The sequence below is a fragment of the Rhodococcus sp. YL-1 genome (genome assembly GCF_001942025.1).
In the GTDB taxonomy this organism is placed as follows: domain Bacteria; phylum Actinomycetota; class Actinomycetes; order Mycobacteriales; family Mycobacteriaceae; genus Rhodococcus_F; species Rhodococcus_F qingshengii.
In genome coordinates this window covers 2,318,448-2,549,133 of sequence record NZ_CP017299.1, presented here as the reverse complement: position 1 = coordinate 2,549,133, position 230,686 = coordinate 2,318,448, and the positions used below count along the sequence as shown (strand labels likewise).

At 63.2% G+C, this 230,686-nt stretch carries 210 protein-coding genes, 4 tRNA genes, 1 other RNA gene and 1 pseudogene (1 of these 216 running past the window's edge); 71 read left to right on the top strand and 145 right to left on the bottom strand.

Annotated elements, in window-relative coordinates; all coding sequences use genetic code 11:
• From BH682_RS11935 to BH682_RS11915, 5 genes are all read right to left on the bottom strand, one after another.
• Positions 1–464, bottom strand: the 5' portion of a protein-coding gene (locus BH682_RS11935) for a ribonuclease HII (RefSeq protein ID WP_024487346.1). 217 nt of this gene lie to the left of the window's left edge; 464 of the gene's 681 nt are visible here — the first part of the coding sequence; the start codon lies at positions 462–464; its stop codon lies off the left edge, out of view.
• A gap of 50 nt (positions 465–514) precedes the next feature.
• Positions 515–1,318, bottom strand: a complete 804-nt coding sequence (gene lepB, locus BH682_RS11930; protein ID WP_172403453.1) for a signal peptidase I — start codon at positions 1,316–1,318, stop codon at positions 515–517.
• Between the two features lie 55 nt (positions 1,319–1,373).
• Complete coding sequence (rplS, locus tag BH682_RS11925) at positions 1,374–1,715, bottom strand: 50S ribosomal protein L19 (protein ID WP_003942791.1); 342 nt, start codon at positions 1,713–1,715, stop codon at positions 1,374–1,376.
• A gap of 89 nt (positions 1,716–1,804) precedes the next feature.
• Positions 1,805–2,692, bottom strand: coding sequence for a hypothetical protein (locus BH682_RS11920; RefSeq protein WP_003942742.1), 888 nt, complete (start codon positions 2,690–2,692; stop codon positions 1,805–1,807).
• Positions 2,693–2,796: 104 nt separating this feature from the next.
• The gene (locus BH682_RS11915; RefSeq protein WP_007729297.1) at positions 2,797–5,136 is read right to left on the bottom strand and encodes a Tex family protein; all 2,340 of its coding nucleotides are present in this window, start codon (positions 5,134–5,136) and stop codon (positions 2,797–2,799) included.
• A gap of 75 nt (positions 5,137–5,211) precedes the next feature.
• On the opposite strand from BH682_RS11915, the gene BH682_RS11910 reads away from it, so the two are divergent.
• Positions 5,212–6,198: a serine hydrolase gene (locus tag BH682_RS11910; protein WP_007729299.1), complete on the top strand. Its 987-nt coding sequence runs from the start codon at positions 5,212–5,214 to the stop codon at positions 6,196–6,198.
• A gap of 27 nt (positions 6,199–6,225) precedes the next feature.
• Here the strand turns inward: BH682_RS11910 and rffA are convergent, their stop codons facing one another.
• Together rffA and BH682_RS11900 are read right to left on the bottom strand one after the other, a co-directional pair.
• The gene (rffA, locus tag BH682_RS11905; protein ID WP_075832955.1) at positions 6,226–7,368 is read right to left on the bottom strand and encodes a dTDP-4-amino-4,6-dideoxygalactose transaminase; all 1,143 of its coding nucleotides are present in this window, start codon (positions 7,366–7,368) and stop codon (positions 6,226–6,228) included.
• Entirely contained in the window at positions 7,358–8,344 is a 987-nt protein-coding gene (locus tag BH682_RS11900) for a glycosyltransferase (RefSeq protein WP_075832953.1), read from the bottom strand. Before BH682_RS11900 ends, rffA begins: the two co-directional genes overlap by 11 nt.
• Positions 8,345–8,516: 172 nt before the next feature.
• Here BH682_RS11900 and BH682_RS11895 point away from each other — a divergent pair, with 172 nt between their 5' ends.
• Together BH682_RS11895 and BH682_RS11890 are read left to right on the top strand one after the other, a co-directional pair.
• A complete protein-coding gene (locus BH682_RS11895) occupies positions 8,517–10,715 on the top strand; it encodes a hypothetical protein (RefSeq protein ID WP_075832951.1) in 2,199 nt (732 codons plus the stop codon).
• Complete coding sequence (locus BH682_RS11890) at positions 10,712–11,158, top strand: GtrA family protein (protein WP_030535434.1); 447 nt, start codon at positions 10,712–10,714, stop codon at positions 11,156–11,158. Before BH682_RS11895 ends, BH682_RS11890 begins: the two co-directional genes overlap by 4 nt.
• Before the next feature lie 4 nt (positions 11,159–11,162).
• Here BH682_RS11890 and BH682_RS11885 read toward each other — a convergent pair whose 3' ends face one another.
• The gene (locus BH682_RS11885) at positions 11,163–11,741 is read right to left on the bottom strand and encodes a TetR/AcrR family transcriptional regulator (RefSeq protein WP_075832949.1); all 579 of its coding nucleotides are present in this window, start codon (positions 11,739–11,741) and stop codon (positions 11,163–11,165) included.
• Positions 11,742–11,809: 68 nt separating this feature from the next.
• Here BH682_RS11885 and BH682_RS11880 point away from each other — a divergent pair, with 68 nt between their 5' ends.
• On the top strand, positions 11,810–12,385 hold the full coding sequence (locus BH682_RS11880) for a dihydrofolate reductase family protein (RefSeq protein ID WP_075832947.1): 576 nt from the start codon (positions 11,810–11,812) through the stop codon (positions 12,383–12,385).
• Here BH682_RS11880 and trmD read toward each other — a convergent pair.
• The 24 genes from trmD to BH682_RS11760 all read right to left on the bottom strand — a co-directional run bounded on the left by trmD (position 12,382) and on the right by BH682_RS11760 (position 40,709).
• On the bottom strand, positions 12,382–13,086 hold the full coding sequence (trmD, locus tag BH682_RS11875; RefSeq protein ID WP_003942745.1) for a tRNA (guanosine(37)-N1)-methyltransferase TrmD: 705 nt from the start codon (positions 13,084–13,086) through the stop codon (positions 12,382–12,384). The two genes, BH682_RS11880 and trmD, sit on opposite strands and share 4 nt — an antisense overlap.
• A 9-nt stretch (positions 13,087–13,095) precedes the next feature.
• Complete coding sequence (gene rimM, locus BH682_RS11870; RefSeq protein ID WP_064688991.1) at positions 13,096–13,668, bottom strand: ribosome maturation factor RimM; 573 nt, start codon at positions 13,666–13,668, stop codon at positions 13,096–13,098.
• Positions 13,669–13,682: 14 nt separating this feature from the next.
• Positions 13,683–13,925 (bottom strand): RNA-binding protein, encoded by a 243-nt coding sequence (locus BH682_RS11865; protein WP_003939023.1) that lies wholly within the window; start codon positions 13,923–13,925, stop codon positions 13,683–13,685.
• Positions 13,922–14,392 carry a 30S ribosomal protein S16 gene (gene rpsP / locus BH682_RS11860; RefSeq protein ID WP_003942818.1) on the bottom strand — a complete coding sequence of 157 codons (471 nt, stop codon included), beginning with the start codon at positions 14,390–14,392 and terminating at the stop codon, positions 13,922–13,924. The genes BH682_RS11865 and rpsP overlap by 4 nt, the downstream gene beginning before the upstream one ends.
• A 209-nt stretch (positions 14,393–14,601) precedes the next feature.
• Positions 14,602–15,684, bottom strand: coding sequence for an amidohydrolase family protein (locus tag BH682_RS11855; protein ID WP_065455564.1), 1,083 nt, complete (start codon positions 15,682–15,684; stop codon positions 14,602–14,604).
• A 3-nt stretch (positions 15,685–15,687) separates the two neighbouring features.
• A complete protein-coding gene (ffh, locus tag BH682_RS11850; RefSeq protein WP_003942713.1) occupies positions 15,688–17,265 on the bottom strand; it encodes a signal recognition particle protein in 1,578 nt (525 codons plus the stop codon).
• Between the two features lie 115 nt (positions 17,266–17,380).
• Positions 17,381–19,888: a [protein-PII] uridylyltransferase gene (locus BH682_RS11845; protein WP_003942689.1), complete on the bottom strand. Its 2,508-nt coding sequence runs from the start codon at positions 19,886–19,888 to the stop codon at positions 17,381–17,383.
• Positions 19,878–20,216: a P-II family nitrogen regulator gene (locus BH682_RS11840; RefSeq protein ID WP_003942772.1), complete on the bottom strand. Its 339-nt coding sequence runs from the start codon at positions 20,214–20,216 to the stop codon at positions 19,878–19,880. Before BH682_RS11840 ends, BH682_RS11845 begins: the two co-directional genes overlap by 11 nt.
• A gap of 56 nt (positions 20,217–20,272) precedes the next feature.
• Positions 20,273–21,532, bottom strand: coding sequence for an ammonium transporter (locus tag BH682_RS11835; protein ID WP_042450902.1), 1,260 nt, complete (start codon positions 21,530–21,532; stop codon positions 20,273–20,275).
• A gap of 247 nt (positions 21,533–21,779) precedes the next feature.
• Positions 21,780–23,222, bottom strand: coding sequence for a signal recognition particle-docking protein FtsY (gene ftsY, locus BH682_RS11830; protein ID WP_075832945.1), 1,443 nt, complete (start codon positions 23,220–23,222; stop codon positions 21,780–21,782).
• A gap of 42 nt (positions 23,223–23,264) precedes the next feature.
• Entirely contained in the window at positions 23,265–26,852 is a 3,588-nt protein-coding gene (gene smc, locus BH682_RS11825; RefSeq protein ID WP_075832943.1) for a chromosome segregation protein SMC, read from the bottom strand.
• 26 nt (positions 26,853–26,878) lie between these two features.
• Positions 26,879–27,163 carry an acylphosphatase gene (locus tag BH682_RS11820; protein WP_007729313.1) on the bottom strand — a complete coding sequence of 95 codons (285 nt, stop codon included), beginning with the start codon at positions 27,161–27,163 and terminating at the stop codon, positions 26,879–26,881.
• A gap of 5 nt (positions 27,164–27,168) precedes the next feature.
• Complete coding sequence (locus tag BH682_RS11815) at positions 27,169–28,092, bottom strand: SMP-30/gluconolactonase/LRE family protein (protein ID WP_075832941.1); 924 nt, start codon at positions 28,090–28,092, stop codon at positions 27,169–27,171.
• Positions 28,092–28,544 carry an OsmC family protein gene (locus tag BH682_RS11810; RefSeq protein WP_075832939.1) on the bottom strand — a complete coding sequence of 151 codons (453 nt, stop codon included), beginning with the start codon at positions 28,542–28,544 and terminating at the stop codon, positions 28,092–28,094. Before BH682_RS11810 ends, BH682_RS11815 begins: the two co-directional genes overlap by 1 nt.
• A 42-nt stretch (positions 28,545–28,586) precedes the next feature.
• Positions 28,587–29,456, bottom strand: a complete 870-nt coding sequence (mutM, locus tag BH682_RS11805) for a bifunctional DNA-formamidopyrimidine glycosylase/DNA-(apurinic or apyrimidinic site) lyase (protein ID WP_003942752.1) — start codon at positions 29,454–29,456, stop codon at positions 28,587–28,589.
• Positions 29,457–29,464: 8 nt separating this feature from the next.
• Entirely contained in the window at positions 29,465–30,238 is a 774-nt protein-coding gene (rnc, locus tag BH682_RS11800) for a ribonuclease III (RefSeq protein ID WP_003942759.1), read from the bottom strand.
• 19 nt (positions 30,239–30,257) lie between these two features.
• The gene (gene rpmF / locus BH682_RS11795; protein ID WP_007729318.1) at positions 30,258–30,440 is read right to left on the bottom strand and encodes a 50S ribosomal protein L32; all 183 of its coding nucleotides are present in this window, start codon (positions 30,438–30,440) and stop codon (positions 30,258–30,260) included.
• 2 nt (positions 30,441–30,442) lie between these two features.
• Positions 30,443–31,003, bottom strand: a complete 561-nt coding sequence (locus BH682_RS11790) for a YceD family protein (RefSeq protein WP_007729319.1) — start codon at positions 31,001–31,003, stop codon at positions 30,443–30,445.
• Between the two features lie 189 nt (positions 31,004–31,192).
• Positions 31,193–31,954, bottom strand: a complete 762-nt coding sequence (locus tag BH682_RS11785) for a DivIVA domain-containing protein (protein WP_003942696.1) — start codon at positions 31,952–31,954, stop codon at positions 31,193–31,195.
• Between the two features lie 131 nt (positions 31,955–32,085).
• Positions 32,086–32,580 (bottom strand): pantetheine-phosphate adenylyltransferase, encoded by a 495-nt coding sequence (coaD, locus tag BH682_RS11780; RefSeq protein ID WP_003942776.1) that lies wholly within the window; start codon positions 32,578–32,580, stop codon positions 32,086–32,088.
• A complete protein-coding gene (gene rsmD, locus BH682_RS11775) occupies positions 32,577–33,143 on the bottom strand; it encodes a 16S rRNA (guanine(966)-N(2))-methyltransferase RsmD (protein ID WP_064444394.1) in 567 nt (188 codons plus the stop codon). The genes coaD and rsmD overlap by 4 nt, the downstream gene beginning before the upstream one ends.
• Positions 33,140–36,544 (bottom strand): pyruvate carboxylase, encoded by a 3,405-nt coding sequence (locus tag BH682_RS11770; RefSeq protein ID WP_003942675.1) that lies wholly within the window; start codon positions 36,542–36,544, stop codon positions 33,140–33,142. The genes rsmD and BH682_RS11770 overlap by 4 nt, the downstream gene beginning before the upstream one ends.
• 120 nt (positions 36,545–36,664) lie before the next feature.
• Positions 36,665–38,926 (bottom strand): ATP-dependent DNA helicase RecG, encoded by a 2,262-nt coding sequence (recG, locus tag BH682_RS11765; protein ID WP_063316741.1) that lies wholly within the window; start codon positions 38,924–38,926, stop codon positions 36,665–36,667.
• A gap of 73 nt (positions 38,927–38,999) precedes the next feature.
• The gene (locus BH682_RS11760) at positions 39,000–40,709 is read right to left on the bottom strand and encodes a DAK2 domain-containing protein (RefSeq protein WP_050656645.1); all 1,710 of its coding nucleotides are present in this window, start codon (positions 40,707–40,709) and stop codon (positions 39,000–39,002) included.
• A gap of 333 nt (positions 40,710–41,042) precedes the next feature.
• On the opposite strand from BH682_RS11760, the gene rpmB reads away from it, so the two are divergent.
• Together rpmB and BH682_RS11750 are read left to right on the top strand one after the other, a co-directional pair.
• Positions 41,043–41,234, top strand: coding sequence for a 50S ribosomal protein L28 (rpmB, locus tag BH682_RS11755; protein WP_003942669.1), 192 nt, complete (start codon positions 41,043–41,045; stop codon positions 41,232–41,234).
• A gap of 131 nt (positions 41,235–41,365) precedes the next feature.
• Positions 41,366–42,160 (top strand): enoyl-CoA hydratase-related protein, encoded by a 795-nt coding sequence (locus tag BH682_RS11750; RefSeq protein WP_019747947.1) that lies wholly within the window; start codon positions 41,366–41,368, stop codon positions 42,158–42,160.
• A gap of 66 nt (positions 42,161–42,226) precedes the next feature.
• On the opposite strand, the gene BH682_RS11745 is transcribed toward BH682_RS11750, so the two are convergent.
• From BH682_RS11745 to BH682_RS11735, 3 genes are read right to left on the bottom strand one after another with little or no spacing between them, the layout of a single operon-like run.
• The gene (locus tag BH682_RS11745; RefSeq protein ID WP_042450832.1) at positions 42,227–42,898 is read right to left on the bottom strand and encodes a uracil-DNA glycosylase; all 672 of its coding nucleotides are present in this window, start codon (positions 42,896–42,898) and stop codon (positions 42,227–42,229) included.
• A complete protein-coding gene (locus BH682_RS11740) occupies positions 42,898–43,419 on the bottom strand; it encodes a gamma carbonic anhydrase family protein (RefSeq protein ID WP_007729328.1) in 522 nt (173 codons plus the stop codon). Before BH682_RS11740 ends, BH682_RS11745 begins: the two co-directional genes overlap by 1 nt.
• A 9-nt stretch (positions 43,420–43,428) precedes the next feature.
• On the bottom strand, positions 43,429–44,478 hold the full coding sequence (locus tag BH682_RS11735; protein ID WP_190287599.1) for a thiamine-phosphate kinase: 1,050 nt from the start codon (positions 44,476–44,478) through the stop codon (positions 43,429–43,431).
• 77 nt (positions 44,479–44,555) lie between these two features.
• Between BH682_RS11735 and BH682_RS11730 the strand changes: the two genes are divergently transcribed.
• Positions 44,556–45,248, top strand: a complete 693-nt coding sequence (locus BH682_RS11730) for a DUF3515 domain-containing protein (protein ID WP_003942765.1) — start codon at positions 44,556–44,558, stop codon at positions 45,246–45,248.
• Here the strand turns inward: BH682_RS11730 and BH682_RS11725 are convergent, their stop codons facing one another.
• The 3 genes from BH682_RS11725 to BH682_RS11715 form a co-directional block, all read right to left on the bottom strand.
• A complete protein-coding gene (locus tag BH682_RS11725) occupies positions 45,249–46,355 on the bottom strand; it encodes a D-alanine--D-alanine ligase family protein (RefSeq protein WP_042450837.1) in 1,107 nt (368 codons plus the stop codon). It lies immediately after the preceding gene.
• A gap of 71 nt (positions 46,356–46,426) precedes the next feature.
• Positions 46,427–47,578, bottom strand: a complete 1,152-nt coding sequence (locus BH682_RS11720; RefSeq protein WP_054831444.1) for a cystathionine gamma-lyase — start codon at positions 47,576–47,578, stop codon at positions 46,427–46,429.
• Positions 47,575–48,573 (bottom strand): NAD(P)H-dependent glycerol-3-phosphate dehydrogenase, encoded by a 999-nt coding sequence (locus BH682_RS11715; protein WP_030535420.1) that lies wholly within the window; start codon positions 48,571–48,573, stop codon positions 47,575–47,577. The genes BH682_RS11720 and BH682_RS11715 overlap by 4 nt, the downstream gene beginning before the upstream one ends.
• A 126-nt stretch (positions 48,574–48,699) precedes the next feature.
• On the opposite strand from BH682_RS11715, the gene cofC reads away from it, so the two are divergent.
• The 3 genes from cofC to BH682_RS11700 are packed head-to-tail and all read left to right on the top strand — an operon-like array spanning position 48,700 to position 52,688.
• Positions 48,700–49,449 (top strand): 2-phospho-L-lactate guanylyltransferase, encoded by a 750-nt coding sequence (gene cofC / locus BH682_RS11710; protein ID WP_080552786.1) that lies wholly within the window; start codon positions 48,700–48,702, stop codon positions 49,447–49,449.
• Between the two features lie 51 nt (positions 49,450–49,500).
• Complete coding sequence (locus BH682_RS11705; RefSeq protein ID WP_003942685.1) at positions 49,501–51,744, top strand: RNA degradosome polyphosphate kinase; 2,244 nt, start codon at positions 49,501–49,503, stop codon at positions 51,742–51,744.
• A 17-nt stretch (positions 51,745–51,761) separates the two neighbouring features.
• Positions 51,762–52,688 carry a bifunctional NUDIX hydrolase/histidine phosphatase family protein gene (locus BH682_RS11700; RefSeq protein ID WP_058038612.1) on the top strand — a complete coding sequence of 309 codons (927 nt, stop codon included), beginning with the start codon at positions 51,762–51,764 and terminating at the stop codon, positions 52,686–52,688.
• A gap of 167 nt (positions 52,689–52,855) precedes the next feature.
• On the opposite strand, the gene BH682_RS11695 is transcribed toward BH682_RS11700, so the two are convergent.
• The 3 genes from BH682_RS11695 to leuC all read right to left on the bottom strand — a co-directional run bounded on the left by BH682_RS11695 (position 52,856) and on the right by leuC (position 55,758).
• Positions 52,856–53,542: an HU family DNA-binding protein gene (locus BH682_RS11695; protein ID WP_047271271.1), complete on the bottom strand. Its 687-nt coding sequence runs from the start codon at positions 53,540–53,542 to the stop codon at positions 52,856–52,858.
• A 157-nt stretch (positions 53,543–53,699) separates the two neighbouring features.
• Positions 53,700–54,308 (bottom strand): 3-isopropylmalate dehydratase small subunit, encoded by a 609-nt coding sequence (leuD, locus tag BH682_RS11690; protein ID WP_003944724.1) that lies wholly within the window; start codon positions 54,306–54,308, stop codon positions 53,700–53,702.
• A gap of 28 nt (positions 54,309–54,336) precedes the next feature.
• Positions 54,337–55,758, bottom strand: coding sequence for a 3-isopropylmalate dehydratase large subunit (gene leuC / locus BH682_RS11685; RefSeq protein WP_003944727.1), 1,422 nt, complete (start codon positions 55,756–55,758; stop codon positions 54,337–54,339).
• A 158-nt stretch (positions 55,759–55,916) separates the two neighbouring features.
• Between leuC and BH682_RS11680 the strand changes: the two genes are divergently transcribed.
• From BH682_RS11680 to BH682_RS11670, 3 genes are all read left to right on the top strand, one after another.
• The gene (locus BH682_RS11680; RefSeq protein WP_007729342.1) at positions 55,917–56,618 is read left to right on the top strand and encodes an IclR family transcriptional regulator; all 702 of its coding nucleotides are present in this window, start codon (positions 55,917–55,919) and stop codon (positions 56,616–56,618) included.
• Between the two features lie 55 nt (positions 56,619–56,673).
• Positions 56,674–57,177, top strand: coding sequence for a pyridoxamine 5'-phosphate oxidase family protein (locus BH682_RS11675; RefSeq protein WP_075832937.1), 504 nt, complete (start codon positions 56,674–56,676; stop codon positions 57,175–57,177).
• Positions 57,178–57,260: 83 nt separating this feature from the next.
• Positions 57,261–57,458, top strand: a complete 198-nt coding sequence (locus tag BH682_RS11670; protein WP_007729345.1) for a DUF5302 domain-containing protein — start codon at positions 57,261–57,263, stop codon at positions 57,456–57,458.
• 139 nt (positions 57,459–57,597) lie between these two features.
• Here the strand turns inward: BH682_RS11670 and BH682_RS11665 are convergent.
• The 10 genes from BH682_RS11665 to BH682_RS11620 form a co-directional block, all read right to left on the bottom strand.
• Positions 57,598–57,670: transfer RNA gene (locus BH682_RS11665), tRNA-Glu, on the bottom strand.
• A 96-nt stretch (positions 57,671–57,766) separates the two neighbouring features.
• Positions 57,767–57,838: transfer RNA gene (locus BH682_RS11660), tRNA-Gln, on the bottom strand.
• A 156-nt stretch (positions 57,839–57,994) separates the two neighbouring features.
• Complete coding sequence (gene gltX, locus BH682_RS11655; RefSeq protein ID WP_003944712.1) at positions 57,995–59,470, bottom strand: glutamate--tRNA ligase; 1,476 nt, start codon at positions 59,468–59,470, stop codon at positions 57,995–57,997.
• A 73-nt stretch (positions 59,471–59,543) separates the two neighbouring features.
• Positions 59,544–60,704: an alkane 1-monooxygenase gene (locus BH682_RS11650; RefSeq protein WP_030535413.1), complete on the bottom strand. Its 1,161-nt coding sequence runs from the start codon at positions 60,702–60,704 to the stop codon at positions 59,544–59,546.
• A 391-nt stretch (positions 60,705–61,095) separates the two neighbouring features.
• Positions 61,096–61,869: a fumarylacetoacetate hydrolase family protein gene (locus BH682_RS11645; RefSeq protein ID WP_003944722.1), complete on the bottom strand. Its 774-nt coding sequence runs from the start codon at positions 61,867–61,869 to the stop codon at positions 61,096–61,098.
• A gap of 84 nt (positions 61,870–61,953) precedes the next feature.
• Positions 61,954–62,967: a 3-isopropylmalate dehydrogenase gene (locus BH682_RS11640; RefSeq protein WP_003944691.1), complete on the bottom strand. Its 1,014-nt coding sequence runs from the start codon at positions 62,965–62,967 to the stop codon at positions 61,954–61,956.
• A 74-nt stretch (positions 62,968–63,041) separates the two neighbouring features.
• A complete protein-coding gene (serA, locus tag BH682_RS11635) occupies positions 63,042–64,634 on the bottom strand; it encodes a phosphoglycerate dehydrogenase (RefSeq protein WP_003944758.1) in 1,593 nt (530 codons plus the stop codon).
• A gap of 250 nt (positions 64,635–64,884) precedes the next feature.
• Positions 64,885–65,886, bottom strand: a complete 1,002-nt coding sequence (gene ilvC, locus BH682_RS11630) for a ketol-acid reductoisomerase (protein WP_030535412.1) — start codon at positions 65,884–65,886, stop codon at positions 64,885–64,887.
• 53 nt (positions 65,887–65,939) lie between these two features.
• On the bottom strand, positions 65,940–66,443 hold the full coding sequence (ilvN, locus tag BH682_RS11625; RefSeq protein ID WP_003944718.1) for an acetolactate synthase small subunit: 504 nt from the start codon (positions 66,441–66,443) through the stop codon (positions 65,940–65,942).
• Positions 66,440–68,380 (bottom strand): acetolactate synthase large subunit, encoded by a 1,941-nt coding sequence (locus tag BH682_RS11620; RefSeq protein ID WP_030535411.1) that lies wholly within the window; start codon positions 68,378–68,380, stop codon positions 66,440–66,442. Before BH682_RS11620 ends, ilvN begins: the two co-directional genes overlap by 4 nt.
• A gap of 266 nt (positions 68,381–68,646) precedes the next feature.
• Here BH682_RS11620 and BH682_RS11615 point away from each other — a divergent pair, with 266 nt between their 5' ends.
• The 3 genes from BH682_RS11615 (at position 68,647) to BH682_RS11605 (ending at position 73,385) form a co-directional block, all read left to right on the top strand.
• Positions 68,647–69,168, top strand: a complete 522-nt coding sequence (locus BH682_RS11615; protein WP_039973093.1) for a PH domain-containing protein — start codon at positions 68,647–68,649, stop codon at positions 69,166–69,168.
• Between the two features lie 72 nt (positions 69,169–69,240).
• Positions 69,241–71,082: a dihydroxy-acid dehydratase gene (gene ilvD / locus BH682_RS11610; RefSeq protein WP_007729361.1), complete on the top strand. Its 1,842-nt coding sequence runs from the start codon at positions 69,241–69,243 to the stop codon at positions 71,080–71,082.
• Between the two features lie 767 nt (positions 71,083–71,849).
• The gene (locus tag BH682_RS11605; protein ID WP_003944693.1) at positions 71,850–73,385 is read left to right on the top strand and encodes an amino acid permease; all 1,536 of its coding nucleotides are present in this window, start codon (positions 71,850–71,852) and stop codon (positions 73,383–73,385) included.
• Positions 73,386–73,454: 69 nt separating this feature from the next.
• On the opposite strand, the gene BH682_RS11600 is transcribed toward BH682_RS11605, so the two are convergent.
• On the bottom strand, positions 73,455–74,282 hold the full coding sequence (locus BH682_RS11600; protein WP_003944742.1) for a DoxX family protein: 828 nt from the start codon (positions 74,280–74,282) through the stop codon (positions 73,455–73,457).
• Between the two features lie 90 nt (positions 74,283–74,372).
• Between BH682_RS11600 and BH682_RS11595 the strand changes: the two genes are divergently transcribed.
• Together BH682_RS11595 and BH682_RS11590 are read left to right on the top strand one after the other, a co-directional pair.
• Positions 74,373–75,503 carry a PQQ-dependent sugar dehydrogenase gene (locus BH682_RS11595; RefSeq protein WP_075835246.1) on the top strand — a complete coding sequence of 377 codons (1,131 nt, stop codon included), beginning with the start codon at positions 74,373–74,375 and terminating at the stop codon, positions 75,501–75,503.
• Between the two features lie 127 nt (positions 75,504–75,630).
• On the top strand, positions 75,631–76,677 hold the full coding sequence (locus BH682_RS11590; protein ID WP_030535408.1) for an NAD(P)-dependent alcohol dehydrogenase: 1,047 nt from the start codon (positions 75,631–75,633) through the stop codon (positions 76,675–76,677).
• 88 nt (positions 76,678–76,765) lie between these two features.
• Here BH682_RS11590 and gatB read toward each other — a convergent pair whose 3' ends face one another.
• From gatB to BH682_RS11570, 4 genes are all read right to left on the bottom strand, one after another.
• A complete protein-coding gene (gene gatB / locus BH682_RS11585; protein WP_007729370.1) occupies positions 76,766–78,277 on the bottom strand; it encodes an Asp-tRNA(Asn)/Glu-tRNA(Gln) amidotransferase subunit GatB in 1,512 nt (503 codons plus the stop codon).
• Positions 78,278–78,302: 25 nt separating this feature from the next.
• A complete protein-coding gene (locus BH682_RS11580) occupies positions 78,303–79,334 on the bottom strand; it encodes an ATP-dependent 6-phosphofructokinase (protein WP_075832935.1) in 1,032 nt (343 codons plus the stop codon).
• Between the two features lie 115 nt (positions 79,335–79,449).
• Positions 79,450–80,112 (bottom strand): response regulator, encoded by a 663-nt coding sequence (locus BH682_RS11575; RefSeq protein ID WP_007729374.1) that lies wholly within the window; start codon positions 80,110–80,112, stop codon positions 79,450–79,452.
• 9 nt (positions 80,113–80,121) lie between these two features.
• Positions 80,122–81,396, bottom strand: coding sequence for a sensor histidine kinase (locus BH682_RS11570; protein ID WP_058226339.1), 1,275 nt, complete (start codon positions 81,394–81,396; stop codon positions 80,122–80,124).
• A gap of 164 nt (positions 81,397–81,560) precedes the next feature.
• Between BH682_RS11570 and BH682_RS11565 the strand changes: the two genes are divergently transcribed.
• Both BH682_RS11565 and BH682_RS11560 read left to right on the top strand, forming a co-directional pair.
• Positions 81,561–82,235, top strand: coding sequence for a membrane protein (locus BH682_RS11565; RefSeq protein WP_039973090.1), 675 nt, complete (start codon positions 81,561–81,563; stop codon positions 82,233–82,235).
• Complete coding sequence (locus tag BH682_RS11560) at positions 82,232–83,632, top strand: alpha/beta-hydrolase family protein (protein ID WP_075832932.1); 1,401 nt, start codon at positions 82,232–82,234, stop codon at positions 83,630–83,632. The genes BH682_RS11565 and BH682_RS11560 overlap by 4 nt, the downstream gene beginning before the upstream one ends.
• A 57-nt stretch (positions 83,633–83,689) precedes the next feature.
• On the opposite strand, the gene gatA is transcribed toward BH682_RS11560, so the two are convergent.
• Together gatA and gatC are read right to left on the bottom strand one after the other, a co-directional pair.
• On the bottom strand, positions 83,690–85,168 hold the full coding sequence (gene gatA / locus BH682_RS11555) for an Asp-tRNA(Asn)/Glu-tRNA(Gln) amidotransferase subunit GatA (protein WP_030535403.1): 1,479 nt from the start codon (positions 85,166–85,168) through the stop codon (positions 83,690–83,692).
• Positions 85,165–85,464 carry an Asp-tRNA(Asn)/Glu-tRNA(Gln) amidotransferase subunit GatC gene (gatC, locus tag BH682_RS11550; RefSeq protein ID WP_003944747.1) on the bottom strand — a complete coding sequence of 100 codons (300 nt, stop codon included), beginning with the start codon at positions 85,462–85,464 and terminating at the stop codon, positions 85,165–85,167. The genes gatA and gatC overlap by 4 nt, the downstream gene beginning before the upstream one ends.
• Positions 85,465–85,744: 280 nt before the next feature.
• Here gatC and BH682_RS11545 point away from each other — a divergent pair, with 280 nt between their 5' ends.
• Positions 85,745–86,395, top strand: a complete 651-nt coding sequence (locus BH682_RS11545) for an amino acid-binding protein (RefSeq protein WP_003944719.1) — start codon at positions 85,745–85,747, stop codon at positions 86,393–86,395.
• Between the two features lie 13 nt (positions 86,396–86,408).
• On the opposite strand, the gene BH682_RS11540 is transcribed toward BH682_RS11545, so the two are convergent.
• From BH682_RS11540 to BH682_RS11500, 9 genes are all read right to left on the bottom strand, one after another.
• A complete protein-coding gene (locus tag BH682_RS11540; RefSeq protein WP_003944764.1) occupies positions 86,409–86,897 on the bottom strand; it encodes a GNAT family N-acetyltransferase in 489 nt (162 codons plus the stop codon).
• 47 nt (positions 86,898–86,944) lie between these two features.
• On the bottom strand, positions 86,945–89,026 hold the full coding sequence (gene ligA / locus BH682_RS11535; RefSeq protein WP_007729389.1) for an NAD-dependent DNA ligase LigA: 2,082 nt from the start codon (positions 89,024–89,026) through the stop codon (positions 86,945–86,947).
• An 81-nt stretch (positions 89,027–89,107) separates the two neighbouring features.
• Complete coding sequence (locus BH682_RS11530; protein ID WP_075832930.1) at positions 89,108–90,130, bottom strand: methionine synthase; 1,023 nt, start codon at positions 90,128–90,130, stop codon at positions 89,108–89,110.
• Positions 90,127–91,239, bottom strand: coding sequence for a tRNA 2-thiouridine(34) synthase MnmA (gene mnmA / locus BH682_RS11525; RefSeq protein ID WP_075832928.1), 1,113 nt, complete (start codon positions 91,237–91,239; stop codon positions 90,127–90,129). The genes BH682_RS11530 and mnmA overlap by 4 nt, the downstream gene beginning before the upstream one ends.
• Entirely contained in the window at positions 91,239–92,468 is a 1,230-nt protein-coding gene (locus tag BH682_RS11520; protein ID WP_019747909.1) for a cysteine desulfurase family protein, read from the bottom strand. The genes mnmA and BH682_RS11520 overlap by 1 nt, the downstream gene beginning before the upstream one ends.
• A 52-nt stretch (positions 92,469–92,520) precedes the next feature.
• A complete protein-coding gene (locus BH682_RS11515) occupies positions 92,521–93,420 on the bottom strand; it encodes a lysophospholipid acyltransferase family protein (protein WP_007729400.1) in 900 nt (299 codons plus the stop codon).
• Complete coding sequence (locus tag BH682_RS11510) at positions 93,420–94,256, bottom strand: GNAT family N-acetyltransferase (RefSeq protein ID WP_003944707.1); 837 nt, start codon at positions 94,254–94,256, stop codon at positions 93,420–93,422. The genes BH682_RS11515 and BH682_RS11510 overlap by 1 nt, the downstream gene beginning before the upstream one ends.
• A gap of 135 nt (positions 94,257–94,391) precedes the next feature.
• On the bottom strand, positions 94,392–95,348 hold the full coding sequence (locus BH682_RS11505) for an electron transfer flavoprotein subunit alpha/FixB family protein (protein ID WP_003944698.1): 957 nt from the start codon (positions 95,346–95,348) through the stop codon (positions 94,392–94,394).
• A gap of 48 nt (positions 95,349–95,396) precedes the next feature.
• Complete coding sequence (locus tag BH682_RS11500) at positions 95,397–96,197, bottom strand: electron transfer flavoprotein subunit beta/FixA family protein (RefSeq protein WP_003944754.1); 801 nt, start codon at positions 96,195–96,197, stop codon at positions 95,397–95,399.
• Positions 96,198–96,468: 271 nt separating this feature from the next.
• Here BH682_RS11500 and BH682_RS11495 point away from each other — a divergent pair, with 271 nt between their 5' ends.
• Genes BH682_RS11495 through BH682_RS11485 form a run of 3 tightly spaced genes read left to right on the top strand, consistent with a single transcriptional unit; the run spans position 96,469 to position 100,045 of the window.
• On the top strand, positions 96,469–97,248 hold the full coding sequence (locus BH682_RS11495; protein WP_050794067.1) for a class I SAM-dependent methyltransferase: 780 nt from the start codon (positions 96,469–96,471) through the stop codon (positions 97,246–97,248).
• A gap of 29 nt (positions 97,249–97,277) precedes the next feature.
• Complete coding sequence (locus BH682_RS11490) at positions 97,278–98,804, top strand: 1,4-alpha-glucan branching protein domain-containing protein (RefSeq protein ID WP_075835245.1); 1,527 nt, start codon at positions 97,278–97,280, stop codon at positions 98,802–98,804.
• The gene (locus BH682_RS11485) at positions 98,801–100,045 is read left to right on the top strand and encodes a glycosyltransferase family 4 protein (protein ID WP_058038602.1); all 1,245 of its coding nucleotides are present in this window, start codon (positions 98,801–98,803) and stop codon (positions 100,043–100,045) included. Before BH682_RS11490 ends, BH682_RS11485 begins: the two co-directional genes overlap by 4 nt.
• Positions 100,046–100,055: 10 nt before the next feature.
• Here the strand turns inward: BH682_RS11485 and BH682_RS11480 are convergent, their stop codons facing one another.
• Together BH682_RS11480 and BH682_RS11475 are read right to left on the bottom strand one after the other, a co-directional pair.
• Positions 100,056–100,691 carry a maleylpyruvate isomerase family mycothiol-dependent enzyme gene (locus BH682_RS11480; protein WP_065455553.1) on the bottom strand — a complete coding sequence of 212 codons (636 nt, stop codon included), beginning with the start codon at positions 100,689–100,691 and terminating at the stop codon, positions 100,056–100,058.
• Positions 100,692–100,787: 96 nt separating this feature from the next.
• The gene (locus BH682_RS11475) at positions 100,788–101,552 is read right to left on the bottom strand and encodes an acyltransferase (RefSeq protein WP_003944741.1); all 765 of its coding nucleotides are present in this window, start codon (positions 101,550–101,552) and stop codon (positions 100,788–100,790) included.
• Between the two features lie 137 nt (positions 101,553–101,689).
• Here BH682_RS11475 and BH682_RS11470 point away from each other — a divergent pair, with 137 nt between their 5' ends.
• Entirely contained in the window at positions 101,690–102,997 is a 1,308-nt protein-coding gene (locus BH682_RS11470) for an outer membrane protein assembly factor BamB family protein (protein ID WP_075832926.1), read from the top strand.
• A 1-nt stretch (position 102,998) separates the two neighbouring features.
• Here BH682_RS11470 and BH682_RS11465 read toward each other — a convergent pair whose 3' ends face one another.
• Genes BH682_RS11465 through BH682_RS11445 form a run of 5 tightly spaced genes read right to left on the bottom strand, consistent with a single transcriptional unit; the run spans position 102,999 to position 107,714 of the window.
• Positions 102,999–104,156 carry a THUMP-like domain-containing protein gene (locus tag BH682_RS11465; protein WP_075832924.1) on the bottom strand — a complete coding sequence of 386 codons (1,158 nt, stop codon included), beginning with the start codon at positions 104,154–104,156 and terminating at the stop codon, positions 102,999–103,001.
• A gap of 1 nt (position 104,157) precedes the next feature.
• Complete coding sequence (locus tag BH682_RS11460; RefSeq protein ID WP_003944733.1) at positions 104,158–105,174, bottom strand: class I SAM-dependent methyltransferase; 1,017 nt, start codon at positions 105,172–105,174, stop codon at positions 104,158–104,160.
• 53 nt (positions 105,175–105,227) lie between these two features.
• A complete protein-coding gene (locus tag BH682_RS11455; RefSeq protein WP_003944701.1) occupies positions 105,228–106,007 on the bottom strand; it encodes an enoyl-CoA hydratase/isomerase family protein in 780 nt (259 codons plus the stop codon).
• A gap of 10 nt (positions 106,008–106,017) precedes the next feature.
• A complete protein-coding gene (locus BH682_RS11450; RefSeq protein WP_065352360.1) occupies positions 106,018–106,836 on the bottom strand; it encodes an NUDIX hydrolase in 819 nt (272 codons plus the stop codon).
• A gap of 56 nt (positions 106,837–106,892) precedes the next feature.
• Positions 106,893–107,714 carry an ABC transporter ATP-binding protein gene (locus BH682_RS11445; protein ID WP_003944728.1) on the bottom strand — a complete coding sequence of 274 codons (822 nt, stop codon included), beginning with the start codon at positions 107,712–107,714 and terminating at the stop codon, positions 106,893–106,895.
• Between the two features lie 51 nt (positions 107,715–107,765).
• Here BH682_RS11445 and glgX point away from each other — a divergent pair.
• Positions 107,766–109,808: pseudogene (glgX, locus tag BH682_RS11440) on the top strand (glycogen debranching protein GlgX); the annotation flags it as partial.
• Here the strand turns inward: glgX and yczE are convergent.
• From yczE to ctaD, 4 genes are all read right to left on the bottom strand, one after another.
• Entirely contained in the window at positions 109,721–110,515 is a 795-nt protein-coding gene (gene yczE / locus BH682_RS36685; protein ID WP_215515836.1) for a membrane protein YczE, read from the bottom strand. The pseudogene glgX and the gene yczE overlap by 88 nt on opposite strands.
• A gap of 37 nt (positions 110,516–110,552) precedes the next feature.
• Complete coding sequence (locus BH682_RS11430) at positions 110,553–111,338, bottom strand: peptidyl-tRNA hydrolase (protein WP_063836273.1); 786 nt, start codon at positions 111,336–111,338, stop codon at positions 110,553–110,555.
• Positions 111,335–112,555, bottom strand: coding sequence for a phosphoserine phosphatase SerB (gene serB / locus BH682_RS11425; protein ID WP_003944761.1), 1,221 nt, complete (start codon positions 112,553–112,555; stop codon positions 111,335–111,337). Before serB ends, BH682_RS11430 begins: the two co-directional genes overlap by 4 nt.
• Positions 112,556–112,671: 116 nt before the next feature.
• Positions 112,672–114,462, bottom strand: a complete 1,791-nt coding sequence (gene ctaD / locus BH682_RS11420; RefSeq protein ID WP_020907234.1) for an aa3-type cytochrome oxidase subunit I — start codon at positions 114,460–114,462, stop codon at positions 112,672–112,674.
• Between the two features lie 349 nt (positions 114,463–114,811).
• On the opposite strand from ctaD, the gene BH682_RS11415 reads away from it, so the two are divergent.
• The 3 genes from BH682_RS11415 to BH682_RS11405 all read left to right on the top strand — a co-directional run bounded on the left by BH682_RS11415 (position 114,812) and on the right by BH682_RS11405 (position 117,545).
• A complete protein-coding gene (locus tag BH682_RS11415) occupies positions 114,812–115,807 on the top strand; it encodes an ABC transporter substrate-binding protein (protein ID WP_075832920.1) in 996 nt (331 codons plus the stop codon).
• 193 nt (positions 115,808–116,000) lie between these two features.
• Positions 116,001–117,005 (top strand): iron-siderophore ABC transporter substrate-binding protein, encoded by a 1,005-nt coding sequence (locus tag BH682_RS11410; RefSeq protein ID WP_075832918.1) that lies wholly within the window; start codon positions 116,001–116,003, stop codon positions 117,003–117,005.
• Between the two features lie 66 nt (positions 117,006–117,071).
• A complete protein-coding gene (locus BH682_RS11405) occupies positions 117,072–117,545 on the top strand; it encodes an NUDIX hydrolase (RefSeq protein WP_058038596.1) in 474 nt (157 codons plus the stop codon).
• Positions 117,546–117,618: 73 nt separating this feature from the next.
• Here BH682_RS11405 and nrdF read toward each other — a convergent pair whose 3' ends face one another.
• Positions 117,619–118,584 carry a class 1b ribonucleoside-diphosphate reductase subunit beta gene (gene nrdF, locus BH682_RS11400; protein ID WP_003944744.1) on the bottom strand — a complete coding sequence of 322 codons (966 nt, stop codon included), beginning with the start codon at positions 118,582–118,584 and terminating at the stop codon, positions 117,619–117,621.
• A 170-nt stretch (positions 118,585–118,754) separates the two neighbouring features.
• On the opposite strand from nrdF, the gene BH682_RS11395 reads away from it, so the two are divergent.
• Entirely contained in the window at positions 118,755–119,672 is a 918-nt protein-coding gene (locus BH682_RS11395; RefSeq protein WP_003944699.1) for an SPFH domain-containing protein, read from the top strand.
• Positions 119,673–119,684: 12 nt separating this feature from the next.
• A complete protein-coding gene (locus tag BH682_RS11390; protein WP_003944723.1) occupies positions 119,685–119,897 on the top strand; it encodes a hypothetical protein in 213 nt (70 codons plus the stop codon).
• 62 nt (positions 119,898–119,959) lie between these two features.
• Here the strand turns inward: BH682_RS11390 and nrdE are convergent, their stop codons facing one another.
• From nrdE to nrdH, 3 genes are all read right to left on the bottom strand, one after another.
• Positions 119,960–122,143: a class 1b ribonucleoside-diphosphate reductase subunit alpha gene (gene nrdE, locus BH682_RS11385; RefSeq protein ID WP_003944756.1), complete on the bottom strand. Its 2,184-nt coding sequence runs from the start codon at positions 122,141–122,143 to the stop codon at positions 119,960–119,962.
• A complete protein-coding gene (gene nrdI / locus BH682_RS11380) occupies positions 122,101–122,580 on the bottom strand; it encodes a class Ib ribonucleoside-diphosphate reductase assembly flavoprotein NrdI (protein ID WP_003944767.1) in 480 nt (159 codons plus the stop codon). The genes nrdE and nrdI overlap by 43 nt, the downstream gene beginning before the upstream one ends.
• Before the next feature lie 82 nt (positions 122,581–122,662).
• Positions 122,663–122,893, bottom strand: a complete 231-nt coding sequence (gene nrdH / locus BH682_RS11375) for a glutaredoxin-like protein NrdH (RefSeq protein ID WP_003944717.1) — start codon at positions 122,891–122,893, stop codon at positions 122,663–122,665.
• 291 nt (positions 122,894–123,184) lie between these two features.
• Here nrdH and BH682_RS11370 point away from each other — a divergent pair, with 291 nt between their 5' ends.
• Complete coding sequence (locus BH682_RS11370) at positions 123,185–124,012, top strand: siderophore-interacting protein (RefSeq protein ID WP_075832917.1); 828 nt, start codon at positions 123,185–123,187, stop codon at positions 124,010–124,012.
• A gap of 55 nt (positions 124,013–124,067) precedes the next feature.
• Here BH682_RS11370 and BH682_RS11365 read toward each other — a convergent pair whose 3' ends face one another.
• Positions 124,068–124,634: an NAD(P)H-dependent oxidoreductase gene (locus BH682_RS11365; protein WP_030534957.1), complete on the bottom strand. Its 567-nt coding sequence runs from the start codon at positions 124,632–124,634 to the stop codon at positions 124,068–124,070.
• 106 nt (positions 124,635–124,740) lie between these two features.
• Between BH682_RS11365 and BH682_RS11360 the strand changes: the two genes are divergently transcribed.
• Together BH682_RS11360 and BH682_RS11355 are read left to right on the top strand one after the other, a co-directional pair.
• Positions 124,741–125,340 carry a TetR/AcrR family transcriptional regulator gene (locus tag BH682_RS11360; protein WP_003944690.1) on the top strand — a complete coding sequence of 200 codons (600 nt, stop codon included), beginning with the start codon at positions 124,741–124,743 and terminating at the stop codon, positions 125,338–125,340.
• Between the two features lie 35 nt (positions 125,341–125,375).
• Positions 125,376–126,155, top strand: coding sequence for an META domain-containing protein (locus tag BH682_RS11355; RefSeq protein WP_054187783.1), 780 nt, complete (start codon positions 125,376–125,378; stop codon positions 126,153–126,155).
• Positions 126,156–126,174: 19 nt separating this feature from the next.
• Here the strand turns inward: BH682_RS11355 and BH682_RS11350 are convergent, their stop codons facing one another.
• Positions 126,175–126,729, bottom strand: coding sequence for a nucleosidase (locus BH682_RS11350; protein WP_065352914.1), 555 nt, complete (start codon positions 126,727–126,729; stop codon positions 126,175–126,177).
• Positions 126,730–126,797: 68 nt separating this feature from the next.
• On the opposite strand from BH682_RS11350, the gene nadE reads away from it, so the two are divergent.
• Entirely contained in the window at positions 126,798–127,622 is an 825-nt protein-coding gene (nadE, locus tag BH682_RS11345) for an ammonia-dependent NAD(+) synthetase (protein ID WP_003944695.1), read from the top strand.
• Between the two features lie 25 nt (positions 127,623–127,647).
• On the opposite strand, the gene BH682_RS11340 is transcribed toward nadE, so the two are convergent.
• The 3 genes from BH682_RS11340 to moaA form a co-directional block, all read right to left on the bottom strand.
• Positions 127,648–128,403 (bottom strand): hypothetical protein, encoded by a 756-nt coding sequence (locus BH682_RS11340; RefSeq protein ID WP_075832915.1) that lies wholly within the window; start codon positions 128,401–128,403, stop codon positions 127,648–127,650.
• A 314-nt stretch (positions 128,404–128,717) separates the two neighbouring features.
• Entirely contained in the window at positions 128,718–128,975 is a 258-nt protein-coding gene (locus BH682_RS11335; RefSeq protein ID WP_003944706.1) for a MoaD/ThiS family protein, read from the bottom strand.
• Entirely contained in the window at positions 128,968–130,026 is a 1,059-nt protein-coding gene (gene moaA / locus BH682_RS11330; RefSeq protein ID WP_047271625.1) for a GTP 3',8-cyclase MoaA, read from the bottom strand. Before moaA ends, BH682_RS11335 begins: the two co-directional genes overlap by 8 nt.
• Before the next feature lie 111 nt (positions 130,027–130,137).
• Here moaA and BH682_RS11325 point away from each other — a divergent pair, with 111 nt between their 5' ends.
• The 4 genes from BH682_RS11325 (at position 130,138) to BH682_RS11310 (ending at position 134,429) form a co-directional block, all read left to right on the top strand.
• Positions 130,138–131,340: a molybdopterin molybdotransferase MoeA gene (locus BH682_RS11325; RefSeq protein WP_003944714.1), complete on the top strand. Its 1,203-nt coding sequence runs from the start codon at positions 130,138–130,140 to the stop codon at positions 131,338–131,340.
• A 28-nt stretch (positions 131,341–131,368) separates the two neighbouring features.
• Positions 131,369–132,355 carry a bifunctional molybdenum cofactor biosynthesis protein MoaC/MoaB gene (gene moaCB / locus BH682_RS11320; RefSeq protein ID WP_075832914.1) on the top strand — a complete coding sequence of 329 codons (987 nt, stop codon included), beginning with the start codon at positions 131,369–131,371 and terminating at the stop codon, positions 132,353–132,355.
• On the top strand, positions 132,348–132,761 hold the full coding sequence (locus BH682_RS11315) for a molybdenum cofactor biosynthesis protein MoaE (protein WP_003944730.1): 414 nt from the start codon (positions 132,348–132,350) through the stop codon (positions 132,759–132,761). The genes moaCB and BH682_RS11315 overlap by 8 nt, the downstream gene beginning before the upstream one ends.
• 228 nt (positions 132,762–132,989) lie before the next feature.
• On the top strand, positions 132,990–134,429 hold the full coding sequence (locus BH682_RS11310) for a DEAD/DEAH box helicase (RefSeq protein WP_042450056.1): 1,440 nt from the start codon (positions 132,990–132,992) through the stop codon (positions 134,427–134,429).
• Positions 134,430–134,443: 14 nt separating this feature from the next.
• Here BH682_RS11310 and bluB read toward each other — a convergent pair whose 3' ends face one another.
• From bluB to BH682_RS11295, 3 genes are all read right to left on the bottom strand, one after another.
• Complete coding sequence (gene bluB, locus BH682_RS11305; protein WP_007731309.1) at positions 134,444–135,073, bottom strand: 5,6-dimethylbenzimidazole synthase; 630 nt, start codon at positions 135,071–135,073, stop codon at positions 134,444–134,446.
• Entirely contained in the window at positions 135,070–136,122 is a 1,053-nt protein-coding gene (locus tag BH682_RS11300) for a CobW family GTP-binding protein (protein WP_075832913.1), read from the bottom strand. The genes bluB and BH682_RS11300 overlap by 4 nt, the downstream gene beginning before the upstream one ends.
• Positions 136,123–136,203: 81 nt before the next feature.
• Positions 136,204–136,806 carry a lipocalin family protein gene (locus BH682_RS11295; protein WP_007731307.1) on the bottom strand — a complete coding sequence of 201 codons (603 nt, stop codon included), beginning with the start codon at positions 136,804–136,806 and terminating at the stop codon, positions 136,204–136,206.
• 178 nt (positions 136,807–136,984) lie between these two features.
• Between BH682_RS11295 and BH682_RS11290 the strand changes: the two genes are divergently transcribed.
• On the top strand, positions 136,985–139,519 hold the full coding sequence (locus tag BH682_RS11290; protein WP_075832910.1) for an alpha/beta fold hydrolase: 2,535 nt from the start codon (positions 136,985–136,987) through the stop codon (positions 139,517–139,519).
• Positions 139,520–139,529: 10 nt separating this feature from the next.
• Here BH682_RS11290 and BH682_RS11285 read toward each other — a convergent pair whose 3' ends face one another.
• The gene (locus BH682_RS11285) at positions 139,530–140,645 is read right to left on the bottom strand and encodes an NAD(P)/FAD-dependent oxidoreductase (RefSeq protein WP_075832908.1); all 1,116 of its coding nucleotides are present in this window, start codon (positions 140,643–140,645) and stop codon (positions 139,530–139,532) included.
• A 489-nt stretch (positions 140,646–141,134) separates the two neighbouring features.
• Between BH682_RS11285 and BH682_RS11280 the strand changes: the two genes are divergently transcribed.
• Together BH682_RS11280 and BH682_RS11275 are read left to right on the top strand one after the other, a co-directional pair.
• On the top strand, positions 141,135–141,980 hold the full coding sequence (locus BH682_RS11280; RefSeq protein ID WP_075832907.1) for a hypothetical protein: 846 nt from the start codon (positions 141,135–141,137) through the stop codon (positions 141,978–141,980).
• Positions 141,981–142,191: 211 nt separating this feature from the next.
• Positions 142,192–143,535, top strand: coding sequence for a hypothetical protein (locus tag BH682_RS11275; protein ID WP_075832906.1), 1,344 nt, complete (start codon positions 142,192–142,194; stop codon positions 143,533–143,535).
• 1,242 nt (positions 143,536–144,777) lie between these two features.
• On the opposite strand, the gene BH682_RS11265 is transcribed toward BH682_RS11275, so the two are convergent.
• Both BH682_RS11265 and BH682_RS11260 read right to left on the bottom strand, forming a co-directional pair.
• The gene (locus BH682_RS11265; RefSeq protein WP_075832904.1) at positions 144,778–145,446 is read right to left on the bottom strand and encodes a hypothetical protein; all 669 of its coding nucleotides are present in this window, start codon (positions 145,444–145,446) and stop codon (positions 144,778–144,780) included.
• Positions 145,446–145,643, bottom strand: coding sequence for a hypothetical protein (locus BH682_RS11260; RefSeq protein ID WP_075832903.1), 198 nt, complete (start codon positions 145,641–145,643; stop codon positions 145,446–145,448). The genes BH682_RS11265 and BH682_RS11260 overlap by 1 nt, the downstream gene beginning before the upstream one ends.
• Before the next feature lie 215 nt (positions 145,644–145,858).
• Here BH682_RS11260 and BH682_RS35870 point away from each other — a divergent pair, with 215 nt between their 5' ends.
• The gene (locus BH682_RS35870) at positions 145,859–146,011 is read left to right on the top strand and encodes a hypothetical protein (protein WP_157127647.1); all 153 of its coding nucleotides are present in this window, start codon (positions 145,859–145,861) and stop codon (positions 146,009–146,011) included.
• Positions 146,008–147,183: a tyrosine-type recombinase/integrase gene (locus BH682_RS11255; RefSeq protein WP_075832902.1), complete on the top strand. Its 1,176-nt coding sequence runs from the start codon at positions 146,008–146,010 to the stop codon at positions 147,181–147,183. Before BH682_RS35870 ends, BH682_RS11255 begins: the two co-directional genes overlap by 4 nt.
• A gap of 61 nt (positions 147,184–147,244) precedes the next feature.
• Here the strand turns inward: BH682_RS11255 and BH682_RS11250 are convergent.
• The 13 genes from BH682_RS11250 to BH682_RS11190 form a co-directional block, all read right to left on the bottom strand.
• Positions 147,245–147,320, bottom strand: a tRNA-Ala gene (locus BH682_RS11250).
• Positions 147,321–147,465: 145 nt separating this feature from the next.
• Positions 147,466–148,209 (bottom strand): DsbA family protein, encoded by a 744-nt coding sequence (locus BH682_RS11245; RefSeq protein WP_007731305.1) that lies wholly within the window; start codon positions 148,207–148,209, stop codon positions 147,466–147,468.
• Positions 148,210–148,251: 42 nt separating this feature from the next.
• On the bottom strand, positions 148,252–148,740 hold the full coding sequence (locus BH682_RS11240; RefSeq protein WP_003942318.1) for a MauE/DoxX family redox-associated membrane protein: 489 nt from the start codon (positions 148,738–148,740) through the stop codon (positions 148,252–148,254).
• A 25-nt stretch (positions 148,741–148,765) separates the two neighbouring features.
• Positions 148,766–150,019, bottom strand: a complete 1,254-nt coding sequence (locus BH682_RS11235) for an MFS transporter (RefSeq protein WP_030534968.1) — start codon at positions 150,017–150,019, stop codon at positions 148,766–148,768.
• 42 nt (positions 150,020–150,061) lie between these two features.
• Complete coding sequence (gene pgm / locus BH682_RS11230; RefSeq protein WP_042924497.1) at positions 150,062–151,699, bottom strand: phosphoglucomutase (alpha-D-glucose-1,6-bisphosphate-dependent); 1,638 nt, start codon at positions 151,697–151,699, stop codon at positions 150,062–150,064.
• A 97-nt stretch (positions 151,700–151,796) separates the two neighbouring features.
• Positions 151,797–152,141, bottom strand: a complete 345-nt coding sequence (gene crcB / locus BH682_RS11225; RefSeq protein WP_003942344.1) for a fluoride efflux transporter CrcB — start codon at positions 152,139–152,141, stop codon at positions 151,797–151,799.
• Positions 152,138–152,515 carry a fluoride efflux transporter FluC gene (locus BH682_RS11220; protein ID WP_054781426.1) on the bottom strand — a complete coding sequence of 126 codons (378 nt, stop codon included), beginning with the start codon at positions 152,513–152,515 and terminating at the stop codon, positions 152,138–152,140. Before BH682_RS11220 ends, crcB begins: the two co-directional genes overlap by 4 nt.
• Before the next feature lie 23 nt (positions 152,516–152,538).
• A complete protein-coding gene (locus tag BH682_RS11215) occupies positions 152,539–153,342 on the bottom strand; it encodes a DUF1295 domain-containing protein (protein WP_064075205.1) in 804 nt (267 codons plus the stop codon).
• Complete coding sequence (locus BH682_RS11210) at positions 153,339–154,655, bottom strand: SAM-dependent methyltransferase (RefSeq protein WP_058038586.1); 1,317 nt, start codon at positions 154,653–154,655, stop codon at positions 153,339–153,341. Before BH682_RS11210 ends, BH682_RS11215 begins: the two co-directional genes overlap by 4 nt.
• Positions 154,652–155,941 carry an SAM-dependent methyltransferase gene (locus tag BH682_RS11205; protein ID WP_007731299.1) on the bottom strand — a complete coding sequence of 430 codons (1,290 nt, stop codon included), beginning with the start codon at positions 155,939–155,941 and terminating at the stop codon, positions 154,652–154,654. Before BH682_RS11205 ends, BH682_RS11210 begins: the two co-directional genes overlap by 4 nt.
• Positions 155,938–156,681 carry a DUF1365 domain-containing protein gene (locus BH682_RS11200; protein ID WP_075832901.1) on the bottom strand — a complete coding sequence of 248 codons (744 nt, stop codon included), beginning with the start codon at positions 156,679–156,681 and terminating at the stop codon, positions 155,938–155,940. The genes BH682_RS11205 and BH682_RS11200 overlap by 4 nt, the downstream gene beginning before the upstream one ends.
• A complete protein-coding gene (locus BH682_RS11195) occupies positions 156,672–157,952 on the bottom strand; it encodes an NAD(P)/FAD-dependent oxidoreductase (protein WP_075832899.1) in 1,281 nt (426 codons plus the stop codon). Before BH682_RS11195 ends, BH682_RS11200 begins: the two co-directional genes overlap by 10 nt.
• A complete protein-coding gene (locus BH682_RS11190) occupies positions 157,949–158,581 on the bottom strand; it encodes a dienelactone hydrolase family protein (RefSeq protein WP_063316608.1) in 633 nt (210 codons plus the stop codon). Before BH682_RS11190 ends, BH682_RS11195 begins: the two co-directional genes overlap by 4 nt.
• Positions 158,582–158,634: 53 nt before the next feature.
• On the opposite strand from BH682_RS11190, the gene BH682_RS11185 reads away from it, so the two are divergent.
• From BH682_RS11185 to BH682_RS11175, 3 genes are all read left to right on the top strand, one after another.
• Positions 158,635–159,456, top strand: a complete 822-nt coding sequence (locus BH682_RS11185; protein ID WP_198174633.1) for a GNAT family N-acetyltransferase — start codon at positions 158,635–158,637, stop codon at positions 159,454–159,456.
• A 109-nt stretch (positions 159,457–159,565) separates the two neighbouring features.
• The gene (locus BH682_RS11180; RefSeq protein WP_075832897.1) at positions 159,566–160,867 is read left to right on the top strand and encodes an HNH endonuclease signature motif containing protein; all 1,302 of its coding nucleotides are present in this window, start codon (positions 159,566–159,568) and stop codon (positions 160,865–160,867) included.
• Positions 160,868–160,959: 92 nt separating this feature from the next.
• Positions 160,960–161,949: an alkaline phosphatase family protein gene (locus BH682_RS11175; protein ID WP_411561102.1), complete on the top strand. Its 990-nt coding sequence runs from the start codon at positions 160,960–160,962 to the stop codon at positions 161,947–161,949.
• 104 nt (positions 161,950–162,053) lie between these two features.
• Here the strand turns inward: BH682_RS11175 and ssrA are convergent.
• The 3 genes from ssrA to BH682_RS11160 form a co-directional block, all read right to left on the bottom strand.
• Positions 162,054–162,424: a transfer-messenger RNA gene (gene ssrA / locus BH682_RS11170) on the bottom strand.
• Positions 162,425–162,490: 66 nt separating this feature from the next.
• A complete protein-coding gene (locus tag BH682_RS11165) occupies positions 162,491–164,065 on the bottom strand; it encodes an SDR family oxidoreductase (protein WP_075832893.1) in 1,575 nt (524 codons plus the stop codon).
• A gap of 20 nt (positions 164,066–164,085) precedes the next feature.
• Positions 164,086–165,033, bottom strand: coding sequence for an NAD(P)/FAD-dependent oxidoreductase (locus tag BH682_RS11160; protein WP_075835243.1), 948 nt, complete (start codon positions 165,031–165,033; stop codon positions 164,086–164,088).
• Positions 165,034–165,098: 65 nt separating this feature from the next.
• Here BH682_RS11160 and BH682_RS11155 point away from each other — a divergent pair, with 65 nt between their 5' ends.
• On the top strand, positions 165,099–165,683 hold the full coding sequence (locus BH682_RS11155) for a helix-turn-helix domain-containing protein (RefSeq protein ID WP_075832891.1): 585 nt from the start codon (positions 165,099–165,101) through the stop codon (positions 165,681–165,683).
• Positions 165,684–165,719: 36 nt separating this feature from the next.
• Here BH682_RS11155 and BH682_RS11150 read toward each other — a convergent pair whose 3' ends face one another.
• From BH682_RS11150 to prfB, 7 genes are all read right to left on the bottom strand, one after another.
• Complete coding sequence (locus tag BH682_RS11150; protein ID WP_075832889.1) at positions 165,720–166,577, bottom strand: DMT family transporter; 858 nt, start codon at positions 166,575–166,577, stop codon at positions 165,720–165,722.
• An 8-nt stretch (positions 166,578–166,585) separates the two neighbouring features.
• The gene (gene smpB, locus BH682_RS11145; protein WP_003942330.1) at positions 166,586–167,059 is read right to left on the bottom strand and encodes an SsrA-binding protein SmpB; all 474 of its coding nucleotides are present in this window, start codon (positions 167,057–167,059) and stop codon (positions 166,586–166,588) included.
• 76 nt (positions 167,060–167,135) lie between these two features.
• Complete coding sequence (gene ftsX / locus BH682_RS11140; protein ID WP_003942367.1) at positions 167,136–168,041, bottom strand: permease-like cell division protein FtsX; 906 nt, start codon at positions 168,039–168,041, stop codon at positions 167,136–167,138.
• Positions 168,042–168,122: 81 nt separating this feature from the next.
• Positions 168,123–168,803: a cell division ATP-binding protein FtsE gene (ftsE, locus tag BH682_RS11135; RefSeq protein ID WP_020969258.1), complete on the bottom strand. Its 681-nt coding sequence runs from the start codon at positions 168,801–168,803 to the stop codon at positions 168,123–168,125.
• 71 nt (positions 168,804–168,874) lie between these two features.
• Complete coding sequence (locus BH682_RS11130) at positions 168,875–169,360, bottom strand: hypothetical protein (RefSeq protein ID WP_007731286.1); 486 nt, start codon at positions 169,358–169,360, stop codon at positions 168,875–168,877.
• Entirely contained in the window at positions 169,357–170,241 is an 885-nt protein-coding gene (locus BH682_RS11125; protein WP_003942304.1) for a mechanosensitive ion channel family protein, read from the bottom strand. The genes BH682_RS11130 and BH682_RS11125 overlap by 4 nt, the downstream gene beginning before the upstream one ends.
• Positions 170,242–170,263: 22 nt before the next feature.
• Positions 170,264–171,370, bottom strand: coding sequence for a peptide chain release factor 2 (prfB, locus tag BH682_RS11120; RefSeq protein ID WP_075832887.1), 1,107 nt, complete (start codon positions 171,368–171,370; stop codon positions 170,264–170,266).
• Positions 171,371–171,479: 109 nt separating this feature from the next.
• Between prfB and BH682_RS11115 the strand changes: the two genes are divergently transcribed.
• From BH682_RS11115 to BH682_RS11105, 3 genes are all read left to right on the top strand, one after another.
• Entirely contained in the window at positions 171,480–171,974 is a 495-nt protein-coding gene (locus BH682_RS11115) for a beta-class carbonic anhydrase (RefSeq protein WP_007731285.1), read from the top strand.
• A gap of 19 nt (positions 171,975–171,993) precedes the next feature.
• Positions 171,994–172,776, top strand: coding sequence for a histidinol-phosphatase (hisN, locus tag BH682_RS11110; protein WP_007731284.1), 783 nt, complete (start codon positions 171,994–171,996; stop codon positions 172,774–172,776).
• A 137-nt stretch (positions 172,777–172,913) separates the two neighbouring features.
• A complete protein-coding gene (locus tag BH682_RS11105) occupies positions 172,914–174,446 on the top strand; it encodes a multicopper oxidase family protein (protein ID WP_063316614.1) in 1,533 nt (510 codons plus the stop codon).
• On the opposite strand, the gene BH682_RS11100 is transcribed toward BH682_RS11105, so the two are convergent.
• Both BH682_RS11100 and BH682_RS11095 read right to left on the bottom strand, forming a co-directional pair.
• A complete protein-coding gene (locus tag BH682_RS11100) occupies positions 174,440–175,078 on the bottom strand; it encodes a response regulator (protein WP_047271656.1) in 639 nt (212 codons plus the stop codon). The genes BH682_RS11105 and BH682_RS11100 overlap by 7 nt on opposite strands.
• A complete protein-coding gene (locus BH682_RS11095) occupies positions 175,075–176,220 on the bottom strand; it encodes a sensor histidine kinase (protein ID WP_223304439.1) in 1,146 nt (381 codons plus the stop codon). The genes BH682_RS11100 and BH682_RS11095 overlap by 4 nt, the downstream gene beginning before the upstream one ends.
• Positions 176,221–176,323: 103 nt before the next feature.
• Between BH682_RS11095 and BH682_RS11090 the strand changes: the two genes are divergently transcribed.
• From BH682_RS11090 to BH682_RS11080, 3 genes are all read left to right on the top strand, one after another.
• Positions 176,324–177,772 carry an acyl-CoA dehydrogenase family protein gene (locus tag BH682_RS11090; RefSeq protein WP_064689009.1) on the top strand — a complete coding sequence of 483 codons (1,449 nt, stop codon included), beginning with the start codon at positions 176,324–176,326 and terminating at the stop codon, positions 177,770–177,772.
• Between the two features lie 27 nt (positions 177,773–177,799).
• Entirely contained in the window at positions 177,800–179,005 is a 1,206-nt protein-coding gene (locus tag BH682_RS11085; protein WP_003942363.1) for an acyl-CoA dehydrogenase family protein, read from the top strand.
• A 156-nt stretch (positions 179,006–179,161) separates the two neighbouring features.
• On the top strand, positions 179,162–180,796 hold the full coding sequence (locus tag BH682_RS11080) for an acyl-CoA synthetase (RefSeq protein WP_064688960.1): 1,635 nt from the start codon (positions 179,162–179,164) through the stop codon (positions 180,794–180,796).
• 6 nt (positions 180,797–180,802) lie between these two features.
• On the opposite strand, the gene BH682_RS11075 is transcribed toward BH682_RS11080, so the two are convergent.
• Genes BH682_RS11075 through BH682_RS11065 form a run of 3 tightly spaced genes read right to left on the bottom strand, consistent with a single transcriptional unit; the run spans position 180,803 to position 184,355 of the window.
• A complete protein-coding gene (locus BH682_RS11075) occupies positions 180,803–182,131 on the bottom strand; it encodes an amidohydrolase family protein (RefSeq protein WP_075832885.1) in 1,329 nt (442 codons plus the stop codon).
• 40 nt (positions 182,132–182,171) lie between these two features.
• Positions 182,172–183,149, bottom strand: a complete 978-nt coding sequence (locus BH682_RS11070) for an isopenicillin N synthase family dioxygenase (protein WP_075832883.1) — start codon at positions 183,147–183,149, stop codon at positions 182,172–182,174.
• A gap of 15 nt (positions 183,150–183,164) precedes the next feature.
• The gene (locus BH682_RS11065; protein WP_083954749.1) at positions 183,165–184,355 is read right to left on the bottom strand and encodes a nitrate ABC transporter substrate-binding protein; all 1,191 of its coding nucleotides are present in this window, start codon (positions 184,353–184,355) and stop codon (positions 183,165–183,167) included.
• Between the two features lie 251 nt (positions 184,356–184,606).
• Here BH682_RS11065 and BH682_RS11060 point away from each other — a divergent pair, with 251 nt between their 5' ends.
• Genes BH682_RS11060 through BH682_RS11045 form a run of 4 tightly spaced genes read left to right on the top strand, consistent with a single transcriptional unit; the run spans position 184,607 to position 188,050 of the window.
• Positions 184,607–185,389 carry an ABC transporter ATP-binding protein gene (locus tag BH682_RS11060; protein WP_003942349.1) on the top strand — a complete coding sequence of 261 codons (783 nt, stop codon included), beginning with the start codon at positions 184,607–184,609 and terminating at the stop codon, positions 185,387–185,389.
• Positions 185,386–186,291, top strand: a complete 906-nt coding sequence (locus tag BH682_RS11055; protein WP_007731277.1) for an ABC transporter permease — start codon at positions 185,386–185,388, stop codon at positions 186,289–186,291. The genes BH682_RS11060 and BH682_RS11055 overlap by 4 nt, the downstream gene beginning before the upstream one ends.
• Positions 186,288–187,358, top strand: coding sequence for an isopenicillin N synthase family dioxygenase (locus BH682_RS11050; protein WP_075832881.1), 1,071 nt, complete (start codon positions 186,288–186,290; stop codon positions 187,356–187,358). The genes BH682_RS11055 and BH682_RS11050 overlap by 4 nt, the downstream gene beginning before the upstream one ends.
• Positions 187,359–187,405: 47 nt before the next feature.
• The gene (locus BH682_RS11045; protein WP_007731273.1) at positions 187,406–188,050 is read left to right on the top strand and encodes a GntR family transcriptional regulator; all 645 of its coding nucleotides are present in this window, start codon (positions 187,406–187,408) and stop codon (positions 188,048–188,050) included.
• Positions 188,051–188,054: 4 nt separating this feature from the next.
• Here the strand turns inward: BH682_RS11045 and BH682_RS11040 are convergent, their stop codons facing one another.
• Both BH682_RS11040 and BH682_RS11035 read right to left on the bottom strand, forming a co-directional pair.
• Positions 188,055–188,831, bottom strand: coding sequence for an esterase/lipase family protein (locus BH682_RS11040; protein ID WP_075832880.1), 777 nt, complete (start codon positions 188,829–188,831; stop codon positions 188,055–188,057).
• Positions 188,832–188,904: 73 nt separating this feature from the next.
• Positions 188,905–188,978: transfer RNA gene (locus BH682_RS11035), tRNA-Met, on the bottom strand.
• A 450-nt stretch (positions 188,979–189,428) separates the two neighbouring features.
• On the opposite strand from BH682_RS11035, the gene BH682_RS11030 reads away from it, so the two are divergent.
• Positions 189,429–189,983: a transglycosylase family protein gene (locus BH682_RS11030; RefSeq protein WP_019747833.1), complete on the top strand. Its 555-nt coding sequence runs from the start codon at positions 189,429–189,431 to the stop codon at positions 189,981–189,983.
• 90 nt (positions 189,984–190,073) lie between these two features.
• Here the strand turns inward: BH682_RS11030 and BH682_RS11025 are convergent, their stop codons facing one another.
• Positions 190,074–192,989, bottom strand: a complete 2,916-nt coding sequence (locus tag BH682_RS11025) for a UPF0182 family protein (protein ID WP_223304448.1) — start codon at positions 192,987–192,989, stop codon at positions 190,074–190,076.
• A 174-nt stretch (positions 192,990–193,163) separates the two neighbouring features.
• Between BH682_RS11025 and BH682_RS11020 the strand changes: the two genes are divergently transcribed.
• On the top strand, positions 193,164–193,766 hold the full coding sequence (locus tag BH682_RS11020) for a PPA1309 family protein (protein WP_083954661.1): 603 nt from the start codon (positions 193,164–193,166) through the stop codon (positions 193,764–193,766).
• Between the two features lie 26 nt (positions 193,767–193,792).
• On the opposite strand, the gene BH682_RS11015 is transcribed toward BH682_RS11020, so the two are convergent.
• A complete protein-coding gene (locus BH682_RS11015; protein WP_075832876.1) occupies positions 193,793–194,815 on the bottom strand; it encodes a YlbL family protein in 1,023 nt (340 codons plus the stop codon).
• A gap of 123 nt (positions 194,816–194,938) precedes the next feature.
• On the opposite strand from BH682_RS11015, the gene BH682_RS11010 reads away from it, so the two are divergent.
• The 3 genes from BH682_RS11010 (at position 194,939) to BH682_RS11000 (ending at position 198,700) form a co-directional block, all read left to right on the top strand.
• Positions 194,939–196,339 carry a zinc-dependent metalloprotease gene (locus BH682_RS11010; protein ID WP_003942352.1) on the top strand — a complete coding sequence of 467 codons (1,401 nt, stop codon included), beginning with the start codon at positions 194,939–194,941 and terminating at the stop codon, positions 196,337–196,339.
• Positions 196,340–196,437: 98 nt separating this feature from the next.
• Positions 196,438–197,352, top strand: coding sequence for a hypothetical protein (locus tag BH682_RS11005; protein ID WP_075832874.1), 915 nt, complete (start codon positions 196,438–196,440; stop codon positions 197,350–197,352).
• 4 nt (positions 197,353–197,356) lie between these two features.
• Positions 197,357–198,700: an ABC1 kinase family protein gene (locus tag BH682_RS11000; RefSeq protein ID WP_172403528.1), complete on the top strand. Its 1,344-nt coding sequence runs from the start codon at positions 197,357–197,359 to the stop codon at positions 198,698–198,700.
• Positions 198,701–198,726: 26 nt separating this feature from the next.
• Here BH682_RS11000 and BH682_RS10995 read toward each other — a convergent pair whose 3' ends face one another.
• The gene (locus BH682_RS10995) at positions 198,727–199,050 is read right to left on the bottom strand and encodes a WhiB family transcriptional regulator (protein WP_003942321.1); all 324 of its coding nucleotides are present in this window, start codon (positions 199,048–199,050) and stop codon (positions 198,727–198,729) included.
• 513 nt (positions 199,051–199,563) lie between these two features.
• Complete coding sequence (locus tag BH682_RS10990; protein ID WP_003942300.1) at positions 199,564–201,702, bottom strand: ATP-dependent DNA helicase UvrD2; 2,139 nt, start codon at positions 201,700–201,702, stop codon at positions 199,564–199,566.
• A 103-nt stretch (positions 201,703–201,805) separates the two neighbouring features.
• Between BH682_RS10990 and BH682_RS10985 the strand changes: the two genes are divergently transcribed.
• Positions 201,806–202,063, top strand: coding sequence for a mycoredoxin (locus BH682_RS10985; protein ID WP_003942350.1), 258 nt, complete (start codon positions 201,806–201,808; stop codon positions 202,061–202,063).
• A gap of 14 nt (positions 202,064–202,077) precedes the next feature.
• Here the strand turns inward: BH682_RS10985 and nudC are convergent, their stop codons facing one another.
• A complete protein-coding gene (nudC, locus tag BH682_RS10980) occupies positions 202,078–202,977 on the bottom strand; it encodes an NAD(+) diphosphatase (RefSeq protein ID WP_007731249.1) in 900 nt (299 codons plus the stop codon).
• 38 nt (positions 202,978–203,015) lie between these two features.
• Complete coding sequence (locus BH682_RS10975; protein ID WP_003942296.1) at positions 203,016–204,083, bottom strand: potassium channel family protein; 1,068 nt, start codon at positions 204,081–204,083, stop codon at positions 203,016–203,018.
• Positions 204,084–204,239: 156 nt separating this feature from the next.
• Between BH682_RS10975 and BH682_RS10970 the strand changes: the two genes are divergently transcribed.
• On the top strand, positions 204,240–204,641 hold the full coding sequence (locus BH682_RS10970; RefSeq protein ID WP_003942341.1) for a DoxX family protein: 402 nt from the start codon (positions 204,240–204,242) through the stop codon (positions 204,639–204,641).
• On the opposite strand, the gene BH682_RS10965 is transcribed toward BH682_RS10970, so the two are convergent.
• Positions 204,638–208,030 (bottom strand): ATP-dependent helicase, encoded by a 3,393-nt coding sequence (locus tag BH682_RS10965; RefSeq protein WP_065352233.1) that lies wholly within the window; start codon positions 208,028–208,030, stop codon positions 204,638–204,640. The genes BH682_RS10970 and BH682_RS10965 overlap by 4 nt on opposite strands.
• Positions 208,031–211,393, bottom strand: coding sequence for an ATP-dependent helicase (locus BH682_RS10960; protein ID WP_050654904.1), 3,363 nt, complete (start codon positions 211,391–211,393; stop codon positions 208,031–208,033). It lies immediately after the preceding gene.
• 52 nt (positions 211,394–211,445) lie between these two features.
• Between BH682_RS10960 and BH682_RS10955 the strand changes: the two genes are divergently transcribed.
• The 3 genes from BH682_RS10955 to BH682_RS10945 are packed head-to-tail and all read left to right on the top strand — an operon-like array spanning position 211,446 to position 214,337.
• Positions 211,446–212,234 carry an alpha/beta hydrolase gene (locus BH682_RS10955; RefSeq protein WP_054187621.1) on the top strand — a complete coding sequence of 263 codons (789 nt, stop codon included), beginning with the start codon at positions 211,446–211,448 and terminating at the stop codon, positions 212,232–212,234.
• Between the two features lie 10 nt (positions 212,235–212,244).
• A complete protein-coding gene (locus BH682_RS10950; RefSeq protein WP_003942322.1) occupies positions 212,245–212,541 on the top strand; it encodes an MGMT family protein in 297 nt (98 codons plus the stop codon).
• A gap of 50 nt (positions 212,542–212,591) precedes the next feature.
• Positions 212,592–214,337: an NTP transferase domain-containing protein gene (locus tag BH682_RS10945; RefSeq protein ID WP_065352892.1), complete on the top strand. Its 1,746-nt coding sequence runs from the start codon at positions 212,592–212,594 to the stop codon at positions 214,335–214,337.
• A 5-nt stretch (positions 214,338–214,342) separates the two neighbouring features.
• On the opposite strand, the gene BH682_RS10940 is transcribed toward BH682_RS10945, so the two are convergent.
• Together BH682_RS10940 and BH682_RS10935 are read right to left on the bottom strand one after the other, a co-directional pair.
• Entirely contained in the window at positions 214,343–214,687 is a 345-nt protein-coding gene (locus BH682_RS10940; RefSeq protein ID WP_075832872.1) for a hypothetical protein, read from the bottom strand.
• Positions 214,684–215,262, bottom strand: coding sequence for a hypothetical protein (locus tag BH682_RS10935; RefSeq protein WP_042922177.1), 579 nt, complete (start codon positions 215,260–215,262; stop codon positions 214,684–214,686). Before BH682_RS10935 ends, BH682_RS10940 begins: the two co-directional genes overlap by 4 nt.
• Before the next feature lie 89 nt (positions 215,263–215,351).
• Here BH682_RS10935 and BH682_RS10930 point away from each other — a divergent pair, with 89 nt between their 5' ends.
• Positions 215,352–216,119, top strand: coding sequence for an 8-oxoguanine DNA glycosylase OGG fold protein (locus tag BH682_RS10930; RefSeq protein WP_003942311.1), 768 nt, complete (start codon positions 215,352–215,354; stop codon positions 216,117–216,119).
• A 51-nt stretch (positions 216,120–216,170) separates the two neighbouring features.
• Here BH682_RS10930 and BH682_RS10925 read toward each other — a convergent pair whose 3' ends face one another.
• The 7 genes from BH682_RS10925 to BH682_RS10895 all read right to left on the bottom strand — a co-directional run bounded on the left by BH682_RS10925 (position 216,171) and on the right by BH682_RS10895 (position 224,487).
• The gene (locus BH682_RS10925; protein ID WP_007731241.1) at positions 216,171–216,818 is read right to left on the bottom strand and encodes a maleylpyruvate isomerase family mycothiol-dependent enzyme; all 648 of its coding nucleotides are present in this window, start codon (positions 216,816–216,818) and stop codon (positions 216,171–216,173) included.
• Positions 216,763–217,512, bottom strand: coding sequence for a sirohydrochlorin chelatase (locus tag BH682_RS10920; protein ID WP_007731240.1), 750 nt, complete (start codon positions 217,510–217,512; stop codon positions 216,763–216,765). Before BH682_RS10920 ends, BH682_RS10925 begins: the two co-directional genes overlap by 56 nt.
• Positions 217,499–218,659 (bottom strand): uroporphyrinogen-III synthase, encoded by a 1,161-nt coding sequence (locus BH682_RS10915; protein WP_007731238.1) that lies wholly within the window; start codon positions 218,657–218,659, stop codon positions 217,499–217,501. The genes BH682_RS10920 and BH682_RS10915 overlap by 14 nt, the downstream gene beginning before the upstream one ends.
• Positions 218,656–219,069 (bottom strand): nitrite reductase small subunit NirD, encoded by a 414-nt coding sequence (nirD, locus tag BH682_RS10910; protein WP_007731236.1) that lies wholly within the window; start codon positions 219,067–219,069, stop codon positions 218,656–218,658. Before nirD ends, BH682_RS10915 begins: the two co-directional genes overlap by 4 nt.
• A gap of 90 nt (positions 219,070–219,159) precedes the next feature.
• The gene (nirB, locus tag BH682_RS10905; RefSeq protein WP_075832870.1) at positions 219,160–221,661 is read right to left on the bottom strand and encodes a nitrite reductase large subunit NirB; all 2,502 of its coding nucleotides are present in this window, start codon (positions 221,659–221,661) and stop codon (positions 219,160–219,162) included.
• Positions 221,662–221,710: 49 nt separating this feature from the next.
• Positions 221,711–223,111 (bottom strand): MFS transporter, encoded by a 1,401-nt coding sequence (locus BH682_RS10900; RefSeq protein ID WP_085998905.1) that lies wholly within the window; start codon positions 223,109–223,111, stop codon positions 221,711–221,713.
• A 113-nt stretch (positions 223,112–223,224) separates the two neighbouring features.
• Positions 223,225–224,487 carry an MFS transporter gene (locus BH682_RS10895; protein ID WP_075832868.1) on the bottom strand — a complete coding sequence of 421 codons (1,263 nt, stop codon included), beginning with the start codon at positions 224,485–224,487 and terminating at the stop codon, positions 223,225–223,227.
• Positions 224,488–224,580: 93 nt separating this feature from the next.
• Here BH682_RS10895 and BH682_RS10890 point away from each other — a divergent pair, with 93 nt between their 5' ends.
• Positions 224,581–225,261: a FadR/GntR family transcriptional regulator gene (locus tag BH682_RS10890; protein WP_075832866.1), complete on the top strand. Its 681-nt coding sequence runs from the start codon at positions 224,581–224,583 to the stop codon at positions 225,259–225,261.
• Here BH682_RS10890 and BH682_RS10885 read toward each other — a convergent pair.
• Genes BH682_RS10885 through BH682_RS10875 form a run of 3 tightly spaced genes read right to left on the bottom strand, consistent with a single transcriptional unit; the run spans position 225,258 to position 228,439 of the window.
• Positions 225,258–226,112 carry a TIGR02569 family protein gene (locus tag BH682_RS10885; RefSeq protein WP_007731227.1) on the bottom strand — a complete coding sequence of 285 codons (855 nt, stop codon included), beginning with the start codon at positions 226,110–226,112 and terminating at the stop codon, positions 225,258–225,260. The two genes, BH682_RS10890 and BH682_RS10885, sit on opposite strands and share 4 nt — an antisense overlap.
• Positions 226,113–226,157: 45 nt before the next feature.
• Positions 226,158–227,345 carry an adenylyltransferase/sulfurtransferase MoeZ gene (moeZ, locus tag BH682_RS10880; RefSeq protein ID WP_003942292.1) on the bottom strand — a complete coding sequence of 396 codons (1,188 nt, stop codon included), beginning with the start codon at positions 227,343–227,345 and terminating at the stop codon, positions 226,158–226,160.
• 47 nt (positions 227,346–227,392) lie between these two features.
• The gene (locus BH682_RS10875; RefSeq protein WP_007731223.1) at positions 227,393–228,439 is read right to left on the bottom strand and encodes a DUF3152 domain-containing protein; all 1,047 of its coding nucleotides are present in this window, start codon (positions 228,437–228,439) and stop codon (positions 227,393–227,395) included.
• 328 nt (positions 228,440–228,767) lie between these two features.
• Here BH682_RS10875 and BH682_RS10870 point away from each other — a divergent pair, with 328 nt between their 5' ends.
• Entirely contained in the window at positions 228,768–229,439 is a 672-nt protein-coding gene (locus BH682_RS10870) for a TetR/AcrR family transcriptional regulator (protein ID WP_003942309.1), read from the top strand.
• A 69-nt stretch (positions 229,440–229,508) separates the two neighbouring features.
• On the opposite strand, the gene BH682_RS10865 is transcribed toward BH682_RS10870, so the two are convergent.
• Both BH682_RS10865 and BH682_RS10860 read right to left on the bottom strand, forming a co-directional pair.
• Positions 229,509–229,739 carry a DUF3107 domain-containing protein gene (locus tag BH682_RS10865; RefSeq protein WP_003942312.1) on the bottom strand — a complete coding sequence of 77 codons (231 nt, stop codon included), beginning with the start codon at positions 229,737–229,739 and terminating at the stop codon, positions 229,509–229,511.
• Positions 229,740–229,846: 107 nt separating this feature from the next.
• Positions 229,847–230,542, bottom strand: coding sequence for a ferritin-like fold-containing protein (locus tag BH682_RS10860; RefSeq protein WP_029255047.1), 696 nt, complete (start codon positions 230,540–230,542; stop codon positions 229,847–229,849).
• Between the last annotated feature and the right edge of the window lie 144 nt (positions 230,543–230,686).

Below are 230,686 nucleotides of genomic sequence, written 5' to 3'. Positions count from 1 at the left end.
GCGGCGATGCATGCAGCGGCGCCGTCACCGCCGATGACCGGTAGCGACGGAGCCGTCAGACCCGGAACCCGGAATCCGTCGGTGAGAACGTAGCCCGGTTCGAGGTCGAGGCCCGCAACTGCTCGTCGCATCCCCTCGATGTTGGCGACGTGGATGCCGATCTGATCGACTTCCGCAGCGGGAACAGAGATGACACTCCACGCCAACGCCAAGCGCTTGATCGCCGGGAAAAGCTCCTCGCGCGCACGTTCGGTCAGCTTCTTCGAATCGTCGAGCCGCGCGAGGGCTGCTTGCGGTTTCGGCGCCAGGACACACGCTGCAATGACAAGTGGACCAGCGCACGCTCCGCGCCCGGCCTCGTCGACGCCGGCCACCGGACCGAGTCCGGTTCGCGCCAACGCAGACTCCATCGTCCGCAGACCTGCCGATCTGCGAATGACAACGCGAGGGGGCCAACTACTCACTGTCTCTGCCTACTCGGAACTACGCGAATCCATGTGTGCGGTCCGACAACTCAGTTGCCCTGAATATCAGGCGCATCGATGCCGCCCATTCGCGACGGGGGAAGAACGATGAAACGAGCTTGACCGATGATGTTGTCGATCGGGACGGTTCCCTGGAACTCGTCGTCGACGTGGTAGCGCGAGTCGGCGGAATTGCTGCGGTTGTCACCCATGACCCACACGTGGCCCTCGGGAACGGTGATCGGTCCGAAGCAGCGGCCCGACTTCAATTCGGTGTCACACGTTTGCGTTCCCGGAGTGAACGGGAAATCCATCTTGATGTACGGCTCGTCGAGCGGCTTGCCGTCGACCAGGACTCGGCCCTGCTCGTCGCAGCATTCGACGGTCTGGCCGCCGGTAGCGATCACTCGCTTGACCAAGTCGTTCTCGTCCGGCGGAACGAGGCCGACCCACGAACCGACCTCTTGAATGCCGCGGACGACAACGTTGTCGGACCGATTGGACACATATTTCGTGTTCCACGAATCGGGTCCCTTGAAGACGACGACGTCGCCGGGTTCCGGATCGCCGAAGCGGTATCCGATCTTCTCCACCACGATGCGGTCACCGGTACATCCCGCACAGCCGTGCAGTGTCGGTTCCATCGACTCGGATGGGATGAGAAAAACTCTGAAGACAAATGCCTGAAGGACGATGCTGAGTACCAGCGCTACGCCGATCAGAACAGGGAGTTCTCGCAGAAACGATCGCTGTTTCTTCTGCGGCCGATGTGAGGTCGGTTCCGCGGAACCGCTTGATCCCTCGTGATTCTCGGGTCCGGACGACAATGCCTGCTCCTTCGAAGAATCTGCCACAGAAACCAGATTAGCCCGACACCGCGCGTACGCGGTGCCGGGCTCATCGGAAAGATCAGCGCTTTTCCTTGATCTTCGCCTTCTTGCCACGAAGCTCACGGAGGTAGTACAGCTTGGCGCGACGGACGTCACCGCGGGTCAGAACCTCGATGGAGGCCAGCGTGGGGCTGTGAACCGGGAAGGTGCGCTCGACGCCGACGCCGAAGGAGACCTTACGGACGGTGAAGGTCTCGCGAACGCCGCCGCCCTGGCGACGAATAACGACGCCCTTGAAGACCTGCACGCGCTCCTTGGAGCCTTCGATAACCTTGACGTTCACGTTGAGCGTGTCGCCGGGACGGAACTCGGGGATGTCGTCGCGGAGCGACTTTTTGTCCAGGAAGTCCAGGGTGTTCATATGTCATCCTTGCATTTCGCAGGAGCAGAGGAACCGAGCGGCACGCGTTTCGGTCTCCCGAAACGGCGCTCGTCTGGTTCGTGCCCAGATCAAGTGCTGCTGCCTGGTCCAGGCAACCCGTCCATTGTGCCAGACGCGGATACCAGCGGGGAAATCGGTGGCGGCGGAGCTGCGTGGATGGTGTGGTCCAGTTCCTGCTCGGCCGCGGTCATCGCATGTTCGACGCTCGGCGATCCGGCAATCAGATCCTGAACGTAGATCTTGGCCCGGATGACGGGCCGACGCCATTTCCGTTCACGTTCGAGCGCGCGGTTCATCCGTTTCGGCTTGCGCGTGTACCGCCAGCGAGCCCACGGTGCACCCGGCCGGCTCAGGCGGACCGCTCCGATTACCAGCAACGGGAAAACGAACAGACCGACGAGCCCCGTCCAAATCTTCCCCTTGAGAATCACGATGGCTGCCAAGGCGAAGTTGATCAACGCGACGAAAACGAAGACCAACTTGATCCACGGATCGCGTTCTTCACGGAATCCGGCGACGTCGAGAAGTTCGAGCGGGCGGAAACCCAGCAGCACCAGGCCGGTCACGGCGATCGCGACGAAGACCGCATCCACCGAGGTCCGACCTTGTTCGGACCAGTACACGTCCTTCAGATAGAAGATCAGTGCGAACTCGTCGAGCACCAACGCCGCACCCATACCGAAGATCGCCGCCAGGACGGCACCGGTGGTCTGCGAACCATCGACGTAGACCGCGATCAACGCACCACCGGAGATCATCATGGCGATCACACCGAACACGACGTGATGCACATGCTGGCCTCCGGGCGCGATGTTGCCCGGCCACCATTTCACTTGCGCGCGAATCATCCGGACGCTGAGGCGGATGAAAAGGAAGGCGGACAGGAACCCGAGCAGGAAGAACAGCAACGGCAATCGGCCATGGGCGATGATCTCGCGCTCGAGCCACTCCCGCATCACTGTCCTCCCTTCACCGAATTCATGATCCGACCCTGATCGGATTCATACCGCCAACCGACTCGATTGTGACGATACGGACTTCGAAAACCCGGCGGACGGATTTACTTGCCGAAGCCCGCCTTGCGCAGAGCGTCGGCCATCGACCCGGCAGCAGGCGCGCGGTTGTCCGGTCGCTGCTCGCGTCCGCCCTGGCGTCCGCCATTTCCTCGTTGCTGCCCCTGCCCTTGACGCTGGCCCTGCGGCTGGCCCTGCCGCTGGGGTTGCCCACCTCGCTGGCCTTCGGACTTGCGGGGCGCTCCCACCTCGTCGTCGAGACGAAGCGTCAGCCCGATGCGTTGGCGTGCCTCGTCCACTTCGAGGACCTTCACCTTGACGACGTCACCTGACTTGACGACCTCGCGTGGGTCCTTGACGAAGTTGTGTGACATCGCCGAGACGTGAACCAGACCGTCCTGATGAACTCCGATGTCGACGAAGGCACCGAAGGCTGCGACGTTGGTGACCACGCCTTCGAGGGTCATGCCGGGCTTGAGATGCGCGACCTTCTCGATACCTGCGGCAAAGGTTGCGGTCTTGAATTCGGGTCGTGGATCTCGTCCCGGCTTCTCCAACTCGGAGATGATGTCGGTGACGGTCGGTAGACCGAATCGCTCGTCGACGTAGTCGGACGCCTTGACCGATCGAAGTGCCTGCGAGTTTCCGATCACGGTGCGCACGTCCCCGCCTGCACTCGCGACGATCTTGCGAACCACCGGATATGCCTCCGGGTGGACGCTCGACGCGTCGAGAGGGTCGTCGCCGTCGGTGATCCGCAGGAAGCCTGCGCACTGCTCGAATGCCTTGGGTCCCAGGCGGGAGACATCCTTGAGACCCTTGCGGGATTTGAACGGACCGTTCTGGTCCCGATGCGCGACGATGCTCTCTGCAAGGGATCCTGCAATTCCGGACACCCGAGCAAGCAGCGGCACGGACGCGGTGTTGACGTCGACGCCGACCGAGTTGACGGCATCCTCGACGACGGCGTCGAGGGAACGCGAGAGCAGCGATTCGGTGATGTCGTGCTGGTACTGACCGACGCCGATGGACTTGGGATCGATCTTGACCAACTCCGCCAACGGATCCTGCAAGCGACGCGCAATGGACACCGCACCGCGAATCGAGACGTCGAGGTCGGGAAGTTCCTGCGACGCGTAGGCCGAAGCCGAGTACACCGATGCGCCTGCCTCGGAGACGACGATCTTGGTCAGGTTGGGCGCGCCGGTCTTCTTGATCAGTTCGGTAGCGAGCGTGTCGGTCTCGCGTGAGGCCGTGCCGTTGCCGATGGCGATCAGTTCGACGCCGTGTTCAGCGACCAGTCCGGCAAGCGTCGCGAGAGCCGCGTCCCACTTGTTCTGCGGCTGGTGCGGGTAAATCGTCTCGTAGGCAACAACTTTGCCGGTTCCGTCGACGACGGCAACCTTCGTTCCGGTGCGGAATCCGGGGTCGAGACCCATGGTGGGTCGGGCGCCGGCGGGAGCTGCGAGGAGTAGATCCTTGAGGTTGGTGGCGAAGACGTCGACGGCGTCCTTTTCGGCCGACTGCCGCAGACGCATCCGAGTGTCGATACCGAGCGTGACGGCGAACTTCGTCTTCCACGCCCACTTGACGGTGTCGAGAAGCCACCCGTCGGCGGCCCGACCACGGTCGGCGATCTCGAACCGCGACGCGATGCGGCCTTCGTAGACCGTGCGCTCCCCCGGCGCGAGTTCTTCGGTGTCTGCCGCCATGTTGAGCGACAGCACTTCTTCCTTCTCGCCGCGCAGGACGGCGAGGATGCGGTGCGAGGGCAATTTGGAGAACGGTTCCGAGAACTCGAAGTAGTCAGCAAACTTCGAGCCATCGGTTTCCTTGCCCTTGCGGACCGAGGAGACGACCTGGCCGCGATTCCACATCAGCTCACGCAATTCACCGACCAGATCGGCGTCCTCGGCGAAGCGCTCGACGAGGATCGACCGGGCACCGTCGAGCTGCTCGTCCGAATACTTCGCGGGATCGGTGGTGGGATCTCCGATGAGAGCATCGGCGACGGGCTCGTGGCCGGCCTCGCGGGCGATCTGCGCCTTGGTGCGCCGCTTCGGCTTGAAGGGGAGGTAGATGTCCTCCAGCCGCGCTTTCGTCTCGGCCAGCATGATCTGACCGCGCAGTTGATCGTCGAGTTTGCCCTGAGAGTCGATCTCCGTGAGCACGGCGTCACGACGGTCGTCGAGCTCGCGGAGATACCGCAGCCGCTCGTCCAGGAGTCGCAGCTGGGCGTCGTCGAGCGTGCCGGTGACTTCCTTGCGGTACCGGGCGATGAAGGGCACCGTGGCTCCGCCGTCGAGAAGGTCGACTGCTGCTGCAACCTGGCCTTCGCGGACGTCGAGTTCCTCGGCAATGCGCTGGTTCACGGTCTTGAGAATCACGAGATCCGACCCTACCGCTATCCTGAGACAAGAAGATCGGCAACAGTGCCGTGTCAGGGCTACCGGGGGAAACAAATGAGTACGCGGTACGTCCGGATTGCCGCAATGGTGGCCGCAGTTACTTTTGCGGCTTCGTGCAGCGGTGGACAGAACCCGGATGATCCGATGCAGACCCCCGCCTTTCCCGACACCAATGTTCCGGTAGCCGAGACCCTCGACGGCCGTCTGGGACAGGCTCAGGTGGCTGCGCTCGGGCGTGGTGCGGACGTCTCCATCGCCATCCTCGACCGCTCCTCGGACAAGTACCTCGACGTCGCCGGTGACCAGCAGATCGAAACAGCCTCGGTGGCAAAACTTTTCATCGCCGAGGATCTACTTCATCAGGATGCGCGCGGTGAGCGACCCATCACGGACGACGATCGCACCCTCATGGCGGCGATGCTCGAATCCTCCGACGACACCGCAGCCAACCTCCTGTGGGACGAGGTCGGCGGCCAAGAGGTGATCACCCGCGTCGCCGAGCGTTACGCACTGACCGCGACGACGCCGCCCTGGGACGGAATGTGGTGGAACACCGAGACCACGACACGTGACCTGGTCACCTTCTACAGCGGTGTCCTCGACGACTCCGATCAACTCGGACCTGAACGGGTCGAGCAGTTCGTCGAGTACCTGCGGCAATCCACTCCCGAAGGAACCGACGGTTACGACCAGAGATTCGGCCTGCCCGAGGCCTTGTTCGGCGAGCCCGTCATAGGAGTCAAACAGGGCTGGATGTGCTGTGTCGAGGACAAGTGGATCCATCTGTCCACCGGCATCGTCGGTGACGACAACCGATACATCATCGCGATCGGTTCGCGAGAAGACGTCCAGTACACGGATGAGGACAGCTTCTATCCCGACACCTCGTTCACCGATGCCGTCGACGACGAAAGTGCATTGCACGCACGCGACACGGTCACCGGCGTCACGCAGATTCTCTTCCCGAGCGGAAGCATCGACGACTGGGCAGCGGCATCCACGACCGCGGATTCGGCGATGCCCGAAGCTTCCGGGCCCTGATTCGATCCAACGCGGTCGTGTTCGTCCTCAAGACTGCTTGTACTCGAGCACCGAACCGATGACACGGTCCTGTTGTTCGAACGTGAGCATGGGCCACAGCGGCAGTCGAAGGATCGACGCGGAGAACTCGGCACTACGCACGCACGGCTGCGGTGTTCGTCCGTAGCGCACACCGGCCGCACTCGTATCGAGCGGAACGTAGTGGAACGGCGCCACGATTCCGTCACCGGCAAGGTGCCGAATCAAGCCGTCACGGCTCTCTTCGGTCGGCATCTTGAGATAGAACAGGTGCGCAGTGTGCTCGCGATCATCGGGCACCGCCATGGGCACGACACCGTTCGCGGCCGCCCACTCGCCCAGACTCACGCTGTAGGCATCCCAGACGCGATGCCTGGCCGCCTGAATCGCGTCGAACTCGGAGAGTTGTGCGTCGAGGACGGCGGCATTGAGTTCACTGGGCAGATAACTCGACCCGATGTCCTGCCACGAATACTTGTCGACCTGCCCGCGCAGGAAACGCGCACGGTCGGTCCCCTTCTCACGGATGATTTCGGCGCGAGTCATCAACTGATCGTCGGAGAGCAACAGCGCGCCGCCCTCACCGCAGTGAACGTTCTTGGTGTCGTGAAAACTCTGCGTTCCGATAGTTCCGATGGTGCCGAGCGAGCGCCCGCGCCACTTTCCGCCGAGTCCGTGAGCGTTGTCTTCGATCAACGCAACGCCGTGGAGTTCCGCGAGGTCGAGGAGAGGTTCCATGTCCGCGGCGACTCCGCCGTAATGCATGACCAGTACAGCTTTGGTGCGTTCGGTGATCGCCGCCGCGACGCACGCCGGGTCGATGTTGCCGGTACTCGGATCGATGTCGACGAAAACAACAGTGGCCCCGCGCAACGCGACGGCGGTCGCCGCCGAACTGAACGCGAAGCTCGGAACTATTACCTCGTCGCCCGGGCCCAATTCGAGCAGCAGCGCACCCAATTCGAGTGCATGCGTGCACGAGGTGGTCAGCAGAGCATGCGTGGATCCGGTGATCGCCTTGAGCGCTGCAGTCGCGGACTTGGTGAAACGTCCGTCACCGTGAATGTGGTCGGACTCCAGAACCGTTGCCAGATTCGACAATTCGTTCGATGCCCGATAGGGGCGGGAGAAGATGATGCGATCAGTGCTCACGACTACGCCGATCGATCGAGGTTCCGGGCCGCGGGGAGTCGACAGTCAGATACAGCGGCTTTCCGACAAGGACGTGCAGTGCCACACCGAGATATTCGGCAATGAGTCCGAGCGAGAACAGGATCGCACCCGAACAGACCAGCAGCGCCATGATGATCGACGCCCATCCTTCGGGATCATTGTTGTCGCCGGTCATGGCCCCGATGAAGATCACCGCGGCCATGATCACACCGGCCGACGCCAGGGTGACTCCGAGCAGGCTGACCAGCCGCAGACCGCGTGTTCCGCTACACAACACCATCTTCCAGAACAACGAGAACAAACGGCGGTAGTTGTACCCGGATTCTTCGCGGCCTTCGGCTCGAAGTGTCACCGGCGCCGTGGCCGTGTTACCGACAACCCACGTCAGCGCAACGTCCAGATACACGCCGTTGGCCGCGACGCCGGCCAACTGTCGGCCGATGTCACCGCGGATCAGGCGATAACTTTCGAATCTCGTCGAATCAGGGAACGCGAATACCGTCGCCAAGACGATCTTTGCGCCGCGCGAGGTCAGGTTCCGCAAGAATCCGTGCGGGCGTGTGTTCGTGGGTTTGGAATACACGAGATCGGATCGCTCCGTCAGCGCGGTGTCGAGGAAAGCCCCGATGTGCACCGGGTCGTGCTGGCCGTCCTCGTCCATCGTCACGATCCACTGTCCAGTTGCAGCGGCCATGCCGGCGATGGTCGCCGCGTCCTGGCCGTAGTTGCGGCTGAGCCACACGACACGCACCTGCTTGAAACGGCGCTCCAATTCGAGTAACACGACGTCGGAGCGGTCCGGGCCGTTGTCGTGAACCAGCACGATCTCGTCGACGGAGAACTGCGCACCACCGGGCGTCGCACTCGGTGTGCCCAGGCCGTCCAACTCCTCGACGAGCGCCGTGATCGTCTTTTCGCCCTGATAAACGGGCACTACGACGGAAATCGAGTGCACTCGCTTCCACTCCCTTCAGGGGGCTCGACTGGCGCCGAGAGACAGGCACGATCGGGCCCACACCGTCGCGAACTTTAACACGCAGAGATGTCTTGACTTCGGATGCCGGCGGCGCGTGACGCGCTCGCGTCTCCGTACGCCCCACCTGCCCTGTTAAGGTCTGGAACTCGTGGTGGAAACTCGCACTCTCGCCCGGGCAGACGTGTACAAGTGGGGCGCCGTCACGGCGATCGGTGTCATCGCCGGTTATCTGGCCGTGGTGCTCGCGAATGCTCGTCACTTCTACACCGACGACACCGAGTCCCAATACGCGCCGCTGTGGGTCATGCTCGGCCGCAGTCTGCGAGAAGGACACCTCCCGGTGCTCGTCCCCGAGAACTGGATGGCGGGCAACTACGCGATCGAGGAAGCAGGCCTTCTCAATCCACCGCAACTCCTCATCGACCTGATCGCACCGTCCTTCGACAACCTGGCGTTGTACGCGACGATCGTGAAGTTGATCTTCGCGATCATCCTTGCACTCGGCGTCTATCGGATCTGCCTCGAGTACGGCTCGAAGCCCACGTGGGCTGCCGTCGCCGGCGTCTCGATTCCGTTCACCGGTTTCCTGCTGTTCTTCGACTCGGCCAGTTGGATGACTGCCTTCACCGGCACTGCCTGGATGGTTCAGGCGTGGGCGTCGGCAATCCGCTACGCCCGAGGTAAGAGCGGTCCGATCCCGACCTTCGTGTTCTTGTATCTCGCGATGTCGGTCCAATATGTTTTCCCCGCAGTCGAATCCGGCTTGATGATCGGCGCGGTCGCAATCGGCGAAGTTGTCTATCAGCGGCGTTGGCTGCCGTCACTGCGGCTTCTGGCGGTGTCCGCGTGTGCCGCTCTGGCCGGTCTCGCGACGTATCTGCCGAGCCTGCTCACCGCGGACGTCACCTGGCGCGGTGCATCCGAAGTCAAGAACGATGCATTCCTCGCCGTCCCGTGGTCGGAATCGCTGAACGCGAGCCTGCCGAGCACGATGCCCGCGTTCACCTCGTGGTGGGGATACATCCAGACCATGCCCATGGTCTACATCGCCTGGTTCCTCATACCCGCCCTGGCATTCATCGACTGGGGCAAGGCACGCGCCGCGGCACGCGAATTGACCGCCGTCGGGATCTTCACGGTCGCCGTCCTCATGTGGACTGCCGGGCCGAGCACGATCGGCCCACTGCGGTGGCCCGCTCGCGTGCTTCCGATGGTGGCCATCGGACTCCTGCTTCTGGTGTGCATCCTGCTCGGGCGTTACGCCACGACCGACAAGTTGCGCGGGCGCTGCGTTGCAGCGGGAATCCTCGTGGGCCTGCTTCTGATTCGGTCAGCCTCGGCAGCTCCCGGGCTCGCGAAATGGCATGTGATCTCAGCCCTGCTCGTTGCCGCACTCGGCGCCGCGATGGTCTGGCTCGGCCGTACCAAAGGCACTGCTTTCGCATGCCTCGTAGCGATCGTCGCGGTCTCCCCCATCGCCTACTCCCAGGTTCGGGCCGCGCAACCAACCCCGATGAGCTGGAACCTGCCCGAATCCCGCTCGGAGATGAAAGAGGCCTTCCCCGACTTCGAAGGCACGACACTGCAACTGGGCGACCGTGCACTCATCGCACCCGGGGACAAAACCCTCGACGGAGCGTACGGTTCCCTGGCTTTCGGCAACTACCCCAAAGACCTCGAACTGACCTACACCAGCGGCTACACCCCCAACGGGCACTTCTACTTCGGTGATCTGCTCTGCATGCGCTGGGACATGAGCGTCTGCCCCGACGCCTTTCGGCGCGCATTCACCGTCGAACCCACCACCGGCCGCACCATCGTCGACCTGATGAACGTGGACCGCGTCGTACTTCAGAACGCTCTCTACCCCGATGCACGCAAGAACCCGGCTCCCGACGGATGGAAATGGGTCGACTACCCCGGACACGAGAACTACATCTCGGTACTCGAACGCGTCGACGGCCCCGTCTCGACACGCAACGGACGCATCGCCGACGCCCACGGCGTCGAGGCTACGTCGATCGCGGAATCGAACATGTCGAGCACCCTTCGTGTCAGTTCGGAGACCGGCGGCAAGGTTGTGTTCGCACGGCTCGGCTGGCCCGGATATCGGGCAAGCATCGACGGTCAGCCTGTCCCGATCGACGTCGTCGCGAAGTCCTTTGTCACCGTGGACATTCCCGCCGGGACGAAGGACGCAGAGCTTGTCCTGACGTGGCGTCCCCCGGGATGGAAGGTCGGCGGCGCTTCGATGGTCGCCGGAGTCCTCGGACTCGGCGTGCTCGAGTGGATGTATCTGCGGAACCGACGCAAGGACGGGATCAATACCGTGAAAACCGAGTCTTCATGACCGAAGACATCGCATCACCCGAGAATCCCGGCCCACTGCTTCGGGTGGTCAAGCATCAACCCATCGCATTTGCCATTGTCGGAGTGGCTAATACGGCGATCGGATACGTGCTCTTCGTGATCTGGACACTGATCCTCGACAACAAGGATCTGTATCAAGTGGCTGTGATCGGCGCGTACTCCATCAGCGTCCTCATCGCTTTCGTTCTGCATCGGACTCTCGTTTTCCGCGTCCGCGGACATGTGGCACGCGACCTGGGAGCGTTCATCGTCGTCAATTCCGGTGGCCTCGTGCTGAATCTGATACTCGGAACAATCGCGGTGTCGATTCTGCATGCCCCGCCGCTTCCCGCCCAGGCGGTTGTCATGCTGATCGTCGCCGGTGTGAGCTTCTTCGGTCATCGATACTTCTCGTTCCGCCGCAAACCTGCCGAACGACACTGACCTTCTACGATTCGCGGGGTAACGCTCGATCCACCGCCGCCTCGACGATCGTCCGAATATCTTCCTCTCCGAACAGGTCCGGCAATGTGAGTCGATCCAGTGCGAGCCAGTTCAGCGACAAATAGAGCAGGCGAACGGTCATCGCATCACCCGGCACGCCCGACGCCAGATGATTGGCTACGTTCAGATCGAAGTCTTCTCGGATGCGGACGGTCAGCACCGCTCGCAGGTCCGGTCGACGCGTCGCCTCCAGTCGCAACTCCATGAGCGCGAGGAAACCCGTTCCGAACGAGGTGACGCGCTCGACCACGTCGAGCATGAGCGTCACCAGGCGCTCACGATCGGTGCCGTTGACGGGATAGATCATCCCTTCGAGGTCCTCCGGAATCAGTCGCTCGTAGATCCGGCCACCCGCTTGAGTGAGCAGGTCGTCGCGATTGGAGAAGTAGTTCGACGCTGTCCCGTTCGGCACTGCTGCCTGGGCGTCGACGGCTCGAAACGTCAAGCCTCGAGCACCCTCTCGGGCCAACACCTCGATTGCCGCGTCGATCAGGGCAAGCCGGCGTTCCGGGTTCTTTCGCACTTGACATCACTCCTGACACGACCCTAAGTTAAACCACTACAAACATAGTACTACGAACGGAGCGTTATATGCGAAAGCTTGTGTACTACGTGGGAGCTTCCCTCGACGGATACATCGCGGGGCCTGGTGGCGAATTCGATTTCCTCCCGGTCTCCGAACAGATCACGGCCTGGATATGCGATCGATATCCTGAAACCGTGCCAACGCATGTGCGGCCCGCTCTCGGAATCGAGGACGCTCCCAACAAGACCTTCGACACGGTCGTCATGGGCCGCGGCTCCTACGAGCCCGGGCTGGCCGCCGGAGTGAAAAGCCCCTTCGCGCACCTGCGTCAGTTCGTCGTCTCCACAACCATCCCTGACGCCGAGGATCCCCCCGTCACCATCGTTCGCGCCGATCCGCTTGGGGTAGTCAGATCTCTCAAAGAGGAAGAAGGACAAGATATCTGGCTGTGTGGCGGCGGAACTCTCGCCGGCGAACTACTACCGGAGATCGACGAGTTGATCATCAAGAGGTATCCGGTAGTCGCCGGCGCAGGCATACCGATGATCAGAGGTAACTTCGAGCCGACACCGTTCACACCGACTGCAACCGAATCGCTCGACGACGGCGCAAGCATCACCTGGTTGAAGCGAAATACCTAAGGAAGAAGATCCGGTCGACGCTCGGCCGTGCGCTGCAGCGACTGCTCATGGCGCCACGCTTTGATCTTCGCGTGATCACCGGAGAGAAGCACCGGCGGAACTTCGAGGTCGCGCCACACAGCCGGGCGAGTGTAGCTAGGCCCTTCGAGAAGGCCGTCGGAAAACGAATCCTCTTGGTGTGAAAGCTGATTGCCGAGAACGCCGGGCATCAGTCGCACGACAGCCTCGACCATCACCAGCACCGCTGCTTCGCCGCCGATCAGGACGTAATCGCCGATGCTGACTTCTTCGACTCTGACCCGCTTGGCGGCGTCGTCGAAAACCCGTTGATCGATACCTTCGTATCGGCCGCAGGCAAACACAAGGTGCTTGGCGTTGGACCAGCGGTGCGCGGTCTCCTGGGTGAACGGAACGCCGGCGGGAGTGGGCACCACCAGAATGGTCTCGGCATCATCGGGGCCGGAAGAATCGGAGCGCCCGATCACGTCGTCCAGTGCCGGGCCCCAGACGGTGGGTTTCATGACCATGCCGGGTCCGCCGCCATACGGGGAATCGTCGACGGCTTTGTGCACGTCATGGGTCCACGACCGAAGATCGTGGACGTCGACCGAGATCAAGCCACGTTCGATTGCCTTGCCCAGCAAGGCAGCACGAAGCGGTTCGAGATACTCGGGAAAGATGGTGACGACGTCGAGACGCATAACAAACGATCAGTCGTTGTCTGAGTTCGAATTGTCGCTGTTCGACTTGTCGCCGAAGTCCGGGTCGAGCAGTCCCTCGGGAGGCTCGATCACCACGACACCGTCGGCGATCGACACCGAGGTGACGATGGCGGCGACAAACGGGATCAGCAATTCGCCGGATGCCTCACCGGTACGGCGAATCGAAAGCAATTCGCCTGCGGCGGAATGCAATACCTCGATGACCGAACCGACCTCGGCACCGTCCGTGAGGACGACCTTCAGTCCTTCGAGTTCGTGATCGTAGAACTCGTCCGGATCATCCGAAGGCTCGAGTTCGGAACTGTCGATGACAAACAGTGTGCCGCGCAACGCATCTGCGTCGCCACGGTCACTGACGCCTTCGAGGCGCAGCAGAAGCCGCCCGGAATGATCCCGGGCGGCTTCCACTGTGTACGACTTCAGTGTGGACTCGCGCGGCTTGCGCCCACGCAGCACGGAACCTACGGCAAAACGATCCTCGGGCTCGTCTGTACGAACCTCGACTACCAATTCACCTTTGATGCCATGCGACTTCGCGACACGACCGACTACGAGTTCCACCTGTTTACTGCCGTCTACTGATCGGTGTCGACGACATCAACACGGATACCGCGGCCACCGATGCCGGAGACCAAGGTCCGCAGAGCGGTCGCAGTGCGACCACCCCGACCGATGACCTTGCCGAGATCGTCTGGGTGCACGTGCACCTCGACGGTCCGTCCCCGACGTCCGGTGATCAGCTCGACGCGCACATCGTCGGGATTGGCGACGATGCCACGCACGAGATGCTCTACCGCATCAGCGACGACGGCACTCACTTGTCAGCAGCCTCGGCGTCTGCAGCGGGAGCCTCGGCGTCAGCCGCGGTGTCTTCTGCCTTGGCCTCGTCAGCCTTTGCAGCCTTCTTCTTCTTGGGGGTGATTGCTTCTGCAACCGGCTCGTTCTCGGCCTGCGCGAGCGCAGCCTGGAAGAGCTCGAGCTTGGTGGGCTTGGCTTCCTTGACGCGCAGGGTGCCTTCGGTGCCCGGCAGGCCCTTGAACTTCTGCCAGTCACCGGTGATCTTGAGGAGTGCCTCGACGGGCTCGGTGGGCTGTGCGCCCACGGACAGCCAGTACTGAGCGCGCTCGGAATCGATGTCGATCAGCGAGGGCTCTTCCTTGGGGTGGTACTTGCCGATGGTCTCGATCGCACGGCCGTCACGACGGGTGCGCGAGTCGGCGATGACAACGCGGTACTGAGCGTTGCGGATCTTGCCGAGGCGGGTGAGCTTGATTTTGACAGCCACAGCTGCAGTTCTCCTTCAGCGCGCACAACAGTGCTGCGCATGTCACGTGCAATTCAGCGACCCACACGATTTGTGAGCCCGGTTTTGCCTCTATCCTGTGACCGTCGCAGCGGTACGTAACCGGTTGCGACGAACAATGGTCCATTGTGCCAGATGGGTGGGCTCGTTCGGAAACCACCCTGTGCGCGCTTCGAGAGTGCGGGGACTCCCTAACCACTCACGGGGGTTCCGCGGAGGATCACACGCATCGGCTTCGCGAGCACAGCGGGGTTTCCGCGCGGATCTTCGGAATAAACCACCAGGTCGGCGGGCGCTCCTTCTTCGATCCCCTGCGCACCCAGCCAACTCCGCGCGTCCCAGCAGGCTGCGCCCAGCGCCTGATGCGCCGTCAAACCGGCAACTTCGAGTTCGGCGATCTCGTCGGCGATCCGCCCGTGCCTGATCGATCCGCCGGCATCCGTTCCGGCATAGATCGGAATCCCGGCCTCGTGAGCGGCACCGATCGTCCGATGTCGACGAGCGTGCAGATCCCGCATGTGCGCCGCGTAGATCGGATACCGCGTGGCAGAGTCCGCGATCTCGGGGAAAGTTGCGATGTTGATCAGCGTCGGAACCAAGGCCGTGCCGTGCGCGACCATCAACTCGATGGTCGCGTCCGTCAATCCGGTGCCGTGCTCGATGCAGTCGATGCCGGCGTTGATCAGGCCGGGCAGAGCATCCTCGGCAAAGACGTGAGCGGTGACCCTTGCGCCTTCGGCATGGGCGGCAGCGATGGCCTCGACCAGAATCTCGTCGCTCCACAACGGGGCGAGGTCACCGATGGAACGATCGATCCAGTCCCCGACGAGCTTGACCCAACCGTCACCGGCGCGTGCCTGACGCACCACCTCGGCCGGCAACTGAGATTCGTCGTCCAGGTCGACCGGCAGGCCCGGGATGTACCGCTTCGGTGCTGCGATGTGCTGACCTGCGCGAATGATCCGCGGCAGATCGAGGCGCTCGTCGATGAACCTGGTGTCGACCGGCGATCCGGCGTCGCGGAGCAACAGCACGCCCGCGTCACGTTCGGTCTTCGCCTGCCCCAGCAAGCCGTCGACGGTTTCGCCGCCGCCACCGCCGTAGCGGATACCGACGTGACAGTGCGCATCCACGAGACCCGGTGTGATCCAACCCGATTCGACGATCGTCTCCGCACCGGACACCGGCTCGAAGGAAATCAGCCCGTCGACGATCCACAATTCGATCGGCTCGGCATCGGGCAGACCGATACCCCGCAGATGAAGCGCAGCCACCGACTACTTCTTGGGCAGCTTGAGCTGGGAGAGATCGATGCCTTCCAGTCCGGGCGGCAACTGATCGAGACCCTTGGGCATGTTCGACAGGTCGGGCATACCGGCCGGCATTCCGCCGGGCATACCCGGGAATCCGCCCATGCCGGGGAATCCTCCGCGCATCTTGGGCTGCGTCGGGCCCTTGCCGCCCTTCTTGCCCTTCTTGCCCTTCTTGCTGCGAACCTGCTTACGCGCGCCGGGCATACCCATACGGCCGGCCATGGCAGCCATCATCTTGCGGGCTTCGAAGAAACGGTCCACCAACTGGTTGACGTCGGAAACCTTGACGCCCGAACCGTTCGCGATGCGCAGTCGGCGTGAGGCGTTGATGATCTTCGGATCGTCGCGCTCGGCCGGCGTCATACCGCGGATGATGGCCTGAATGCGATCGAGTTGCTTCTCGTCGACGTTGGCCAGCGCGTCCTTCATGCCGCCGGCACCCGGCAACATACCGAGGAGGTTGCCGATCGGGCCCATCTTGCGGACGGCCATCATCTGATCGAGGAAGTCTTCGAGGGTGAGCTGACCGGAACCGATCTTCGCTGCGGTCGCTTCGGCCTGATCGGCGTCGAACACCTGCTCGGCCTGCTCGATGAGGCTCAGGACATCGCCCATGCCGAGGATCCGGCTGGCCATGCGATCGGGATGGAAGACGTCGAAGTCTTCGAGCTTCTCGCCGGTGGACGCGAAGAGGATCGGCTGGCCGGTGACCTCGCGGACGCTCAGCGCGGCACCACCGCGGGCGTCGCCGTCGAGCTTGGTGAGGACGACACCGGTGATGCCGACTCCCTCACGGAAAGCGTCGGCCGTGCTGACCGCGTCCTGACCGATCATGGCGTCGAGGACGAAGATGGTCTCGTCCGGGTTGACGGCGTCACGGATACCGGCGGCCTGCGCCATCAGCTCCGAGTCGATACCGAGGCGACCGGCGGTGTCGACGATCACGACGTCGTAATGCTTGTTGCGTGCTTCTTCGACGCCGGCGCGGGCGACCTCGACGGGGTCGGCTGCGGAAACGCCCAGTGCGTTCTCGCCGCCGCCGATGGAGGTGCCGGGGTGCGGCGCGAAGACTGCGGCGCCTGCACGCTCACCGACGATCTGAAGCTGAGTGACGGCGCCGGGACGCTGAAGGTCACAGGCGACGAGGAGGGGCGTGTGCCCCTGATCCTTGAGCCACTTGGCCAACTTTCCGGCCAGCGTGGTCTTACCGGAACCCTGCAGACCGGCCAACATGATGACCGTCGGCGGCGTCTTGGCGAACTGCAGTCGACGGGTTTCACCGCCGAGAACCTCGACCAGTTCTTCGTTGACGATCTTGACGACCTGCTGAGCCGGGTTCAGTGCACCCGAGACCTCGGCGCCCTTGGCGCGTTCCTTGATCTTGGCGATGAAGCTGCGCACTACGGGAAGCGCGACGTCGGCCTCGAGCAGGGCAAGGCGGATCTCGCGGGCCGTAGCGTCGATGTCGGCGCCGGACAGACGACCCTTGCCACGCAGATCCTTGAGAGATCCGGTCAATCTGTCGGAAAGGGATTCGAACACCGAGTGCGCTCCTGAAGGTCGTGCGAGTTAGCCGTGGATATTCTCGGGCACCAGCCTAGCCGCTACGCCCGCACCGATCCCAGCCGATGCGGGCGTAACTGCCGAAACCGGTCCGTCAATCCTCTTTCTTCTTGGGTTGTGGCACCGGAACCACCGCCAGCACCGCCTCCTCGACGCGCTCTCGCGCCGCGCGGGTATCGGCCTCACCGAAGTCGAGGCAGAACGCGTCGACCACCGAGGAACCCAAGGTGGCGACCTTCGCCCACCGGATGTCGGCTCCACTGTGTTCGAGTGCTGCGGCCAGTCGGCAGAGCAGGCCGACGCGGTCCTCGGTACGCAATTCGAGGATCGCCTGACCGTCACCGGGCGCGTCGAACCAGATGACCCGCGGCGGCGCCTGCGCATAGAGCACCGGAACCGCGGAATCCTTGTTGGTCTGGATCGGGTCGTCCCACTGCTCTGCCCGTGCCTCCTCGTCCTTCGCGTCGAGAAGTTCGAGCAAATTCAGTTCACCGGCCGAAGCCCGGATCAATTCCTGCCGGAGCAACACCGCCTGCGGGGGTGTGCCGAACCTCGGCGTCACGACAAACGAGTTGACCGCCGAACCTGCATGCGACCCCAGCGATGCGGAATGCACCCGCAACGACTGCAGCGCCAGAACTCCGGCAGCCCGAGACAGCAGCCCGGGTGCGTCGGGCGCGATGACGGTCACGACGTAGGTGTGCGCATTCTCGGCCGGAACGAGCGAGACGTGAACCCCGCCCTCCTCGGCGATGGCCAATTGCTCGGGAGCGAGTGGATCGGGTTGCGGGAGCTCCTCCCCTGCCATCAGCAAACGACAACGACGCACCAGCTCGCCGATCAACGACGACTTCCAGTCGCCCCAGACACCAGGCCCGGTGGCCAGCGAATCCGCTTCCGCCAACGAATGCAGGAGATCGAGAAGGGTCCCGTCTCCCTCGAGTGCGTCGACCACTCGCTGCACCGTTGCCGGATCGTCTAGGTCGCGACGGGTGGCGGTTTCCGGCAACAGCAAGTGGTAGCGCACCATCGCCGTCAACGTCGCGACGTCGGAAGGCCAGAGTCCCAAGCGATTTCCGATCGCGGTGGCCAATTCGGCACCGACGACGCTGTGGTCTCCCCCTCGCCCCTTCCCGATGTCGTGGATCAACGCACCGAGCATGAGCAGATCCGGCCGAGCGACGCGAGTGGTGAATCCGCTTGCATACGCGGCGGTTTCGACCAGGTGCCGATCCACCGTCCACGTGTGGACGGCGTCGCGCGGCGGAAGATCGCGAATGGTCCCCCACTCCGGCAGGAGTCGACCCCAGAGCCCGGTCCGGTCCATCGCCTCGATCACCGGAACCGCACGCGATCCCGAACCCAGCACGACCAAGAGATCGTTGACTGCATTTTTCGGCCACGGTTCACGCAATTCGGGGGCATTGTCCGCCAGGCGATTGAGCGTCGACGCGGAGATCGGCATGCCGTTGGTGGCCGCCGCTGCCGCGACCCGCATCACCAGACCGGGATCCTTCTTCGGTCTCGCATCGCGCGCCAGAACTACTTCGCCGGCATGCTCGACGACGCCCTCGTCCAGTGGTCGTCGCACCGGCGCGCGACGCAGCCGCGACAAACCACGCCGGGGCAAGGAGTTTCCGGCGGTACGGATACCGACGTCGACCGAATAGCTGATGGTGCGCGCCGATTCGCTGAGAAGTCGCGCCAGATCGAAGCGATCACCGATCCGTAGCGCCGCACCGATCTCGTCGGCGTCCTGTGCTCGCAGTTGGTCGCGGGCGCGACCGGCAACGCGGTGAAGTTCGGTGCGCACGTCGAGCAACCGCCTGTGCGCAAGTGCCAGACCGCCGCCGGGCGAGTTGGGTCCCAGCCCCGGCATCCCGTCGGTCAATTGCGCGATGGAAAGGGCGTTGAGCAGTTGGACGTCTCGCAGCCCGCCACGACCGCTCTTGAGATCCGGTTCGGCGCGATGGGCGATCTCGCCGCTGCGCTCCCACCTCGTACGGGTCTGGGTGATCAATTCGTCGAATCGGCTGCGGATGTCCATGCGCCACTGTCGTCGCACACCACTGATCAACAAGTTGCTCAGCTCCACGTCGCCCGCAATGTGGCGTGCTTCGAGCATTCCGAGTGCTGCCGTCATGTCGGTGGCCGCAACCTGAAGCGCCTGCGGAAGCGTCCGCACGCTGTGGTCGAGTTTGATGTGCGCGTCCCACAACGGGTACCACAGGCTGTCCGCAACCTGGGCCACGACTGCTGGGTCCATGTCGTCGTGCAGCAGAATCAGATCGAGATCGGAATACGGCAACAGTTCGCGTCGGCCGAGACCACCCACGGCGACGATGGCAAACCCACAATCCGGTTTGATGCCCAGTTCGGTCCCCTTGGTGGTCAACCAGAATTCGTGCAGATCGACCAGTGCATGTCGCAGCGCGGGGGCGTCGAGCCTCCTGTTCTTGACGCCTCCGGTGAGTAGGGCCTTGCGTGCGCGGGCCAGGTCCGCAGCTTCGTCGGATCCCCCTGACGAGACCGGCCCTGGCCCCGTCGCTTTCGCGACGGAACCAGGGCCGAAGTTCTCGGACCCTTTCGGGTCAGAGTGCATCGCCACCGCGTTCCCCGGTGCGAACCCGGATGACCGACTCGACTGGCGAGACCCACACCTTGCCGTCACCGATCTTGCCGGTTCGAGCGGCCTCGACGATCACCTCGACCACCTTGTCAACGGCCGCGTCGTCGACGACGACCTCGACCCGGACCTTGGGTACGAAGTCCACGGAGTACTCCGCGCCTCGGTACACCTCGGTGTGGCCCTTCTGTCGGCCGTAGCCCTGAACTTCGCTGACTGTCATACCCAGCACTCCGGCCTGCTCGAGTCCGGTCTTGACGTCCTCGAGCGTGAACGGCTTGACGATTGCTGTGATCAGCTTCATGTGCTCATCCCTTTCCAAACTCTGAAGTGCCTGAATTCACTTTAATCACGTGCTGATCACGCGAGGTCGTATGCGGTCTCTGCGTGTTCGGTCTCATCGATGCCGCGTGCCTCGTCCTCGGCCGAGATTCGCCAGCCCAGGGGCTTGAGTGCGAAGCCGATGATCGTCGTCAGAACGCCGGTGAAGACGAGTGCTGCGAGTGCGATCACGATCTGAACCACCAGTTGCTTGTAGTCGCCGCCGTAGAAGAGGCCGGTTGCGGTGCCGAAGAATCCGATACCGATCGTGCCCCACAGGCCGGAGACAAGGTGAACACCGACGACGTCGAGCGAGTCGTCGAAGCCGAAGCGGAACTTCAGGCCGACTGCGAGAGCGGACAGGATGCCGGCTACTGCGCCGAGGAAGATGGAACCGACCGGGTTGAGCGCACCGGCAGCAGGGGTGATGGCGACCAGACCGGCGACCGCACCGGAAGCTGCGCCGAGGCTGGTGGCGTGGCCGTCACGAATACGCTCGGTAGCGAGCCAGGCCAGGACTGCGGCGCACGTCGCGGTGGTCGTGTTGACCCAGGCGAGACCGGCGTTACCGTCGGCGGCGAATGCCGAGCCGGCGTTGAAGCCGAACCAACCGAACCAGAGGAGTGCGGCGCCGAGCATCACGAAGGGCAGGTTGTGCGGACGGAAGGCGGTCTTGCCGAAGCCGAGACGCTTGCCGACGATGAGTGCGAGGACCAGACCGGCCATACCCGCGTTGATGTGAACGACTGTGCCACCGGCGAAGTCGATCGGAGCGACGTTGGCGACGGTGACTCCGTCGTCGTTGACCGTGGTGCCGAAGAGCTTTGCCGCGATGCCGTCCTCGGAACCCGAGAGGAGTCCGCCGCCCCACACCATGTGTGCGAGCGGGAAGTAGACGACGGTGACCCAGATACCCGAGAACAGGAGCCAGGTGCCGAACTTGACCCGCTCGGCCAGGGCACCACTGATGAGGGCGGTGGTGATGATCGCGAATGTCACCTGGAACGCGATGTCGATGACGTTGGGGTAGCCCCAGGCGCCGGCGATGAAGTTGCCGTCAGCATCGGTGATGCTGTTCTTGAGGCCGAAGAACTCGAACGGGTTGGCAAAAATGCCCCCGATGTTCTCGGTGCCGTAGGACATCGACCATCCCCACAGAACGTAGATGACGCCGATGACGGCCATGGCCCCGAAGGACATCATCATCATGTTCAGGACGGACTTGGACCGAGACATCCCGCCGTAGAAGAAAGCGAGGCCGGGTGTCATCAGCAAGACCAGAGATGCAGCCATCAGCATCCATGCGGCGTTACCGGAGTTCGCCAACAAATCGTCGGTACTCACTTACTACCTCCTAGTCGCACGTGCCGGGCAGCACGTCGTTAAGGAGAAGAGTGCTGGGCTGGTGTTTCGTCCATGGCGCTGTCGCGTTTCGCAGACGTGAACCAATTGCCCAACTTTGTTGCAAACAGGTTTCGCCAGGGAGTTCTACCGTCCCTGTGCGCCTTTTTGGTAGTTCGCGCTACCAAAAAGGCGCACGGGGGCGTCAGCCCAGGAGGGCGTCGACGAACGCACCCGGCTCGAACGGCGCCAGGTCGTCGGCACCTTCACCGAGGCCGACCAACTTCACCGGCACACCCAGTTCATGCTGAACCTGGAAGACGATTCCGCCCTTGGCGGTTCCGTCCAGCTTGGTCAGTACGACGCCGGTGATGTCCACGACTTCCGCGAACACTCGAGCCTGCGCCAGTCCGTTCTGGCCGACCGTCGCATCGAGAACCAGCAGAACGTCGTCGACCGAGGCCTTCTTCTCGATAACCCGCTTGACCTTGCCGAGCTCGTCCATCAGACCGGTCTTGGTGTGCAGACGGCCGGCGGTGTCGATCAGGACCACGTCGACGCCGTCCGCGATGCCCCGTGAGACCGCGTCGAAGGCAATCGCAGCGGGATCGCCACCCTCCTTGCCACGAACAACTTCAGCGCCGACACGCTCAGCCCACGTCTGGAGCTGATCGGCGGCGGCCGCGCGGAACGTGTCCGCGGCACCGAGCACGACGCGACGACCGTCGGCGACGAGCACGCGAGCCAGCTTGCCGGTGGTCGTTGTCTTGCCGGTCCCGTTGACGCCGACGACGAGCAGAACAGCCGGGTGATCATCATGCGGCAACGCGCGGATGGAGCGGTCCAGTTCGGGACGCAGTTCGGCGATCAACACCTCGCGCAGAAGGGCGCGGGCGGCAGCCTCGGTCCGGACGCTGCGGGCCGCCATCTGCTCACGAAGCTTCGTGACGACTTTTTCCGTGGTCGCGGAGCCGAGGTCTGCGATGAGGAGGGTGTCCTCGACTTCTTCCCACGAATCCTCGTCCAGATCGCCGCCACCGAGCAGACCCAGCAAGCTCTTGCCGACTGCTGACTGCGAGCGGGAAAGGCGCCCGCGCAGTCGGTCCAACCGACCCTCGGTCGGGTCGATCTCGTCCAGCACGCGCGGTGCAGGCTCGACTGGCGCGGGAACGACGACGGGCTCGGGAACGACAACAGGTTCTTCGACAACCGGTTCTGCTACCGGCGCCTCTTCTACTACCAGCTCTTCGACAACCGGCTCCTCGACGGCGGCCGGCTTCTCCGCAACAGGTTCTTCGACAACCGGTTCCGCGACAGTTGGTTCCTCGATAACCGGTTCTTCGACGACAGGTTCTTCGACGACAGGTTCTTCGACGACAGGTTCTTCGACGACGGGCGGCTTCTCGGCGACCGGAGGTGTCGGAACCACCGGAGGTGGCGCCGTTGCCGTCGACCCCTGACTGAAGTTGAACCCGCCACCGGCCTTGTAGCCGCCTGACTTGTCCTTCTCGGGGGCGCCGAGCTCCGGCTTCGTCTCGGGCGCCTTCAGCGATACCTGCCCCTTGCGGTAGCGCAGGAATCCGGCAACGAGAACGACGAGTAGTACGGCCGCTACAGCCGCGATGATGATCCAAGCCTGGGTAGTCACCGGCCCATTGTTTCAGGCTCCGACCCGGAAAGTGAGCAGGGCTTACGTCGAGGCCATGTCTTGACCGCGAAGTCGCTGCGAAATCACGGTGGTGATGCCGTCGCCGCGCATGCTGACGCCGTACAACGCATCGGCGATTTCCATCGTCGGTTTCTGGTGAGTGATCACGATCAACTGCGACTTCTCCCGCAATTGTTCGAAGAGTCCGATCAGCCGCCGCAGGTTGGTGTCGTCCAACGCCGCCTCGACTTCGTCCATCACGTAGAACGGGGACGGGCGTGCCCGGAAGATCGCGACCAGCATGGCCACCGCGGTCAACGACTTCTCGCCGCCCGACAGCAACGACAACCGTTTGACCTTCTTACCGGGCGGACGCGCCTCGACTTCGATGCCGGTGGTGAGCATGTCCGAGGGATCGGTGAGGACCAGCCGCCCTTCTCCCCCGGGAAACAATTTCTCGAACACTCCCACGAACTCACGCTCGACGTCGGCATAGGCCTCGGTGAACACCTGCAGAATTCGTGCGTCGACGTCTGCGACCACAGCAAGAAGGTCCTTGCGTGCGGTCTTGACGTCCTCGAGCTGAGTGGAGAGGAAGGTGTACCGCTCCTCGAGAGCTGCGAATTCCTCGAGCGCCAGCGGATTGACCTTGCCGAGGGTGGCGAGGTCCTTCTCGGCCCGCTTGGCGCGCCGTTCCTGAGTCGCGCGGTCGTACGGAAGCGGAGCGGGGGCGGTGACCTGCTCCCCACGCTCCTTGGCCTGCTCGTACTCCTCGATTTCGAGAGCGGTCGGCGGCAGTTCGACCTCGGGCCCGTACTCGGCGATCAGATCGTCGAGGCCGATACCGTACTGATCGAGGATCGACTCCTCGAGTTGTTCGATGCGCAGCGCTGCCTGTGCCTTCGCTACCTCGTCGCGGTGGACGGCGTCGGTGAGCGAAGCGAGTTGTCCAGTCAGTGCTCGGACTATCTCGCGGACCTGATCCAGCTTGGCCGTGCACTCGGTGCGGGCCCGAGCCAACTCGTCACGGTGAGCAAGAGCCGCGGCGACGACGGTCTCGAGTTCGGCCGCCACACGCTGTCCCGATTCGGCCACGGCAGCTGCGACCTCCGCAGCGTGCGCCCTGGCGCGCAGAGCCCGTTCGGCGCGGATCCGCGCTTCTCGTTCGGCGGCCGCGGCGCGGCGAAGCGAATCAGCCTTTCCGCGTACGGATTCCGCACGCTCTTCGGCGGTGCGCACGGCAAGGCGAGCATCCATTTCGACGATGCGCACTTCGGCGAGCGCTGCTGCGGCCATTTCGCGATCGGCAGCGGTCGATTCCGCACCGTGTCCCGGTGCACTGCCGTCGGTTTCGGCGACGCGCAGACGTTCCTCCAGATCCGCGAGCTTTGTCAGCGACTCACCGCGGCCCTCCTCGGCACGCACTCGCTGGGCGGTCAACCGCTCGGATTCCGCGTGGGCGACTCGTGCTGCCTGCCCCAATCTGCCCAACTGCTCGTAGATGGCGGACATGGCAGCGTCCGACTCGTTGAGCGCGGCCAAAGTTTGCTCCGCGGTCTCGCGTCGAGCGGCCTGTTCGGCCAGAGCGCCGGACAGCGCCGCGTCGAGTTCCTCGGATCGGCTCTCCGTTGCCGCCAGTTCCGCTGCTGACGCGTCGATCGCCGCCTGCACCTCGAGCGTGCTCGGTTGCCGATCCGAGCCACCGATCATCCACCCCGAACCGTGCAGATCGCCAGAACGCGTCACTGCGCGAATTCCCTTGTGGTCAGCAACAACTCGAATCGCGTCATCGAGAGTCTCGACCAGGACGACGCCATCGAGGATGGCGGTCAATCCGGCACGCAACTCGTCAGGGCAGTCGATGACGTCGACGGCCGGACGACTACCCGGCGCGATCTCGGCCTCGCGCTTGATCGCCGGTTCACCGCTCACGATCAGTGATGCACGTCCACCGTCCTGATCGGCCAGTGCTGTGACAGCGGAACGAGCAGAGTCCAGCGACTGCGCCACGACGGCGTCTGCTGCCGGCCCCATCGCGGCAGCGATCGCGGCCTCGTAGCCGGGTTCGACGTGAATCAATCCGACCAGCGAGGTGATGCCGTCGTCGCCGCGGTGTTCGAGCAGCCAGCCGCCACCGTCCTTGCGCTGCAAACCCATCGACAGTGCCTCGATGCGCGCCCGGAGCGAAGCGATGCGTTGCCCGCTCGTCTTTTCTTCCTCACGAAGCTCTTCGACGCGCGCGTCGATCATCTCGAGAGCCTCGATGGCGCGTTCGTGATTGGTATCGAGGCCGACTTCACCGGCGTCGAGGTCCCCGATGCTTTCTTGCACCGTGTCGAACTCGGCCTGTGCGGCATCGCCACGCAGACGAGCCTCGTCGATCGCCTCGGTCAGCCGAGACACTTCCGCGTCGACGGATTCGACGCGGGTACGCAGAGTGTCGACCTGACCGGAGAGTCGAGCAAGACCTTCACGGCGGTCGGCGACGGCACGAACTTCTGCCATGTGCGCCCGTTCCGCTTCTGCTGCAGCATCTTCGGTGGCTGCGAGCTGGTCCCGAGCAGCTTCCGACGCCGCTCGCGCGATTTCGACGCCTTCGAGGAGTTCGGCCTCCTCGGCAGCAAGACGTTCGGCGCGCGCCTCCATCTCGTCCGGGTCCTGGCCGCGGTTGCCGACAGGTTCGGAGTCGAGATGACGCGCACGCTCGCGGGCGATGCGCACGGTGGCGTTGACGCGTTCGGCAAGCGCGGAAAGCTGGAACCAACTCTGCGCAGCCGCTTCCGATCCCGGAGTCAGACGAGCGAGAGCTTGCTCCTGGCGCCCGAGTTCGAGGTTGGCCTCGTCGAGCGCAGCCGCCACCTGGTTGTGCTGTTCACGGGCCGCTTTCTCGTCCTGCGCCTGGTCGTTCAACTGGTTTCGACGGGTCACCAGATCGTCAGCGGCCAGACGCATCTTTGCATCACGCAGGTCAGCCTGGACCGTCTGTGCTCGCCGAGCAACCTCGGCTTGGCGTCCCAGCGGTTTGAGTTGCCGACGCAGTTCCGCGGTGAGGTCACTGAGGCGAGCGAGATTGGCCTGCATGGAATCGAGTTTGCGCACCGCTTTTTCCTTGCGGCGGCGATGTTTGAGGACTCCCGCGGCTTCTTCGATGAAGGCGCGTCGATCTTCGGGACGGGATTCGAGGATCGCGGCGAGCCGTCCCTGCCCGACGATGACATGCATTTCGCGGCCGATGCCGGAGTCGCTGAGCAGTTCCTGGACGTCCATCAGACGGCAGGACGAGCCGTTGATCTCGTACTCCCCCGCGCCGTCGCGGAACATCCGGCGCGTGATCGACACCTCGGAGTACTCGATCGGGAGCGCCCCGTCGGCGTTGTCGATGGTCAAGGTCACCTCGGCGCGGCCCAGCGGCGCGCGGCCGGAGGTGCCGGCAAAGATGACATCTTCCATCTTGCCGCCGCGCAGGGCCTTGGCGCCTTGCTCGCCCATCACCCAGGTCAACGCATCGACGACGTTGGATTTACCCGAGCCGTTCGGGCCGACCACACAGGTAATTCCCGGCTCGAACCGAAGAGTCGTTGCCGACGCAAAGGATTTGAATCCCTTGAGTGTCAGACTCTTGAGGTGCATGGGGGGAAACTTTACCGCCAAACCGGTCAGCGTTCGACGAACCCTGTCAGGTCGCCCCTGGCGGTGTCCCAGCTGTCGACCACGAGATCCACCGTGCCCGGGGTAGTGCCGGAGCGCAGCAGCTCCACCAATCGCTCGAGCTGCGTGCGTTGGCCTTCCGCCACGACGAGCACTCGACCGTCACGCTGATTGGACGCATATCCGATCAATCCGAGTTCGAGAGCGCGGGCCCTGGTCCACCACCGGAACCCGACGCCTTGAACGTATCCGTGAACCCACGCCGTCAACCGCACAGGCGCTGCTTCAGCCATGACGCTCAGCCCGCCACACGTTCGAGACGGTGAACGTCACCCAGGAATCCGGTGGTGTAGAGCGCGTTGGGATCCCAGCCCGGTCCGGCGCCGAACTTGACCGCAGATGTGAACGGCAGACCCGAGGCGATCTCACACGAAGATCCCGAATCCGGATCGACGCGAACAACTTTGCCGCCGGCATTGAATGCGACGTACAACGCGCCGTCCGGTCCGACGGTCAGATCGTCCGCCATGTTTGCCGGACCGAACCCGGGGAGCGTGATCGTTCGCACCGGCCCGCCCAGATCGTTTGCGTCGAGGATGTGGACGGCGGTGACCATGTCGAAGGTCGTGCTCACGTAGATCGTCGAACCGGAGCGTGCGAGGCCGTCGACGGTGCCGAGGTCTTCACGAACGATCGAACTGCTTCCGTCACTGTTGACGACCGTGAGCCCCGGCCTGGTGAGTGTGCGGGCAGTGAGGAAACGGTTATCGTCCAGCTGCACAAGCCCGTTCGGCATCACCAGACCGTCGGCGATCGTTGTCACCGACCCGTCTGCGACGTCGACCTTGCGGAGGCTGCCGTCGGCGATTCCGAACAGTCCCGAGACAGTCGAGTTGCCCGTGGTGAAGTACACGGATCCCTCACGCGCGACCAGACCGCCGGGTCCGGTGACGTCACCGACCAAAGTTGTCCGTGTTCCGTCCGGCGCCACTTTCAGCAGTGCACCCGGCCCGATCAGAGCCGACTGCGACAACACCATCGATCCGTTGCCGTCGAATTCGAGGTTCTCGAGCATTCCGGCACCAGTCGTCACGACGCTCGACGTCCATGTGCCGCAACCACCGGCCGAGCCGTCGGCCGGGACCGAGGCCTGCGCTGGAGCATTCAGCGCCACAACGGAACCCAGTGCGATCGCAGCGACAACGCTGCCGGCGCGGAACATCAGGCTTCCGTGTCGAACGACAGAGTGACCTTGGTTCCGGCCTTGAGCGTGCGCCCGACCGTGCATACCTTGTCCACGGAACGCTCGACGAGAGTGATGAGGCGCTGCTGTGCCTCGGCATCCAACTCGCTGAGATCGAGCTCGAGGACCTCGTCGAGCTGCGGGTAGACCTCGTTTTCACGATCGGCGGCTCCGGACACTCGGACCGTCGCGTCGTAGTTGTCACCGAGCCGGCGCGAGATCGGGAAGTCGGAGCTCATCCCCGTGCATGCGGCCAGTGCAATTTTGAGGAGTTCGCCGGGCGTGAAGACTCCTGGCACCGATTCGGAGCCGATGAGAACCTCTGCGCCGCGCGAACTCTTGCCGGTGTAGAGGCGGGTTCCGGTTCGTTCGACCCAAAGCTCCGAGTGAGCCGGGGCGGTTGCAGTGGTGTCGGGAGTCTGTTCAGCCATGACGCAATCTTGCCACTCCGCCGAACCGAAGGGGCGGGAGACCTAGGCGATTCGCCGTGCCCTCGGGGTCGGCTGGCACCGCGGGCAACTGAACGACGATCGATTCATGAACTTCTCACGCTTGATCGGCGCGCCGCATCGCGGGCACGGGAGGTTTTCCTGCCCGTACGCCGACAGCGACCGGTCGAAGTAGCCCGATTCCCCGTTGACGTTCACGTACAGCGCGTCGAAGGACGTACCGCCCTGATCGAGCGCTTCACCCATCACCGAGTGTGCCGCGGTCAACAGTTCTCGAAGTTTGGGCCTGGTAAGCGTTTCGGCGATTCGGTTGCCGTGAATCTTGGCGCGCCACAATGATTCGTCGGCGTAGATGTTTCCGATTCCGGAGACCACCGTCTGGTCAAGAATCGCGCGCTTGATCTCGGTGTGCTTGCCCCGCAGGACTTTCACGACGGATTCGAGATCGAACGCCGCATCCATGGGATCGCGGGCGATGTGCGCCACCGACTCGGGCAGCATCGTTCCGTCGACCTCGACGAGGGGTGAAATCGACCAGCCACCGAAGGTCCGCTGATCGACGAATCGAAGATCGGCCCCGGAATCGAGGGCCAACCGAATGCGTAGGTGCTTTTCCCAGTCGACTGTCGGGGGTTGGACCAGCATCTGTCCGCTCATCCCGAGATGAACCACCAGTCCGACACCGGCAGGCTCGAGAACCAGCCACAGGTACTTGCCGCGACGCTCTGCCGAAGCGATGGTCTGCCCGGTGAGTTGGCCGATCAAGTCCTCGGACCCGAGAATGTGGCGCCTGATCGCGCGGGGATGGAGTACCTCGACGGCCTCGATCGCCGCACCTACAGCATGAGACTGTAGGCCGCGGCGAACGACTTCGACTTCGGGAAGCTCAGGCAAGAGTGAACTCAGCCGGCAAGATCAGGCGTGTCGTCAGCAGCGACTGCGGTAGCAGCGGCATTCTCCGACATCGTCTTCCATGCCGAACTTGCTGCCTTCTGCTCGGCTTCCTTCTTGGAACGACCGACACCGACACCCAAGGGTTTGCCACTGATGAGAACGGTGGCCGTGAATTCCTTGTCGTGATCGGGTCCTGTGGCGGTGATCTCGTAAACGGGAACTCCGGCACCGTGTTCTGCGGTCAGTTCCTGCAGACTCGTCTTCCAATCCAGACCCGCGCCCAGAAGCGGTGCGCGAGTGAGTAGATCGTCGAACAGATCGAGGACGACGCGTCGCGCAGTCTCGATGCCGTGCTGCAGGTGGATGGCGCCGAGAATCGACTCCATACCGTCGGCGAGAATGGACGGCTTGTCACGGCCGCCCGTCATTTCCTCGCCCTTACCCAGCAGCAGGTGTGCTCCGAGTCCACCTTCACCCAGAGTCCTGGCAACCTCGGCGAGTGCATGCATGTTGACCACGCTGGCACGGATCTTCGCCAGATCACCTTCGGATTTGTCCGGGTGGGACAGGTAGAGATTTTCGGTCACCGTGACGCCGAGAACGGAATCCCCGAGGAACTCGAGGCGCTCGTTCGTGGGCAGTCCGCCGTTCTCGTACGCGTACGAGCGGTGCGTGAGAGCCAGGGTCAGAAGACCGGGCTCTATATCTACGCCGACAGCGGCGAGGAGCTTGTCGTGATTGCCCTCGCCGCCGGCGGCTGAAACTGTATTTTCGCTCGTCATAGTCTTTCTCCGGGGAGAACTAGACAGCAGCGGTTACCTGGCGGCCCTTGTAAGTACCGCATGACGGGCATGCGATGTGGGGAAGGGTCTGCTCGCCACAGCCACGGTTGGGGCAGGTAACGAGGGTGGGCACAGTGGTCTTCCACTGGCTACGACGCGACCGCGTGTTGGATCGCGACATTTTGCGCTTGGGGACAGCCACTTCTACTTCTCCTCGGCTTCGGTGATCACAAGATTTTCGCTGGTGTTTGATTCCACGCCAAATTTGGCCGCGAGACCAGCCCAGCGAGGATCAAGTATGTCATGCCCATGCCCAGATTCCGCAATCGCCAGGCGAATGCCACATTCTGAGCACAATCCCAGGCAATCGTCACTGCACAGAGGCTGGAGCGGAAGCGCCAGCCCGACTGCATCGACGATGACCGGTTCGAGGTCGATTTCGTCGTCTTCGACCGCGTAGACCTCTCCCTCTTCCGTCGTCTCCTCGGTGGTGCTGTCCGGGTAAGCGAACAACTCCGTGAGATAGATGTCCACGGTGTCGGTGAAAGGTTCAAGGCACCGCGAGCATTCACCCTTGGTGGGTGCGTGCACGTTTCCGGTGACGAGAACGCCTTCGGACACTGCTTCGAGACGAAGATCGAGATCTATGTCCGCGCCCGCTTCGATCGCGATCAGATCGAGACCGATACGGTTCGGGGACTGAATTGTTCTCTCGACGGTACGCATCGACCCTGGACGACGACCGAGCTTGACCGTGTCCAGCAAAAATCCCGCATCACTTGACTGATGCGACGAACTACGACGATGCGTTGACAAAGAGAACTCACCTAACTGTTGAAACTGGTATGGGCAACCACTCCACAATACGGCAGCTACAAGGCAAATCCCAATTCGATCCACGAAAAAGTGGGCCGCCCCATATCGGACGACCCACCCTCGACTGACTTGTCTGCTCTATCGGCGCCGCTCGGAACGACGATCGTCGTCCTGGTAGTCGGGAACCCCCGAACCCGTTCGAAGCTGTTGACGACCACGCCCGACCGATCGAACCGTTCCGGTGAGGAACTCTTCGAACTCGGCCAACTTGGTGTCCACGTACAGGTCACACTCCGAACGCATCCTGTCGGACTCGGCATGAGCGGCGTCGATCACTCGCGCGGATTCCGCGTGAGCTGACTGGACAACCTCGGTCTGCGACACCAGACGAGCCTGCTCCGCCGTTCCCTCCGCCACCGAATGTTCGTACGAGGCCTGGCCGGACTCGATCATCCGATCGGCCTCGGCACGCGCCCGTCCGGTGACGGCCTCGTACTCACGACGGCCGTCGGTGACGGTCCGTTCCGCTTCTGCTTCGGCGTCCTCGACCAACTGATCGGCGTGCGCACGCGCTTCGGCAACCATGCGATCGGCCTGAGCCTTGGCATCGGACAGAATCCGGTCGGCGTCGTCGCGTGCGTTCTCCACAGTCGAGGTTGCCTCGGCATTGGCGCTGCTGACCGTCTTCTCGGCGTTTGCTCGCGCGTCACCGACCAATTTGTCGCGATGATCGAGGACGTCCTGAGCGTCGTCCAGCTCGCTCGGAATTGCGTCCCGGACGTCGTCGAGTAGCTCGAGTACGTCACCGCGAGGCACAACACACCCTGCGGTCATGGGAACACCGCGCGCCTCTTCGACAATTGCGACCAGTTCGTCCAGTGCCTCGAATACGCGGTACACAAGCAACCCCAATCTCTACCGGCCGAAATCGGCCCACATCGTCACCGGTCCACTCGGACCTGTGCCCGTTCCTGTCCAAGTTTGCCGGAAGAACGGCCAACGGGGTGTCGTCGTGGTCGGTGTGTCGGGGATCAGCTGTTTTCGGCTGCTCGCTCGGCGATACGTGCGAGTAGCCGAGAATGCACTTTGGCCGGCAACATGTCGGAGACGTCGCCGCCGAAAGTCGCGACTTCCTTCACCAGAGAACTCGACAGGTAGCTGTACGTCGGATTCGTGGCGACGAACAGTGTGTCGACGCCCGTGAGCTTCTGATTCATCTGAGCCATCTGCAGCTCGTAATCGAAGTCGTTCGCGCCGCGCAGACCCTTGACGATCGCGCTGAGGCCTTCTTGTTTCGCGTAGTCGACCAACAATCCGTGCCACGACGTGACGCGAACGTTGGGCAGGTGACTCGTCGCGTCTTCGAGCATCTCGATCCGCTCGTCGATCGTGAACATGCCACGCTTGCTCTTGTTGATCAGCACGGTGACCACGACCTCGTCGAATTGCGCAGCAACTCTTCCGATTACGTCGAGGTGACCGTTGGTCACAGGGTCGAAGGATCCGGGGCAGACGGCGCCAGTCATGAGTCCAGACCGTAGCAGGTGGCCAGCTCGATGCGGGCTTCACCGTAGTTCTTGACCTTGATCGGCTCGTAGCCCTGAGGCCACACGGTCTCCGGCGAGCGCGACGATCGTTCGAGTACCACGATCGTGCCCTCCCCCACCCATTTGTTGGCCTGCAGATCGGTGAGCATGGACACGACGGCCTCGTCGGTCACCGCATACGGTGGGTCCGCGATCACGATGTCGTATTCACGCGCGCTCGGACCCGAGACCACGGCCGCAACCGGAGCGGCGCGAACCGTCGCCCCAGGCAACGCGACAGTGCCGATGTTCGCCTTGATGACGGCAGCAGCCTTGGCATCCGATTCCACGAGAACAACGTGCTCGGCTCCCCGCGAGAGCGCCTCGAGGCCGAGAGCACCCGAACCCGCAAAGAGGTCGAGAACCGCGCACCCTTCGAGATCGATGCGCGCTTCGAGAGCACTGAACAGCGCCTCACGAACCCGATCCGACGTCGGACGGGTGCCGCTCGGCGGGACTCGCAGGCGTCGACCGCCCGCGAGTCCCGAGATGATGCGTGTCACTCTGCGGCGCTCTCCCCCGTCGAGACGACTACCAGCAGGTCTCCGCCCTCGACCTGTTGGACGGCGCTGATCGCGATCCGAGAGACGACGCCGGCGCGCGGCGAGGTGATCGCCGCTTCCATCTTCATTGCTTCGATCGTGGCCACGGTGTCGCCGGCCTCGATCTTCTGGCCTTCCTTCACCGCGAGCGTCACGACGCCCGCGAACGGTGCAGCCACGTGGCCCGGGTTGTTCTTGTCGGCCTTCTCCGCCACCGGTACGTCACTGGCAATGGAGCGATCGCGGATCGAGACCGGGCGCAATTGACCGTTCAGGATGCACATGACAGTGCGGTAGCCGCGCTCGTCGGGCTCGGAGATCGCTTCGAGACCGATGATCAGCTCAACGCCGGGAGCCAACTCGACGCGGTGTTCGTCGCCGCGCCGCAAACCGTAGAAGAACTGGTTCGCCGAAAGCCGCGACGTGTCACCGTACTTCTCGCGGTGTTCGAGGAATTCCTTTGTCGGGCCGGGGAACAGCAGACGATTCAGCGTCGCCTGACGGTCCTTCGACGAGCCCTCGAGCAGCACCTCGTCCTCAGCGGACAACGTCGCTTCGGGCTTGGCCTGGCCACGTCCTTCGAGTGCCTTGCTGCGGAACGGTTCCGGCCAACCACCGGGAGGCGTACCGAGTTCACCGCGCAGGAAGCCCACCACGGAGTCGGGAATGTCGAACTTCGCCGGATCTGCGGCAAACTCCTCCGAAGGCACGCCGGCGCCGACAAGGTGGAGGGCGAGGTCGCCGACGACCTTCGACGACGGCGTCACCTTCACGAGATGCCCGAGCATGCGGTCCGCGTCGGCGTACTTGGCTTCGACCTCTTCGAACCGGTCGCCGAGACCGAGAGCAACGGCCTGGGTCCGGAGATTGGAGAGCTGGCCGCCCGGAATCTCGTGCGTGTACACACGTCCCGTCGGCGCCGGCAGTCCGGATTCGAACGGCGCGTACACCTTTCGCAGCGCCTCCCAGTACGGTTCGAGGTCGCACACGTTCTGCAGGTTCAGCCCGGTGTCGAACTCGGAGTGCGCAGCGGCGGCAACGATGGCCGAGAGCGCAGGCTGACTGGTGGTTCCGGCCAGTGCCGCCGAAGCACCGTCGACTGCGTCGGCGCCCGCCTGCCACGCGGCGAAATACGTGGCCAACTGTCCACCGGGGGTGTCATGCGTGTGGACGTGAACCGGAAGATCGAAGTTGCTGCGTAGCGCCGTCACGAGCTTGGTGGCCGCCGGAGCGCGCAGCAGGCCCGCCATGTCCTTGATCGCGAGCACGTGAGCGCCCGCATCGACGATCTCTTCTGCCAACTTCAGGTAGTAGTCGAGCGTGTACAGCGTTTCGTTCGGATCCGACAGATCGCCGGTGTAGCTCAACGCCACCTCGGCGAGGGCCGTTCCGGTCTCACGCACCGCGTCGATGGCAGGGCGCATCTGGTCGACGTTGTTGAGCGCGTCGAAGATTCGGAAGATGTCGATGCCGGTGTCGGTGGCTTCCTGAACGAATGCGCGCGTGACCTTTTCGGGATACGGCGTGTAGCCCACCGTGTTTCGACCGCGAAGAAGCATCTGGAGGCAGATGTTGGGAATCGCCTCGCGCAGTGCGGCAAGCCGGTACCACGGATCCTCGTGCAGGAAGCGAAGTCCCACATCGTAGGTCGCGCCGCCCCAGGCTTCGATCGAGAGCAGTTCCGGCGTCAACCGCGCAACGTGCCCGGCAACTCCGAGCAGTCCGCTGGTTCGAACTCGCGTGGCCAACAACGACTGGTGCGCGTCACGGAAGGTGGTGTCGGTGACGCCGACGGCCTTCTGCTCACGCAGTGCCTTCGCGAAACCTTCGGGTCCGAGTTCGAGCAGGCGCTGACGGCTACCGGCAGGAGGAGGCGTCGAAAGATCGATCTTGGGCAGCTTGTCCTGCGGGTACACCGCCGAGGGACGCTCCCCGTGCGGCTTGTTGACAGTCACATCCGCGAGGTAGGTCAGGATCTTCGTGCCGCGGTCTGCCGAAGAACGCAGAGTCAGCAACTGAGGACGTTCCTCGATGAAGGAGGTCGTCACACGTCCGGCCCGGAAGTCCGGGTCGTCGAGAACCGCCTGCAGGAACGGAATGTTGGTCGAGACACCACGAATGCGGAACTCGGTGACCGCGCGGCGAGCTCGCGCCACAGCGGCTTCTAGGTCGCGACCGCGACAAGTGAGTTTGACCAGCATGGAATCGAAGTACGCTCCGACCTCGGCGCCGAGTGTGGCGCCACCGTCCAAGCGGATACCGGCTCCGCCCGGGGTGCGGTACGCGGTGATACGGCCGGTGTCCGGGCGGAATCCGTTTGCCGGATCCTCGGTCGTGATGCGGCACTGCAGCGCCGCGCCGCGAAGCTTGATCGTCTCCTGTGACAGACCAAGTTCTGCAAGCGTCGAACCGGACGCGATCTTGAGCTGCGACTGGACCAGGTCCACGTCCGTCACTTCTTCGGTGACGGTGTGCTCGACCTGAATTCGCGGGTTCATCTCGATGAAGACGTGGTTGCCGCGCTTGTCGAGAAGGAACTCGACGGTGCCCGCGCACGTGTATCCGATCTCCTTCGCGAAGGCGACGGCGTCGGCACAGATCTTGGCGCGCAACTCTTCGGAGAGATTGGGCGCCGGAGCGAGCTCGATCACCTTCTGGTGGCGACGTTGCAGCGAGCAGTCACGCTCGAAGAGGTGGATGACGTTGCCCTGCTCGTCGGCGAGGATCTGCACTTCGATGTGCCGGGGGTCGATGACGGCCTGCTCGAGGAAGACCGTCGAATCGCCGAAGGCCGATTCCGCTTCGCGCGCTGCGGCTTCGATCGATTCCTTGAGTTGTGAGCGCTCCGCAACGCGGCGCATTCCGCGCCCACCGCCGCCTGCGACAGCCTTGACGAAGAGCGGGAAGGTCATGTCCTCGGCGGCTGCGAGCAACTCGTCGATGTCCGCTGACGGCTCCGAAGACGCGAGCACCGGGAGACCGGCGGCCTTTGCCGCTGCGATGGCCCGAGCCTTGTTTCCGGTCAACTCGAGGATCTCGGCGGACGGGCCGACGAACTTGATGCCTGCCTCGGCACACGCCGCCGACAAGTCCGGGTTCTCGGAGAGGAAACCGTAACCGGGGTAGATGGCGTCGGCTCCGGCGCTCTTGGCGGCGGCGACGATTTCCTCGACCGAGAGATACGCGCGAACGGGGTGACCCTTCTCCCCGATCTGGTAGCTCTCGTCTGCCTTGAGACGGTGGATCGAATTCCGATCCTCGTACGGGAACACCGCGACGGTTCCGGCACCTAGTTCGTAGGCGGCGCGGAAGGCACGGATCGCAATTTCGCCGCGGTTCGCGACGAGCACTTTGGAGAACATTCGAGAAAACTACCCCGATTTCATCTTGCGTCTACATGCGGAGTCTCATATTTCGGACTGAATCGAGAAACCAACCCGGCGGTCCTCGTGCTATTCGATTTCAGCTTGTCGTCATACCCTTCACGACTTCTCGAGGTACTCGATCCGGTCGGAGTCCAGGGCGGCGGTCACCATGGAAGCGAGGGCGGGATGACCGTCGAGCGACGGATCGGAGTCGACGATTCCCTGAGCGAACTCCCTGGCGGACTCGAGGATGTCTCCATGGGCCATGAGGGAAAGCAGCCGCAGATTCGAGGTTGTGCCCGACTGCGCCGCACCGAGGATGTCTCCTTCACGTCTGGTCGCGAGGTCGAGTTGAGCCAGTTCGAACCCGTCGTTGGTCGCTGCCACCGCCGAGAGCCGCTCGTACGCCGGCCCCCCGGGATTGCTTCCGGTGACGAGGATGCACAGGCCCTGGTGTTTCCCTCGACCGACGCGGCCACGCAACTGATGGAGCTGACTGACGCCGAACCGCTCGGCGTCGACGATCACCATCACCGTCGCGTTCGGAACGTCGACACCGACTTCGACAACGGTCGTACAGACGAGGACGTCGATGTCACCGACGTTGAACGCGCTCATCACCACGTCCTTTTCGTCGGAAGGCAGTCGACCGTGCAGCAACCCGACTCGCAGATCGGCCAGCGGACCACTCGACAACTCTTCGAAGACGTCGACCGCCGACTTGGTCTCGGGCTGCTTCTCCTCGGTGAACTGGTCTTCGCCTGCACCCTGCTCGCCGTCACCGATCCGCGAGCACACGACATACGCCTGACGGCCGTCGGCTACGTCCTCACGGATTCGTTCCCATGCGCGATCGACCCACTGCGGCTTCTGCTTCGCGGGCACGACACTGCTCTTGATCGGGGTTCGCCCACGTGGAAGCTCTCGCAGGGTCGAGACCTCGAGGTCGCCGAGCACCGTCATGGCGATGGTTCGCGGAATCGGCGTTGCCGTCATCACCAGCAGATGCGGACTCAGTCCTTCACGGCCACGTGATCGCAACTGATCACGTTGCTCGACGCCGAAGCGGTGTTGCTCGTCGACGACAACCATGCCGAGGTTGAAGAACTCGACGTTGTCCTGAATGAGCGCATGGGTACCGATGACGATCCCGGCGTCGCCGGTCACGGCTTCGAGCAGCGCTGCGCGCTTCGCAGCGACTGGCAGCGAGCCGGTAAGAAGGGCGATACGGGTGGAATGTTCGGCAGAACCGAGTTCACCACCTGCAGCCAGCGAGCCCATCATCTTGCGCAGTGATCGCGCGTGCTGATTTGCCAGGACCTCGGTGGGTGCGAGCAATGCGCACTGATAACCCGCATCGACGACCTGCAGCATCGCGCGCAGAGCCACGATCGTCTTGCCTGACCCGACCTCGCCCTGAAGAAGGCGGCTCATCGGGTGTGGGCGGGCAAGGTCGGTGGAGATCTCCTCCGCGACTGCTTGCTGTCCCTCCGTCAGAGTGAACGGGAGCATCTCCTCGAACTGGTCCGCGATCCCGCCGGCGACCGGAGCGCAGGCCGGAGCCACACGCTCGGAATTGTCGTGACGACGCATCGCGAGGACCAACTGCAGAGACAGCGCCTCGTCGAAACGCAGACGATCCTGTGCTCGTTCGATGTCTTCCTTGGTATCTGGCAGGTGAACGGTGCGCAGCGCCTCGTCCAAACCGATGAATCCGTGCTCGGCCCGAGTCTCGGCGGGCAACGGCTCCTCGATCGGATCGAGTTGGTCGAGCACTTGCCGCACGCACCGCATGATGGTCCAGCTCTCGACCTCGCGGGTCGCCGGGTACAGCGGGATCAACGCGCGGTCGAAGACGGACAGATCGAGTTCGGCGCCGGGATCCTGATTTGCGCGAGCCAGGCCCGCAAGGTCACCGGCTCCCTTGATGGATGCAAGCGGAACTACCGAATCCTCTTCGCCGACACGAGGTTCCGGGAGAATCAGGTAGCTCGGATGAGTGAGAGACCACTTGCCGCGGAAGTACTTCACCGTCCCGGAGAACATCGCCCGAACGCCGGGCTTGATGACGTGCCGCACCTTCTGCGGGTTGAAGAACGTGACGTCCACGGTCTGCGAATCAGTCGCCAGCGATACTCGCAACATCTGCCCCGGACGGTTCTTCATCTTCACGACGGCCGCCGACGCCACCCGCGCGATGATGGTGATGTGCTCACCCTCGGGCGGCTCCTTCTCGGCAAGCTCCTTGCCTGCCGACGCGTACCGGTGTGGGTAGTGACGCAGCAGGTCCTCGACGGTGCGGATCTCGAATGCCTCGTCGAGCGCGTCCGCGGTCTTCTTTCCCAGCAGCCGATCGAGTGGGTCGGCGAGCGTCGCCATCAGTTCCTCCAGCACAGTGTCGCGGTAAGCACATGTGTTCGTATATCAGCAGTCACCGACAGACCCGGTTCGATCACTCCACGCCCAACTGGAACAGGTCACCCGGCTGATCACCCTGATAGACGAGCACGTCGACGCCCGGGTGGTGCGCGACGACGTGCGCCTCGAGCTGCCCGGCCAGGTCGTCCGGCGCGTCTGCGCCCATGAGTAGGGTCACGAGTTCGCCACCGGATCCGAGCGCGAGGTCGACCAGTCGCGCACTCGACTCCGCGACGTCGGGACCGATGAGCACCACCTCGTGCCCCATCAGACCGATCGCGTCACCCGGATCACATGTCCCGACGTAGGTCAGCGAACGCTCGACCGCGATCCGCAACGATCCCCATCGCGTGGCGGCCGCCGCCTCGGACATCGTGAAGCCGTCGTCGGCGACGTTGCGCTGAGGGTCGTGAACGGCAAGTGCTGCCAGGCCCTGGACCATCGACGACGTCGACAGCAGCAGAACCTGGTGAAGCGGATCGCGTGCAGCGGCACTGACTGCGACGAGTTCCTGAGCGGTCAAAGCTCCGTTCGGAAGCACCAGAACTTCGCTGCGTTCCATTTGACGAATGCGGCCGAGCAGTTGTGCGCGTGTCACCGGCGCATCGTCGCACCGAAGAACCGTCGCACCCTCACTCTCGAACAACGCCGCCGCGCTGTCACCGGCAACGACGGCCAGTACGCCGCGCGCGCCGGCCCCGGGGAATCGCCTCTCCGCCCGTGCCACCAACTGGTCGCGTTCGTCGACGAGAAAACTGCTGATGCGAATACCGTGAACCTTCCCGGCCTCGAGGCCGGCTTCCACGGCTGCACCGGCATCGCAGCAATGCACGTGCACCGACCAGCCGCCGAAACCGTCGCTGACGATGACCGTCGAATCTCCGAGGACGGACAGCCGCGTGCGCAGCGCCGTCATGCGATCGTCGTCGGAGTCGTCGACGAGGTACATGACCTCGAAATCCTGTTCCGAGTGATCACCACATTCGATCGGGCTCTTGTGAGCCCAATCGTGATCGAATGCGCTGACGTCGACAACTGCGCTCGACCTCGGGTCCGGCGTCCCCAGATCTTCGCGAACCTGCGGCTTCCCGGTCAGCACCTCGACAAAGGCGTCGAGGATCAGAACCAGACCGAATCCCCCGGCATCGACCACCCCGGCGGACGCGAGAACGTCCAGTTGCTCCGGCGTCTTGTTCAGTGCGACCGCAGCGGCGTCGGCAGCGGCGGCAACCACGGATGCAAGATCCTCGCCGCTCGGTGTCCTGGTGTCGACGCACTCCTGCGCTGCTTCTCCCGATGCACGCAATACCGTGACGATGGTGCCTTCCACCAGATCGGAGACAGCCCGAGAGGCCAGCGTCGTCGCCGTGGTCAGCGAGTTCGCGAAGCTACGGCCGTCGATGTGCTCACCTTGAACGCTCTCGGCGATGCCCCGGATCACCTGGGAGAGGATCACTCCGGAATTACCGCGAGCACCGGACACGGCGCCCCGAGCCAGAGCGTTGGCGACGCGGCCCGCACTGCGGACGTCGTCCTCGATCGTCTCAGCGGAATCGAGTGCAGCCCGCATCGTGAACAGCAGATTGGTGCCGGTATCCGAATCAGGGATGGGAAAGACGTTGAGGTTGTTGATCTCACCGCGACGTTTCTGGAGGCTGTCGACCGCCCGGCGGGCCCAGCGCCGCAGCAGATGTCCGTCCGCGACGGATTCCGCTTCTTCGGCGACGCGTTGCACTTCCCCCACTGACGGTTCCCCTCGACGATGGAAAGACTGACGATGAAAAAGAGATCGGTGATCGGTGCAGTCGAGGGTAGTCCGACGCTTCTGCGCAACCGTCATTACCGGGCGGTTTGGCCATTCGGGCCGGAAGCGGTTACTCTTACACGGTTGCCTCGAACGGGCTACACGAAATAATGCTGCACTTTGTTTGTTGCTGATTGACTGTTTTCACGTTCGGCTGCACAGTGAGCGGTCAAGGATCGGTTCGAAGTCGAGTATATTCGGATTGTAATTCTGGCTGCCCTACCGTGTAGGGTAACCACTTCAATATTCATTTCTAACAAGGAGTTCGCGACTATGGCTGCCGTCTGCGACGTATGCGCCAAGGGGCCCGGCTTCGGTAAGTCGGTCTCGCACTCGCACCGGCGTACCAATCGTCGCTGGAACCCGAACATTCAGTCTGTTCGTACCGAGGTTGCCCCGGGTAACACCCGTAAGGTCAACGTGTGCACCTCCTGCCTGAAGGCAGGCAAGGTCGCTCGGGGCTGATTGCCCGAGCACAAACTATTGCAGGCTCTGCCCCCGTCACTTCGGTAACGGGGGCAGAGCTGTATCTATGTGGCTGTATCTATGTGTCCCCGTGTTTCGCATGGCTGTCGGACACCCGTAATGTGCGTTGAGTGACTTCCATCGATGACCTGAGCAAAGTGACCCTCGACGAGGGCGTACTCCGCATCACCATTTCCACCGCCGCCAACGGCACCTCCCTCGACGACGAAGGACTGGTTCAGGGCGCGCAGGCGCTCGAGACAGTCGGAAACGACATCGGGAGCATCCTTCTGGTCGGCGAAGGCGCAAACTTCTGTGCCGGCGGCAACGTCCGTGCGTTCGCCGCAGCCCCTGACCGCGGCGAGTACGTGGCCGAGGTTGCCCGCGTCTTCCACGTGTTCGTTCGCGCGCTCGACGCTGCGACCGCTCCAGTGGTGGCCGGGGTCCACGGATGGGCTGCCGGCGCCGGAATGAGCCTGGTCTGCCTCGCCGACGTCGCAATCGGCGGCACCGGCACCAAGCTTCGCCCCGCGTACCCCTCCATCGGTTTCACCCCGGACGGCGGAATGTCGTGGACGCTTCCACGCATCGTCGGCGTGGCACGCGCTCGCGAGATTCTTCTCAACGATTCGGTGATCGGTGGCGACGAAGCCGTCCGCCTGGGGATCCTCACCCGACTCGTCGGTGACGACGAGGTCCAAGAAGAGGCAGCTCGCCTCGCCCGCGCTCTGGCCAACGGACCGAGTACGTCGTACTCGGGAATCAAAGCACTGCTGCGTTCGTCGCGGACGAACTCGCTCGCCGAGCAACTCGACGCCGAAGCCGCGTCCATCGCCCTCGCGGCGAACAGCCCGATCGGGCGCGAGGGTGTCGACGCATTCGTCGACAAGCGTCGCCCCGATTTCACTTCCGCAAAGCAGGCCTAGTCGAACTGCCGTGCCGAACGTCGCGACTCGACGTTCGGCAGGCCGGTTCGTGCAGACACCGTTCGATCAGCCCAGATTCCAGTCGACCGGATCGGCTCCGAGTCCGGTCAAGAGTTCGTTCGCACGACTGAAGGGGCGCGAACCGAAGAAGCCACGCGAGGCCGAAAGCGGTGACGGGTGCGCGGATTCGATGATCGGTGTGTCGCCGAGCATCGGCGCGAGAGTGGCCGCGTCACGACCCCACAAGATCGCCACCATCGGCGACGACCGCGCGACCAGAGCGCGGATAGCCTGCTCGGTCACCGGCTCCCAGCCCTTCTTACGATGAGAAGCGGCTTGACCCGGCTGCACGGTGAGAACGCGATTGAGAAGCAGCACACCTTGTTTCGACCACGGCGTCAGATCGCCGTTCGGCGGTATCGGCAACCCGAGATCCTGGTGATACTCCTTGTAGATGTTGCCGAGACTTCGCGGAACCGGCCGCACGTCCGGTGCAACCGAAAAGCTCAACCCGACAGCGTGACCGGGCGTCGGATAAGGGTCCTGACCGACGATGAGCACTCGAACGTCCTCGAAAGGGTTCGTGAACGCACGCAAAACGTTCTCCCCCGCCGGTAGGTACTCCCGTCCCGCAGCGATCTCTTCGCGCAAGAACTTACCCATCGCGGTGATCTGCTCCGACACCGGTTCGAGTGCTCGCGCCCACCCTGGGTCGACGATCTCTGCAAGCGGCGCCATCAGTCGAGCCTGCGCAACGCGTCGCGGTAGTACGCCGCATTGGCTGCGTACATCTTGACGTTGCCGTCGAGGTGACCGAGCGGAACCTCGTATCCCGCACGGACCTTGGCGGGGACACCGAGTGCCATGCTGCGCGGCGGAACCTGCATCTTGTTGGCCACCACCGCACCAGCGGCGACGATCGACCCCGTCCCGATCACCGTTCCGTTGAGAACAACTGACCCCGACGCGATCAGGCAATGGTCCTCGATGGTCGATCCCTCGATGTGCGCGTTGTGGCCCACGACGCAACCGGAACCGATGACAGTCGCATCGATGGCGGTGCAATGGATGACGGTTCCGTCCTGGATGTTCGATCCGATTCCCACCGAAATGGTTCCGTAGTCACCACGCAATACCGCTTGCGGCCAGATCGAGGTACCCGCTGCGAGAGTCACGGCGCCGATCACCACCGCGTCCGGGTGGACGTATGCGTCCGGATGAATGTCCGGAACTCTGTCTCCAAGTGCATATACAGCCATGAAAGCAACCTATACCGCGGTGGTGCCGGTGGTCGAAAAGCTGTGCCAGCCCCCGCCGCTCTCGCGAAGCGAACCGTCGACGCTCACGCCCGAACCGGCGGCAACCTCACCGATCACGATCCAACCCGACGGAATCTCGACCTCAGGCCCGAAAGTTGCTGCGAATCCGTGATCTTCACCACCGGAGAGGATCCAGTCCAGCGGATCGACGTCGAGCGCCTCGGCCGCCGATGCGACATCGGGTGAGGTCGGAACCGCAGCCGAGAAGATGTCGAACCGCGCGTGCGAGGCCTCTGCGAGATGTCGAAGATCCGCGATCAATCCGTCGGACACGTCCGTCATGGAATGTGCTGATTCTGCGGCGTCCCATGCCGATTGATACGGAGGATTCGGAACGCGATGGGAGGCAAGCAAATCTGGAAAGTTTGCGGGCTTGTCGAGCAGTACGGCTTCGTCGAGCAGTAGTGCCAACCCTGCTGCCGAGCAACCGAACAACCCGGCGACCGCGATCTTGTCACCGATCTTTGCTCCCGAACGCAGAACTGCCGCACGGCCACCGAGATCGCCGAGCACGGTCACCGACACCACGATCACCGGTGACTGGACCAGGTCACCGCCGACCACACCGGCACCCAGATCGGTTGCCGCGTCCCAGATTCCCGCGGAGATTGCGTCGACCACGTCGACGGGTGTCGAAGGCGGGCACCCCAGAGACACCGTGAAGGCCGTCGGCCGCGCTCCCATCGAGACCACATCAGCAGCGTTCTGTGCCACTGCCTTCCGGCCGATGTCGCGTGGTGAAGACCAATCCATTCGGAAATGTCGACCTTCGACCAACATGTCGGACGAGACAACCACACGGCCGTCTCCGGAAGTCACGATGGCGGCATCGTCACCCGGCCCCAATTCAGTGGTGACCGGTTGGATTCGGCCGAGAAGTGATCGCGCGATCACGTCGAACTCCCCCACCTGCTCGACAGTGGGCTCCGACCCGAACTCCGATGATGCAGCGAACTCCGATGATGCAGTGAACTCCGACGATGCGATGAGTCTCTCCAATGCCGACGCAATTCGCTCGTAAGCGGCCTGCGGTACCTTCTAGCTGTGGTCGTGAATGCTTCTGCAAGCTCACGCGTGTGTCGGCAATCCTACCGATTCACCGACATGCTCTCAGAAGTGACAAGACCGCTGATCGACTGGACCAGGACCCGAGCGAAGAACTGAGCATGGCAGAAAACACCTCCACCGCAGACAACGCCGACATCGACCCCGACGGCGACGACGATCCGTCAGAGCGCCGCAGTCCGGCGCTGATCGCCACCGCCATCGCACTCCCGGTAGCCCTGATCGTCGGAGTAGTGATCGCGGCCGTCGTCGCGGGAAACAACCCTGAACTCTCGCCGGTTGCATTGGGACCCGTACCGGCACCGGCAGCGGAGTCGCCGGCCTGCGTTTCCCTTCTCGGCGCGCTCCCCGACAAGATCGACGACTTCACGAAAGCCGAATTGGTGGAACCTGCTCCGGCCGGTGCGGCAGCGTGGCAGCGCAGCGAAGGAGAGCCGATCGTCTTGCGCTGCGGACTCGACCGTCCGTCCGAGTTCGACCAGGCTGCAGCACTACAGGTCGTGAACGGTGTCCAGTGGTTCCAGGTCTCGGGAACCGACATCGGTTTGGCGGCGAGCACTTGGTTTGCCGTAGACCGCGGTGAATACATCGGTATCACGATCCCCGACGGGACCGGTCCGACGCCGATTCAGGAAATCTCCGACACCATCACGGCGACCCTCGAACAGAAGCCTCTCGACCCGGCGCCGGTCGCGGTTCCCTGATCAGCGAAGGCCGGTGCCGCGAGCGACGGCGGTGTCGACCAGAGTCGAAATCAAAGTGCGGTAATCGATTCCGGTGGCGTTCCACATCTTCGGGTACATCGAGATGGAAGTGAACCCGGGCATCGTGTTGATCTCGTTGATCACCGGGCCGTCAGCCGTGACGAAGAAATCGACCCGCGAGAGTCCCTGGCAATCGAGTGCCTTGAACGCGCGGACAGCAAGCTCCCTGATCTGGTCGCTCACCGACTCGTCGAGTTTCGCGGGGATGTCGAATTCACAGACGTCGTCGAGGTACTTGGTGTCGAAGTCGTAGAACGCGTCCGAATCGGCGTCGGAATCCGGCATCCGGATCTCGGCGACCACACTCGCCTTGACGTCGCCGTTCGGGAATTCGAGGACGCCGCATTCCACCTCGCGGCCGATGATCGCGCCTTCGACGATCACCTTGGGATCATGCAGGCGTGCATGAGCGATCGCCCCGTCCAGACCGTCCCAATTGCTCACCCGAGTGATGCCGATGGACGAGCCTCCACGAGCGGGCTTGACGAAAACCGGAAGGCCCAATTCCGCCTTCTGCTCTTCGGTCAGCGTTGCGGTTCCCGGTCGAAGCACGACCTGCACTCCAACGGGAAGTCCTTCAGCAGCAAGAAGCTTCTTCGTGAACTCTTTGTCCATGCCGGCGGCGCTGGCCAGAACTCCGGGTCCGACGTACGGAACCCCGGCAAGTTCGAGCAGACCCTGAATCGTGCCGTCTTCGCCGTAAGCCCCATGAAGAACGGGGAACACGACGTCGACCGACGCGAGCACAGCACCGGCGTCGGAGCCGTCGAAGGAGATGACCTCGCCCTCGCGGGTGGGGTCCGCGCTGAGGACCACCGACGTTCCGTCTTTGTCGACCGACGGCAGCGCGCGCCCGCTGATCGCGAGGGAACTGGGGTCGCTCGAACCGAGCACCCAGGAACCGTCGACAGTGATGCCGATCGGTACGACGTCGTACCGATCGGGGTCGAGGTTGCTCAGGACGCTTCCGGCGGAAACACAGGACACTGAATGCTCATTGCTCCGGCCACCGAAGATCACGGCCACGCGGGTACGACTGCTGTTCACGCGTCAAACCGTACCGCCGAATCGACTGCGGCACGCGATCGGGCCGGACCGATTTCGTCGACCCGGCCCGTTTACGCGTCGAGTGCGCGCTCGATGTCGGCCAGGAGATCGGCGGTGTCCTCGATGCCACAAGCGATTCGGACAAACCCCGCACTGACCGGATCGCCCCAGCGCGCACGGCGATCCGCCGTCGTGTGGATCCCGCCGAAGCTGGTAGCAGCCGTGACGAGAGCGCTCGCTTCGACGAACGAGTGGAATGCCTGAGCCGAATCCAACTCGACGCTCACCAGTCCACCGAATCGATTCATCTGACCGGATGCCGTTGCATAGGACGGGTCACCGCGAAGGCCGGGGTAACGAACGGACCGGACTGCTTTGTGATCTACCAACATCTCGGCAAGCGCCAGCGCGTTGTCGCACTGACGCCCGAATCGCAGGCCTGCCGTGCCGAGGCTCCGGTGCGCAAGCCACGTCTCGAAGGGGCCGAGCACCGTTCCCGAGAGAAGTCGCTCACGCTCGATTCGCCGACTCACTGCCGCATCGGAGGTGGCGACGTAACCCATCAGGAGGTCACTGTGCCCGCTGAGAGCCTTGGTACCGCTGGCCACCACGACGTCGGCACCCAATTCGAGCGGGCGCTGACCCAGCGGTGTCGCGGTCGTGTTGTCGACGATCAGCAGCGCACCCGAACGGTGGCACACGTCGGCGAGCACGCGAAGGTCGACCACGTCCAGCACCGGGTTGGACGGCGTCTCGGCGACGACGACCACACGGCCCGGTGACGCGTCGAGCAGATCTACGAAGCTCGCGTCGCCCATCTGCAGAGTCGAAACCTCGCGAACGGTGATTCCCAACGGCGCGAGGCGCTCGTTCGCGTACAACCGCACTTGGTAGTACCCGTCCGAGGGCACGACGACGGTATCCCCCGCGACGAGGACGCTGCGCAAGGTAGCGGTGATCGCGGACATCCCCGATCCCATGACGAGGGCGTGGTCCGCTCTCTCGAGCGCCGCGAGCGCGGATTCGAGTCCGCGCCAACCCGGGTTCGACGCACGTGCATAGGTATCGGACTCGGAACCTTCGTCCGCCGAAAGTTGGTACGGCGCAGCGAATATCGGGCCCAGTTGCATGGGCTGACCCGCGGCGTGTTCGCGCGCGACGGCGCTCACGCTGCGCGTCGAATCCCCGTAATCCTCGAAGCGACCCACACCGATTTCACTCATTCCGGCTTCGTCCGGCGTCCGAGCAACTGACCGATCGCATCGCTGACGGCCATGCCTTCGTGGCACACCCGGTGGACCGCGTCGGTCAACGGCATCTCCACGTCGTATCCGGCAGCGAGTGCGCGTACCGACGTGCACGACTTCACGCCCTCGGCGACCTGACCGTTGGTTGCCTTCTGTGCCGACTCCATCGACCCGCCTCGTCCGAGCCGCTCTCCGAACGTCCGGTTTCGCGACAACTCGGACGTGCAGGTCGCTACCAGGTCACCGACACCCGCCAAGCCTGCAAGAGTCGACGCCTTGGCGCCGAGCGCAACGCCGAGACGAATCGTCTCGGCGAGCCCACGGGTGATGATGCTGGCGACCGTGTTGTCGCCGAATCCACTGCCGGCGGCCATGCCGCAGGCCAGCGCGATCACGTTCTTACACGCACCACCGATCTCGCATCCGATGACGTCGGAGTTGGTGTACGGCCTGAAATAGCCGGTAGCACAAGCATCCTGGAGAGCGAGGGCACGCGAGGAATCCGAACAGGCGATCACCGTCGCCGCGGGTTGCCCGCCGGCGATCTCGTGTGCAAGATTCGGGCCCGAGAGCACCGCGACGCGCCCCGGTTCCACGCCGGTCACCGACACGATGACCTGGCTCATGCGCATGAGCGTCCCGGTCTCGATTCCCTTGGCCAGACTCAGCAGAGTCGCATCGGGCCCGATCGAGCCTTTCCACTGCTCCAGGTTTGCTCGTAGCGACTGCGAGGGAACCGCAAGCACGATGAAGTCAGCACCTGCCATCGCCTCCTCGTGGTGGTGGGTCGCGCGAATCGACGAAGGCAAAGCAATGCCTGGCAGATAGTCGCTGTTCTCGTGCGTGGTGTCGATGCGCTTCGCGACCTCTTCACGCCTGGCCCACATCGTCACGTCGGTTCCGGCCTCGGCCATCACCTTCGCCAACGCCGTTCCCCACGAACCTGCGCCCAATACAGCTGCCTTACTCACACGCTCACCCCGTCTACCCGGCGAAGCGGGTCGCCGCCAGAAAAATCGTCTGCACAGAGTATCGCCTGTGGTGCACTGCGGTGGGCAGCCGCGGACACCGAGCGTGATGACTGGCAAGATCGAGGGATGGACAGCGCGGAACCCCCGTACCCACACGCCGTGGAGACACCGCATGCGCGCACGGAGATCGAACGCCCCATGCATGCGATAGTGGCCGTCAAGTCCTTGAGATCGGCCAAGTCCCGCCTCGCGGGCGAACTCGACTCGGACGCGCGTGCAGACCTCGTGTTGGCCATGCTTCACGACACCCTCGCCACAGTTGCAGCCGTCTCGGCCATCGACAGCGTCACAGTGGTCACCCCAGACCCCACCGTTGCCGCCCTTGCATATTCCGTCGGCGTGACGGTCTACGCCGATCCAGCTCCCGACGGCGCCCGAACCAACGGCGCAACACCGCGCACGGAGGAAACCCTCAACGCGGCGTTGAGTGCAGCGGCCGCCGATATCCGAGCCAAGCGCGGAGTGGTCGACCTCGTTGTGCTGCAAGCCGACTTGCCCGCCATGCAACCGAGCGAACTGACGGAGGCCGTGGCCGCGGCCCGAAGCGGCGGACGTTCAGTCGTCGTCGATCACCACGGCACCGGCACTTCCGCATTGTTTGCGTGCGGCGAAAGCGCGCTCGACCCTCGGTTCGGGCCGGAATCCGCACTTGGACATGCCAATTCAGGTGCTCGTCCACTCAACGGCCAATGGCCGGGACTGCGCACCGACGTCGACACCCATGCCGATCTCGGCACTGTGCGAGCACTGGGAGTAGGCCCCGCGACATCGGCTTCGTTGACCAGACTCAAGGCCACGCCGTCGAACAGTCGATGAATTTTCTTTCATCGATTGTCGGACCGCGCGATTGTGGGGGATGATCGACGAGTGAGCAATGGCGAAGCACTCGAAAACCGTATTTCCGAAGACCAGTCGGACGGAGACCACAGCTCCGGCCGCCACGAGAACGGCGCGGCCACCTCGCCGCGATCTCAGGCCGTCGCGGTCGCCACCAACATCCCGGGCGCTCCCCCTGCAGCTACCAAGGCAGAGCTACCCGAATTGCTCGTCGGACTTCCCGAGGATCGTTACCTCAACCGCGAACTCAGCTGGCTCGATTTCAATGCCCGTGTTCTCGCATTGGCTGCCGACGAGTCACTGCCGTTGCTCGAACGCGCAAAGTTCCTCGCCATCTTCGCTTCCAATCTCGACGAATTTTTCATGGTCCGGGTCGCCGGACTCAAGCGCCGCGACGAGACGGGACTGTCGGTCAGGTCCGCCGACGGCCTCTCCCCACGCGAACAATTGGCGCTCATCGCGCGTCGCACCCAGGAACTCGCTGACAAGCACGCACACGTGTTTCTCGACTCGGTCCGCCCTGCCCTGGCGGCAGAAGGCATTTCAATCGTTCGATGGGCCGACCTCAGTGCCGACGATCACGGCCGGCTCTCGGCGCATTTCCACGAGCAGGTCTTCCCGGTACTGACGCCGTTGGCAGTCGATCACGCCCACCCGTTCCCCTACATCAGCGGACTGAGCCTCAACCTCGCCGTGACAGTGAAGGACTCCGTCACCCGCGGCGAACACTTCGCTCGCGTCAAGGTTCCCGACAACGTCGGCCGGTTCGTGCGAGTCAAGAGCACGACATCTTCGTCCACCATCGATTCTTTCCTCCCGATGGAAGAACTGATTTCGGCTCATCTGGACGTGCTGTTCCCCGGAATGGAAATCGTCGAACATCACGCTTTCCGAATCACACGCAACGCCGATTTCGAGGTCGAAGAAGATCGGGACGAGGATCTGCTGCAGGCACTCGAACGTGAATTGGCGCGTCGTCGTTTCGGTTCACCCGTTCGCCTCGAAGTTGCCGACGACATGACCGAGCACATGCTCGAACTGCTTCTGCGTGAACTCGACGTCGATCCGGCCGACGTGATCGAGGTTTCCGGTCTCCTCGACTTGTCCTGCCTCTGGCAGGTTTACGCCGTCGACCGCCCCGCTCTCAAAGACGCTCCGTTCGTCCCGGCGACGCATCCGGCGTTCGGTGAACGCGAGACTCCGAAGAGCGTGTTCTCGACCCTGCGCGAAGGCGACGTGCTCGTCCACCACCCATACGACTCGTTTTCCACAAGCGTTCAACGCTTCATCGAACAGGCCGCCGCCGACCCGCAGGTGCTCGCGATCAAGCAGACCCTGTACCGCACTTCCGGCGACTCCCCCATCGTCAATGCACTGATCGACGCCGCCGAAGCGGGCAAGCAGGTTGTCGCGCTGGTGGAGATCAAGGCCCGCTTCGACGAGCAGGCCAACATCAAGTGGGCACGCAAACTCGAGCAGGCCGGCGTTCACGTCGTCTACGGTCTCGTCGGTCTCAAGACTCACTGCAAGACGTGCCTCGTCGTCAGACGAGAGGGCTCGACCATTCGTCGTTACTGCCACATCGGCACGGGCAACTACAACCCGAAGACCGCGCGCATGTACGAGGACGTCGGATTGCTCACCGCAGCACCGGAGATCGGTGCAGACCTCACCGACCTCTTCAACTCGCTGACCGGATACTCCCGAAAGACGAGCTACCGCAACCTTCTCGTAGCGCCGTACGGGGTTCGCCGCGGGATCATCGAGCGGATCGACAACGAGATCGCGCACAAGCTCGCAGGCCGCGATGCCGGTATCCGCTTGAAGGCCAACGCATTGGTCGACGAGCAGGTCATCGACGCGTTGTACCGCGCATCCAAGGCCGGTATCCCCGTCGAGATCGTGGTCCGCGGAATCTGCGCGCTCAAGCCGGGCGTTCCCGGCCTCAGCGAAAACATCGAAGTACGTTCCATTCTCGGACGCTTCCTCGAACACTCGCGAATGTTCCATTTCCGCTCGGCCGACGAATTTTGGATCGGCAGCGCAGACATGATGCACCGCAACCTCGATCGCCGCGTCGAGGTCATGGTGCAGGTCAAGGACCCGAAACTGTCGAAGCAACTCGGTGACATCTTCGACTCCGCGCTCGATCCCCGAACTCGCTGCTGGGTACTGCATCCGGACGGGAGTTGGGTCGCTGCCCCCGAACGCGGTGAGGACGTACGTGAGCATCAACAGTCGTTGATGCGCAGCCGCACCGCCAGCGGGTCTTGACGGGCTCGGATCACACAATGAACGACAAGCCGGTCAAAGCCAACATCTTTGCCGCAGGCGCGGTTCTGTGGCGGAAGGCTCCTCAGGATCCTTCCGCCATCGAGATCGCCGTCGTACATCGACCGAAGTACGACGACTGGTCATTCCCCAAAGGAAAGCTCGATCCCGGCGAGACCTTCTTGACCGCAGCAGTTCGGGAGGTCCGCGAAGAGACCTCGATCACCGGACGTTTCGGAAGGCACCTCGGTGGCGTGACGTACCCGATCCCGGGACATCGCAAACTCAAACGGGTCGAATACTGGTCGGCCGAAGCAGTGGACGGAGATTTCGGGCCGAATAGCGAAGTGGATGTTCTCTATTGGCTTCCGGTCACCGAGGTCGCCGATCATCTTTCCTACCCGATGGATCGAATGATTCTTCGCCGCTTCGTTTCCCTTCGGCCTGACACGAAAACGGTATTACTCGTCCGCCACGCAAAAGCTGGAAGCCGTAAGCGATACAAGGGCGACGACAATGTGCGTCCACTCGACGCCAAGGGCAAAGAGCAATCCGCCGCCTTGGTCGAACAGCTGAAAATCTTCGGAGCCGATTCGGTTTTCGCGGCTGACCGTACGCGCTGCATCGACACTGTGATGCCATTGGCGGAGGCATTGGGTGTAGAGATTTCGACGGAACCTCTTCTGACCGAAGAAGGTTACGAGGCCGATCCCGACGCCGCCAGGGCGCGTGCGCTGCAGATCGCCGCACTGGAGGGCACTCCCGTAATCTGCAGCCAAGGAGGCGTCATCCCCGATTTGATGCGCTGGTGGGCTGATACGGCCGGTGTAACACTGCCCTCGGCGCGCAACCGTAAGGCGAGCACTTGGGTGCTCTCGTTCCTCGACGGCCGTCTGGTAGCCGCGGATCACCTCGACAGCCCGCTCCCCAAAGTCGCCAACTCCTGAGGGATTTGGACCAACCGACACTCAGCTCGATTCGGTAGTTTTGCAAAGCACTGAAACACAGGAGAATTCACACTTCTCCCAGACAGCAAAAAAGAGGTGCAGCCGCGGATCTGATCCGCGGCTGCACCTCTTTGTCTTACGGCATCGGGTTTTTCACCCGAACGCGACTACTTTGCGCGCTTGGCCGGAGCCTTCTTGGCCGGAGCCTTCTTGGCTGCGGTCTTGGCGGGAGCCTTCTTGGCCGGAGCCTTCTTGGCCGGAGCCTTGGCTGCGGTCTTGGCCGGAGCCTTCTTGGCGGGAGCCTTGGTGGCAACCGTCTTCTTGGCTGCGGTCTTGGCCGGAGCCTTCTTGGCGGGAGCCTTGGTGGCAACCGTCTTCTTGGCTGCGGTCTTGGCCGGAGCCTTCTTGGCGGGAGCCTTCGCGGCAACCGTCTTCTTGGCTGCGGTCTTGGCCGGAGCCTTCTTGGCCGGAGCCTTCTTGGCTGCGGTCTTCTTGGCAGCAGCCTTCTTGGCTGCAGCCTTGGTGGCCGGTGCTGCTACGCCACGCTTGACTGCCGGGCCGGTGGCCGGAAGCTTCTGTCCACCAGCGATAACAGCCTTGAACTGCGCACCCGGACGGAAAGCCGGAACCGACGTCGGCTTGACCTTGACGGTCTCGCCCGTACGCGGGTTGCGTGCAACACGTGCTGCACGACGACGCTGCTCGAAGACTCCGAAGCCGGTGATGGTCACGCTCTCGCCACGGTGGACGGCGCGGACGATGGTGTCCACGACGTGCTCCACTGCGTCGGTCGCTGTGCGCCTGTCCGAACCCAGCTTTTCAGTCAGAACATCGATGAGCTCTGCCTTGTTCATTGAAATTCCTCCGCTAATTGTGGTCCACCGTCGGACCGACTGAGAACCACGGTAAACCTGATAACGGCAAGAGTCTATGTGCCACGCCAATTCTCATTCAACGTGACTGCGAAATGGTGACCTATTTCTCTTCCCGCGCGGAGTTGCGGATTTCGGTTCAGCCCTGCGAAATTCGGGCTGGAAGGGTAGTCGGTTTCCATGAAGGCCTTGACTTTTCGAACTCGGAAATCGCGTCTACCTGCCGCAATGTCAGTCCGATGTCGTCGAGACCCTCCAGCAGACGCCACCGTGTGTAGTCGTCAATATTGAACGGCACCACCGTAGTTCCGGCGCTGACGGTCCGATTCTCGAGATCTACTGTCAATTCCAGTCCGGGCTGCTCTTCGAGCAACTTCCAGAGCAATTCGACGTCGCTCTGCTCGACCTGTGCCGCTACGAGACCGGCTTTTCCGGCGTTTCCGCGGAAGATGTCGGCGAACCGGGAAGCAATGACGACCCGAAATCCGAAGTCGGAGAGAGCCCACACGGCATGCTCACGCGAAGAGCCCGTGCCGAAATCGGGACCGGCCACGAGAACGCTTCCCTTGTCGTACGGAGCCAGATTCAGAATGAAGTTGGGGTCGGTACGCCAGCCTGCAAACAGCCCGTCCTCGAATCCGGTGCGCGTCACCCGTTTCAGGTACACGGCAGGGATGATCTGGTCGGTATCGACATTCGAGCGTCGCAGCGGGACGCCGATACCCTTGTGCGTGGTAAAGGATTCCATCGAAATTCTCCTCGAGATGGTAAGTGGGTCAGACCAGATCGGCCGGTGCCGAGAGCGTTCCGCGGACCGCCGTGGCAGCCGCGACGAGCGGGGAAACCAGATGAGTCCGGCCGCCTTTACCCTGTCGGCCTTCGAAATTCCGGTTGGACGTCGATGCCGAACGCTCGCCGGGAGCAAGCTGGTCAGGGTTCATTCCCAAGCACATCGAGCAACCGGCCTGGCGCCATTCAGCCCCTGCCGCTGTGAAGATTTCACCGAGACCTTCGCTTTCGGCTTGAGCCCGCACCCGCATCGAGCCGGGAACGATGAGCATCCGAACGCCCTCTGCCACATGGCGACCCTCGAGCACCTCCGCCACTGCGCGCAGGTCTTCGATGCGTCCGTTGGTGCACGAACCGACGAACACGGTGTCGACAGAAACATCCCGAAGCGGCATACCGGCGTCGAGACCCATGTAGGTGAGCGCCTTCTCGGCTGCCTGACGCTCGCTCTCGTCGACGATCAGTTCGGGATCAGGCACACGGTCGCCGAGCGGCGCACCCTGTCCCGGATTGGTTCCCCACGTGACGAAAGGCGTCAATGCGCTTGCGTCGATGTGAACCTCGTTGTCGAATTCCGCGCCCTCGTCGGTCTTGAGCAACTCCCACGCGGCGACGGCTTCGTCCCACTCTGCGCCGGACGGTGCATGCGGACGGCCCTTGATGAACTCGTAAGTGGTCTCGTCCGGTGCGATCATGCCCGCGCGGGCTCCGGCCTCGATCGACATGTTGCAGATGGTCATACGAGCTTCCATCGACAGTTTGCGAATGGCCTCGCCGCGGTACTCCAGTACGTAGCCCTGGCCGCCGCCGGTGCCGATCTTGGCGATGACTGCGAGGATCAAGTCCTTGCTCGTGACGCCGGGAGGCAGCTCGCCGTCGACCGTGATCGCCATGGTCTTGAAGGGGCGCAACGACAATGTCTGCGTTGCCATCACATGCTCGACCTCGCTGGTGCCGATTCCCATTGCGAGCGCACCGAATGCGCCGTGCGTCGACGTATGACTGTCGCCGCACACCACGGTGGTTCCGGGCTGCGTCAGGCCGAGCTGCGGTCCGACCACATGCACGATGCCTTGGTCGAGATCGCCCATGCGGTGCAAGCGAACTCCGAACTCCTCGCAATTTCGGCGCAAGGTGTCGACCTGAGTCTTGGACACAGGATCTGCGATCGGCTTGTCGATGTCGATCGTCGGAACGTTGTGGTCCTCGGTGGCAATCGTCAGGTCGGGACGGCGCAACTGGCGTCCCGCCAGGCGAAGTCCGTCGAATGCCTGGGGGCTCGTCACTTCGTGAACGAGGTGGAGATCGATGTAGATGAGGTCGGGATCCTGCCCCTCCCCTTTCACGACAACGTGGTCGTCCCACACCTTCTCGGCGAGAGTGCGTGCTTTCTGTGCCATGTCTTCCACCTCTGTACGTAGCCTCGCGTCGGCGGACTACGGGCTGGCCCGCCGCGCGTGAAGTAGGTCCCCAGCCTTCACAGCAGATGCAGACTGTCCCGAGGAAATGCGCTATCCCTCCAGGAAATGCGGTAGCATCCCACTATGCGAGAAACTGGTATCGACCTATGAGACAGCATAGCGGCATCGGCGTCCTGGACAAAGCAATGGGCGTGCTTCATGCAGTAGCTGAGGAACCGTGCAGCCTCACCGAACTCTGTGCACGAACCGGTTTGCCGCGCGCGACCGCCCATAGACTCGCCGTCGGTCTCGAAGTCCATCGACTCCTCACTCGCGACTCGGACGGTCAGTGGTGCCCAGGGCCCGGACTCGCCGAACTCGCTGCCACCGCTAATGATCCACTCATTGCTGCGGCCGGACTCATCCTCCCCCGCCTTCGCGAAATCACCGGCGAAAGCGTCCAGCTGTACCGCCGCGAAGGCACACAACGCATCTGCGTCGCGTCGATGGAACCACCGACCGGCCTGCGTGACACGGTGCTCGTCGGAGCCCGACTGCCGATGAACGCCGGATCCGGCGCCAAGGTCCTTCTCGCATGGGCAGATCCACAAACCCAACGGACCGTCCTCGCCGATGCATCCTTCGGCGAACGAGTGCTGCTCGAGGTTCGCCGGCGCGGCTGGGCACAGAGCGCGGCCGAACGTGAGCCCGGTGTCGCCAGCGTCGCGGCTCCCGTCCGCGACTCGGCAGGCGCTGTCATTGCCGCGATTTCGGTCTCCGGCCCCATCGATCGGATGGGTAGACGACCGGGAGCTCGCTGGGCGGCGGACCTTCTCGCAGCTGCCGAAGCGCTCCACAAGCGTCTGTAATTCGTGACACAGTAAGGCCTTCAGATCCTCGAGCACGTAGGAGTGCGACGCGACCATGGCAGGAAAGCAGCGTAGTCAGATCACGATGACCGAGGCCGAAATCTCGAGCTTCGTCGAAAAGAGCCGTACGGCAACGATGGCGACGTTGAGCGCCGACGGAATGCCTCACCTGATCGCGATGTGGTTCGCGATAGTCGACGGCGAAATCTGGTTCGAGACCAAAGCCAAGTCGCAGAAGGCCGTCAATCTTCGCCGGGACGCCCGAATGTCCGTCCTGATCGAAGACGGTCAGACGTACGACACGCTCCGAGGAGTCTCGATGGAGGGTACCGGGGTCATCGTCGAAGATCCGGAAGCCCTCTTCGCTGTGGGAATCAGCGTCTGGGAGCGATACACGGGCCCGTACACCGACGATCTCCGCCCGGCCGTCGGCGCGATGCTCCACAAGCGCGTCGCGGTACGGTTCGTTCCCGATCGAACTCGTTCGTGGGATCACCGCAAGCTCGGGATGCCTGCGATGCCTCTTTCCGGCTCTACCGCACCGCCGCCGCAGCCCTGAGATTCGTGAGCGGAAAAATCACGAGCAATCGAATTCGGGCCGGCGTAGTTTCACCAACAGGCCCAACAACAAGGAGTGAGCATATGAGCGATCTCGACAGCAACACCCCGTCCGAACCCGAATCCCAATCGGAGGAAACCAAACGAAAGTTCCGTGAGGCCCTCGAACGGAAGAATCATCAGAACGCCAAATCGACCGACCATCGCGACGGACAGTCCAAGGTCCACAACACGCATGGCCCGGCCGATCACAAGCGAGAGTTCCGCCGCAAGAGCGGATAACCGGTCGCGGACAACAGAGTGAGATGACGATCACCCCCAGTCGAATTCGACTGGGGGTGATCGTTTTTCGCATCGCCGGAAACATTTTCCGCACATACGAAAAGACCCCCCGACCAATGATCGGAGGGTCTTTCCTTTGTAGCCCCGACGGGATTCGAACCCGCGCTACCGCCTTGAGAGGGCGGCGTCCTAGGCCGCTAGACGACGGGGCCAGAACACGCTTTTAAACGTGGTATTTCAGTCTTGCTGTTGGATGCTCAGCAAGCTTAGCTTGTCTGAGTCCGGCCACAAAATCGACCGGATTTCCGCTGGGGTACCAGGACTCGAACCTAGAATGGCGGTACCAGAAACCGCTGTGTTGCCAATTACACCATACCCCAAGGTCTTGCTCACCAGCCTTGCTCGATCCGCTTCGCTGTTGTGCTCGGCGGCTCGTCTCCGGCCGAAAAGAAGATTACCAGTACCCCTGCCCCAAATACCAAATCGTATGGTCACAGGAGGTTTTTGCTTCATTTTCGGCCGGAAGACCGTCCGATCTAGGCGGTTACCGCTGCCCTACCGGCGCGCAACCGAGCGAGCGAGACCTCACGACCGAGCAATTCCATCGACTCGTACAGCGGAGGGCTGATGTGAGAGCCCGTGATCGCGACCCGAACCGGAGCGAAGGCCTTACGCGGTTTGAGCTCCAGATCCTCGATGAGGGCCTTCTTGAGTGCTTCCTCGATACTGGCCGCCGACCACTCTGAGATGGCATCGAGCGCCGCAAGAGACGCGTCCAGAACCGGACCGGCATCTTCCTTCAAGTTCTTTGCCGCCGCGGCCGGATCGAGAGCAAACGACGCCTCGTCGACGAACAGGAATTTCAGCAGATCCCACGCGTCGGACAGGACGACGATGCGCGTCTGCACGAGGTCCGCCGCAACAGTGAACGTCGCTTCGTCGACGTCGGCGCCGATGTGTCCGTGCTCCACCAGGAACGACTTCAGACGACCTGCGAAGTCGGCCGGCTCGAGCAGACGAATGTGCTCGGCATTGATCGCGTCGGCCTTCTTCTGGTCGAAGCGGGCAGGATTGGAGTTGACCTTGGAGACGTCGAAGGCCGCAACCATCTCGTCGAGCGAGAAGACATCGTGATCGTCGGCGATGCTCCACCCGAGCAGAGCCAAGTAGTTCAGCAATCCCTCGGGAATGAAGCCCCGATCGCGGTGGATGAAGAGGTTGGACTCGGGATCGCGCTTGGAAAGCTTCTTGTTGCCCTGACCCATCACGAAAGGCAAGTGCCCGAACGACGGTGTGAAATCGGCGACACCGATACGAATCAATGCCTCGTACAACGCGAGCTGACGCGGAGTCGAGGACAGCAGATCTTCGCCGCGCAGTACATGGGTGATCTTCATCAACGCGTCGTCGACCGGGTTGACCAAGGTGTACAGCGGAATGCCGTTGCCGCGAGTCAGCGCGAAGTCCGGAACGGTGCCTGCCTTGAACGTGGTCTCGCCCCGCACCAGGTCGTTCCAGGTCAGATCGTGATCGGGCATCCGGAGGCGGACGACGGGCTTGCGCCCCTCGGCGATGTAGGCAGCGCGCTGCTCGTCGCTGAGCTCGCGATCGAAGTTGTCGTATCCGAGCTTCGGATCGCGTCCGGCCGCCTTGTGTCGCGCTTCGACCTCCTCGTTGGTCGAGTAGGACTCGTAGGCCTCGCCCGCGGCCAGCAACTTGGCAACAACGTCGAGATGCAGGTCGCGACGCTCGGACTGGCGATACGGTGCGTGCGGCCCACCGACCTCCGGGCCTTCGTCCCAATTGAGCCCCAACCAGCGGAGGGCGTCGAGGATGGCCTGGTAGGACTCTTCACTGTCGCGCTGCGCATCGGTGTCTTCGATACGGAACACGAATGTGCCGCCGTGGTGTCGTGCGAATGCCCAGTTGAACAAGGCGGTGCGCACCAAACCCACGTGCGGGGTTCCGGTGGGTGACGGACAGAAACGGACGCGTACTTCGCTGTTGGTCATGGCTCACTTGGCTCGGCGATGATGGATGGTCGTACTACAGGTTAGTCCGGCAGCCCTTCCTCCATCCGGCCGATCACTTACCCGGCAGGACGTTGATGCGTGTCATGTCGCCGTCGTAGTAGGCCAGCAGTCGCTTGTCCATGACCTTTCGCCACAGCGGCGGCACCCACGCGCAGACGATCATGACTGCGTAACCCGCTGGAAGTTGCGGCGCTTCGGCCGCACTTCGCAGGCTCTGGTACCGCAGACGCGGATTCGCGTGATGGTCGCTGTGACGCTGAAGTTGATAGAGGAACAGATTGCTGACGACGTGGTCGCTGTTCCAGCTGTCCTCGGGCGAGCACCGGACGTACGAGCCGTCAGGCCGCTTCGCACGTAGCAAGCCGTAGTGCTCGAGATAGTTGGCGGTCTCGAGGAACGTGAAGCCTGCAATTGCCTGAACGGCGAGCCACGGCGCAATTTCCCAGCCGAACGCGGCGATCAGACTGCCGAACAGAACCACACTCATCGCCCACGCGTTCAGGATGTTGTTGCGGTAACTCCACGTCCGTCTCCCCTGACGCCTCAGACGAGCGCTTTCGATCCGCCATCCCGAGCGCAGGCCGCCGATGACGCTGCGAGGCAAGAAGAACCAGAAGTTTTCCTTGTACCGCGAGCTGGCCGGATCCTCCGGCGTCGCGACGCGGACGTGGTGACCATGGTTGTGTTCGACGTAGAAATGGCCGTAGAAGGACTGCGCGAGCGCTACTTTCGCGAGCCACTTCTCGAGCTTCTCACTCTTGTGCCCCAACTCATGCGCCGCGTTGATCCCCACACCGGCAACCACGCCGGCAGTCATCGCGAGCGCGAACTTCTCCCCCGCCGCCATCGGCGCGTTCACCCAACACCACGCGACGAACACCAGCCCGACGTATTGGAGGGGCAGGAACAAGTACGTGCACCAGCGGTAGAAACGATCCTCTTGCAATTCAGGGATCGCTTCGTCCGGTGGGCTGTTACCGTCCTCGCCCGCCAGGAGATCGATCAGGGGAATGACGATGACGATCAGCCACGCCCCGATGGCCCAGAAGAGCCCGAGACTGAATTTGTCGACCAGGAACCACGCAGCGAACGGGCTGAGAGGAACCAGCAAACCCAGTGGCCACAGGTAGCGCTTCTTGTCTCGCCACACCGGCCGCTGCCCGTTCCGCGCTTGCCCTGCCGCTGTCCGGGAGGCTTCCGCGAAGGTCGTCATGTATCACCACGTTTCTGCGCAATCCACTCGATTGCCCCATCGGCTTCTATCCAGTTATCGGTCACCCTACTGCTCAGCGTTACATTTCAGGGAATTTGGTCTGTTACGGGCCGCGACAGCAAACCGTGGGGCGAACTCTCCCAACCTGGCCAAATCCGACATAACGCCAGGAGGATCAGAAGCGAAGCTTCGCCTGGGTCATGAAACCCGCAGGTCAGTCCCGGAGCCTGATTTCTTCGAGTCGGTAGGCAATCCCGATCACCCCACTGGCGATAGTTACCATCTTGCAACTTTTCTGCGACAGACACCTCTCGACCTCACACCACGACGGAGGCCCCATCCGGTTGGATGGGGCCTCCGTCGTGGTGTGACTGAACGAACCGGGTCAGGATCAGCTCTTGGCGGTCACCGGGTTCGTGAGAGTGCCGATCCCCGAGACCGTGACCGACACGGAATCGCCGTCGACGATCGGGCCTACTCCGGCGGGGGTGCCGGTGAGGATGACGTCGCCAGGCAAGAGAGTCATCACCGCCGAGATCCACTCGATGATCTTCGGAATGTCGTGGAGGAGAAAAGCCGTGCTGCTGTCCTGCTTGACCTGGCCGTTCACCTCGGTCTTGATGTCGACGTCGGACGCATCCAGACTGGTTTCGATCCAGGGGCCGAGTGGGCAGAAAGTGTCGTGGCCCTTCGCGCGCGTCCACTGCCCGTCGTGACGCTGATGATCTCGCGCCGACACGTCGTTGGCGATCGTGTAACCGAGGACCACGCTCAACGCCTTCGCCGCCGGAACGTCCTTGCACGGTTGACCGATGACGACCGCGAGTTCACCCTCGAAGTGCACCTCGTTCGAGGTGGGAGGCAAGACGATCGGGGCACCCGGGCCAACTATGGACGTGTTCGGCTTGAGGAAGATCACGGGGTCCGCGGGAGCCTCTCCGCCCATCTCCGCGATGTGATCTGCATAATTCTTGCCGATGCAGATCACCTTGCTGGCGAGAATCGGAGCCAGCAGACGAACATCGGCGAGCGGCCAACTTCGGCCGGTAAATGTGGGGTTCCCGAACGGGTGCTCCGCAATTTCCTTGGCGACGAGGGCATCCTCTTCACCTTCGATACTGACGAACGCAACACCATCGGGACTGGCAATTCGACCAAGACGCATGCCGGCCAGTCTATCGGGGTGCCGGAAACGACTGACGCGCGCAAGCCGAATGGCTTACGCGCGTCAGTCCCGTGAAAGAATTCCTTACAGCGCTGCAGTGATCCGGTCGCCGATCTCCGTGGTGGAGATGGGACCTTCGCCGCGGGTAGCCAGGTCGGCAGCGACCACAGCCTCGACCCGAGCGGCGTCGTCCTCGCGTCCGAGATGGCGAAGAAGCAGTGCGGCCGAGAGGATCGCGGCGGTGGGATCAGCGATTCCCTTGCCGGCGATGTCCGGAGCACTGCCGTGAACGGGCTCGAACATCGACGGGTTGGTACCCGAGGCATCGATGTTTCCGCTTGCGGCCAAACCGATGCCACCGGTTACGGCGCCGGCGAGGTCGGTGATGATGTCACCGAAGAGGTTGTCCGTGACGATCACGTCGAAGCGCGACGGGTCGGTGACCATGTAGATCGTGGCCGCGTCGATGTGGCAGTACGCGGTTTCTACGTCCGGGAACTCGGCACCGACGGTCTCGATTGCACGCGTCCAGATTGCGCCCGCGTTGGAGAGCACGTTGGTCTTGTGAATCAAGGTGAGGTGCTTGGACCGGGTCTGCGCCAAGGCAAATGCGTAACGCACCACGCGCTCGGCACCGAACCAGGTATTGATCGACACCTCGGTCGCGATCTCGTGATCGGTGCCGACGCGGATCGCTCCACCGTTTCCGGTGTACGGACCCTCGGTGCCTTCACGAACCACGACGAAGTCGATCTCCGGCTGCGCCGCCAACGGCGACAGCGCACCCGGATACAGCTGTGCGGGGCGAAGATTCACGTGATGATCGAGCTGGAAGCGCATGTTCAGCAGCAGACCACGCTCGAGGATGCCGGGTGCGACGATCCGCGGATCACCGATGGCGCCCAACAGGATTGCGTCGTGCTGACGAATCTGGTCCAGCTCGTCGGCCGGAAGCAACTCGCCGGTGGCGTTGTAGCGACGGGCACCGAGATCGTATTCGGTGGTTTCCAGATCCGGAACCAACTTGCCGAGCACCTTGAGCGCTTCGGCTGTGACCTCGACGCCGATTCCGTCACCCGGAATGACCGCAAGCTTCATGGAGTCCTCATCTCAGTAGAACTGTGCGCCTTTATCAACCGCGGGCGGTTGATAAAGGCGCACAGCAAAAACAATCAGGAAAGGTCGACCTGGGCGACGCGAGCGTCGAGCTGCGAGACGATTGCCTCGACCTCGGCGTCACCGACGACGCGATCGACGCGCAAGATGACAGTTGCGCCTTCGCCTTCGGCATCCTGGCTCAGTGCTGCTGCGAGGATGTCGACGCCCGCGTTTCCGAGGACGGTGCCGAGGACACCGAGAACGCCCGGGCGATCGCTGTAGTGAACGACGATGTTGTGGCCCTCGGCGCGCAGGTCGAAGCTGCGTCCGTTGATGTTGACGATCTTCTCGACCTGCTGCAGACCGGTGAGTGCGCCCGTGACCGACGTGACCGTGCCGTCCGCGGCAACTGCACGCACCTCGACCGCGCTGCGGTGAGCAAGAGCCTCCGAGTGCTTCTCGACCGACACGGTCACGCCGCGCTGCTCGGCCAGTGCCGGAGCGTTGACGAACGTGACGGCCTCATCGCTGCTGGCGGAGAACACGCCGCGCAGTGCAGCCAGGCCGAGGATGTCGACGGTTTCGGCAGACAGCTCGCCGGTGGCGACAACCTGCACGGTCTGCACAGCTTCGGGCGACAACGTCGCAGCGAGAAGACCGAGCTTGCGGACGAGCTCGAGCCACGGAGCAACTTCTTCGCCCACGGGGCCGCCGGAGACGTTGACAGCCTCGGGAACGAATTCGCCTGCCAGAGCGAGGAGAACACTCTTGGCCACGTCGATGCCTGCGCGGTCCTGAGCCTCGGACGTCGATGCTCCGAGGTGCGGGGTGACAACGACGTTGTCGAGCTCGAAAAGCTTGGAATCGGTGCACGGCTCGGTGCTGAACACGTCGAGACCGGCGCCTCGGACCTTGCCGGAGACGAGTGCGTCGTAGAGCGCATCTTCGTCGATCAGACCACCGCGAGCGGCGTTGACGATGATGACGCCGTCCTTGGCCTTGGCGAGGCGCTCGGCGTTGATCAGGCCGGCCGTTTCCTTGGTCTTGGGCAGGTGCACGGAGATGAAGTCGGCGCGCTCGACGAGCTCGTCGATGGTGACCAGTTCGATGCCGAGCTGCGCTGCGCGCGCTGCGGGCAGGTAGGGGTCGTACGCGATGATCGTGGTCTCGAACGCAGCGAGACGCTGCGCGAAGAGCTGGCCGATGCGGCCGAGTCCGACGACACCGACGGTCTTGCCGAGGATCTCGACACCGTTGAACTTGCTTCGCTTCCAGGTGTTCTCACGCAGAGTCTTGTCTGCTGCGGGAATCTGGCGAGCGGTCGACATGAGGAGCGCGACAGCGTGCTCGGCAGCGGAGTGAATGTTGGAGGTCGGTGCGTTGACGACCATCACGCCGCGCTCGGTGGCTGCGGGGATCTCGACGTTGTCCAGGCCGACACCGGCGCGGCCGATGATCTTCAGCTTGGTGCCGGCAGCCAGAACCTCGGCGTCGACGGTAGTGGCGGAACGGACGAGAATCGCGTCGGCCTCGGGTACCGCGGCGAGCAGCGCCGGGCGGTCGGGTCCGTCGACCCAACGCACCTCCACACCGTCACCGAGCGCCTCGACTGTGGACGGCGCGAGCTTGTCGGCGATCAGAACAACGGGACGGCCAGGCTGGCTCACGTGCAAACTCCCTGATTAGGTGGGTGTGAAGGTGGTTTAACCACCGATAGTTTAGTGCGCGCTCACTTGGAATCCACAACGCGGTAGGCAATACCACATAGTGGACACATTCGCGGGCAAATTCTCGACGGAATATGAATCCGGACTCAGACGACCCGGAAAACGACTCCGGCCCAATGCCGCGCTGGTTCAACGTAATTGAACCGGCGCGGCATCAGGCCAGTGGAGACGTGGAGCGTGAATCTGCGAATTACGCGGTTTCGGTGATCGGACGATCGACCCAGCTCATCAGGTCGCGCAGCTTCTTGCCGGTGACCTCGATGGGGTGCTCGGCGTTGGCCTTGCGCAGGCCCTCGAGCTCGGTGTTGCCGTTCTCGACGTTGGCAACCAGACGACGGGTGAACTCGCCGGACTGGATGTCGGCCAGGATCGCCTTCATGCGCTCCTTGGTGTCGGCGTCGATGACGCGCGGGCCGGAGAGGTATCCACCGAACTCAGCGGTGTCGGACACCGAGTAGTTCATGCGGGCGATGCCACCCTCGTACATGAGGTCGACGATGAGCTTGAGCTCGTGCAGAACCTCGAAGTACGCCATCTCGGGTGCGTAGCCGGCCTCGACCATGACCTCGAAACCGGTCTTGACCAGTTCCTCGGTGCCGCCGCAGAGCACGGCCTGCTCGCCGAAGAGGTCCGTCTCGGTCTCTTCCTTGAACGTGGTCTTGATGACGCCTGCGCGGGTTCCGCCGATGCCCTTGGCGTAGGACAGAGCAAGAGCCTGGCCTTCACCCTTGGGATCCTGGTCGATGGCGATGAGCGCGGGAACGCCCTTGCCGTCGACGAACTGACGACGCACCAGGTGGCCGGGGCCCTTGGGGGCGACCATGCCGACGGTGACGAACTCCGGAGCCTTGATCAGGTCGAAGTGAATGTTCAGGCCGTGACCGAAGAACAGCGCGTCGCCGTCCTTGAGGTTCGGCTCGATGTCATTGGTGAAAATGCTCGCCTGCGCGGTGTCAGGTGCGAGCACCATGATGACGTCGGCCCACTCGGAAACCTCTGCCGGCGTACCGACCGTCAGCCCCTGCTCTTCAGCCTTCTCACGCGACTTCGAGCCTTCCTTGAGGCCGATGCGCACATCGACGCCCGAGTCACGCAGGCTCAGCGAATGGGCGTGGCCCTGGCTTCCGTAGCCGATCACAGCAACCTTGCGGCCCTGAATGATCGACAGATCGGCATCGTCGTCGTAGAACATCTCGACTGCCACAGTTCTCAACCTCTCCTTGGATTTTTACGTGTCTAAAAGTACTAGCGGGTGGCCGTGATCGACTTCGGCCCTCGACCGACTGCCACGACCCCGGACTGAACGATCTCCCGGATACCGTACGGATCAAGCATCCGCAGCAGTGCATCCAGCTTGGACCGAGTACCGGTCGCCTCGATGGTGACGGACTCCGGAGAGACGTCGATCACCTTGGCGCGGAACAGGTTCACCGTTTCGATGACCTGCGTGCGCACGCTTGCATCAGCGCGCACCTTGATGAGCACGAGCTCGCGAGCGACGGATGCTTCACCGTCCTGCTCGACGATCTTGATGACGTTGATCAGCTTGTTGAGCTGCTTCGTCACCTGCTCGAGAGGGAACTCGTCGACCGTGACGACGATGGTCATACGTGAGATCTCGGGGATCTCGGTTCCGCCCACCGCAAGGGATTCGATGTTGAATCCGCGGCGGGAGAAAAGTGCGGAGACGCGAGCCAGCACGCCTGGCTTGTCCTCGACGAGAACACTGAGGGTGTGACTGGTGCTCACTTCTGATCCTCCCCTGTGCCCGCGGCGGGTCCGGCTTGCTCGCGTGACATGGCTTCGTGGATGACGGCGGGCTCGGCAACTGCCTCGTCGTCGTCGAACAGCGGCCGGATGCCCCGGGCCGCCATGATTTCGTCGTTGCTCGTTCCGGCAGCGACCATCGGCCACACCTGTGCGTCGGCGGTGACGATGAAGTCGATCACGACAGGCTTGTCGTTGATGGACTGCGCCTCACGGATCGCAGCTTCGACATCTTCTTCACGCTCGACACGAATTCCGTGGCAGCCCAATGCTTCTGCGAGCTTCACGAAGTCCGGGATGCGGATGGCGCCGTGCGTTCCGAGGTTGGTGTTGGAGTAGCGCTCTTCATAGAAGAGTGTCTGCCACTGGCGCACCATGCCGAGGTTGCCGTTGTTGATGAGGGCAACCTTGATCGGAATACCTTCGAGTGCGCAGGTTGCGAGTTCCTGATTGGTCATCTGGAAGCAGCCGTCGCCGTCGATCGCCCACACCTCGGTGTCGGGCATACCCATCTTGGCGCCCATGGCTGCGGGAACCGCGTACCCCATGGTGCCGAGCCCGCCCGAGTTGAGCCACGTGCGCGGCTTCTCGTAACCGACGAACTGCGCGGCCCACATCTGGTGCTGACCGACGCCGGCGCAGTAGATGGCATCCGGTCCGGCGAGCTTGCCGACGGTCTGGATCACGTACTCCGGGCTCAGCTGACCGTCGGTGGGACGGTCGTAGCTCAGCGGGTACGTACGACGGATGTCATTCAGGTACGCCCACCACTCGGTGAGGTCGAACGTGGTGCCCGTGGCCATGTCGGCACGGATCGCCTCGATGAGTTCGGTGATGACCTCTTTGCAGTCGCCCACGATCGGGACGTCCGCGTAGCGGTTCTTGCCGATCTCGGCCGGGTCGATGTCGGCATGGATGACCTTGGCGTCGGGCGCGAAGGAATTCAGCTGACCGGTCACGCGGTCGTCGAAACGCGCACCGAGGGTGATCAGTAGATCGCTACGCTGCAGAGCGGCGACTGCGGCAACGGTGCCGTGCATTCCCGGCATACCGCAGTTGAGGTCGTGACTGTCCGGGAACGCGCCGCGGGCCATCAGCGTGGTGACGACGGGGATACCGGTCAGCTCGGCCAATTCGAGCAACTCCGGCGAGGAGTCGGACTTGATGACGCCGCCACCGACGTACAGAACCGGCGACTTGGCGTCGGCGATCAGACGTGCAGCTTCACGAACCTGCTTGCCGTGCGGCTTGGTGACCGGGCGGTAGCCCGGCAGACGCATCTCCGGCGGCCACGAGAACGTGGTCTGCGACTGCAGGATGTCCTTGGGGATATCGACCAGGACAGCGCCGGGGCGACCGCTGGCCGCGAGGTAGAAGGCCTCGGCCATGATGCGCGGGATGTCGATCGCGTCGGTGATCAGGAAGTTGTGCTTGGTGACCGGCATCGTGATGCCTGAGATGTCGGCTTCCTGGAAGCCGTCGGTACCGATCAGCGAGCGCGCCACCTGCCCGGTGATCGCGACGATCGGAACGGAGTCCATCTGCGCGTCGGCCAGCGGCGTGACCAGGTTGGTCGCACCGGGACCCGAGGTGGCCATGCAGACGCCGACCTTGCCGGTCGCCTGGGCGTAACCGGTGGCAGCGTGGCCTGCACCCTGCTCGTGGCGCACGAGCACGTGGCGGACCTTGACCGAATCGAAGAGTGGGTCGTAAACCGGGAGCACGGCACCGCCGGGAATGCCGAATACCGTGTCGACCTCGAGCTCTTCGAGGGCTCGAACCACAGACTGCGCGCCGGTTACCCGCTCAGGCGGGAGCTGGCGACGGTTGGCCGTCTGGGTTGCGGCAGCCGCGGTTGTCGGGCTCGGTGTCCCTGACTTGCGCGGCGTGGGTTGAGGCCGTGCTGTTGGTGCGCTCACTGGGAAATCCTCTGATTCTGGCTCCGGGCAACAAAAAACCCCCGTCAGCATCTGCTGAGCGAGGGTGGCGCGTCGTTATCTGGTGAGTTGAAAAATCGACTCAGGCGACGACGCGCCGGCCGATTACGAGCAACTCATTCTGTTTCACGCACTCGACAGTAGAGGCGCTAGTCGCGAACGGCAAACTTGGTGAGTCGACCGTCCCAGAATCTGAGATACATCGGCTGCAATGCGAAGATGTAGAGGTGTCAACTTCGCAGCAGCCCGTGCCACCGGCTCAATCATCCCACACGCCGAAACCACTTCGGCACGTCATCCGCATTTCGCAGCTCGCTTACATGGCGTGCGCGTTCCTTCTGTTCGCGGTCAGCTTTCCGATCTTCGGGTGGCCCGTCGCCTTCAGCTGGTTGCTGATCCTTCCGATCATCGCCGTCTATCTCGTCGCGCGACTGCGCACCACCGTCAGCCCTGACGGCCTCGAGGTCCGCTCGACGTTCTCCAAGCGCACCCTCGCCTGGGACGACGTCAAGGGTTTCCGCTTCCCGAAGCGGAGTTGGGCGCGCGCGGAACTCACCGACGGAACCGAGGTGACCCTGCCTGCGGTCAGCTTCGTCAGGCTTCCCGAGATCGCGATCGCCAGCGGCGGCCGCATCACCGATCCCTACGCATCCGCCGCAGAAGCCTTCGCCGCCAAGGAAGCCGAAGAGGAAGAAGCAGCTGCAGAAGCAGAAGCAGAATCCGAGCTCGTCGAGAACACACAGGACCAGCCCGAAGAGAAGCGCCCGTAGCACGCGAGTAGCGTTGAAAGGCCCTCGCTTCTATTTGAGTGGACCAGCAACGATCACATAAGGAACACGCCCATGCCCCCGTTGAGGTCACGCACCACCACCATCGGACGTAATGCTGCCGGAGCCCGATCCCTGTGGCGCGCCACAGGAATGACGGATTCCGACTTCGGAAAGCCGATCGTCGCCGTAGCGAACTCGTACACCCAGTTCGTACCCGGCCACGTGCATCTCAAGAACGTGGGCGAGATCGTTGCCGAGGCCATCAGTGCGGCCGGCGGCGTCGCTCGTGAGTTCCACACCATCGCAGTCGACGACGGCATCGCAATGGGCCACGGCGGAATGCTCTACTCGCTCCCGAGCCGCGAGATCATCGCCGACTCGGTCGAGTACATGGCAAACGCCCACACGGCCGACGCACTGGTGTGTATCTCCAACTGCGACAAGATCACTCCCGGCATGCTCAACGCTGCAATGCGTCTCAACATCCCGACCGTCTTCGTCTCCGGCGGTCCGATGGAGGCCGGTAAGGCAGTGGTCGTCGGCGGCGTGGCCCAAGCCCCCACCGACCTCATCACCGCGATCTCCGCCTCTGCCAACGATGCCGTGTCCGACGAGGGCCTCGACGAGGTCGAGCGCAGCGCGTGCCCGACATGCGGGTCCTGCTCCGGAATGTTCACCGCCAATTCCATGAACTGCCTGACGGAGGCCCTCGGCCTCGCATTGCCGGGCAACGGCTCCACGCTGGCAACTCACAAGGCTCGTCACGCACTCTTCTCTCGTGCGGGCACCACCGTGGTCGAGGCTGCCCTCAAGTACTACCGCGACGGCGACGAGTCGGTGCTGCCACGCAACATCGCGACCCCGGCAGCGTTCCGCAACGCGATGGCTCTCGACGTCGCCATGGGCGGTTCCACCAACACCGTCTTGCACACGCTGGCTGCGGCGCAGGAAGGCGAGGTCGACTTCGACCTCGACACCATCGACGCGATCAGCCGAAAGGTTCCGTGCCTGTCCAAGGTCTCTCCCAACTCGGACTACCACATGGAAGACGTCCACCGCGCCGGCGGAATCCCCGCCCTGCTCGGTGAGCTTCGCCGCGGCGGACTCCTCGAAACCGACGTGTCCACCGTGCACACCAAGAGCTTCGACCAGTGGCTCGACGACTGGGACATCCGCTCCGGCAAGGCAACCGACGAGGCAATCGAACTCTTCCACGCGGCTCCCGGCGGCGTGCGCACCATCGAACCGTTCTCCACGGACAACCGTTGGTCTGCCCTCGACACCGATGCGGCCGGCGGCTGTATCCGCGACGTCGAGAACGCCTACACCGTCGAAGGCGGCTTGGTTGTCCTGCGTGGCAACATCGCACTCGACGGCGCAATACTCAAAACGGCCGGCATCGACGAGGAACTGTTCTCCTTCCAGGGCCCGGCGCTCGTCGTCGAATCCCAAGAAGAAGCCGTCTCGGTCATCTTGCAGAAGAAGATCAAGGCCGGCGACGTTCTCGTCGTGCGCTACGAAGGCCCCAAGGGTGGCCCCGGCATGCAGGAAATGCTGCACCCCACTGCCTTCCTCAAGGGCGCAGGCCTCGGTAAGGAATGCGCGCTGATCACCGACGGTCGTTTCTCGGGCGGAACCTCCGGGCTGTCCATCGGTCACATCTCCCCCGAGGCTGCCGCAGGCGGAATCATCGGTCTCGTCCAGAACGGCGATCAGGTTCGCATCGACGTCGCCTCGCGCACGCTCGAGATCCTGGTCGACGACGACGTCCTCGCCGAGCGACGCGCGAAGATGGAGGCCTCGGAGCGCCCGTGGCAGCCGGTCGATCGTCAGCGCACCGTGACGACAGCACTGCGCGCCTACGCCGCTCTGGCGACGTCCGCCGACAAGGGCGCGGTTCGCTACGTTCCGTAAGTTCTGCCACGAATCGAAAAAATCCCCGGCCGCTTTTCGGCCGGGGATTTTTTCTGTCAGCGCTCGTGCGGCTCGAGACGCCCGTAGCCGATGTGACAGTCACACAAGGTTTTCGGGCAGCCGCACGTGCGGCAACCAACTCAGCTCCACGAGAATGCTCGCCAACGGGCCACGACAGAGGGTCGACAGAGTCGGGTTCATGTCACCTCGGAGAAGAACGCGGGACCGACTGCGTCCGAACACGCCATACTTCCTCCGGTGTTGTATGAGCTTGAACCACAACCCAATCCGATCATCCCGTTGCCGACACACTCTGCCACGACGCGTGATGGACGCTCGACCGGATCCAGGTACGCGGTGGTCCTCTCGCCTGTCGCCCCGATACGGGTGAAATGGGACGTGCTGGTACAGCGACAGTGCAACTCATCGACAGCAAGACCGACCGACAGGTACCGAATAACCGGGCGACACGCGGAGCACCAACGGAACGATATGAGCTATCAGACATTTCAGACCGAATCGCGCGTCCGGCTCGTGAGCGAATTCACTTGGACGTAGGGTTTCAGACACCAGCTGATCAATTCAGATACATGAGGGGGGATGACTTTCAGTCAGGTGATCATTTCGGTCAGTTCGAGCGAGCCGACTTGCACACGGCGCTCACCAGTGGTTCCCTCATCAGGTCGCTGAGACGCACATCACAACGACGACAGTCAGCCACCGCCCGTCACCCACAAGGTCGACGGGAAACAACCAAGGAGCAATACATGCCCGGAGTCGGCATATGGCGCACCAAATCCGTCGAGCAATCGATCGCGGACACCGACGAGCCTGAGACAAAGCTCAAGAAGGAACTGACCGCGAAGGACCTCACGGTATTCGGAGTCGCCGTCGTCATCGGCGCAGGCATCTTCACGCTGACTGCTCGAACCGCAGGCAATGTCGCAGGACCCTCCATTTCACTGGCATTCGTTCTCGCTGCCATCGCCTGTGGCCTCGCCGCGCTGTGTTACGCGGAGTTCGCCTCCACCGTCCCCGTCGCAGGCAGCGCATACACGTTCTCCTACGCCACGTTCGGGGAGTTCGCCGCCTGGATCATCGGCTGGGACCTCATTCTCGAGTTCGCTCTCGCCTCCGCCGTCGTCGGCAAGGGCTGGTCGCTGTACCTCGGCAACGTCATCGGGGCCAGCGGAAGCACCACCGCCCACATCGGTTCGATCAGCTTCGACTGGGGCGCTCTGCTCATCATCGGCGCGATCACGCTGATCCTCGCGATCGGCACCAAGGTTTCCTCGCGAGTCTCCGCGATCATCACCGCGATCAAGATCGCAGTAGTCCTGCTCGTCATCGTCGTGGGCGCGTTCTACATCAAGAAGGAGAACTACTCCCCCTTCATCCCGCCGTCCGAAGGAACCGAGAGTTCTGCAAGCGGAATCCATCAGACCCTGTTCTCCTGGCTGACCGGCGCAGGCGGAAGTAGCTACGGCGCTTACGGATTGCTCGCCGCAGCCAGCCTCGTGTTCTTTGCCTTCATCGGTTTCGACGTCGTCGCCACCACCGCCGAGGAAACCAAGAACCCGCAGAAGTCGTTGCCGCGAGGAATCTTCGGCTCGCTCGCCATCGTCACGGTTCTCTACGTTGCCGTCACGCTCGTACTGACCGGCATGGTCAAGTACACCGAACTCAAGGACGGCAGTCCGCTGGTCGGCGATTCCAGCGCCACCCTCGCAACCGCATTCGAGGCCAACGGAATCGGTTGGGCACAAACCGCCATCAACTTCGGTGGCCTGGCCGGCCTCACGACAGTTGTCATGGTCATGATGCTCGGCCAGACCCGCGTCCTCTTCGCCATGTCCCGTGACGGCCTCATGCCGCGCAGCCTGGCCAAGACCAACGCCAAGGGCATCCCGATGCGCATCACGTTGATCGTCGGTGGCATCGTCGCCGTCCTGGCAGCCTTCTTCCCGATGGGCACGCTCGAAGAGATGGTCAACATCGGAACGCTGTTCGCCTTCGTCCTGGTTTGTGTCGGTGTCATCGTCCTTCGCCGCACCCGCCCCGACCTGCCGCGCGGATTCCGCGTCCCGCTGGTGCCGTTCGTTCCGATCGTCGCCGTGCTCGCCTGCGGTTGGCTGATGCTCAACCTCTCGGTCGAGACCTGGATCCGGTTCCTCGTCTGGATGGCCATCGGTGTGCTCGTGTACTTCGCCTACGGTCACCGCAAGTCGGTCCTCGGTCGCAAACTCAAGGACGGAACCGCCATCCCGTCCGCGAACGCCGACCCGGTACTCGTCAAGGACTGATCCTTCATAAACGAACCGCCGCTCTCCGATTCGGAGAGCGGCGGTTCGTTTTGTTCGACGGCGCGAGTATCAGATGAGCGGATTGGCACCGTTCAGGAAGATCCAGGTGCAGACGCCGGCAGCGATACCGAGGATCAAAACCACGAGCGATCCGATAAACGGACGAGTTGCCCAGCCACGACGACCGTCGAGCGCAATACGACCTGGTCCCGTCAAAATGATGACGCCCGCACAGATTCCGAGCAGCATCTCGTACTCGGTCCCGGCCGGGGCGAAGTACTCCAGGCCGGGTGCGCTCGCCTGACGCAGCGCCCACGCATTGATCATCACCGCCAGAACCGACGCTGCCGCAACGGGAGTCAGCAACCCGAGGATCAGGAGGGCGCCACCTGCGACTTCACCGACGGCGCCGAGTATCGCCATCCACTTCGCCTGCTGGAACCCGGCGTCCGCCAGCATCGACTCGAACCCGTTCAGCCCCGGCCCGTTCCAGATACCGGTCAACTTCTGCAGACCGTGCACCAACGCAGTTCCACCGACGGCCAATCGCAGTGCAAGCAACCCGAGGTCGAGAGTGCCTCGGCCCCGCGGAGACTCAGTTGTACCTGCCACGGCTTCGGCGGTGGGGACGGCGGCGATCGGAGCGTCGTACGCCGTCTCACGCTCGAGAGCCACGGTCGGCTGATCCGCGCCAGGTGCTCGGTATGTCGGTATCTGTTCGGTCAGGGAGTTGGCGTTCGTGGAACCGAAATCGAGATCGTCGTCGGTCCGCGGCAACGGATTCTTGGCGCTCACCGTCGGAAATTGTTCGGTGGGCGAATCATACGGACTGGACACATTGCCCGTCGGCTTGTCCGCATCCGACAACTCGCTGGGATCTTTTCGCTCGTCAGTCACGTAGGTGAGCCTATGACCGATTCACGAACTCGACGGGGAACCTTGGTCCGGCGTGGCGGCATCTGCCGTGCATTACGTAACGTCTTGGGCATGACTACGGGTAGGCATGCAGCGCTGGGCGCACTGGCGCTGGTGCTCGGGACATCGTTGCTCGCAGGTTGCGCCGACTTCGACGAATCGACTGCCTCGCCGTTCACACCCGAACCGACCAACCAGGCCAGCGCGGAAGTGCAGCCGGAGAACCCGCCGCCGTCGACCACGCCGCCGGCGCCGCGGACCGGCCCCCTCGGACCGTGTCAGGATGCCGACACCGCCGTGATCGCAACCTGTCTCGACACCACGGGTGGGCTCGTCACACTCCCGGACGGGAACTCCGGACTGGTTGCCGAACGGCGGACCGGCCGGATCATGCAGGTAGCTCCCAACACGACACCGGTCGAGGTAGCCAAGATCGACGTCGACGGCAGCGGTGACGGCGGCCTGCTCGACATCGCACTCTCCCCCACGTTTGTCGAAGACAACCTGATCTATGCCTACGTCACCACCGGAACGGACAACCGGGTGGTCCGCATCGCTCCGGGTGACACCGCCAAGGAGGTCCTCGGTGGAATCCCGCGCGGCGCGAGCGGCAACGGCGGGTCACTGGAGTTCGCGGCCCCGGACCAGCTCATGGTTCTGACAGGCGATACCGGAAACCCCGCGGTTGCTCAGGATCCCGCCTCGTTGGCGGGGAAACTCTTGCGGGTCCGATCGCTGACACCCAACGCTGCGCCGCCTAGCCCGGAAGTTGTTCTGTCCGGAATCGGAAACGGCGGCGGCGTGTGCGTCGATCCGGGAATCGCGACGTGGGTCACGGACCGAACCACTCTCGAGGATCGCCTCCAACGCGTCGGCGCCGACGGCACGGTGACATCCCCCGCGTGGACGTGGCCCGACCGACCCGGAGTCGGCGGGTGCATCGCGGCGCAGGGAGTGGTAGCTGTCGCGCTGGGGGCCGGCAAAGCGATCTCGGCGCTGGCCGCAGATCCAGGAACAGGTGCCGTCACGACCGCGCCGTCGGCAGTGGCGAAAGACACGTACGGCCAGCTGGGCGGTTTGGCACTCGGATCCGACGGTTTGATGTGGGCGAGCACGATAAACAAAACCGCGGGCGAGCCGGGTCCGAACGACGACAAGGTGGTCAAGATCCCGATGCCGAGTGGCAGCGGCGGGATCGACTGAGCCGCCATGTCTGTTCGGTCACGGATCCCGTGACCGAACATGCACAGATGCGTACTCTTTTGTTAGCGGGGCTAAACACCACGCATTTGCCAGGACCGGTTGGCCCAACCACGACAAAGGAGTCGGTATGAAGGCAATCCAGTACACGAGAATCGGCGCAGAACCCGAACTCACGGAGATTCCCAAACCCGAGCCCGGTCCAGGTGAAGTGCTCCTGGAAGTCACCGCTGCCGGCGTCTGCCACTCGGACGACTTCATCATGAGCCTGCCCGAGGAGCAGTACACCTACGGCCTTCCTCTCACGCTCGGCCACGAGGGCGCCGGCCGGGTCGCCGCCGTCGGCGAGGGCGTCGAAGGGCTCGACATCGGAACCAATGTCGTCGTCTACGGACCCTGGGGCTGTGGCAGCTGTTGGCACTGCTCGCAAGGACTCGAAAACTACTGTTCTCGAGCAAAAGAACTCGGCATCAATCCTCCTGGTCTCGGTGCACCCGGCGCGTTGGCCGAATTCATGATCGTCGATTCACCTCGCCACCTCGTCCCGATCGGCGACCTCGATCCGGTCAAGACGGTGCCGCTGACCGACGCCGGTCTGACTCCGTATCACGCGATCAAGCGTTCACTGCCGAAACTTCGCGGTGGCTCGTACGCCGTCGTCATCGGTACCGGCGGTCTCGGCCATGTCGCCATCCAACTCCTCCGCCACCTCTCGGCAGCAACCGTCATCGCACTCGACGTGAGCGCGGACAAGCTCGAACTGGCAACCAAGGTAGGCGCTCACGAAGTGGTTCTGTCCGACAAGGACGCGGCCGAGAACGTCCGCAGTATCACCGGAAGTCAGGGCGCCGCACTGGTTCTCGACTTCGTCGGCTATCAGCCCACCATCGACACCGCGATGGCTGTCGCCGGCGTCGGATCGGACGTCACTATCGTCGGGATCGGCGACGGGCAGGCCCATGCCAAAGTCGGGTTCTTCCAAAGTCCTTACGAGGCTTCTGTGACAGTTCCGTACTGGGGTGCCCGCAACGAGCTGATCGAATTGATCGACCTGGCGCACGCCGGCATCTTCGACATCGCGGTGGAGACCTTCAGTCTCGACAACGGCGCCGAAGCGTATCGACGACTGGCCGCCGGAACGCTCAGCGGCCGCGCGGTTGTGGTCCCTGGTCTGTAGACCGACAGCGGCAAAACGACAGCGAAAAACACTAATGCCCGGCCGAATTCGATTCGGCCGGGCATCAGTGTCAGAAATTCAGTGTGCGCTAGCTGCACGCCTCGATGACAAGTTCCTTCACACGAGCCGCGTCTGCCTGTCCACGAGTGGCCTTCATGACGTCGCCGACGATCTTTCCGGCGGCCTGCACCTTGCCACTGCGAATCTTGTCCGCGATGTCGGGGTTCGCTGCGAGCGCTTCGTCGACGGCTGCCTTGAGCTTGGTTTCGTCACGTTCGACGACCAACTCCGGGTGGGCCGCGACAACCTGCTCCGGGTCACCCTCGCCGTCGAGGACGTGATCGACGACCTGGCGAGCCACTTTGTTGTTGAGCTTGCCGCTGTCGATGAGAGCTACGACCTGGGCAACCTGCGCCGGGGTGATCGGCAGAGCGCCGAGTTCGACGCCACGGGTGTTCGCCTGCTGTGACAGGTAGGACAGCCACCAGGAGCGCGCTGCCTCGGGCGAAGCACCGGCCTCGGTGGTCGCGATCACCAGATCGATGGCACCGGCGTTGACGAGGTCGCGCATGACCTCGTCGGAGATTCCCCAGTCCTTCTGGATCCGCGCACGGCGAATCCAGGGAAGCTCCGGCAAGGTACCGCGCAGTTCTTCGACCCACTCGGCGCTCGGAGCGACGGGCTCGAGATCCGGTTCCGGGAAGTAGCGGTAGTCCTCGGCCGTTTCCTTCCGGCGTCCCGCTGCGGTGGTGCCGTCGCCTTCCTGGAAATGGCGGGTCTCCTGGATGACCTCACCGCCGGCGTCGAGAACTGCTGCCTGACGGCGCATTTCGTAGCGAACTGCGACCTCGACGCTCTTGAGGGAGTTGACGTTCTTGGTCTCGGTGCGGGTCCCCAGTTCGGTGGAACCGATCGGCATGAGGGAGATGTTGGCGTCGCAGCGCATCGATCCCTGATCCATGCGGACGTCGGAGACGTCGAGGGACTTCAGCAGATCACGAAGCGCCGTGACGTACGCGCGAGCAACCTCGGGGGCGCGCTCACCGGCACCGTGGATGGTCTTGGTGACGATCTCCACCAAGGGAACGCCCGCACGGTTGTAGTCGAGCAGCGAATGGCTGGCACCGTGGATACGACCGGTAGCGCCACCCACGTGGAGGGACTTACCGGTGTCCTCCTCCATGTGGGCGCGCTCGATCTCGACGCGCCACGTCGTGCCGTCGTCGAGGATCACGTCGAGGTAACCCTCGGTTGCGATCGGCTCGTCGTACTGGGAGATCTGGTAGTTCTTCGGCTGATCCGGGTAGAAGTAGTTCTTGCGTGCGAATCGGCCCCACGGCGTGATGGAGCAGTTGAGCGCAAGGCCGATCCGGATCGCGGACTCGACAGCGGCTGCGTTCACCACCGGCAACGAACCGGGCATGCCCAGACAGACCGGGCACACCTGGGTATTGGGTTCGGCACCGAACTCGGTGGGGCACGGGCAGAACATCTTGGTCGCGGTGCCGAGTTCTACGTGCACCTCCATACCCATCACAGGCTCGTACTTGGTCAGTACTTCGTCGTAATCGAGGATGTCGGGCGCATCGACAGCAGTCATGGTGATCAGTTTATGCGTCTGCGGCTCAGCCGAAGAATGCGGCTGCCTCCTCGTAGCGCTCCTTGGGCACCGTCTTGAGTTTGCGGGTCGCCTCGGCGAGCGGAACGAGGTCGATGCACGTTCCGTGCAACGCGACCATCTGACCGAAATCTCCGCGGTGAGCTGCGTCGGTGGCATGAACGCCGAAGCGAGTGGCGAGGATGCGGTCGTGCGGCGTCGGGGTGCCACCGCGCTGAATGTGCCCGAGGACGGTGGTGCGAACTTCCTTGCCGATCCGGCGCTCGATCTCGTTTCCGAGCTGCTGCGCGACACCGGTGAAGATCTTGTGGCCGAACTCGTCTATGCCACCTTCGCGCAGGGTCATCGACGCGGGATCGGGCATCGCACCTTCAGCCACGACGCAGATGAAGTGGGAGTCGCCACGCTGGAAGCGCTTCTTGACCATCGCGCACACCTCGTCGACGTCGAACGGCTGTTCCGGAACCAGAGTCAGGTGTGCCCCCGACGCCAGTCCGGCCTGCAGCGCGATCCAGCCCGCATGCCGGCCCATGACCTCGACGAGCATGACGCGCTGGTGCGATTCGGCCGTGGTGTGGAGCCTGTCAATGGCGTCGGTGGCGACAGCCAAGGCGGTGTCGAAACCGAAAGTCACGTCAGTGCAGTCGATGTCGTTGTCGATCGTCTTGGGCACACCGATCACGGGTACGCCACTCTCGGAAAGCCAACTGGCCGCGGTGAGAGTGCCTTCGCCGCCGATCGGGATCAGGACGTCGATCCCGTTGTCGTCGAGAGTCTGCTTGATCTGATCGAGGCCCGCACGGAGTTTGTCGGGGTTCACGCGAGCGGTGCCGAGGATCGTGCCGCCGCGGGTGAGGATGCGGTTGATGCGGTCATCGGAGTCGAGCGGGACCTTGCGGTCCTCGAGCAATCCTCGCCAGCCGTCCCGGAATCCGACCACGGTACTGCCGTAACGACCGGCCGACGTACGTACGACGGCGCGGATGACCGCGTTCAAGCCCGGGCAGTCGCCGCCGCCCGTGAGGATTCCGATTCGCATAGTGCAGCACCTCTCGTGACCGGATTGTGGATCTTGGTGTCCATCTTCCCCCAGTCACGGTATTGCCGCAGGATAGCGGCGTTGCCGAGCCGCAACGCCGCGCCGCACGGGACCCCTAACCCGGCGTGACGAGCCCGCTTTCGTACGCCAACACGACTGCCTGGGCGCGATCGCGCAGATCGAGCTTCGACAGCACCTTCCCGACATGGGTCTTGACGGTCTGCTCGGCGACGAACAGCCGCTCGGCGATCTCGACGTTGGACAATCCGCGGGCGATCAGTTCGAGGACCTCGCGCTCACGCGGGGTCAGGGCGTCCAGCGCTGCGGGCCGTGCGCGCGGGGCCGCCCGCCGGCTGGTCACATCGGCAATCAGACGCCGAGTCACCGTCGGCGCCAGCAAGGCCTGCCCTTCGGCAACGACGCGTACCGCCCGAATCAGTTCCTCAGCCGGTGCGTCCTTGAGCATGAACCCGCTCGCTCCGACGCTCAGGGCCTCGTAGACGTAGTCGTCGATGTCGAAAGTGGTGAGCATGAGGACTCGCACCGGCGGTTCCCATCCGGCGGACAGAATCTGGCGGGCAGCGTCGAGTCCGTTCATCTCGGGCATGCGAACATCCATCAAGACCACATCCGGACGCAATCGCGCGACCTCGGCGACGGCGATCTTGCCGTCCGGCGCATCGCCGATCACGCTGATGTCGGGCTGGGCGGAGAGTAGGGCTCCGAACCCTTGTCGAACCATCGCCTGGTCGTCTGCGATGAATACTGTGATGGGCACTCGGACAGCCTAGGCGGGCATCGACGGCAACTCGGCCCGGACCTCGAACCCTCCGTCCTCGCGCCGGTTTGCCAACAGCATGCCGCCCACCGCCGAAGCCCGCTCACGCATTCCGCGGATTCCGTTGCCACCCGTGGTTTCCGACGCCGAGTGCTGATTGCCACCCAATGGCGAAGGTCCGTTGTTCACGAGCGCGCTCACCGATTGCGGACCGAAGGCCACGGCGACCTCGATGGGTCCGCCTGGCGAATGCCTGGCCGCGTTGGTGATCGACTCCTGAATGATCCGGTAGAGCGCAAGGCCCGTGGATTCCGAGACCGACGCTCGATCGCCGTCGACTCGCCACGATACCGGCAAACCGGCACGGGTACTGCCGAGCAACAGTTCGTCCAACTGGTCGACGCCCGGTTGTGGAGCCGTCACCACGGTGTCCCCGTCGCTGCGCAGGACTCCGAGGAGGCCGCGGATCTCGTTGAGCGCTGCTCGCCCTGTCTCACTTATCGATTCGAATTCGGTTCGGATCTCCGGAGTGACTGCATCGAGTCTGTACGGCGCACTCTGAGCTTGCACGACTACCATCGACATGTGGTGGGCCACGATGTCGTGCAAGTCGCGCGCGATCCGCGCCTTCTCCTCGAGGATCGTGCGTCGAGTGCGTTCGAGTTCGCTGACTTCCTCCTGCTTGGCCAACTGGCGGCGCGAGAGGACCAACCAGCGGATCAACAGGCAGAAGACGACCAGGGCACTCAGCCCGACAGCCCAACCGGCGCCGTCGCTTCCCGGGGCGTTGCCGAGGAAGAGCAGCACCGTGGCGATCCAGGCGACACCAACAACCTGAATGGGCGCCCGCAGACTCACTGCGGCCAGCAACGACATCAGCACGATGATGTGGACGACCTGCCACGGGTAGTCGTAACCGGGAGTGTTGTCGAACACCAACGGGATGATCAACGCCGAGACCGCCGACACCGCCCACCCCAACGGAGCGTTGATCCGGATCAGGACGAACGGAAATGCAGCCAACGCGGCGACGAAGGGCATGATCGGCGGCGAAACATGATGCGTCAGTTGCAGTGTCGGCCAGGCAATCGAATAGAGGATCAGGGTGATCGCTACGATGACGATGTTCCAGAACTGACCGCGGGCCACGAAACTGGTTGCCCGACGCACTTTCTCCGAATGAACGACCGCCCCGTCGAGGCCGGACAGCATCGACCCGGCGGTGGCGTATGTCGGCGCGGGCACATCCGGTGCACCCTTGTTCTTCCTACGGACCTTGATCACTCGTCAAGCCTATGAAGGCGAACCCCGAAAGTCCTCATACTGCAGAGTGAGATCCCCCTACCTCCGAGGTATCACAGGGGAGGGAATTCTCACCCGAATGCGCGTCGGAGAACCCCTCCACAGAGCGATGACCGCCAGGATTGTCCGTTCATAGCGTGAACGGCATGCGGATCACACGGGTGAAAGACATCTCTCGAAGCGCCGGCACCTGGGCGGCCCTGGCGCTGGCTGCAACGGCAGCGATCACGGTCACTGCCGGAGCGAGCGGAGCCCAGTCGCCGCGCACCGAGAATTCGAACGCATCCAGGGCGATCGCCACCGTGACTACTGCGGATGCCGCTGACGCTGCGACCACCATCCCGGCGGACTTTGCGGCATTCGCCGGTTACACCCCCGCCGTCGTCGACGGATACCTCGCCAATCCCCACGGCGACTGCTCGTCGCCGGTCCCACTTCCCGACGAATTCGACTCGGCCTGCAAAGCGCACGATCTCGGCTACGACCTACTCCGCTACGCGCATTCGCACGGAACGGAACTGGGGCCGTGGGCACGTCAGGTCCTCGACGGTCAGCTCGACCAGCGAATGCATGCCGCGTGTGAAGACCGCACGTCCTTTCTCTCACGAGGGTATTGCTTCGCGATGGCCGATGTAGCCGTCACGGCTGTGAACGGAAACTCCTGGCGCCAAAGCTATCTGACGCCGGTCGCGGAATCGGGATTCGGTTACGGCACGGCCGGTGTTCTGGCAGTCTCCGCCTTCGGCTTCACCCTGATGCGATCGCGGCGCCTCGACCCGTCGAACGAGTTCTCCTACTCCCCGAAAGCGATTGCAGCATGAGCGTTCTGAATGCGTCACGGACCCCCGTCCTCGCCCGAGTCGGGGCGCTCGCACTCCCCCGCGTGTCCACGAGCGTCGCCGTGGCAGCGATGTCCGCCATCTCGCTGGCTCCCGGACTCCTGCCGCGATCAGCCGTACTACAAGGGGTGTTCAGCGGTCTGCTCGTCGCGGCCGGACTACTGGCGATGTGGGCGTTCTCCGCGGTAGCCCGTCGGCTCGTCCCCGACCGGGTCAAGGCCCGATTCGACGAACGTCATTGGCGCATCACCGCGTTCGGGTTGTCGACTGCCGGCACCGCAGTTGCGATGTTCGCCGCCGCCGGTTGGCAGAACTCGTTGCGAGCGGCAATGGGCGCACCGTCTGCCGGACTTCTCCACTGGGCGGAGGCGGGTTGCATTGCAGCACTGACCGCACTTGGTCTCTGGGGCATCGGGATCGGAATTTCGAAGGCGCTGCGGTGGATGGGTTTCGCGCGGAGCGTCGGCGCACTGGTCATGGGTGTTCTCGGAGTGCAGTTGGTAGTCGGTCCCGCCGTGTGGAACGGTCTCTCCGATTCGTTCGACAAGTCCAACGCGTACATCGACACCGCTCTGACACAGCCACTTTCGGCCTCCGCGACCGGCAGCTCCGAATCGCTCATCTCGTGGACGTCGATGGGCGCGGAGGGACGCAAGTTCGTCGCAGCAGGCGAAGACTCGGTGCGCGTCTACGCCGGTTTGGATTCGGCACCCGACACTGCATCACGTGCCGCGCTCGCGGTGAGCGAACTCGATCGCGTCGGCGGCTTTGCCCGCAACAGCGTCGTAGTGGCCGTTCCGACCGGATCGGGGTGGATCGACACGCATGCAGTCGACGGTATCGAGCAACGGTTCGGCGGCGACGTCGCAATAGTCGGGCAGCAATACTCCGACGCACCCAGCTGGGCGACATTCCTGTTCAGCCGCGACGACGCCGAAGAATCGGCAACCGCTCTGTTCACCGCCGTCGGCAGCCACATTGCCGCTATGCCCGCCGAGGATCGACCGGACCTGTTCCTCTACGGACAGAGCCTCGGCGCGGTCGGCGGCAGCGCCGCACTGACCGAGGCTTTGTCCGAGGGCAGTCCCACCACCGCGTGCGACGTGTTGTGGGCAGGTCCCCCGGCCGGCGCGACACGAACGGACGGCGCAACCGTCCTCGCGAACACTTCCGACCCGGTGGTGTGGTGGTCGCCTGCCCTCGCGACACAGAAACCGGATCTGAGCCGTGCCGTGCAAGATGCACCGGTCCCGCAGTGGGTCCCGGGTGTCACGTTCTTGCAGACCACCGTCGACATGCTCGGTTCGCTCGGTGTCCCCGCCGGTCACGGCCATCGCTACGGAACCGATCAGGGGACGGCCCTGAGAACTTGCTCCTGAAACTGCTGTGCGCCTTTATTAACCGCGGGGGGTTAATAAAGGCGCACAGCAAACAGGTCAGACTGCAGTCGCGATCGGGCCGCGTGCAGCTTCGTAGGCCGCACCGACACGGTAGAGGCGCTCGTCAGCCATGGCGGGCGCCATGATCTGCAAGCCCACCGGCAGGTTGTCGTCCGCGGACAGACCCGATGGGACCGACATCGCGCAGTGTCCGGCCAGGTTGGTCGGCAGCGTGCACAGGTCGGAGAGGTACATGGCCAACGGATCGCCGACCTTCTCCCCCAACTTCCACGGCGTGAACGGGCTGGTCGGCGAGACCAGTACGTCCACCTTCTCGTAGGCCTTGTCGAAATCGCGCGCGATGAGCGTACGGACCTTGAGCGCCGAACCGTAGTAGGCGTCGTAGTATCCCGAGGACAGTGCGTAGGTACCGATCATGATGCGGCGCTTGACCTCCGGACCGAAACCAGCGGCGCGGGTTGCCGCCATGACCTGGTCGGCACTCATGTTGCCGTCGTCGACACGCAGTCCGTAGCGCATGGCGTCGAAGCGGGCCAGGTTGGACGAGACCTCACTGGGCAGCACCAGGTAGTACGACGCGAGCGCGTGCTCGAAGCTCGGGCACGAGACCTCGACAACCTCGGCACCGAGTGCCTTGAGCTGCTCGACGGCAGCATCGAAGGAAGCGATGACGCCGGGCTGGTAGCTGTCGGAGTGAAGTTCCTTGACCACACCGACTTTGACGCCGCGCAGGTCGCCGTTTGCACCTTCGCGTGCGGCGGCGACGACCGGACGCACGGGGGCGTCGATGGACGTGGAGTCACGCGGATCGTGTCCGGCGATGACCTCGTGCAGCAGAGCGGTGTCGAGCACGGTGCGACCACAGGGGCCGCCCTGATCGAGCGAGGACGCGCACGCGACGAGTCCGAAGCGCGAGACGGTTCCGTACGTCGGCTTGGTTCCGACCGTCGCGGTGACCGCAGCGGGCTGACGGATCGAACCGCCGGTGTCAGTGCCGATGGCCAGCGGGGCCTGACGGGACGCGAGCGCAGCCGCACTGCCGCCGCCCGAGCCACCGGGGATGCGGGTGACGTCCCACGGGTTACGCGTCGGGCCGAAGGCCGAGTTCTCGGTCGAAGAGCCCATCGCGAACTCGTCGAGGTTCGTCTTGCCGAGGATCGGGATGCCGGCAGCGCGCAGCTTGGACGTCAGAGTCGCGTCGTACGGCGCGACCCAGCCTTCGAGAATCTTCGACGCACAGGTGGTCGGCATGTCCGTCGTGGTGAAGATGTCCTTCAACGCGATCGGAACGCCGGCGAGTGCCGAAGCGGGTTCGTTTCCGCCTGCGAGCGAGTTGTCCACTGCTGCGGCGGCTTCGAGAGCCTGTTCGCCTGCAACGTGCAGGAAGGCGTGGTACTCGGTGTCGACGGCCGCGATGCGGTCGAGATGCGCCTGCGTGACCTCTACGGAGGACACCTCACGCGAGTGGATCTTGCCGGCCAGCTCAGCGGCGTCCAGCGTGGTCAGATCGGTCATTCGCCCTCTCCAAGGATCTGCGGAACCGCAAAGCGATCCTGTTCGACTGCGGGTGCTCCGGACAATGCCTGCTCGGGGGTCAACCCGGGCACGATCACGTCGGGGCGCGTCACGTTGGTGACGGCATTGGGATTCGCCATGGGCGGGACGTCGTCGGCCGCAACCTCGGTGACCACCTTGACGTGGTTGAGAATCGAATCCAACTGACCGGCGAACTCGTCGAGTTCGGCATCGGACAGGGCGAGTCTGGACAGCCGCGCGAGGTGCGCGACCTCGTCACGGGAGATGGCAGGCACCGCGGGGCCCCTTTCGGAAGAGGACGTGAACATTGCCGGTCCAGCCTAGTTGCTCGCCGCGACAGACCTGTAAGCACGCCCGCTGTATCGAACGACGAGCACGCTCACTGTGTCGATCGCCACGCCGAAAGCCCGCAGTGTGTTTCGCTCGTGTGACAAGCATGTGCATCCGGCGTGACGCCGCCGCGGCGCCCACCATCGCAGGTTGGGCAAGTGCAAAGATGAGTCAGGCCCGGGTCGACGTGATCCGGGCGAGAACCGATCAGCGAAAGGCACGCACGTGTCGTACCTGCTTCGCGTCCAACTGCCCGATCGACCAGGCAGCCTCGGCGCGCTCGCCGTAGCTCTCGGATCCGTGGGCGCAGACATCCTCTCCCTCGACGTCGTGGAACGAGGTGACGGTTTTGCCATCGACGACCTCGTGGTCGACGTCGAACCGGGCGCGCTGCCCGACACCTTGATCACCGCTGCCGAGCATCTACCGGACGTGCTGGTCGATTCGATCCGCCCCTACGCCGGGATTCTCGACACTCACCGTGAGCTCGAACTCATAGATTCCGTTGCGACGGCCCGAAACGATCGACTACAGGTCCTCGTCGACGGCGCGCCGCGTGTACTGCGAGTCGGCTGGTGCGTCGTCGCGGACATCGGCAAGCACGGTGCGTACCGCGTCGTCGGTAGCGCCGGCGCGCCGGAAACCCACGCCACCGACATTCCGTGGATGCCACTGGACAAGCCCACCGCCCTCGACGGCGAGGCCGACTGGGTTCCGGACGTATGGCGCGACATGAACACCAGCCTCGCTGCCGCACCTCTCGGCTCCGGCAATCGAGTCCTCATGCTCGGTCGTCCCGGTGGGCCCGAATTCCGCCCTTCGGAGATAGCCCGCCTCGGCTACCTCGCAGGAATCGTGGCGACGGTACTGGGTTGACCAGGCTGGCTGATCAGGCCAGGCCGCGCACCATGACGGTCAGTTCCATACCGCGAATCGGCTCCCACGCCCGCTCGGGATCGGGGACGAAACCGTTGCGGTCGTAGATACGACGGGCATCGACCATCTCGGGCTGCGTCGAGATGACCACCGAGTGATCGCCGCGGTCGTAGGCTTCGGCGATCACTGCGCGAACCAATGCGGTTCCGGCGCCCGATCCCCGAGCTTGCGGCGAGACTGCGAGCATGCGGAACTCGAGTTCGCCCTTCTGCGCAACATCCGCGAAGGGCGTGCCGGGTTCTGCGATCGTCAACGAACCCACGACTTCGTCACCGAGAACCGCAACCAGCACCCGGCCCTGCTCCACCCGAGTTGCGGTGTCTCGCAGGCGCTCCGCGTACGGCGATCCGCCGGCGACAAATCCGCCACCCACGTACGACTGCACAGTCAGCTCCCCGACGGTCTCGAACTCAGCCGGTAGAACTTCACGAATCTCGATCATGGCGTCACTATCGCACCCAGCACACCAATCTCAGAAATCGGACAAAGTCACTCTGGTTCGTCCAAATCGGTGGGAGCGACCGCATCCGGGCCATCTTCGAGCAACCGCCGGAAGCCGTCTTCGTCGAGCACCGGCACACCCAATTCGACCGCCTTGTCGTGCTTGGAACCGGGCGCTTCACCGACGACGACAAACGCAGTCTTCTTCGAGACCGACCCTGCCGCCTTGCCGCCGCGCACCAGAATCGCTTCCTTCGCCTGATCACGCGAGTAGGTCTCGAGCGAACCGGTGACGACGATCGAGAGGCCCTCGAGATTGCGCGGAATCGAATCGTCGCGTTCGTCCTCCATGCGTACTCCGGCCGACGCCCACTTGTCGACGATCTGCTGATGCCAGTCGACGGAGAACCACTCCACAACGGCGGCGGCGATAGTCGATCCGACGCCGTCCACTGCAGCCAACTCGTCGACCGAGGCTTCCCGAATGCGTTGCAGCGAGCCGAATTCGCCGGCCAACGCCCTCGCGGCAGTGGGGCCGACGTGCCGAATCGACAGTGCCACAAGCACTCTCCACAGCGGCTTGTCCTTGGCCGAATCCAGGTTGGCCAGCAAGCGTTTTCCGTTGGCGGACAGGGATCCCGCATTGGTGCGGAAGATCGGAACTTCGATCAGTTTCTCGGCGTCGAGTGAGAAGAGATCACCCTCGTCACCGATGACCTTCGCCTCCAACAGCCCGGTCGCGGCCTCGTACCCGAGCACCTCGATGTCGAATGCACCGCGCCCCGAGACGTGGAACACGCGCTCGCGCAACTGCGCCGGACAGTACTGCTGATTGGGGCATCGCACGTCGACGTCGCCCTCTTTCGCGGGTGCCAACAACGTGCCGCACTCGGGACAATGCGTCGGCATGACGAACTCGCGCTCGGTACCGTCACGAACGTCTGCCACGGGCCCGAGGACCTCGGGGATAACGTCTCCGGCCTTACGCAACACCACGGTGTCGCCGATCAGCACACCCTTGCGCTTGACCTCGGATCCGTTGTGCAGCGTGGCCAAGGACACAGTGGAACCCGCCACCGTGACGGGTTCCATGTACGCGAACGGCGTCACACGACCCGTACGTCCGACACTGACCCGGATGTCGAGGAGCTTGGTCGTGACCTCTTCCGGCGGGTACTTGTACGCGATAGCCCACCGTGGTGCGCGCGACGTGGTGCCCAGACGTCGATGTAACGACATCTCGTCTACCTTGACCACCAATCCGTCGATCTCGTGCTCGACGTCGTGGCGGTGTTCTCCCCAGTACTTCATCTTCTCGACCACGGCGTCGGCGCCGACCACCCGTGAGGTGTGCGTGGACACCGGCAGACCCCAGGCGGCGAGGGCCACGTAGGCGTCGTACTGCGAGGCCGGCTCGAAACCTTCCATGCGCCCGAACCCGTGGCAGATCATTCCGAGGCGGCGACGCGCGGTGACGGCAGGATTCTTCTGACGCAGGGAGCCCGCCGCGGAGTTGCGCGGATTGGCGAACGGCGCCTTCCCCTCCTCCACCAGGGAGGCATTGAGTGCTGCGAAGTCCTCGAGGCGGAAGAACACCTCGCCACGCACCTCGAGCAGGCTCGGAATCGGGTACTCGTCCGTGGCGGTAAGGCGCTCCGGGATGTCGTTGATCGTCAGAGCGTTGAGCGTGACCAGCTCGCCCGTACGACCGTCACCGCGGGTTGCGGCACGAACGAGTTTGCCGTTCTCGTAGACGAGATTGAGGGCGACACCATCGATTTTCACTTCACAGAGATAGTGCAGTTCCGGCCCGGTTTCCTGCTCTACCTTGGCGATCCATGCTCGGAGCTCCGACTCGTCGAAGACGTTGTCGAGGCTGAGCATCCGCTCGAGGTGGTCGACGGACGTGAAGTCCGTCGCGAATCCGCCACCGACGAGTTGCGTCGGAGAGTCGGGAGTTCGCAGATCCGGGTACTGCTCTTCGAGAGCATTGAGCTGCCCGAGCAATGTGTCGAATGCACCGTCCGAAATGACGGGCGCATCACGAACGTAGTAGCGGAACTGATGCTGGCGTACCTCTTCGGCCAGCTCCGTCCACTGCTCGCGCGCCTCGTTGGGCGCTGGCTGCATTGCATCCGCGGTTTCAGTCACAGCTAGAAGATTATCGGTTCACACCGACACACCACACGACTCCACATCGGAACGCACACACTAGAACGCCGACGGATCGTCCACCAATGCCTTGCCGACGTCTGTACACAGCCGAAGGGCGGCTCGACTCCACCCGAGGCTCGCACCCGCAAGACCACAGCTTGGGGTTACCGCGACCTGGTTCTGCAGGAGTTCACGCGAGAAGCCGAGACGATCGATCAGGGTGACGGCGGGCATCGCACACTCTTTCCACGTCACCGGCTTTTCCGGCGGGGCGGAAGGAACCAGACCGAGCGCCAATTCCTTGCCGGCGTCGAACAACTGGCCGATACCGTCGAGATCGCGTGAGCCGATGAGCGACATGTCGAAGCTCACGCCGAACGCCTGGCTTCGCCTCAGTAGATCCCACGGCATGTCTGTGCCGCAACTGTGGACGATTGTGGGCAGTCCGCAACCGCTGATCGTCGAGTCGAGTACGGCGAGTGCCTCGGGTTCCGGCAGTGCCGGAACGCTCTCCATCTTGGTGCGCCCAGGCAGCGAACCGGCCAGAACTGCCGCGATCTGCGGCTCGTCCAACTGAATCACCACTGCGGCGCCGGTGCGGCGAGTGACCTCGGCCGCATGACGCGCGAGACCCTCACCGAGTGATTCTGCGACGTCGCGGAGCGCACCGCGGTCGACGAGAACTCGCGAACCGTTTGCGACTTCGATCTCGGCGCCGAGTGTCAGCGGGCCGGCGACTTGGAGCTTGACGACGTGGTCTTCGCCGACCAAGCGCGCTGACTCCCAGGCTTCCTCGAGCGCGTCGAGATCCTGATTCAGAAAGTCCTCGGCTCGCTTCGCGACATTGCCCCTCCGAGGCACGACTCGATAGGCACGGGTCGAGGCGTCGAGGTTGATATCGACCAGAATTGCCCCCGCCCGGCCGACCATGTCAGCGCCGAGTCCGCGGCTCGGCAACTCCACCAGATGCGGGAAACCACCCAGCTCGCCGAGGATGGTTGCGGCACTTTCGCGGGCATCCGTGCCCGGCCAGGATCCGATTCCGGTGACGAGACCACCGATGGAAACCTGCTGCGTCACAGTGTGTTCGGCTCGGATTCGGTATCCGAGATGGTGCCACTGCCGAGGACCTGGTCACCCAGTTCGCGGTCGGGGCGATACAACACGACGGCCTGTCCCTTTGCGACGCCGGTCAGTGGTTCGCGCAACGAGATCGAGATACCGCCGCTCGAAGTACCGTCGTCGACGGCCTCCGCAACGGCCTGCGCCAGTCCACCGTGCGCACGAACCTGCACCATGCATTCGACGGGGCCCTCCGGCGCCTGGCCCGAGGTCCAGATCGCACGCTGCGCCGAGATGGCCCAGACGTCGAGATTCTTGGCCGAACCCACTCGGACCGTTCCGGTTTCGGGCTCGATCGCGGTCACGTACCGCGGACGGCCGTCACCCGCCGGACCTTCGACGCCGAGACCCTTGCGCTGTCCGATCGTGAAGCCGTGTACGCCGTCGTGTGCAGCGAGGACTTCACCCGAATCGGCGTCGACGACGCTTCCCGGACGAACGCCGATGCGCGCACCCAGGAATGCTCGTGTGTCGCCGGTCGGGATGAAGCAGATGTCGTGACTGTCAGGCTTGTTCGCCACAGCCAGACCGCGCTCGGCGGCTTCCTCGCGGATCTGTTCTTTCGGTGTGTCACCGATCGGGAACATCGCTCGCGAAAGCTGCTCAGCCGTCAGCACACCGAGGACATACGACTGGTCCTTGTCAGCGTCGACCGCCCGGCGCAGGACGCCGTCTTCGAGGCGCGCGTAGTGACCGGTCGCCACGGCGTCGAAGCCGAGAGCGACTGCACGGTCGGCGAGTGCGGTGAACTTGATCTTCTCGTTGCAGCGCAGGCACGGATTGGGGGTCTCACCCGCTGCGTACGACGCCACGAAGTCGTCGATCACGTCTTCCTTGAAGCGATCGGCGAAATCCCAGACATAGAAGGGTATTCCGAGAACGTCGGCGGCGCGCCTGGCGTCGCCGGCATCTTCCTTCGAGCAGCATCCACGCGAACCCGTCCGCAATGCGCCCGGCGCCGTGGACAAAGCAAGATGAACGCCGACGACGTCGTGTCCGGCGGCGACAGCGCGGGCGGCGGCGACAGCGGAGTCGACACCTCCGCTCATGGCTGCGAGTACTCGCATCAGCGATCCCCTCCACGCGAACCGGCACCGGCAAGACCGGCGGCCCGAGCGCGCTCTACTACTTGTGGAAGCGCAGCGATGAGCGCGTCCACATCGGTGACACTCGACGTATGTCCGAGCGAAAATCTCAGTGAGCCACGCGCGACGGGCGATTCGACGCCCATCGCGATCAAGACATGGCTGGCTCTGGCCACACCGGCGGTGCAGGCCGAACCGGTGGAACATTCGATACCGGCGGCGTCGAGCAGCATCAGCAACGAATCGCCCTCGCAGCCGGGGAAGGTGAAGTGCGCGTTACCGGGAAGCCGATCGGATCCGGTCGGGCCGTTGAGCACCGACTCGGGAAGAATCTCCAGGACTCCGTCGATCAAACGGTCACGCAACTGCGCCAATTCCCTTGTGCTGGAATCGAAGTTCTCGACGTTTGCGCGCAGCGCCGCAGCCATCCCGACAACGCCCGCAGTATCCGGAGTGCCCGAACGCAGATCACGTTCGTGTCCGCCGCCGTGAAGGAGCGGCACACACGGAACCTGGCGTCCGAGTAGCAGTGCGCCGACGCCGTGCGGACCACCGAACTTGTGCGCCGCGATGCTCAGCGCGGACAATTTGCTCGCCGCGAAATCGACCGGCAATTGCGCAACGGCCTGAACCGCGTCGCTGTGCATCGGAATCTCGAACTCAGCCGAAATCTCCGCCAACTCCACGATCGGCATGATCGAGCCGACCTCGTTGTTGGCCCACATCACCGTCACGAGTGCTACCTCGTCGGCGTGGACGGAAAGCTCGTCACGCAAGGTCTGCGGATCGACGACACCGTTCTCGTCGACCGGCAACCACGTCACGCGCGCGCCCTCGTGCTGCTCGAGCCACTCGACGGCGTCGAGCACAGCATGATGCTCGACGGAGCTGGCCAGGATGCGAGTGCGTCGCGGGTCTGCGTCACGGCGAGCCCAGTAGATGCCCTTGACCGCGAGATTGTCGCTCTCGGTGCCTCCGGAGGTGAAGATGACCTCCGACGGCCGCGCACCCAGGCTGGCGGCGATCGATTCCCGCGATTCCTCGACGCGGCGCCGGGCCGCACGGCCGGAGCCGTGCAGCGAGGACGCGTTACCCACGGTTTTGAAGGTATCGGTCATCGCCTCGATAGCGGCTGCCGACATCGGAGTCGTGGCGGCATGATCGAGGTACACCGGAAATCCGGCGTGGGCACTGTGTGCAGGCAGAGTCATGGCTTGACAAGGATAGCCCAGCACGAGAGTTCGACCAGCCTCGCTCAGCAGGCTAAGCGCTCATCGCCGGGGAAGGATCGATTTGTCCCACGGCTTGTGTCACGAGTTCCGGTGCGGGGTCGAAGATGTCGTGAGCTGCCAGATCGATGATGTCGACGCCGCGTACGGCTCTCTCGCATCGCTGCGCGAGATCGGCTCGACACTCCCCTGCCTCCTCGAGCGGAGCCAGCCTGACCTTCACCTCGACGTTCTTCTGACGCAGGATCCGACGGATGGACTGACCGATCGTTTCGGTGCCGACAAAGCAGGGTCCGGTGCACAGGGAACCGTCGGCGTTCTCGTAGCGGATCGCCATCGGCTGAACCGGGCATTCGGCGTCGACGGCTGCTTGGAACATCGCCGGACGAAAACCGCCGTACGCCCGCCCGCACCAGGTCGTTCCCTCGGGGAACACCATCACCCGGACACCTCGCTGCAGGCGTTCGCGAACGACGTCGACGGTTCCGGGGAGTTCACGCAGGCGAGCGCGGTCGATGGGGACGACGCGCATCCGGCGCGCGAGACCGCCGAGCACTGCCCAGTCGAGCAGGTCGGCGCGGGCGACGAAGTTGGCCGGAGCAACGGCGCTCGCGACGAGGACATCGGTCCAGGACACGTGACCGGCGACAACCATGACCCCGTCAGGTTCCGCGCGCCCCAACCGCTGATCGTCGACCGTCAGCTTCATCCCCAGACAACGAAGCAACGCGCGCGAGTATCCGCGTTGCATCTCAGTACGCCAGGTGCGCGGGAGCAGCCAGCCGGCCGAAAGCACAGGCGCAGTCAACAGTGCGGCACCGACCATGACCCCGCGGGCCATCACGGTGATACTCGACACACCGGGTGCGTCCGCGGGTAGGCACCCGTCGCCGCAGGGGCTCGTCGGCACCCAGTACGGCACCGCCGCGGTCATCAGCCGATCCCCGACTCGTGTGCGGCGGCCGCCGATCGCAGCCGTTCCAGATAGCGCTTGTTGGCGGAGTGAAGGCCCTGCAGCGCAACAAAATCGGCCACACCGAACTCGGGATCGTGAGCAGGTTCCCCGCAGATCATCGCGCCCATCCGCAAGTAACCACGGAGCAACGGTGGCATCGTCACGCGTTCCGGTGCGGCGATCTCGTCGAGCGTCAGACCCCCGAGGACCACCGGGTTTCGTGGGATCACCCGCCGCGACCCCGGACTGGCGTGCTTGTTCATCACGAAGTCACGGACGCCGCGAACATCGGCGCCGGCAATTGAATCGGGGCTCGGCAAGACGGGCACGGAGACGCAGCCCATCACCCACTCGTATCCGGTCAATTCGAGATAGTGCAGGATGCCCGACCACATCAGGCTCAGGACGGATCCGGTGCGGTGCGCGGGATCGACGCACGCGCGACCCATTTCGACGATCCTGTTCGCCACCGGATCGAGCGCGGAGATGTCGAATTCCGTTGCGGTGTAATACCCACCGGCCGCCGCAGCGGAATCCGGCGGCAGCATTCGGTAGCAGCCGACGTACTCCTCGGTGATGTTGTCGCGAACGAGAAGATGATCACAGAATTCGTCGAAGGCGTCGGCGTCGAGTTCGAACACCCCGGCCGAAGCGGGGAGGGAGAAGCCTGGCTCGGAGGCGAACACTCGGTATCGAAGGCGCTGCGCAGCGACACGATGCTCGCGGTCGGAGGAGACGATCAGGGAATATCTCGGCTGGGCGACCTCACGGCCGAGATTGTCACTCGCGGAGCGAAGGACTGACGTAATTGTCATGCGCAAGGTTTATCGAGCGCGAACGGCGTCTCGGTATCGACGAAGTGACATGCCGATGCAGGCCGGGTGAATAAAGCACTGTGCGCCTTTATCAACCGCGGGGGGTTGATAAAGGCGCACAGCAGTTTGTGCTTTTCAGCCCTTGTGGGACTTCACAGCTTCGGTGAGCTGCGGTGCGACGTTGAACAGGTCGCCCACGATGCCGAAGTCGGCGATCTCGAAGATGGGTGCCTCTTCGTCCTTGTTGACCGCGACGATGGTCTTGGACGTCTGCATGCCGGCACGGTGCTGGATGGCACCGGAAATGCCGAGCGCGATGTACAGCTGCGGCGAGACCGTCTTACCGGTCTGACCGACCTGGAACTGTCCGGGGTAGTAACCCGAGTCCACAGCGGCACGCGAAGCACCGACTGCAGCGCCGAGGGAGTCGGCCAGCTCTTCTACGACGGAGAACTTGTCCGCGCTGCCGACGCCACGTCCACCGGAGACGACAACCGACGCCTCGGTGAGCTCGGGGCGGTCGCCGCCGACAATGGGCTCACGCGAGGTGACCTTGACGGCACTCTCGTCCTGAGCCGGAACCTCGACGGTGATCTGCTCGCCTGCGCCGGCCTGCGGAGCAGCCTCGACTGCGCCCGGACGAACCGAGTAGACGGGAACGTCGCCGTTGGCCTTGGCTTCGACGGTGAACGCGCCACCGAAGATGGAGTGGACGCCGGTGCCGTCAGCCTTGATCTCGATGACGTCGGTCAGCAGTCCGGAGCCCAGACGTGCGGCCAGACGACCGGCAACCTCTTTGCCCTCGGTGCCGGCTGCGGTGATGACTGCTGCCGGGCTGGTGGACTCGACCAGAGCGGCGAGAACGTCGACCTTGGGGGTGACGAGGTAGCCGTCGATGTCGTCGGACTCGGCGACGTAGATCTTCTCGGCTCCGGCTGCTGCCAGAGCGTCGGCGAGCTTTGCTGCGGTGCCCGCGGGGCCGGCGACAACTGCCGACGGCTCACCGAGTGCGCGTGCAGCGGTGATGAGTTCGGTGCTGACCTTCTTCAGCGCACCCTCTGCGTGCTCTACGAGCACAAGTACTTCTGCCATGACTTAACTCTCCCTGAGTTCTTCTGCTGGATGTCTAGAAGGGCGCGATCAGATGACCTTGTTGCTGACGAGGTACGCGGCAATCTTGGTGCCACCGTCTCCCTCGTCGACGATGCGCTCACCAGCGGTACGGGGGGGCTTGGGGGTGGAGGACGTCACGGTGGTGCCGGCGTTGGCAACTCCGACGGTCTCCGGGTCGACTCCGAGGTCGGCCAGCGTGTAGACGAGAACTTCCTTCTTCTTCGCGGCCATGATGCCCTTGAAGGACGGGAAGCGCGGCTCGTTGATCTTCTCGGTGACCGAGACGATCGCGGGCAGCGAAGCCTCGAGGCCGAAGACGCCCTCGTCGGTCTCGCGCTCACCGGTGATCTTGCCGTCGGCGACGACGACCTTGCGCAGCTGCGTGAGCTGCGGGATGCCCAGGTACTCGGCGATGATGGCCGGAACAGCGCCGACGCGGCCGTCGGTGGCCTCGTTGCCGGCGATGATCAGGTCGGCAGGCTCGTCGTTCTCGAAGGTGATCTGCCCGAGAGCAGCAGCGAGCGTCCATGCGGTCTGGATCGCGTCGGAGCCGTGCAGTGCCGGGTCGTTGATGTGGACGGCCTTGTCGGCGCCCATCGAGAGAGCCTTGCGGATAGCGTCGGTGGCGCGGTCGGGACCTGCGGACAGCACCGTTACCTCACCGCCCTGAGCTTCCTTGATGAGGAGTGCTTCTTCGACGGAGCGCTCGTTGATCTCGTCGAGGACTGCGTCGGCGGCTTCACGGTCAAGCGTGTAGTCGCCGTCGGTCAGCTTGCGCTCGGACCATGTGTCGGGGACCTGCTTGATCAAAACAACGATATTCGTCATGGGTCTTCGTCGACCTCCTGTGTGTAATTCACCTGATAAATCGTCTGTGGTGCTCGCGCAGTCCGAGCGTCCGAAAAGAGAGTCCGACAGGTCTCCCTACGGGCGAATTTCTCGGTTCACGTCGGCTGTGCGTTAGATTACCCCACGTTAAGTTACCGGTGGGTAACTTAACGTGGAACCTCGTCCACCATAACGGCACGAACAGGAATTGACAGCAGTGATCTGGACCACGGCGAACACGTTCTACTCGGATGGCACTAATCTCGCACGGGTGAGTGAAACGAGTGTCAGCAACCACGAGGACGCACCCCTGCCCTTGACGGGCGAACGAACCGTGCCAGGAATCCCCGAGGAGAACTACTGGTTCCGACGCCACGAAGTGGTGTACCGCGCACTTCTGGAGCGCTGCACGGACCGCCGAGTCCTCGAGGCCGGTTCCGGAGAAGGCTACGGCGCCAACATGATTGCGGACGTCGCAACAAAGGTTACCGGCCTCGACTACGACATCTCCGCGGTCGAGCACGTCCGTGCCCGCTACCCCCGCGTCGAGATGCTCCACGGCAACCTCGCCGAGCTTCCACTGGCGGACAACTCGGTTGACGTCGTCGTCAATTTCCAGGTGATCGAGCACCTGTGGGATCAGGGTCAGTTCCTGCGCGAATGCTTCCGAGTTCTCGCTCCCGGCGGTGAACTTCTCATCAGCACCCCCAACCGGATCACCTTCTCCCCCGGCCGCGACACGCCGCTCAACCCTTTCCACACTCGTGAGCTCAACGCCTCCGAAATGACCGAATTGCTCGAAGACGCCGGATTCCGCGTTCAGTTGATGACCGGCGTCCACCACGGTTCGCGCCTGAAGGAACTCGACGCCAAGCACGGCGGATCGTTCATCAATGCGCAGATCGACCGCGCGTTGGCCGGCGAGCCCTGGCCGGAAGATCTCACCCGCGACGTCGAGGGCATCACCGTCGACGACTTCAGCATCAGCGAACCCGACATCGACGACAGCCTCGACCTCGTCGCTATTGCCGTGAAGGAATCCGGCGAGTGAGTAACGCAACACCCGTCACCGAACCGGGGATGTTCGCCCTGGTTCTGCACTCCCATCTGCCGTGGCTCGCCAACCACGGCAGATGGCCAGTCGGCGAGGAATGGATCTACCAGTCCTGGGCTGCGTCGTACATTCCGCTCGCCGCCGCGCTACGACGCCTGGCCGACGAGGGCCGATCGCACCTGCTGACGCTGGGAATCACGCCCGTACTCGCGGCCCAGTTGGACGATCCCCACTGCCTCGCCGGGATGCATCACTGGCTCGGCAACTGGCAGATCCGCGCCCACGAGGCTGCCGGCATGCCGGACGCGGCGCACCGCGAACTCGGCGCGCGCGAGCACCGGGCCTCAGCTGCCGCTCTCGCAGATTTCGAGACTCACTGGCAGCACGGCGCCTCACCGGTGTTCCGCGACCTCATCGATCGCGAGGCCTTCGAGCTTCTCGGCGGGCCGCTGGCCCACCCGTTCCAACCGCTGCTCGATCCTCGCTTGCGGGCGTTCTCCCTCCGCGAAGGTCTCGCCGACGCGCATGCCCGGTGGAATCACACTCCGACCGGGATCTGGGGACCTGAGTGCGGGTACACCCCGGGCATGGAGCGCGGGTACGCCGAAGCGGGCGTCACCCACTTCATGGTCGACGGCCCCGCCTTGCGCGGCGACACGTCCCTCGGCCGCCCGGTTCGAGAATCCGACGTGGTTGCATTCGGCCGCGACCTGCAGGTCAGCTACCGGGTCTGGTCCCCCAAGTCCGGATATCCGGGTCACGCCGCCTACCGCGACTTCCACACCTACGACCACGAGACGGGTCTCAAGCCGTCGCGAGTCACCGGACGGACCGTCGACTCCGCCGACAAGTTGCCGTACGACCCCGAACTCGCTGCGGCCGCCGTCGACAAGCATGTTGCCGACTTCGTCGAAACCGTTCGGGCGCGTCTGCGCAGTGAATCCACCCGCATCGGCCGCGACGCCCTCGTGGTCGCAGCTTTCGACACCGAACTGTTCGGGCACTGGTGGCACGAAGGTCCGCAGTGGCTCGAAAAACTCCTGCGCGCGCTTCCCGAGGCCGGAATTCGCGTCGGCACCCTCGCCGACGCCAAGGCATCGGGATACGTCGGCGAACCCGTTCAACTCGAGGATTCGTCCTGGGGATCGGGTAAGGACTGGCGTGTCTGGGCTGGCGATCAGGTGTCCGACCTGGTGCAACTGAACTCCGAAGTGGTGGAGACCGCGCTCGGCACCGTGGACAAGTCTCGCGGACGCGACAACGCACCCGGACGACCGGAACTGCGAAACCGCGTCAACGATCAGATACTTCGCGAGACACTGATGACAGTTTCGAGCGATTGGGCATTCATGGTGAGCAAGGATTCTGCCGCGGGGTACGCCCGCGAACGTGCGCACAAGCACGCCCATGCGACCAGGGAAATCTCCGAAGCGCTGGTTTCCGGCCGCGATGCCGTCGCCGAGCGACTCGCCGAAGGCTGGAATCGCGCCGACGGGTTGTTCCCGGGACTGGATGCTCGCCGTCTACCTGACACAGAACTGAGTCCGTCGTGAAAATTCTCATCGTCTCGTGGGAGTACCCACCGGTCGTCGTCGGCGGCCTCGGCCGACACGTCCACCATCTCGCCACCGAGTTGGCGGCTGCAGGCCACGAGGTCGTCGTTCTCTCGCGTCGCCCCTCCGGCACGGATGCGTCGACGCACCCGACGATCACGCACATTTCCGAGGGCGTCCTTGTCGTCGCAGTGGCCGAGGACCCCGCGCACTTCGTCTTCGGCGAGGACATGCTCGCGTGGACCCTCGCGATGGGTCACGCGATGGTCCGTGCCGGGATGGCGCTGCACAAGCCAGGAGTGGGCGAGGGCTGGCAGCCCGACGTCGTGCACGCGCACGACTGGCTGGTCGCACATCCGGCGATCGCCCTGGCCGAATTCTATGATGTCCCACTGGTTTCCACACTTCACGCCACCGAGGCGGGTCGCCACAGCGGCTGGATCTCCGGACGCATCAACCGCCAGGTCCACTCCGTCGAGTGGTGGCTGGCAAACGAATCCGACTCTCTCATAACTTGTTCGGCGTCCATGCAGGAAGAAGTGACCGAGCTCTACGGCCCGACGCTGCCGCCGATCACCGTCATCCGCAACGGAATCGACCTGACCACGTGGAACTTTCGCGAACGTGGACCGCGATCCGGACCGCCGAAACTCCTCTTCGTCGGCCGCCTGGAATACGAGAAGGGCGTGCAGGACGCCATCGCAGCACTCCCCCGAATCCGTCGTAGCCACCCCGGCACGACCCTCGCGATCGCGGGCGAAGGCACCCAGTTCACCTGGCTCTACCAACAGGCACGCACGCATCGCGTCGCGCGGGCGGTGGACTTTCTCGGCAACCTCGATCACACGGAACTGCTCAGCTGGCTGCACGGAGCGGACGCCATCGTCCTGCCGTCGCGCTACGAGCCGTTCGGAATCATCGCCCTCGAAGCGGCGGCGGCCGGCACTCCGCTGATCACGTCCACCGCAGGCGGACTGGGCGAAGCCGTCGTCGACGGGGTGACGGGGATGTCCTTCCAACCGGGCGACATCGCCGGGCTCACCTCGGCTGTCCGCGAGGTACTCGACGATCCCGCCGGGGCGCAGGAACGGGCAGTGGCCGCCCGCGCACGCCTGACATCGGACTTCGACTGGCATCAGGTCGCCGAGGAGACTGCTCACGTCTACGCGGGCGCGAAGCGTCGGGTGCGGCAGCCGTTGGCACGGCCACAGATTCCCGAGCGGCCGCTCCCTGGTCGCTGACGCGCTGACCTCAGCGGGTCGGGAGGGGCGCGGTGAAACGAGAACTCGCATCCCCGAGCAGATGGCCTGGTGGCATCATCCGGCCGCACAGCACGAGCAGGAGATCCTGCGCCGCCCCGTGAACCTCGGCGCCGGCACCGTACGTCCAGTCTCGGTCGTCGGCGCGCAGCCGAGCGCCGTCGAGGTCCGTCCCGAAATACTTCAGGGTTTTGGGCGAGAGTCCGCTGAGCACGCGAGTGAGCCGGTCTTCGGGCACCACGTAGTCGTCGCCGAGTGCCACGCGAATGTCCTGACCGTGGATCACGTCGTGCGAGAGCGCACCCTCGAAGCCGCCGCCTGGTGGCTTCCACGGGTGTGCAACGTTGTCGCGAAGCGAGGCAAGCAGTTGTCGCTCACCGACTTCGGACGCATCGGCGAGCGCTCGCCGGTTCGACATCTTGTTGAAGTTTCCGCGTGACTTGACCATTTCCACGACGAATCGCGGCGCCGAGTATCGGTAGGGCATGGTGATGTGCGCGATCACTTCGCGGACCCGCCACCCCTCGCACAGGGTCGGCGCGTTCCACTGCTCCGTGCTCAGGCCTTCGAGAAATCCCACCAGTTCGCGGCGCTGCGCCACGACCCATTCGGGTGTCTGTTCGCTCATGTCGGCACTCCTTTCACCGGCGCAGACTTTCGGCGCCGATACCGATACAGACCGGTGGCGGCGCCGAAAGTAATCGCTGGTTCTGCGGAAAATGAGCTACGACGTCGACGACGCGTCGGCAGCGTCTGCGGCGGCCTTCTTGCGCGCGATGTCTTCGAGCGCCGCGATGTACTTCGCGCGATCGGCAGCGCCGGCTTCCCAATCGGACTTGCGGTTCTTGACCGCCTTCGCGGGCGAGCCGACCGCGATGCTGTAGTCCGGGATGTCGCCCTTGACGACGGCGTGCGCCCCGAGGACACAACCGCGTCCGACGCGGGTATTTCGCAGCACGGTGACCTTCGCTGCCACCCACGTGTCCGGGCCGATACGGACGGGGCCCTTGACGATGCCCTGGTCCTTGATCGGTGTGTTGATGTCGTCCATGCGGTGGTCGAAGTCGCAGATGTAGCACCAGTCGGCTACGAGCGTCGACGCACCGATTTCGATGTCGAGGTACGTGTTGACGACGTTGTCCTTGCCGAAGACGACCTTGTCGCCGATGCGCAGCGAGCCTTCGTGGCAGCGGATCGCGTTGCCGTCACCGATGTGCACCCAGCGCCCGATCTCGAGGCGGGACAGGTCGGGGGTGGAATGGATTTCGACGTTCTTGCCGAGGAACACCATGCCGCGCAGGATCACGTGCGGGTTGGCCATCTTGAACTTGGCGAGACGGTAGTACCGCACCAGATACCAGGGTGTGTACGCCTTGTTCGCCAGAACCCATTTGAGGGAATCGACCGTCAAGAACTTGGCCTGATCGCTGTCGCCTCGGCGTGATCCCCGCCATCGAGTGCGCAACGGTGCGCCCCACATGCTCGTCATGAGTGTTCAGCCTACGTGGGGCCGACTCACCGACCCTCGGGGTGTGCCCCGTCACGTTGCCCCGGTCGGGATAGTCTCTGGTCCGGGCTTGTGCAGTTACCGAGGGCTCTTGATCAAGTGAAGGCAGGGAGATTGTGATGCGGCGGGTCCTACGGTCGTCCGTGATGGTGTCGACGGCGATCGCTGCGGCCCTGATCGCCGGTTGCGGCAGCGACGACGGACAGGTGGACCGGTACGCGTCGGCGGGTTGGCCGGCCATGCATGCCGACGCCCGCAACAGCGACACGAGCCCGGTCACCGGATCACGCGATGTCGAGTTCGCATGGTCACGCCCCCTCGGTGGTCCGGTTGCCGCGTACGCCTCGGTGGCCGCGAACGGTCAGAGCTTCGTCACCGCGCGCACCGAGAACGGCTGCAATCTCTTCTCGTTCCAGATGGATACGGGTCGCAAGAAGTGGTGCGCTCGACTCAACGACGGAGTAGTCGCGTCCACACCCATCGTCGACACGGCCACCAATGTCTACGTCGGCGAGAGCGGCGCGATGATGTCCTTCACCGAGACTGGTCAATTGCGTTGGCGCACGCTCGTTGTGGGCACTCCTCTCTCGTCACAGTTCACCGGCGACGGAAACCTGTTGTTCATCACCCAATTGGGTCAGATCAACGTGCTCAACCCGCAGACCGGCGCAAAAGTGGTTCCGTCGTTCGACCTGATCCCGCCGCCGTCGATCGACCAGGGCGCGAATGCAGAACTCATTCCCGACAACAAGGGTTTGAACGAGTGCTTCCTCGGCACGTCCGGCTGCCCGGTGGCCAATACCCCGGCAGTGGACCTGGGCACCGGCAAGTTCTACTTCACCTTCTACGGACCCAGTTCTCAGGCAGCCGATCTGGTCGCCATGAAGTACACGGGCGGCGACAATCCGTCCATCACCCGCGAGTGGTCCACCGACGCGCTTCCCGGTGGAACGGCGTCGAGCCCGGACCTGTCGAAGGACGGCAAGACCGTCTACGCCACCGACAACAACGGATCTCTCTGGGCAGTGAACGCCGAAACCGGTGACACCAGGTGGAGTTACGACATCGGCTTCAACTCGGCCGGTAGTGCCTCGACGTCCGACGACGGTTTGATCATTCCCGCCGGCGGCGACAAGGGCCACCTCCTTGCCGTGCGCGACGAGGGAGATCACGCCGAACTGGCCTGGGAACGTAAAGACCTTCTGCAACTGGGCGTTCCGGCGCAGACCGCCGGCGACACCGGATACACCGTCGTCCGCGAGGGTGAGAACGGACTGAGCCTGATCACCTTCGACACCGAAACCGGTGAGACGGTGGATCAGGACACGTTGCCGGGAGCAGTCGGCTTCACCGTCGGCACCTCGATCGGCCCCAAGGGCGAAGTGTTGACGCCCAGCGCAATCGGTGAGCTGTTCGTCTTCAAGTGAGCTAGCGGGACGCCTCACAGATGAAGGCCGACGCCGATCGTCCGATCCGCACGATCACGACGCTCAGTGCACGCGAGCCCTTGAGCTTGAGCCGTGGACGCAGCACTGCCGGGTCCACGTCGACTCCTCGCACCAGGATTTCGGCCACACCGCAGTCCCGCTTGGACAGTGTCTGTTTGAGCAGTTTCTCGGAGTACTTGATCTGCTCGAGGATCCGGAATCCGCGAACTCCCTCAGGGACGCTGTCACCGGTCAGATAAGCGATGCGTGGATCGAGCTGCCAGAGGCCGTGTCTGGCCGCGTAGTGGCGCACGAGGCCCGCGCGCACTACCGCTCCGTCCGGGTCGATGATCCACTCCCCCGGCGCTTGCTCCGGAATCACGTCGTCCTCGGCGTCGGTGATCGCCCACCCGCTCCCGTCGGAGCGAAGCACCGAAGCTCGACGCGTGACGCCGGACTCGGCCAGCCCCGTCGACCACAGGCAGGCTTCCTTGACGCCGCCGTCGAGCGAGACGACCTCGACTTCCCCGTCCCAGCCCAGATTGTCGAAATCGAGTCCGGGAGCACACTTCACCGCGAGATCACGGCCGGAGTACGCCTCGATGAGGCCCGGTAGAGGTGGCATCAACGCTGCCGGATCGTGAGTGCGGCGACCGCCCGATCGCCGTGCGGGGTCTGCCAGTACGACGGTGTCGCGTGTCGTCGGGCGGAGCGCGTCGGCCCGCAGCAACGCTGCGCTCGGCACATTGCGCTGTGCCATCGCCAGGCGAACGGAATCGATGTCGCTGCCGATCACGCGATGCGCAACTCCGGTCAAGGCATGCAGTTCGGCGCCGATGGAGCACGTCACGTCGTGGACGTCGCGCCCGATCAGACGCTGCGCGCGGTGGGCCGCGACAACGCCGGGAGTGGCTTGTTGCATCGCGTCGTCCGTGAACAACCACTGATCACTGCCGGGCAGTTTCGTAGCGGCCTTTCGTCGAAGCAGGACGGTGTCCACGAGCGCAGGCATGTGATCACCGAAACGCGTACGCGCCCGGCCGATGTCGGCCAGACGCGTACGCGTGGACAGTTCGAGCTGATCCACCTCGGCCAAGGCAGCTACGCCGGAATCACTTCCGAGATAGTCGACGTCGCCGAGGGTGAAGTCATAACCCAATTCAGTTGCCGGGCTTCACGCCGGTGATCATGACGTTGTAGAAGAATCCGCGAGGAACGACGTGGCGGAGCACCTTCTCGTCGACCCAGCTGAGCGTCTTCCAACCACCGAAAGCGAAACGCCCCCAGCCCCAACCGAGCTTCTCCGGCGGAACAGCCGCTTCGAAGGTACGGACAGGCCAGCCGAGAAGCGCCGCGGCGAATTCCTCGGTGGCAGCGTGGACCTGATCGGCGCCCGCAGACTTCGCCATGTTCTCGAGGTCGGTGGGGTCGAACGTGTGGATGTCGACGACAGCTTCGAGAGCTGCTGCACGAGAAGACTCGTCGAGTTCCTCTTGCGGACGACGCCAGTCTGCGAGGAACGGCAGCTTGGTCACGCGTGTGGTTGCTTCCCACGTCGCGCGGCCGAGCCAGCGGGCGTAGAAGTTGCCGACAGTGGTGGGCTCACCGGCGAAGACGAAACGTCCGCCGGGCTTGAGGACACGAAGGACCTCACGCAGCGACTTCTCGACGTCCGGAATGTGGTGCAGCACGGCGTGGCCGACCACCAGGTCGAAGGTGTTGTCCTCGTACGGAATGGTCTCGGCATCGGCAACACGGCCGTCGACCGGAAGGCCGAGGCTTTCGGCATTGCGCAGTGCGACCTTGACCATGCCGGGCGAGAGGTCGGTGACCGAACCGGTCTTGGCGACTCCACCCTGCATCAGGTTCAGGAGGAAGAATCCGGTGCCGCAACCGAGTTCGAGCGCGCGCTCGTACGGGAGCGGCTGATCGCCCGCGACGGCGTCGAAACGACCACGTGCGTAGTCGATGCAGCGCTCGTCGTACGAGATGGACCACTTGTCGTCGTAGGTTTCGGCTTCCCAGTCGTGGTAGAGCACCTGGGCGAGCTTGGTGTCCTTACGAGCGGCCTCGACCTCTTCGGCCGTGGCGTGCGGCCGCGGCGCGGGGTCGACTACCGAGGTGTCGGTAGCGGCGGGCGGCGTGACGGTTGCGTCGTCATTCGGGCTGGCTGTCATGGCGGCTATCCTACTCGCTGGTAAGAGATGAACAAGTTCTAGTTTAGGGGAGCCTACTCGCCCGTGAACTCGGCCTTGCCCGGACCGTTCGCGATGAACGACTCCATGCCGATCGCCTGATCCTTGGTCGCGAACAATCCGGCGAACAGATGCTGCTCGATCTTGAGCCCGGATTCCAGGTCGGTGTTCAGACCCTCGTCGATGGCTGCCTTGGCAGCAGCCAACGCACGTGACGCTCCCCCGACGAACTGCGAGGCCCACGTGCGAGCGGCGGTGTACACGTCGTCGGGAGCGACGACCTCGTCGACCAGACCGATGGCCAACGCCTCGTCAGCCCCGACGAAACGGCCGGTGAAGACCAGATCCTTGGCCTTTGCCGGACCGATCAGACGAGCCAGGCGCTGCGTTCCGCCGCCACCGGGAATGATTCCGAGCAGAATCTCCGGAACTCCGAGCTTGGCGTTGTCTCCGACGATCCGGCGATCGGCCGAGAGTGCAACTTCGAGTCCACCACCGAGTGCGTATCCGGTGATCGCGGCAACGGTCGGCTTCGGGATGGACGCCACGGCGCCGAGCCCGGCCTGCATGCCACCGATCGCGTCACGGATCTGGCCGTAATCCATCTCGGCCATTTCCTTGACGTCTGCACCTGCTGCGAAGACTTTCTCGCCGCCGTAGACGATGACGGCCTTGACTGCCTTGTCGACGGTCGCAGCGTGTGCGGCAGCAGCCAACTCGTCCTGAACCTGACGGTTCAGAGCGTTCATGGGCGGACGCGCCAGACGGATGGTGCCGATGCCTTCGGAAACCTCGAGAGTCACAAATTCAGCCATGGTCGAGAGGTTACTTTGCCGCCTTGACCGACCACGGATGCGGCCCGGCGACGTAGTAACCGTCCTGGTTCGGGAACTCGACGCGCAGCGTTTCCTCGTCGGTGATCAACGTAGGCAGGATGACGGGAATCACCGGCTCGGCTGCGAGTATCTCCGCCACCGAACTGAACTTGGCCAATTCGGTCAGCTGACTCCACGTCGGCGGCAACAGGATGCTGCCACCCTCCCGCCAGTGCGCCAGCGCGTCCTGCGGGCTCTGCCAACGAACCTCGGCGGCCTCGGAGGTGACGCCGTCCGCGATCTGTCCGGTCGGTGACGCTGCGACGAAGAAGCGCGTGTCGTAGCGGCGGGTCTCGCCCACCGGCGTAATCCAGTTCGCCCACGGCCGCAGCAGATCCGTGCGCAGGACCAGGTTCTCCTTCTTCAGGAAATCGCTGAACGACAGCTCGTGCTTTTCGAGAGCTACTCGGTCCTGTGCATAGCCGGCCGTGTCCGCGACGACCGTGTCAGCCGTGGGGCCGGCCAGCAGGACACCGCACTCCTCGAAAGTTTCCCGCACCGCAGCCAAGACGAGAGCCTTCGCCCGAGCAACATCCGTGCTGAACCGCTCGGCCCACCACTCGACCGACGGTCCGGCCCACTCGACCTCGGCCGTCGCATCGGACTTGTCGACGCCGCCGCCGGGGAATACCGTCATGCCCCCGGCAAACGCCATCCCCTGTACTCGTTGAAGCAGGAAGATCTCGATACCGGATTCGGCATCGCGCACCAAGATGACGGTCGACGCATCCTTGGGCTCGGGGACAGCGTTTGCATTCTCGTTAGCCATGCTTCGCGAACCTACGCGATCTGTGATCTGGGCCGCATTTCAGGTCCCACTGAAGCTCACGCGCGATGAGCTCCGGACGGCCTCGCACGGCGCGCGAAGTATCGGCCGTCCGCCTTGTCGAGGCTGATGGACTGGCTGAATGCCGCGCTCAGATTTTCGGCGGTGATGACGTCGTCCAGAAGGCCCTGAGAGACGACCTCCCCTTCCTTGAGAAGGAGTGCGTGGGTGAATCCCGGCGGGATTTCCTCGACGTGATGGGTGATCAGAACGGTAGCCGGGGCGTCCGGATCGGCAGCCAGTTCGGCGAGTCTAGCCACAAGTTCCTCACGTCCACCGAGATCGAGCCCGGCGGCGGGCTCGTCCAGGAGAAGAAGTTCGGGATCGGTCATCAAGGCTCGCGCGATGAGGACGCGCTTGCGCTCGCCTTCGGAAAGCGTCCCGTACGTCCGATCCGCCAGGTGCTCGGCGCCGAGGCTTTCGAGCATCTCCACAGCGCGCGAGGTGTCCATGGATTCGTACTCCTCGCGCCACCGACCGAGAACGGCGTAGCCCGCCGACACGACGAGGTCGCTGACCTTCTCGTCGCCGGGCACGCGGTTCGCCAACGACGACGAGGACAAACCGATTCGCGGGCGCAACTCGTTGACGTCGACCTTGCCGAGAACTTCGCCAAGGAGGTGGGCAGAACCACTGGTCGGGAAAGTCTCACCGGCCGCGATGCGCAGCAGCGAGGTCTTGCCGGCACCGTTGGGTCCGAGCACCACCCATCGCTCGTCCAGCTCCACTTTCCAGGTGACGGGCCCCACGAGAGTGGACCCTCCCCGACGGATGAGTACGTTGTCGAAATCGATGAGCAGATCTGGATCAGGTAGCGGCACCCGAACATCTTCCCGCACATTCTCCGGCCGTTCACGGCAGGATCATCTTGCGTGTCGCCTCTCATCGAAACTCACCCCCCGACGCCCGGGTCTCCGTTCCCACTCGGCGCCCACATCGTGGACTCCGGAACCCAGTTCGCGGTCCACGCCCCGGCCGCGTCGAGCGTCCACATCTGCCTGATCGACCAGGACGGAAACGAAGATCGCGTCGAACTTCGGCAACACACGTACGGAATCTGGCACGGAATCATCTCCGGGATCGGTGCGGGGCAGCGTTACGGAATTCGGTCGTCCGGCCCGTGGAATCCGCGCGCCGGGCTGAGACTTAATCCACACAAGCTGCTCGTCGATCCGTGGGCGCGCCGCATCGAGGGGGATCTCGGTGATCACCGTGCCCTCCTGTCGTACGCCGACGATCCCTTCGGCGACCCGTCGACGGTCGACTCGCTCGGCCACGTGCCGCTGTCCGTGGTGACTCCCGGCCTCGCGCCCGCCGGAGCCCGCCTCGAGACGCCGTGGGAGGAAAGCGTCATCTACGAACTGCATGTGGGCGCGTACACCGCCAGTCATCCAGGAGTACCCGCCGCCCACCGCGGAACGTACCTCGGCCTGACGGCACCGGCCGTGATCGATCACCTCGTCTCACTCGGCGTCACTGCCGTGGAACTGCTTCCCGTACAGGCATTTCTGACCGAACACAGCGTCCGCGAGCGAGGGATGCGCAACCACTGGGGATACTCGACGGCGTCGTACTTCGCCCCGCATCCCGGATACGCGGCAACTCCGGGCGGCGAAGTCACCGAGTTCCGGATCATGGTCGACGCACTACACGCGGCAGGCATCGAGGTCGTCCTCGACGTCGTCTACAACCACACCTGCGAGCAGAGTGTCGACGGAATCAGTGTCAGCTGGCGAGGTTTGGACGGCCCCGGCTATTACCTTCTCGACGGCGACGGCCGCGACATCGACCTGACCGGGTGCGGCAACACGGTCGACGCCTGCTCCCCCATCGCCGTCCGCATGATCACCGACAGCCTCCGTTACTGGGCCACCGAAATGGGTGTCGACGGCTTCCGATTCGATCTTGCGAGCGCGTTGGGTAGGCCGCGCGGCGGAGGCTTCGACCAGCGGGCGTCCATCCTGTCCGCCATCTCCTCCGATCCGGTACTGACTCGGTGCAAGCTCATCGCCGAACCGTGGGATGCGACGGCCGACGGTTACCAGGTCGGAAACTTCGGACTCCAGTGGTCCGAATGGAACGACAAGTACCGCAGCACCATTCGCCAGTTCTGGAACGGCGGATCCAGCGTCCGGAAGGTCGCGTCGCGCCTCGCCGGTTCCGAGGACATCTTTGCCGGCAGCGGCCGTCGCCCCTGGGCGTCGATCAACTTCGTCACAGCGCACGACGGGTTCACCGCCGCCGATCTGGTCGCGTACAACCACAAGCACAACGAAGCCAACGGTGAAGACAATCGTGACGGCGCCGATCACAACGATTCGTTCAACCACGGAATCGAAGGCCCGAGCACCGATCCCGAGATTCAGGACGCCAGGGCACGTCATGTACGGGCGCTACTGGCCACGCTCGTGCTGTCGACAGGCACACCGATGCTCACCGCCGGAGACGAGTTCGGCCACAGTCTCGGCGGAAACAACAACGCGTATTGTGTTCCCACACTTGCCTCCCCAGCCGATTCGTGGGCCCTGGACTGGACGGCGGCCGATCAGTCGTTGGTGCAGTTCGTCTCCCGAGCGTTCGGATTACGCCGAGCGGCACCGGCGTTGCGTCAGCCCGAATTCTTCGAAGGCAGAAGAAGACTGGAGCACCCGGACCTCGTCTGGTTCGACGCTGCCGGCGTCGAGTTCGACGACACCGCATGGTACGACGAGAGTCACCGAACGCTGCAGGCCTGGATCGACGGAGCCGACGTTCGGTCTCACACTCGAACCGGGCGCCCACTCGGTGACGACAGTTGGCTCCTGATCCTGCATTCCGGTGGACCGGTTCAGGTCACCGTCGGCACTCCGGAATGGTTCGACGGCACCTTGACTGCATCGTTCGATTCGGCTTCACCCACCGGAGAACCTGCCTCCACGGCCGAAGTTCCCGTCGGCACCGAGATTTCGCTGACCGGCCCCACGGTCTTGGCCTTACGTTCCGTGACACGTCCTCCGGTCACCGCTGCTGTCATGGAATCCGGCAGCACCTTGATGAGGAATTGAATGGTCGGTCCGATCCCGAAGGCGTACAACACTGTTCCGACGCCGACGGTTCCACCGAGGAGCCATCCGGTCGTGAGGACCGCGATCTCGATGCTGGTACGCACGAGCCTGACCGACAGACCTGTGCGAGCGACCAGTCCGGTCATCAATCCGTCGCGGGGGCCCGGCCCCATGCCCGCGCCGATGTAGAGAACGCTGGCCAGTCCGTTGAGGAGGATTCCCGCGACCATGATCATGGCTCGAACTGGCATGGAATCAAAGACCGGCAAGAAGGCCAGTGAGGTATCCACCGAGATGGCAATTACAACGACATTGGCGACCGTTCCGAATCCCGGCCGCTGACGGATCGGAATCCAGAGCAGCAGTACCACCGCACCGGTAATCGCAGTGATCACGCCGAAACTGAGCGAAACATGCTCGGCCACGCCCTGATGGAACACATCCCAGGGATCCAGACCAAGACCGGCTGTGATCATCATGGCCATCGAGAAGCCGTACAACCACAGACCAACGAACAGCGAGGCGAATCTCCGTATCAACACCCGACCATCTTGATGGCCACTGGACTGTTCATCCATAGCCAAGTTGCCGATACTGGACTGGTCGGTTGCGTCTCTACGGAACCGCGATGACTGTCATGGAGCCTGGTGCCACTTCCGTGAAACCAGCGTCACGAACCGCGACGGCCTCCGACTTCTTCAGCCGAACTACTGCTTCGGCCCACTGTTCCGGGCTCGCGTCGCGCACCGAGCAGCGAAAGTCGTTCTGCGCCCAGGCCCAGCACTGTTTCTCGGACATGGCCGCCGCCAACAACATCGAGGCATGCCCGACCTGTGCCGACGCCTTGCCAACCGTCATCTCGAGCGCCGAGTCGATCCACAGCACCGGAAGACCAGGCTCCGGCGGGCCAGGCTCGTCGTGCTCGAGATCGGTCCCACCGATCTGCAACTTCTTGATTCGCGGGTCCAGTTCTCCGACCGGCCCGGGAACCAGAGCCCGCGCCTGCGCGCCATCCACATCGACGGTGATTCCCGGTACCTCCTGCGCGGCGAGCCACTGCGCTCCTCGCGCTCGACGAGACACCTTCCGAATCCGGGCACCCACCCACGCCGAATAGTCCTCGTGCCAGGGGCCGGGTTCCCCGTCTTCGGTGAACCCGACGCGTTCGTCCAGACACAGCGCCACAGCCGCCGTTGCCGCAGCCTCGAGCAGTGCGGTGCGCTTGGGCGGGTCTGCCTTCGGAATGTGCAGAACGATCGGCATCGCCAACACCAGCGCCGGATCCGCGGGATCGTCTCGCCCTCCGTACCCAGCGGCCAGCACCGCGTGGCGCTCGCGCCAGCGCGAATCGGGGCCGGACATCACAGCTGGATCGGAACTGAATGCTGGATCGGAACTCATGGAATCGGTACGCGTCGCACGCCACCGTCGACGGCGTCCGCAGCCTCGACCTCGTCGCGGGTCACACCGAGAATGAACAGCACAGCGTCGAGGAAGGGATGCGACAACGCAGCATCTGCGACCTCCCGCAACGCAGGCTTGGCGTTGAACGCCACGCCCAGGCCCGCGGCGTTGAGCATGTCGATGTCGTTGGCACCGTCACCGACGGCGACGGTCTGTTCCATCGGCACACCGACCTGATCGGCGAACTTGCGCAGCGCAACGGCCTTCGCGGCGCGGTCGACGATTTCACCGATCACACGTCCGGTCAGCTTGCCGTCGACGATTTCGAGGGTGTTGGCGTGCACGAAGTCCAGTTCGAGTTCGTGTGCGAGGCCTTCGATGACCTGCCGGAAGCCACCCGACACCACGCCGCAGTGGAATCCGAGACGGCGCAGGGTGCGAATCGTGGTTCGCGCACCCGGCGTCAGTTCGATGCTCTCTGCCACCTCGTCGATGACGGAGGCGTCGAGACCGGCGAGTGTCGCCACACGCTGGTGCAGTGATTCGGTGAAGTCGATCTCGCCGCGCATCGCAGCTTCGGTGACGGCGCGGACCTCGTCCTCGACGCCGGCCTTCGCGGCGAGCATCTCGATGACCTCGCCCTGGACGAGCGTCGAGTCCACGTCGAACACGATCAGACGCTTGGCCCGGCGAGCGAGACCTGCGCGCTCGACCGCGATGTCGACGTTTTCGAGAGCGGCGACCTCGGCGAGTCCGGTGCGCAGCTTCGCGTCGCCGTCCGCCGTATCGGCCGCGCTGACGCTGAGTTCGAGGCCGGTGACCGGATAGTCGGCGACACCACGGATGGAATCGATGTTTGCGCCCTGCTTCGCGAGTTCGCGTGCAACCGATCGCATTGCGCGAGCATTGACCGGGCTACCGAGAACAACGACCGCGTGGGTGGACACCGCGGGCCGTCCGGGATCGGCACCGATTTCGATGTCGACGTTCATTCCGACCGTCGCCATCGCCTGTTCGAGTTCTTCCTGAAGCGCTTCGGGATCGTTCGGGCAGGCAACCATGACACCGAGTGTCAGTCGACCTCGAATCACCACCTGCTCCACGTCGAGTAGACGCACATCGTGCCGCGACAGCGCCGCGAACAGTACCGAGGTGACGCCAGGGCGGTCCGGCCCGGTCACAGTCACCAGAACAGTGGTGTCAGAGGCACCCACCGAAAACTCCGATCGTTTCTTCGTTCGCGTCTTGATCGTCACTATTGTGCCAAGCGAAAGGCCCCACCCGTTACTCGGGCGGGGCCTTCGCTGATTACTTCAGTGTGTTACTTCGCTCAGGAGCGGCTGTCGGTTCCGGGGTCGCCTTCGTCCCCGACCGTGAGCGGCTCGTGACGAGCATCTTCGAGCACGGTGCTGGCGTTCTTCCCGCCGTGGCCGGGGCCGACGTGCGCTTCCGCGCGCATCCGCTCCACCATGTGCGGGTAGTGCAGCTCGAACGCCGGACGCTCGCTACGGATGCGCGGCAACTCGGTGAAGTTGTGACGCGGCGGCGGGCAGGTGGTTGCCCACTCCAGCGAGTTTCCGTAACCCCACGGATCGTCGACGGTGACCACCTCGCCGTAGCGGTAGCTCTTGAAGACGTTCCAGATGAACGGAAGCGTCGAGGCACCGAGTACGAAGGCAAAGATCGTGGACACCGAGTTCAGAACCGTGAACCCGTCCGAGGGCAGGTAGTCGGCGTAACGACGCGGCATACCTTCGGCACCGAGCCAGTGCTGAACGAGGAACGTGCCGTGGAAACCGACGAACGTGGTCCAGAAGTGCCACTTGCCGAGGCGCTCGTCCATCATGCGACCGGTCATCTTCGGGAACCAGAAGTAGATACCGGCGTACGTGGCGAACACGACCGTGCCGAAGACCACGTAGTGGAAGTGGGCGACGACGAAGTAGCTGTCCGTGACGTGGAAGTCGAGCGGCGGGCTCGCGAGGATGACACCCGACAGACCACCGAAGAGGAAGGTGATCAGGAAGCCGATCGAGAACAGCATCGGCGATTCGAAGGTCAACTGCCCCTTCCACATCGTGCCGATCCAGTTGAAGATCTTCACACCTGTCGGCACGGCGATCAGGAACGTCATGAACGAGAAGTACGGCAGGAGAACAGCTCCGGTTGCGTACATGTGGTGGGCCCACACTGCGATCGACAGAGCGGCGATGGCCAACGTTGCGTACACCAGGCCGCTGTAGCCGAAGATCGGCTTACGGCTGAAGACCGGGAAGATCTCCGAGACGATGCCGAAGAACGGCAGCGCGATGATGTACACCTCGGGGTGACCGAAGAACCAGAACAGGTGCTGCCACAGGAGCACACCGCCCGTTGCCGGGTCGAAGATGTGCCCACCGAGATGGCGGTCGACGAACAAGCCCATGAATGCAGCGGTCAGCAGCGGGAACGCCAGCAGGATCAGGATGCTGGTGATGAAGATGTTCCAGGTGAAGATCGGCATGCGGAACATGGTCATACCGGGTGCGCGCAGGCAGATCACGGTGGTGACCATGTTGACGCCACCGAGGATGGTGCCGAGGCCGGCGACGGCCAGACCCAAGACCCACAGGTCGGCGCCGACGCCGGGGCTGTGCAGCGCGCTGGTCAGCGGCGTGTATGCCGTCCAACCGAAGTCTGCTGCGCCACCGGGCGTGACGAATCCGGCCGTCGTGATGATCGCACCGAACAGGTACAGCCAGTAGCTGAACGCGTTCAGGCGCGGGAACGCGACGTCGGGTGCACCGATCTGGAGCGGAAGAATGTAGTTCGCGAAGCCGAAGACGATCGGGGTCGCGTACAGCAGCAGCATGATCGTGCCGTGCATGGTGAACAGCTGGTTGAACTGTTCGTTGGAAAGGAACTGCATGCCGGGTACAGCAAGTTCGGCACGCATCATCAGTGCCATGAGGCCACCGATGAGGAAGAAGGCGATGGAAGTCGCCAAGTACATGATTCCGAGCACCTTGGGATCGGTGGTCGTGATCATCTTGAAAATGAATGAGCCCTTGGGTCCCTGCCGCGGCGGGTAAGGCCTGGCCGGCGCTATCGTGGGGACTGGCTGGGGCGCTACGGCAGTCACTGATCCTCCTGAATGTGCCTTTGGTCGCTCCGCAGACTCCGTCAAAGAGCCCTTGGTTGCGCCCGCAGGGTCCGTCGCCCGGGCTGCGGACAACGGCTTCTGGCTTGCGCTCATCGAATCGTAGACCGTGACTCCGAGGCACCGCGACCCGGTCCTACTCTGCGTCGTACTCGAGCATCCGTTTTTCACGGCACCGAACGAACGACCTGCGGTTTATGTTCCCCCGGGAGTCCGAACCCACTTCCGAATCGGCGTGTCGTGCGCGTCGAAGAATTCGGTCGGTGTCCGTTTTCGGCCATCTCCTCCACTGATAAGGTCACCCTCGCCTAACTCACCTCAGGAGTATTCAGTGAAATTCTTTCCCCGCCGCGCCGCGCTGGTAGCCGTCGCAGCCTCGATCGCCTTGGTCGTTCCAGCCTGCTCGAGTAACGACGAGCCCGCTGCAACCACCACCTCGACCGAGTCGGGCGCATTCCCCCGCACGATCGAACACTTCCGTGGAAGCACCGAAATCCCGGCAGCACCCCAGCGGATCGTCGCGCTCGACAACAGCTTCACCGACGCCGTCCTTCTCCTCGAATCCCCGCTCGTCGGCTACGTCGACTACCGCGAGCCCGGTCTTCCCGACTACCTCGGATCCTCGCGGGAGGAATTCGCCGCGGACGCCGTCTCGGTCGGCACGGTCAGCAGTGCAAGCCTCGAGAAGATCGCCGCACTGCAGCCAGACCTCATCATCTCCGCCGAGGTCCGCGACGGGAAGAACTACGAGCAGCTCTCCGCAATCGCACCCACCGTCTTCACTCAGACGACCGGCCCGACGTGGAAGGACAACATCCGCCTGGTCGGTCAAGCGCTGGGCAAGGAATCGCTGGCCGAGGCGAAGATCACCGAATACGAAACACGCGCGGCTGCCGTCGGCAAGGAAATCAACGAGAAGGCGAACAACCCGGTCATCTCGGTAGTCCGGTTCGCCGGTGAACCGACCGCACGTCTCTACCGCACCACCTCGTTCAGCGGCATCGTTCTTCAGGACGCCGGATTGAAGCGCCCGGACAACCAGGGACCTGACCCCGCCGATGCCGGCAACATCATGATGAAGATCAGCCCCGAGCTGATCAACGAAGCCGACGCGGACGTCATCTTCATCAGCACCTGGCAGGACGCCGAGGGCAAGAGCGCCGAAGCCGCGAAGCCGTTCCTCGAGAGCCCGCTGTGGCAGACGCTTCGAGGACGCAAGGTCGACGTGGACGATTCACGTTGGATGTCGCCGGTCAGCATCCAGGGCGCCCACATGATCCTCGACGACCTCTCGGACACGTTCGAGGTGGACAAGCAGAACAGCTGAGTCGAACAGCTAACCTGAACGGCGCCCGCTCACACAGGAAGCCGTCGACTTGTCTGTTCTCTCACGCACGTCTGTTCTCTCACGCACGTCTGTTCTCTCACGCACGTCTGTTCTCTCACGCACGTCTGTTCTCTCACGCACGACCGCCTGCACGTCCGTTCGTCGTGTCTCGATCCTGGGGATCGCCGCCACGATGCTCGTCCTCGGTGGTTGCTCGTCCGACTCGTCGGACGATCCGGCGAGCACCATCGTCCGGACCACTACGTCGATCGCCGGTGCCGGCGTGATGGGCATCGAACGCGACACCGCCACCGCGTGCCCGACGCCGACGCAAGCCGACCCGGGAGCGGGCCCCGGGGTGAAGCGTCGAGTCGTACACACTGCGGGTGAAACCGAGGTTCCTTCCGATCCCCAACGGATTGTGGTCCTCGACAGCGTCTCGATGGACGCCGTGTGCGCCCTCGGCCTGTGGGAGCGGGTAGTGGGCGCCGCGACCGGTGTCGACTCACCTCAACCGTCGTACCTGGGTTTCGGCATCTCGGAGATTCCGAGTGTCGGCCCCGTGAGCGCACCTGACGTCAACGCCGTGAAGGCCGCCGCGCCGGACTTGATCCTCGGGTCCAGTCCGGCGTCCGACGGCTTGTACGGGCAACTCGACGCCATCGCCCCCACCGTGTTCGCGGGCTCGGATCCCGTGTACTGGAAAGCGCAGTTCGCCCTCGCCGGCCAGGCACTGGGCCGTTCGTCCGCGGCTGCGACGGAGCTCGACCGCTACCAGCAGGACGTCGTGCAGCTCGGCGACGCATTGAATGCATCGCAGACGCAGGCATCAGTGGTTCGGTTCGGTTCGAAGGACCTGCAGATCGAGGGCCCTGCATCCTTCGCCGGACAGATACTCAGCGACGTCGGCGTCCGGCGCCCACCGGCGCAGCGATTGACCGATGCGACCACGGCACCGATTCCGGCCGACGATCTCAGCGCCGCCGAAGGGGACTTGATCTACGTACTCTTCGACGGGCCGAACGGCCGTACCTACGGCACCGAGATCATGAAGAGCGACCAGTGGCAGGACCTCGCCGCTGCCACAGACCGACGTGTGTTCGTAGCGGAAGACGACATCTGGAACGGAAACGGGATGACTTCTGCCCGTGCCGTATTGGCGGACTTGAAGGGAACCTTGAACGGATATGCGAGCTGACCGGAACGAACCACAACTCCCACATTCGAGGCGGCTCGCCACAACTGTGACGGTCGGGTTCTGATCATGCCGATCCCGGAATTCATTGTCGCTTTGCGCGAGAAGGTCGGTCATGCGCCGCTCTGGCTGTCCGGAGTGAGCGTCGTGATCCGCGACGACGACGGTCGGGTCCTGCTCACCCGCCGCGCCGACAACGGTCAGTGGGCCGTCGTGTCCGGCGTTCTCGAGCCTGGGGAGGAACCGTCGGCGGCGGCGGTGCGCGAGGCGAAGGAAGAAACCGGCGTCGACGCCGAATTGGTTCGGATCACGAGTGTCGATGTCACAGAGCCCATTACGTACCCCAACGGCGACGTGACTCAGTACCTCGACGTGTGTTTCCTGGCCAGGTGGACCGGCGGAGATGCACACGTGGCGGACGACGAAAACCTCGAGGTCGCGTGGTTCGCGCCGAGCGGATTGCCTTCGGACATGACGGAAACCTCGCGTCTGCGCCTCGCAAAAGCGTTGCTGGACAAGCCGGAAGCGTGGTTTCAGCGCTAGCCCGCTCTCAATACACGGCCGAAGCCCGATTCCCGCGTGTGCAGGAGTCGGGCTTCGGCGTGTAGGTCGCTCTCTAGAAATCCCAGTCGTCGTCTTCGGTGTTGACGGCCTTGCCGATGACGTAGGAGCTACCCGAGCCGGAGAAGAAGTCGTGATTCTCGTCCGCATTCGGTGAAAGTGCCGACAGGATAGCCGGATTGACGTCCGTCTCATCCTTCGGGAAGAGGCCTTCGTAGCCGAGATTGTTGAGCGCCTTGTTGGCGTTGTAGCGCAAGAACTTCTTGACATCCTCGGTCAGACCGACGCCGTCGTAGAGGTCCTGGGTGTAGTCGACCTCGTTCTCGTAGAGCTCGAAGAGCAGCTCGAACGTGTAGTTCTTGAGCTCTTCACGCTCGGCCTCGGTGAGCTGTTCGAGACCCTTCTGGTACTTGTAGCCGATGTAGTACCCGTGCACGGCCTCGTCGCGGATGATGAGGCGGATGAGGTCTGCGGTGTTGGTGAGCTTGGCTCGCGAGGACCAGTACATCGGCAGGTAGAAGCCGGAGTAGAAGAGGAAGCTCTCGAGGAGCGTCGATGCGACCTTACGCTTGAGCGGCGACTCACCGTTGTAGTAGTCGAGAACGATCTGCGCCTTGCGCTGCAGGTTCGGGTTCTCCTCCGACCAGCGGAACGCGTCGTCGATGTCCGGGGTGGAGCACAGCGTCGAGAAGATAGAGCTGTAGCTCTTCGCGTGCACCGATTCCATGAAGGCGATGTTGGTGTACACCGCTTCTTCGTGGGGAGTGATCGCGTCCGGGATGAGGCTGACGGCGCCGACGGTTCCCTGGATGGTGTCGAGCAGCGTCAGGCCCGTGAAGACGCGCATGGTGAGCTGCTGCTCCTGCGCGGTCAGCGTTCCCCAGGACGGGATGTCGTTGGAGACCGGCACCTTTTCGGGCAGCCAGAAGTTGCTGACGAGGCGATCCCATACCTCGGCGTCCTTCTCGTCCTGGACGCGATTCCAGTTGATGGCGGAAACGCGACTGACCAGCTTGACCATAATTCCTACCTAGCGAGAGAGATACTGCCGAATGTTGGCTTGCCTGAACACTACCCGTTGTGTCGGGTCCGCGATGCCAACACAACAACATGTGTCGCACGCGCCCCTCCACGAGTACAAAAAATGTGATATCAATTAAATATCACTTACCGATGGAAAGCGAGTGTCGCATGACCAGCACACCCACCGTGGCCGAGAAACCGACCGGTGTCGCCACCACAACGATCGCCGAACGCCCAGGCTGGGACCTGTCCGGCAGCTGGATGCTCCTCGGCGGCGTCCTTCTCTTCCTGGCCGGAATCGCGCTGTCCGTCGTTGGCGGAGTTCTGGGACTCTTCGCCCTGATTCCGGTCGGAGTGGTGCTGTTCATCGCGTCACTCCCCCTCCTGATGGGCCTGACCTTGGTGCAACCGAATCAAGCCCGAGTTCTGCAACTTCTCGGAAGCTCGTACAGCGGCACCTTGCGCACGCCGGGACTGCGATGGACAAATCCGCTGACGGTCCGTCGATCGATCTCGACGCGCATCCGAAACCATGAGACCGGTCAGGCGAAAGTGAACGACGCCGACGGCAATCCCATCGAGATCTCGGCGGTGGTCGTCTGGCAGGTGGCCGACACAGCGCTCGCCTCGTTCCAGGTGGACGATTACGAGGAGTTCGTCTCCGTACAGACCGAGGCGGCCGTCCGCCATATCGCCGGTAGCTACCCGTACGACGCCGAAGGCCGAGTCTCGTTGCGCGAGAACGCCGATATCATCACCACCACCTTGTCGGAGGAGGTTCACGCCCGCGTGCGTGCGGCGGGTGTCGAAGTTATCGAGACACGCATCAACAGGCTCTCGTATGCACCGGAGATCGCCAGCGCGATGCTTCGGCGCCAGCAAGCGGGTGCTGTGATAGCCGCCCGCAAGCAAATCGTCGAAGGCGCGGTGTCCATGGTCGACATGGCACTCAAGCAGCTCGAGGAAAAGCACGTCGTCGAACTCGACGAGGAACGCAAGGCCACGATGATCAGTAACCTTCTGGTCGTGCTGTGCGGCGACCGCGACGCACAACCGGTGCTCAACACCGGTTCGCTCTACCAGTAAAGGAAAGGCCACATGGCCACGGATCCAGCTCCGCGATCCGAGCGTAAGAAGATCCTTCTTCGGTTGGACCCAGCGGTACACGACGCCCTCGCCCGCTGGGCCGCCGACGATCTCCGAAGTACCAACGCCCAGATCGAGTTTCTCCTTCGGCGCGCACTCACCGAGCACGGTCGAATGCCGAAGAACGCCGGCAAGATGCACGGTCCCGGCCGCCCGCCGGCCTGATACCCCTGTGCGCCTTTTCGGTAGTAACCACTACCGAAAAGGCGCACGGGGGGCGGAGCCCTTTACAGCATGCAGGAAACGCAGCCCTCTACCTCGGTGCCTTCGAGTGCCATCTGACGCAGACGGATGTAGTACAGCGTCTTGATGCCCTTACGCCACGCGTAGATCTGCGCCTTGTTGATGTCGCGAGTGGTTGCGGTGTCCTTGAAGAACAGCGTCAGCGACAGGCCCTGGTCGACGTGTTGCGTTGCGGCAGCATAGGTGTCGACGATCTTCTCGTACCCGATTTCGTAGGCATCCTGGTAGTACTCCAGGTTGTCGTTGGTCAGGTAGGGCGCCGGGTAGTAGACGCGGCCGATCTTGCCTTCCTTGCGGATCTCGATCTTCGACGCCACCGGGTGGATGGAGCTGGTGGAGTAGTTGATGTACGAGATCGAGCCGGTCGGCGGGACGGCCTGAAGGTTCTGGTTGTAGATACCGTGCTTCTGAACCGAAGCCTTCAGCTCACGCCAGTCGTCCTGGGTGGGGATGTGCAGCTTCGCATCGGCGAAGAGTCCGCGAACCTTGTCGGTTGCCGGCTCCCAAGCCTGATCGGTGTACTTGTCGAAGAATTCACCCGAGGCGTACTTCGACTCCGGGAAACCCTTGAAGTACGAGCCGCGCTCGATGGCGATCTTGTTCGACGCACGCAGTGCGTGGAAGAGCACGGTGTAGAAGTAGATGTTCGTGAAGTCGATGCCTTCTTCGCTGCCGTAGAAGATCCGCTCACGAGCAAGGTATCCGTGCAGGTTCATCTGACCGAGGCCGATGGCGTGAGAGTCGTTGTTGCCCTGCTCGATCGACGGCACCGAGTAGATGTGCGTCTGGTCGGACACTGCCGTCAATCCGCGGATCGACACTTCGATGGTCTTGGCGAAGTCGGGCGAGTCCATGGTCTTCGCGATGTTCAGCGAACCCAGGTTGCAGGAGATGTCCTTGCCGACCTTCGAGTAGGACAGGTCGTCGTTGAACAGTGAAGGCGTCGAAACCTGCAGGATCTCCGAGCACAGGTTCGAGTGCGTGATCTTGCCCTCGATCGGGTTTGCCCGGTTCACCGTGTCCTCGAACATGATGTAGGGGTAGCCCGATTCGAACTGCAATTCGGCGACGGTCTGGAAGAACTCGCGAGCTTTGATCTTGGACTTGCGAATTCGCTTGTCGTCGACCATCTCGTAGTACTTCTCAGAGACGTTGATGTCGGAGAACGGAACTCCGTAGATGCGCTCGACGTCGTACGGCGAGAACAAGTACATGTCCTCGTTCTTCTTCGCCAGTTCGAACGTGATGTCCGGGATCACGACGCCGAGTGAGAGCGTCTTGATACGGATCTTCTCGTCGGCGTTCTCACGCTTGGTGTCGAGGAACCGGTAGATGTCGGGGTGGTGCGCATGCAGGTACACAGCACCGGCGCCCTGACGCGCACCCAACTGGTTGGCGTAGGAGAACGAGTCCTCGAGAAGCTTCATGATCGGGATGACACCCGAACTCTGGTTCTCGATCTTCTTGATCGGGGCGCCGTGCTCACGAACGTTGGTGAGCAGCAAGGCAACTCCGCCACCGCGCTTGGACAGCTGCAGTGCCGAGTTGATGGAGCGACCGATGGACTCCATGTTGTCTTCGATACGAAGCAGGAAGCAGGACACGGGCTCACCGCGCTGTTTCTTGCCCGAGTTCAGGAACGTCGGGGTGGCGGGCTGGAAGCGTCCGGCGATGATCTCGTCGACGAGTTCGACGGCCAGGTCTTCGTTGCCTGCGGCCAGGGTGAGCGCAACCATGCAGACACGATCTTCGAAACGCTCGAGGTAGCGCTTACCGTCGAAGGTCTTGAGCGTGTAGGAGGTGTAGTACTTGAATGCACCCAGGAACGTCGGGAAGCGGAACTTCTTGGCGTACGCGTGATCGATCAGGAACTTCACGAAAGTACGTGAGTACTGATCGAGAACCTCGGGCTCGTAATAGTTTTCCTCGACGAGGTAGTCCAGCTTCTCGTCGAGGTTGTGGAAGAACACGGTGTTCTGGTTGACGTGCTGCAAGAAGTACTGACGGGCTGCAGCGACATCCATCTCGAACTGGATCTCACCGTTGGCGCCGTACAGGTTGAGCATGGCGTTGAGTGCGTGGTAGTCGAGACCGTTGGTGGAATCGCCGCCGCGCGCATCACGCTCTACGCTTCCTGCCGCGATCGTGTCAGTGATGGTTGGCGCCACTGCCCGTGCTCCTTCTCTGTTTCGAGATGATTCCAGAACTCCCCCAAGCCTTCTCGTACCCGGTCGACGTCCTCGGCAGTGCCCATGAGTTCGAACCGGTATAGAAAAGGAACGTGGCATTTCTGGGAAATGATGTTTCCTGCATAGCAAAAGGACTCACCGAAATTGGTGTTTCCCGCCGCGATCACTGCTCTGATCAACGACCTGTTGTGTGGATTGTTCAAAAAACGAATGACCGGCTTCGGTACATAACTGGTGTCGCGCCCTGTCACGGTGACCCCGCCACCATAGGTGGGCAGAATCAGCACATAGGGCTCGTCTACACGAAATGAGCCGTCACGGTCATGGATAGGTATACGTGTCGCAGGCAGGCCGAGACGTTGAACGAATCGGTGGGTGTTCTCCGACACGCTGGAAAAATAGACCAGCGAAGTCATCGGTTGTCACCATTTTCTTGTACGGTGCCCGGAACTACTCAGATGTGTCGGCGGAGGTGTCCACCGCCGACACTGCGGCGCTTCAAGCAGCGACGGTCAGGGTCTTGATGCGATCGGGACGGAAGCCCGACCAGTGATCTTCACCGGCAACCACGATGGGTGCCTGGAGGTACCCGAGAGCCATGACGTAGTCGCGGGCTTCGGCATCCTCGGTGATGTCGATGACGTTGTATTCGAGACCGGCCTTGTCCAGGGCGCGGTAGGTGGCATTGCACTGAACGCAAGCGGGCTTGGTGTAGACGGTGATGCTCATGAGAGTCCCTCTTTCGCTTAGCCAACAAAGGCCGATGTAGTGATGTTCAGCACCGATACGACCGATTGCCGGAGTCTCGCTCAAGGCGTTCCGCGTTGTGGTCTCTCAGTGCTCAAGACACTACACCTAGTGGCCGACAGAAACACATAACGCGAGATGTTGTGAGTCACATCGTTGGAATTCCCAGGTCGCCCCAGTTCAGCGCCTTCATTTCCCGGCGCGTCGGCGTGTCGCGCGTCACAGTTTCTTTTTGTGCTCGCCAGCCTCTCGGAGCCGCGCCACGGACCTACCATGAGCGTCGTGGAAACACCCCCGAAGGACGAGGCTCCACGCCACGAGGCAACCGTGACGAGAACACAGCAGGTGACACCGTTGATGCGCAGAATCACCTTCGGTGGGGAGGGCCTGAGCGACTTCGAGACGAGCGGGAGCCCCGACGAACGGGTGCTCGTCAGATTCCCCCTCGATCCCCCTCACGCCCGTAGTTACACGGTCCGGCGCTGGCAGCCGTCGAAGAACGAACTGGAGATCGACTTCGTTCTCCACGGCCACGGCGGCGCGGCACTCTGGGCCGCGACTGCGCAACCGGGCGAGACCGTTCACCTCTCGACGGCGAGCGGGTGGTTCACGCCGCCGGCAGGTTGCGACTGGCTGCTGATGGTCGCCGATCACGCCGCCCTGCCCGCGATCGGGCGAATTCTCGAAGAAGCACCCGACGGTCTACCGATCCACGTCATCGCGCAGGTACCCGCGCCGAGTGAACGGCAGACGTTCACGACGCGCGCCGACGCTCACTACCGATGGATCGAGGAATCGGACTCGCTGCTCGCCGAATTGGCCGGCGCTGCCCTGCCCCCCGGCGAGGGCTACATCTGGTGTGCAGTCGAGGCCGCGGCCGCCAGACGCATCCGCACCCACCTGCGTCGAACATGGGAAATCCCGGCAAACCGCATGCACGTGATGGGTTACTGGCGGGAGGACAAGGAGAACTGGGAGCGTCGGTACGCCGCCGTCGCCGACCGTATCGATGCTGCGATGGGCGAAGCGATGATGGCCGGCAAGGATTTCGAGTCGGTTCGCGACGCGGTCGACGACGCGATGGAACGCGAAGGGCTCTAGCGCGCATACGAGTGAGGACCACACCTTCCGGCATGGCCCTCATTCGTGAAACGGATTACGCGTTGACGAGCTGCTTGCCGGCGTCGACGAGGTCGGAGACGACCTTGGAGACCTGAGCGAGCACCTCTGCGTTCTCACGCGGGTGCAGCTCACCGAACAGTGCGCCGGTTCCACCGATGCTCAGTGCAGTGTCCTCGACGACCTTGCCGCCGGCGATACGGACTGCCTTGGTGGTGTCTTCGTGTGCCCACTTGGCGCCGTTGCCGCTGGGCGAAGCGCTGATGACTGCGACAGCCTTGTCCTTGACTGCACCGACACCGTACGGACGCGAGATCCAGTCGATGGCGTTCTTCAGAACTGCGGGAATGGTGCCGTTGTACTCGGGGGTGACGAGCAGGAACGCGTCCGCGTCGCTCGCAGCAGAGCGCAGTGCGTCGACAGCGGGGATTGAAGCACCCTCGACGTCGATGTCTTCGTTGTAGAAGGGGACGTCGGCGAGGCCTTCGAAGACCGTCAGCGTGGCACCCTCGGGTGCGGCGGACACAGCCGTCTCGGCAAGCTGGCGGTTGACGGATCCGGCGCGCAGGCTGCCGACGAGAACGAGAACATTGGTCTGTGACATAGCGAGTTTCCTTCGAGAGTGGTGCGGTTGGTGGCTCCGGTTGAAAGTTATATCAACTAAACGGACCGCGGTCCACTTACATTCCCCGGCCCTGTAACCTGATTCCGTGAGCGCAATCCCCCTCCCCCAGATCGGCGCCGCGCCGGTCGAGCGCGGTGACGCAGCACGTAACCGCGTACTTCTGCTCGACGCCGCAGCCCTCCTCGTTGCCGAGCGAGGTGTCGACGCGGTGACGATGGATGCTGTCGCGTGCCGGGCCGGTGTGGGCAAGGGCACAGTTTTTCGGCGCTTCGGCAATCGATCGGGACTGATGCAGGCACTGCTCGATCACACCGAGCGAGAACTGCAGCAGGCATTCATGTTCGGCCCCCCACCGTTGGGTCCGGGCGCGCCGCCGATCGAGCGCCTCATCGCGTTCGGACGAGCCCGGATTGCCATGGTGGAAGTACAGGGCGAAGTCCTCCGAGCAGCGGAAAACGCTCCTGAATACCGCTTCGGCGGTCCGGCCCGGGCGCTCGGCATCGCTCACGTCATCGGGCTTCTTCGAGGAGCCGGCGTCGAGGGCGACCTCGATCTGCTCGCTTCAGCACTGTTGGCACCACTCGAAGCGTCGCTCGTCCTTCATCAGGTGCGCGATCTCGGGATGACCACCGAGCGTCTGGCCGCCGGCTGGGAAGACCTTGCCCGGCGCGTTACTCGATGTTGACTCCCCCGATCCGTCCCACCACTTAATGTGAGCCCATGCGCATCGCAGCTGCCGTCATCGGCCTCCTGACCATCGCCGCGGTAAGCGGTTGCTCCGCTTCGTCCGACTCCCCCGAGGACAAGACGGATCCCTCCGGTCGTGTGTTCATCTCGACCTCCGTGGATGGAACACAAATTCCCGGCGGCGGCCCGCTGACTCTCGACTTCAGCCAGGCCGGTCGAGTGTCCGCGAGCGCCGGATGCAACACGGCAAACGGTTCGGTCGAGTTCACCGACGGCAAGCTGACCACCGGCACCATGGCGTCGACCATGATGGGCTGCCCTCCCGGCATCGCCGAATCCGACTCCTGGACAACAACATTGCTGACCGCCGCGCCGGCGTGGAGCCTCGACGGCGACACCCTCGTCCTGACATCGAAGGACGCCACAGTCACCCTGCAGGACAAAAAAATCGTCACGCCGGATCGACCGCTGCAGGGCACGACGTGGACTGTCACGTCCCTCATCAGTCCCGATGCGATCAGTACGAGCCTGGCTCTGGAGACGTCAGCTCCCGAACTGACGATTGCCGCAGACGGTTCGGTCAGCGGGAGCACCGGATGCAATCGCATGACCGGAAGCGCCCAGACGTCCGACACCACAGTCACGTTCACGCCGATGGCAACCACGCGTATGGCTTGCCCCGAGGAGAACATGGACATCGAGCGCCAGATCCTGGCGGTGCTCGACGGCGAAGTGAGCTACACCGTCGACGCCGACACGCTGACCCTGCGCAAGCCCGACGACACCGGATTGATACTGACTGCGCAGGCTTGACCAGACGCTGCAGGCTCGATCAGACGTTGTCAAGCAGCCAGCGCCCCAACTCGCGGGCGCTGGCATCGATCATCGCGGGCCAGTCCAAGGCCGAGTCGTCCGCGTGATCGCTGACGTGTTTGACGAGTCGGCAGGTAGCACCCGCAGCCTGCGCGGCGAATGCGATGGCAAACCCCTCCATGTCGACCAGATCGGCTCGCTGTGCAAGGGCGTCCCGGGTTGCAGCGTCGGCGATGAATGCGTCGCCGGTCGCCAACACCGAGTCGTCACCGCCGGCGAGCACCAAACGGTCCGCGACGTCGTGCCCCAGCGCTCGGATCGCGGTGCTGCTGATGTCGTGATTGATGACGACGCCGGGAACATAGAGGCCGCCGTGGTGCGCGTGCAGCGCACCGGCTGTCCCGATGTTGACGACCAGCGGCAGATCATCCCGCTCGTACCGCGCGAGAGCAGAGGCGACTGCTGTTGCAGCACTGACCTTTCCAATCCCCGTGATCAGCAGTTCGCATCCTTGCGGCACGTATGCCGCTTCCGACTTCGTCGCACTGACCACCAGAACGTTGTTCGCACTCATGTGCGCGACCGTACCGCCCCGGATACGGTGGCACTGCACGCGCCTGCTCACATCGCTAGAGTCCATTCATGGCCACACTGCGTGAAAGCATCATCGAAGAACTCGGCACAAAGCCGACAATCGACGCCGCAGCGGAGGTTCGCGCGCGAGTCCAGTTCCTGAAGGACTACGTGCGCTCGACCCCCGCCAAAGGGTTCGTTCTGGGAATCAGCGGCGGTCAGGACAGCACGCTCGCCGGAGCCCTCGCCCAACGCGCGGTCACGGAACTTCGCGAAGAAGGCCACGAGGCCGAGTTCGTCGCCGTTCGACTCCCCTATGGCGCTCAGGCCGACGAATCCGACGCTCAGATCGCGCTCGGCTTCATCAAGCCGGACCGCTCTCTCACGGTCAACGTCAAGCCTGGCGCCGACGCGACGGCCCGTGAGGCCTCCGAGGCGCTGGGAAACGGCGAACTACGCGACTTCGTCCGCGGCAACATCAAGGCGCGCGAACGAATGGTCATCCAGTATGCGATTGCCGGTCAGCTCGGCTACCTCGTGATCGGTACCGACCACGCCGCAGAAGCGATTACCGGCTTCTTCACGAAATTCGGTGACGGCGGTGTCGACATCACGCCGCTCACCGGCTTGAGCAAACGCCAGGGCGCTGCATTGCTGCAGGAATTGGGCGCACCCGAGAGCACGTGGCGCAAGGTGCCGACCGCCGACCTCGAGGACGACCGACCCGCGCTACCCGACGAAGTTGCCCTCGGCGTCACGTACTCACAGATAGACGACTACCTCGAAGGAAAGGACGTTTCCTCCGAGGTAGCCGAGAAGCTCGAGAAGATGTTCACCAACACTCGTCACAAGCGCACGGTGCCGGTCACACCCCTCGATGACTGGTGGAAGTAACTCCTACCAGAGCTCTTACCAGCGACTAGCTACCGAACAGGCTGCCGAAGACGTCGCCCAGCGAACCCGTTCCCGAAGCCGGATCCTTCTTCGCGAAGTTGGTGGTGCATCCGTTGAACTGCACTGCATCGACCAGCGTCGACGTGGCGGCGGAACCGGTGCCCACACTGACGCCGTAGTGGTCGACTACCGCGTTCGGGTTCGCGGCGACGATGTCAGCCAAAGGCACTGACACGCGGTCCTTGGCGCCGTCGATGTTTTGAGTGCTCCACCACACGCCCTTCTGGAGATCCGCGTGAACGCCGCCGTCAGCCGTCGGCGTGGCGTCGGGTCCCGGGACCCACACCAGGGTGGTGAATCCGTTCTCGAACTTTCCGCCGGTCGTTCCGGTGAGGCGGAGCTGGAACGCCGCAGTCGGCGTGGCGGCGCGCTCGGCAAAGCCGATCGCCTTGCCGACTGCGTCGGACAACTTGATACCGCCGGCCGAATGGTAGGAAACCGAACGATCGCCGGTACCGTCGACGGCCAGCTTCAGTGAACCGTCCTTGTCGAGAACGTTGTCGGCCGAGTACGACGCGGTCTGATCCTTCTCGTCGGTGAACGGGATGCCCCAACCGTTCGGCGTCGCTTCGGTGGACAGGGTCGAGCAGGAGGCTTCCGGCGCAGAAGAGTCGAGAGAACCGGTGGACGGAAGCGCAGTAGCAATTGCCGGAGCGGTGAGTGCAGCTGCCCCGAGGAGTGCTACGACGACTCCGACACGGCGCGTGGAATTAATCGACATTGAAATACCTTTCACATATCCCGAGTGGAATTGCGCCAAAATTAACACATGTCGACAATTACCAACAGCGAAGGTATTTCTTTTGTCATCCAAACAGATGACAATTCACCTTGGCAATTCGAAGTGCATTCGCTCCCCCAAAAGTAGGAGAAACTAAACAAAACGACCAATGCTGGACAATTGACCAACAATGGAGAAAACGGAGATAGATGCCACTTGAGCTGGAGTGATCAAGATATGAATATTTGGACCGGCAAACCGAAAAAGGATAATACGTCGGCAGCCCACAAATAGCTACGCCGGCAATTCTCGGACTAGCCTCCAGCGAAAGGCGGAAGAATATCGACAGCGCTACCGGAGGCTCGAGAGACGTCGCGGGTCAACTCGTCACCGACGAGGAAAGCCGAGACCGACAGCACTCGCTCCATCTCCGGTCCGTATCGCCCGACCAGCACCGCCACCAACTCGGCAAGTGTGTTGTCAGGCGAGATGGCGACTACCTCGCTACGGCAACCGGATACATCCGCTGCAGCAGCAAAGTAACGAACCGAGATCGAATGCGGATCAGCCACCAATCGCTCCCATACTTCTTTCCGGCGGAACGAAGTCCGCGGCGTCGATGCCGTGCCCAGCCCACTTGTTCCACATCGCACCGCGCCACAAATCCGCTAGTTCGTCGTCACTTGCTCCGGCCCTGAGCGCGGCACGCAGATCAACTTCACGGTCACTGAACAAACATGACCGAATTGTTCCCTCTGCGGTCATTCGCGTCCGATCGCATTCACTGCAGAACGAGCGGGTCACGGAAGCGATGATCCCTACCGTCATCGTGGTCCCGTCGACACGCCATTCTTCGGCAGGAGCCGACGGATCTTCACGGCCGATTGCTTCCAATTCGAAACGGCTTCCCAAAACGGACAATAATTCAGCCGCGGTCACCATGTTCTCGCGTGCCCATGCATGGTCTGCGTCCAGAGGCATTTGCTCGATAAAGCGCAATTCGACGCCGGCTTCGAGGCACCACTGCAAAAGATCCGCCGCGCCGTGGAGCGTTTCACGCATCAGCACCGCATTGATCTTCAGTGGCGCGAGCCCGGCCGCAGCTGCCGCTCGAATTCCCGCGAGAACGGACGGCAACCTGTCTCGACGCGTCAATTCAGCGAAATGGGCGCGATCAACCGAATCCAGGGAAACATTCACGCGAGTCAAACCAGCTGCAGCCAGCTTTGCGGCACGATGTTCGAGCCCAACGGCGTTGGTAGTCATGGAAAGTGGAATTCCTGGCACGCGCGCGGCGCACCCCCCGATGATCTTTTCGAGGTCACTACGCATCAGCGGTTCGCCGCCGGTGAATCTCACCTCGCGAATACCGACTCGTTCGACGCCGATTCCGACTACTCGAATGATCTCGTCGGCACTCAGAAGATCTTCCGCAGCGATGGCCGGCAAGCCTTCCTCCGGCATGCAATACGTGCAACGAAGTGAACACTTCTCGGTGATCGAGACTCGCAGATCTCTGGCAACACGCCCGAACCTGTCGACCAGGAGATCCGTCTCGGGACGACCGGCGAGGGAGGCAGCGTCGAACCGCACGGTGGGAATTCCCATCGAGACCACTGTCATCACTTCACCAACTTCCGTATTGCTCCAGTATGACCGAAAGCCGTACTCCGTGTGTCGGACGGACCACACCGCCTAGGATCAAAACATGTCGAGGTTGTCGAGGTTACTGTCATGAGCGCGCGTTCGGTCGAGGAACACGCGTCGCACATCTCCGGATTGCTCACCGGCCTGCACACCCTCTCTCCGACGGCAGTTCCGACGGCAGAAGCGTTGGGGCGCATAACTTGCTCGGATATCGCATCGCCGGTAGACCTGCCACTCTTCCGCAACTCGCAGATGGACGGGTATGCCGTCGATGCTGCTTCTGTGGCCTCGGTTCCGACCACACTGACGGTTCGAGGCGTGATCGCCGCTGGAAGCGGAAAACCACCGAAACACCTTCCAGGATCGGCATTTCGCATCATGACCGGTGCTCCGCTCCCCGAGGGTGCCGACGCCGTTGTTCCGGTCGAGGACACAACGGGTGTCACCGAGCACGTCGTCACGATCGAACGGGGCAGGTCGGTAGGCGAATTCGTACGCGAACGTGGCAGCGACATCACCGCCGGAATGCTACTGGTCACGGCCGGAACGCACTTGGAACCTCGCCATATCGCCGCGCTGAGTGCTGTGGGCCTGGCCTCGCTCGACACCTACACGAAGCCACGGGTCGCGATAATTACGACGGGCGCCGAACTGAAAAGTGCCGGAACAACTCTCGAACCCGGTGAGATCTACGATTCCAACGGTCCAGCTTTGGCAACATTGGCCGAAGCCAACGGCGCCGATGTCGTATCCGTCGCCCGAAGCAGCGACGACCCCGCCGAGTTCCGCGAATTGCTCTCGTACGCAACCTCGGTCGCTGATCTGGTGTTCACCTCCGGCGGAGTGTCCATGGGCGACTTCGAGGTGGTGAAGGAAACTCTCACGCCTCTGGGAGCACACTTCGGCCACGTCGCAATGCAGCCGGGCGGTCCGCAAGGCACTGCAGTGGTGAACGAAGTGCCGGTACTGAGCTTCCCGGGCAACCCGGTCAGCACGATGGTCTCGTTCGAGGTCTTCGCCCGCGGCGAACTGCGCCGGGCCGCGGGTCTGCCCGAGATCCCGCGCGAACGGCTGCCACTTACTGCACCGCTGCGTTCGGTGGATGGCAAGCGGCAGTTCCTGCGGGCACGCAGAACTGCGGACGGAATCGAACTCGTTGCCGGACCCGGATCGCACCTTGTTGCAGCCATGGCGTGGGCCGACGTCCTGATCGACATCCCCGCCGCCGTGACCGAGCTCGGCGCGGGCGATCTCGTCGACGTCGTCCCGCTCTCGACTTCCTCGATCTGATTCACTCGATCTGATTCAAAGGACACTGATGACCGAATTGACACACGTCGACAGCGAGGGCCGAGCGCGCATGGTCGACGTCAGCGCCAAGGCCGAGACGACGCGTATCGCCGTCGCCGCCGGCGAACTCGTCACGACCGCCGAGGTAGTTCGCCTCGTCCGCGCCGACGGCATGCCCAAGGCTGATGTCCTCACCACCGCGCGCATCGCCGGAATCGCCGGTGCGAAGAAGACCTCCGAACTGATCCCGCTGTGTCATCAACTCGCGCTCTCGTCGGTCAAGGTGGAATTCGGGTTCACCGAAACATCGATCACCGTCGAGGCGACGGCGAAGACTCGCGGACAGACCGGCGTCGAGATGGAAGCACTCACCGCCGTCGCGGTAGCCGGCCTGACCTTGCACGACATGGTCAAAGCGGTGGACCCCGGAGCTACCATGAACGGTGTTCGTCTGCTCACCAAAGACGGTGGTAAGCGCGGACATTGGACCCGCGACACTCAGAACGCACAGACAGCTCCGGCGCACACCTTCACCTCGGCACGGTCCGCGACCGTCCTCGTGGCTTCCACCGGCGGTGCGAACGGCACCAGACCCGACACCACCGGGCCGACGATCGCAGCCTGGCTACGCGAGCGGGACTTCGAGGTGCGTGGACCGCTTGTGTACGCCGACGCAGACATCGCGGCGGGCATCGCTGACGCCAAGGAGGGCTCCCCGTCGCTTGTCATCAGCACCGGCGGCACCGGTGCTTCCCCCACGGATGCCACCCCGGAAGCTACCCGGGCAGTCTTGACCCGTGAGTTGCCCGGCGTCGCAGAAGCGATCCGGACCAAGGGCCTCGAGAAGACCCCGCACGCGTCACTGAGCCGCGGTGTGGCAGGTCTCACAGGTACGACGGTCATCGTCAATCTTCCGGGTTCTCCCGGTGGAGTGAAGGACGGTCTCGCCGTCCTCGAACCCATCATCGATCACCTGCTCGCGCAGGTCGCAGGCGGAGGAGCGCACGATGAGTGAGCTACTGGCTCGGATCTCCGAGCAACCGATTCACGCAGACACCGTCGACGCCGCCGTTGCCGGTCCGAAGAACGGCGCTGTTGTGGTGTTCACGGGAACGGTGCGCAATCACGATGGAGGTCAAGCGGTTTCGGCGTTGGAGTACCAAGCGCATCCGGATGCCGAACGCTTCCTCGAGACGTGCTGCCAAGAGGTTGCGGCCTCGACCGGCCTGCCGGTTGCTGCGATCCATCGCGTCGGTCACCTCGAGATCGGTGATCTCGCGCTGGTCGCCGCCGTCGCCGCGCCGCATCGAGCGGAGGCGTTTGCCGCGTGCGCCGAACTGGTGGAGCGCATCAAGCACGAGGTACCGATCTGGAAGCGGCAACACTTCGCGAACGGCGTCTCCGAATGGGTCGGGTTGTAGGTCGAACGCTCCGGGAAGGTAGAGTTGCGATCACTAGGTGCCTGAAATCGGGCATCCAGCGTCGTAGAACGCAAATTTTCTTGCTGAGTGCTCAATGCACCCGCTCTTCTTACGGCGAAGAAGCCTGCCGACCGGCAGCGCCGCCACCACTGTGCTTGATTGTTCGACCGGTTAATTCCCGTGTCGGCATCCGGGCACGAACACGTGCCCGAAAGGCTCTGAACACACTTGTCTGACATCTCTACGCCCGCTACCACCTTCGCAGCCCTCGGTGTGCGCGCACCGCTGGTGAAAGCTCTCGAAGACGGCGGAATCACTTCTCCGTTCCCGATCCAGATCGACACCCTCCCCGACACTCTCTCGGGGCGCGACGTACTGGGCCGCGGAAAGACCGGAAGCGGCAAGACCCTCGCGTTCTCCATCCCCATGGTCTCCCGCCTCGCCGGCGAACTGTCCGGAGGAAAGCGTCGTCCGGGTCGACCGCTCGGCCTGGTGCTCGCACCGACGCGTGAGCTCGCCACCCAGATCACCGCAACCCTCGAACCGTTGGCCGCCGCATACGACTTGCGCGTGACCACGATCTTCGGTGGTGTCTCGCAGCACCGCCAGGTTCAGGCTCTCAAGGCCGGAGTCGACATCGTCGTCGCCTGCCCCGGTCGCCTCGAAGACCTCATGAAGCAGAAGTTCGTCAGTCTCGACGCCGTCGAGATCACCGTGCTCGACGAGGCCGACCACATGGCCGACCTCGGCTTCCTGCCCGTCGTCACCCGCATCCTCTCGTCCACCCCGCAGGACGGGCAGCGTCTACTGTTCTCGGCAACGCTGGACAACGGCGTCGACAAGCTCGTCAAGCGTTTCCTCAAGAACGAGGTCATGCATTCGGTCGACGAGGCCAACTCCCCCGTCGCCGCAATGACGCACCACGTGTTCGACGTCGACGGCGTCGAAGCCAAGAAGGCTCTGGTCGAGAAGCTCGCTTCCGGTACCGGTCGTCGCATCCTGTTCATGCGCACCAAGCACCAGGCTCGCAAGTTGGCTCGCCAGCTCACCGAGTCGGGCATCCCGTCCGTTGACCTTCACGGCAACCTCTCGCAGGCTGCTCGCGACCGTAACCTGGCGGCATTCTCCGCCGGTGAAGCGCGCGTCCTCGTCGCCACCGACGTCGCAGCGCGTGGCGTCCACGTCGACGACGTCGAGTTGGTCGTCCACGTCGATCCGCCGGCCGAGCACAAGGCTTACCTGCACCGCAGTGGTCGCACCGCTCGCGCAGGCAGCGCCGGCGACGTGGTCACCGTGGTTCTGCCCGAGCAGCGTAAGGATCTTGCGATCCTCATGCGCAAGGCAGCCATCAAGGTGACCCCGGTCCGTTCGACTGCCAACTCCGAGCACGTCGTCAAGTTGGTCGGCGACATCGCACCGCACGTCACGCCGGCTCCGAAGGCTCCTGCCCAGCCCAACGGTGGACGCGGACAGCGTCCCGCCGGCCAGGGTGGACGCGGCGGCGCAGCACGTTCGGGTCAGGCTCGCTCCGGACAGGGCGGTCAGTCACGCGGTGCTCGCACCGGCGGAGCTGCCCGTCAGGAACATGCCGGTGGTGGCGCTCGCCGTCCCCGCACCGGCGGCGGCGCTCGCACCGCAGGCTCCACCGGTGGCCGTCCCGCACGCTAGGCCACCGGTACAACTCAATAGGTTTCGTAATGGACAGCGTCGGCCAGTGGCCGGCGCTGTCGCCATCCGAAGCGTTCGAGATCCGGAACCTGTTGAAACTCGGTCACCTTGCCGACGCACAGCCACGCAATGGGGCGAACGGGTGACGGAATGCCCATGAGTTCGGTGAGGTACTTCTCGTCGTAGAACGAAACCCAGCCGATGCCGATCTCCTCGGCTACCGCGGCGAGCCACAAATTCTGAATTGCCAGCACCGCCGAGAACAGCCCGGTGTCGTCGACGGTATGACGGCCGAGGATGTTCGGGCCACCGCGCGACGGGTCGTAAGTGACGACGATGCCGGTACCACTCTCGGCGATTCCCTCGATCTTGATGGGGTCGAACGTCGAGCGGCGATCCTCGGGCAAGGATTGCGCGAATTTCACCCGGGCATCGGCGACGTGTGCCGCGAAGGTGTCGAGCGTCTCCGGATTACGAACGACGACAAAATCCCACGGTTGCGTGTTTCCCACGCTCGGCGCGCGATGGGCGGCGTCGAGAATGCGCATCAGAGTTTCGTCGGGGACGATCTCTCCCGAGAACTCGGCGCGAACGTCTCGCCGTCGCCGAATCGCTTCGTACACGGATACAGCTGATTCACTCACGCCCCGACGGTATAGCGGTGCAATCCCAGCATGGCGTCGGGGTGCGGTTCGACCGTTTCTTCGCGCACGCAGGCGCGGAGCGCGCTGCCGACCGCCCCCGAATCCATCCCGGTACCGATCACGACCAGTTGCGTGGTTCGAGGTTCGCCCGACTTCCATCGCAGCGGCGTGATCCGGACATGATCACCCACCGATTGGATCTCGAATTTTCCTGTGTAGCCCGGAATCTCGAAGTTCACGAAGCCCTTGATGCGGTAAACACCCGACGGCTGATTCTCGAGAAAGTGCGTCAAGGCCCTGGCATCGAGAGGCGTCTCCGATGCGAAATCAACCGATTCGTAGCGGTGGTGCAGGTGATCGTGATGACACGAGCCGTCCTCGTGATCGTCGTCGTGCCCGTCGCGCAGGAGCTCGTCGAGGCTCAGTTGATCGCCCGGAGCCGGAGGGGTCACCTCGCCGGTATCGAACAACAGAGCGGGGTCTATCCGCGAGTGCGAGGTTTCCACCATCGGCGCTCGCGGATTCAACTTACGAATTTCGGCCGTGAATCGCTCGCGTTCGGCGACCGGAACGCTGTCGATCTTGTTGACTACCACCAGGTCTGCCAGGCGGGCATGTTGATCGAGCTCGGGATGTTCGCGGCGAACGGTGGAGAAATTGGCTCCGTCGACCAGGACCACCAAGCCGCCGTAGACGACAGACGGGTTCTCACTTCCGAGGACGAGTCGAATCATGTTCCGCGGCTCGGCAAGCCCGCTGGCCTCGATGACGATCACGTCGATCCCGGACTGCCGGTGCGCCAACTTGTTCAGCATCTCGTCCATGTCCGAGACGTCGACAGCGCAGCACAAACAGCCGTTGCTGAGAGAGACCATCGAATCGACCTGACCGGCGACCATCATCGAGTCGATGTTGACGGAGCCGAAGTCGTTGACGATCACGCCGATGCGTACACCGTCGTTGTTACGCAGAAGATGGTTGAGCAGCGTCGTCTTGCCCGAACCGAGAAAGCCTGCGACGACTATTACGGGAATCTGCTTCTTCGCCACCACACAACCTTCCGAAACCACACGTACCGATCAGTGATCGTAGTGGAGTGTGGCTCCGGAAGGTTCACGCTGACAGCAGACTCACACCGTGCAGAGCGGACGGATGTCCGACGTGCCCTCGGTGGTCGGTGACGTCAGGATCGTGCATGCGTTGTATCCACGGGATTCGGCGACCCGGCGGATCTCACTCCAGCCTGCCGCGTCGATGACCGCCGACCGTGAGAGCACGAACCCGGAAAGCCTGAGCGGATCGCCCACCAGTGCCCACGAATAGTCGTCGGCAATGTAGGTGACGATGTAGTTGGGTGGGCCGTCCAAGCTTTCCTGTGAGGGCACCCCGGGGAAGCTCACATGCAACTGGGCACCCGTTGCTGGATCGGTAACTCGGGCATTCCCGACGATCTCGTTGGCTTGACCGGTCCACGTCGTACACGTGTTCTTCACGCTCACGTTCGTGGAATCGACAATCCCGTAACTCGCCCGGGTGTCCTTCGCGCACGCGAGGTTGAAGGGCTGAGGAATCGCCGCCACCTGGTTCCATTCCCCTACGTAGCGCGCGACGTCCAGGTTCGCCACCGGCTGCAAGGGTTCCCAGATTGGGCTCGCCTGCGCGGTTCCCGAAAACATCGTCGCTGCGGCGCACACTCCCGCAATCGCAATCGCACTTCGCCCCGACCACTTCATGTCACTGCTCCTCGTCTGTACAACGCTCGATCGGCATTGGTTCCTCAAGGCATTCGGAGCTGACGGACTGGAGGATGGGGCGGTATGTAAAACTACTTTTGGTTTGTTATGGACCTACTTCACAAACCTTATGTAGTCTTTGCTAAAAGATAGCTGAAAGTCGGACGGAGCTACTGTGATGAAGGTTGTCGACTTAGGTCTAGAACGCACTCGCTATGCAGTCATCGACGAGACGATCGAGTCGAGGTGGCGCCGAGTCACCTCTATGCAGCACGACGCCGTTGCCGTCGTGACTCCGCGCGACCGGATCACTTTCGCCGAACTCGAACTCCGAACCGACGCATTGGTCCGCGAACTTCGCCTACGTGGGTCACACGGGGCACGCCCGGTTGCGGTCGATCTCGAACCAACGGCCGAGTCGGTGCCCGCCATCCTCGCCACTCTGATTTCCGGTCGGCCCTTGGTCATGATCGACCCACAACTCCCCGAGGCCCGCCGAGCGCACATCATGAGCACCTCGGGCGCCGTCGCGCTGCAGTCGATACTCGACGAGTCTGCTGCGACGGGCTTCAGATTCGACAGCGCGCTGGAACCATCGAGTTCCGACCCTGCCATGATCGCGTTCACGTCAGGCACCAGCGGGGCGCCCAAGGGAGTCGTGTTGAGCCACTCCATGTGCCTGAACAAGGCCGACGAACTTGCCGCAGCAATCGACCTGCGACCCGATGATCACATCGGGAACCTGTTGCCCGTCAGTTTCGGAGCCGGAATCACGGCCCTGATCATGGGCCTGATGAACGGAGTCACGGTCTTCTGCTGGGATCCACGTATCGACGGCGTCTCGGGAATCGACGACTGGCTGATCGAGAATTCGATCACGACCACGCACTGTGCGCCGTCCTTTCTGCGGGCGTGGTCGGATCTCGATTGCGATGCAGCAAATGATGATTCGATCGGTTCCCTACGCGTCGTCGTAACGTACGGAGAAGCAGTTCACGGCGAGGACTACGCGCGCCATCGCAGTCACGGCTTCGCTCGCGTCACGTACGTCAACTGGCTGGCCACCACCGAGACCGGTGTCGTCGCGTACAACGCGTTCCCACCACATTCCGAACTACCCGTCGGAGTGGTACCCGCCGGACGTGCTCGCGACGGCAAGGACGTACAGATCGTCGATGTGAACGGCGTGCCTCTCCCCGACGGAGAGATCGGAGAGATTCAGGTTGTCTCCAGTGATCTTGCCGACGGATACCACGGCGACCCGGATCGAACTGCAACACGATTCACGCGACTGGGCGACGGAGTGAGCATCTACCGGACCGGTGACCGGGGCCGCATCGACGAACGCGGAGAACTGCAACTGCGGGGACGCGTCGACGACGCCGTCAAGATTCGGGGCTACCTGGTGGAGCCGATGGAAGTCGAGGCGCATATTCGTCGAATTCCAGGCGTCGCCGATGTTTTCGTGGCCGTCGTCCTCGAGAACGATCGACCGGAGATCGTCGCCTACGTGGTCCTGACCAAAGCCGTGATGGCACGGTCGGGCGCCGAGATGCGGCGCGAATTGGCGACATATCTGCCGGCCTGGATGCTCCCCCGACATTTTGTTCTGATGCCGGCGTTGCCCCGCAACGAAAGAGGAAAGGTCGATCGAACAGCGCTGCCCTCCGTCGAGGTGCGGTCCACTCCACCGACTCTCGCCGGGCCCGCCGAATTGTGGTTGTCCTCGATCTGGGAGTCGATTCTCGGTATCGACTCCATCGACCGTGAGGACGACTTCTTCGAACTCGGCGGCGATTCGCTTGCTTCAACCGAAGTGGTGGCAAAGATTCACGACATGTTCCGGATCCAGATCACGGCGGCGGAGTTCGCGGCCGCCAGTACCGTCAAAGGCCTTGCAGCGCTGGTGGATCGGCGCAGAATCGATCCCGATGATCGCGTCTGTCACAACACGATGGTGCCACTGAAGCTCGAAGGCTCCGGGCGACCGCTGTTCATCATGAACGGAGCGGGGTGCCCATCGACGACGCTGTCCACCTTGTCGAAAGCGCTTCACACCGATCGGCCGGTTTACGCACTTCAGCCACACGGCTTCGAATCTCGCGGACTACCCGACCGGTCGGTGAAAGCAAGCGCCCGCCGTTTCATTTTCGAAATCAAGAAGATTCAGCCCACCGGGCCATACCTCCTCGCCGGATACTCGTACGGCGGCTACGTGGCGCTGGAAATGGCGACACAGCTGTCCGAGTCAGGTGACACTGTCGAACACGTCACCGTTCTCGACACCAGAATCTCCACCGAGGCTGCCGTACGACTGGCTGGTCGAGCGGGCATCACTTTGGATCCGTCGATCGTCGACCTTGCACCACAACCATCCACCAATGCCCGCTGGAAGCCGACCAGACGCACCGTCGCGGCCATGTGGATCCGCACGCTGTTCGCCGGCATTCTGCAGTACCCGCCGGCCACCCAGTGGACCGTGTTCCTCTACATCGGAGGCCAGGCGCTCCGGAAGCATCGGATACGAGCATGCGCCGCGCCCGTCACCGTGATCCGTGGGGCCACCAACAACCGTGGACGCGAGATCTGGTCACTCATTGCCACGGGCTCACTGGATTTCGACGACGTCGACGCGTGCCACGAAGACGTCGTCCGCCAACCGTACGTCCGCAAGACTGCGGCGATCATCGATCGAGTCTGTGATCGAGCGTGACCAGCGCTGCTCATGTCCAGCTGTAGAAGAAAGAGCGGCGGGGAGTGAGTGCCCAGTCGGTCGTCGACGAACACACTCGTTCCTTGACGAACGCACCCGCCCTGCCTGCGACGAACATGCCCGTTGCGTTGTCGACACGAGTGGTCCGCTGGAACACACCTCGCCGCCTTCCGAGACTGATGCACCGGCCTGCGAACTTCGGAGCCACCGGGCGCGGCGCGGAACCTTCGAGTCGATGCAGGATCGTCTCGGCCGCATGGACTCCCAAGGGAATCGCAGCCTGACAACTCATCCTCAGTAAAAGATCACCGACTGCGACCGCATCACCCGCACCGACGATGTTGGGGTGGGACGAGCATTCGAGTCGGTCGTCGACCTTCAGACGACCGAGACCGTCGACGGGAAGGCCACTTCGGCGCGCCAGATCGGGGACCCCGAATTCTGTCGCGAGAATCGTGCAATCTGCCTCCACCCGTGCGCCTCCCGCAAGCTCGCAGGACGAACCGTCGATCCGCGTCACCCGGGATTCGGTGACGATGTCGACCCCAAGATCGGTCAATGTTCTGAGAATTGCAGATCGCGCACGCTCTGACAGATCCGGGGCCACGATTCCTCCGGTCACCAAAGTGATTCGGCTGCTTCGCTGCTCAGCCAATTCTGCGGCAGTCTCGATTCCGGTGAGACCGCCGCCGACAACGCAGACCGTAGCCTTCCCGTCGAGTGTCGCCAGTCTGGATTCGAGGCGAACCGCGTCCTCGAATTCGGAGACGCTGAACCCGTGCTCCGCCGCCGCGGCAATAGTGCTGGGTAACTGCCTACTTCCGACTGCGTAGACCAAGTAGTCGTAGTCGAGCACGCTGCCGTCGTCGAGGGTGAGCCTGCCGAGCGCCGCCTCGATCGTCGTCACCTCTCCGAAGACTCGGTGTGCCGCACGCGGTAGCGCCCTGTCGAACGAGACCGTCGCGTCGTAGCCAGCCGCGATCATCTGATGGAGCCTGATTCTTTGCACGAAGTGTGGGCGCGGATTCACGACGGTCACCGTGATGTCCGACCGAGTTCTCAGCAGTCGCTTCGCTGCCATGACGCCCGCATATCCTGCCCCGATTATCACCACGTGTGCACTCATGGTTCTCCGTTCCGCCAACGGTCCCCATGCTGAGAATGCACGGGATGATCAGGCCTCATCGCGGACGTTATTGAACATTGACGCCCTGGCGTTATGGCGGTCGACACATCTAGGCAGAACTGTGCTGCATGCAATAGAGACTCGAAAAACACAGGGTCGACAACACAACACTGGCTCGAAAACAACAAATGCTCTGCACCGATTGGTGCAGAGCATTTGTTCGGGTGGAGCTAAGGGGACTCGAACCCCTGACCCCCACACTGCCAGTGTGAATAGAACTGTGAGCCTGTGTTCGGTGCGTTCCGAAATGTCCACGCTTTCAGTCTTTTCCGTCTCATGTGTCTAGTGCGTGTGAACCTGTTATCGGGTGTCCTAGGACAGCACTAGGACACACTCAGGCGATAACGGGCGCGCCTCGATGGTCTTGACCGCCAACGTCGATCACACCTATCGGAACAATGCGTCCAGTTGGTCTGGTTTGATCTGGGCATGAATCCTCGTGTACCTGCACTCTTGTTGAGTGCCATCGCGGCGAGCGTCCTCGCTACAGCTTGTTCATCGACCGACGACGGCGCGGCGCACCCCGAAGCCTCCTCGCAGTCCGTCACGTCGTCAGCCGATTCGACCAACAAACGTGGAGCTGTCGAAGTCGACCTCGGACAGAGAGCCGAGGTGAGGGACGCGACCGGCGCACTATTGCTCGCTGTGTCCGACACAGCTCTATCTACCGACGGCTGTCCGGTCAACAGCGAGCATCCTGGACTCGTCAGCAAGAATCAGTTCTCCGCAACCATAGAGATCGGTGCTGCGCCAAGCACTGAGTGGCTGTGGCCTTCCGACTTCTACTACGTCGATGCTGGCGGCAAAGTCGTCAAGAACATTGCGTTGTCTGACGCAAATCCCTGTTCAAGTCCGGGGAGCAACAAGTTCATCGACCTGCCCGCCAATTCTTCCGCCGACGGCGCGGTGACACTCGATATTCCACACACGGCGCGGTTCATCGGCTATCAGTCCAATCTCAGCGGGCAAGATGTTCGGATCGAGTGGCGGGTGTCGGAGGGAACGCTGGTCACCGCCACAGCTGAGAGCACCGCCCCGGCACCGAAGCCCACGACGGATGCTCCGCAATCCGTACCGACGACGAATCCAGTCGATAGTCTGCCGAACCCGTACCCCAACTCGATTGATTCCGAAGGCAGAGCCACAGGGACTGGCGGGAGCGAACTCGTCGGGTGCGCTGATACTTCGCTCTACCAGTCGGGAACCGGCATTTACAGCGACGGGTCTATGGACTACGCGGCTGAGTGCCTCCAAGGCGGATCGATGGCGAACTGAGATGGTGACAATACTGATCGCTGTTCTGGCGCTCCCCGTGGCGCTCGTGGCTTCGTTGCGGGACACCAGAGAGCACGGACCGCACACGGCCTGAACAATTCCCTACCTGGGACGGTTTCTCACCTAATTCAGCTGGAAGCAGTCATGCGACCAGAGTTAGGTCCGCGAGAAGTCTGATGTTCTGTCAGTAGTGCGGCCTATCGTGAGCCGCATGGAGACTGCATCCGAGGCAACGAACTCGATTGATCCGAAAGAACAGGTTCGAGACTGGGGTCTCAGATTAAGTGCGCTTCGTGAGGCACTCGGTGCAATCGAAGCGACGACAGCGATCGATTTCTGTGAATTGGCGCTCGCTCAGCTGATGGAGCAAGTGAAGTTGTCCCCGCCGCTCAGGGGCACTGCGGCGAACATCTTGGTGATGGATGTCATGAACGTGTCCATGGGTTTTTGCGCTCGGTCAGGGATCGAAGAAGACCTGTCCGCGAGTGATGCTCGGCTGGCAATTACTGCCGCGATCGGCAGAGCGATCGGCGAAATTGAAGGCTGGATCGCGAGCGGCCTCCCGAGTGACGCCGAGATCGCACGGCGGTTCGACTCCGCAACGATCGGCATGGAGCAGTCCCAAGAGGAGCTTGAGTCGACGGTGGCAGCGCGCCAAGCTGAGGACGACGCTGCCTCGAAGCATGGCGCAGTTTTGGGATATACAGATCCGACAGTTGACGCGAAAGTGATCTACACGCAGGTATGCGAGTTTTCCTCGGAGGAGCACGAGCGATATTCCACGGCGTATCAGCGTCTTACAAAGAAGCTCAATCGGGATTTGCTGCGGTACGTCCAGGACTCCGTGGGGGCGCTTAGAGAAGTTCGTGAGCAAGCTCTTGGCGCCTTAGCTGACGGAAGTTTTCCTATGCACAATCCGGATCTGTCCGACCAGTTCGCGCACCGAATTCGGTCCGCGACGCTCACTGCCTCGAATGCGTTCCATATCCATCAGATGCAGACATACTGGGCGGCGCAGGACTCATTCGGGAAACCGTCTCCTGAATATGCCAAGCTCACCGAGCTGTTTCATGGTCTGTATTCGGGATGCCACGGATACCGCTGGCTACTTGAACTACGCCACACCATGCTGCACATCAGCATGGAGGCAGTGAGCCTCCGGGTTGCTGTCGAAGTGGATCACGATCCTACAGTCGCCGTGACGATGGACCGAGGGTGGATGAAGGAATCGAGCGGTGTCATGGATAAGGCGTACAAACGCACGGAACTGCTGGCAATGACCTCTGATCCGAGCGTTGTGACGATGATCGATGAGGCTTTGCCTGCTCTGACCACAATTCAAGACCAGATCGATAAGGTGCTGTTTCCTGATCTGGCTGGCGACGCAGCAACGGTACGCGAACTAATCGGCCGGTTTCAGGGACGTCGCGGCACCTATGCCTTGCAACTTGGACCGGGTTTCACTCCACGACTGCGGATTCCACCAATGCGGCGGTTGTCCCCTCGCGTTCTCTCGTACGCCGACGACTATCCGATAGGAACGCCGACGAGCTGACGACGACCGGGCATGATGCTCGGCCGTCGTAGTCGGTGGCGCTGGCTCGATGAAACTCTCACTCGGTGGGCAAGGATACGGCGAGCCGCTTCTCGGTTTGACGGAAGACTTCAGGTTGTTGCCAGATTCTTGTCGGTGACGGTTGCTAATTTCAGCGAATGAGCGCAGCAAACGAAACGGTCTGTCGATTTGTCGTGGTGTCGCCAGATGGGCGCCGGTCGAGTGAATGGCGAGTATGGACTGCGCAGGAGGGTAAGGCCCCGTCTGACGACGTTTACCTCGCGCCTCGGTCCCATGTGGTCGATTTCAAGATCAGCCTGCACTACGGCGACAACACGGGCCAATACGGGTTGTCACAAGACATTCGGGACGCGTCTCGGCCAGGCGACAAGAAAGCGCTTCTCAGGTGGGATCTGGCGACAGCTGAGATTTTCCCCGGTTGGAAGCCTGCATATCTCTTGCAATTTCCCGAGAGTGAACTCGCTGAGGTTCCGCTGAAGGGCGAGTCCGCGATTATCCTTCCAGCGCCGGACATCGGGTCGGCACTTCAGATCATGGTCTTGACCGGTACTCCAGGTGCGGAAATACCCGCTGGATTGCACGACGGTGTTGTAGGCATCCTCGATCGAGAGAACGGAGGCAATGTGGTGATCGTTTCGATGCCAACTCCGTTTGATCCCGAAGTTTTCAAGAATCTTGATTCACCCGCGAGAAATATGTCCGGGTGGGCGATTCCAGGCACTCGGGCAGCCTCGGGGCCATTTGGGTGGGTGACTCACCAGGGCGAGGGAGGCTTCGTGCGTTCGACGGAGTTCAACAAGGATTTACATGCCGAAGGGGGAGCTGAGCTATCGCTGCCATGCTTTCCAGGGATAGTCCGACCGTGGGACGAACGGCCGTCAGTTGATTTGGACATTGTGTGTGCCGTGCTCGTATGTCCTGCGACTGCGGAGCCACAGCTATTCCTTGACCCGCGATCTCGGTGTAACCATCAGCATCTCGACAAGGACGCCACAGATCTTGTGCGAGCGCACCAGCGTGGCGAGACCGACGACAACTGGGGGCGGCTGCCGAACGGCGATCTCTTCACGTGCCTTGCCATGCCTCGGGTGCTTAGCGAGCTAGGCGGACTCGACCCTAGCCAGTGGGCGCCAGGACCAGGCTCAACGATTCGCTGAGAACGACGACGGTCGAGCGCGAAGCTCGGCCGTCGCCGTCGATAGTGCTAGTTCGATGAAATACTCAAGCAGTAAACGGCGGGCAGTGATGAGTGAGCCACTGCTCGACATGTCCGAGCGTTACCTGGCTTTCGGGCAGCACCACGAATTGCTGCCCTCCTCGGACAAAAACCTTCAGAGCGCGCGAGGCGGTGGGGTCATCGAAGCGGCGCGGGAGCAGTCGGTTACCCCGTTCGGAGGTGACCAGCCGCCACCGTTCCACACCGACGGTGTCGTAATTCGGAATCTTCTCGAGGATCAAGCCGTGTTGTTCAGCGCACAACTTGGCCCGAGAGATTGTGTCCTCCAACGCTTTACGCGCCGCGAACTCTTCGACGTGGCGCTGCTCCCGCTCGGCTGCCTCACGGCCAGCCGCACTGTCACGGTTCGCAATTCGCTGGTGAAACGCTGCTCGCCGCTGCTCAGCCTTGTCGATCTGACGGCGTGCTCGCCGGGCGACTACCTCCAGATCGCGCAGCACGTCGAGCAACTCCCCGACGACCATCTGAGCCGTGATGTCGTCGTCCCCGTTGTCGAGTGGTCGACCGAGGTCGGTCAAGACGCCGCTGACAGTTGCGTCGGCGTCGGGTCCGAGGATCGCCGCCAAACGTCCCGCCACCGTGAATCCGTCAAGGTCGGAAAGGGTGAGGGTACGAACGTCGGTCGGTTGTAGTCGCGGCTCGGTGGTGGTCATCAGTTCGTCCCGTCGTTGGTGCCCGATACGCGGATCCAGGTGGACATATCGGTGTCGGTGGGTGCGGTCGGTGTGCTTGATCGGTCGATGGTGGGTGGCGGCGTGAAACCCATGTCTCGCATCATCGTGGCGATGGTCGCGGCGAAGTCCTCATCGGTCGGCATTTCTTGTTGGCTCAGGATGAGCTTCTCGGGCACTTGCGCCGACCATTACCCCGGCGGCGCTGCGAGCAATCCCAGCACGGCGTCTGGCCTATGCCGCCGCTCAGTTTGCAGGCCGGTACGACGGCGCGTTCGCGCTCCCTGGTGACACCGACGAAACACACCACCGACCCGAAGCACCGACGGCGCGAAACAACTTGGACGACAACCACTATCGAGAAGTTGCCGAGCGGGTTCGGTCAGCGGTCGCAATGAGCGCGCCAGTCCGCAAGACAGTCGCCGCCGCGATGCACACCACACCACCGACCCTCGATAGGTGGATACGGGCAGCGAAGGATCGCGGCTACCTCGATGAGAACGACACACCGCGCCGCAACCAGCCGACCGGAGGAATCCAGCAATGACGACCGACAAGACCGCGAAGCGCGCATCACGCACTGACAACTCGATCGCCAAGCTGCCGGGCGGCAAAGGGTGGCGAGCACGCCCAACCCTCGGGACCGACCCCATCACTCAGAAGCAGGTACGGCCGACCAAGGTGTTCGCGACCAAGAAGGCCGCGCAGGATTGGGTTACCGAGCAGCGCGAGCAGTGGCGCGGTCGCACCTGGTCGGCTAAATCCGATCGCTCATTCGATGAAATTGCCGACCACTGGATGAAGGTCCGCGAGGCCGACGACGACGTTCGTCCGAACACAGCTCGGGCCGACCGCGAGAGTCTGGCCTACTCCCGCCGCACGTTCGGCAAGGTTGCCGTGCAGCGGCTCACCCCCGAGATTCTCACCGAATGGTCGCTGTCCCTAACAGGCGTTACGGGCAAGCCTCTGGCACCAGCCACCAAGCGTCGGGCAATTGTCACGATTCAGGCCGTCATGGCGCACGCGGTCACAATGAAGTGGATTTCGCACGATCCATCCGAGCATGTGAAGCCGCCCGCACAGAAAGTGATTCTTGCCGTCAAAGAGGGCGACATCTGGACTCCCGCGCAGATGGCGTCTTTCCTGGACCACATCACTGCTCACCGATTGGCCGGATGCTTCGCGCTGACATTGCTCGGGCTGCGCCGCGAAGAAGTTGGCGGGCTGCGCTGGTCGGACATCGACCTCGATACCGCCGAACTGCGGATACGTCAGGCGCGGGTCGACGTGAACGGTAAGGAGTTGTTGGGCGATCCCAAGAACACGCGCAGCGTCCGTGATCTGCCCCTACCCGCTCGCGAACTCGCGATGCTCAAAGCGATGAAGCGAGTACGGAAGGTGAAACGCCTGGCAATGGGGCTACCTCTGGACGAAAGTGAGCTGTTGCTGTCGCGAGCGGACGGCATGTGGTTGCCGGTGAAGGAGTATTCGCGAATGTTCGCAGAGCAGCGCCGCGAGGCCGGACTGTCGAAGATCACGCTGCGGAATCTCCGGCACTCGTCGGTGTCACGTATGCGCGCAGCCGGAGTCCCCGCCGACGTCGTCGCTGCCTGGCACGGCCACTCGGAACGCATGACTCAGGCGGTCTACGGGCGCGTGTCGGACGATCGGTTAGTGGCCGCTTCGGCCGCACTTTCTGAGGCCGTAGGACAGAGTTAGGACAATATTCCCGAATACAAAAAGACCAGGTCGGAGGAATATCCTCTGACCTGGTCTTTTATGGTGGAGCTAAGGGGACTCGAACCCCTGACCCCCACACTGCCAGTGTGGTGCGCTACCAGCTGCGCCATAGCCCCGTATTCAGTTCGCTCTAACAGTCGAACTCGCAGCGGCTGTTCTGCTTTCCGCTTGCTGGAAGAAAGTTACACCACTTGACTCCTGGGCAACAAATCGCCTGGTCAGAGCGAAGCGGCCGCTCCTCGTCGGAGCGGCCGCTTCAGCTCAGGAGGAGAGCTTGGAAACCCAGTCGCTGCTGCCTGTGTCAACGATCTTGCCGTTCGCCACAACCGTGGGCGTCCCGTTCGACCCGACATCCTTGAGCGCCTGGCTGGCGGCTGCGGCATTGGCCGCGGCGGCTTCGACGTTGGTACCGGAAGAGATGCAGGTTGCCACGTCCTCGGATGCGCCCGCATCACGAGCGATCTGGGCGAGGTCGTCGTTGGTGTGGTCGCTGCTGCCGCCCTCGGCCGGCTGCGTGTCGGTCGCGAAAAGCTTGTTGTGGAATGCGGAGTACGCAATCGCGTCGCCGCCCTGAGCAACGCACAGGAGCGCAGCGCCGGCCCGTGTGGAGTAGTCACCGCTGCCCGACGCCCGGTTGAGGAAGTTCAGCATGTGGTATCGTACGGCGACGTCACCGTTGTCGACAGCGGCCGCGAGAGCCTGGCCACTGAGGTGTTCGAGAGCGGCACAGGCGGGGCACAGCGGATCCTCGAAGAGATCAATGGTTGTCGCGGCGGAGGGCTTGCCGAGCAGCACCACTCCGTTGTCCTGCACCGTGACGGCAACTTCGGAACTCTGCACGGAGCCGTAGCCGTCGTTCTGGGGCTTGTTCTTGCTGTTCGTCCACAAGACACCGCCGATGACGAGGGCCGCGATCACGAGCACCGCGAGGCCACCGATGATGTAGGTGGAGCGGCTCGAGACCGGTTCCGGAGAGTATTTGTTCTTGCTGCTCTTGGTGCTCACGCTGATGCAGTCCTTCGTGCGTCGAAACGATTTACCGATTGCTTACCTTGCCACTGAAGACTGAGTATCCACTGAGAACGCCGCGCGTGATCCGGGCCCCAACGCGAGTGGCGAACGCGGGAACACGAGCAGCCAGACGGCAAGTGCCAAGAAGCCCAGGTCGCGGAGAATCTCCTTCGAATAGTCCCAAGCGCCGACGTCGGCTGCACCACCGCCGCCGAAACATCCGCAGTCGATGGACAATCCCCTGGCCCACACCGAAATGATCACCGCAATGAGAACCGTGAGGATGACCACCGAGACTGCAGCGGATGCTCGCACCGCCAACCCGACGAGGATCAGCAGGCCCAGGACTATTTCGACCAGGGGAAGAGCCGTCGCCACCGGACCCACCAGTGACTCGGGCAATAGTTGATAGGCGCGCACCGCGATCTTCGTCTGAACGGGATCAAAGAACTTGAGTCCCCCGGAAATCAGCCAGACGGCCGCCAAACCCAATCGGGCCACAAGACTCACGATGCGAATTGCCACCCGATCGAGAGTACAGAATGCCCGGTCAGTCCAGGTTTGTCCGCGCAGGAGTATCCGTTAGCACCGTCACATCAGTCAGATCTTCGACGACGGATTCGACGGGCTTCGTTCGCGACGGAACGAACAACCAACCCGTCGCCGACACGACTACTACGGCTCCCATCACCGCGAAGGCCGCCGAGTACGACACATGCTGGGCGATCAGTCCGGCACAAATCGGCGCCACTACCCCACCGATGTCGGACATCATCTGGAATACCGCCAGAACGGGTCCGCCTCGGGCCGTCGATCCGACAACATCGGCAACCGCGGCCTGCTGGGCCGGACTCATGAGGCCGGAGCCGACACCAGTCACTGCGGCAATGGCGAAGAACACCACGAGGTTGTCGGTGAATCCCATTGCGATGGTTCCCAGACCGCAGATGAGTAGGCCGCTCACGACAAAGGGCTTGCGTCCGAAGCGGTCCGAGAGTCGTCCGGAGACGATCAACACCAACGCATTGCCGACGGCGAAGATCGTCAGGGCGTAGGCCGCAATCGAGGGGTCTCGGCCGAGGAACTCGACGACGAACAGGGGAACCATGGCAACGCGAACTCCGAAGATCACGCCACCGAAGGCGAGGTTCGATCCGAGCGCTGCCCGGTACACCGGAGACTGGAGGCCTTCTGTGAGAGTCATCGACTTCACATCGACAGCCTTGTCCGGTGACGCCAAATGAGATCCACGCAGGCTCACGAAGACAACGAGCGCGGCGATCACCAACGCAATTGCGTAGATGATGAACGGCATCCGCAGACCGAACTGCAACAGCGCACCGCCGACCAGCGGGCCGCCGATCGATCCCATGAGAAAGCTCGTCGCGTACAGACCCGACACGCGGCCGCGACTGTCCGGCGGTGACATGCGAATGATCAGCCCGAGAGCCGACACCGTGAACATGGTCGACCCGATGCCGCCCAACGACCGGAACAGCAGAAGTTGCCAGTACTCCCCCGCGAAAGCGCACGCACCGGTCGAGACCGCGACGATCAAAAGGCCGACGATGTAGACCGGACGCTCACCGAGTTTCTGTACCAAAGTGCCGCTCATCGGCGCGAACACCAACCGCATGAAAGCGAAAGACGAGATCACGATCGTGGCGGCGGTGACCGATACATCGAAGCTGCGTGCGAACTGAGGTAGTGCCGGGGCGACCAACCCGAATCCGAGGGCGATGACGAAGCTGGCGGCGACCAGTACCCAAATTTCCTGTGGCAGCTTGGCTGCACGAGTTTTCATGTCGCCCGGAATTCTAGCCGGGCGACATGAGCGGTCCGCGGGCTAGTTCGCCTTCAAGACGCTGGACACCAAGTCCTTGGCCGCTGCCTGAACCTGAGCCAGATGATCGGCGCCCTTCATCGACTCGGCATAGATCTTGTACACGTCCTCCGTGCCGGACGGCCTCGCTGCAAACCATGCGTTCTCCGTCGTCACCTTGAGACCACCGATCGCCGCGCCGTTTCCGGGCGCGGCAGTCAGTGTCGCGGTGATCGGTTCACCCGCCAGCTCGGTTGCACTCACCTGGTCGGGAGACAGTTTTGCCAAGACTGCCTTCTGTGCGCGTGTCGCGGGCGCATCGATACGTGCGTACGCCGGGCTCCCGAACTTCTCGGCCAACGCGGCGTAGTGCGCTGACGGAGACTTTCCCGTCACCGCGGTGATTTCCGACGCGAGCAACGCAAGGATGATGCCGTCCTTGTCCGTCGTCCAGACGGAACCGTCGTGTCGGAGGAAGGACGCGCCGGCGCTTTCCTCGCCGCCGAATCCCACGGACCCGTCGAGCAATCCTGGAACGAACCACTTGAACCCGACCGGAACCTCGAGCAATTCGCGGCCCAGGCTGCTCACGACACGGTCGATCATCGAGGAACTCACGAGTGTCTTGCCGACCTTGGTATCTGCGCCCCAACCTGGCCGGTTCGCGAACAGGTACTCGATGGCAACGGCGAGATAGTGATTCGGGTTCATCAAACCGCCGTCGGGAGTGACGATGCCGTGGCGGTCGGAGTCCGCATCGTTTCCGGTCGCGATGTCGTAGCGATCCCGAATCCCGATCAGCGACGCCATCGCGTCGGGCGACGAGCAGTCCATGCGGATCTTGCCGTCCGTATCGAGCGTCATGAACCGCCAGGTCGGATCGACGAGAGGATTCACCACTTCGAGGTCGAGTCGGTGAGTTTCGGCAATCGCGCCCCAGTAGTCGACGCTTGCCCCGCCGAGGGGGTCTGCACCGATCGTGATTCCGGCATCGCGGATCGCGTCGAGGTTGAGGACACTGGGGAGGTCTTCGACGTAGTAGCGGAGGAAGTCGTAGCGTTCGACGCGGTCCAGCGCTTGTGCCGCCGTCACACGCCGTACCCCGGAAAGCCCCTTGCGCAGTAGCTCGTTCGCTCGATCGGCGATAACCGACGTCGCATCCGTGTCCGCGGGCCCGCCGTGCGGCGGGTTGTATTTGAAGCCACCGTCACGAGGCGGATTGTGTGACGGTGTCACGACGATGCCGTCGGCTTTGGCCTCCGGACCCGTCGAGTTGTATCGCAAGATCGCGTGACTGACAGCCGGGGTGGGAGTGTAGGCGTCGCGTGAATCGACGAGGACGACGACGTCGTTGGCGACGAGGACCTCCAAGGCCGACAGCCAGGCAGGCTCCGAGAGCGCATGTGTGTCCCGGCCGATGAACAGCGGGCCGTCGATTCCCTGCGAAGCGCGGTACTCGACGATCGCCTGGGTTGTCGCCAGGATATGAGCTTCGTTGAACGCCGAGTCGAGACTGGAACCGCGATGTCCTGAAGTGCCGAAAAGTACCTGCTGCATCGGGTTCTCGGGATCCGGAGTGCGCGTGTAATAGGCGGTGACCAGATGAGGAACATTGATCAGATCCTCTGGCAGAGCCACTTGTCCTGCTCGTTCGTGCGCCACGAATCCCCCTCGGCCCGGTGGTCGACCACTGTGTCGACGCGACTGTGGACAATTGTCTACCCTGGCCGCGTGGCGTGCACGCTCGGCGCCGGATCCGTCAATCCGTGATCTGGATTCCCAACCACGCAGCGGACAGTCCCACGATCAGACTGAGGACGATGTAGATCAGAGAAAGCGCCGTCTGGCGCCTCTCGATCATCCCGACGTTCTCGGTCGCAAAGGTCGAATATGTGGACAAGCCGCCGCAGAAGCCGGTCGCCAGAAGTGCGGCCATCTCGGTGGAAAGAGCTGCCCCGGTGAACAATCCAAGGAGGAAGCAGCCGATCACGTTCGCGGCGAACGTCGCAGCCGGAAATCCCTTGTACGCGGGCACATACCGCGCCAACAGGTACCGGCCACTCGCACCAGCGCCGCCGCCGAGTGCCACCAGGAGAACTGTCATGCCGACGCTCCGTCCCGCGTGCGGATCCAGCGTTCACCGAGCCCTTTGCCCAGTGCTGCAGCGAGGATCGCGGGAATCAGCGTCCCGAGAACATAGAGAATCGATCGCCACGGACTCTCCGTCACGGCGTGAACCGCGAAGGACGAGAAGGTGGTGAAGCCGCCGCAGAAGCCCGTGCCGAGAAAGAGGTACCCAACCTTGTTGTGCACGAGCAGGGCCGCGAGAACACCGAGAACGAACGAGCCGACGACGTTGATGACCAGAGTCGTCCAGATGTGGGGAAAGAGCTCCCCCAGACCGTAGCGGCTGAGCGCGCCCAACCCTCCGCCGACGGCAACCGCGCACACCGCAGCCGGCAGTTTCAGATCACCCATGCTCTGGCCTCACCCGAAAGAGCCTACGTCCCGGAGCGGGCTTTCGGCGGGCGAGGAATGAAGTAACTTGTCCGCTGCTGATACTCGCGATAGCCCGGACGCTGTTCCATGTGTCGCTCGAGCAACCGCGCTCCGGTGGCGAAGACCAGGAAGTACGTCATGGCGATCGGTGAGAGGACGGTCAACACCCCCGGCCACACGGACGCCGAGACGAGGAAGATCCCCCACCAGACGCACGCGTCGCCGAAATAGTTGGGATGCCGCGTCCATGCCCACAAACCTTGATCCATGATGTGGCCACGGCTGCCCGGATCGGATTTGAACTCCTCCATCTGTCGGTCGCCGACCGTCTCGAACGTGACGCCGACAATCCACAGCGCGATTCCGAGTACGACAAGAAGTCCGAAGCTGCCGTTCGACACTGCTGCGACCTGGATCGGCAGGGAGACGAACCACAACGAAATCCCCTGCGTGAGATAGATCTTGCGGATCGCATACAGCGTTCGATTACCCGTCGCTCGTCCGAGCATTTCTTCGTACCGCGGGTCTTCACCTTTGCCACGCGATCGAATCGCCATGTGCGTCGCCAACCGCAGACCCCAGATCGCCACGAGCGCAAGCATCAGCAACCGGCGCCAGAGGTCGCCGGTTCCCACTATCGCGGACACGAGCGCGATCAGAACGAAGCCGGCGCCCCATGACACGTCGACAACGTTGTGGCGCCCGATCCGTACACCGATCGTGGCTGTCACCGCCATTCCGACGGCGATCGCCAGCAGACTCGCGAGTGTGACCACTCCGAACGCGCCCCAGTCGAATCCGTTCATCGCCGCGACACCCACTGCGGCCGTACCGGTTCCATACCCGATCGACCATCACCGTGCGGCCGGACCGACAGAATCTGATCGACGCCCATCCTGCCGTCCCGAAATGCCATTCCTCCGCCGACGAGGTAGAGACGCCACACCCGAGCGACTTCGACACCTACGAGTTCCACGACGCGATCCCAGTTCGATTCGAAGGTCTCGACCCACGCGTCGACGGTCCGCACGTAGTGCTCACGCAGGGCGTGGACGTCCCGCACTTCGAGTCCACCTTCCTCGATCATCGCAACAGTGCGACCGACGGGCCGCATGTACATGTCCGGCGCGATGAACGACTCGATGAACGGACCTCCCCCGGGGTGCGGGCCAGTGCGGGACATCTGCTGAATCAGCACACGGCCACCGGCAATAACATTGTCGTGGAGCGCTTTCACGTAGGTCGGATAGTTGTCCTCACCGACATGCTCACCCATCTCGATGGAAGCGACCGCATCGAAGGGACCGTCTGGAATCTCTCGATAATCTTGGAGGCGAATCTCGACCCAGTCTTCCAAACCGAGCGCGCGGACCTTCGCGTCGACAAAAGCCTTCTGCTCCGCCGAGATCGTGATTCCGACAACCCTGGCGCCGTACTCCCGCGCTGCATGCAGGCTGAGCGAGCCCCAACCACAGCCGACATCGAGAAACCGCAAGCCTCGCGCTCGATCGAGACCGACCTTGCGGCACACCAGGTCCAGCTTGTCTGTCTGTGAGTCTTCGAGCGTGTAGTCCGGTGCATCGGAAGTCCAATAGCCCGAGGAGTACGCCATGTTCTCATCGAGGATCAATTGGTAGAAATCGTTCGACAAATCGTAGTGGTGCCCGATCGCCTCGCGGTCGCGGGCGAGGCTGTGCAGGCGCCCCTTCACCTGAGCCTGCGACGCCGGCGGAGCCAAAGGTCTCCCGAAAGCACCGAAGGATCGCGCAGCCTTGACCGCGGCCAAGACGAGCGACGGTGTCGGGGTAATCGACCCGAGCCCCCGCTCGGCAGAGACCTTCCACACGTGTGTGAGTGCATCGCCTAGATCGCCCTCGACGTCGAGTTCACCGAGAACATACGCCTGCGCAGCCCCCAACTCGCCGGGATTCCAGAGCAAGCGTCGCAAAACGTTCGGGCTGTAAAGCGTCACCTTCGGAGCATCTTCCGGACCTGCTGTGCTGCCGTCCCATGCAGTCAACCGCACCGGAAGTTCGCCGCCGACAAGTGGACTGAGGATGTCCGAGAGACGACCCGCAACGCCGGTACCTTGTGTCGTTCGATCCATTGTGGCAGTCATCGCTGGTTCCTCCGATCGAGAACAATTTGCTGGACGTCGAGATACCCCGACCGAAACCCCGCCTCGGAGTAGCAGAGATAGAAATGCCACATGCGCGCGAACACTGCGTCGAACCCGAGCGCGGACGCCTCGTCGGTGCGAGCGCTGAATCGCTCGTCCCACAGTCGCAACGTCTGCGCGTAGTGATCGCCCATCGACATCCGCTCACGCACCCGCAGGGTTGTCATGCGTTCGGTGACGTCCTCGATCGCCCGCACCGACGGGAGAAATCCGCCGGGGAAGATGTACTTGTGCACCCAGGTGTAGGTGTTGCGGGTCGCGAGCATTCGATCGTGCGGCATCGTGATGGCTTGGATCGCCGCGCGCCCACCCGGCGCCAGCAGGGCGTCGATCGTCTGGAAGTAGCTTCCCCAGTACTGGTGGCCGACGGCCTCGATCATCTCGACCGACACAACGGCGTCGTACTCCCCCTGTACCTGCCGATAGTCGAGAAGGTCGACCTGAACGCGATCTGCCAGTCCCGCAGCGCTTATCCGCTTCGCTGCCAATTCCTGCTGTTCGACCGAAAGTGTCACCGAGCGCACCGTCGCTCCCCGTTGGGCAGCTCGGATCGCCAATTCTCCCCAGCCTGTGCCGATTTCGAGCACTCGCGAACCGGGTCCGACACCTGCGCCATCCAGCAGTCGATCGATCTTCCGATGCTGCGCCGCTGCGAACACGTCCCACGACGGGGTCGCTCCTACCGACAGATCCTCGAAGAGGGCACTGGAATACGTCATGGTGTCGTCGAGGAACAGTTCGAACATCTCGTTCGAGAGGTCGTAGTGCCGGGAGATGTTCGAGCGCGTGTTCTGCGTCGAATTCCGTTCACTGCGAGGCTGCTTCGGAATGTAGAGGCCTCGTAGCCGCTGCAGGAAGTCGGGAATGAGCGTCGCCACGCGGGAGGCGAAGACTTCCAGGACCGCAGTGAGGTCGGACGCTTCCCAATCGCCCGCCATGTACGACTCGCCGAATCCGATCAAACCACTGTCACCCACACGAGCAGCGAAGTCGTCTGGGCGGTGAATGACCATCAACGGCGAATCGGGGCTACCGCCACCGGAGAACTCACCGTTGGGCATCTGGACACGCAGCGGCAAACGTGCGACCGCCTTGTGGAACAGGGCGCGGGCAACCGGTGATGCAACCCGCACTTTGAGCCCGCTCGGCACGGTGGCGACGCCCGGCCACCGCTCGGTTTCGATCGTGTGAGCGGAAGGTTCGGTGCCGAGAGTGGTTGTGGTCATTGCACTGCCTCCTGCGGATGATGTTGCGGTCGGGGAACGATGGGTAAGCGCTTGGTCCACAGCCGGATTCCTTGAAATCTGATCTGCGCGGCGACTCGGAGCGGAGCCAGCGGGATGGCGAGCGCACTGCGCACGATCTCGCGCGTCGTCGCCGGCACACAACGACCGGACACCGTGGCCACGAAGGGCGCCTTGCCGTCACGGGCCAGAACTATCGAGAGCGCGAGCGCGGTGTCGGGTAGCGGAAGTCGCATCCGGTACTCGCCGTCCAGATCGTTGAATGGAGACACGTAGAACTCTTTGGACGTGCGAACCCCACCACGTTCGTCGGTTTCGAGCAGGTAGCAGTGCCGTTCGCCGTAGGTGTTGTGAACCTCGGCAACGACGCACCGCTGACTGCCGTCGTCGTTCAGACACCAGAACACACTCAGCGGGTTGAACACATGGCCGAACACACGCGCGTTCGCAAGCATGAGGATGCGACCGCCGGCGAACTCCAATCCGTTGGTTGCCAGAAAAGTCTCGACGTTGGCACGAATCGATCGAGTGGGGTCGCCGAGGTGATCCCCGGCGTCGAACTTCGCCAACGGCCGCAAAGCCTTCGGAAGCTCGGGCAAATCGTCGACGTCGACGAGCCAACTGTAGCTTCGGTACTCGAACTCGTTGTGCAACGGCTCCGTTCGTACGTGCCGAATGCTCGTATGAACGATAGACGGCGTGATGGGTGCGGTCACGGCCACCGACCTCCGACGCGTTCGGCGGCGCGCAGGCCAGAGAGTGCACCGTCCTCGTGGAAGCCCCATCCGTGGTACGCACCGGCAAACGCGAGCACGTCCGAGTCCAACTCGGGAAGCCGCGCTTGAGCGGCGACGGAGGTGGGTGTGTACTGCGGATGCTCGTAGGTCATCTGATCGATCACCGAGTCCGGGGACACCATTTCGCCTCCCCCCAAGGTCACCAGGTAGCGCCGGCCGGTCTCCGGGAGCCGCTGCAACCTCGTCATGTCGTAGCTGACCAGAACGTGATCCGGCTTCGCGTTGCATTCAGGGATGTAGTAGTTCCACGACGCGCGCGCATTGGTGTTGCCGGGCAGCACATTCTCGTCGGTGTGAAGCTGGGTGTGGTTGACGGAGTACGGCATTGCGCCGAGGACCTGGGATTCGACAGGCGTCGGATCCGCCAAAATCTTCAGCGCTTGCTGCGGATGCGTTGCGACCACGGCGGCGTCGAAGGTCTGGATCTGGTCGTCGCCGTCACGAATGTCGACGCGATCGTCGAACCGGTGGACGGCGCGAACCGGCGTGTTCAGGCGGATATCCCCGATACTTTTGGCGACGAGACGAACGTATTCGCCCGATCCACCGGTGACTGTTCGCCAGGTGGGCGATCCAGTGACGCTCAGCATTCCGTGGTGATCGAGGAACGAGAACAGGTACCGCGCGGGATATTTCAGGGCCGAGCCGGGATCACACGACCAGACTGCCGACACGAGCGGAGTCATGAAGTGAGCGGTGAAGTAGTCGGAGAACCGGCCGCTGCGCAGAAACACTCCCAGCGTCTGGTCAGGTGCCGACGGATCCGTGTTGTCGAGCAATGCGCGGGCACGGCGATGGAAGCGCTTGACCTCCATCAGCATCGACAGAAAACTGCCGTTCACCAGCAGCCCCGGCGTCGGGAGAACGCCGCGCAAACCTTGGCCTCCCGAGTACTCGAGCCCGCACCCCCCACACCTGACCGACATGCTCATGTCGGATTCCTGCGTAGGCACATCGAGTTCTGCGAACAATCGCAACAATGTCGGATAGGTGCGATCGTTGTGGACGATGAACCCCGTGTCGATGGCGAGGCTTCGCCCTTCCGGGTCGGTGACCGAATGGGTGTCCGCGTGCCCGCCGAGCCGTGAATCCGCTTCGTAGAGGGTGACGTCACTGTCCTTACTGAGCACCCACGCCGCTGTCAGACCTGCGACACCACTACCGACGACGGCCACCTTGCGCTTGTCGGAACTCATCGTCGTTCTCCCATCTTTGTTGCGGCTACCCCGCGACTCATTCCTGCGATTGCATCCGCGACGAGGCGATGCCAAGTCGCCGCCCGACGGAGCATGAAGTGGCCTGCGCCGTCGATGCCGATCCATTCAGCGCTCTTACCCGACGCCTGCAGTTCGTCGACCTTTCGCCGCGACACCTCCGGATCGGTCCAGGAGTCAGCCGTGCCGTGAAGGACTGACAGTGGTGTGTCCGAACGCAGATTCACCGACGTTCCATCGGGCCACCACGGCGCCAGCGCGACCACACCGACCACCGCCGGATCGCCACACAGTTCGGCGGCGACCCGTCCGCCCATCGAGTGCCCCAGCAGGATCACCTGAGCTTGTGAATTACGTTTCGTTATCGCGTCGAGTGCGGCGCGGGCGTCGGCGACCGGACTGCGCTCGGCACCGTTCCAACCTCGAACTCGATAGCGAGCCTGCACCGCTTTCACACCGGAGAGGCGAAGCTGAGCGGTGAACGGGCACATCCGAAGGTTGGACAGATGCCAGGCGCGAGCCGGGCGATGGCTCGATACCTTTCCTCCAGGCAGCACTAGCACCACCAGGTGCTGGTCACCGTCCTGCTGTTGCCGTCGGTTGGGCGTCATACACGGCATTCGGAGCCGAAAACCATTTGGATGGGGTTCGTAGAATTTCTTTTGTGAATCGTGAAGCACTCGTCGGCGATGTCCTCGACGCCATGGACGCCAACTTGGTATCCCATGCCTGCCACCTGCATGAACACTTGCCGACGGGATCGGTCACGGTCTCTGCAGATGTTGTCGTCGCAGACAGCGGCCTCACCGACGACACTTTCAACATCATCGCTGGTGCGCGCTTCGCTGTACCTGCTGCTGAAGGCCCGGAAGAAGACCGACGACTACTCGACGTACTCGCGTGGCTTCGAGCAACCGGTCGTCCGTTCTCCTGGTGGACGGGTCCGCGCGACAAGCCCTCTGACCTCGGCGCTCGCTTGTCAGCCCTCGGCTGCGTGCGCTCCGAGGAAGAAAGAGCAATGACGGCAGACTTGGACGTCGTCCCACGCCCAACGCCTGTCGCAGAACTGTGCGTTCAGCGAGTGACGACTCGTTCGCAGCTCGCCGACTACGCCGCCGTGATGGCCGCCAATTGGTCGCCGCCCTCAACCGCAGTAATAGGTTTCTTCGAAGACACCGCCGATGACATCCTCGATGAGCGCTCGCGGAGTTCGTTTGTCGTGGGATACGCGAACTCCCAGCCTGTCGCCGGAGCCGAGGTCCATTTTGCCGCCGACGTCGCCGGACTGTATGGGGTCGTCACACTCGAAACGGCGCGCCGACGCGGATTCGGCTCGGCGGTCACCCTTGCCGCACTCGACATCGCCCGCGAGCGAGGTGCCCGAACCGCTGTACTTCAAGCGTCCAGCGACGGCGCACAGCTCTATCGAAACGTCGGCTTCGAGGATGTCGGTACCTACGCCGAGTACTCGATCGGCAGCGGTTAGACGTCCCCGCGGGGACGCTTTCCGTCCTCATCCACGGATGTGTGTCGGTACTGGCATCTATTATCGAACGTACATTCGAAACATTGTCGGACACGCGCCGGGGGCAACGATGAACGCAGCACTGACCGATACCGCAGAACTGACCGATACCGCGGCACCGATCAATGAAGAAACGCCGGATTCCACCCGAAGCGACGTAGAGCAACTCGGCTCCGAAATCTGCGCTCTCGCCGGCCAGATCGCGGCGGCCACGGCTCGATTCCTTACCCTCCTGTCAAAATTCGACGAAGATCGCGGCTGGACCGGCCCTGGACTGCATTCATGCGCCCACTGGCTGTCGTGGAAATGTGGAATGAGCCTGCACACCGGCAGGGAATATGTTCGCGTCGCCAAAGCGCTCCGACCTTTGCCCGAGATGCGGAAGGCCTTCGAGCAAGGCCGGCTGTCCTACTCGAAGGTTCGCGCACTCACCCGGGTCACGACGCCGTCAAACGAAAAGCAGATGGTTCGGTTCGGATGCGAGGCGCCCGCAGCCCAGATCGATCGTCTCGCCGCAGGTCTGCGTAAAGCAACCGACAATGAATCCGGCAAAAGCAAAGCGCCCGAACATCTTCAGGTCCGCTGGCATTGGGACTCGGATACGGGCGAGTTTGTCATCAAAGGACGCCTGCCCGCACAGGACGGCGCCCGAATCCTCGCAGCATTGGCGGTGGCGGAACGTGAACGCACCCGAACCGCTGCCATCCGCCCTGTCGACGAGAAGGCTACAAAGAACCCGGCCGGAAATATCGGACCAGGACTCGTCGCGATGGCAGAGCTCGCCACCGCCGCAGTCACAGACCGCACGTCCAAGGCCGCCGCGAACGAAGTTGTGTTCTTCCACGAAGCGAACACCGTCCGCGTACCAAGTGGACCCGCGCTCCCCCAAAGTGCCGCCGAGGAAGTGCTCTGCAACGCGAAACTTCGCCTGGGAACGACAAAGGAGGGATGCGTTTTGAATCTGGGCCGAAGGACCCGCGTCGTCAGCGCCAAACAAATGCTGGCATTGAATTACCGCGACGAATGTTGCCGCACACCGGGTTGCGGGCGGACTCGCTTCTTACACGCACATCACGTGAAATTCTGGGGACGCGGCGGAAATACGGACTTGGACAATCTGATCATGCTGTGCGGCACCTGCCACCGCGCGCTGCATGACGGCCAGTTCACGATCACTGCTCTCGGCGAGCAGAAGTTCGAGTTCCTTTACGCCAATGGTGACGTCATCGACCCAGCACCACCGACCGAGGGATTCGCTGATGGCCTACTGCGCGGAGACATACCCGACGACGCGATCATCCCAAGATGGGACGGCGAGCCCCTTCACCTCGATCACGCGGTCAGCGTCATCCTCGACGGTTGGGCCGCCTGAGGAAACATTGGTCTAGTCCAATCTGAATCTGCCGTGAACAACAGGACAACCCTCACATCCAGGTAGTGCAATTGGTCTAGTCCTATCGCAAGATGCTTAGCGTGACCAAGAAAATCGCACGCACCTCAGCCGCCATCACACTCCTCCTCGCCGGCGCGGTAGCAGCCGGAACTGCAACCGCTGCAGCAATTCCCGGATCATCCGACCTCAATCCGTCGGCCGCCGAGAAGACAGTTGTCATCGGCCTCGACGGCACCATGCTCAGCCACATCAAGACCGCCGACGCTCCCCGCCTCCAGAAGCTGATCGCCGAAGGAACCAGCGGAGAATCTTCCATCCTCGGCCACACCACCATCTCCGGACCGTCGTGGTCGACCATCCTGACCGGAGTCTGGGATACCAAGCACGGAGTCAAGGACAACACGTACGCGGGCGCCCGCTTCGACCTCTACCCGAGCGTCTTCACCCGGCTGGAAACAGCAAAGCCCTCCCTCCTCACCGAATCGATCTCCACCTGGGGCGGCATCGACAACATCGCCTCCAGTGGGACACCGAAAGTCGACGTTGTCGTCACCACGGCCGATGCAGGTTCCGGAGCGGCCACCGACGCTGCGACGGCAGACGCCGTCGCCCGCGACATCACAGACAAGGGACCTGACCTGATCTTCACCCAACTCGATCAGGTGGACGGCGCGGGACATAGCGGCGGCACCAACGGCGCTGCGTACGAAGAGTCCATCGCCTCGGTCGATGCTCAGGTGGGCAAGATTGTCGATGCCGTCGATCAGCGCGCAGCAAAGACCGGCGAGAAGTGGACTGTACTGGTCACTGCGGATCACGGGCACAAGCCCGCCGGTGGGCACGGCGGTCAGACACCCGCGGAAGCAACGACATTCGTCATAGCACGCGGCGCGGGATACGCGGCCGGTAAGAACACAGACTCGTACACGATCGCCGACATCACCCCGACAATCCTCAAGAGCCTGGGCGTTGCATTGCCTGCCGATCTGGACGGCAAGCCGCTGGCCAAGGAAGCTCCCGGCTTCGTCGGCTCGGTCGACCTGGGATTCTTCGGCTCCTGATCGCAAGAAGGCCCGGGCCACACAGCAGAGTGCCGCAGCAAGACAGCAGCAAAAAGGCAGCAAAAAGGTCGGGCCGGAGAGCGTGTGCTCTCCGGCCCGACCTGTTGTGGAGCTGCCGGGAATTGAACCCGGGTCCTACGTTGAATCGCTAGGGCTTCTCCGTGTGCAGTTCGCTAAGTCTCTACTTGGATCTCCCGGTCTCGCGAACAAGCCAGGATGACGATCCCAGTCACTGTTTGATGTCCCATTCGACTCCGTGACCGAGCCGAACAGTAAAGCCCTCTAGCTGATGCCAGGAACCGGGTCGAGGGCAACCCCGGGCTGACAGACACGCTTCGCTACTTAGGCAGCGAGAGCGTAGTCGCGCTGATTGGAATCGGCGCTTATAGGTTTGCAGCGACGCTTACGGTGGTCTCTTGCCTGCACCGACACGCTTCCCCTAACTCAACACACGCAGTCGAAACCGTTCAGCCCCGTGTGTGCCCCGCGTCTTTCGTGGGGCTATTCACTATAACGCGCCGAAGTTCGGAAGTCATACCAATTAATCGGCGGCACTTTCCGTGTCCTTCGCCCCAGCCGTTTCGTGCACTGCACCCGCTTCCTGCACTGCACCCGTTTCCTGCACTGCAGCCATCTCACGCTCGGCGGCACCGGTGATGTTGGTGATCATCCCCTGGAAGACGACTCCGTGGAAAGGCAGGATCGAATACCAGTACGCCCGACCCGCGAGCCCGCGAGGGAAGAAGACCGCGCGTTGATCGAGGTGGGAACCCACCGGCCGTCCGTCGGCACCGGCTGGGCCTTCTGATACTCGCAACTCCAACCATGCTCCGCCCGGGACCTTCATCTCGGCGCGCAATCGGAGCAACTTGCCTCGATCGATTTCTTCGACCCTCCAAAAGTCCAGGGCTTCGCCCGTGTTGAGCCGGCGTGGATCCCGCCTGCCCCGGCGCAGTCCGACACCACCGACCGCGCGGTCCATCCACCCCCGAATGGCCCACGCCAAAGGGAATGAATACCAACCGTTCTCGCCGCCGATCGACTCGACCACCGACCAGAGGGTTTTCGGATCCGCCGCGCAGTCACGTTCGCGATGATCGACGTAGACCGCTTCGCCGGCCCAATCCGGGTCGGATGGAAGAGGATCGGATGGAGCGCCCGCAATCGTTGCACCGGACCACGCCGTCTCCACCTCACCGGTGTCGATCTTTCGAAGTGCCAGTCGCACCGCTTCTCGATACGGCGTGAGGCCCTCGGCGGGAGGCGGGATGAAGCCGTCGATGTCGTGATTGTGCATCACCGCGTCGTTCTGCAGGGATTCGATCAGGGGCATCGCCAAACCTCGTGGGATCGGCGTGACCAATCCCACCCAGTGACCTGCCAGACGCGGGGTGAGGACGGGCAGGACGAGGATGCGTCGGCGTACCAATCCAGCGACGTCGGCGTAGGTGTTCATCATTTCGCCGTACTGCATGACATCCGGCCCACCGATGTCGAAGGCGCGGTTGACCTCCGGCGTCGTCGCCGCGGCGGCAATCAAATAGTGGAGTACGTCACGCACCGCGATCGGCTGAATGTTGTTGTGCACCCACTTGGGTGTGGTCATCACCGGAAGCCGATTGGTCAAGTGGCGCACCATTTCGAAGGACGCCGAACCCGATCCGATCACCACTCCAGCTTGGAACACAACCGTCGGAACCTCGGAGTCGAGCAGGATCCGACCGACTTCGAGCCGGGACTGCAAGTGAGTCGACAACTCTCGGTCGGACGGATGAAGCCCGCCCAGGTAGACGATCCGTCGCACCCCCGCATCGCGGGCAGCGGCGGCGACGTTCTCCGCGCTTCGCTTGTCGATGTCCGAGAACGACCCTCCCCCACCCATGGCGTGAACGAGGTAGTAGACCACGTCGATATCGTCGAAAACACCTGAGAGGGTGGCACTGTCGGTCAGATCCCCGCGCTTGATCTCCACGGAATCGTGCCAGGGAACATCGCGTAGTTTCTCCGGGCTGCGCACCACCACTCGAACTCGATGACCCTCTTCGACCAGGCGAGGGGCAAGACGTCCGCCGATGTATCCGGTCGCACCCGTGATCAACACTCTCACTGCGTCCATCACCCCACGCTACGCACAATTCAACTGCGAAGCGCGAGTGCAACCTCGAGGTCGTCGTTGGTCAACATCATGTTGATCCCCGCTCCGGCCTTCGCCCCGGCGGCTGCGGCCATGATGACCTGGGCACCCGGGTCCACGACATTGCCCGCGGCGAACACGCCGGGCACGCTTGTGGCCCCCATCATGTCGACTGTGACGAAATCGCCCATCATCGTCTCGGCGCGCTGCGCACCGAATGCGCGCAAGATCGCATCGTTGGGGTCCATCGTGAGGGCGCCACCGACAAAGACCGCCGAACGCGCGACCACACTGCCGTCGGCCAACCGCACGCCCACCAACCGATCATCCTCGACGACAGGACCAGTGACCTCACCCTCGACGATCGAAATACCGCGAGCCGCAAGCTTTTCCCGATCTTCGGAACTCAGTTCGGTGATGCGATGAAGGAAGAGAACCACGTCATCGGACCACTGGCGAACCATGAGCGCCTGGTGCATCGCAAATTCCGCGCTCTTGGCGATCACGCCGAGCGGCTGATCACGCACGCCGTACCCGTGGCAGTACGGGCAGTGCAACACATCGCGTCCCCAACGCTCGCCGAAGACTTCGAGTTCTAGCGGTAGGCGGTCCGTCAGACCCGTCGAAACAAGCACCTTGCGCACCTGAATCTTGATGCCGTCAGCCAGTTCTACCGAGAATTTCTCGCCGTCCCGTGTCACGGAGACAACGGTGCCGTCGTGGAACTCGCCGCCGAATTTGCGGACCTCACCTCGGCCGATGGTCAACAATTCTGCCGGGTTCATGCCGTCACGGGAGAGGAATCCGTTCATGTGGTCGGCGGCCGCGTTCCGTGGCGATCCGTTGTCGAAGACGATCACGGACCTGCGTGCCTGACCGAGAATGAGTGCGGCGTTGAGGCCTGCCGCACCGGCTCCGATTACTGCTACGTCGAATGAGTTCTGCGTCATGAATCCAGAATGACAAGAGATCGCGTTCTTGACAAACACTGTTGCCACTTTGGCAAAATAGATCCATGACCGAATCATCGTTCGAAGCCGTTCTAGCCGGCATCGGCCCTCGCCTACGTGCGCTGCGCCAGCAGTCCGAGATGACCCTGGCCGACCTGTCGGAGACCACCGACATCAGCGTCAGCACACTGTCGAGACTCGAATCCGGTACTCGCCGAGCCAACTTGGAGTTGCTGCTGCCGATCGCCAAGGCACATGGCGTCCCGTTGGACGACCTGGTGAACAGCAAGATCAAAGACCCCCGCGTTCGAGAAGAACCTCGAACGGTCGGATGCATGACGGTCATTCCGTTGACCAGTCAACCCGGCAATCTGCAGGCCTACAAGATGATCATCTCCCCCACCGACGACGATCGCGAGCCGGGATCCCACGAGGGCTACGAGTGGGTCTACGTTCTGTCCGGGCGCATCCGACTCCAACTCGGCGACCGGGATTTCATCATGGGGGCAGGCGAGGCCGCCGAGTTCGACACGCACATCCCGCACCGCATCAGTGCTGCCGACGGACGGCCGGCCGAGGCGATCAGCCTCTTCGGAAAACAAGGCGAGCGGGTTCACCTACGCGCAGCGCCGGCCGACAGACGCGGCTGAAACGCTAGGACTGAAAACGCTGGAACTCGAAAAAATCTAGGCGCCCGCGACGGCAATCATGCCGACTGCCGCCAGCGCCAACAGCATTCCCGCTTGTTGCACGCGGCTGACCCGCTCGCCCAGCATCACCATGGCGAGCAGAACCGTCGCAGCCGGATACAGCGAACCGATCACGCTGACCAGTGAGAGCATTCCGCCTTGGAAGGCGTAGATCATCGTCCCGTTCGCGACGACGTCGAGGACGCTGACGTACACCGCGAGCTTGAGTGGCTCGCCTCGTGGGAGAACGAAGTGACCGGCCGCCAGCGCGACCAACCACACCACGACGGTCGCGGCACCTCGAGAAACGGCCAACGCCCACAGCCCGCTGCCCTCGCCGATCTGGTGAAGTGCGATGAACGAGAGTGCAAATGCGCCACCGCTTCCGACGGTCAGAAGAGCCACTTGTCTGGTGAAGCGGAGGGTGATTCCGCCGGCAACCTCACCCGCGGTGTCGTCAGGCGACTCGCGGCTGACCAGGACGACGGCGACCAGCGCGACGGCAATACCCAGGTACGCGATCAACCCCGGCCGCTCACCGAAAGCGAAGCCGACGAGCACCGGAATGCCCGCCACCAGAACAGCTGTCAGCGGCGAGACCACCGACATGGGGCCGGTTGCCAGCGCGAGATAGAACCACCAGACCGCCAGACCACTCGTGACGCCCGCGATCGCGCCCCAGATCAAACCGTTCAGCGTCAGCGTCCCGGATACGAAAGGTGCTGCGATCAGAACGATGACGAGCGAGAGCGGATACGAGACGATCACCACACGCAGTGCGGCAACTCGTCGTGACGCAACTCCCCCGACGAAGTCGCTGACTCCGTAGGCAACTGCCGCCACGAGGGCAAGCAGGATGGAGGTCAGCGCATGCCCTTGATACGACGACCGAGCTCGCGGGTCACCTCGCGCTCGGCGGTCCGCTTGGCCATGTCCTGGCGCTTGTCGTAGTCCTGCTTACCCTTTGCCAGTGCGAGTTCGACCTTGACCTTGCCGTCGTTGAAGTACATCGACAGCGGGACCAGCGTCTGGTTTCCCTCGCGGGTCTTGCCGACGAGGTGCTCGATTTCACGCTTGTGCAGCAGGAGCTTTCGGGTACGACGTGGCGAATGGTTGTTCCACGTGCCTTGCGTGTACTCCGGAATGTGCAACGAGCGCAACCACACTTCGCCGTTGTCCACCGTGGCGAACGCGTCGACGAGCGACGCCTTGCCTTCACGCAGACTCTTGACCTCGGTCCCGACGAGAGCGATGCCGGCCTCGTAGGTGTCGATGATCGTGTAGTTGTGGCGTGCTTTGCGATTGGTCGCAATGACCTTGCGGCCCTTTTCCTTCACTGTCCGGGCCTCTCAGTCCGCTGTCTTGCTGTCGAATGGTTCTTGCTGTTCCAGCATAGAAGCTCGTGCAAACCGATTATTCGCGGACGTACAGACGCAGCGTCACGTACGCCGTCACCGCGGCCATTCCGACACCGGCAAGTACGAGGATCGGCGAGACGAACAGCACGTCACTGTTGGATATCCGCGCCACGATGTTTGCTTCGTAGACGTCGGACAGGACCCCGTCGATGAAGACGTTCTTCGCCGTGAACAGTCCGGCAATGGCGAGCACCGCACCGATCAAGGCCGCCACGACGGCTTCGAGGAGGAACGGAAGCTGGGTGTACCAACGCGTCGCGCCGACCAACCGCATGATGTTGACCTCGGTACGACGCGTGAACGCGGCGATCTGGACCATGTTGGCGATCAGCAGGATGGCCGCTATCGCCTGGACGATCGCGATCGCGAACGCTGCGTTGCGCACTCCACCGAGCACGCTGAACAGTCGGTCCACCAACTCGCGCTGATTGAGCACACTCTCGACGCCGGGCCTCGAACCGAAGGTGTCGTTGATGACGCCGAACCGCTCCGGGTCACTGAGCTTGACCTTGAACGACGCCGGGAAGCTGTCGGGGCTCACCAGCGCTGCCAGTTCGGGCTGGTCCTTGAACACGCGCTCGGTGGCGTCCTTCACGGCGTCTTCGCGGTTGAGGTACTGAACCGCGACGACGGACGGAGTCTGCTCGAGTTCCTTGCGCAACGAACTGCAGATCTCCTGCTCGCAACCGGGATCGGCCGAAGAGATGTCGTCGGTCAGGAAGATCTGCACCTCGACTCGTTCGAGGAAGATCTGCTGGGTCTTGCCTGCCATCTGCACGACCAGCAGACCACCGCCGAAGAGTCCGAGGGAGATCGCCGTCGTCAAGATCATGGCGATGGTCATCGTGATGTTGCGGCGTAGGCCGGTCAGGACTTCGCTGAAAATAAAGCTGGCGCGCATCGGGGAATCCGATTCCTTTTCGAGAGGCCGGTTGTTTCACGACAACCGGTGGGCGTACGGGACGTGTGGTCGTAGTCGGCGCTACCTGCCGACGCCGTACACACCCCGCGCTTCGTCTCTGGTCACCTTGCCGAGATCGAGTTCGATGACGCGTCGACGCATGGAGTCGACGATGTGGTGATCGTGGGTCGCCATCACGACGGTGGTGCCGGTGCGGTTGATCCGCTCGAGCAGCAGCATGATGTCCTGGCTCGTTTCGGGGTCCAGGTTGCCGGTGGGCTCGTCGGCGAGCAGCACGAGAGGGCGGTTCACGAATGCGCGGGCGATGGCGACGCGCTGCTGCTCACCGCCGGAAAGTTCGGTGGGCAGTCGATCGGCTTTGCCGGCCAGACCGACCATGTCGAGAACCTCGGGCACAGTGCGCGCGATGACGTTGCGGGGCTTGCCGATGACTTCCAACGCAAAGGCCACGTTCTCGGAGACCGTCTTCTGCTGAAGCAAGCGGAAGTCCTGGAACACACAGCCCATGCTCTGGCGAAGCTTCGGCACGCGGCGGGCCGCCAACTTGTTGACGTGGAAATCCGCGACCTCGATGTCGCCGGACGTGGGCGACTCCATCTTGAGCAGCAACCGCATGAACGTCGACTTGCCGGAGCCGGAGGGGCCGATGAGGAAGACGAACTCCCCCTTCTCCACCTCCACACTGACCTTGTCGAGCGCCGGCCTGGTGGAGGCCTTGTAGGACTTCGACACATTCTTCATGCTGATCACAACTAGCCAGTCTAGCCGTTATCTAACGGTGACCTTGGCGCCACGCGCGAGCACCCTCGTCCTTATCCGGTACCGGTGGTCGCGGGTGACTGCGGCACAGACGTCGGTGCCTGCATCGCCGCGCCAGGTTGGGGAACGGTCGTCGTCGCCGGAGTGGTCGGCACCGTGGTCGCGGACTGTTCGGCGTTGCCCGGCGCAGGCGCGGGACCCGAAGTCGGCGTCGGAGAACCTGAGCTGCCCGTGCTCGATTCCGGAGACTGGGTCTCGGACGTAGTCGTCGGCTCGGTCGAGGACGGCACGGGGGTCGTCGTCGACGGTTTGACCGAGGGCGCGACGTAAGGCTCGGTCTGCGACGTGTCCACGCTGGGCGGTGGTGTCACTGCGGTCGGGTCCTCAGGATTGAGATACGTATGCAACAGATACGTCAATATCCACGCCACGATGAGAATGAAGGTAGAGGTTCGCATCCGGCCGCCGAAAATCCGGGACGGGAGCCAGTCCAGGTGAAACAGTCGGTCGAGTCCGCGGCGCGGTTCCTGATCGGTCATTCGCTCGCCTCCTCGGTCCGTACGGTGTGCAGATCCGGTGACACCGTGATCCCCTGACGTCGCAGTGCTGCGGCGACGCGGACGCGAAGAGCGCGTCCGACCTGGAACTGTTTGCCAGGGAGTGTGCGCGCGACCATCCGCACGTTGACCTGATCGACCTCCAGGCTTTCGACGCCCATGACCGTGGGCTCGTCGAGCAGCAGTTTCTTGAGTCCGCGGTCGGCCATCGCGTCGACTCCGACCTGGCGAAGCACCTCGTTGACCCGGGTGAGATCGGCGGTCGCCGGAACCGGAACGTCGATGACGGCGCGTGCCCAATCCTTGGACAGGTTGGTCGCTTTCACGATCTGGCCGTTGGGAACGGTGATGACCTCGCCGTCGGAGTTCCGCATCCGCGTCACGCGCAGGGTCACGTCCTCGATGACACCTTCGGCGTCGTCGGAGGAGCCGGTGATCGCAAGCCGGACGGTGTCACCGAAGCCGTACTGACGTTCGGTGATGATGAAGAAACCGGCAAGAATGTCCTGCACGACGCGCTGTGCACCGAAGCCGAGCGCCGCACCGAGAACGGTTGCCGGCGCGACGAGACTGCCGATCGGCAGGTTCAGTTGGTCGAGAACCTTCAGCGTCGCGATCACGTAGATGAACGTGATGACCACCCAGGTGATGACCTGCGCGACCGAGTGACGATGCTTGGTCGCCTCGGAACGAACCAGCGCATCGCCCAACTGATAGTTGGAGTCGATCTGGTCGGTGACCTTGTTGCCTCCCCAACTGACCAACCGGGCGAGAATCATCGCCCCGAGCACGGTCATGAGGACGGACAAACCGGTGGTTTGAAGCCAATCGAGCAGGTTCTGCCCAGGTCGAAGTAAAGTCATCGTGCCTTTCGGTATCCGAACGCTATGCGGACTGGTTCTCGCTCATGCGCCAGCGGATGCCGGCCTCGAGGAACCCGTCGATGTCGCCGTCGAGCACTGCCGACGGGTTGTTGACCTCGTACTCGGTACGCAGGTCCTTGACCATCTGGTACGGATGCAGAACATAGGAGCGCATCTGGTTGCCCCACGAGCTGCCGCTGTCGCCCTTGAGCGCATCCATCTCGGCGCGCTCTTCCTGACGCTTGACCGCGAGCAGTTTTGCCTGCAGGACGCGCATCGCCGACACCTTGTTCTGGAGCTGCGACTTCTCGTTCTGACAGGTGACGACGATTCCCGTCGGGATGTGCGTGAGTCGAACGGCGGAGTCCGTCGTGTTGACCGACTGGCCGCCGGGACCGGACGAGCGGTAGACGTCGACGCGGATGTCGTTCTCGTTGATCTCGATGTGGTCGGTCGTCTCGACGACCGGCAGTACCTCGACCTCGGCGAACGACGTCTGACGACGACCCTGGTTGTCGAAGGGGCTGATGCGAACGAGCCGGTGGGTGCCCATCTCGACGGACAACGTGCCGTACGTGTACGGGCCTTTGATCGCGAACGTCGCGCTCTTGAGTCCGGCTTCTTCGGCGTACGACGTGTCGTAGACCTCGACGCCGTAGTCGTGCTTCTCCGCCCAGCGGATGTACATACGCATGAGCATCTCGGCCCAGTCTGCAGCGTCGATACCGCCTGCACCGGAGCGGATGTTGATGAGCGCATCGCGCTCGTCGTACTCGCCCGAGAGCATGGTCTTGACTTCCATCGCCGCGATGTCTTCACGCAGGCTGGCGCGCTCGGCGTCGGCATCGGCCACCGCGTCGGGGCCTTCGTCTTCTGCCAGTTCGTAGAGGATCGGCATCTCGTCGAGTCGCTCGCGTAGTGCCACGATCCGGCGTAGCTCGGCCTGCGCGTGGGAGAGCTGGCTGGTGACCTGCTGGGCGTGTTCCTGGTCGTTCCACAGACCCGGGTCGGCTGCCTGGTGCTCGAGCTCGTCGATGCGTCGGCGCAGCTCCTCGACGTCCACAACCGATTCGCAGGTGCGAAGGGTGGTGTCGAGGGCGTTCAGGTCTGCAATTACGTCGGGATGCACGGTTCTCAAGGCTACCGGGTGCCGACCTCGGCCCTGCCGCCCGTCACGTATTGGGATCACCGGGACTGGAAGCCTTGCCAACCTCGCTCCGAGGGAACCTACTGGAACGATGACTGTCACCGACGAATACCTGCAGAACAACGCCGCCTACGCCGAGCAGTTCACCGGACCGCTCCCCCTCCCACCCAGCAAACACGTCGCCGTACTCGCCTGCATGGACGCCCGCATCGACGTCTATCGGGTGCTCGGAATCAAGGAAGGTGAATCGCACGTCATCCGCAATGCGGGTGGAGTCGTCACCGACGACGAGATCCGATCCCTGGCCATCAGCCAGCGTCTGCTGGGAACTACCGAGATCATCCTCATCCACCACACCGACTGCGGAATGCTGACGTTCACCGACGACGACTTCAAGCGATCCATCCAGGACGAGATCGGCATCAAACCAAATTGGGCTGCCGAATCGTTTCCCGACATCGACGAGGACGTCCGTCAGTCGTTGAAGCGCATCGAGAACAGTCCGTTCGTCACCGCGACGACCTCCCTACGCGGATTCGTCTTCGACGTCGCAACCGGAAAGCTGAACGAGGTCCTCCCCGATTGAGCCGGTAGGTTGTGTACCCGTGACCGATCGCGCATCCGACCTCGCACTCGCCCTCCGTATCGCCGACGAGGCTGACGCGATCACTCGCGCCCGCTTCGGCGCCCTCGACCTTCGAGTGGACGACAAGCCGGACCTCACCCCCGTCTCCGACGCCGATCTGGCTGTCGAGCGAGCAGTGCGCGCGACGCTCGGTGAGCATCGTCCTGCGGATTCCGTACTCGGCGAAGAATTCGGCGGCGACGCAGTCTTCGAGGGCAGACAGTGGGTGGTCGACCCCATCGACGGGACCAAGAACTTCGTCCGCAACGTACCGGTGTGGGCCACGCTGATCAGCTTGCTCGAGGACGGCGTCCCAGTCATCGGCGTCGTGAGCGCACCTGCACTGAATCGGCGATGGTGGGCTGCAACAGGTTTGGGTGCACATACGTCCTTCGGGGACAGTGATGCGCGGGCGATCCAGGTATCCGCCGTCGATCGCAGCGAGTCAGCGAGCCTGAGCTTCTCGAGCCTCTCGGGGTGGAAGGACCGCGGAATTCGCGATCAGTTCGTCGAACTCACCGACCACGTCTGGCGCGTGCGCGGTTACGGGGACTTCTTCTCCTACTGCCTCGTGGCCGAAGGCGCCGTCGACATTGCTGCCGAACCCGAGGTTTCCCTGTGGGATCTGGCAGCGCTCGACGTATTGGTCCGTGAGGCCGGCGGCGCGTTCACCGATCTGGACGGCGGCGCAGGTCCGCACGGCGGCAGCGCGGTCGCCACCAACGGACTGCTGCACGAAGACGTTCTGGCCCGCCTGCGGTAACCACCCGACTACCAGAACATCCCACCCGCCGCAAGGGTCCGAGGGAGGAGTTCCGACAGGCCCGTCGGCAGGATTCGGCACGACATCTCGGCCCGTTGACTGGAAGTAGTTGATCACGCACTACTTCCAGGAGAACGATGAACCGGATTTCCAGGCGCACGATTCTGTTCGGTCTGGCCGCAGCGCCCCTCGGGCTCGCGGTGGGCTGCGGCGCCGACCCGGCAGCGAAGAGCGCCACACTGGCGGTGGCCGGAACTTCGCGTCCGCTACCGATTCCACCGCTTGCCGAATCCACCGTCGACGACGCCGGTGTTCGCCACTTCACACTTCGTGCCGGTGCCGGAACCACCGAGATCGTCGCGGGAAAACTCACCGACACTTGGGGTTTCAACGGATCCATTCTGGGACCCACCGTCCGCGCCGAACGCGGAGAATCTGTCGCATTCACGATCGACAACACACTGGCAGAGCCCACGACCGTCCATTGGCACGGCATGCATCTGCCCGCCCGATACGACGGCGGCCCGCACCAGACCATCGAAGCCGGCGGACGCTGGGAACCGGCGTGGACGATCGGCCAGTCGGCGTCGACGCTCTGGTATCATCCACACCCGCACGGATCCACCGAACGGCACGTGCAGCGCGGTCTCGCCGGACTGTTCCTGATCGACGACGCCGACACGCGGGCGTTTGACATCCCCAAAACCTATGGTGTCGACGATGTTCCGCTGATCATCCAGGATCGTCGATTCCTCGCCGACGGCAGCTTCGACGAATCGGATCCGACCGACATAGGCCTGCTCGGCGACACGATAGTCACCAACGGCATCTCCGACGCCTACCTCGACGTCACCACCGGGGTCGTCCGGTTACGCATTCTGAACGGCTCTTCCGGCCGTCTCTACAACCTGGGGTTCCCCGACGACCGCACCTTCGATCTGATTGCCACCGACGGCGGACTGCTCGAATCACCTATTGCGATCAAGCGGATTCAGCTCAGCCCCGGCGAACGAGCCGAGATCGTGGTTCGCGTCGACCCCGGCGCGACGACCACACTGGTGTCGTTCCCGATCGAGGACGGCGGTGGCGTGAGTTCCTCCGACGCCGAGAACTTCGGCATGAACGACCGCTTCGACATCCTCGAACTGCGGGGCGTTGCCAGCCGCGCGTCACGGTCGACTCTCCCGGCGCAGTTGGCCGTACTGCCGAGTCTGGATCCGTCGAAGGCAAGCGTTTCCCGAACCTTCGATCTGCAGTGGTACATGATCAACGGGCAACGAATGGACATGAACCGCATCGACTTCGAGGCCGAGGTCGGCGCGACCGAGGTGTGGACGATCACCAACAAGGACAACTGGCCACACAATTTCCATGTCCACGACGTACAGTTCCAGATCCTCGACGTCGACGGTCGCACTCCCCCGCCGCACTTGCGCGGACTCAAGGACACCGTCTACACACCGCCGGGCAGCAGGGTTCGCGTCGCACTGCAGTGGTCCGAGTACACCGATCCCACCTTCCCGTACATGTTCCACTGCCACCTGCTGATGCACGAGGACCAAGGGATGATGGGCCAATTCCTCGTCCTCGAACCGGGACAGAAGGCGGCTCCGATGCAGATGGACATGCCGATGGACATGCCGATGCCTGGTTCGCACTCCGGTCACTGAAAGTTCTGCAAGTGGTACACGGCGAGGCGAACCCGATTGTCGCAACCGGTCTTCGACATCAGGTTCGCCACGTGCGTCTTCACCGTGGTCACACCGAGATGCAGCGTGTCCGCGATCTCCTGATTGCTCTTCCCTTCTGCCACCAGCGCGAGGACCTGCGATTCGCGATCGGTCAACGGAACCTTCTCCGTCGCAGCAGTGTCTGCGATACCACCGATCACCGCTCGATCCACAACGCGGCGGAGAAGTTCCGGAGTGAACACCATCTCGCCCTCGGCGATCCGCCGAATGGCACCGAGCAACTCGGCGGGTTCGGTGTCCTTGACGAAGAATCCCGAAGCCCCCGCGGCGAGTGCGGGATACAGATGATCGTCGTCGTCGAAGGTGGTCAGCACGAGGATGCGCGCTCGACGACCGGCCTTGACGATCTGCTGCGTGGCGCCGATCCCGTCCAGCCCGGGCATTCTCAAGTCCATCAGAATCACGTCGGGATCCAATTCTGCAGCGAGCGCTACCGCCTCGACGCCGTTCGACGCCTCACCGGCCACGGTCATGTCCTCGGCTGCCGCGCACAGCATCCGCAAACCGGCGCGCACAAGTCGCTGGTCGTCGACGATCAGCACGCTGATCACGAGACACCGCCCGAGACAACGAGTGGAATACTCACGTGCACTTCCCATTTCCCGTCACTGTTGGTGCCGGCGGTCATCTCGCCGCCGACCAACTCCGCACGCTCCTGCATTCCCACCAGGCCATGACCTGCACTCCGAGGCGATCCCTCGACGTCGTTGACAACCCTGACATGCACCCGGTTGTCTTCGCGACCGACCGAGACCGATACCAGCCCCTTCTTGTCGCCGTGCTTCATGACGTTGGTCAGTGATTCCTGAATCACCCGCAACAACGTCAGCCTCCCGATCGCGTCGAGATCGGCTGCGCCTGACTCGACATTCTCCTGGGCATCGAAGACTGCCCGCACCTCGAAACCCGCCGCACGCACACGATCTATCGCCGCCTCGATTTCCGCCTCGACGGCATCCGGCTCGACCAGAGCGACCTCACCGAGCGAAGGATCACGAAGTGCGACCAGGAGGCGACGGATATCGGCCAGCGCATCGGACGCAGTCCCACGCACATCCGCGAGGACCTCACGCACGGCCTCGTCCTGGGGCGCCAAGACATGTTGAGCCACGCCGATTCTCAGGACGATCGATGCCATGTGGTGCGCAACCAGGTCGTGCAGTTCGCGGGCGAGCGCACTGCGCTCCGCAGCGCGGGTCTGCGCAAGATTGTTCGCGGCCAATTCACGCTGCGAGCGTAGATACAGCCCGAGCAGCAGTGGCAACCCCACGTACGCAAGCACTTTCACAGCCGTCGTGACAGACCAGAACGCTTCGTGAGATTCGAACCAGATACCCGCGAGCACCGAACCGCACCATCCTGCTGCCGATACGGCAACCATTTCTCTACGCTCGGCCCGCATCGTGACGTCGACGACGGCGACCGCCCCGAGATACGGAACAAGCTCGGACAGCCCCCAGGCGTCGGCGACGAACATCGGAACGGCGAGCGCCGAGATGACCAGGGACGCGAAGACCGGCCATCGACGGCCGACGGCGAAGGCGAGCGCCGACAGCATCGACAGAATCCAGTAGGTGAGGGGAACTCGATACTCCCCCGGATACGTGCTGGCGATCAACAGGCACGGGACCACCACCAACGGCGTGTAGCGCACGTACCGCTGTATCCGATCTGGCACCTCTGTCCGGTTCACCCCTCGAGCCTATGACGCGCATCATTTCGCGGTTTCTCGACAACAGACCTTACTGATGAGTAAGATAAGGATCGTCCAACGCCCCAACACCGAGAAACAGCTGGTGATCATGACCAAGCAAGACAGTGTTGCCCCCGACAAGAGCGCTCAGCGCAGCGAATCGGGCGCGCAGCGCGGCGGCGCCAAGGGTGCGCCCCGCGACACGTCCGCCGTCGGCCTGAACCCGATCAAACGCGACGCCATGGGCGCAGCCATGCGTGTGCTTACCAAGATCACCGGTTCGGAACTGGCCGAGAAGTTCAATCTGCGTCAGACCATCGATCGCGTGACCTACGAGGGCACCAAGACGGGCTTCAAAACCCTGGGTGCCGCCACTCGAGGATTCCAGAAGGTCTCGGGCAACGGCGCACCCAAGCGCCTGCCCGACAACCCGAGCAAGAACGCCGACTACTTCGATCTGACCCCCGACGACGACCAGAAGATGATCGTCGAGACCGTGCGCGAGTTCGCGGCCGAGATCCTGCGTCCCGCAGCGCACGACGCCGACGGCGCAGCGCAGGCACCAGCCGATCTCTCCAAGCGCGCAGCCGAGCTCGGCATCACGCTGATCAACGTTCCCGAAGAACTCGACGGAGCAGCTGCCGATCGCGGCGCGGTCACCAATTCTCTTGTTGCCGAGGCACTTGCGCACGGAGACATGGGGCTTGCACTTCCGATCCTCGCACCCAGCGGCGTTGCGGTCGCACTGACGCAGTGGGGCACCGACGCGCAGCAGAAGACCTACCTTCCGGCCTTCACCGGCGAGCAGGTCCCCGGCGCAGCAGTGGTGGTCAACGAACCACGCGCACTGTTCGATCCGTTTGCCCTGCAGACCAAGGCAGTGCGCTCCCCCAGCGGCTACAAGCTCAACGGCGTCAAGAGCTTGGTGCCCGCCGCCGCTACGTCCGAACTCTTCGTCATCGCCGCAGAACTCGACGGCAAGCCGTCCTTCTTCATCGTCGAATCCGACACCAAGGGACTCGTCGTCGAAGCAGATCCCAGCATGGGACTGCGCGCCGCAGGCCTGGGTCGCCTGATCCTCACCGATGTCGCGGTGTCGGAGTCCGCACTGCTCGGCGACGGTGACGCCGAGCAGCGTAAGGCCGAATACGCCGACGCGATTCGCCTGGCTCGCCTCGGTTGGGCGTCCCTGGCCGTCGGCACCAGCCAGGCAGTTCTCGACTACGTGATTCCGTACGTCAACGAGCGCGAAGCGTTCGGCGAGCCGATCAGCCACCGCCAGGCGGTTGCCTTCATGGTCGCCAACATCGGCATCGAACTCGACGGACTGCGTCTGGTCACGCTTCGGGGCGCTTCACGCGCCGAGCAGGGCTTGTCCTTCGCTCGCGAATCCGCTCTGGCCCGGAAGCTGGCTTCCGAGAAGGGCATGCAGATCGGCCTCGACGGTGTGCAACTCCTCGGTGGACACGGGTTCACCAAGGAGCACCCGGTCGAGCGCTGGTACCGCGACCTCCGTGCCATCGGCGTTGCCGAGGGCATCGTCCTCATCTGACGCCGCTGAACTTCCAGGAGAACCACGATGATCAACCTCGAACTTCCCAAGAAGCTCAAAGCATCAGCGAACCAGGCACATCAGGTCGCGGCGCAGATCTTCCGACCCATTTCACGTAAGTACGATCTCGCTGAGCACGAGTATCCCGTCGAGCTCGACACCATGGCCGCCATGGTCGAAGGCCTCTCCGATTCCGGTGGAGACATCGGCGGTGCCAGCGGCGGACGGTCCGACGCGAGCGCCAAGGGTGGCAACGCCAACGGCGGCAACATGTCTGCGCTCCTCAACTCGCTCGAAACGTCTTGGGGCGACGTCGGACTCATGCTCTCGATCCCCTACCAGGGGCTCGGCAACGCCGCGATCGCCGCAGTGTCAACCGACGAACAGCTCGAACGTTTCGGCAAGGTGTGGGCCTCGATGGCCATCACCGAACCGAGTTTCGGTTCCGACTCCGCCGCAGTGACCACCACCGCCGTTCTCGACGGCGACGAGTGGGTTCTCAACGGCGAGAAGATCTTCGTCACCGCCGGTGAGCGTTCGACGCACATCGTCGTGTGGGCGTCGGTCGACAAGTCGAAGGGCCGAGCGGCCATCAAGTCGTTCGTCGTTCCGCGTGACGCACCGGGCCTGAGCGTTGCTCGCCTCGAGCACAAGCTGGGCATCAAGGCCTCCGACACCGCAGTACTCCTGCTCCAGGATTGCCGCATTCCCGCGGACAACATCCTCGGCAGCCCGGAGGTCAACGTGGAGCAGGGCTTTGCCGGCGTCATGCAGACGTTCGACAACACCCGGCCCCTCGTTGCAGCCATGGCCGTCGGCGTCGGACGCGCAGCTCTCGAAGAACTGCGCGGCATCCTGACCGAAGCCGGTGTCGAGATCTCCTACGACACACCGGTCTACAACCAGCATGCAGCTGCAGCCGAGTTCATCCGTTTGGAAGCCGACTGGGAGGCCGCGTACCTGCTGTCTCTGCGCGCGGCGTGGATGGCCGACAACAAGAAGCCGAACTCGCTCGAAGCGTCCATGTCCAAGGCGAAGGCCGGCCGCACCGGCACCGACGTGACGCTCAAGGCAGTCGAGTTGGCCGGCACTTACGGCTACTCGCAGCGCCCGTTGCTCGAGAAGTGGGGCCGCGACTCGAAGATTCTCGACATCTTCGAGGGCACCCAGCAGATCCAGCAGCTGATCGTCGCACGCCGCCTGCTCGGAAAGTCGTCCGCCGAACTGAAGTGACGGTCGCACGGACCAGATCCCGAAACACTCCGCCCCGCCACCTTTCGAGGTGGCGGGGCGGAGTGCTCGGTCGCCATCGTGAAACTTCACCACCGAAACCTGATTGCGCATTAGTGTGTAATCAGTCCTACAACGACGCTCGGAAGAGGTTCACGTATGCCCGGATTGGTCACCAAGGTCACTGACACCATCGGCGCGGCGGGGGTCATGTTCCGAGCCGGACTCGTCCCGTTCCCTCGCCTCGATCGCGGGCTCAAATCCATTGCAGCCGTGGACAAGTACGGACCCTTTGCCGGGCCGGTCCATGCACACGCCGAGAACGGCTACGATGCGGTGGCGGTCATCGACGAGCGCGGACCCATCACCTATGCCGAGCTCGAGCGTCAGAGCAACGCGTTGGTCCGGGCGTGGCAGGCCGACGGCATCACCTCCGACTCCGTCATGGGTGCGATGTGCCGTAACCATCGAGGCTTGGTCCTGACCATGCTGGCGGCAGCAAAGAACGGAACGAAGCTCGTTCTCATGAACACGGGCTTCGCTCGGCCCCAACTCGTGGACGTCGCCGCGCGGGAGAAGGTGGTCGCCTTCGTCTACGACGACGAGTTCGCGGACATCGCCGATGCCTTGCCGGACAACGTCGTCGTCTATCGTTCCTGGCCAGAGGGCACGGCCGCTGACGGTTCCACGGCAGCTACTCTCGACGAGGCCATCGCCGGACGCACCACGTCGTCGGTGCCGGCACCCGAGAAGAACGGTGGCTTCGTCCTCCTCACCAGCGGCACAACGGGAACTCCCAAGGGTGCGCCGCGTGGCCACACCTCCCCTCTCGCGTCGGCGCAGTTCCTCGACCGCGTGCCGTTGCGCCGCGGACAGACCATGATGATGGCGGCCCCCGCCTTCCACGGAACCGGCGTCTCGCAGTTCGCTCTCGCGTTGGCGCTCGGCCAGACCGTCGTCATGCATCGAAAGTTCGATCCGGAGAACACGATCAAGCTTGTCGCCCAGTACAAGTGCGACAGTCTGGTCGTGGTCCCGACGATGCTCACTCGCATCATCGACCTCGGTCCCGACGTGCTGTCCAAGTACGACACGTCGAACCTGAAGATCATCTTCTCGGCAGGTTCGTCACTCTCGCCCGACCTGTGCAAGCGAGTCACGGCCTCGTTCGGGTACGTCCTCTACAACCTGTACGGATCCACCGAGGTCGCAGTGGCCACGGTCGCGACTCCCGAGGATCTGACCATTGCGCCGGGAACCGCGGGCCGCGCTCCGGTGACCTGTCACGTCGAACTGTTCGACGAGAACAACAAGAAGATCACCACCCCACACACGATCGGCAGGATCTTCGTCGCCAGCGGGCTGAGCTTCGAGGGATACACCGACGGGCGCGACAAGGAACGTATCGACGGACTTCTCTCGACCGGCGACGTCGGACACTTCGACGCCAACGGCCTCCTCTTCGTCGACGGCCGCGACGACGACATGATCGTCTCCGGTGGCGAGAACGTCTACCCGCTCGAAGTCGAGAACCTGCTCGCCGATCGAGAGGACGTCTTGGAAGCGGCAGTCATCGGAGTCGAGGACGCCGACTTCGGGCACCGCCTGCGAGCGTTTGTCGTCGTCGCCCACGGCGCCGACCAGAACTCCGACGAGCTGAAGGATCACGTCCGGTCGAATCTCGCGCGCTACAAGGTTCCCCGCGAGATCGTCTTCATCGACGAACTTCCCCGCAACGCCACCGGAAAGCTGTTGCGCCGCGTACTGATCGAGATGGAGATCAGCGAAGACTGAGCACAGTCACAAAGCTCTGAGCGTGCGGATCAATTCCGCCTCGTCGACGCGAGTGGAGTGCCCGTCGCGGAGCACGACCTCGCCCGCAACCAACACCGTGTCCACTATCTGACGACTGCCCGTCGTGAGAATGGACGCGCCCGGATCTCGCACCGGGAGGCAACCGAAGTCGCGTTCGAACCGAATCATGGTGAGGTCGGCGGGATCGCCCACGGAGATCCCGCCGGACCTGGCCGGCAGACCGAGTGCTGCGTTTGCACCGCCGGATGCGATGTCGATCATGGCTTCGAAGCCGAGCAGGTCGGCGCGGCCGCGCGCGGCTCGCTGCACGTAGGCGCCGGTGCGCAGCGTCTCGAGCATGTCCTGAGTATCGTTGCTGGCTGCACCGTCCACACCCAACCCCACCGCGATCCCCGCGTCGAGGAAACTCGGGACGGGCGCGATTCCGCTACCGAGGCGCATGTTGCTGACGGGGTTGTACGACACTCCGACGCCGCGCTCCGCCAGCACCTTCTGACCACGGTCGTCGAGTTCGACGCAGTGGACCGCCAGCACCCGGTCCCACAAGAAACCATGGGAATCCAGGTAGTCGACCGCGTTCATGCCCGCGTGTTCGGTACACATCGTGTTGTCGGTCTGCGTCTCGAGCAGGTGAATCGAGACCGTCAGGTCGCGAGCCTGCGCGAACTCACGCACTTCCGACATCCCCTCCGGGGTCAGCGAACGCGGGTTCGGTACCGCGACTGCCACGTCAATGCGGGAACCGGCGACGTCCCGCATCATCTGATCCGTATGTGCGAGAACGTCTCCGAGTGGTTGCATGAGCCGCGGATCGAAGCCCCACTTCCTCGTCTTGTCCGCCCGGTCTGCGGTTCCGCGTCCCAGCACCGCACGAATCCCGGTGTCGTGCAACGCCCGGATCACGGCATCGTGAACCTCGCTGGACGGGTGCGGCCACATGTGTTCGACCAGGGTGGTCGTACCGCTGCGCAATGCCTCCAGCGAGGCTGCGACAGTGGCCGCGTATGCGCGCTCGGGAGTGATCTGAACCGACTCTTCTGCGACCGCGAGTAGCCATTCGAGAAGCGGTGTCCCTTCGGCGATCCCACGCATCAGTGACTGCTGAAGGTGCGTATGGGTGTTGACGAAGCCAGGGATCAGATACGCCCCCGATCCGTCCACACTTCCAGGTGTGGCGGTGCCGGTCGACTTCTCGATCGATTCGACCACCCCATTCGAGACGACGACGTCGTGGCCGGTCAGCCATTGCCCGCCGCTGTACAACGTCACGTCCCGGATGATCGCGTCGGTCATGTTCTTGGGCGCGGTAGTCATCGCCAGTTCTCCTGAAAGTGTGTGACGGAACGGATACGGATCAACGCGCGAAGTTCGCGCGTACTCGCTGGTCGATGTAGTCCTCGGCAGTGATCGGCGGGTACTTGCCCGCCGGCCCCTCGATGGTCACGTCGCGGTTCGCCTGAGCGAAGAACGCGAGGCTGTAGCGGGCTCCCCGATAGTCGGTGACTCCGGGACTCTTGACTCGATGAAAATTCGACGGCAGGACGTCATCACTCCATCTCATCAGCATGTCGCCGATGTTGCAGGTGATTGCTTCCTCAGCCGGCACCACCGACGTCCATTCCTGGGTGTCCATCTCCTTGCCCGGGCACAGTTGCAAGCCGCCCTGACCGTCACGCTGGAAAAGCAATGTCAGGCAATCGAAATCGGTGTGTTCTCCGGCACGCCACATCCCTTCGACATCTGCGTCGGCGGCAAGGGGGAAGTAGTGGAGTAGTCGCAGTGTGCTCTGGTAGGTGTCCACCGACGGGTCATGTGCCCTGGTGAAGAAGTCTCGTTCGAATCCCAGCTTCTCGGCGAAGCACGACAACAGGTCCATCGCAATGCCCCAGCACTTGGCTTCGAAGTCCAGGATCGTTTCGCGGAATCCGCCCAATTCGTCTGCAGTGGGCCACAGATCACCCATATGCGGGCGGGTCACCTGGTAGGACTCTTTCTGATCAGGTGTTCCGATGGACGGACGCACCTGCGTCATGCTCTCCCAGCCGGAGTTGAAACCCTTCTTGAGCGGATACTGCGCTTTGACCTCGGTGGGCAGTGCAAAGAATCGCTCGGCCGCCGCGAAAGCCTCGCGGACCTGGTCCAGATCGATCCCGTGATTGACGATTTGGAAGAATCCGATGTCGGTCGCTGCCGACCACAACTCCTCGGCGATCTCGCTGCGCCGGTTCTCGAAATCCGAGAGATCGATTCTTCGGACCTCGCGGTCGGTGGTCTCCGTGCCCAGGCCACCCATGCGGGTCTCGCGGTTGAGTTCTGTCATGTCGTACGTCATTTGCTGTCAGCTCCTTCAGCGGATTCCGATGGACCGATCGGTGAACTTGTCGGTGTAGATCTCTTCTGCAGTCAATGACTGCGGTATCGCCGCACCCCCGGCGTTCAGGATGGGCTTCAGTTCTTCGACGGTGTGAGCGACTCGCGTCATGTCGAACGTGCCGACGGATCCGTCCGCCTCGTTCGCGATCAGGCCCTTCTCTTTCAAGACTTGGGCACTGAACGCTGCTTCACCCTCGGTGTAGGGAGAGAACGACACGTCCTGCGAGACGACGTCGACAATGGCAGCATTCGCCGTATCCGGCGCAGTGATGTAGTCCGCGGTGGCCTGCCGAATGATCGGAACCAGCTTGCTCAAACACGGGGAGAGTGTCTCGACCTTGTCGGCACGAACGGAAACATTGGACGCGTAGATGTCGAAACCCGAATCTTTCAGCAGGTCATAGGAAACCGGCTTGTCCCACGCTGGCGTCTCCTTCTCGTACGTGTACGGTTCCGAATTCGCGAATCCTTGCTGAGCGATGGTCGGGTCACCGACAAATCGCGAGGGAGCTCCGTCGTAGCTCGTGTCGAGCTGAGACTGCTTCAGTAGGCCTTTCGCCACGAGCCACTGCGGAAACAGTTGCTCCTTGGAAACGACGACACTCGCGTCGGACTTGCCGATATCGGCAACACTCGCCCATTCCGGATGAGACTCTTTGTCCCACATGAGGATTGCCGGGCTGTACTTGAGCAATGGCGTGACGGCCACAACGGGCTGACTTGCCGCTGCCGCGATCACCTGATCGCCGTGCACCAAGCCGAGAGTGATCGAATCGTCGACGTACATCTGGGAGCTGACGGATTGGAACCCGATTGCCGGTCCCCCGGCCCGCAAGGTCAAGTCGACTCCGGTGTCCTTCCCTCCGGCGACAAGAGTCCCGCTGACGGACTTGTCGTCGGTGTCGACCGAATAGCCGGGACCAAGCATCTCGAAGAGCGCTCCCATATCCGACTGTGGCTGCCATTGGAGTTGAACCACAACGTTTTCCGGACAGAGACCCGCTAGGTTCTGAGCCTCGGCAGCTGGTTCGAGAGATTCAGCCTTGGCCGTCTCAGCCTCACTGGAGCTGCACGCAGTCAATCCGATGGCTGCACACATGGCCAGTGCCGCGCCGGCCGCTCCCACACTTCTGCGATTGGAATGCACCTTGCGATTTGAATACACAGCGTCTCCTTCGTGAAAACAATTGGGATGTGGGCGAACCAGGAAGGGTGATCCGATGTGCACACTCTGCAGCACATGGATTACATGCAATCGACTAGTTGTTTCCATCAGGTAACGCGCGCCAGGATTCTCGCTTCACCTGCAATGTCACCTCACATTTACATTCAGCAATCTAGGCGACATACATGCAATTCAAGATGGTTCATACATCTTGAAGAACTTTTGCATGCACTATTGAACCGGAGGCTCAGATGGAACTCGCGAACACGATGCAGGATGCCGACGCTCGCAAGCTCACCGCACCGATGCAGATGGTCTTTTCCGATGTCGTCAAGAAGTTCGATACCGGCACTGTCGCGCTGGACGGCATCGATCTGAACGTGGAGCGAGGAGACTTCGTCGCCGTGGTCGGACCCTCCGGCTGCGGCAAGTCGACTTTGTTGCGCATGGCGGCCGGCCTCGAGCGACCGACCAGCGGCGCGGTTGCCCTCGACACCGAATCAGTTGGCTTCATCTTCCAGGAGCCGACTCTCCTCCCCTGGCGAACCGTGCAGGCCAACGTCGAATTGTCCGCCGAACTCGGTGGCGGCGACAAAGCAGCCCGAAAATTGCGCGCCGACGAGGCAATTCGCGCAGTGGGACTGGCGGACTTCGCGAAACAACTGCCCAACGCGTTGTCGGGCGGAATGAAGATGCGCGTCTCGTTGGCGCGTGCGCTCACCCTCGCACCTGCTGTGATGCTGCTCGACGAACCTTTCGGTGCTCTCGACGAGATGACACGACTGGAGATGCAGGTAGAGCTGCAAAGGCTCTACACCGACAAGGGGTTCACCTCGATGTTCATCACGCACTCGGTATCCGAGGCCGTGTACCTCGCAAACAAGGTGGTCGTCATGACCGCCCGGCCCGGACGAATCCATTCGGTCGTGGACATCGATTTCCCGTACCCGCGTAGCCCGGAACTGCGCTACGACGCCCGATACACCGAACACGTCGCCGAGATCTCGGCCAGTCTCCATGGGAGCTCACGATGACCGAAGTCCTTGCAGTGCAACAGGGCACCACCGCACGCAATTCCGCCGTTCGCACTGATTCTGCGACCGCCGCGCGAGCACAGTCACAGCCCGGACGGCCCTCGCGAATGAGAGCGCTCGGCACCTTCCTGCTCTATCCGCTGCTCTCACTTGCCGGCGCGGTCGCAGCGTGGTCGATCGTCAGCTACCTCGTTCTCTCCCCGGAACGTCGATTTCTCCTTCCGCCGCCGAGTCAAGTACTGACAAAGTCGCTACTCGACTGGAAACACCTCTCTCCCATGCTCGAAGCCCTCGCAGTGACGGCACAGGTAGCACTGGTCGGCTTCGTGGTCGCGGTGGCAGTCGGCGTCGGAACCGGCGTGCTGATGAGCCAGGCCAAGTGGATCGAGCGGATCGTCTATCCCTATGCCGTTGTGCTGCAGGTCATTCCCATCCTCGCCATCGTCCCCCTCATCGGGCTCTGGTTCGGCTACGGCATGACCGCGCGCACCCTGGTGTGCGTTCTCATCGCAGCCTTCCCGATCATCACCAACACACACTTCGGATTGCAATCGGTCGATCGCGGACTGCACGAACTCTTCACCCTCGGCCGCGCCTCGCGTTGGGATCGACTTGTGAAACTCGAACTGCGAGCGGCAATGCCGGCCATTCTCACCGGCATCCGCACCGCCTCCGGCCTTGTTGTCGTCGGTGCCATCATCGGCGACATGTTCTTCGCCAAAGGACAACCCGGTATCGGGACCCTGCTCGACGTCTACCGAAGCCGCCTTCAGTCCGAGGATCTGATCGCCGCGATCGTGATCGCGTCGGTGTTCGGTGTCCTCGTCTTCTCTGCCTTTGGATTCCTCTCACGTGTGCTCGTCGGTAAGTGGCACACGTCCGGCCGCAAGGACTTTAAATGACCCACGAAACTCCTGTCTTCGAAATCCCTACGATCGATATCAGCCCGTACCTCCGCGGCGAGGCAGCGGTTGCAAACGCCACCAACAGCACTGCCTGTGCGGAAGTGGCAGCTCAACTCGATCGCGCGTGCCGGGAGGTCGGATTCATACAGATTGTCGGACACAGCATTCCACGATCGGCGACCGCCGGTCTGGCCGACGCTCTCGACGAGTTCTTCGCTCTCCCACTGACGGTGAAGAACAACTATCGCCGTCCCTCGTCCGAGAACCGCGGCTACTCACCACCGAAATCGGAATCACTCAGCATGAGCTTGGGCGTCGCCGCTGCGAACCAGATGAACGATTTCTACGAAGCAATAGTCGTGGGCACAGAGGTGAGCGACTATCCGGGCGTCGACCTACCCGAGTCCAGCTACGCCGCCAACACCTGGCCCGTGGCCGCGCCCGGATTCCGACCGGCAATCGAAGAGTATTTCCGTCATGCCCAGGGCTTGGCACGAATCCTGATGCGCGCCTTTACCGACGCTCTCGGATTGCAGCCCGGGTACTTCGATTCGATGCTCGACCATTCGATCGACGCGATGAAGATGAACAACTACGCACTGCCCGAGGGCGAGATCCGCATCTCCGGCGACATGACGGGAATGGGCGCTCACACCGACTTCGGAATCTTGACCATCCTGTGGGCAGATCAAGTTCCGGGCCTTCAAGTTCTGAGTGCCGACGGCGTATGGCACGACGTCCAACCTGCCGACGGCGCACTCTTGATCAACCTCGGCGACGCGATGGCACGCTGGACGAACGACCGATGGCGCTCGACAGTGCACCGAGTCGACCCACCTATCGTCGATGGTCAGATCATCCGACGTCGCTCTGCCGCATTCTTTTTCGACGGGAACTACGACGCCGTCATCGAAGCACTGCCAGGGACTCTCACACCGGGCGAAGTGGGATACCCGCCGATCACGATCGCTGAGAACATCGCGGCCAAAGTGGCCGGACTGAAAGGCGCGACGGCGCCCGACGTCGACAGTCGCAGCGCTGACCGGGTGCGCGCCGCTGGATAACGCTCCCGGGTACCGTCGATATCGTGCAGGATCGAAGTGAGGACAAGATGACCACCACCGAACGAGCTTTGCTCACTGAGTCCGTGCACGAGACGCTTCGCGAACTGATCTTTTCGGGCGAGCTGGCGCCGGGGACACCACTGAGTGTTCCCGCGCTGGCGAGCAAGCTCAATGTCAGTCGAACGCCGGTCCGCGAGGCCGTGCAGCAGTTGATCTACGAGGGCATCGCCGTCCACACACGGAATGCGGGTGCAAAAGTCGATTCGCTGGACGCGGAGTCTCTGCGCGCGGTCTTCGAGGTGCGTGAGGTACTCGACGGTCTCGCGGCGTTCAATGCGACGGCCAATGCCACGCACGAAACCGTGTCACAGCTGAACAAGATGGTGCAGGTGCAACGCGAACTTCTCGAGAGCCCGCCGGATCAGCGTCGGGATTCGAAGCTCGACCTCGAGTTCCACACCTTGATTCGTGAGACTGCATGCAATCACCCGCTCAGCGAAGCCCTGCATCGTCTGGATGGTCAGTCACACCTCTACCGTTCGGACATGTGGAGCCTCGAGCTCAATCGGCGGATCGCCGTCACCGAGCACGCACGTATAGTCGCGGCCATCGAATCGGGTGACGCCTTGGGGGCGAGGACTGCCGCGAGCGCACACGTAGCCGGGCTACTCGTCCGAACAACCCGGACCTGAAGCTTTACCGAAATGACGGAAACAGTGTGTCAGGCCAGGTGATGTCGCCGTCGTTCTCGTCCACGAACGTACCGACACAGTCGCGCCCCAAAGCGCTGATCGCTCCCGAGATGACCTCTGGATGCTCGAGCTCGGTGAGGTGGTCTCCTCCGGTTCCGGCCCCGGGAACGCCATCGACGTACACCCTGCACTGGCCCCCGTCCAACCGACCGTCCGCCCACTCGCCCGAACTCTGCACCACCGAATAGTAGGCAGATCCAGGAGTGTCCTCACCGGCATTGAGCTTGGTGAGAACTTCGGAGAACATGCAGGTGTCGTAACCGTCGGCAGGGCCTTGTACGCAGCCACCGGGGCTACCGTACTGCGGCGCACCGATGGCAACGAATGAATCCACTACTTCGGAGCCACCGAGGAACTTCGCGTAGTACCGGGAGCTCAGTCCACCCGCACTGTGCGCGATCACCCCGACGGAGTCAGCGCCGGCAGCGTAGGAGCGAATCGAATCGGCAATCAGCTCGGCGTCGGCCGCAATCATCTTGCCGGGTGCGTCGACGAAGTGTGTCTCGTAGCCCGCAGCGCTCAGTGCCTCGTCGAGGGCGCGGTAGGTCGCCTGGTGCGTTTCTCCCGAGTTGTAGAGCTGCTGCCCTGGAACGATGAAGACCACGCGCTTCGCATCGGTGATCCGCCCACCGGCGGCAGCGCTTCCTGCCGAGAACGCCAGAGCGGTGGCCACCAGCGAAGTAGTCACCGCCATCGCCAAAAGAATCTTCGAGAGTCGCACGTCGCCACCCTACGACGGCTGCGCACAAAAAAGGACCGCCGCACTGGAATCCAGTGCGGCGGTCCTTTTCTAGTAGCGGGGACAGGATTTGAACCTGCGACCTCTGGGTTATGAGCCCAGCGAGCTACCGAGCTGCTCCACCCCGCGATGCATTGACAAAGTTACACGAGCAGATGAACGGAACGCAAATCGCCTGCGCTGGAGCGAAATACACGCCTGAAAGTCGAAGAATCGGGTGACTGGGTTCACAAAATGCCCGTGAGCATCAACACATAACAAGCATGTAACGAACGTACCTCGAAACGGCATCGGAAAGGCTCTACCAGCACAAACGCCGAAAATCCTGGATGGGAGAAGACCAGGTGGTCCGGAAAATCGCGAATCGACCCTCGTTCAGCGCTCCCGTACGGTCGGTCCCGGCCCGAATCAACCGGGCGAACGCCGACCCGCCGCTGCTCCACTCTGCCCCGCGGGATCGGAACCCCCGAAACCTTCGAGGGGCAGAGACACGGAGAGACAAGCGCCCGGGAAAGTCAGCATCATCGCCGACCCGCAGGCCCGCCGATGTCAGCAAGCGCGGAGAGGATTTACCCCGACATGACGTACACCAGCATCAGCAAGCGTGCATTCGGCACATTGGCAGTAGCCGGCGCACTTGTCGCAGTGCCCCTCACCATGAGCACCGGCACCGCTTCCGCAGCCACCCACAACTGGGACGGCGTCGCACAGTGCGAGAGCGGTGGCGACTGGAACATCAACACCGGAAACGGCTACTACGGCGGCCTGCAGTTCTCGCAGAGCACCTGGACCGCCAACGGTGGCACCGGCTCGCCCGCCAACGCTTCCAAGGAAGAGCAGATCCGCGTCGCCGAGAACACCCTGCAGAGCCAGGGCCCCGGCGCATGGCCCGTCTGCGGCCAGCGTCTGACCGTCGCGAGCGAGCCGGCAGTCGAAGAGGCTCCCGCCGCAGCACCGGCTCCCGTCGCCGAGGCACCCGCAGTTGCTCCCGCCGTCGAAATCCCGGCCGAGCTCAAGCCCGCCGCACAGCAGGCTTACGACACCGCTCGTGACCTCGCCGGCCAGTACGGATTCGCCGCACAGTTCCAGCAGCTCTCCGATGCCAACGCACCGATCGTTGCAGCACTGCGCTGATTCAGCTCATACAGCTTCACCTGAGCACACAAGAAGGCCCACCATCCGATCGGATGGTGGGCCTTCTGCTATTTCACGAACCGACGCCGCTTACCTCGGCAGCGCCTGGTACGCGTCAACAGCCTTCTGCAGGCGGTCGAGCGCAGCACCGTAGCTGGTGAAGTCACCGCTCTGTTGCGCCGACTTCAATGCCGCCATTGCCGAATTGACCTCGGCCAGCGCCTTCGTGACGTCATCCGAAGAAGCCGGCGGGGCCGGTGCCGTCGGAGTAGTCGGCGTTTCCGGTTGCGCTCCGGTATCCGGATCGGGTGCCGGCTGGGTGACCGTCGCTGCCGAACCTGCGCCCGGCCAAATCTGACTGATCGCCTCGGAGACGGTCGGTGCATAACCGATCCGAATGCCGTTGGTGTCGCTGAAGCTCACCAATACACGCGCCAACTGAGGGAACGCGTTCTGCGAGTTTCGCTGCGAGTACAAAGGCTCGACATAGAGGATTCCACCCTCGGCAATCGGCAGAGTCAGCAAGTTTCCGTACTGAATCTTGTTCGACTGCTTGAGCAGTGACACTTCCGAAGCAACACGCGAATCCGACGTCATCGCAGACTGAGCCTGCTGCGGACCCTGAGTCTGCGTATCGGTCGGCAACTGCAGCACCGTGAACTTGCCGTAGTTCTCCTTGTCGTTCGCCACCGAGATGTAGGCCGACAGCAACTCACGACTGAACCCGACCATCGGACTGGTCAGACGGAAATCCGCCTTCGCGGTGTCCTTGTCGCCCACCAGCACGTAGTACGGCGGCTGGTTGGCCGACGTGTCGATCGTCGGATCACTCGGAACCGACCAGAACGCATTGTTGGTGAAGAACTCACTCGGATCGTCGACGTGGTACTTCGCCAGCATCTCTCGCTGAACCTTGAACATGTCCTCCGGGTACCGGAAGTGCGCCTGCAGGTCGTCCGAGATTTCGCTCTTCGGCTTCACCGTGTTCGGGAAGACTCCCATCCACGCCTTCAGAACCGGATCCTGCTCGTCGACCTGGTAGAGCGTGACAGTGCCGTCGTACGCGTCGACCGTGGCCTTCACGGAGTTGCGGATGTAGGAGAACTCCTGACGCGGAATGAGGCGCCCAGTCGTCTGGTCGATACTGTCCTCGACCAACCCGTCGAGCGAACTGCGCTGCGCGTACGGGTAGTCCTGGGCGGTGGTGTAGCCGTCGATGATCCACTGCATCTTGCCGTCGACCACTGCCGGGTAGGCAGCGCCGTCGGTCGTCAGCCAAGGCGCGACCTCCTCGACCCTTTCCTTCGGATCACGCTTGAAGATGATCTTCGAGTTCGAGCCGATTGCACTCGAGAACAAGATGTTGCGCTCGGTGTACTTCGCCGCGAATGCAAGACGGTTGAACCAGTTGCCGATCGAGACACCACCCGAACCGGTGTAGGTGTACTTCGAGGTGTCGGTGTCGTACTCACGTGGTCCCTCGCCGTCGACGGAACCGACGATCGAGTAATCGGCGTCCGACTGGCTGATCACCTCGCCGTAGTACGACCGGGGATTGTCCACCTTGAGGTTCTCGTTCTCGGGCGTGGTCGTCAGGTCGCTGACCGAGTAGATCGGGTAACCACCGGTGTTGTTCTGACTGTCGCCCTGCACGGCCGTGACTTCGTTCGCCTGGGCCGCGACGAAACCGTTGCCGTGCGTGTAGACCGTGTGCTTGTTGATCCAGTCCGTCTGGTTCCCGGAAAGGTTGTTCGGCGACAGCTCACGCGCTGCGACAACGAAGTCGCGCAACTGGCCGTCCTGTTCGTAGCGGTCGACGTTAAGCGTCTGCGGGAACCCGTAGAAGTTCTTGAGCTGACGCTGAGCGGTGAACGTCGGCGACAGGATCGTCGGATCCAACAGTCGGGTGTTCGCGATCGTGGTCCGGTCGGCCGGAACGTCCTGGGGCTGCTTGGTGCCAACTCCCGGATAGTCGACGTAGTCGACGTTTTCTTCCGTGATCCCGTACGCCTGACGGGTCGCTTCGATGTTTCGTTCGATGTACGTGCTCTCCTTCTGCGCCGCATTGGGCTTGACGGAGAACTGCTCGACGATCATCGGGTAGACGGCACCGACGAGGACCGACGAAAGAACCAGTAGAGCGACCGCCATGGCCGGTATCCGAAGATCCCGCGTGAAGATCGAGGCGAAGAACGCCAAGGCGCAGATGACCGCAATGGACAACAGAATCAGCTTCGCCGGCAGAACCGCATTGATGTCGGTGAAGCCCGGACCGGTGAACGTCGGTTCCTTACGACTACTCGACATCAACGAGTACCGATCGAACCAGTACGCCACCGCCTTGAGGAGCACGAAGGTGCCGGCGATGACAGCCAGCTGAATACGAGCGGCCGTGGTGAACGTCCCATTGCGCCCGGCCAACTTGATTCCACCGAAAACGTAGTGGGTGACCAGGTTTGCCACGAAAGCCAGCAGGATCGAGACGAACAACCAGTTCAGAACGAAACGGTAGAACGGCAGATCGAACGTGTAGAAGCCGACGTCCAAGTTGAACTGAGGATCGGTGATCCCGAAAGCCTGGCCGTTGAGGAACAACTGGATAGTGACCCAGTTGGCCTGTGCGATGAGACCGGACAGGATGCCGATCGCTACCGGAATGATCACGCCGAAAAGACGAAGACGCGACATGACGGTGGTGCGGTAGCGCGCGATCGGATCATTGGGTCCGGAGACCGGGACGAACACCGGGCGTGCGCGGTACGCGAGAAGCATCGCGAGCCACACGATGGCGCCGACGACCATTCCGACGACCAGGAAGAGCACGAATCGCGTCAGCAGAACCTTGGTGAAGACACCGCGGAAGCCGACTTCGCCGAACCACAACCAGTCCGTGTACATGCCGATCAGTCGCGGCCCCACGAGCAGCAAGGCCGCCACTACGACAGCCACCACCAACAAGATTCGACTGCGTCTGGACAGAGAGGGTAAACCTGCGGGGGGCCGCATGCCCACGTGCCACGCTCCAAGATTTGGCGACGCCGTGGCGTCGCAACCGATTGCATCGATCACTGCGGCCACGCCCGAGTGGACTTGGCCGTTTCCGACCACTCTACGTAACAACGGTCACGGGTTGACAACACGGAGAGCGGGGAGCCGGACAGAAGGTGGGAGGATGAACGCGTGAGTGAAGAGAATATGAGCAGATCACCGAGTGCCCTCGCCCGGTGCGTTCATGAAGTTGTCGACCACATCGACGCCGAAGGCTGGGATCAGCCTCCGAAGCTGTACGCGTTGGTACCCACCCAAATGCTCGCCGCGGCCGAACCCGGACTGCTCGACCAACTCGCCGAGGGCGCCGAATACACACCGATCGAACAGGAATCGCTTCCCGAGGACATCATCGGCGGTTCACGGGCACTCGACGAGTTCCTGGCGACGACGCATTGGCCCGAGTCCGTGCAGGGTTGCATCCTGGTGCAGGAGATCGTCGTCCTGCCGCCCGAGGCGGAATCGGATCTCGACCACGCCACGGCGCCGGTGTTGACCGATCAGCACGCGGCGGACGAGGTCGCGCGGCTGACGGCCAACGCGCATCCCGATCGACGCGAGGCTCGACTGTTCGTCGGCGTGCTCCGTGACGGTCCCTCGCTGTCGCTCCTACAGATGCGTCCCGACGAGGATGCGGATCCGTACGGTGACTTGGAACTGCTCACCTACGACGGTCTTGCACCTCACCTCGTGCACGCCCTGTACGCGACGCTCGACGAGGTCGAAGAAGACTGACAGAGTCGTCGGCGGCCAGGCAGCTTTCAGCAGCGGGGTGCGTCGCCGCCCGTGTTGAGGCTCTCGAGTGAGTCCACTGCGCCGGGCAGGTTGTCGACCTTGACGAGTCGAAGCCCGTCCGGCGCATTCTGTTTCGCCTCGTCACAGTTCTGGGCCGGCACGAGGAAGGTCTCAGCACCGGCTTGGGACGCGGCGATCAACTTGTACCTGATGCCGCCGATCGGACCGACCTCGCCGTCGGAGTCGATGGTGCCCGTTCCGGCCACGAACTTTCCACCGTTGAGCTCCCCCGGAGTCAGCTTGTCGACCAAGGCCAGTGTGAACATCAGTCCGGCAGAAGGACCGCCGATGTCGGCGAGATTGAACTGCACGGTGAAGGGAACGTCCGGGACCTCGTTGGGTGTGACGCCGAGGTAACCCGATTCGGGCTTGTTGGGCCGCGCCCCGACGGTGACCGGCACAACGGTCTCCACACCCTCACGTAGGACGGTGACGTCGATCGCGGTGCCGGGCGCGATCGCACCGACCGTGTCCTGAACGCCGGTGATGGTGGTTACCGGAGTGTCGCCGATCTTGACCAGGACGTCGCCTTCTTGCAGGGCACCCGCAGCGGGACCGTCCGGGGTCACCTTCGAAACAGTCAGTGACACCGGCTTGCCGAGAAAGTGCAGTGCCGCCAACTCGGCACTGTCCTCGGACTGCTGGAAGTCGGCGGTGTTGGCCTGCTGAATCTCTTCCTTCGACTTCTCGGGTGGATAGATCTCCGAGCGAGGGACGAGTCCGTTGCTGCCACTCGCCCACAGTCCGAACGCTTCGAAGATGTTGAGGCCGTCGCGAACCGACACCGTTGTCATGTTGAGGTTGCCGTCGGTGGGATCGACCTCGGTCCCCTGGATGTCCACGACGGGCTTACCGTCGACGTCGCCGAGCGTGTTGAAGGTGGGGCCCGGACCGAGTGCGACATAAGGAACAGTGACCATTGTTCCGACGACTCCCAACACGACGATGGGTGCGAGTGCGGCCAAGAGCGTCACTATCCGTCGATTCACCTGATCCAGAGTAAAGCGCGAAGGCTCCGGAGCACCGATCGCACCGCCTGAGCGCCGTGCGTGTTCGCCGTCAGCGTGACTCGGAGGGCGACTCCGACCGCTCGAGCCTTGTACCGTTGAGGTATGAGCAATATGCCGTTCGGCTTCTCCAACTCCGACGACGATCCCGATCGCGACAAGAACGCGGCGGGTGGCAATCCGTTCGGGGGTGGTGACATGCCGTTCGGGTTCGGCGCGGGCGGTGAGGGATTCGATCCGGCTCAGCTCGGCCAGATGCTCACCCAGTTCGGGCAGATGCTGAGCGGAATGGGCTCGTCGATGGGCCAGGGCGGTACGTCCGGCCCGGTCAACTACGACATCGCCAAGAAGCTGGCACGCCAACAGATCGGATCGGTCACACCGATCACCGAGGGCAACGTCAAGGCGATCGCCGACGCCGCGCACCTGGCCGAGATGTGGCTGGACGCCGCGACAACGCTCCCTGCCGGAGCGAGCCGCACTCTTGCGTGGACTCCGAACGACTGGCTCGACAACACGATCGACACGTGGAAGCGACTCTGTGATCCGGTGGCCGAGAAGGTAGCGGGCATGTGGGTCCAAGGACTTCCGGCCGAAGCACAGCAGATGGCTGGCCCGATGCTGGGCATGCTCGGGCAGATGGGCGGACTCGCGTTCGGCTCGCAATTGGGCCAGGCACTCGGCCAACTGTCCACCGAGGTGCTCTCCTCCACTGACATCGGCCTGCCCCTCGGCCCCGAAGGCACCGCGGCCCTTCTCCCGGCTGCGGTTCAGGCTTTCAGTGAGGGTCTCGAACAGCCGCATCAGGAAGTTCTGGTGTTCCTCGCCGCGCGGGAAGCCGCTCATCAGCGTCTTTACAGTCACGTTCCGTGGCTGCGCCAGCGTGTTCTCGCGACAGTGGAGGAATACGCCCGCGGAATCACCATGGACTTCTCGGCGATGGAAGAATTCGCCAAGGACCTCGATCCATCCGCTCTCACCGATCCGAGCAAGCTCGAAGCGCTGATGCAGCAGGGCACGTTCGAGCCGCAGAACACACCGGAGCAGAAAGCCGCTCTCGAACGTCTCGAGACTCTGCTTGCGCTGGTCGAGGGTTGGGTGGAGACGGTCGTCACCGCCGCACTCGGCGAGCGACTGCCTGGTGTTGCCGCGATGAGTGAGACGTTGCGGCGTCGCCGCGCTACCGGCGGCCCCGCCGAACAGACCTTTGCGACGCTGGTCGGACTAGAACTTCGTCCTCGCAAGGTCCGCGAAGCGGCCGGGTTGTGGCAGAAGCTCACTGCGGAAGCCGGTATGGACGTTCGCGACGGCGTCTGGTCGCATCCCGACCTGATGCCCGATTCGAGCGATCTCGACGCACCGGACGGATTTGTCGCCCGTGTCCTCGGCGCCGGCGAAGCCGGTAATTTCGACGACCCGATAGCCCAGCTCGAAGCCGTAGTGGCAAAAGAGCGTGCGGCCGAGGAAGCGATGGACAAGACCCGCGAGGACGACGAAGAGAAGTAATCTCTTCTCGACACATTTTCGCAGATCAGCCGCGATGACTGCCTGTGGATAACTGCCGCTGACGTGGACTCGCCGAGGGCCCGTCGTGCCAGCATCGAATGATGACCGGTCACACACACGACGACACCAGACAAGACAGCACTTCACAGCGATCCGCGGGACCCCGATGGGACCCGCGGATCGCTGTTCTGTCGCGCCCGGACGGTCGACTGCAGCTGGGATGGACCCCCGGACGTGCCATCCTGCTGACTCTGCCTGTCGGGGTCGACGATCGCGCGGTGAAGTCGATCCTGCGCAAAATGGACGGCTCGAGATCCCGCGCAAACATCCTCTGGGAAGCGTCGAGGCGCGGGATTCCCACATCCGTGACGGAGGAATTGCTCGAGCAACTCGCCGATTCCGGTTTCGTCCACACTGCCCGCAGAAGCACCGCGACGGTCCGGATTCACGGTGTCGGTCCGCTCTCTGACGCCATCGAGCGCGCACTCGTCACCGGCGGGGTCAGCACGCGTCGCTCGCGCGGGTATCGCAACACCGACGTCGTGCGCACGTGGAACGAACAACTGGTGGTCCTGGCCGACGACGTCGTAACTGATCCTCGTCTGGTCAGCGATCTCGTTCGCTGCGGACTCCCCCACCTTTCCGTCCGCATCCGCGACGGCAACGGTGTGGTCGGTCCTCTTGTCCTGCGTGGTCAGTCGAGTTGCCTGCGGTGCGCCGACATCCTCCGATCCGAACTCGACCCTCATTGGCTTCATCTGTCCGCGCAGCTACTCGGCAGCGCCGGCCACGCGGAATCGGCGATGATCCATGCAAGTGTCGCGCTGGCCCTGGCCGAGATCGACTCCGCATCATCCGAGACAGCGGCGACGCATGCGGCCAGTCTGTCGTCGACGCTCGAGATCGCGTTCCGTCCGTATCGGATCACAACCAGGCGCTGGCCTCGGCAAATATCCTGCAGTTGCCAATACCTGGCACCTGTTTCGGGCAAAGGACGCCCCAGTCAGACATGATGGTGTGGTGTCCGAGATCCCACGCAAGAGTTCTGCCCGTACTGCCAAACTCGCGAGCATCCCCCTGGGGATGGCCGGTCGCGCCGCCATGGGCTTCGGACGCAAGCTCGCCGGCGGCGACAAAGGCGAGATCGACGCGCAGTTGAGCGCGAAGGCGGCCGAGCAACTGTTCGCGGTGCTGGGCGAACTCAAGGGCGGCGCGATGAAGCTGGGCCAAGCGCTCAGCGTCATGGAGGCGGCAATTCCGGAGGAATTCGCCGAGCCGTACCGCGAGTCGCTGAACAAGCTCCAGGCCGCCGCCCCGCCGCTGCCGACCAAGCAAGTACACAAGATGCTCGACCAGCAACTCGGAACCAAGTGGCGCGACCGATTCCAGTCGTTCGACGATGAACCGACCGCGTCGGCAAGCATCGGGCAGGTTCACCGAGCCGTCTGGGCGGACGGCCGCGACGTAGCCGTGAAAGTTCAGTACCCCGGCGCCGACGAAGCTCTACGCGCCGATCTCAAGACCCTGGGCAGATTTGCCGGTCTCTTCGGTTCGGTCATGCCCGGTGTCGACGTACGGCCCGTGATCGAGGAGTTCACCGCGCGCACGGAGGAAGAACTCGACTATCGGATCGAGGCGAACAATCAGCGAGCTTTTGCCAAAGAGTTCGACGGAGATCCCCAATTCGTGATCCCGCACGTCGTGGCGAGCGCGCCGAAAGTGGTCGTGACCGAATGGATGACGGCAACCCCGTTGACCAGAATCATCGAGAGTGGAACGCCGGAGCAGCGCAATGCGGCCGGTGCGCTACTCGCCGAATTCCACTTCGCGTCTCCGGCCCGTGTCGGATTGCTCCACTGTGACCCGCACCCCGGCAATTTCATGCTTCTCGAGGACGGCCGACTCGGCGTCATCGACTTCGGTGCTGCTGCACCGTTCCCGAACGGACTGCCACGGGTTCTCGGCACTATGGTGCGCTTGGCTGTCGAGGAACAATTCGACGAATTGACGGAGTTGTTGCGCGCCAACGGTTTCGTGATCCCCGGACGCACGGTGACCGACAAGGAGATCGCGGATTACCTGCGACCCTTCACCGACCCGATCCAGACCGAGTCATTTCACTTCACTCGGGCATGGCTGCAAAAGGCCGCCGGAACCGCCACTGACTTCAACAGTGCGCAGTTCCGAACGGCCCGTGCACTCAACCTTCCGGCCGAGTATTTGATGATCTTCCGTGTTCTTCTCGGTTCGGTCGGCATATGCGCCCAGTTGGACGCATATGCCCCGTACATGGAAATCCTGACTCGTTGGTTGCCAGGGTTCGCGGAGCCGGTTCTGGATGACACCGGCTCCGCCGACTAAGACACCGGCTCCGCCGAATAGGGCTCTCACGCGCACACAAGTTGCTTGCGTGGGCGCCCTCTCGGTCTCTTGCGCGCTATGACGGCCCCCTGATCGAGGATCTCGCCGCCCCACACCCCCCATGGCTCGGCGCGGTCGAGAGCCGCACTGAGACAACGGGAACGGATGGGGCACTGCGCGCACAGTGCCTTGGCCTGCTCGAGTTCGGCCGGAGCTTCGGCGAACCAGAGATCGGGGTTGGATGCCCGGCACGGCAAGTCGCGGCGGGTGGACGCGACCTCGATGAACGTGACTGCAGCCGAAGTGACGTCGGTGGAAGTTACTGCAGTGGTGGAGTTTTCGGATTCCACGCGGATTGTCTGGGCAGACAACTCGGTCTCCTAGTGCTCGGATGCGAAACTGTGTCGCACGATATGGGTTCGATGGGTGCGAACCTGAGCCGAGTCGGAAACCAGATGAAGAGGGCTATCCAACACAAAGGCCACGGTCCGCAGGGGCTGCGGGTCCGTGGCCGTAAGTGAACGGATGTGTCCTACCGAGAAATACCTCGATGGCTTAAGAACACGGACTCGACAGCTGCTTTCTTTGCTGCTGCTTGAGGGCGCAGGCGGAGCGCATGCTGCGCCCATCCCGCTGCACGCGGCAGCATGGGGGCGGCAACAGCGAACTTTGCGCTTGCGCACGCTTCATACGAGATCAAGTTCGTCATTTTTTTGCCACCTCCATTTCGTGTCGGTCCGGATAGTTTCTGCGCACAGGTTGCCCCGTAACACTGAAAACCAGAGTAGAGAATCTGCCGAATCTGCACAACCTATTTTTGACCTGCGGTTATGTAACTCACCGTTGTCGATTCGGATGTGTTGTCAGATATCGAGTGTTGCCGCTCGCAGTTCACCGCGAATGACAGCTAGTACGTCTTCCCCGAAGTTGTCGAGTTTCTTCGGCCCGATTCCAGGGATCGAAACCAGTCCACGATTATCTTGTGGTCGTTGTTCGGCAATAGCCATCAGTGTGTTGTCACTGAAGACGACATAGGCCGGAACTTTGAGTTCTCTGGACTTGTCCAGACGCCAGGCCTTGAGGTGCTCGAGCAATTCCAGGTCGACATTGGACGGGCATTTTTCGCAGCGCCCGAGCATGGTCGCCGACGTCCCGATCAACGGTTTGCCGCATACGCGGCAGCGCGGACGCTTCTTGTTCCCCGACGACGGCGCGGCGACGCGCGAAGCCGGCGAGTCCTCGGGGATGAGCCCGTTGAGGAACCTCGACCGGCGACGGGACTTGCGTCCACCCTCATTGCGGGCCAATGCCCAAGACAGCTGCAGATGCTCGCGGGCGCGGGTAACACCCACGTACAGAAGCCGACGCTCCTCCTCCACCGCGACGTCGTCGGCGCCCGAATTGGCGTCGCCGAGAACGTGCTGGATCGGCAGGGTGCCGTCGTTGAGGCCGACCAGGAACACCGCATCCCATTCGAGTCCCTTGGCCGCGTGGAGCGAGGCCAGCGTCACACCTTGCACGGTCGGTGGGTGCCGCGCCTCGGCTCGGGCCGTGAGCTCCTGTAGAAGCCCGGTGAGCGTCAGTTCAGGTTCGTGGACAAGTTGTTCTTCGGTGAGCGCCACGAGAGCCGAGAGCGAAGCCCAGCGCTCGCGTGCCTGAGTACCCGAAGGCTCTTCGTTGGTCAGGCCGAGCGGCGCGAGCACAGCGCGGACGAGTGAGACCAGTGCTTCGCCGTTGTCTGCACCTTCGGGGAGGTCGTCGCGTCCAGCAGCCTGACGCAGCGCTGCCACCGCCTGACGTACCTCGGTGCGAGTGAAGAAGCCCTCTCCACCGCGCACCTGGAACGGAATGCCCAGCTTCGTCAGGGCCTGCTCGTGCGCCTCCGACTGAGCATTGATCCGGTACAGAACAGCGATCTCGGCCGCAGGGGTGCCTGCCGCGATCAGCCGTTTGATCGCCCGCGCAACGCCGAGTGCTTCGGCCGGCTCGTCGTCGAACTCCATGAACTCCGGCTCAGGCCCCGGAGCGCGTTGCCCGATCAGCTGCAGACGCGTCCCGGCGATCCGCCCGCGCGCGGCACCGATCACGCGGTTCGCCAACGACACGACCTCAGGGGTGGAGCGGTAATCCCGTTCGAGCCGAACGACGGTCGCTTCGGGGAATTTCCGGGAGAAGTCCAACAGATAGTTGGGGGTGGCTCCGGTGAAGGAGTAGATGGTCTGATTCGCATCGCCCACCACGGTCAGATCGTCTCGGTCGCCCAGCCAGGCGTCGAGCACACGCTGCTGCAGTGGGGTGACGTCCTGATACTCGTCCACGACGAAGCAGCGATACCGCTCGCGGAACTCGTCGGCGACTGTCGAATGCTCTTCGAGAGCTGCCGCCGTGTGCAGTAGGAGATCGTCGAAATCAAGCAGCATGCCGTCCTGGCCGCGTGCTTTCAGCTCTTCGTATGCGGCATACACCTGGGCCACCTTGGTGGCATCGACCGGTGCCTCACGGCGAATCTTGGCGATCGCGCGTGGGTAATCCTCCGGCGCGATCAACGACGCCTTCGACCACTCGATTTCACTGGCGAGGTCGCGGACGCTTTCCGTGCTGGTGGACAATCCCACCCGGGCTGCGGCACTGCTGACAACCGCGAACTTTCGGTCCAGCAGGCGCCACGGCGTGTCGCCGACAACCTGCGGCCAGAAGTACTTCAGTTGACGGAGAGCAGCAGCGTGAAAAGTTCGAGCCTGCACCTGTGGCCCACTCCCGCCGACGCCCAGCTCACGGAGACGTCCACGCATTTCCCCGGCCGCACGAGCGGTGAACGTCACGGCAAGCACCTGACCGGCCGACACGTGACCGTCGGCAACCAGATGAGCGATCCGGCGCGTGATGGTGCGGGTTTTGCCTGTTCCAGCGCCCGCGAGGACACATACCGGGCCGCGTGGCGCGAGCACGGCGGCCGATTGTTCTGGATCCAGTCCGGTGTCCGCAGGCATGGGGACCATCATGGCAGGACGTTCCGACACTCCATTCGCCGCGCCCGACGGTATGTGGGCAAGAGAACACGGGCCGATACGGAACAACGCTCTCGGTCGTGGTGTTATATCGGCCGTGACTTCTACCGAAAATGCGCCTGCCCTGACCATCTACTCGACCACGTGGTGCGGCTACTGCCGTCGCCTCAAGACGCAGCTCAACGCGTCGGGGATCGAGTACACCGAGATCGACATCGAGAACGATCCGGCAGCAGCCGATTTCGTCGGCAGCGTCAACGGTGGCAATCACGTCGTTCCGACCGTGAAGTACGGCGACGGCAGCGTTGCGACCAACCCGTCGCTCAACCAGGTCAAGCAGGCTCTGGGTCTGTAGACCTTCTCCGGCTGCTACTTGACCCAGCTCTCGAGCATTCCGCGAGCGATGGAGATCGACCCGGGCAGCAGCAGTGGCGCGTCCGCTTCCGAACCCCAGTCGCCGAGTTCGAGAGCGGCGCGCACCTCGTCTTTCGTGAACCAGGTGCCCTCGGCGATCTCGCCGTCCGCGAACAGCAGCGGAGCTGCGGGGTCGCCGATTGCGGCGAAGCCCAACATCACCGAGCGAGGGAACGGCCAGGGCTGGCTCCCGAGGTATCGAACGCTGTGCACGTCGATACCGACTTCTTCCTTGATCTCGCGGACAACACACGTTTCGAGCGACTCCCCGGCCTCGACGAATCCCGCGAGAATCGAGAAACGGCGCTGCGGCCAGGTCGGCTGACGCGCGAGTAGAACTCGATCGCCGCCGTCGTGCACCAGGCAGATGACCGCCGGATCCGTTCGGGGAAACTCCTCGTGGCCGGTGGACGTGGAAATGCGTGACCAGCCGGACATCGTGGGTTCACTCGGTGCGCCGTCGATAGCGCTGAATCCGGCACTGTCGTGCCAGTTGAGAATCGCGACGGCACCGGTCAACAAACCGGCGTCCGCGTCGTCGAGTGTTCCGCCGAGCATCCGCAATTCAGACAAAGTGCCCGCCAGCAGCGACACCCGCACCGCCCAGACGTGGCGATTCTCCCGAATTCCCAGGAAGACCGCGCCGCGCACCGGTTCGGGCCCCAACTCGGTTGCCTCGGCGAAGACCAATTGACCTTCCGGCGACACCTTGACCTGACCCCGTGAATTCACACGGAGGAGCAGTGCGTCCGCCCAACCCGTCGTCAGTGCAGCGGCGTCCGACCGCAATTCCTCGGCGCGGCCGACGCTCGAGCGTGAGAGCAGAGGTGTTTCGGTCAGCTGGAAGTCGTTCACGCTCACGACATTACTGCGCGCACGAAGCTCGGTAACACTCAGTTCGTGACGCGGCGAATGTAGAGCAGTCGATCGTTCTCTTCGACGGCGTCCACCTCGGGTGAACCGACGCGAACCAGACGGCCGTCACGAACGACCCCGAGCACGATGTCGGAGAGATGACGCGGAGAGCCGCCGACCTCGTCGCGCTCGACGGCACGCTCGGCAATCGCGAATCCGGCCTCCGGAGTCAGCAGGTCTTCGATCATCTCCACGACGGTCGGCGTCGTGGTCGCGATGCCGAGGAGTCGACCCGCCGTCTCCGAGGACACGACGACGGAGTCTGCGCCGGACTGACGCAGAAGATGCGCGTTGTCGGCTTCACGGATGGCTGCGGCGATCTTGGCTTTCGGCGCGATTTCGCGGGCTGTCAGCGTCACGAGCACTGCGGTGTCGTCACGGTTGGTTGCCACGATGATCGACGACGCATTCTGCGCACCTGCCAACCGAAGTACGTCCGATTTCGTCGCCGAACCGAACACCGTCACCAGGCCCTTGCTCGCCGCCGAATCGAGGACGGTCTGATCGGTGTCCACGACCACGATCTCCGACGCCGGTACACCGTCACCGAGCATTGCTTCGATTGCCGTCCGCCCCTTGGTCCCGTATCCGACGACGACGGTGTGATTACGCACGTGCTGCCTCCAACGCTGAATTTTGAACGCCTGACGCGAACTCTCGGTCAGAGCTGAAAGTGTTGTTCCGACCAACACGATCAAGAAGAAGATCCGAAGTGGCGTGATCAACAGGACGTTGACCAGGCGCGCCGACGGCGTGAACGGAGTGATATCGCCGTAACCGGTGGTCGAGAGCGAAACCGTCGCATAGTAAATGCAGTCGAGCAGCGACAGCTCGTTGTCCTGTGCGTCCCGGTATCCCGCGCGATCGATGTACACGATCAACACGGCGGCGCCGAGAGCACCCAACGCGATGAGAACTCGCTTGTAGATGGCCCGCGCCGGACTTGTCTGTAGCTGGGGAATGCGCAGCACCCCGACAAGGGCGAAGTCAGGCTGATCGGTCAATGCTTCCGACCTGGTCAAACGCGCCCGGAGCTTACCGGCCATACATCGACTCTCTCACTCGAACTTACGAAATACCTACACGGACATCGGCAGGCAGCGTAACCCTCGAAGATCGACTTCGGAACTCGGGCGCCGAATAGCGCGCGGGTCGTGGCGCCGGTAGTGGCAAGAAGGTCCACCGTGAGGCAGGCTGGGCAAATGCCTTTCACCGGTTCGACGTCCACTCCCAGCCAAGCGGCCGCTCTTCGTTTGTCGGCCCTCCTTCTCGGCGCCGGCACCATGCATTTCGTGGCGCCTTCCTTCTTCGACAGCACCGTTCCCCGCCAGCTTCCCGGACAGGCCCGCACCTACACCCAGGTGTCCGGCGTCGCGGAACTGGCGATCGGCGCTGCCTTGGCCGTGCCGAAGACCCGCAAGCTCGGCGCGGGCCTTGCCGCCGCGCTCTTTGTCGCCGTGTTCCCCGCCAACATCCAGATGGCGATCGACTGGTGCCGAAGCCCGAAGACGTCCACACCGCAGAAGATCGGTTCGATCGCACGTCTTCCCCTGCAGGTTCCGCTGGTGACCGAAGCACTCAAGGCTCGTCGAAACGCAAGCTAATCTTGCGCGCCTGCCGTTCGGATGAGGCGAGCGAGAGCCTCACCGTCCGGCAGGTTCTCGGGTGCGATGGTGCGACCCGATCGAACGTAGTGAAACGCCGCCCGCACCTTGTCGGCCGGAAACTGTTCGTTGCGCCCCGCCGAACGGGCTCTGGCCGACATCAATTCGGCCCAGGCCACCCGATACGCGGCCAACTGCATCACAACAGCGTCCTCGTTAGCGGCCGACGGTTCGGCACCGGTCTTCCAGTCGATCACCGTCCATCCGCCGTCGGGATCGGCGAACACAGCGTCGATCCGACCGCGGAGAACCGTTCCGGCAATGGATGTTTCGAAAGGAACTTCCACTTCGATCGGGCTGCGATTGGCCCACGGGGACCGCAGGAACGCATCCTGAAGTTTCACCAGATCGGTCTCGGGACCCGCGCCGGTATCCGCGGCGCCGGGTAGTTCGTCGAGATCCAACAGTCGGGTCGCACCGAACCTTCGCTCGATCCAGGCGTGAAAAGCCGTGCCGCGCCGAGCGAGCGGGTTCGGTGGGTACGGCAGTGGTCTACGCAGCCGTGCCGCGAGTTCATCCGGATCTGCCTTGAGGTCGACGAGCTGAGTCACCGAAAGCTGCGCCGGGAGAATCACTTCGGCACGCGCGTTTGCCCGGGCTTCGCGCTCGGCCAAGAGCACGTCGACGTCCGAGGCCCAGTTCTCCGGATCGTCCTCCGGTTCTTCCGCCTCTTGGCTGTCTTGCGGCAGCGAAGCAAGTGCGGACAGGACGCTTGCGGCTCCGGCCTCGACCGCGCCGCGCCGCGCACCCAGCGGATCCGGCGGCCACTGCGCCGTACGGGGCGTGGCGGCCAACGGGTTCTCGGTGTCAGGTTCCGGTGCAGGCGCCCACTCCTCCACGACGCCGATCGCACCGCGCGAGTCTTCCTCATCGGCATCGTTTTCGGCCGCGACCATCTGATGCAGCTCGTCCAGGAACTCCGAAGGCCCCTTCGGTTCCGAACCGGATTCCGCCCAGTGATGCGCCGAGATGAACAGCGCCCGTTCGGTTCTGGTCAGCGCGACGTAGAACAGTCGCCGGTCCTCGTCCAGTCGACGGTTGGACAAGGCCTTCTTGTGCGCCGTGATCGCGTTCTCGAGGTCCTTGCGGTTGTAGAGCTCCTCGAGGTCGAGCACCGGAACTCCGTCGGCCGAATCCGCGTCGACGGCCCGGTCCCCACGCAACGACGGTGGCAGTTCGGCGAGCGCCCCGAGCCACGATCCGGACGCGGTGGTCGAGGGGAACACCCCGTCGCTGACATGCGGGATCGCCACTACTTCCCATTCGAGCCCCTTCGCCGAGTGCACGGTCAAGATCTGCACGCGATCCGGCGCCACCTCCACTTCGCCCGGGGTGAGGCCCTTTTCGATCTGTTCGGCGGCCGCGAAGAATGCGAGCATCCCGGGCAGATTGGCTGTTGGACGCGTCGCGTAATTGGCGACGACGTCGGCAAATGCGTCGAGATGCTCGCGGCCCGCGGTCCCGACGACACCGACTCGGGTTCGCGCGCCTGCCTCGATTCCGATACCGAGCACCCGCTCGACCTCCGCCACCAGTTCGGTGAGCGGCTGGCCGATACGTTCGCGCAACGACGCCAACTCTGCCGCTATCGCGTTGATGCGTGTGTACCCGAGAGCTGAATAACGTTCTGCCGGGCCTGGATCGGAGATCGAATCGACCAATCCTGCTTGCTCGGCGTTCTCCCCCGGCAGCGCGTCCTGAACTGCCGAGGTGAGCGCCTCGGCGTCCGTGACCGCACCCGCTGTTCCGTATCCGGCGGAGATGGCAAGTTCGCGGGAGCGTTGCGAGAGTGCGGCGAGGTCCTTCGCGCCGATCTGCCATCTCGCTCCGGTGAGCAGCCGAACGGCGGCGCTGCCCGCCAGCGGATCGGCGACCACTCGGAGCATGGCGATCACGTCCGCCACCTCGGGTGTGTGCAGGAGCCCACCGAGTCCGACCACTTCGACTGGCAGACCTTTGGACCGCAAAGCCTCGGCCAGCGGGGCAGCATCGGCGTTGCGGCGGATCAACACCGCTGCCGTGGGCGTCGGGCGGTCTTCGGCACGTGCCGCCTCATATTCTTCGGCGATCTTCTCCGCAACCCACTGACGTTCCTGTTCGACGTCTCCGAGCAGCGCCAGTCGAACGTCTCCGGCGACGGCTCCCGGCCGCGCACGAAGTGTGCTGACGGCCACACCGCGTCGGCGCAACGGTGCCGACGACAGGTTTGCCAGTTCGAGAGCCTCCGGCGGGTTACGCCAACTGGTGAGCAGTTCGAGCGTCGGAGCCGGCTTTCCGTTGGCAAGCGGGAAGTCGGTTGCAAACCGTGGCAGGTTGGCCGCCGACGCGCCTCGCCAACCGTAGATCGACTGCATCGGATCGCCGACGGCTGTCAGCGCCAACCGGCCGTCGGCTCCCCCGCCGAACAACGAGGACAACAACACTCGCTGAGCGTGACCGGTGTCCTGGTACTCGTCGAGCAGAACTACCCGAAAGCGCTCACGCTCGGTTTGCCCGACCTCGGGATGTTCGGAGGCGACACGGGCCGACAGCGACATCTGGCTGCCGAAATCCAATGCGCCTTCACGCCGCAGCGTCTCACCCAGCCGGGCAACGAGGGGCAGTAGCTCGATGCGTTTGTGTTGCACATCAAGGTAATTCAACAGCTCTTTGCTCGGCCCACCCCGCTGTTTCGGACCGGCGGGCAGAGTGTGAATCAGCTTGTCCAACTCGGTGTGAGCCTCGAGCAACTGCTCGGGGTCGACCAGGTGCTCCGCCAACTGACCGGCAAGGGCCAGAACGGTTTCGGTGATGGACCCCGGATTCTTGTCGGTGTCCAGATCACTGTCCCAGCCGCTCACGACGCGGTGCGCAACCTGCCACAGTTCGGTCTCGGACAACAGCGTCGCCGAGGGTTCGATCGGCAACAGCAGTCCGTGCTCGGACAGCAACCGTCCCGCGTAAGCATGGTAGGTACTGACTTCGGGTTCCCCGGCCAGAATCCGGGAACGCACTCCGCCGGTCGGGTCGAGTGCCCGCAGAACGTCCGAACCCGCCAGTCGCGCCAAGCGCTTGCGGATTCGCGACGTGAGCTGTTGTGCCGCTTTGCGCGTGAAGGTCAATCCGAGAACGGCCTCGGGATCGACGAAGCCGTTGGCCACCAGCCACACGACGCGAGCAGCCATCGTCTCGGTCTTACCGGCACCGGCACCGGCGACGACCAATGTCGGACCGAGCGGTGCGGCGATGACAGCCGCCTGTTCCGGCGTCGGCGGGTGTTGACCGAGCGCGACCGCCAGGTCGACAGGATCGATCTTCGGTCGGCGTGCCTTCTGCGTCGCGGCAGCCACTTAGTTACTCACCTGTCGTCCCTCGTCGTGTGCCGGGCAACTCGAGCGCACCGGGCAATGTCTACATCCGTCGTTGACCCTGGCCAGATACTGCGGCCCTTGTGTCGCTGCCGCTGCGTTGTGGATGACGTCTCGCCACATCTCGACGGCTTCGGCCGTCAGCGGCGGCTGAACTCGCTGCGCCGCACCGTCTTTCTTGTTGGACTTGGCCACGAATACCAGGCGTGCACCGCCGGGTTGTGTGGCCGGTTCGCCGGCAATCGCACCTTCGGCCGCTGCGACCTGGTACGCCGCCAACTGCGCGTGAGATTGCGCGGCCTCGTTGCTGACAGGGTTTCGCGCAGTCTTGACGTCGACAACCACCGGACGGCCTTCGGTGTCGCGCTCGAGCCGGTCGATCCGGCCACGAAGCTTGACCGCAGGCGCTCCCTCCTCACGTGGTTCGAGGACCCCCTCGACCGCGACCTCGACGCCGACTTCGGTCAGTTCGCCGCGAGTTGCGTTCATCCAGGCGGTGAACGTCGCCAGCATCTCCCGAGTTCGATTGAGTTCGCGGCGCGAGTACCACTGCGATCCCAGATCGATGGATTCCCAGGCATTTTCGAGTGCCTTCTCGACCTGATCCGGTGGAATCCGGCCGGCCAATGCCTGCACCAAGGTATGGACCAGCGTACCGGCGATCGCATGAGTGTTGTCTCCGTCGCTGCCGCCATGACGCTCGAACACCCATCGGAGAGGGCATGTTTCGAGAAGCTCGATGGTGGACGGCGATAGTGAAACCGGTCCGTCCTCGGGCTGCCACATGGGAGCAGCGGTACTCGGCTCGGCTGTGCCGTACCACTGATCCGGGTGCGCGCCGCGTACCCCGGCAGCAGCCAGACGTGCCAACTGGCGAGCGGCCCGGGAATGCTTCTCGGGGTCGAAATGCGCGATGTCGGGATCACACACGACGCTGCGAAGCTGTGCGACCAGTGCAGGCAGCGACAGAACCCGGGTATCCCCGGTCTCGGGTGCAACGACGTCGAGATCGGAGGACGGATCGTCCGAGTACGCGTCACCACGGATCAATTCGTCCACGAACCGCGAAGGCACCAAGTCGGTGTCCCCCGAAGCCGATTCGACTGCGGTGATCAGCAGACGGCGACGAGCACGGCTACAGGCAACCAGGAACAACCTGCGTTCTTCGGCCAGAAGCGGTGCGGTTCGCGAGAGTCGTTCGGCAGCCGAGTCACTGCCGTCGGAGACTCCGTTGACCAGGTCGATCAGCGCTTCGGTACGCAGTAGCGATCCGCGTGCCCGCAAACTCGGCCAGAGCCCCTCCTGCACACCCGCCACCGCCACGACCGCCCATTCGCGACCCGCCGCGGCGTGAGCGCTGACCACGGTGACGGCGTCGGGAGTGATGACCGACCGGCTCCGCGAGTCGGTCGGTATCTCCTGGCTGGTCAAGTAGTCGACGAAACCGGCGAGTTGCGAACGCGGCAACCGGTCGACGTAGTTGGCGGCCGCGTCGAAAAGTGCGACGACTGCGTCGAGGTCTCGATCGGCCTGTGAGCCGATAGGTCCGCCGCGCGCCGACGCAGCCGCCCAGCGTCGTTCCAGCCCCGTCGCCTGCCATGCTGCCCACAGAACTTCTTCGACCCCGAGACCTCGCTCGAGAGGCACTCGGGCCTTGCGAAGGACCGACAGCACGCGATTGAGTGCCGCAGCTTCGACGTCTGTCAACTTGCCCATGAGGCGCTTGGACTGCGCACGATCCTCGTCGATCAGAATGAGCCGCAACAACTCCGAGGAGTCCCGATCACTTCCCGATGCCAACTCGACCCGGCGCAGGCCACGACGCAACCGGCGCAGGGTGACCGGCTCGGCGCCGCCGATGGGACCGGCCATCAGGGCAAGCGCGTCGTCGCCGGTGAACTGATCGCCGCCGAGCGCCCGAAGGACCAGCAGCAGGCCGGACACTCCGTGTTGCCTGGCCAGCGGCAATTCGGTGGCAGCGGTCGTGACGGGTACCCCGGCCGCGAGCAGGGCTCGCCGGAGAGGGGCGAGAGTGCGCGGGACCGACCGAACGATGACGGCCATGTCGGACCAAGCAATCCCGTCCAGCAGATGCGCCCGGCGCAAGGTATCTGCGACGACTGCCGCTTCTTTGGCCGTCGTACCGAGAACCCGCACCGACGCCCGCCCCGGGTCCTCATCGGTGAGATCGGATGGAACCGCGATGCGATGAGCGAGGTTGCCGGGCAGCCGCGCAGCGATCTTCGCCGCGATCGACGCGACGTCGGCGTTGTTGCGAAACGTGGTGGGCAGGACGATCTGGCGCTCGTCTCCGCGCTCGGCGAGTCCGAGTAGGAACGCCGAATCCGCACCGCGGAACCCGAAGACCGACTGATCGGGATCACCGGCGATGACCGTGCCCGCAGTTGCGGTTCCGATCAGCCGAACCAGTTGCGCCGCCTGCGGATCCAGATGTTGTGCGTCGTCGACGAGTAGGTGCCGGATCCGAGCGCGCTCGGAGCGAAGCAATTCGGGATCGGTGGCGAACGCGGTCAATGCCGCACCGATCAACTCGGCCGCGTCGAGCGCCGGCGCCGTCGCCTCCGGAGCCTCGACACCGACACTGCCGCGCAGCAGCACGCCTTGCTCGTAGGCCTCGGCGAACCGCCCGGCCGCCACCCACTCCGGACGTCCACGCTTCTTGCCGAGCTTGACCAGATCTTCGGGGCCGAGTCCGCGCTCGTTCGCTCGCAACATCAGATCTCGAAGTTCGACGGCAAAGCCGTTCAAACCCAATGCGGGTCGCAGGCGCTCCGGCCACCGGAGCGCACCGTCTTCTATGTCGCCGCGCAACATCTCTCGGAGCACCGAGTCCTGCTCGGCGCCGGTGATCAGGCGTGGCGGCGCGTTGCCGTGCGCTGCGGCTTGAAGCCGGAGTACGGCAAAGGCGTACGAGTGAACGGTGCGGACCAACGGCTCACGAGTTGCCTGCGGTCCGCGTTCTTGTTCGTACCCGAGCAACCCGGCCGTGATCTGCTCGCGGACCTGCGTCGCTGCCCGGCGCGACTGGGTGAGCACCAGGACCGATTCAGGATCTTCGCCACCGGAGATCTTCTGCACTGCCAGATCCACCAGAAGGGACGTCTTGCCGGTTCCGGGGCTGCCGAGTACCTGCCAGGGACTCCAGGCGGCCCCCGAGCCGAATGAAACAGGGCCGAACGCGAGTTGGAACGGATCCTCGGACGGCGGCGCGAACAGCCGGGCCGTCCCTTCGTCCCACGTTCGGGGTATCGGAGACGGCGCAGTTCGGTGCACCAACCGCGCCCGCGGAATGGTGACCTTGCTGCGTGTTGCCGTCTCACTCACCCAGGCATTCCACCAGAGCGCACCGACAACTCACACATCGCCTGCATCCGGCATGATTGACCTCGTGTCTGCACTCCATACGTATCTCTACGGACCCGTCGGGGCACCGGAGATCCTTTCGCTGCACGGTCTGACCGGTCACGGCCGACGTTGGCAGTCGATGGCCGAGAACCAACTGCCCGAAGCGCGCTGGATCTCGCCGGATCTACGCGGTCACGGGCGTTCCACCTGGGCTCCTCCGTGGAACATCGAATCCCACGTGGCGAGCCTGCTGGAGACGCTCGACGAACATGCCACCGGACCGGTGGTGATCGTCGCGCATTCTTTCGGCGGAATGCTGGCGCTGCACCTCGCGGCCACCGCACCGGAACGCATTCGTGGGCTCGTCCTGCTCGACCCGGCGATCGGGTTGGATCCGACTTTCATGCAGGAAGTGGCCGAACTCACAATCGGCTCACCGGATTACACCGATGCGGCAGAGGCCTACTCCGAGAAGATTCACGGCTCGTGGGGTGAGGTTCCCACACAGGACCTCGACGTCGAGATGGCGGAACACCTGATCGAACTGGACAACGGACGCGTCAACTGGCGCCTGTCCACGCCCGCGATCGTGACCGGGTGGGGCGAACTCGCTCGCCCGATCGTGCTGCCTCCGTCGTCGATGCCCACCGTGCTGGTTCAGGCGATGAAGGTCCAACCGCCGTACGTCACCGACGAGTTCCGGGCAGCGCTCACCGAGCACCTCGGTGAAAATCTGACCGGTGTCGAATTCGACTGTGACCACATGGTCCCGCACGTGCGGGCCGACGAAGTCGCCGCCCTCGTTCGCAGCATGCTCTGAAGGAACCGACATGGCAGCCACCACCGAAGAGCAGATCGAAGAGGTACGGCGCCTCATCGCGTCGATTCCGGCCGGTTTCGTGGCGACGTACGGCGATATCGCTGATGCTGCAGGACTTTCCAGTGCTCGCACGGTCGGTTGGATCATGCGAACGGACTCTGCCGACCTGCCGTGGCATCGGGTTCTCGGCGCCTCCGGCAAACCGTCGGCGCACCTGGCTCATCGTCAGATCGCCAAGCTCGAACTCGAAGGCGTGCCGATCAAGGACGGTCGGATCGACCTGAAGAAAGCTCGGTATCACTTCTGATTCACGTGTCACCGGTCGTCGTGACGCGGGCGATGGGGCAGCATGGAGGTATGACCGTCACGCCGCCGACCGCCGCCCTCATTCTGGCGGGTGGTCGCGGGACCCGAATGGGTGGTGTCGACAAACCCGGCCTGCTCGTTCACGGCCGCAGGCTCCTCGACATCGCGCTTTCAGCGACGGCGCATCTGGACGCCGTCGTCGTGGTCGGTCCACATCGCCCTGAACTTGATCCTGGCATCACTCAAACTCAGGAAACTCCGGCCGGAGCCGGCCCTGTCGAGGCGATCTGGGCCGGATTGTCTGCGACCCGGTTACCCGACGACGCCGTGGTGGTGGTCCTGGCGTCCGATCTGCCGCACATCGAGGCCGTATCAGTCGACGCTTTGATAGCTGCCACGTCGACGGACAGTCCGGTGACGTGTGCCGTGGACGAGAACAACCGAACCCAATTCCTGCTCTCCGCGTGGACATTTCGCGAGCTCCGGCAACGCCTGTCCACATTGCGGGAGAGTTCGGGGTTGGAGAATCAACCTATGAAAGCGATTGTCACCGAACCGTTCTCGACGCTGCGTGTCACTGGCACCACTGACTGCGACACACCGGCGGACATCGACCGCGCGCGAAACCATCCGCGCCTGACGATCGAGCAAGCCCGCGCCGCCGTCAGGAACTCACTGACAGCATTGTCACCACACCGGGCCGCCCTCGCCGACAGTCTCGGAGCAACGCTCGCGCAGCCTCTCGTCGCCCTGGGTGATCTTCCTCGATCCGATGTCTCGGCGATGGACGGGTACGCCGTCTCCGGCGAGGGTCCCTGGCGAATCCGCACCGAGATCCGTATCGCGGGCGCCGACGGGCAACTCGAACTCGGTGAAGGCGAAGCGATTCGCATTGCCACGGGAGCACACCTGCCCCTCGGCGCCACCTCGGTGATTCGTGACGAGTATCTGTCCGTCGACGAGCCATCTCGGATGGTACGGAGACTGCCGGATGCGCCGCACCGCAACGACGCTCGACCACGAGGGGAAGATTGGACCACCGGATTCACGATCGCCCCGACTGGTACCGCGGTGACTCCGGCGGTGGTCTCCGCAGCTGCCAGCGGTGAAGTGTTCGACGCCCTCGTCCGTGGTCCGGTACGGGCACGCGTGACAGTCACCGGCGACGAGATCCGGCGGACCGGTCCACTGCGTGAAGGTCAGACCCGCGACTCCGTCGGTGGGATTCTCCCCTACCTATTGGAAAGCAACGGCGTACGGTGCGTGGCGAATTCGCACCTGAGGGACACGGCCGACAGTTTCGAGCGTGTACTGGCGGATGCGACTGAACAGGACCTGCTTGTTGTCATTGGTGCGACGGGCGGCGGCGCTGCCGACGAAATGCGCAGTGCGCTCGATCGACTCGGCGCTCGCACGATTGTCGGGCGAGTCGCCTCGCGCCCGGGCGGATCTCAGATAACGGCTGTCCTGCCCAGTGGTCGGGTGGTTCTCGGCCTCCCCGGCAACCCGTACGCCGCAGTGACCACCCTGTTGACGATGCTGCCCACCGTCGTGGCCGCCTTGACGGGAAGCGACACACCACCGCCACTGCTCGGCATCATCGAGAACGCCGCTGCGGTGACTTCCGATGCGGTACGCCTACTGCCGGTCACACAATCCGCCGACGGTCGCTGGCGCGCCGAACCGTCTGTACGTACCGCACACCTGGCGGGGTTGATCGGGCGCTCCGCGTTTGCACTCGTTCCGCCACACGCGGAAGACGGTGCCGTCGCCGAAGTGGTTGTCCTCCCACGCTGATCGGGTCAGTCGTTTGGGCGCCTACGCCGGTCGACCCCGACCACGCCGACCACTGTCGCAAGCACCAGCGAATACACGCCCCACAGCACTAAGAACGGCAGCAACCAGCCGGCATCAACGGTCTGACCGCGCGGTCCGACGCAGTACAGCGTGAAATTGGTGGACGTACCGTCGCCGTCGGAAAAGGTATCCGAGACGACCATCGCGCTCGATGTGGGAGCTTCACAGAAAATCGGCGCCAAATGAGCGACCTGTCCTGGCCAGATCACCGAAGACAGTAGTGCAGCAAAGATTCCCACGACCACGATCACCACTACGGAGATCACCAACGGAGCGATACGGCGGCTCACAGCGGGTGCACCAGGAAGGGAGTTCCGTCAGGCTCGAAGACCACCAGCGCCCGCGAGCGTGGAGATTCCACCATCACGGATGCGCGAATCGCCTCGGTGCGACTGACCGAGATCCCGGTGACTTCGCCGTCGTCGACACCGCTGTTCTCCAGCGCGTCGTCGACCAACTTCTCGAGGTTCGTCAATGCCGGCACTTGATCCAGCGTGAACGATCGTGCATCGAGATCGTCGGTGACACTGACTTGCACGGGGCTCGGCTCGCCGAGAATGACTCCGTCGAAAGAGAATCTGTCGAGCTGGGTCGGCTTCCCGGGGTCTCGAACGGTGACTCCGAGCGTCTCGATCGGGCTGATGTCGATGCTGGTCACCGATACCGCGTCGACGCCGTATCTATGTGCGAGGCTGTCGAACCCGCCTCGCACCAACTCCGACGTCATCCCACCGCCACGTTCGCGCATCTGATTGTCGAAATCCATCCGATCGACGGCACCGATACATCCGCTCAGACTCGTGGCCGCCAAAGCGATGGCTACCGTCCACAGCGCCGACCGCACCTGCGAGGACGCGAATTTCATGAGCGGAGCGTACCGCGAGTGTCCGGTTCCATCCCGGTGGACTGCGCGTCGCACGAATTACTGTCGGCGACTCGTGGGATCATCGCGCCATGAATCGTGTCGACGAAGGATTCGAACCGCCGGACGCATTGGTCGAGTGGTGCCGCTCCCGCACCTTTCCACTGCACGTCCTCGACGACGAAGCCACCGTCGACCTGGATTGGTGGAACGCACACCTGAAGGACGCCGGCCACACCATCAGCCTTCGCGGGCGTGATCTCGACGGCAAAGTGATCACCGAAGGTCGAGCCATCGTTCAACGCAACGACCTTCGCCCGTCGAGCGATCTCGTTGTCGCCCAGCACGACGGCCTCGGACTACTGTTTCTCTGCGCGGCCTGGCAGGGCTCGCACGAGAGCCGACGTTTCACACGGCGGTTCCCCAACGTCTTCAATCCCCATCACCGCGAGGACGAGGATCCGCTGACCCAGATCACAGCCATTCTCGATCACTGCTCGAAAAACAAGTCGATGCCCGTCGTGCGGCGCGACACCTGGTCCGGGTGGCCACTCACCCCCGGTGTCGGGGTATCGCTGATGGCCGCTTTCATGTGGGCAGTGGGCGTACAGGACGAAGGCCGACGCGCTCAGATGATCGACCAGTACGGAGTCTCGACGCTCATCCACGAGGGCTGGCTCGAGGATCCTTCCGTCACCGGCTTCACGACGCGTCGCTACCGCCGGTACTGCGAACTTCTCGACAGCTGGGCCTATGCCGCCGGCACCCAACCCGAGATCGTCGAGATGTGGTTGGTGAAAAGGTGGAGTGCGCGGTTGGCCCAAGCACGCAACGACGTGAGCGCCCCCACCCTGTTCTAACTCTCAGAACGGCTGTATCTCAGAACGGCTGCATCTCAGAACGGCTGCATCTCAGAACGGCCAGGCAGGGAGAGTCGGCAGCCCCACCCTCGTCGGCCTCCCGACCAACCAGGCCAAGGTCTCCGCGTCGGACAGCGACGGCACTCGTACACCCGGGACCGCCGTCTCGAGTGCGCCCAACTGACTGGCGAGAGTGAATTCCACGAACTCGGCAGGCCAGTCGTGGCAGGTGTAACCGATGTCGAGGTCCATCAGGTGAATCTCGATCTCGTTCCAGCGCAGGATCGGTAGATCGAATGCCGTCACAGGTTTGCGCCACGGCACCGGTGTGTCCAGTCGATCTGTCGGGATCTCGCACAACGCGTCGACCAGCCTCGTTCCCGAGAAGCGGTAGTCGAGGGCCAACAATTCAGCCGGGCGATCTGCGCCCTCTTCGATTGCAGCATTGCGCGCATCCGGCCCCCCTGGATACATCTCCCCCGATTCGCCGCCCTGCACGCCGGCAACAAATCTGCCCAGCGCGTCGGCGTTGCGCGACATGTGCGTCACGACGTGTCCCCGACTCCACCCGGGGAGCCCGGAGGGCTCCCGCGCCTGCTCTTCGGTCAGTGCACCGATGAGAGCCTGTGCCTTGACGTCGGATTCACGAACTGCTGCGACCAGGTCGGCATACGTCGGCGTTACGGAGTGAGACGTCATGCAGCGATACTAGTTCCCTTCGCGCACTCTCATACCGATTCACGACAAGGTCCACCACTCCCGGATCGACGCCGAGCGGTTCGGTCACACCATCGGCTCCTGCAGCGTGCAACCTTTCGTGGAACAGCCCGTGCGCGAGGAGGTACGAGGCGACAAAAACTCGCTTCGCGCCGCGAACGCGTGCTGCTGCAACAACATCGGCTACCTTCGGCTCCCCGGTCGCGATGTACCCGATGTCGACACGAGTCCCCGCCGCTTCGGCAAGCATCAGCGCAGCACGCTCGACGTCTCGCAGCGCCCGCGCATCGGAGGACCCGGCGGCAGCAAGCACTATCGCGTCACCCGGATTCCACCCCGCCTCGGTCAAGCGTCGGAGCAGCACGCGCGCAAGCGCCGGATCGGGTCCGAGTGCGGGCGTCACACTCACAGCCGAGTGCTCACTGAGCGTCACTTCGCGTCGAACATCGGTGTGAACGTGGTAGCCGGACGCCAGGAACGCCGGTACGAGAATCGCTCGCCCCGGAGTGTCCCGGAGGACTTCCGAAGGTGACGGACCGAGCACATCGACAAAGGCAACGCGCGTGCGTCCGACGCGCGTGCCGACGGCTTCGGCCAGGGCGGCAACCATTTCCACGCCACGTGCACTACGCGTGCCGTGAGCTACCAGTACGAGTACATCGTCATCGCGTTGCATAGTCACCGGGATTCTGTACGTAGTCGCCGGGGTCGAGGGCAAGTCGATAGCCCCGCTTGACCACCGTCTGAACGGCTTTGGGCGCACCGAGGCACGCGCGCAATCGGGCGACGGCGGTCTCGACGGCGTGGGTGTCGCCGCCGCCGCCGGGAAGAGAAGCCAGAAGTTCGTCGCGGGAGACGACTCGACCGGGACTCGCACCGAGAGTGCGGATCAACGACATCGCAGCCGGCGGCAATTGCTTCACTTCACCGTCCACGACTACGCAACCGCCGCGAATGCTGATTTCGTGTTCGCCGGCTTGAATCTTGTTGGCTCGCTGCGGGAGTTCGTCGACGATGTGTCTCGCGAGCGCGCCCAGACGTGCCCGCGCCGGGGCTGTGGTCGGTACATTCAAGGCTTCGAGCGGCGCCGAGGTGACCGGGCCGACGCACATGGCCGCCACCGGACCCCGCATCGCGTCGAGAATGTCTCCGAGATCCCCGGTCTTGTCGGCGCGCATCAACATCGAGGCTACGGCCGGTGCACTGGTGAAACTGACGGCGTCGATTCCGGCTGACGCTATGGCGTCGATCATCCGGTCGAGCAGCGTCGGATCCTCCGGCGGTTCCCATCGATAGACGGGCACCGCGATGACCTCGGCGCCGGCCTCGCGCAACACCTGACAGAAGTCGGGAATCGGCTCCCACTCGGTGGTCGCACCATGCAGTTGTACAGCGATCCGCTTTCCCGAGACACCTTCTGCCAGAAGATGTTCGAGCACCTCGGCGGAAGACTCGGATGCCGGTGACCATTCCTCACGAAGGTCGGCCGCGCGGATTGCTCCCTTGGCCTTCGGTCCTCGCGCGAGTAGACGAGCCGAACCGAGCGCAGAACCGAGACTTTCGGCTTCGCCCCATCCGTCGGCGGCTTCCAGCCAACCCCGGAATCCGATCCCGGTGGTGGCGACAACCACCTCGGGAGGATCCGAGATGATCTGCTGTGTCACCCTTTCGAGCTCACGGTCGTCGGCCAACGGAATGATTCGAATCGCCGGAGCGTGAACGACATCCGCTCCCCGACGAGTCAGCAAGGTCGCGAACTCCTCGGCGCGGCGCGAAGCAGTGATACCTACCGTGAATCCAGCCAACGGCATGTCGTCACTCACGAGACTGCATCGGAGACAGTCGAGCGAACGCCCTGCATCTGCAAGCTGTGTACCTGAACGACTCCAGCCCACACGCGAACGCCGTACACCGGCAGCGCAACCGACAAGTCGTCCAGCGCCCGGCCGTCGACCAGCGAGAACGCCTGCTTGAGCAGTGGCGAGACCACGATCGGTTCACCGTCCCGGTCGCCGACGAGTCCGCGAGACATCACCGCGGCGCGGCCGTACGGATCGAAGTTGCTGACAGCCCGGAGTGTGCCGTCCTCGAGTAGGAACAGTGCCACCTGCTCGCCGCCGCGAAGAAGCACGGCAACTCCGCGCCCAGGGATCAGATGGCTCAGCGGGCAGGCCGACGTCCATTCGAGTCGATCCGAATCCAGCTTGGCGATCTGCGCATCGATGACACTCATCGAAGTCCTCCTGTCGATCCGGCGACAACGTCGCGCGGGTTCTTGTCTACGTTTCTACGGATCCCGTGTTTCCCACGGGTTACGCGACTATTACCGGCGCGTGGGGATGCTCGGCATGCCCATCAGGACCGGAACCTTGCGCACTCCGGTCTCGTCGAACACAACCGTCGGGTCGGCTTCTTCCGGTGCGTTGACGAACGAGACGAACCTCGACAATTTCTCCGGATCACCCAGCACACCGGCCCATTCGTCCTGGTAACCCTCGACGTGCTTGGCCATCAGTGCCTCGAGTTCCTCGCCGATACCCAGGCTGTCTTCACAAATCACGGCCTTGAGGTGATCAAGTCCGCCTTCGAGTGATTCGACCCACGGCGCCGTGCGCTGGAGGCGATCGGCAGTACGGATGTAGAACATGAGGTAGCGGTCGATGTACTTGACCAAGGTCGCGTCGTCGAGGCCTCCGGCAAGCAACTGAGCGTGTTTGGGCGACTGTCCGCCGTTACCGCCCACATACAGATTCCAACCGTTCTCCGTCGCGATGACGCCGACGTCCTTGCCTCGCGCTTCGGCACATTCACGGGCGCAACCCGAGACGCCGAACTTGATCTTGTGCGGCGAACGCAGACCGCGGTAGCGATTCTCGAGGTCGACGGCCATACCCACCGAATCCTGGACACCGTAGCGGCACCAACTCGAACCGACGCAACTCTTGACCGTCCGGAGGGACTTGCCGTACGCCTGACCCGATTCCATCCCGGCGTCGACGAGGCGCTTCCAGATCGCGGGCAACTGTTCGACGCGGGCACCGAACAAGTCGATGCGCTGACCGCCGGTCACCTTCGTGTACAAGCCGAAGTCTCGCGCGACTTCTCCGATGACGATGAGTTGCTCACCCGTGACCTCGCCGCCCGGCATCCGAGGTACCACGGAGTACGTACCGTTCTTCTGGATGTTCGCGAGGAAGTGATCGTTGGTGTCCTGCAACGACGCCTGCTGGCGGTGCAGGATGTGATCGGAGTCCGTCGAGGCCAGAATCGAAGCGACTACGGGCTTGCAGATGTCGCAACCGGCGCCCTTGCCGTACTTGGCGATCAGCGCCGAGAAAGTTCTGGTCTGCGTCGACTGGACGATCTGGAACAACTCGGCCCGCGACTGCGCGAAATGTTCGCACAGTGCCTTCGACATCACGACGCCGGAATCGGCCAGCAGCTGCTTCACGGTGGGAAGGCAACCGCCACAAGTGGTTCCGGCGCTGGTGCACGCCTTCACAGAAGCGATGTCGCATGCGCCGGCTGCGATTGCACCGCAGATGGCTCCCTTCGTCACGGCGTTGCACGAGCACACCTCGGCGTCGTCGGGCAGCGAGCCTGCACCCGGCTTCTCCCCCGCAGGCGAGATCAATGTCGCCGGGTCACCGGGTAGTTCGCGACCGACCAGCGGGCGCAGCGACGCGTAGGCCGATGCGTCACCGACAAGAATGCCGCCGAGCAGGGTCTTCGCGTCGTCGGAGACCACGAGCTTTGCGTACGTCCCCTTGGACGCGTCGCTGAGGACGACTTCGAGGGCGCCCGGTGAGGTCGCCATCGCGTCACCGAAACTGGCGACGTCGACGCCCATGAGCTTGAGCTTGGTGGACATGTCCGCGCCCGGGAAATCCGCGGCGCCGCCGAGCAGACGATCGGCCACGATCTCGGCCGTCGTGTAACCGGGAGCGACCAGACCGTAGCAACGGCCTTCCACCGCAGCACATTCGCCGACTGCGTAGACGTTCTCGTCCGAAGTCACGCAGCCGAGGTCGGTCAGGATGCCACCGCGCTCCCCCACTGCGATCCCGGCGTCGCGGGCCAGCTGATCACGCGGACGTACTCCGGCGGAGAAGACGAGCAGCGCGGCGTCGATGGTGGAGCCGTCGGAGAGTTCGACCACGATTCCGTTGTCGGCCTGCGAAATTCCCGCCGTCCCGACACCGGTGTGGACAGTGAGCCCGAGTTCGGTGACGAGGCGAGCGAGCAGTGCGCCGCCACCCTCGTCGACCTGCATCGGCATCAATCGCGCATTGTGTTCGACGACGTGTGCCGTCATCCCCATGAGCGAGAGAGCATTTGCGGCCTCGAGTCCAAGCAAACCTCCGCCCACCACGACGCCGACAGCGCCAGGACCAGCCTTCTCAGCGGCGGCCCGGATACCGTCGAGGTCGTCGAGGGTGCGGTAGACAAAACTTCCGTCGCCGTCGTGCCCCGGTACGGGAGGCACGAACGGATACGAACCGGTCGCCATCACCAGAGCGTCGTAGGAGATCGTCTCGCCGGTTGTCGTCGTGACCGTGCGTGCATCTTTGTCGATCGAGAGCGCGCCTTCCCCCACTCGGAGATCGACCAGGCCGTCACCGACGTAATCGTTGCCGGCCAGTGCCAATTCCTTGGGGTCCCACGCTCCGACGTACGAGGACAGCCCGACTCGGTCGTACGCTGCGTACTGCTCGTCGCAGAGTACGGTCACCGACCAGTTGTTCGCTTCGTCGCGCGAACGCAGTGCCTCGACGAATCGGTGTCCGACCATTCCGTGTCCGATGACAACAACCGACTTGCTCATGACGCCTACTTCCTGAGGTACGAGATAGTTCTGAGATTCTGCGGACCGCTCACGCCGTGACTGCGACCTTCGCCTCGTCGACGTCTGTGGTCAGCGTCGACGGCTTGCGCAGGAAGACGAACCAGGTGACTGCGATGCAGGCGATGTAGAAGGCCAGGAACACCCAGAAGGCCATGGTCGCCGACTTCGCGGGGCTGCTGTACGACGCGCGCAGCACCAGGTTGATGCCGACGCCGCCCAAACCGCCTACCGCACCGGCAAATCCGATGAGAGCGCCGGAGATACTGCGCGACCACGTCGCCTTCTCGCTTCGATCCATGTGGTCGAAGCTCTGAGCCTTCGCCTCGAAGATCGCCGGGATCATCTTGTAAACGGATCCGTTTCCGATGCCGGAGAGCAGGAACAGAGCGATGAATCCGAGAACGAATGTCACCATGATTCCGGCGCTGGCGACGCCGGCGGTGTTGTCGTCCATCGTTCCGGCCGTCACGAGTATCGATGCCGCGAATGCCATGGCGACAAACGTCCACATGGTGATCTTGCCGCCGCCGATCCGGTCGGCCAGTTTGCCGCCGAGGGGGCGAGCGATCGAACCGAGGAGAGGGCCGATGAAGGCGATCTGTGCTGCATGCAGCGCGGCCGCGGCCGGAGTGGCACCGCCGGCGAGGAAGTTGATCTGCAGAACCTGACCGAAGGCGAAGCTGAATCCGATGAAGGAACCGAACGTACCGATGTACAGGAAGCTGATCACCCACGACTCGGAGAACCTGAGTGCCTTGGCCATGGAGCGCAGGTCCGACTTCTGGTTGCCCAGGTTGTCCATGAACAGCGCGGCACCGACGGCGGCGGCCGCAATGAACACGAGATAGACGGCGCAGACGATCCACGGAGCGCGGTTACCGACGGTGGCGATCACCAGCAGACCGATCAGCTGAATCATCGGCACACCGATGTTGCCGCCGCCGGCATTGAGACCGAGCGCCCACCCCTTGAGGCGTTGCGGGTAGAAGGCATTGATGTTGGTCATCGACGACGCGAAGTTGCCGCCGCCGATACCTGCAGTGGCCGCTACCAACATGAACGTGGTGTACGACGCACCCGGGTTCATCATCAGGTAGAGCGTGAGAAGTGTTGGCACGAAGAGGAACAGCGCACTCATGACGGTCCAGTTACGACCGCCGAACCGTGCGGTGGCAACCGTGTAGGGAATACGGAGGACCGACCCGACAAGTGTGGGCACTGCGACGAGGAAGAACTTTCCGGCCGCGTCGATGCCGTAGATATCCGTCGGCATGAACAACACCATCACGGACCAGATCGACCAGATCGAGAAGCCGACGTGTTCGGCTACCACTGACCAGATCAGGTTCCGCTTCGCGATGTCCTTGCCGCCGGATTCCCAGGCGTCGACGTCCTCTGCATCCCAATGCTCGATGTAATGACTCACCAGGGCCTCCTGAATATGTTGGAGACCCAAAGGTAGAAAACGGTTATTGCGCCGGTGCTGCGTGCGATGACCGCGAAGTCAATTGATCCTCACCCGGTAACAAGACCGGGTGTGAGCTAGTTTTTCGCAGGTGCGTGCCAGGAATCCTCGAGCATCCGAGGCTTGCATGCCTGGTAGGCGCCCATGAGCACCACGATCACCGCGACGACGAGCAGGCCGAACGGCGCAGCGTATCCACCGGACACGTCGTGAAAAACGCCGAACAGGAGCGGACCGAGGCAGGCAACGGAGTAGCCGATCCCCTGGGTGAAGCCGGACAGTGCCGAGGAACCGATGTGCGAACGAGTACGCAGGTTGATCAGTGTGAGCGACATCGGGAACGTGCTCGGACCGAGGCCCAGGACGACAACCCACACGACCGGCGCCGCCATCGGGGCAAAGTACAGCCCGCCCATGCCGACCAGGTAGCAGACGGCACACGCGATCACGACAGGGAAGGGATTGGCCATGCGGGCGCACAGCGTCGGTGCACCGAACGCTGCGACGAGCCCGATCACCGAGAACATTCCGACCATCGTTCCGCCGAAGGCATCACTGGCTCCGGCGTCACGAAGGATCGACGGAATCCACGTGAACATCGCATACGTGATCAGTGAGGTCATGCCGAACATGCCGGCCATCCCCCAGGCCACGGGAGAACGCCAGACCTGACCGCGTGGCTGTTCTGCCACTGCCGCAACCGAATCCGATGCATTCTCGACGGACCTGGCTTCGTTCGCGCGAGCCTTGCGCGAGCGAGCGAGGGTGATCAACCACGGCACGGCTGCGGCGAAGCCGAAGGCGGACCACCAGCCGATCGAGAACCGCCACCCGAAGGCGTCGGCGACCGGGACTGCGACAAACGCCGGAACGATGGTGCCGATCTGCACGGCCACGATGTAGACCGAACTCATGGTGGCGAGGCGATCCGAGAAGTACCGCTTGACCAACGGCGGGATCACGACATTGCCGATTCCCATGCCTGCCAGTGCCAGAGCCGAGAGGGCCAGCAACGACCATGTCTGAGACATCATGGCGCGCAACAACATTCCGACGCCGGCCATGAGCATCGCAACGAGGGCCGTTCGCTCGAGCCCGATACGTTTCGCGATGGCGGGAGTGATGAGACCGAAGACGGCGAACATTGCGGTCGGAACCATGCCGAAGACACCGACGATCGAGGCGGAGAAGCCGATCTCGTCGCGAATCTCGGCCGCCAAGGGCGAGAACGAGGTCACCGCAAGTCGAAGTACTAGCGCAGACATCGCAATCGCAGCGAAGACGAGCACACGGCCTTGTACCAACGAGCGGGTTTCGGTTCTCTCCAGTTGAGCAGTCACCGGGAAATCATAGGATGACCGGACGAACTCGCACAAGCGCGGTAATCTAACGTCACATTCACACCACTTACCCGGACCCGAGGAAACAACCACGTGCAACCCGTTCGACGCGCAAGTCTCATCTCGCAGGTCACCGAACAACTCCGCAACGAGATCCGGAGCGGAACCTGGCCGATCGGTTCCAAAATCCCCACCGAACCGGAACTGTCGGAGCTGACCGGGACCGGTCGCAATACCGTGCGCGAGGCGGTCCAGGCGCTCGTACACGCCGGAATGCTGGAACGTCGTCAGGGATCGGGCACCTACGTCGTTGCTGTCTCCGACCTCGGTGGCACTCTCGGCAACTACTTTGCCGGTGCCCACCAGCGGGATGTACTCGAACTTCGGCGCGCACTCGACATCACTGCAGCCACCCTCGCCGCCGCACGGCGAACCGAAGACGACATCGCCGAACTGACGCGGCTACTCGAGCTTCGCACCGCGTCATGGGAGGGTCAGGACGTCGACGCCGCCACCACCGCGGACGTCGCCCTGCACCGAGCAATCGTCGCGGCCAGCCACAACGAGGTCTACCTGGAGTTCTACGACTCCCTGCTCCCGGTCATCGAGACCACGATCCAACAACACATCGACGCGACCGGCGAGGGATTCCACGCGCAGCACGCGAACCTCGTCAACGCTGTCGTCGACGGGAACACCGTGGCCGCCTCGAACGCCGCACGCGAGTTGTTCGAGGGCCTGGTCTCGGACTTCGGTACCGGCGCCCCGATCTAGAGCAGCAAGCGCACGATGTCGGACGTACGGGCCAACCCCGGGAACGCGTCCGCCGTCGAGCGAGGATGCAGAACATGAACCGCCAAGCGGAACATCACCGCACGTAGAAGCATCTGCGGCCACTCGGGGAGATCTTCCCACCGGCCGACCAGTGCCTCGTCGGCACCGCCCCACGAGATCGCGTCGACCACAGCGACGGCGGCGGCCCACGCAGCCGGCCGCCAATACGGCGTGATGTCGGTGATTCCGGGCGCCATACTGCCCGAGAACAGCACTGTCCCGAACAGATCGCCGTGCACGAGCTGGTCCGGGCTCTGCACCGGCTTACGCAAAGTAGCGAGCCCGGCGATCAGTTCCAGACTCTTGCGACCGTCAGGAGTGGGCGTCTCGAGTTGCTCGACGCCCTTCGCGATCCTCAGCGGAACCGTTTCCCATGCCGCGCGATCAGCGGCGACGAATACGTCGACCTCGGCCCACGGCGGCACGGGCGGTTGCGCAAGGAAGCGCGGGCGCTCGAGCGAGGCCGTCGCCGCATGCAGTCGGCAGGACATCGAGACCACTTCGTCGTGACGTGGTTCCGGCGATCCGACGATGAAGGTGTCGGCACGCCAGCCCGAGACGACGTAACGACCGTCGGTCGAACGCACCGGTCGAGCCAGCCGAACGCCGTCGACTTCGAGGTTCTCTCGCACCTTCGCCGACCACGCTGCGCGGGCATGATCCGCGACTGCTGAAAGGACGACGTCTCCACACAGCCACCCGCCGTCCCAATCCGCACCGAGTGGGATGGGATCGACTTCACGGAGGCCGAAGGTGGAGCACACGTGCTGGGGAGGTTGGCCTGTGCTCACACCCCAACGCTACCGGTGCGCGGCGCCGCCTCCCGCGAGGCGCGCCTAGTAGACCGGCAGACTCGCATCCACCTGGTTCGCCCAGGCGATCGCGCCGCCTTGAACGTGGACCGCGTCGGAGAAACCGGCGTTCTTGAGAAATGCCAATGCCTCGGCGGAACGAATGCCGGTTTTGCAGTACAGCACTATCTGCTTGTTCTGCGGCAACGTCGCCAGAGCTTCACCGGACAGGATGCGGTCCTTCGGGATCAGCACGGCCCCCGGCAGATGCATGATGTCCCATTCAACCGGTTCTCGTACGTCGACCAGCTCGATCGACCGTCCCTCACCGATCATGGCCTCCAGTTCGGGCGCCGTGATCGTCGAACCGACAGCAGCGGCACTCGCCTCTTCGGACACGACACCGCAGAACGCGTCGTAGTCGATCAAGGCGGTGACCGGCACGCGGGTCGGATCACGCTGAAGGCGGATCGTCCGGAACGTCATCGCAAGTGCGTCGTAGATCATCAGGCGTCCGAGAAGCGGTTCGCCGATCCCCGTGATGAGCTTGACCGCCTCGGTCGCCATGATCGAACCGACGGTCGCGGGCAGGACTCCGAGCACACCACCCTCGGCGCACGAGGGAACCATGCCTGGCGGCGGCGCCTCCGGGTAAAGATCGCGATAGTTCAGTCCCGCGCCGTCCGGGGCGTCTTCCCAGAAGACCGAGACCTGCCCTTCGAAGCGGTAGATCGAGCCCCACACGTACGGCTTTCCCGCGATGACGGCAGCATCGTTGACGAGGTACCGCGTCGCGAAGTTGTCCGTACCGTCCAGGATCAGGTCGTACTCGGAGAACAGTTCGACCGCGTTGGAGTTGTCCAGGCGGAACTCGTGCAACCGGACGTCGACGTGCTCGTTGATTTCGAGAATCGACTCCTTCGCACTGAGCGCCTTCGGGCGTCCGACGTCGGAGCGTCCGTGAATCACCTGACGCTGCAGGTTCGACATGTCGACCTCGTCGAACTCGACGATCCCGATGGTGCCCACTCCTGCGGCCGCGAGGTAGAGCAGTGCCGGTGAACCCAATCCACCGGCGCCGATGAACAGGACTCGTGCATTCTTGAGCCGCTTCTGACCGGTCATGCCTACGTTCGGGATGATCAGGTGCCGGCTGTATCGGGCAACTTCCTCCCGGCTCAACTCGGCTGCCGGCTCCACCAGTGGTGGCAATACGACGGGTGTTGCAGACACCGCGAAACACTCCTAGTTCAAGACGAGATCAGGGATTCTCGATCCGGTCACGCTCGGGGGTACGGCCACGGATTGAAGCGGCACGTGAGTCCGTTCATCGGAACGACGCCCTCGGGATCAAGCCTAGCGATGTCGTTGTTCGCGGTTCCGAAGGTCTGCTGCATCATGATCGGTGCGAGTCCGCCTTCGGTCTCGCACGGCTGATGAGCGGCGTATCCGATGGCATGGCCGACCTCGTGATTGATCTGATACTGCCGATACGAGCCGATGTCGCCCTGGAACGAAATGGCGCCTCGCACCCATCGCGGTTCGTTGAGCAGGACTCGGTCCATGCTCGGGTTGTAGCAGGATCCTTCGAGTTCGATTTCGTATCCACAGCCTTCGCGGATCGTCATCTGTGAGGTCAAGGAGATCCGGAAGTCCGGCTCGCCGGCGTCGACGCGCCGGAACGCGACCTTGGGATCGTTGGTCCAACTCTTCGGATTGGCCAGTGTCTGGTCGACCATGCGTCCGTACGATTCGTCTCCGCCGAAGCCGGTCGTGTCGACGCCGTCCTCGATCTCGACCGTGTACGTGAACTCGCGTTCGGTTCCCTGTCCGACCTTGCCCGTCGTACCTGGTACGACGTGCCACGTTCCACCCCCCGCGACGGTGAACGGACCACCGTCGGGAAGGGCACCGGACGGTATCGACGAGGCAAAAGTTCCGTCTCCGGCCGGTGGGGCACCGATGACGTCGGTTCCGTCGGTGCTGTGCGCGAGGTCGGCGGTGGCCGACGTCTTGCTCGCGGAGTCTGTGGCGTCCGGCCGTACCGCATCGACGATCACAAGAATGGTGAGCACCACGAGAACCGGAATCGCGTAGGCCCGCCAACCGTAGGTCGAGACGAAGCGCCCGAGCTTGCTCTGCTTTCGCGCTGCCCGGTCCGGTCGCGGATTACGCGGGGTTCGGCCCACTTCTCGTTTGGTCGGATCCCATTGGGCGCGCAAAGGCTGATGGGAGGAAATGCCGCGATAGTCGCGTTCGCCGTAGGCACGATCATCCGGCACCTCCGGCCGACGTTCGTCGCGAGGCGCTCCAGTTCCGCTACGCATTCGACGTTCCTCACGTTCAGGGTTCTGCGTAGTTCGTCCACGCATGCGCGGTCCCCCTGGGTCAGTCACGTCGTCCAGAATCTCACACACGGCAAGTCGCTCGCCCGGGCTGACCGAAACTTGCTGGTCCTGGCGTGTCATGGCAGCCCGTCCTGTAACGAGAAAGACCGCTGGTCTCGCTCACCGAGGCACGCGCGACTCGCCCGGGCGACACACGGTATCGTTCATTCGGCTACGACCGGTGTGACGGAGGATACTGGCGGGTACGCACACGCGACTCGCGGATCCGCGCGCCGACCGAATTACTTTTGCTCAGATTGGAAGCGACATGACAGAACTCGCGGATCGGACTGACTCCGATCGCGGTACAACGGCTGGCAAGCCTGCCGGAACACGTCGCAGCACCCGCCTCCCCCGCGATGCGCGCCGCCTCCAGCTCCTCGCAGCTGCAAGTGAGGTATTCGTTGCGAACGGGTACCACTCGGCCGGCATGGACGAGATCGCCGAATGTGCCGGTGTCAGCAAGCCAGTTCTGTACCAACATTTCCCAGGCAAACTCGAACTGTACGTCGCAGTCCTGCAGAGTTACGTCGACAGCCTCATCTCGGGTGTACGCCAGGCCCTGCGATCGACGACGGACAACAAACAGCGTGTCCGCGCCGCGGTCCAGGCGTTCTTCGACTTCGTCGACAACGACTCCCAGGGCTTCCGCCTGGTGTTCGAGTCCGACATCATGGGCGAACCTCAGGTCCAGACACGCGTCGAACAAGCCACCGAAGCCTGCGTCGACGCCGTGTTCGACCTGGTGAGTCAGGATTCCGGACTCGATCCGTACCGCGCGCGCATCCTTGCGGTCGGTCTTGTCGGTGCCAGCCAGTTCACTGCGCGGTACTGGCTCGAGGCCGCGCGGCCGATCCCGAAGGAAGAAGCCGTGGAAATCACCGTGACCCTCGCGTGGGGCGGTCTCTCACACGTGCCGCTGCAAGCCGAAACGAAGTAACCGGAACCCGAACGAGAATGGGCGGGCAGTCTCACGACTGCCCGCCCATTCTGCTGTTACAGCTACGCGTCAGACGGTAGGCGCGAATCCGACCTTGCGGATATCGGACGGACCGATCTCCACGTACGCCACACGAGAAGCCTGCACCAGGAACTTGCGGCCCTTGTCGTCGACGAGAGCCAGAACCGGCTCGCGGCCACCGAGGACAGCCGCGACCAGTGTCTCGACCTCGTCAGGGGTCTGTTCGCTGTTGACGATGAGCTCACGCGGGCTGTCGATTACACCGATCTTGACCTCCACGGTCAACCTCCGAACTGTTCGTGAATTACATCCGTTGTCGACGCAAGGCTAATGCAGCAACGACCGCCCACGCTCCTCTGCACGCTGTGCCCAGAGCGAACAGGCACCTAGACGAGTCCGAGAATCGCCATCCGCTCGGCATGCTTTGCCTGCATGCCGTCGAACAACGCGACAACTCCGTTGAGGTCGCCGGAGGCGGAGATCACCAGATCGGTGAGATCTTCACGCTGCGCCAGCACGAACTGTGCCTGCGTGATTGCTTCGCCCAGAAGACGGCGTCCCCACAGCATCAACCGGTCCTTGGCGCGAGTACTGGCCTCCACTGCTGCCTTCACCTCGAGCACCACGAACTCCGAGTGGCCCGTCTGGGACAGCACGTCCTCGACGATTTCCGCGACATCCGCCGGGAGGGAGTGCCCGATCTCGCGATAGAAGTCGGCAGCGATTCCGTCGCCGACGTACGCCTTCACGAGCGATTCCAGCCACGTCGACGGTGTCGTCGACGCGTGGTAGTTGTCGAGAGCTCGAACGAACGGGTCCATGACGGCGAAGATCTCGTGGCCACGTTCCGTCAACGCCGTTTCCAGAGTCTCGAAGTGGTCCATCTCGGCGGCGGCCATGCTGGCGAACGCCACCTTGCCTCGCAGGTCCGGTGCCATTTGTGCGTCCTCCGCCAAACGGTAGAACGCCGAAATCTCGCCATACGCGAGAACGGCAAACAAATCGATCACGCCAGGGTGATCGGAAGCGACTCGGCCTCCGGTTCCAGCGTCCGTCGAAGCATCAAGATCGTGTGCGCCCATGACTACGAACTGTAGTGCTTCGACGGCCGACGCGACCGGCAAGGACCGCATGTCCGATTCGGTGATCTTCGACATGTCATCGCGAGGGACGGACAACGTGCAGCTACAATGGTCTTGGGAGTTCGCCAGTTCCCCCGGGCCAAT

Bases quoted from the DNA above. Each gene is read 5' to 3' on its own strand.
- coaD (WP_003942776.1), bottom strand. From the start codon at position 32,580: ATGACTGGCGCCGTCTGCCCCGGATCCTTCGACCCTGTGACCAACGGT.
- BH682_RS11325 (WP_003944714.1), top strand. From the start codon at position 130,138: ATGAGCGCGCGTTCGGTCGAGGAACACGCGTCGCACATCTCCGGATTG.
- BH682_RS11605 (WP_003944693.1), top strand. From the start codon at position 71,850: ATGCCCGGAGTCGGCATATGGCGCACCAAATCCGTCGAGCAATCGATC.
- BH682_RS11430 (WP_063836273.1), bottom strand. From the start codon at position 111,338: ATGAGTTCCGATCCAGCATTCAGTTCCGATCCAGCTGTGATGTCCGGC.
- BH682_RS35870 (WP_157127647.1), top strand. From the start codon at position 145,859: ATGAGCGCGCCAGTCCGCAAGACAGTCGCCGCCGCGATGCACACCACA.
- BH682_RS11770 (WP_003942675.1), bottom strand. From the start codon at position 36,544: ATGTTCTCCAAAGTGCTCGTCGCGAACCGCGGCGAAATTGCGATCCGT.
- BH682_RS11105 (WP_063316614.1), top strand. From the start codon at position 172,914: ATGAACCGGATTTCCAGGCGCACGATTCTGTTCGGTCTGGCCGCAGCG.
- BH682_RS11650 (WP_030535413.1), bottom strand. From the start codon at position 60,704: ATGACGACCTTCGCGGAAGCCTCCCGGACAGCGGCAGGGCAAGCGCGG.
- trmD (WP_003942745.1), bottom strand. From the start codon at position 13,086: ATGCGTCTCGACGTCGTCACCATCTTTCCCGAGTATCTCGAACCGCTT.
- BH682_RS11130 (WP_007731286.1), bottom strand. From the start codon at position 169,360: ATGACCGATCAGGAACCGCGCCGCGGACTCGACCGACTGTTTCACCTG.
- BH682_RS10945 (WP_065352892.1), top strand. From the start codon at position 212,592: ATGACCGTCACGCCGCCGACCGCCGCCCTCATTCTGGCGGGTGGTCGC.
- cofC (WP_080552786.1), top strand. From the start codon at position 48,700: ATGGACAGCGCGGAACCCCCGTACCCACACGCCGTGGAGACACCGCAT.
- BH682_RS11155 (WP_075832891.1), top strand. From the start codon at position 165,099: ATGACCGAATCATCGTTCGAAGCCGTTCTAGCCGGCATCGGCCCTCGC.
- BH682_RS11670 (WP_007729345.1), top strand. From the start codon at position 57,261: ATGAGCGATCTCGACAGCAACACCCCGTCCGAACCCGAATCCCAATCG.
- BH682_RS11820 (WP_007729313.1), bottom strand. From the start codon at position 27,163: ATGGCTGAAGCAGCGCCTGTGCGGTTGACGGCGTGGGTTCACGGATAC.
- BH682_RS11285 (WP_075832908.1), bottom strand. From the start codon at position 140,645: ATGAGTGCACACGTGGTGATAATCGGGGCAGGATATGCGGGCGTCATG.
- BH682_RS11680 (WP_007729342.1), top strand. From the start codon at position 55,917: ATGAGACAGCATAGCGGCATCGGCGTCCTGGACAAAGCAATGGGCGTG.
- leuD (WP_003944724.1), bottom strand. From the start codon at position 54,308: ATGGAATCCTTTACCACGCACAAGGGTATCGGCGTCCCGCTGCGACGC.
- BH682_RS11350 (WP_065352914.1), bottom strand. From the start codon at position 126,729: ATGAGTGCGAACAACGTTCTGGTGGTCAGTGCGACGAAGTCGGAAGCG.
- BH682_RS11180 (WP_075832897.1), top strand. From the start codon at position 159,566: ATGAACGCAGCACTGACCGATACCGCAGAACTGACCGATACCGCGGCA.
- BH682_RS11165 (WP_075832893.1), bottom strand. From the start codon at position 164,065: ATGGACGCAGTGAGAGTGTTGATCACGGGTGCGACCGGATACATCGGC.
- BH682_RS11210 (WP_058038586.1), bottom strand. From the start codon at position 154,655: ATGACTGCCACAATGGATCGAACGACACAAGGTACCGGCGTTGCGGGT.
- BH682_RS11695 (WP_047271271.1), bottom strand. From the start codon at position 53,542: ATGAACAAGGCAGAGCTCATCGATGTTCTGACTGAAAAGCTGGGTTCG.
- rplS (WP_003942791.1), bottom strand. From the start codon at position 1,715: ATGAACACCCTGGACTTCCTGGACAAAAAGTCGCTCCGCGACGACATC.
- BH682_RS11560 (WP_075832932.1), top strand. From the start codon at position 82,232: ATGAGCGTTCTGAATGCGTCACGGACCCCCGTCCTCGCCCGAGTCGGG.
- nrdH (WP_003944717.1), bottom strand. From the start codon at position 122,893: ATGAGCATCACCGTCTACACCAAGCCCGCTTGCGTTCAGTGCAATGCC.
- BH682_RS11460 (WP_003944733.1), bottom strand. From the start codon at position 105,174: ATGACAGCCAGCCCGAATGACGACGCAACCGTCACGCCGCCCGCCGCT.
- nadE (WP_003944695.1), top strand. From the start codon at position 126,798: ATGGCCACACTGCGTGAAAGCATCATCGAAGAACTCGGCACAAAGCCG.
- BH682_RS11160 (WP_075835243.1), bottom strand. From the start codon at position 165,033: ATGACGCAGAACTCATTCGACGTAGCAGTAATCGGAGCCGGTGCGGCA.
- nirB (WP_075832870.1), bottom strand. From the start codon at position 221,661: ATGAGCAAGTCGGTTGTTGTCATCGGACACGGAATGGTCGGACACCGA.
- BH682_RS11720 (WP_054831444.1), bottom strand. From the start codon at position 47,578: ATGAGTGAAATCGGTGTGGGTCGCTTCGAGGATTACGGGGATTCGACG.
- nirD (WP_007731236.1), bottom strand. From the start codon at position 219,069: ATGAGTGTCATCGATGCGCAGATCGCCAAGCTGGATTCGGATCGACTC.
- BH682_RS11910 (WP_007729299.1), top strand. From the start codon at position 5,212: ATGAGTACGCGGTACGTCCGGATTGCCGCAATGGTGGCCGCAGTTACT.
- BH682_RS11455 (WP_003944701.1), bottom strand. From the start codon at position 106,007: ATGGCTGAATTTGTGACTCTCGAGGTTTCCGAAGGCATCGGCACCATC.
- BH682_RS11700 (WP_058038612.1), top strand. From the start codon at position 51,762: ATGAACGACAAGCCGGTCAAAGCCAACATCTTTGCCGCAGGCGCGGTT.
- BH682_RS11745 (WP_042450832.1), bottom strand. From the start codon at position 42,898: ATGGCGCCGCTTGCAGAGATCGTCGACCCAGGGTGGGCGCGAGCACTC.
- BH682_RS10935 (WP_042922177.1), bottom strand. From the start codon at position 215,262: ATGAAATTCGCGTCCTCGCAGGTGCGGTCGGCGCTGTGGACGGTAGCC.
- BH682_RS11520 (WP_019747909.1), bottom strand. From the start codon at position 92,468: ATGACTCTGCCTGCACACAGTGCCCACGCCGGATTTCCGGTGTACCTC.
- BH682_RS11540 (WP_003944764.1), bottom strand. From the start codon at position 86,897: ATGATCGAGATTCGTGAAGTTCTACCGGCTGAGTTCGAGACCGTCGGG.
- nrdF (WP_003944744.1), bottom strand. From the start codon at position 118,584: ATGGTCAAGCTGGTCAGTCGCGTTTCCGCCATCAACTGGAATCGCGTC.
- BH682_RS11890 (WP_030535434.1), top strand. From the start codon at position 10,712: ATGACCGAAGACATCGCATCACCCGAGAATCCCGGCCCACTGCTTCGG.
- BH682_RS11075 (WP_075832885.1), bottom strand. From the start codon at position 182,131: ATGACTACCGCGCCCAAGAACATGACCGACGCGATCATCCGGGACGTG.
- gatA (WP_030535403.1), bottom strand. From the start codon at position 85,168: ATGACCGATCTGACCACGCTGGACGCCGCTGAGCTGGCCGGCAAGATC.
- yczE (WP_215515836.1), bottom strand. From the start codon at position 110,515: ATGGATGAACAGTCCAGTGGCCATCAAGATGGTCGGGTGTTGATACGG.
- BH682_RS11675 (WP_075832937.1), top strand. From the start codon at position 56,674: ATGGCAGGAAAGCAGCGTAGTCAGATCACGATGACCGAGGCCGAAATC.
- rpmB (WP_003942669.1), top strand. From the start codon at position 41,043: ATGGCTGCCGTCTGCGACGTATGCGCCAAGGGGCCCGGCTTCGGTAAG.
- BH682_RS11405 (WP_058038596.1), top strand. From the start codon at position 117,072: ATGCCGATCCCGGAATTCATTGTCGCTTTGCGCGAGAAGGTCGGTCAT.
- BH682_RS11005 (WP_075832874.1), top strand. From the start codon at position 196,438: ATGATGACCGGTCACACACACGACGACACCAGACAAGACAGCACTTCA.
- BH682_RS11845 (WP_003942689.1), bottom strand. From the start codon at position 19,888: ATGCACTCTGACCCGAAAGGGTCCGAGAACTTCGGCCCTGGTTCCGTC.
- BH682_RS10920 (WP_007731240.1), bottom strand. From the start codon at position 217,512: ATGCAACGCGATGACGATGTACTCGTACTGGTAGCTCACGGCACGCGT.
- BH682_RS11085 (WP_003942363.1), top strand. From the start codon at position 177,800: ATGATCAACCTCGAACTTCCCAAGAAGCTCAAAGCATCAGCGAACCAG.
- BH682_RS10990 (WP_003942300.1), bottom strand. From the start codon at position 201,702: ATGATGGTCCCCATGCCTGCGGACACCGGACTGGATCCAGAACAATCG.
- BH682_RS11920 (WP_003942742.1), bottom strand. From the start codon at position 2,692: ATGCGGGAGTGGCTCGAGCGCGAGATCATCGCCCATGGCCGATTGCCG.
- ftsE (WP_020969258.1), bottom strand. From the start codon at position 168,803: ATGAAGAATGTGTCGAAGTCCTACAAGGCCTCCACCAGGCCGGCGCTC.
- BH682_RS11215 (WP_064075205.1), bottom strand. From the start codon at position 153,342: ATGAACGGATTCGACTGGGGCGCGTTCGGAGTGGTCACACTCGCGAGT.
- BH682_RS11060 (WP_003942349.1), top strand. From the start codon at position 184,607: ATGGAACTCGCGAACACGATGCAGGATGCCGACGCTCGCAAGCTCACC.
- BH682_RS11220 (WP_054781426.1), bottom strand. From the start codon at position 152,515: ATGGGTGATCTGAAACTGCCGGCTGCGGTGTGCGCGGTTGCCGTCGGC.
- BH682_RS10875 (WP_007731223.1), bottom strand. From the start codon at position 228,439: ATGCGTAGCGGAACTGGAGCGCCTCGCGACGAACGTCGGCCGGAGGTG.
- BH682_RS11880 (WP_075832947.1), top strand. From the start codon at position 11,810: ATGCGAAAGCTTGTGTACTACGTGGGAGCTTCCCTCGACGGATACATC.
- BH682_RS11115 (WP_007731285.1), top strand. From the start codon at position 171,480: ATGACTGTCACCGACGAATACCTGCAGAACAACGCCGCCTACGCCGAG.
- recG (WP_063316741.1), bottom strand. From the start codon at position 38,926: ATGGCGACGCTCGCCGACCCACTCGATCGGCTGCTGGGAAAGAAGACC.
- BH682_RS11505 (WP_003944698.1), bottom strand. From the start codon at position 95,348: ATGGCAGAAGTACTTGTGCTCGTAGAGCACGCAGAGGGTGCGCTGAAG.
- BH682_RS11410 (WP_075832918.1), top strand. From the start codon at position 116,001: ATGCTCGTCCTCGGTGGTTGCTCGTCCGACTCGTCGGACGATCCGGCG.
- BH682_RS10860 (WP_029255047.1), bottom strand. From the start codon at position 230,542: ATGGGCGCACACGATCTTGATGCTTCGACGGACGCTGGAACCGGAGGC.
- BH682_RS11275 (WP_075832906.1), top strand. From the start codon at position 142,192: ATGGAGACTGCATCCGAGGCAACGAACTCGATTGATCCGAAAGAACAG.
- BH682_RS11590 (WP_030535408.1), top strand. From the start codon at position 75,631: ATGAAGGCAATCCAGTACACGAGAATCGGCGCAGAACCCGAACTCACG.
- ilvD (WP_007729361.1), top strand. From the start codon at position 69,241: ATGCCCCCGTTGAGGTCACGCACCACCACCATCGGACGTAATGCTGCC.
- BH682_RS10970 (WP_003942341.1), top strand. From the start codon at position 204,240: ATGCCTTTCACCGGTTCGACGTCCACTCCCAGCCAAGCGGCCGCTCTT.
- BH682_RS11290 (WP_075832910.1), top strand. From the start codon at position 136,985: ATGAAGGTTGTCGACTTAGGTCTAGAACGCACTCGCTATGCAGTCATC.
- ligA (WP_007729389.1), bottom strand. From the start codon at position 89,026: ATGCAGCCAGCGCCCAACGAGGCGCGCGAGCAGTGGACGGAGCTGGCC.
- BH682_RS10870 (WP_003942309.1), top strand. From the start codon at position 228,768: ATGACAGAACTCGCGGATCGGACTGACTCCGATCGCGGTACAACGGCT.
- nrdI (WP_003944767.1), bottom strand. From the start codon at position 122,580: ATGACTTCGCTGGTCTATTTTTCCAGCGTGTCGGAGAACACCCACCGA.
- gltX (WP_003944712.1), bottom strand. From the start codon at position 59,470: ATGACCAACAGCGAAGTACGCGTCCGTTTCTGTCCGTCACCCACCGGA.
- BH682_RS11515 (WP_007729400.1), bottom strand. From the start codon at position 93,420: ATGACCGCGGCGGTGCCGTACTGGGTGCCGACGAGCCCCTGCGGCGAC.
- BH682_RS11070 (WP_075832883.1), bottom strand. From the start codon at position 183,149: ATGACGTACGACATGACAGAACTCAACCGCGAGACCCGCATGGGTGGC.
- BH682_RS11080 (WP_064688960.1), top strand. From the start codon at position 179,162: ATGCCCGGATTGGTCACCAAGGTCACTGACACCATCGGCGCGGCGGGG.
- BH682_RS11340 (WP_075832915.1), bottom strand. From the start codon at position 128,403: ATGTCGATTAATTCCACGCGCCGTGTCGGAGTCGTCGTAGCACTCCTC.
- BH682_RS11490 (WP_075835245.1), top strand. From the start codon at position 97,278: ATGTTCGCCCTGGTTCTGCACTCCCATCTGCCGTGGCTCGCCAACCAC.
- BH682_RS11390 (WP_003944723.1), top strand. From the start codon at position 119,685: ATGGCCACGGATCCAGCTCCGCGATCCGAGCGTAAGAAGATCCTTCTT.
- BH682_RS11205 (WP_007731299.1), bottom strand. From the start codon at position 155,941: ATGACCACAACCACTCTCGGCACCGAACCTTCCGCTCACACGATCGAA.
- BH682_RS11835 (WP_042450902.1), bottom strand. From the start codon at position 21,532: ATGCTGATGGCTGCATCTCTGGTCTTGCTGATGACACCCGGCCTCGCT.
- BH682_RS11355 (WP_054187783.1), top strand. From the start codon at position 125,376: ATGCGCATCGCAGCTGCCGTCATCGGCCTCCTGACCATCGCCGCGGTA.
- BH682_RS11045 (WP_007731273.1), top strand. From the start codon at position 187,406: ATGACCACCACCGAACGAGCTTTGCTCACTGAGTCCGTGCACGAGACG.
- BH682_RS11365 (WP_030534957.1), bottom strand. From the start codon at position 124,634: ATGTCACAGACCAATGTTCTCGTTCTCGTCGGCAGCCTGCGCGCCGGA.
- BH682_RS11050 (WP_075832881.1), top strand. From the start codon at position 186,288: ATGACCCACGAAACTCCTGTCTTCGAAATCCCTACGATCGATATCAGC.
- BH682_RS11055 (WP_007731277.1), top strand. From the start codon at position 185,386: ATGACCGAAGTCCTTGCAGTGCAACAGGGCACCACCGCACGCAATTCC.
- smc (WP_075832943.1), bottom strand. From the start codon at position 26,852: ATGCACCTCAAGAGTCTGACACTCAAGGGATTCAAATCCTTTGCGTCG.
- BH682_RS11315 (WP_003944730.1), top strand. From the start codon at position 132,348: ATGAGTGAGCTACTGGCTCGGATCTCCGAGCAACCGATTCACGCAGAC.
- BH682_RS11595 (WP_075835246.1), top strand. From the start codon at position 74,373: ATGACTACGGGTAGGCATGCAGCGCTGGGCGCACTGGCGCTGGTGCTC.
- BH682_RS11815 (WP_075832941.1), bottom strand. From the start codon at position 28,092: ATGTTCCGCGCCGGCAGCGTTGTCGCTGCGATCGCACTGGGTTCCGTT.
- BH682_RS11265 (WP_075832904.1), bottom strand. From the start codon at position 145,446: ATGACCACCACCGAGCCGCGACTACAACCGACCGACGTTCGTACCCTC.
- gatB (WP_007729370.1), bottom strand. From the start codon at position 78,277: ATGACTGCTGTCGATGCGCCCGACATCCTCGATTACGACGAAGTACTG.
- BH682_RS11645 (WP_003944722.1), bottom strand. From the start codon at position 61,869: ATGCGTCTTGGTCGAATTGCCAGTCCCGATGGTGTTGCGTTCGTCAGT.
- moaA (WP_047271625.1), bottom strand. From the start codon at position 130,026: ATGACAGTGGTCTCGATGGGAATTCCCACCGTGCGGTTCGACGCTGCC.
- BH682_RS11235 (WP_030534968.1), bottom strand. From the start codon at position 150,019: ATGAAAACTCGTGCAGCCAAGCTGCCACAGGAAATTTGGGTACTGGTC.
- moaCB (WP_075832914.1), top strand. From the start codon at position 131,369: ATGACCGAATTGACACACGTCGACAGCGAGGGCCGAGCGCGCATGGTC.
- BH682_RS11190 (WP_063316608.1), bottom strand. From the start codon at position 158,581: ATGACGCCCAACCGACGGCAACAGCAGGACGGTGACCAGCACCTGGTG.
- mnmA (WP_075832928.1), bottom strand. From the start codon at position 91,239: ATGCGAGTACTCGCAGCCATGAGCGGAGGTGTCGACTCCGCTGTCGCC.
- BH682_RS11025 (WP_223304448.1), bottom strand. From the start codon at position 192,989: ATGCGGCCCCCCGCAGGTTTACCCTCTCTGTCCAGACGCAGTCGAATC.
- BH682_RS11450 (WP_065352360.1), bottom strand. From the start codon at position 106,836: ATGGCTAACGAGAATGCAAACGCTGTCCCCGAGCCCAAGGATGCGTCG.
- BH682_RS11740 (WP_007729328.1), bottom strand. From the start codon at position 43,419: ATGGCTGTATATGCACTTGGAGACAGAGTTCCGGACATTCATCCGGAC.
- BH682_RS11640 (WP_003944691.1), bottom strand. From the start codon at position 62,967: ATGAAGCTTGCGGTCATTCCGGGTGACGGAATCGGCGTCGAGGTCACA.
- BH682_RS11475 (WP_003944741.1), bottom strand. From the start codon at position 101,552: ATGACGAGCATGTGGGGCGCACCGTTGCGCACTCGATGGCGGGGATCA.
- BH682_RS11510 (WP_003944707.1), bottom strand. From the start codon at position 94,256: ATGACAATTACGTCAGTCCTTCGCTCCGCGAGTGACAATCTCGGCCGT.
- BH682_RS11030 (WP_019747833.1), top strand. From the start codon at position 189,429: ATGACGTACACCAGCATCAGCAAGCGTGCATTCGGCACATTGGCAGTA.
- BH682_RS11580 (WP_075832935.1), bottom strand. From the start codon at position 79,334: ATGCGAATCGGAATCCTCACGGGCGGCGGCGACTGCCCGGGCTTGAAC.
- ilvC (WP_030535412.1), bottom strand. From the start codon at position 65,886: ATGTTCTACGACGACGATGCCGATCTGTCGATCATTCAGGGCCGCAAG.
- BH682_RS11125 (WP_003942304.1), bottom strand. From the start codon at position 170,241: ATGACTTTACTTCGACCTGGGCAGAACCTGCTCGATTGGCTTCAAACC.
- BH682_RS11395 (WP_003944699.1), top strand. From the start codon at position 118,755: ATGACCAGCACACCCACCGTGGCCGAGAAACCGACCGGTGTCGCCACC.
- rnc (WP_003942759.1), bottom strand. From the start codon at position 30,238: ATGACGAGCGAAAATACAGTTTCAGCCGCCGGCGGCGAGGGCAATCAC.
- BH682_RS11470 (WP_075832926.1), top strand. From the start codon at position 101,690: ATGCGGCGGGTCCTACGGTCGTCCGTGATGGTGTCGACGGCGATCGCT.
- BH682_RS11500 (WP_003944754.1), bottom strand. From the start codon at position 96,197: ATGACGAATATCGTTGTTTTGATCAAGCAGGTCCCCGACACATGGTCC.
- BH682_RS11840 (WP_003942772.1), bottom strand. From the start codon at position 20,216: ATGAAGCTGATCACAGCAATCGTCAAGCCGTTCACGCTCGAGGACGTC.
- BH682_RS10950 (WP_003942322.1), top strand. From the start codon at position 212,245: ATGGCAGCCACCACCGAAGAGCAGATCGAAGAGGTACGGCGCCTCATC.
- BH682_RS10955 (WP_054187621.1), top strand. From the start codon at position 211,446: ATGATTGACCTCGTGTCTGCACTCCATACGTATCTCTACGGACCCGTC.
- BH682_RS11175 (WP_411561102.1), top strand. From the start codon at position 160,960: ATGCTTAGCGTGACCAAGAAAATCGCACGCACCTCAGCCGCCATCACA.
- BH682_RS10930 (WP_003942311.1), top strand. From the start codon at position 215,352: ATGAATCGTGTCGACGAAGGATTCGAACCGCCGGACGCATTGGTCGAG.
- BH682_RS11295 (WP_007731307.1), bottom strand. From the start codon at position 136,806: ATGAAGTGGTCGGGGCGAAGTGCGATTGCGATTGCGGGAGTGTGCGCC.
- BH682_RS11010 (WP_003942352.1), top strand. From the start codon at position 194,939: ATGAGCAATATGCCGTTCGGCTTCTCCAACTCCGACGACGATCCCGAT.
- ftsX (WP_003942367.1), bottom strand. From the start codon at position 168,041: ATGCGCGCCAGCTTTATTTTCAGCGAAGTCCTGACCGGCCTACGCCGC.
- BH682_RS11255 (WP_075832902.1), top strand. From the start codon at position 146,008: ATGACGACCGACAAGACCGCGAAGCGCGCATCACGCACTGACAACTCG.
- BH682_RS10975 (WP_003942296.1), bottom strand. From the start codon at position 204,083: ATGGCCGGTAAGCTCCGGGCGCGTTTGACCAGGTCGGAAGCATTGACC.
- BH682_RS11195 (WP_075832899.1), bottom strand. From the start codon at position 157,952: ATGAGTTCCGACAAGCGCAAGGTGGCCGTCGTCGGTAGTGGTGTCGCA.
- BH682_RS11480 (WP_065455553.1), bottom strand. From the start codon at position 100,691: ATGAGCGAACAGACACCCGAATGGGTCGTGGCGCAGCGCCGCGAACTG.
- BH682_RS11565 (WP_039973090.1), top strand. From the start codon at position 81,561: ATGCGGATCACACGGGTGAAAGACATCTCTCGAAGCGCCGGCACCTGG.
- BH682_RS11810 (WP_075832939.1), bottom strand. From the start codon at position 28,544: ATGGCTGAACAGACTCCCGACACCACTGCAACCGCCCCGGCTCACTCG.
- BH682_RS10925 (WP_007731241.1), bottom strand. From the start codon at position 216,818: ATGACGTCTCACTCCGTAACGCCGACGTATGCCGACCTGGTCGCAGCA.
- crcB (WP_003942344.1), bottom strand. From the start codon at position 152,141: ATGACAGTTCTCCTGGTGGCACTCGGCGGCGGCGCTGGTGCGAGTGGC.
- BH682_RS11370 (WP_075832917.1), top strand. From the start codon at position 123,185: ATGAGCGTCGTGGAAACACCCCCGAAGGACGAGGCTCCACGCCACGAG.
- BH682_RS11280 (WP_075832907.1), top strand. From the start codon at position 141,135: ATGAATCCTCGTGTACCTGCACTCTTGTTGAGTGCCATCGCGGCGAGC.